Consider the following 230,686-nt stretch of genomic DNA (forward strand, 5'->3'; position numbering starts at 1 on the left):
AAACTTGGGTGTAAATTAACATTAAATCACAGATAGACGTATTATACCACAACTGAAACGTGACAATGTCTCTTGACAGTCGATTCTACTTCGACGTATCATGAAAACATCTTATGAAAAATATACGAAAAAATCAGCTGTGATTGGAATTAGTAATGGAACGCTCCCTGTATCAGAGACCTAGTGGTGCTGCGAACTAGGACATAGCGTGTTCATGAATTACGTCTCCAGGAGCTTCTTGAGAAATCAGGCGGACCGTCCCGTTATCGACGATCTAAGTGGCATGTGTTGCATGCAATTAGGGTGGTACCACGGAATATTCCGTCCCTTCGTTCAGTCGGAGGGGCGGTTTTTTTATACAATTTTTTTAGGGGGAAAACAGATGACGTTACTTGAGGATTTAGAGTTTCGCGGCCTAATCAGCCAAATGACAGATGAAGAAGGTATTAAAGAACTCCTGGCAAGTCCGACAACACTGTACACGGGATTCGACCCGACAGCAGATTCATTGCATATCGGACACCTGTTACCAATTCTCGTTCTACGCCGTTTCCAAGAAGCGGGGCACCACGTGGTCGGTCTCGTCGGTGGCGCAACCGGGATGATTGGAGATCCAAGTGGGCGGTCGACAGAACGATCACTGAACACGTCGGATATCGTCGAAGAATTTGCGAACCGCATCAAAGGGCAATTATCACGCTTTTTACCGCTGGATGGCGAAAACCCTGTGACGATTGCGAACAACCTGGATTGGACAAAAGATTTAACGATCATCGATTTCTTACGCGATATCGGAAAACACTTCCCGATCAGCTACATGCTAGCGAAAGACTCTGTTGATTCACGCCTTCAGAACGGGATTTCTTTCACAGAGTTTTCGTACATGCTATTGCAATCATTTGATTTCTTAAAGCTCTATGAAAACGAAGGGTGCCGACTCCAGGTCGGCGGAAGTGATCAGTGGGGAAACATTACAGCAGGGATGGAACTGATCCGACGCGTTGGTCATGAAGAGAAAGCATTCGGCATCACTGTACCACTCGTCACGAAATCAGACGGGCAAAAATTCGGGAAAACAGCAGGCGGGGCAGTGTGGCTCGATGCCGAAAAAACGACACCGTACGAGTTTTACCAGTTTTGGTTCAACGTCGATGACCTTGATGTCGTCAAATTCCTGAAATACTTTACGTTCTTGACACACGAAGAACTGGAAGGATTGCAAACGGAAGTGGAAACGGCACCTGAAAAACGGATTGCCCAGCGCCGCCTGGCAGAAGAGATGACGAAACTCGTTCATGGCAGCGAAGCGCTTGAACAAGCGGAGCGAATCACGAAAGCACTCTTCAGTGGTGACATCAAATCATTAAAGGCAGATGATATCGCAGATGCCTTTAAAGGGATGCCACGCTTTACGCTTGGTGAAGCAACGAATCTCGTCGACGTACTCGTCGAAGCGAAAATCAGTCCGTCGAAGCGTCAAGCGCGAGAAGACGTGACGAATGGCGCAATCTACATCAATGGAGACCGTGAACAAGAGTTGACGAAAGAGATCACGAAGCAAGATGCGATTGGTGACTTCACGATCATCCGTCGTGGGAAAAAGAAATACTTCGTACTTGAACATGCGTAAGTGATATAACAAAAAAGAACGCTGACGAATGCTCGTCAGCGTTCTTTTTGCTTAGGCTGTTCTAAAAATACGGAGTGGTAATAAACGAACGGCGATCGTCGTGGCAAGTAACGCTTTTAGCGTATCACCGATGATGAACGGGACATTAATGACGAGGGCATCCATGAATGATAAATGTAGGACGAGCATTAAACCGAATGTTCCGAGTAAGTAAACGAGACCGAGTCCGAAAACGACCATTCCAAAAAACAATGGGATGAAGCGAGTCGTTCGTTCGGCGACATAGCCGATGAAGAAGCCGGCAATCGGGAAGGCGACTAAATACCCTACGGTCGGTCCGACGAACGGCGCAAGACCACCTTTGCCTCCGAGAAGTGGTAATCCGGCAGCAGCGAGCAGCAAAAAAATCAAGACGGCAAGCCCGCCGCGCTTCGCACCGAGAATGGCACTGACCGTCATGATGGCGAGCATCTGGAGTGTGATCGGTACAGGTCCGACGAGTTGAAGTTGTGGTAGTAAACTAATGGCTGAGATGATTGCAGCACCGAGTGCAGTAAATGTAAGATCTTTTGTTTTCATGATGGATGAGGGCCTCTTTTCTTTTTTTTGTGTTAACCAATATAAATAAAAGGTTAACACAAAAAGAAAATGATGCAACTACTATTTTTAAAAAATGTTAAAAGGACACAAAAAAAGCACCCACCGAAGTGAGTGCTAAAAACAACAGATTAACGTGAGTAGTACTCAACGACGAGTTGTTCTTGGATTTGATCGTTCAATTCAGAACGCTCTGGAAGACGGACGAACGTTCCTTCGAGCTTTTCAGCATCAAAAGTAACGAAGTCTTTAGTTGCTGGTGCAACTTCGAGTGCTTCTTTGATAACGACAAAGTTCTTCGATTTTTCGCGAACTGAGATCGTTTGACCTGGTTTCACGCGGAACGACGGGATGTCGACGCGAGCGCCATCAACTTGGATGTGACCGTGGTTGACGAGCTGACGAGCAGCACGACGTGTACGAGCCATACCCATACGGTAAACGACGTTGTCAAGACGTGCTTCAAGTAAGAACATGAAGTTCTCACCGTGGATACCAGGCATTTTGCCAGCATCGTTGAAGATACGGTTGAATTGGCGTTCGTTTACTCCGTACATGTGACGAAGCGTTTGCTTCGCTTGAAGTTGAAGACCGTACTCAGACATTTTGCGACGGCTGTTACCGTGTTGTCCTGGAGCGTACGGACGTTTTGCGATTTCTTTTCCTGTTTCAGTAAGAGATATACCGAGACGACGTGAAAGTTTCCAAGCTGGACCTGTATAGCGAGCCATAATAAGACTCCTCCTTAGTGTTCGTTATTATTTGCATAAAAATAATAACGCCATCAAACCCACGTTACGCCCATTTCATGGTGTGGCACCCTCGCTTGATAGCAAAGTTACACGATGCCCCTCCGGCAAAGCCGAGTCATGAAATGTGATACGCAAGCGATTTGACCGCTATCGTTATCATTTCTGCACTTTTACAAGTATACGTCTGCTTATTCCTGCTGTCAATCAAATATGACGAAGAAGAATTTCGCTAAAGGCTTCAAGGCCGGCTTGATCGGTTTCGTCAAAACGATTCAGTTCAGGACTGTCGATATCGAGGACACCAATCGTTTTTCCATCTTTAATTAATGGAATGACGATTTCTGAATTCGTTGCCGCATCACACGCGATATGGCCTGGGAAAGCATGGACATCCATGACCAGTTGTGTCGTTTGATCTTCTGCCGCTGTACCGCAGACACCACGACCGAATGGAATCCGGACACAAGCAGGTAAGCCTTGGAATGGCCCGAGAACGAGTTGATTTTGTTCTGCGTCCGTTAAATAGAAGCCGACCCAGTTCGTTCGATCGAGAAATTGACCAAGTAACGCACTCGCATTTGAAAGATTGGCAATTTGATTCGTTTCTCCAGTCAGTAAAGCATCAAGTTGCTTATTCAGCATGTCATATTGTTTTGTTCGGTCACCATCATACGTCGTTGTCTCAAACATCATTAAGATTCCTCCTGAAAAATCATATTTAATCTATCTTACCCGAGTTTTAAAGATGCTGACAAACAATTGATTTCTCGGCGAGACGCTGTAATCTGTGGAAGAAATCAGGAAAAGCCTTAGTAAATCTATGCAAATCGGTTGCGCTATACTATTATAAGGATAAGATTAAAAGCGAAATTGTTGAAAAATGGAATCGCTTGATAGGGTGGAGGTCGTGACAAATGTGGGCATGGGTGATTGGTGTCATCGTCATCGTATTACTCGTCATGTTATTTAGCATGATTAGTCGAAAAAAATATTATACAAAAATTGACGAGCTAGATATGCGCAAACAGGGGATTATTAGCGCATCAATTCCGAAGGAGCTACAAGAATTAAAGCAGCTTCCGATGGCGGGCGAGACGGAGACGAAATTCACTTCCTGGCATCAGGCTTGGGAGGAACTGTTGACAGTCCACGTCGCGCAAATCGATGAAACATTGTATCGAGCGGAAGAAGGGCTCGATAAATATCATTTCCTTGCCGTCAAGAATGATTTAGAAGTAACGGAACAATTAATCGGTGAGCTTGAAGGGTTAATCGATGAGATGCTGCGTGAGATGGAGACGTTTAAAAATAATCAATCTGCATTGACTTCATTGAAAGCGCAAGGTGAGACAGATTCAGGTCAAGTCCGTAAATCGTTGCTCCTACAAGCGACGTCGTTTGGTCCGGCATTAGCGAAACTTGAAGAACGCAGTGAAGAAATCGATCAGTTGCGTACAGAAATGTCTGCTTTTGAGGAAGCAGGTGAAGTGACGAAAGCGTATGAAACAAGCCTTCAGCTTGAAGAACGAGTCGCACAGACGCGTCAATTAGTCGAAGTGATTCCGAATCATTGGAAAGTCCTGGCACATGAGTTACGTCAACGAATCGACCAATTGAGCGCCGGATATAATGAAATGACGCTGGATGGCTATCCGCTTGAGCCGCTTGGCATGCAGTCGGATATTAAACGATTTGAGGAAACACGCCTCAACCTAGTTAAAAAACTTGAATTTCTAGAAATGGACGATTTAGAAGAACGCGTCCAGCAACTTTCGGCTGATGTCGACCAAATGTACGATACGTTCCGTCGTGAAGTCGACGCGCGTCATCATGTGAAAAAAGAAAATCAAGTCTTGAAACAAAAAGCACTGCGGATGCGTGAAAAAGTCCACCAATTGGCGCAAGAATTTAGTTCGCTCCGTGAACAGTATGAGATTTCAGCTGACTTAGGAGAGCATTACGAGTCGATTCAGCGCGATGAAGAGATGTTGTTTGGGGCAGCGAAGGATTTAGACGAATCCATCGCTAGCCGAATCATTCCGTTCAGCATGTTAGAAGATCAGATGCGTGATGCCATTCGGCTGGAAGAACAATTAACGATTCAATACGAACGGTTCAGTATCGAACTCCAAGCACTACGCAAAGAAGAGCTGGAAGTACGCGAACGCATCAATGAATGGCGTCATGCATTCTCTAGTGCCCGGTTACGATTAAAACGGCTCGGGTTACCGAAGATGCCGCAAGATGTCGAAGAAGCGCTTCAAACAGCGAGTCGTTCGTTACAGACGCTCGAGGCACGTTTTGAGGAGATTCCGTTTAATGTCGGTTACATCGTTTCGCAAAGCGAAGATGTCAAGTTGACGTTTAAACAATTGCAAGAACGGATAGATACATTAGTGTTCGAAGTCACTTATGCAGAACGACTTGTCCAGTACGCGAATCGTTTCCGTCGCAATGATAATGAGATACATATGTCGTTGACGATTGCTGAGACGAAGTTCCTCGCTGGCGATTACGAACGTGCGATTTTACTAGGGGAACGTGTCCTCGAACAATTTGATCCACAATCAATTGAACGAATCAAACAAGCATGTGCCAAGCAAGAAACGATTCATATGTAATCATCACTGACAACTCAGGGTGGCCGCCGCGGTCACCCTGTTTTCGTAAAAAAAAGGAGCGATTAAGATGGGAATACTTTATGTAAACGGAATCATTCGAACGATGGCGCATGAACATGATGTTCATCCGGCGATGTTTATCGAAGCAGGTCGGATTGTAGCCATGGGGGATGAGGGGAAGTTACGGCGACGTTTCGGTAAACGCGTCGAGTCGATTGAGAATCTGAATGGCAAAGCCGTCTATCCTGCCTTTACCGATGCGCACATCCACCTCATTGGATATGGCGAAGCGATAGGTCGTGTCGATGCTTCGCGTTACATGACGCTAGAAGAACTCGGACAGGCCTTTTTAAAAGCAGAAGCGATCAATGGAATTCATGTGGCAGAAGGCTACGACGAGACCAAGCTAGATCAAGCGCCAACAAAAGCTTGGTTGAATCAACTGTTCCCGACAGAACCAGCTTTACTAAAGCGGACGGATCGGCATACGGTACTCGTCAATGACGTATTGTTTGAACAATTGGGATATAAAGCATCAACGGTCATCGAGGGTGGGAAAATCGGTTTGCTCGATTCAGGGGAAGCAGATGGTTTTCTTTATGATGCAGCAATGGAACCGCTCTATGCGTTGCAAGCAGGATCGACGGAACGAAACAAATCATCGTTGCGCGCGGCAATCAAAGACTTATATCGTCATGGGATCGTGGCGGCACATACAGAGGATTTATCTTATCACGGTGCATTAAACGAAGTCTTATCAGCTTATAAAGAAGTGACGGAAGAAACGGGTTTTCATGCCCATCTTCTCGTGCATCATCTCGTCCTTGATGAATTCATTCAAGCAAACCCTGTTCTCCCTGACACGCTCTCAATTGGAGCGATAAAATTATTTGTCGATGGTGCCCTCGGTGGAAGAACGGCATTATTGCATCGTGGCTATTCGGACGACCCGACGACGCGTGGCATTGAAGTTCACTCGCAGGACCAACTTGAACAACTCGTGAAGCGAGCACGAAGTTACGGTTTTACTGTCGCGGCGCACGTCATCGGAGATCTTGCAATCGAACGTTTCGTGGATGTGCTTGAAAAGTATCCGGCTCCGAAAGGGACGCGCGATCGTATTATTCACGCAACGGTCGTACGACCTGAATTATTGGCACGGATTCGGAAGTTGCCCGTCTTAATTGATGTGCAACCGGTCTTCTTGTTAGATGATGCTGATTTTGCTGAAGCACGTCTCGGTTTGAAGCGTCTCGACTCGGCCTATCGCTTGAAGTCGCTAGCGGGCACAGGAGCCTTAATGTGTGGAGGCTCTGACGCGCCGATTTCAAATCCCGATGTTCGCCGAGCGCTCTATGCAGCGACCGTGGGGAAAGCAGGGCGGATTAATAAATCGAACGAAGTTCTTTCAATGTACGAAGCATTGTTATTATTCACAAAAAATCCACATGTCGCAACAGAGACACATGGACGAAAAGGAATGTTATTGCCTGGATATGATGCAGACTTCGTCATCTTCGAAGAAGATTTTTATCGTCTTGCAGATGAACAGATTCTTACGAATCGACTAGTCGAAACGGTACAACAAGGAAAAACGGTCTATCGCCAGGAAGCATCTTTGACAACGACTTAAGAGGTTGCGTTCGTTCCGTAAACCCTCAAAAGGGGATGACTCATAGTCAGATGAACACCACCCCTTGTGACGGACGCGCTTCCTTTCCCCTCGGAGTCGAGGATGAACGTTTCCGTCCTCTATCAATCAAATGACCGATGATCCGCTTTTCGCGGTTTAAAGCGATTCAAGACGTTCTTTTCTGTACGTTCCTTAGGTGATAAAAAAACTTCCTTGTCCTTGGTGGACAGGGAAGTTTTTGTTTGTTTTATAAGAATGACCGTTGGATTTTATGCCAAAATGTATTGTTTGTTAATTTGACGGTTTTTAATTCTTTATCGGACAATTGGATGTCGACGGAGTCCGTTCGTTTTAAGCTTAACGCTTCATTGTCCATCCCGATGATCGGATAGTCGTTTCCGTCTTCGATGATGCGAAGCGATAATTTACGACCACGGTTCAAGAGGAAAGCCGATCCGAGCGTCCGGTAGCGGTTATTGTTGACGGATGCGATTTCGCTGACTTGGAGGCAGTGAATCAATGGATCGACGATTGCACCAGACAAGGACTTGTTATAAGCGGTCGATCCGGTCGGCGTCGAAATGACCATACCATCGCCACGGAACGTTTCAAATAAGAATCCATCAATGTAGACTTCAATTGCGAGTGATTTAATGATGCTCGATTTAACGGAACATTCATTGAGGCAAAGCATACCTGGCCCGCCATTGATCGATGCTTCAAGCAATGGATAACGTCGGACTTCAATTTCGCCATTCGAGACGCGATCGCCTGTTTCTTTGAAAATGGCTTCGACGGAGGACAGGTCATTAATGTCGAAGTCACAGTAAAAGGAATTTGGACCTTCTGCGAAACCGACATAGATGGCATCGTCACGGAAGCCTGTAAAGCGAGCTGCTTGAAGAAACGCGCCGTCACCACCGATTGAAACGATGATATTTGCTTGTTTATGATCCTGGACGACATTCAATCCGTATCGCTTGCCGACTTCAACTAATTTACGTACCTGCGTCTCGTGTCTTTGTTTATTTCGGTAATACAGGTAGACATTGTTTCGAGCCATGGTCAATTCCCCCTTGAAAGCGTTTCATGTACTCTTTCATTATAACTGTTTTTTCAGAAATCGGGAACCGATAGCTAGGAAGTTCGTCAGAAAGCTTGCGTTATAAGGCGAACCTTCCTATAGTAAGATTGAAAATGCATTTGAAAGACAACATGGGGAAATGGGGAATACACATGGCAACGTTTAAAGGAAATGATATTACATTACTTGGTACACAAGTTGAAGTCGGACAACAAGCACCAGACTTCGAGGTACTCGCTAACGATCTTTCGCCGGTTTCGCGCGATACATACAAAGGAATTCGTATGATTAGCGTCGTTCCATCGATCGATACGGGCGTCTGTGACGCTCAAACACGTAAGTTCAATGAAGAAGCAGCACAAATCGATGGCGTGACAGTGTTGACAATCTCAAACGACCTTCCGTTCGCACAACGTCGCTGGTGTGCCGCAAGCGGGCTTGATAATGTCGTAACATTATCGGATCACCGTGATTTATCGTTTGGGCATAGCTATGGCGTCGCGATTGAAGAACTTCGTTTGCTAGCTCGTTCGGTATTCGTTATTGATTCAGCAAATCAAGTCGTCTATGTCGAATATATGCCAGAATCGACAGACGAAGTGAATTTTGATGCGGCGATCGCCGCAGCAAAAGCTGCGAAGTAAGAATAGTTTACAAACGACGTAAAACAGATACAATGGATGTAATGAGAAGAACGGCTCCCAGGAAATATGGGGGGCCGTTTCGTTTTGAAAGGATGAACTGACGATGGAAGCATTAGAAAAATTATATAAGGAACTAACGCAACAAACGAGAAAATTAGAACGCGACCTTGATATGCCCTATTTAGAGGCGCTGACGGAGGTCATTGATCGCTTAAATGACCGCCATACTGAAAAAGTCGATCCAGAAGTCATTCGGAAATCTGTTTCGCTTGCTGTTCTCGAAGGAATGAAACAGGCACAACCGAATCATTTGCCGACACCGGACAGCGTTGCATTGTTTGCAGGTTATTTAATCGGGAAACTAATCAAGAAGGACGACGCTCGGTTACTTGATCTTGGTAGTGGAACAGGTGGGATGCTTCATGCCGTCATGAGTCAACTTCCGACGGGGACGGCAGCAGAAGCAGTCGAAGTCGATGAAACGTTAGTCCGGTTATCGGCTTCAATCACGGAATTACTCAATTATCCCGTCACTTACACGCATCAAGATGCACTCCGTCCTCTACTGTTAGATCCGGTCGATCTCGCGATGGCAGACTTGCCGATTGGTTACTATCCGGACGAAGAAGTATCAAAAGAGTATGTGTTAAAACGAGAAGAAGGAATGAGTTACAGCCACTTTCTTTTGATTGAACAGGCGATGAATTATGTTAAACCAGGCGGATTCGGTGTCTTTGTCATCCCGAATGGATTATTTGAGCACGATACGGAAGGGAAATTGAAGCAGTATTTTGAGACGAAGGCACATGTCGTCGGCATCTTGCAACTGCCATTAACCATGTTCAAGCAAGAACAGGCAGCAAAAAGTTATTTAATCGTCCGAAATCACCTAGCGGGAATGACGATGCCAAAACAAGCATTACTTGCTGAACTCCCGTCATTCACCGATGCACGTGCATTTGGTGGAATGGTGAAACAGATTGATGAATGGATTAATACAGAATTAAAATGAAAAGTGAAAAGTAATTGAATTCTATTGTTAATTTGACTATTCTAATGTAAGACAGAAAAAATAGAACACCCACACAGATGTGAATGTCTACTGATTTTGAATGGAAAAGGGGAAAATAGATCATGGCAAAAATTATGGCGGTAAATGCTGGTAGTTCGTCGCTTAAGTTCCAACTACTTGAGATGCCGAGTGAAACGTTAGTAGCAATCGGTTTAGTAGAGCGTGTCGGGAAAGACGATGCAATCTTTACGATTAAATATGGTGAAGGACAAAAGTATACAGACGTCCTTCCGCTTGCAACACATAAAGAAGCAGTAGAACTCTCACTTGAAAAGTTGATGGAGTTTGGCATCATTTCTTCTTACGATGAAATCAAAGGTGTTGGACACCGTGTACTTCATGGTAAAGAAAAGTATGCGGATTCTGTCGTGATTACGGAAGATGTCATTAAAGATATCGATTCCTATACAGAGCTCGGTCCACTCCACATCCCACCAAACTTGATTGGGATTCGTGCGTTCCAAGCAATCTTACCGGAAGTCGAGCAAGTGGCTGTCTTCGATACGGCCTTCCACCAAACGATGCCAGAAGAAAACTTCCTTTACAGCCTTCCGTACGAATACTATACGGAATACGGCATTCGGAAATATGGCTTCCACGGTACGAGCCACAAATATGTTACGGAACGTGCATCTGAATTGCTCGGACGTCCGCTTAAAGACCTTCGTTTGATTTCTTGTCACCTCGGTAGTGGGGCATCGATTGCAGCAGTTGCTGGCGGTGAGTCACTCGATACGACGATGGGCTTCACGCCACTTGAAGGAATTACGATGGGAACACGTTCTGGTTCGCTTGACCCGGCCTTGATTCCGTTCCTGATGGAGAAAACAGGGAAGTCGGCAGAAGACGTCTTGAACGTCATGAACAAAGAATCAGGAATCTACGGATTATCTGGTCTTTCAAGTGACTTACGTGATGTTGAATCAGCAGCAACAGAAGGAAACCACCGTTCTGAAATGGCACTTCGTATTTTCGCGAACCGGATTCATGGATACATCGGACAATATGCTGCAGAGATGAACGGCGTCGATGCCATCATCTTCACGGCAGGTGTCGGTGAAAACTCTGATTCGATTCGTGAGCGTGTTCTCCGTGGACTCGAGTTCATGGGCGTCTACTGGGATCCATCGCTTAACAACGGAGCGCGTGGAGAAGAACTCTTCATCAACTACCCGCACTCACCAGTCAAAGTCATCATCATTCCAACGAATGAAGAATTGATGATCGCACGTGATACAGTTCGTGTCGGTGGATTGATTGAACAAAATGCATAAGTACTAACATGCAGAAGGCCGGACGTCATGTCCGGTCTTCTGACTGTAGACAATGTGCTATCGGGAGATCAAGCGTCTTTTTTCGTTGCTTTCCTCGGGCGGGGCGCAAGCCGTTGCTCCTTGGATCCTAGCGGACAACGAGCAGGGTTTTGCCTGCCTCTGAACGTGCGTTAAACACGCACTTTTCCGTAGGAGTCAACGAAACGTGACGCTTTTTAAGGAATACCATGATGGAAATCCAGCATGCAGACACTTTAGAGCGCAATCCGCCTCGATATCGCATGTTCACGTTTCATAAGAGTTTATCTACACGAAGGCCGGACATCATGTCCGGTCTTTTTTTGTATTGATAAAGCTAAAACAATGATTTTTTAACGAGAACTTTTGTTCTTGCTTTTTAATTATGTTACAGTCTTTGTCATATAACGTTCTGAAATCTGTCTTCATTTCAAAAATAAGTCGTAAATAAGGTTTGAAAACATGAATATGAGCTTTTTGTAACATAATAGTAATAGTAACGACATTTTTTTGTGGTCTATATGTAACGGCACTGCCCCTTTTTGTCATGTATATTAATCTCAGTTAACAAATCGGGAACAATTATGGAGGAGAGATTACATGATGAAACGAATACTCGCTAGTGTTTTAGCAATGTTGTTAGCACTCAGTTCGTTTGCAGGTCTTCAAGCAGAAGCTGCTACTAAAAAGAATGTTAAATCGTCGGTCAATAGCCTAGTTGTTCGTCAAAAAGCAACCACGTCATCGAAAAAATTAGGTCTTCTTTATAAAAATCAAACTTTACCGTACAAAGCAAAAACAGGTAACTGGTACAAAGTAAGCTACAAAGGAAAAACAGCATACTTAAGCGCACGTTATTCAAAGGTCGTCAAGAGCTCGTCTTCTAAAAAACAATCGTCAAGCGGTTGGAAAACACTAACAAACGTCAGTGCGACAGCTTACACGCCGTACGATCCGGGCAGTGGCAACTTGACAGCGATTGGTTGGAACATCAAGAGTTCGAAGAAAAAAGTCGTAGCGGTCGACCCGCGTGTCATCCCGCTTCGTTCGACGGTCAAAGTGTATTATAAAGGGAAATTAAAAGGTACGTACACGGCAGCGGATACAGGTGGAGCCATCAAGGGAAAAAAACTTGATATCTTGTACTACTCGCGCTCAGAAGCATTCAGCTGGGGACGTCGTAACGTCACCGTTAAATTTAAATAAGCACATCTATCCATCGGGCATCGGCTCGATGGATTTTTTTACGAAAAAAAGCACCCTCGTGAGAAGGTGCGGAGAAAATAATGAATTCAATTAAAGACGGACGATCAAAACATCACATTTGGCGTAACGTGTGATGCTTTCAGAGACACTACCGATGAAGAAACGTTCGACGGCATTCAGGCCGGTCGCACCACAAATGATTAAATCGACATCATGATTTGGAGCGAGTTTCTTCGCAATCGTGACTTTCGGTGAACCGTACTCGATTGCGACTTCCACATCTTTGACTCCACGTTCTTGCGCCGTTTTGACATATTCGTCTAATAATTCTTTTGCATAAGACTCGGCACGCTCTGTGATTGTGCGGTCATATGCTTCGACAGTCGCGAACGTCCGTGTATCGATGACATGGGCGATGACTAACTTGGCGTCATTTCGAAGTGAGACGTCGATTGCGGTCTCAAATGCACGTTCTGCTTCTTTTGATCCGTCAACTGCTACTAGTACGTTATGATATACGATTGCCATGATGAATCCATCCCTTCGTATTCGGCTGATACTACGTCCTTATTATACCATTCCCACAAATGGAAAGTGTTGAACATTGTTAGAGTTCTAAAAATTGTTCTTCAAACGTGAACATCGTAAGATAGAACAAGGTGAAAGGGGGCGATGCCAAGATGAGGCACGCGTTGATTACAGCAGGAACGAAAGGGCTTGGAGAAATGGTGACACGCCGTCTGTTAGACGAAGGATGGTATGTGACAGCATTGCACCGATCGAAGCCGGAGTTTGAACATGAACGTCTTTATCCAATTCAAGCAGATGTGACGAAACAAACCGAATTGCTTAAAGCAGTAGATGAAGCGATGGAAAAGCATGGGCGGATTGATGCATTGATACTTAATGCGGGACCGTATATTTTTGAACGGAAATCACTCGTCGATTATTCAGACGAAGAGTGGGACGAAGTCGTCGCAGGGAATTTGACGGCGAGCTTTTGGTTACTACGGAAAGTGATTCCAATCATGCGGGAGCAACGCTATGGACGTGTCATCACATATGGTTTTCCGGAAAGTGCGACAGCACCAGGATGGATTTATCGAGCTGCTTTCGCTGCTGCGAAGAGTGGGATGGTCAGCTTAACGAAAAGTGTTGCGTTAGAAGAGGCGGAGTACGGGATTACGGCGAATATGGTCAATCCCGGAAACATCGTCGGAGACAACAAGACGAAGTGGATTGATGAAGCAGTCGCAGACGATCAAACGCCTGTCGGCCGGACCGGTGTCGGGGGCGATATCGCCCGCGCCATTTCATTTTTACTTGCAGAAGATGCGAGTCTGATTACGGGTGCAATTCTCGATGTGACAGGTGGCGTCAACGTCGTTCATCAGTCGCGAAAATAAAAAAAGGTTAGCTCATCCGAAGAATTCAGTCGGGTGAGCTAACCTTTTTTAGTAGATGTTTAGTTGGCTTCGATTGATTGTAAGTGTTTCGGATAGCGCGTCAATGCTTCTGGACCGTCTGCTGTTAAATGAATGTCGTCTTCGATTCGAACGCCACCAACGTCAGGGACGTAGATGCCAGGCTCAAGTGTATAGACGATACCAGGCTCAGCTGTCAGAAGATTATTCGATGCAAGTGACGGGAATTCATGGACGTCGATTCCGAGACCGTGACCAACGCGGTGCGTGAAGTATTCGCCATAACCAGCCTGGTCGATGACGTTCCGTGCCGCTTCGTCGAGTGTACCGAGTGTGATGCCGACACGACTCGCATCTGTCGCTGCTTCAAGCGCGGTTAAAACAGTTTGATACATTTTTTCCTGTTCCGCGCTCGGAGTTCCATAAACGAACGTCCGTGTAATATCAGAGCAGTATCCTTTCCAAACGACACCGAGGTCAAACAAAACGAAATCGCCCTCTTTAATGACGCGGTCGCCAGGGACACCGTGCGGATCAGCGCTGTTTGCACCGAATAAGACGAGTGTATCAAAAGACATTTCGCGGACGCCTTTTTTCTTCATCTCGAATTCGATTTGTGCGATGACTTCGATTTCAGTTACGCCGGGGCGAATTGCATTTTTCCCGATTTCGATTGCTTCGTCTGCGAGTTGAGCGGCTTCGCGTAAAATCGTGATTTCTTCTGAATCTTTTTGGAGGCGTAATGCTTGGAGCTTATCTCCGATATCGAGAATTGCTGCATTTTCCAAACGAGACTCAAGCTCTTTGAAACGGCTGAACGTCATGTGTTCCCCTTCAATCCCGAGTCGGTTGTTTGAGACGGCGAACGAGCCGAGCAATTGCGCGATTTTGTCGAATGGATTTTCATGATCGGCATAAGTGACGACTTCACCATCCCATGGACTTGCTGCTACGATACTTGCTTCGAGTGCTGGGCAGAAGAGTGCTCGTTTTCCATTCGCGTCAACGATGACGGCCATGACACGTTCGTGTGGTTCAGCGTAGACACCAGAAAAATAGAATACACCGGCTTTTGAAGTAATCAAGGCGACATCGATGCCTGATTCTTTTAATACTTGGCTGATTTGATTCGTACGTTCTAACATCTTATTCCCACCTCTCTTATAGTCACTTTTCAGTATAACATCCTTGCTTTTGGAAAACATTTCTCGCAAATCGGACTAGTACACTTTTCATTCTTTCGAGTAGTACAGTATAATGACAGAAGAGTAGAATATAGGAAAAAGAAGGGATACAGCATGCCTACGAAACACGAACAGATCATCCGACACATTGAAGATCTCGATGTTGGCGCAAAAATATCCGTCCGGCAGATTGCGAAAGATTTAACGGTATCGGAAGGTACGGCATACCGTGCGATTAAAGAAGCCGAAAATCTAGGCTTTGTTTCGACGATTGAACGGGTCGGGACGATTCGCATTAAGAAAAAACAGAAAGAAAATATTGAAAAACTGACGTTTGCAGAAGTTGTCAACATCGTTGACGGACAAGTTCTCGGCGGACGGAACGGTCTACACAAGACGTTAACGAAATTCGTTATCGGTGCGATGAAGTTAGAGGCGATGATGCGATACATCGACGTCGATAGTCTCGTCATTATCGGTAACCGAGAGAAGGCGCATGAACTGGTTCTCGAGGCGGGAGCGGCAGTCTTAATCACAGGCGGTTTCGATACGACGGAAGATGCGAAGCGCTTGGCAGATGAAATGGAACTTCCTATCATTTCGACGTCGTACGATACGTTTACGGTTGCGACGATGATTAACCGGGCGATTTATGATCGCCTGATCAAAAAAGAGATTTTGCTCGTTTCCGATATTTTGATTCCGTTGCATGATACCTTTTATTTACAGACGAACGACCCGATTTCAAGATGGCATGAATTGAACGAACAGACGAAACACAATCGGTATCCTGTCATCGATGAACAGATGAAGGTCGTCGGCGTTGTCACGGCGAAAGACATCATTGACCGACCGCATGATTGGCCGGTTGAAAAAGTCATGACCCGCCATCCGATCACGGTCGGTATTCGGACGAGCGTAACGAACTCGGCGCACCAGATGGTTTGGGAAGGGATCGAAATGTTGCCGGTCATCGACCAGTACGACAGGTTGCTAGGCATCATCAGTCGGCAAGATGTCTTGAAGGCACTCCAACTCGCAAATCGTCAGCCGCAAGTCGGCGAAACGTTTGATGATTTGATTACAGGGCAAATTAAGACGGCGGAAGATGATCGTGGGCAGTACCTGTCGCTTGAAGTCTCACCGCAGATGACGAATTTCATGGGGACGGCGTCGAGTGGCGTCCTGACGACGCTGCTTGTCGAGGGTGCGACACGGATGTTACGGCATATGAAGAAGGGTGACCTCGTCATCGAAAATGTCAGCATCTACTTCATCAAGCCGGTCCAGATTGAAAGTACGATTACGATTCGGGCAAATGTATTTGATGTTGGCCGGAAGTTCGGTAAAGTCGACGTCGAGATGTACCAAGGAACCCAAATTGTTGCGAAGGCACTTGTGACCTCACAATTGATCGACCGATAAATGACCAAATAAAAAAGACGGAGAATCCGTCTTTTTTACGATTGTTCCATTTCGCGAACAACATAAGGGTAAATTTTTCGATAACGAATGAAACCAGCGATGAATGAGGCGAGACCAACTGCGATTAAAATCGAGCAGACGATTTTACCCGTCAACGTCGTCAATCCGTCGCCAGACAGAAATTGATTGGCTGCGAACAAGATGACGAATAGGCTGAGCCAAATGCTTGCTTGGGTGTTAAATAAAAATTTCCGATTCGTACTCTTCGTATGGAATGCACGACGCTTAGCGAGTAAATAGCCTCCTAGCGACAAGACGATTAACAAGATTAGAACGAATTGCATGGGGATGACCTTCCTTTCTTTTTCGTATCTGTTTGTATCATATCAATATTTAGAGGAGCTGTGCACTGTGAAAGAACAAATCAGACAATTGATTGAAGACGCATCGACGATTATTATTCATCGGCATGAACGACCGGATCCGGATGCGCTTGGAAGCCAGTTCGGGTTACGTGAAGTTTTGCAGCAACAATTTCCGGAGAAAAAAATCTACGCCGTCGGTGAGATGGCAGACTCCCTATCGTTCATGGGGAAGCTCGACGCAGTGGAACCGAAAATGTATGAAGAAGCACTCGTCGTCATTTTAGATACGGCGAATGAAGCACGAATCGACGGTCATGTTGCGATGACAGGGCGTCACGTCATTAAGATTGATCATCACCCGGACGAAGATGCTTATGCAAAAGTCCAACTCGTCGATCCGACCGTCAGTTCGACATCGGAATTACTTGTCCATCTGTTGAATGACTGGGGATATCCTATCCCAGCGGCAGCGGCGATTCAATTTTATGCAGGAATCGTCGGGGATACAGGACGCTTCCAATTTAGAGGGACGACGAGCAAAACGTTTGCCGTCGCAGCACAACTGCTTGATCTCGAAATCGATACAGATTGGCTCTATCGCAACATGTATCAAACGGAACTCGTTGCACTTCATTTGCAAGGATATGTCCTGCAACATATCCAGTTGACGGATGCAGGCGTCGGTTATGTCGTCTTGACGCAAGAGACGTTAAAACGTTTCGATGCGACGGTCGAACAAGCTTCGTTGCTCGTCAATAGTTTTGCCGGTCTTAAAGGAATGAAGAGTTGGGCGTTATTCCTCGAGACGGAAAAAGAGGTCCGCGTGCGTATTCGTTCAAAAGGACCCGTCATCAACGAAGTAGCGAAGGAGTTCCGGGGCGGTGGACATCCGATGGCGTCCGGCGCGACAATCGATCACTTGTCAGAAGTGGATCAAGTCGTCGCCCGTCTCGACGCAGTCGCACGAGACTTCCGCTTCGAATGAAAAGAGGCTGCTCGCTATCATCCAAATTCGGATACATAGCGGACAGCCTTTTGTGATCTCAGTGCGTCGTTGTCTCTTCTTGCGGAATAAACCAAATTCCGCGTTCTGTATGGTCTTCGATGACATTGAGTTCTAACTCTTTAACAGACTTCCGAATGCGTTCGGCGATTTCTTCTGTTTCAGTAAAGGCAGTGACACCGAGTTTGAGTTGCTCGACTTTTTCACGGGCAATCTGGCTACGATTTAAAATCATCAGAAACACTCCTTCCTTCCGCGTCATGATATTTCTATACTTATTGTATCGAATATTGAGTAAGAAGGCGATAGTCAGGAGTCGCTAGATATGAATGTTCTGAAAACTTTTACCATGCAAAAACTTATAATGGATGAAAGAAGTAGAAAAGGAGGGAGGAAATATGATGCAATTGAACGTACGAACGGCCTACAGCCCATTGCAGAGTATGATTCGTCTATCACCGTATCTCGACGAGTTGAAGCGAAGGGGAGCCTCAACTGCGGCGATTTGCGAGACGACACTAACGGGGGTTCCGGCGTTCGTTTCTGAATGTCAAAAACGGGATTTGTTTCCGGTCGTCGGTTATGAACAAGACATGAAGGAAATCGATGAATTCAATATTTTATGGTACGCCAAAACAGGTCGGGGATTACAGATGTTATACCGATTAGCCAGTGGACAGGAAACAGAGGAGTGCAGCGAATTAATCGCAATCCTTGAGCCGAAACGTCAAGCGACAGAAGATGAAACGCGACTTCGGCGTCAAGTCGTGAATTGGATGGGGTATGCCAAAAATGCGACGGTCTATTTAGGTGTGAAAATGGCGCGCTCGACTGTCGAACGGGACAGCAGGGAGCGTTACCGGGTAGTTGCCCAAGAGTTAGGACTGGAAACCATCCCGATCGATCCTGTCCGCTACTTGCGTCGTGACGACGCAGATGCCTACCAGGCACTCCGAGCGATTGACGAAGGGACACCGTTTCAAGAACAAAAAGTGAATCGACAAGCACATCTCAAGTCGGATGAAGAATTACGCGAACATTTTACCGAGCACGAACAACGTCTCTTGAAACAGTGGGCGCAGACGCAAGAAACACTTACATTACCGAAACAGTCGAGACCGTTGCCACGTGTCGCGGATGACTCAATGGGGAAACTACGTCAGCTTGCACGCGACGGATTACTGGCACACGGTCTAGTTGATGAGACTGCGGAGGCGAGACTCCGTTACGAGCTCGACGTCATCGAAACAACTGGATTTGCTGACTACTTTTTAATCGTCGAGGATTTAGTACGGCATGCGAAAGCGGTCGGCATTCGTGTCGGTCCCGGGCGTGGGTCGGCTGCCGGGTCGCTCGTCAGTTATACATTAGGCATTACGACGGTTGATCCGTTGAAATATGGGTTGCTGTTCGAACGTTTCTTAAATCCGGAACGCATCACGATGCCGGATATCGATATCGATATTGAGGACGAACGCCGCGAGGAGCTACTGGATTATCTCGTTGACCGATATGGTCGAAGTCACGTCGGTCAAATCGGGACGTTGTCGACCCTTGGTGCAAAAGCATCACTTCGAGATGTCGCCCGTGTCCTCGAGTTTTCAAAAGATGAGACGGATGCTGCGGCGAAGCAAATCGCTAAAGAAACGACCTTACAAGGAATCGAACAAAAGCAAACCATCTACCGCTGGTTCTCCGGAAGTGAGAAGCGGCGCCAATTGTTACACCTCGCCCAAGAAATCGAAGGATTGCCAAGACAGCGGTCGATTCATGCAGCCGGTGTCGTCATCGGCTCGGAAGACTTGATTGAGACGACGCCGCTCGATACAGGATCGAGCGACCGGTTCGTCACCCAATATTTGATGAAAGCACTCGAACAACAAGGTCTCTTGAAAATCGATTTACTAGGACTCAGGAATTTGACGCGTCTTCGACAAATGGAACAGTTGATTCGGCGGGAACGTCCCGATTTTTCGATGGAAGAGCTTCCGGAAGAAGATTCGGCAACCCTGCGTTTATTTGCACGAGGGGATACGGATTATATCTTCCAGTTTGAATCGAACGGGATGAAGCAGACGTTACGTGAAGTCAAACCGACCCGTTTTGAAGATTTAGTCGCGACGATGTCACTCTTTCGGCCGGGGCCGATGAAATTCATCGATCTATATGCGAAACGAAAGGCGGGACAACCTTATCAAACGGTTCATCCGATTTTAGCGGAAGTACTAGAGACGACATACGGTGTCATCGTCTATCAAGAGCAAATCATGGAAATCACGCGTCGGGTCGCCGGATTTACACTGGCGCAAGCAGATTTATTACGTCGGGCGATATCGAAAAAAAATAGTGCGTCGGTCGAATCAGAGAAAGTGCGTTTTTTAGAAGGTGCCGTTCAGAATGGTCTTGCGCAAACGACTGCTGAGACACTGTATGATCAAATCGAACGTTTCGCGGGCTATGGCTTTAACCGGAGTCACGCAGTCGCCTATACGAAGATTAGTTATGCGTTAGGTTATATGAAAGCTCACTATCCACAAGTTTTTTCCCTTGTGTCGATCGATCAACCGGAACGACTTGTCCGGGCGATGCGGGACAAGCGTTTGCCAGCTTTACCACCTGATATTTGGATTTCAGACTATCGTTCGACTCTGGAAGGAAAAGGCATCCGACTCGGGATTCAAGTGTTACGTGGAATATCGGAACGCGATTTCAAAGCTTTGAAAGAAGCAGCGAAATCATCGCAGACAATTTCGACGTTACTGACGACCGTCGGCTGGGGAAAAAAAGAACGCGCTAAAATCGAATTGTTACTCTATGGTGGAGCATTCGACCGTGCGACACATGGCGACCGGGGATTAGCGGAACAAGAAGTCCTTGATTACTTTACGATGGCTTCGAATACGTTGTTACCGGACGAATTAGCAAGCCTCGGTAAGCGGGCAACGACAAAAGCCGTCACACGTACTGCGACGGACTGGGCGCGGCTCGAACGTGAAGCACTTGGATTCTGGTTAACCTACTCACCTTTGATGACAGCGATGACACCCCAAGTCGAGACGACGCACTTTCATGATGTTTCAAGCGAGATGGAAGAATCCGTCTATCTTGTGTGTTATATCGAGCAGCTGCGGGAATTTAAGACGAAGCGTGCACAATCAATGGGCGTCATGCAAGCCGTTGATGGGTATTCGAACGAAGAGGTCGTCATTTTCCCGAAACAGTACGACATGTATAAACGATCGTTGTATGTCGGAAACGTGTTGTTGATCGAAGTGAAGGTGCAAGACCGGGCAGGTGAACGGCAGTTCGTGTTAGAGCGGTTACGTCCGCTTGGTCAAGATGTCTTGTTCATCAAGTTACCTTCTAAAAATGAGCTGGCTCCTCTTGAACGTGTACTTGAAATCGCACCGGGTGACATTCCGGTCGTCGTCCGCTATGCTGACACGAACGAAACAAAGACGTTGCCGGGTTTATATGCGATTCGTCATGAAGAAGAGCTGTTCGCGCAATTACGGATTCAATTTGGTGAAACGAACATCATCTTAAAAAATGTCCCCCGATCAAACTAGTAGTAGGTAATAAGATTTGTTATAATAAGGGGTAATTGGTCTGACCAATGCCACCTAATTTTATGTAATGACGGGTACGTCAGAAAGGTGGTGCCGTAAAAATGGAGAAAAAGCGAAACGCTTTTGAAATGAACATCGCGGCAATTAAATTGATGATTGAGCAGGATGGATTAGTTCCGGGAGATCGGATCCCATCTGAACGTGAGTTGGCTGAGCGACTAGCAATCAGCCGACCGTCCGTCAGGGAAGCATTGCGAACGCTTGCTTATCTCGGAATCATCGAGACGAGACATGGTGGAGGAAGCTTTCTTTTAAATCGTGACGACCATACCTATATTCAAATCATTGCCCAATTTTTAGTGACCGGCGACTCGAAATTTGAAGATTTAGCAGGAACACTTCGCTTACTTGAACAATCTGCTATTGCCCAGTTGGACGATCATACGTTTCTGGAAGAACATCTCGATTCAGATACTGCGTTTCGAGAAACGTTGATCAATACGGTGAAAAATGATTTGTTCGAGCGGATTTGGAGACAAGTGAATGCATTTTATCAAAGTTTTGGTCAAGGGGAACTCTATACGCGAGCGGAACGGGAAGCACTCCTGAAACGCTCTTAGGAACTACAAGGGGGAACTAACGTGCAAGCATTTTTTCGAAAACCTAAAAAGTTCGTGACGTTGACGACGAAAGAGCAACGGGTCGACGTCCCAGTCGGACTGATGACGAAATGTCCAAAATGTAAATTAATCCAATATACGAAACAACTTGAAGCCAACTTGCGTGTCTGTACATGTGGATATCACCATCCTTTGACGGCGCAGGAACGGTTTTCGCAACTATTTGATGACGGTAGCATCACATATTTTGATCTTCCGAACGTAAAAGCAGACCCGCTTCAATTTCAAGATTATCCAGAAAAATTGAAGGGGGATCAAGTGCGGACAGGTCTTGAAGAAGCCATCGTCTGTGGTGTCGGGACGGTGGATGGTTATCCACTCGTTGCGTGTGTGATGGATGCACGCTTTCGGATGGGTTCGATGGGGGCGGCAGTTGGAGCAGCGATTGCAGAAGCAGTCCGGTATGCAACGAAACACCGATTGCCTGTAACGATTTTCTCTGCTTCAGGTGGGGCACGGATGCAAGAAGGCATGGTCAGTTTAATGCAGATGGCGAAGTCGAGTTTATTCCTGAAGCAACATTCGGATGCCGGACTCCTCTACATCTCATGCATGACTCATCCGACGACAGGTGGTGTCTCAGCTAGTTTTGCGATGCTTGGAGACTACAACATTGCAGAGCCGGGTGCGTTGATTGGATTTGCAGGACGACGGATCATCGAACAAACGATTCGAGAAAAATTGCCGGAAGATTTTCAGACGTCGGAATTTCTACTACAAGCGGGTCAACTCGATGATGTCGTATCACGACACGATTTGAAGACCTACTATAAACGAATTCTGATGATGCACGCGGAGGGAACAAATCATGCAACCATTTGATCAACCAGTCATCGCGTTACGCGAGAAAATATTAGAACTTCACGACATGGCGGAAACGCAAGGTCTCGATTTTAAAGAAGAGCTGAATTTGCTCGAAGAACGATTACGTCGATTAGAACTCGATATTTATGGGAATATGAAAGCGTGGAACCGTGTGCAGTTGGCACGTCATCCTGAAAGACCGACGACGCTTGATTATGTCGAGCGGATTTGTGACGACTTCATCGAACTTCATGGCGACCGGCATGGATATGATGATGCTGCAATCGTTGGTGGAATCGCGATGCTGAACGGTCGGCCTGTAACAATCATCGGCCATCAGCGTGGTAAGGATACGAAGGAAAACATCCGCCGAAACTTTGGAATGCCTCATCCGGAAGGATATCGAAAAGCACTCCGACTCATGCAACAAGCCGTGAAGTTCAACCGTCCAATCATTACGTTCATCGATACGAAAGGGGCTTACCCGGGTCGTGCAGCGGAAGAGCGCGGCCAAAGCGAGGCGATCGCGAAAAATCTCTTTGAAATGGCTGGCATGGAAGTGCCGATCATCTCGATCGTCATTGGCGAAGGCGGTTCTGGTGGAGCGCTTGGTATCGGTGTATGTGATGAACTGTTGATGCTCGAAAACTCAACGTACTCTGTCATATCACCTGAAGGTGCAGCTGCTTTGCTTTGGAAAGATGCAAGTCTTGCAGAACAAGCGGCGGAATCAATGCGAATTACTGCACCCGATTTATTGCGTCTAGGGATTGCGGATGCAATCATTCCTGAAGTCATTGGTGGAGCACACTTAGATGTTTCATTACAGGCGGACAAATTAAAAGTTGTACTAGAACAGAAGCTTGCATATCTTACACAGTTAACATCAGAACAGCTGATTGAGAAGCGCACAGAAAAATATCACCGGATTGGCACATAAGGGGCATGTAATCGCTATCATGGTTGGGATTCCTTATTTCGTGATAGGCTGAACAAACTGTCTGTTCAAGTTTATGCAATCTGCCCTGTTGTAAAACAAGAAAACAACGTGCTATTTTAGATTCAGATTAATAGAGAGGTGATTAACGTGAGTTTAAAACGGATTGCTGTCTTAACAAGTGGTGGAGATGCACCCGGGATGAATGCTGCGGTGCGTGCTGTTACACGTAAAGCAATTTTTCATGGCCTAGAAGTATTTGGTGTCTACAATGGATATCAAGGTTTAATCAATGGAGATCTCGTCCAATTGAACCTTGGGTCAGTTGGGGACATTATTCAGCGTGGAGGAACATTCCTTCGTTCAGCTCGCTGTCCTGAGTTCCGCACAGAAGAAGGACGTGCGAAAGCAGTCGTCAACTTGAAGAAGTTCGAAATTGACGCACTTGTCGTCGTAGGTGGCGACGGGTCGTACCGTGGTGCTCAAAAACTGACGGGACTTGGTTTCCCGACAATCGGTCTTCCGGGAACGATTGATAATGATATTCCAGGAACGGATTATACGATTGGATTTGATACAGCGCTCAATACAGCGCTCGAAGCAATCGATAAAATCCGGGATACGGCATCTTCGCATGAACGGACATATGTCATCGAAGTAATGGGTCGTGATGCTGGAGATATCGCACTCTATGCTGGATTAGCAGGTGGGGCGGAGTCGATTCTTGTTCCAGAGCGTCCAGAAGATTTAAAAGAAGTCCTCGATCGTATTCAAAGTGGTGTCAATCGTGGTAAAAAACACTCGATCGTCATCGTCGCTGAAGGTGCAGGTCGGGCGCAAGATGTTGGGGATCAAATCGCGAAAGAAACAGGGCTTGATACACGCGTTACCGTGTTAGGTCATGTTCAACGTGGAGGAGCGCCAACAGCTGCTGACCGCGTACTTGCGAGCCGGATGGGCGCTTACGCAATCGACATTTTACTTGAAGGTAAACAGGGACGTGTTGTTGGCGTTCGGGGTGGTAAAATGATGGATCTTGATATTGACGAAGCATTAGATGAAAACAAACATGTACTCGATCTTGATATCTTAGAATTGTCGAAACAACTCTCAATCTAATATATCTTTAATACTTGAGGTCATTTTGGTTAGGTTTATTGGCACTGTTGACAAACGGCCAAACATTGTAGGAGGTTTATGGAATATGCGCAGAACTAAAATTGTATGTACGATTGGACCGGCGTCAGAAAAACGTCTTCCAGAAATGATTGAAGCAGGAATGAACGTCGCTCGTTTGAACTTCTCACACGGTGACTATGAAGAACACGGCGCACGAATCACGGATATCCGTCGCGCAGCTGAAGAAGCAAACAAATTAGTAACAATCCTTTTAGATACAAAAGGTCCTGAAATCCGGACGCATACGTTTGAAGAAGGAAAAGCGCTTCTCGTCCGTGGCAAACAAGTCATCGTCGTCAGCGGTGATGCAAATGAAATCGTCGGTACAGCAGATAAATTCTCTGTGACATATGACGGTTTGTATGATGATGTCGAAGTCGGTTCGATGATCATGTTAGACGATGGATTAATCGGACTTCGTGTTGCGGAGAAACTTGCGAACCGTGAACTTCTTTGTGACATCGAAAACGAAGGTATCATCAAAACGAAAAAAGGTGTTAACTTACCGAACGTAAAAGTTAACCTACCTGCTTTGACAGATAAAGATATCGCAGACATCGAGTTCGGAATCAAGAGTGACATCGATTTAATCGCTGCTTCATTCGTCCGTCGTGCGTCTGACGTTGTGGCGATTCGTCAATTACTTGAAAAACACAACGCGAGCCACATCAAAATCTTCCCGAAAATCGAAAATCAAGAAGGTTTCGACAACATCGAAGAAATCATCGCGATTTCAGACGGTTTGATGGTTGCACGTGGTGATCTTGGAATCGAGATTCCGACTGAAGAAGTAACACCAGCTCAAAAAGACCTCATCAAAATTTGTAATCACTATGGTAAACCAGTCATCACAGCAACACAGATGCTTGATTCGATGCAACGTTTCCCACGTCCGACACGTGCCGAAGCATCAGACGTCGCGAATGCGATTCTTGATGGAACGGATGCAATCATGCTTTCAGGCGAAACAGCAGCAGGGGATTACCCGATCGAGTCTGTTCAAATGATGCATACGATTGCGAAGCGGACAGAAAAAATGCTTGACTACAAAAAATTATTGAAAGATCGTCAAACGCGTAGTGAGCACACGGTGACGGATGCAATCGCTCAAGCGGTTACGCATACATCAATCAACTTGGACGCAAAAGCAATCTTGACGCCGACACAATCAGGCTACACGGCATCACGGATTTCAAAATACCGTCCAGAGGCGAACATCGTTGCGGTCACACCAAGCGCGCGTGTTGCGCGTCAGTTGAATATCGTCTGGGGTGTGTACCCAATCGTCGTTGATCATCTCTCGGACAACACGGATGATATGTTGACACTTGCTGCCGATACAGCAAAAGATGCTGGATTCGTCACAGACGGTGACCTCGTCGTCATCTCTGCTGGGATCCCTGCTCTGACTGCCGGTACAACGAACATGTTGAAAATTCATATCGTTGGTAAAGAAATCGCGAACGGTCGCGGAATCGGCGAACGTGGTGTCGTTGGCGAAGTCGTCATCGCGCACACAGCTGAAGAAGCAAACGCGAAAGCAAAAAAAGGTATGATTCTTGTTACGAACTCAACCGATCGTGACATGATGCCTGCAATCGAGTTAGCAGCTGCAATGATCACAGTAGATGGCGGATTGACAAGCCATGCTGGGATCGTAGGTCCTTCACTCGGCAAACCAGTCATCGTCGGTGTTGAAAATGCTTTGACAATCTTTACAGATGGTCAAATGATTTCAATCGATCCATTGACAGGGAAATTGTACAACGCATAATCAATGAAACGGATATGGCGAAAGCCATGTCCGTTTTTTCGAAACATGGGGGTCGTCATGGAAGCCTATCTCTTTTTAATTGGTCTCGTTTTAATCGGAGTCATTGCGCAAAATAAGTCACTCATCATCGCAGCTGCCTTCTTGTTAATCGTCAAAGCGATTGGATTAGATAGTCGCCTCTTCCCATCGTTGCAGGCGAAGGGAATCACCTGGGGCGTGACATTGATCACGGCTGCTATTCTCGTGCCGATTGCGGCAGGGGACATCGGGTTTAAGGAATTGTTAAACAGCATCCGGGGTCATATCGGAATCATTTCATTTTTAGCGGGAATATTCGTCGCAATCGTTGCTGCCCACGGGGTCGGTTTGATGAAGGAAGATCCACTCGTCACAACGGCACTGCTTGCCGGAACAATTCTTGCGGTCGGTTTATTCAGAGGTATTCCCGTAGGTCCATTGATAGGAGCAGGAATCGCTGCACTCGTCATTGGAATGTGGGATGTTATATCAAAAGCATTTAGTGGCTAAGTGACTTAAATGAACGCAAACGAATTAATTTTTTGATAATAGTATGCAAGTTCGTTCACTTTTTGGTTAATTTTGTTTATACTAAGGACAGAAACAAGATGGTCTATTCAAGAACAAGCGATTCAGCAAGGGGATTTCTTGAGTAGACGTCTTTTTTTCAATACGGAAATGAAAGCGTTTTAAATTTCTGGGGGAAAAAAAGGGGGATTTTTACATGACTCAAACAAAAGGGTTAGAAGGAATCGTCGCGACAGCATCGAAGATTAGTTCGATTATCGATGGTCAGTTGACGTATGGTGGTTATACAATTGATGATTTGGCGGAGCACGCCTCATTTGAAGAAGTCGTCTTCTTACTTTGGAACGATCGTTTGCCAAAAGAAGATGAGTTAAAGCAACTTTCAGAAGCTTTAATTACTGAAGCAGAAGTTGCACCGGCTGTACTTGAGACGTTAAAAGTAGCTCCGAAAACAGCGAATGCGATGGCAGCCATCCGAACTGCTTTATCACAGCTTGCATTGTATGATGAGTCTGCTGAAGATATGTCGACAGAGGCGAACTACGCTAAAGCCATCAAACTCCAAGCACAAATCGCGACGCTCGTAACGGCGTACGCGCGTATCAAGAAGGGGTACGATCCGATTGCACCAAAATCCGGTCTTTCGTACGCTGCGAACTTCCTGTATATGTTGACAGGTGAAGAGCCGACGGAAGTTGCTGAAAAAGCATTCAACCAAGCGCTTGTGCTTCACGCCGACCATGAGTTGAACGCCTCGACGTTCACAGCACGTGTTTGTGTCGCGACACTTTCTGATGTCTATTCAGGTGTGACGGCAGCAATGGGTGCACTTAAAGGTCCACTTCATGGTGGAGCGAACGAAGCGGTCATGAAAATGTTGACTGAAATTGATTCGGTTGAAAAGGTTGACGAGTATGTTCATAATAAACTTAAGAACAAGGAAAAAATCATGGGCTTCGGTCACCGTGTTTATAAAGATGGTGATCCACGCGCGAAGCACCTTCAAGAGATGAGCCGTCAATTGACTGCTCAAATCGGGGAGCCGAAATGGTATGAGATGTCAGTTAAGGTTGACGAAATCGTCCAGTCGGAAAAAGGATTGAAACCAAATGTTGATTTCTATTCTGCTTCTACGTACCATGCACTTGGTCTTGAAACAGAATTGTTTACACCAATCTTTGCTGTTAGTCGGATGTCAGGTTGGTTAGCGCACATTTTAGAGCAATATAGTGACAATCGCCTCATTCGCCCACGCGCAGATTATATTGGTGAAACGCACCGGACATACGTGTCTATGAACGAACGTTAAGCGACGGAGAGGAGCAATCCTCTCCTGCTTTTTGACGTTAACTATTATTCAAGGGGGATTTTACACATGGCTACAATTCAAGGCGAAAACATCACGGTAACAAACGGAACATTGCACGTACCTAACGCTCCAATCATTCCTTTCATCATCGGTGATGGCACTGGACCTGATATCTGGAATGCCGCAGTTCGCGTATTTGACGCTGCAGTCGAAAAAGCATACAACGGCGAAAAGAAAATTGAATGGAAAGAAGTCTATGCAGGCGAAAAAGCATTCAATAAAACAGGTAGCTGGCTTCCGGAAGAAACGCTTGACCTAATCCGTGAGCACATCATCGCAATCAAAGGACCACTCACGACACCAGTCGGTGGTGGAATTCGTTCACTGAACGTTGCCCTTCGTCAAGAACTCGACTTGTACACATGTCTCCGTCCGGTACGTTATTTCACTGGTGTTCCGTCACCTGTTAAACGTCCTGAAGATACTGATATGGTCATCTTCCGTGAAAACACAGAAGACATCTACGCAGGAATCGAATATGCAGAAGGTAGCGAAGGTGCACAAAAATTACTTAACTTCCTCCAAACAGAAATGGGTGTCAACAAAATTCGCTTCCCAGAAACATCGGGTCTCGGAATTAAACCGATTTCAAAAGAAGGTACAGAACGCCTCGTCCGTGCTGCAATCGAATATGCACTCGAAAACAAACGTGCTTCATTGACGCTCGTTCATAAAGGAAACATCATGAAGTTCACAGAAGGTGCTTTCAAAAACTGGGGATACGAGCTTGCTGAGCGTGAATACGCAGAGCATGTCTTCACATGGAACCAGTATGACCGCATCAAAGAAGAAGAAGGTGTTGACGCAGCAAACAAAGCACAATCTGAAGCTGAAGCTGCTGGCAAATTAATCGTCAAAGATTCAATTGCAGATATCTTCTTACAACAAATTCTCACGCGTCCAAAAGAGTTTGATGTCGTTGCGACAATGAACTTAAACGGAGACTACATTTCAGATGCACTTGCAGCACAAGTCGGTGGAATCGGAATTGCTCCTGGAGCAAACATCAACTACATCACAGGACATGCAATCTTCGAAGCAACGCACGGTACTGCACCGAAGTATGCTGGTCTTGACAAAGTAAACCCATCGTCAGTCATTCTTTCAGGAGAAATGATGTTCCGTCACCTTGGCTGGAACGAAGCGGCTGATTTAATCATCAAGTCGATGGAAACATCAATCGAAGAAAAAGTGGTCACATATGACTTCGCACGTCTCATGGATGGCGCGACAGAAGTGAAATGTTCTGAATTCGCGGATGAACTCATCAAAAACATGTAATCTCGGATTAGAGGGGGTATGGGAAGATGAACAAGCGGAAGAAAATTTCAATCATCGGTAGTGGATTTACGGGAGCGACGACGGCACTTTATCTTGCTCAAAAAGAGCTTGGAGATATCGTACTCGTCGATATGCCGCAACTGGAAGATCCGACAAAAGGCAAAGCACTTGATTTACAGGAAACGGCTCCGATTCAAGGATTTGATTCATGGATTCAAGGAACGTCTGACTACAAGGACATCAGTGACTCAGATATCGTCGTCATTACGGCAGGTATCGCGCGGAAACCGGGAATGAGTCGGGAAGACTTAGTCAGCACGAATGCAACTGTCATGAAATCGGTGACAAAAGAAATCGTTCGCCATGCACCGGAATCGATCATTATCGTGTTGACGAATCCGGTTGATGCGATGACGTATACAGTCTTTCAGGAGTCAGGATTTCCGAAAGAGCGGGTCATCGGTCAATCGGGTGTGCTCGATACGGCACGGTTCCGGACGTTCATCGCCATGGAGTTGAATGTTTCCGTCAAGGACGTCTCAGGATTTGTCCTCGGCGGACACGGAGACGACATGGTACCGTTACTTCGCTATTCACAAGCCGGTGGTATTCCGGTCGAGAAACTCATTTCTGCCGACCGCCTCGCGGCAATCGTTGAACGGACACGTAAAGGGGGCGGAGAAATCGTCCAGTTACTTGGTAACGGTTCTGCCTACTATGCGCCAGCAGCAGCCATCGTTGAGATGGTAGAGGCAATCCTAAAAGATCAGCGACGGATTTTACCAGCCATCGCGTATCTTGAAGGAGAGTATGGCTATCACGATCTATACTTTGGGGTTCCGACGATCATCGGTGGGAATGGTCTTGAACAGATTATCGAGCTTGAATTGACAGAAGACGAACAACAATCGCTTGACCGTTCGGCGGAGACCGTTCGATCTGTCCTGACGATTTTATGAATGTGAAATTACAACACCACGCCTTTCTAGACAGTCTTGACTGTTTCGGGAAGGCGTGGTGTTTGCGTTAAAAGGAATGTAGCTGCCTTAGTAGGAACGTAAAATTTTGAACGGAGGATGTCATATCGTTCCTCAATCAGAATAATTTCAGACTTTATAAATCGTTCGCATATATTGAGTAGATGTACAATCAGGCATTAGAAATTTTAAGGAACATATCAAACGAATACAAGGAATGTGTATTAATATTTTTTAAGTAGGGTATAAATGGAAGGTACGTTCATTGCATATTATTTCTCAGTAAAGGGAGGAAACAACATGCGGGCTGTAACCTATCAAGGGGCAAAGAATATTGAAGTAAAAAATGTAGCAGATCCATCGATTGAAAAGAATGATGACATTATTGTTAAAATTACATCGACAGCAATATGCGGTTCGGATTTACACATTTACCAAGGAACGATGCCGGCAAAAAAAGACTATGTCATCGGTCATGAGCCAATGGGAATTGTTGAAGAAGTAGGTCCTGAAGTAACAAAGGTAAAACGAGGAGACAGAGTCGTTTTACCATTTAACGTTGCTTGTGGTCATTGTTTCTTTTGCGAGCATGATATGGAAAGTCAATGTGATAATTCGAATGGGAATCCTCACGTTGATACAGGTGGATACTTTGGATTTACGGAAACGTTTGGTGACCATCCCGGTGGTCAGGCGGAATATTTAAAAGTGCCTTACGGAAACTTCATGCCACTCGTTATTCCTGAATCATGTGAGTTAGAAGATGAGGCTCTACTCTTTTTATCCGATGTTATTCCAACTGCATATTGGAGTGTTGTGAATAGTGGAGTGAAAAAAGGTGATACCGTCGTAATTCTCGGATCCGGTCCGGTCGGATTAATGACTCAAAAATTTGCGTGGTTGCAGGGTGCGAAGCGAGTGATCGCTGTTGATCAACAAGTGTATCGCTTAAATCATGCGAAGATGACAAACCATGTCGAGACTGTAAATCTACAAGATCATCAAGAAACTGGACAGTATATAAAAGAGTTGACGCAAGGTGGAGCAGATGTTGTCATTGATTGTGTTGGACTGGATGGAAAAATGTCTTCGCTTGAAAAGGTTGAACAAAAAATTGGATTGCAGGGCGGAACGTTGAGTGCCATCAATATTGCAAAAGATGCAGTTCGTAAGTTCGGAACCGTTCAATTAACAGGTGTGTATGCAGAAAAATACAATCAGTTCCCGCTTGGCGATTTTTTCACGCGAAATATTACGTTGAAGATGGGACAGGCACCGGTTGTCCATTTGATGCCGGGGTTATTTCAAAAAATTATTAATCGGGAGTTCGACCCGACTGATATTATTACACACAAGGTTGGTATAGAAGACGCCGCACAAGCTTATAAAACCTTTAATAATCACGAAGACGGTTGCATTAAGGTGATACTAAAACCATAAGTACCCATTTTGATGGGCATTTCCAACAATCATTTTTTTGTGAGAGATATCCTCGCTTTTAGTCAGCTATTTAGGTTATAGAAAATTTGTTACGAAGATGGAGAATTTTCTATGGAAGATTGTCTTTCCGTTTTATCTACAAACTGAGCACTCCTTCAGAAAGAAGGAGTGCTCAGTTTGTATTTTAATGTTGAGTTTGGTATTCAATTTTTGAAGAATTCTCCAACATTCCTGTACTTTGAATTAAAAGAAAAGGACGGGCCATAGGAAACCGACTGCTAAACCAAGCAACATGCCGACGAATACTTGGAATTCCGTGTGTCCGACTAATTCGTTTAATAGTGGCGTGTCATGACGGATTCCCTTGAAGTAGTCATTCAGTAGTTTTGCCTGTAACCCAACAGCCTGCCTGACGCCTGTCGCGTCATACATGATGATGACTGCAAAGATGGTCGCGAGAGCGAACAGCGACGAACCGAAGCCTTCTTGGAAGCCGATGACGACGGCGAGGGCGACGACGGTCGAACTATGTGAACTTGGCATGCCGCCTGACGCGAACATGATTTCAAGATCAAAAGTTTTATTCTTGATGACACCTGTGACGAGTTTTGCGGCTTGTGCGATAAACCATGCGGTAAATGCAGCGAGTAAAGGGCTGTTCCATTCCATGTCTATTCCTCCAGATTCATTGACGATACAGTATTGTTTCCCGAATTGATGGGCTTTTACACGGAAATCTGACTTTCGACGTAGCTTGACCTTAAAGATTGTGTAAAGAAAGGTAAGAAAGATTTGTGATTCAGTAGGAAAAGTCGTTAAGATGAAGACAGAAGAAGTGGATTCCAATGAATTCCGCATTCGAAGATGAGATTTGCCGAGGAGGCCGACTGTTTTGAAAGATAAAATAATTGTTGTTGATGACGAACTCTCGATCGCTACACTTTTGAAATTCAATCTAGAACAAGCTGGCTTTATTGTAGAGACTGCCCACGATGGCATGTCCGGTTTAAAATTAGCGGAAAAGCAAGATGCCGCATTGATTGTACTCGATTTAATGCTACCGGAACTGGATGGACTTGAAGTCTGTAAACGACTTCGCCAACAAAAAATCAACACGCCAATCTTGATGTTGACGGCAAAAGATGACGAATTTGATAAAGTGCTGGGACTTGAGCTCGGAGCAGACGATTATTTGACGAAACCGTTTAGTCCGCGCGAAGTCGTAGCCCGTGTCAAGGCGATTCTTCGCCGAATGAATCAGCAAGTCGCGACGGAAGAAACGACGGATGGAACGATCTTAATCGGGGACGTCAAAATCGTTCCGGATAACTATGAAGCGTTCAAAGCAGAGGAACGCCTAGAGCTCACACCAAAAGAGTTCGAGTTGCTCGTTTACCTCGCTAAAAATAAAGGTCGGGTTTTGACACGTGATCAACTCCTATCTGCGATTTGGAACTATGATTTTGTCGGAGATACGCGAATTGTCGATGTGCATATCAGTCACGTACGTGAAAAGATTGAACCGAATACGAAAAAACCGATCTATATTAAAACAATCCGTGGGCTCGGATATAAGATGGAGGAGCCGAAAGTGGAATGAGCAAATACCGAAAACGATTCATACTAAAAATGTTGTCCTTCATCAGTCTTGTGCTGATTGCGCTTGGTTTTTTGTTAGGACAATCGTTTAAAGAGTTTTATGTGAATAACGAAAAAGAAAAGTTGATGGATGAAACATCACTCGTTGAAACGATTTTACAAGGTCGATCGTTAGAAGAGATGGCTGCGTATGTCGACCAATTGTACGCAGAATCGCATTTCGATATGATTTTATTTAACTCACGGGGAGAAATCATTGCTGGGACACCCGTTGATGTTACGAAATTAAATGTGCGGGCAATCAATTTCTCAGCGATTCCGGTGGATGGTACGTTCGAATCGAAGACCGATGATACGAGTCTCCAGTTTACGAAACCTGTCCAGACAGCTAGTGGAAATGAAGTGTACCTCAGCTTGATTCGTTATACGAAAGACTTAGATGTCATCTACTCACGCATTTGGACGGTGATCGTTCTTTCGCTCATCGTCTCCTTGTTTATGATTTTCTTTACCGTCTACAGCTCGACGAAACGGTTCTTACGTCCTGTAGCGGAAGCGACGGAAGTTTTGCGTGAACTATCGCACGGAAACTATAAATCCCGTGTCTATGAGTTAAATTCACCAGATGAATCAAGGGACTTAGGGAAGTCGATCAATTTACTCGCACGCAACTTAGAAAATGCTTCGTCCGGTGAAGCGATGCAACGCGCGCGACTTGAGTCGTTGATTGAATACATGGGTGCCGGTCTGATGTTGATTGATGAAAAAGGCTACGTTCTCCTCGTCAATCGGACGTATCGGGAAATGTTCAACATTCATGGTAAATCAAATGGTCAACTGTATTATCGTGTGTTGCCAAATGAGAAAATGAGTCAAGTCATTGAAGATGTTTACTTGACGGAAAAACCGAACCGGAAACAATCGAGTGTCCGCTTTGGAATCAATAGTCGGACGTTCATGGTCAGTGCGGCACCAATCTTCGGTAAGAATGGCCGTGTCCAAGGTACGACCGTCGTTTTCAATGACATCACGGAAATCAAGAAGCTGGAGCAGATGCGGAAAGACTTCGTCGCAAATGTTAGCCACGAGTTAAAGACACCATTAACATCGATTAAAGGATTTGCGGAAACCTTGCTTGATGGTGCGCAAGACGTACCGGAAATCCGCGAACAATTTTTGAATATCATTCACGATGAGTCTGAGCGGATGCAGACATTAGTAGAGGACTTGTTGGAGTTATCGCGTCTTGAACAAGATAACTATCAACTTGAGACGACGATTGTCGATGTGACGAGTCTGATTAACGAGACAGAGGCGTTGCTGCATCATAAGGCGCAAGAAAAAGAGATGACGATCCATATCGAGACGGAAGAGGAAGTCTTCATCCGGGCAGACTTGAATCGGTTGAAACAAGTCGTCGTCAACCTAGTTGCCAATGCTTTGAATTATACGCCGAATGGTGGGAATGTCTGGGTCAGCTTAGAAGACGGGGAAGAGATGGTCACGCTCCAAATCAAGGATGACGGGATCGGAATACATCCGAAAGAAACGCAACGGATTTTCGAACGTTTCTATCGGATTGACAAAGCGAGAAGTCGTAATTCAGGTGGGACAGGGTTAGGTCTTGCCATCGTTAAACACATCATCGATTTGCATCATGGAACGATTGATGTCGAGTCGGAGGAGCAACAAGGAACGACCTTTACGATACGTTTACCGAAAAAAGGCTGAACTTCACCGTGAGTTCATATTCTCTTTACAGAGCGATTGTATGCTAAAGATACCTTCTTCATCATCTGTGGAACGACTGGTTCAGCTCCCATGTCGTACACCACAAGGCGATTGGCTTCACAGCCAATCGTCTTTTTTTATGGCGTTTTTAGCGAACAAATGTGTGTAGAGTGATACAATAAGAACAGAAATTCTTCCAAAGGAGCGGAGACGATGGAAAACAAACTTTTATTGATTGACGGAAACTCACTAACGTATCGTGCCTTTTTTGCCTTGCCGCCGATGACGGACGCACAAGGACGTAACACGAACGCCGCTTACGGCTTTACGATGATGTTACTTAAATTACTTGAAGAGGAGCAACCGACGCATATGTTAGTCGCGTTTGATGCTTCGAGCGAAACGTTCCGCCACGATGTGTACCAAGAATACAAGGGAAGTCGGGAAAAGACGCCGTCTGAACTACGGGAGCAGTTCCCGATTGTACGTGATATCTGTGAAGCGCTCGGTATTCAAATGATGGAGCTTCATCGTTATGAAGCAGATGATTTGATTGGAACCCTAGCGCGGACGATGCCGGCAGACCGGACACGGATTGTCACGGGTGATAAAGATTTACTTCAACTCGTCACCGATCAAGTCGAGGTATTGATCACGAAGCGCGGTATCACGGACGTTCAGTGTATGACGGAAGACTTGTTTGCCGAGACGTACGGTGGACTGAAGCCGATTCAAATGATTGATTTAAAAGGGCTGATGGGTGATAAATCGGATAACATTCCCGGGATTCCTGGTATCGGCGAAAAAACAGCGATTAAATTAATTTCTGCGTATGGTTCAGTCGAAGGACTGTATGAGCATGTCGAAGACTTAAAAGGAAAACAAAAAGAGAAGGTCATCGCGAACGAAGACCTTGCCCGGTTGTCGAAAGAACTTGCGACAATCAAACTCGATGTCCCGCTCGACGTCACGTTGCCTGATTTACAAATCAGTGATGTCGACACACAAGTACCGTATTCGTTGTTCCAATCGCTCGGGTTTAAATCGTTAACGAATCGTTTTGCTCCTGTCATCAAGGAAGAGGACAAGGAACAATTGAACGTCGAGACGATTACGACACTTCCTTCAGACGTGCAGGATGCTGTCCTCGTCGTCGAGCAGTTGCGCGAAGACTATATGGAAGAAGACATCATCGGTTTTAGTATCGCGACACCGAATCAAATTTATGTCGCTTCTCGTGAATTGGTCGAGGATCTTGCTTTTCGCGAATGGATCGAGTCGGACCATCAAAAAATCTGTCTCGATGCGAAACAAGCTGCTTTTGCGTTACGGAAACATGGTTTAAAACTGCAAGCCTTCGATGACTTGTTACTCGCTGGATATTTATTGAACTTAAGCGGTGGGACGACACTAGCGTCGATTGCCGGTCATTATGCGATGATGGCGCCGAGTGAAGAAGCCGTCCTTGGAAAAGGTGCAAAGCGTAGCGTGCCGACAGACGAACTGTTGCATCCTTATTTGGCAGAAAAAGCACGGATGATTGAGCGGTTGTTCCCGAAAGTACAAGAAGAGCTCAAAGCGAACCAACAATTCGAATTGTATGAGACGCTCGAACGTCCTTTGTCAGGTGTGCTTGCTGAAATGGAGTGGACCGGCATCCGTGTTGATGTCGCGACGTTGCAAGAGATGCAACATGATCTTGCAGGACGCTTAACGGATCTTGAGGAATTGATTTATGGTCAAGCGGGTGAAGCGTTCAATATCAACTCACCGAAACAACTCGGCGTCATCCTGTTCGAAAAACTCGAACTTCCCGCCTTTAAGAAAACGAAGACGGGTTATTCGACGGCAGCAGATGTCTTAGAGAAGTTAAGACCACTCCATCCGGTCATCGATCACATCATGCTATATCGTGAACTGCAAAAACTCCAATCGACGTATGTCGAAGGGTTACAAAAAGTCATCAAAGAAGATGGGAAAATCCATACGCGGTTCGCTCAGACGATCGCCCAAACAGGACGACTCAGTTCCGTTAACCCGAACCTGCAAAATATTCCTGTCCGGATTGAAGAGGGACGTAAGATTCGTAAAGCGTTTGTTCCGAGTCAAGCCGGATGGTCACTGTACGCTGCCGACTATTCACAAATTGAGTTGCGTGTCATGGCGCATATGTCGGAAGATAAAACGCTGGTCGATGCATTCCTGCACGACGCTGACATTCATACGCAAACAGCGAGTAGTGTTTTTTCGGTCGATCCGGGTGATGTGACAGGAAACATGCGTCGCCAAGCGAAAGCTGTCAACTTCGGAATCATTTACGGTATCAGTGATTACGGACTCTCACAAAATTTGAACATCAGTCGAAAAGAAGCACAAGACTTCATCGATCGTTATTTTGAGTTGTTCCCGCAAATCAAGTTATTCATGGATGCTGCAATCGAGAAAGCACGCGCGAATGGATTCGTCGAGACATTGATGAACCGGCGTCGTAATATTCCGGACATCAATTCGAAGAACTTTAACTTACGTGGTTTTGCAGAACGGACGGCAATCAATACACCGATTCAAGGATCGGCGGCAGATATCATCAAAAAAGCGATGCTCGATGTCCATGCTGCGCTTGAAGCGTCACCACTCAAGGCGCGTTTATTGCTTCAAGTACATGATGAATTGATATTTGAAGCACCAGACGAAGAACTGGACGCTTTAAAAGCACTCGTCAAACAAGCGATGGAGCAGACGGTCGAATTGTCAGTGCCGTTACGCGTTGACGGGGATGCGGGGCATTCATGGTACGAAACGAAATAATCTGTTAGAGGAGGAGCTAGTTTGCCTGAATTACCTGAAGTCGAGACCGTCAGACGCAATCTGGAGCGGACGGTCTCTGGAAAAACGATTTCTTCTGTGAAGGTCTTCCATCCGAAGATGATCCGGGGAATGGAAGTTGCACCGTTTGTCGACGCTTTGAAGCAAGAGCGGATCGAACGGGTCGAACGGCGTGGGAAATTTCTTTTATTTGCATTTGAACAGTTTTATCTCGTCAGTCATTTACGAATGGAAGGGAAGTATTTTCCGTATCCCCAAGCGATTGAAAAAGATAAGCATACTCATGTCATCTTTCGATTCACAGACGGCTCAGAGTTGCATTATAACGACGTCCGAAAGTTCGGGACGATGGAGCTGCGGGAAAAAGCGACCGTGATGCAGGTCCCACCACTTGCCCAACTCGAGCGGGAACCGTTTGATCCGACGTTCACGGCGGAAGTCTTAGCCGAAAATCTAATTCGTAAAAAACGCAGCCCGATCAAGACAGCATTGCTCGATCAATCGATCTTTTTAGGACTTGGGAATATCTATGTCGATGAGACGTTGTTCGCGGCACGGATTCATCCGTTAACGAAAGCAGGGGCCTTGACGCTTGACGATATTTCGCGGATTCACGTCGCAGGTGTTGATGTCTTACAAAAAGCCGTCGAAAGTGGCGGCAGTACGATTCGGAGTTATGTCTCGCCATCCGGAAAAGGGGAGTTTCAACTGCAACTTGCTGTGTATGGTCAAACAGGTGTCCCGTGTCCGCGTTGCGGGACAGCGATTGAAAAAATCAAGGTTGGTGGACGTGGGACACACTTCTGCCCGAACTGTCAGCAGGTCGCGTTATGAGAATCGGTTTGACGGGAGGAATCGCGACGGGAAAGAGTACCGTCGCGACGTATCTACAAACGAATGGGATTCCGGTCATCGATGCTGATTTGATCGCGCGGGAAGTCATGGAACCGGATGGACTGGCTTATCAAGATGTGAAAGCTGCCTTTCCGGAAGCATTTGAAGAGGGGATATTAATCCGAGCCAAGCTTGGTGAAATTATTTTTCACGATAGTGAAAAACGGAATTTACTGAATGAGTTGATGCATCCGAAGATTCGACAACAGATGCTCGCCCGGGCAGACGAATTGGAACAGCAAGAAGAATCTTTAGTTGTTTTTGATATCCCGCTTTTATTAGAAGGAGATTGGAAACAGCTTGTCGATCAAGTCGTGGTCGTCTATTGTAACGCTTATCTACAATTGGATCGCTTGATGGAACGCAATCAAATGTCACGGGAGGAAGCGCAATCACGTGTGCAATCTCAACTCGATATTGAACAGAAACGTCTCCTCGCCGACTATGTGTTGGTCAACGAAGGAACGGTCGAAGCGTTATACCGACAAATCGATCAGTGGTTAAAAACGTTACCTGTCACGCGTTGAGGTTTGGAGCGAAACAAAATTAAAGAAGCAGAAGTATCGTTTTGGGAGAAGTTGATGACTTCTCTCAACTTTTTTTGGGTTACATAATGAAATCGCTTACATTTCATGATATAGTTCTATCTGTAAACGGAGCATTATCCGTCACATTGAAGGGGGATCCGCACATGGGAGTCAAGGTGGCAGTTAACGGGTTTGGGCGTATTGGTCGAATGGTGTTCCGTCGATTAATCGCTGAGGGGAAAAGTCAGGTCGTCGCAATTAATGCAAGTTATCCACCGGAAACACTCGCGCACTTAATTAAGTACGATACGGTCCATGGAAAGTTTGAATACCCGGTCGAGATTGTCGAGGGTGGTTTGATGATTAATGAACAACTCGTGAGAATCGTCAGCGAACGTAATCCTGAGTTATTACCGTGGGGGGAACTTGAGATTGATGTCGTCGTCGAAGCAACAGGAAAGTTCAATTCGAAAGACGGCGCAAGTAAACATGTGTTGGCGGGAGCAAAAAAAGTCGTCATCACGGCACCGGCGAAAGGGGACATTCGGACAATCGTAATGGGGGTCAACGATGCGATGTACGATCATGAGAACGATCATGTCGTCTCGAATGCATCTTGTACGACGAATTGTCTTGCGCCTGTCGTTCAAGTCATCGATCGGGCATTCGGAATCGAGACGGGACTCGTCACGACGATTCATGCTTTTACGAATGATCAAAATAATATTGATAATCCACATAAGGATTTACGTCGGGCACGGGCTTGTGGATCATCGATTATTCCGACATCCACTGGTGCGGCACGTGCCATTTCGCTCGTTTTACCGCATCTCGAAGGGAAGTTGAACGGGCTTGCGCTCCGTATTCCGACACCGAACGTGTCGCTCGTTGACCTCGTCGTCGAAGTGAGTCGTGATACGACGGTCGCAGAAGTAAATGAAGCGTTCGTGAAAGCAGCTGATGGTGCGTTAGACGGGATTCTAGGGTTGACGATGGAACCGCTCGTTTCGATTGATTTTAACGGGGAAGTCCGTTCGACGGTCGTCGATGGCCTATCGACGATGGTCATGGGTGGACGCCAAGTGAAGGTGCTTGCTTGGTACGACAATGAATGGGGATATTCATGTCGTGTCGTCGATCTCGTTCAGATGATTGGAGCACATATTGAGGCAACAACGGTTGAAAAGGAATTAGAATTAAAATAATTTATATTTTTTAAACCGCTCTATACCAACAGATAGAGCGGTTTTTTAATAAATAGGCGCTGAAATTTAAAATTTATCCTTGTGTATCTTTTTGATACTCGCTATAATTCAAATCGTGAACTTCAATCGGTCTGGCAATCGCAGCTTAAAGGGTTAGGACCTCTCTGGACTAACTTTCCCCCGTGGGTGCGAAAGACTCAGGCGCAAAGTAAGTGATCATGACTATACTTTGAAGACCATTGAATGTAGGGGGGATCCACTAATGGATACTATGGGAAGACACATTATTGCAGAACTTTGGGATTGTAATCCTGAAAAATTAAACGACATGGAGTTTGTCGAACGACTCTTCGTTGACGCAGCACTTCAAGCAGGTGCAGAGGTACGCGAAGTCGCATTCCATAAGTTTGCTCCACACGGAGTAAGCGGCGTCGTCATCATTTCTGAATCGCATTTGACGATTCATAGCTTCCCAGAACACGGATATGCATCAGTTGATGTCTTTACGTGTGGGGATCGCATCGATCCAGCAATCGCAGCGAATTATATCGCTGACGCATTAGATGCAAAAATCCGTGAAAATGTCGAAATTCCGCGTGGCATGGGACCAGTTAAAGTTCCGGCAGCTACGATTCAGCACGTTAACTGACAAAAACACGAACTACCAGCCCTCGTCTTTATGGCGAGGGCTTTTTAATATGTCTGACGTCTGTTATTCTTAATAGTAGAAGAAAACAGAAAAGGTGATGGCGGATGGGATTTAAAGAACGTTTGCAAAAACAACTTGAAACGTCTGATACGCATAAAAACGAAAAATTACGAACGCACTATTATGCTGCGACTCCCGAGATGTTGTTTACAGGTCTTGAGACTGTCGTGGCGAAGCAACACGGAACCGTTAAACGAATTGATGTTGAACGAGGAGAATTATCTTTTCAAGGAACTGGGTTAGATGGACTAGCGACAGTCATCATGGTCGGTTCTGGTAGAACAGCTGTTGATCTATTTTTGCATCGCGAAGGATTACTTGGTCCGGACCTCGAGCAATGGATTGAAACAATCTATCAAGAATTAGATGCGACATACCGATTGAAAATGATTGGAACAAAAGAATTTACGTGAACGGAGGTGCGGCATGCGTTGTCCAGCCTGTAATTATAACGGGACGAAGGTTCTCGATTCGAGACCTGTGCAAGATTTTGGCTCGATTCGGCGCCGTCGTGAATGTGAATCATGTGGTTATCGTTTTACAACATTCGAGATGATTGAACAAACACCACTCATCATCGTGAAAAAGGATGGGACCCGTGACGAATTCAATCGTGATAAAATTTTACGTGGACTCGTCCGTGCATGTGAAAAACGTCCGATTTCAATTGAGCAACTCGAAACGGTCGTCAGTCGTGTCGAAAAAGCCTTACGGGCAACGGCACAACATGAAATTCCGAGTGAACAGGTCGGCCGGCTCGTCTTGAATGAACTCGCTTCTGTTGATGAAGTGGCTTACGTCCGTTTTGCGAGTGTCTATAAACAATTCAAAGACATCAATGTCTTTTTCCAAGAGTTATCTGAACTAATGGAACGCCATCAAGAAAATGAACGTGAAAATTTAACGTAATCGAGGAGAGGTCGTCTGTAGGTCAGAACGCACCTCTCTTTTTCTCACGAAAGAAGGGACGAAACAGATGTTGGAACGTGATGTATCGGGAACGGACTTATGTTTAATCATGAGTAATGGTGTCGTCGATCGTGAAGCTTATCAATCCCTCTATTATTTATATCAGCCGATCATCGGTGTAAAAGCTCTTGGTCTGTACCAAACGTTTTGGAGTGAGATGATTCCTGGTAAAACGAAATCACAATATATCTCACATGCAGAACTAGGAACATTGTTAGGATTTTCTGTTGATGAATTTAAAGAGGAGCTTTTTAAGCTCGAAGGAATTGGATTGATTCGAACATTTGAGGCGAAACAAGCTGCCTATCGTTATGTTTATCAAATTCGCGTCCCGTTAGCACCGAATACGTTCTTGAATGATGGTGTCTTATCAAGCTTACTGTTTTATCGTGTCGGAGAAATCCGCTTTCGAGCACTTCAAAATCGTTTTCGGACGGAGCAGCTACCGAAAAATGTCGTTGACCGGACGGTTCGTTTTGATCAAGTGTTTGATGTCAAAGCAGGACTTGCTTCTGCCCATCAACCAAAATCGTATGCGAAACAAGAACGTGCCGCCTATGAATTTGATTATTCATTCGACTTAGAAGAAATGAAGCGTCAGACCGATCGTTTTCTCCCGAGAAGCTTTTATACGAAATCGATTGACCAATTGTTGCTGAAGCTAGCTTACGTCACACAGTCGAATGAAACCTTGATGGCGGAACTGTTGAATGCCCGCTTCCGGCATGAAGCGTACCTACCAATGACGGACAGTGAGAAGCAAGAGCGCTGTAAACAGATGATGTTATCGGCGAAACAAAAGCTCAGTCGTGATAAAAAAGCGAAGGTCGCTGTCCTCGAAGAAGTCGAAGTCGGTGATTTAAGTGAAAGTGAGACGATGGAAGGGACTCATCCGAAGCACTATGTCGCGAAGTTACGTAAGGTGAAGTCACTTTCTGAACGGGATGAAGAATTGATTCAGCAATTGATCATCGATTATGAAATGTCGTCGGGAATCGTCAATGCTGCCTATTATTACGCACTTGTCATGAAAAAGGACAATCGCTTCAGTAAAAACTTTTTGCTGTCGATTGTCGACGATTGGAAACAGAAAGGTTACGCGACAGCAGCAGAAGCATTAGCGAAAACAAAAGACCAAGACGAATTAATCGCAAAGAAACAGGATCAAAAGCAAGAACGGTCACGCCAAACGGTTGGCGGCAGAAGAGGGCGTCCGAGTTCGACTGGACCGAATCCGAAATGGCTACAAGAAGAAAAAGAGAAACAACAAAAATATGAAGCGACTAAAAAAGCGAGTTTTGAATCCGAAGTACCGGATGATGCAGAGATGGAACGGATTCTGCGTGAACTAAAGGGGAAGTAAAGGAGTAGTGAGATGGAACATATCCAATCATCGATTGAAAAAATCTTGAATCGTCCAGGTGTCGCAGCATCCGTGCGCGCCATTCATGAGCGAGTCCTATCGCATCCAGGTGTCATCGTCTTTTTAAGGACACATCCTGAAATTGATCAACGGACGATTGAGCGAGGGATGTTAAAGCTCAATGAATATGCCGAGCAGATGGACGGTCATCAAGTGATTGAAAAAAAAGCCGTTATCGAAGGCTATCAGCCCGTGCTGCATTTAGAAAAAGGACAAATCATGGTCGCTTATGAAAAAACGCAAGCACTCAAAGATCTTGAAAATGAACGGGCGCTCGAGAAAAAATTCAAAAGTTTGTTTTTACCGGATGAAGTACGGGACGCGAACTTCAGTGACTTTGATTTGACGACGACGGATCGAAAACTTGCCTTGCGGGCAGCGTCACAATTTTTGAATACGATTCGTTCGAAAGAGCAGGTCAAAGGACTGTATCTGCACGGGAGTTTCGGTGTCGGGAAAACGTACCTGCTCGCGGCAATCGGGAATGCGCTCAAAAAAGAGCGTGTTGCGACAATTCTTGTCCATGCGCCGGGATTTGTCTCGGAAGCGAAACGCCGAATCCGGTCCGATAGTTTTGATACGTTCCTCGAGAGTTTTCAGACGGTGCCCGTTTTATTGATTGACGACATCGGGGCAGAGTCGATCAGCCCGTGGGTTCGGGACGAACTGTTCGGGATCATCTTGCAGTACCGGATGATGCATCGCTTGCCGACATTGTTCAGTTCGAATTTATCCTATGATGAACTCGAGCTTCATTTCGGGATTACGAATGATCAAGGAGATAAATTGAAAGCGATGCGATTGATGGAACGCATCCGGACGACGACGAATCCAGTCGAATTTTTAGGTGAAAATCGCCGGCGTTATTAATTTTCCTTGTCAAAGAACTTCATCTTTCGCTATACTTAGTGCACAATCAGTATAGTGACTTGCAAAGATTGAGGATACGAAGGACGAACTGGACCAAACAAGCGAGAGAAGGATGGTGAAAGCTTCTCATGGACTCTATTCGTTTTCTTTACTCCCTCATAGCACAGACGGGGCTAATCCGTTTGCGTCTCACGCCCGTTATCGCGTGTTCGAGCCGGTACATGGAAACATGTTCGGGAACGAGGGTGGTACCACGAGATGAAGACTCGTCCCTTTTTAGAGGGATGGGTCTTTTTTTTATTTAATTTAAGGGGGAAACAGTCATGTCAACTATTGCTCTTACATTTCCAGACGGCGCGGTCAAAGAATTCGCAGCCGGTACAACTGCTGAAGAAGTCGCGGCTTCCATCAGTCCAGGACTCCGTAAAAAGGCATTTGCCGCAAAACTAGACGGTGAAGTCATCGACTACCGACGTCCGATTGAAAAAGACGGTGTCATCGAACTCGTCATGCCAGACTCAGAAGAAGGACTCGATTTGATTCGTCACTCGTCTGCGCACTTGATGGCGCAAGCGATCAAACGTCTTTTCCCGGATGAAACGATTCACCTTGGAATCGGACCGACAATTGAAAACGGCTTTTATTATGACATCGATATGGAACGTCGTTTGACAGAAGAAGATCTTCCGGTCATCGAAAAGATGATGAATAAAATTGCGGGAGAAAACTTGTCCATTGAACGAGAAGTCGTTTCGCGTGATGAAGCTTTAAACATCTATAAGGAACTGAATGACCCGCTTAAAATCGAATTGATTGAATCGATTCCAGCCGATCAAGATTTGACACTCTATCGCCAAGGCGAGTTCTTCGACTTATGCCGTGGTCCACACGTCCCGGCGACTGCGAAGCTGCAAGTCTTCAAATTGATGAGCATCGCAGGTGCTTACTGGCGTGGTGATTCAAAAAATAAAATGCTGCAACGGATTTACGGGACAGCCTGGGCAACAAAAGACCAACTGAAACAACACTTACACTTCTTGGCAGAAGCAAAAGAACGTGATCACCGGAAACTCGGAAAAGAACTTGATTTGTTCTTCACATCGCAAGACGTCGGTCAAGGGTTACCAATGTGGTTACCAAAAGGGGCGGCCATCCGTCGTACTGTCGAACGGTACATCGTCGATAAAGAGCTCGAACTGGGTTATGAACATGTCTACACACCTGTGCTCGGTTCAGTTGAGTTGTATAAGACGTCAGGTCACTGGGATCACTATCAAGATGACATGTTCCCGAAAATGGAGATGGATAATGAAGAACTCGTTCTTCGGCCGATGAACTGTCCGCACCACATGATGATTTATAAAAATGAGCCACGCTCATACCGTGACTTACCACTCCGTGTCGCAGAACTTGGTGGCATGCACCGCTATGAAATGTCAGGTGCACTGACGGGGCTACAACGCGTGCGTTACATGGTCCTAAACGACGGGCATACATTCGTCCGTCCGGATCAAATGAAAGATGAGTTTAAAGCCATCGTTCACTTGATTCAAGAAGTCTACGCGGACTTCGGGATTACCGATTATAAATTCCGTCTGTCTTACCGTGACCCGGCAGATAAGGAAAAGTATTTCGACAACGATGCGATTTGGGAAATGGCGCAACGTGAGTTGAAAGAAACGATGGATGAACTTGAACTGGAATATTTCGAAGCAGAAGGTGAAGCCGCGTTTTACGGTCCGAAGCTCGATGTTCAAGTCCGGACAGCACTCGGTAAGGATGAGACACTGTCGACAGTTCAGCTCGACTTCTTGTTACCGGAGCGCTTTGAATTGACGTATAAAGGAAATGACGGACAAGACCATCGTCCGGTCGTCTTGCACCGTGGTGTCGTTTCGACAATGGAACGTTTCGTTGCGTACTTGATCGAAGAATACAAAGGGGCATTCCCGACATGGCTCGCACCGGTCCAAGTCAAATTGATTCCGGTCTCACGGGCACAGGAAGACTATGCACGTGAAATTAAAGCGATGCTCTTGAAAAAAGGGATCCGGATTGAAACGGACTTCCGCGATGAGAAGCTCGGTTACCGCATCCGTGAAGCACAGATGAACAAAATCCCGGTCATGCTCGTACTCGGGGATAAAGAAGTGGAGTCACGGGAAGTCAACATCCGTCGTTATGGCTCGAAAGATTCAAGCAATGCCTCGCTTGAGCAATTCGTTGCTGATTTAGAAGCAGAGATTGCCAACCGTTCGAAGTAATCAATAATAAGCTGAATCGGTTAGCACGACACAAGTCAGCTTTCCTGTCCGTCACGGGCACGGGAAGGCTGGCTTTTTCTTGCATCCGGGAGGAATCGCAGCTTAACCCGATGGATTTTGGAGAAATTTTCGAGTCCACCCGTTTTGTATCTACAGAGTTTTTGAGAAACGACCGATACATGGATGAGAGGGGTGGAACGGTTGAAGAAATTAATTTTAGTGTGTCTTTGTGCGATGTCGTTTACCTTCATTGCGCCGGACATCGAACGAGTCGAAAGTATGAAAACATACCGGATTACACCTCGGACAGAGCCGATTGATTCTGTTTTACGAAAGTATTCGACATATAATGAAAAAACAAAAAACTATTATACGTTGCGGTCTTATTTAGAAAAAATTGAGGCGGAAGGTGGCGGGACACTGATCTTAGCGAAAGGAACGTATCTGTCGCCGATTCGTGTGGGGGTTCCATCGAATACAACGATTCGTCTAGAAGATGGTGTCATCATTAAAAAGACATTCGATACCGGGACGACGAAAATCGCAGCAACAACAAGTGTCTTCGACCTCGTTCCACCATCCGTTTTGCGTCTGAAGACAACGGTCGGAAAATACAACGGTTCGAACCATGTGACGATTGAAGGTCAGGGCAATGCACAAATCGACTTAAGTCATCTCGCTAGAGGCGCAGCCTTTGCGATCGCCCATAACGCGAATCTTTACATCGGTGGACTGACGATTCGTAACCAAAACGGTTCACACGCGATTGAGTTAGATGCAACGAATCATGCTGTGATAGAAAATATGGCATTCATCAATGCGACGATGATTAAAAATACGGGACCCAATGAATCAATTAATTTAGATACACCTGATCCGGTAACACAAGGATTTCGATGGAAGTGGTCTGCGCAGGATCGGACACCGAATCAAAATATTGTGATTCGAAACAATACGTTCAAAAACATAAATGTCGCAATCGGTACCCACCAGTACTCGCAAGACCGTCCACATCAGAATATTCGAATTGAATACAATACGATTGATGGTACGAAAGATCACGCGATTTCGATGATGAATTGGGAGAAGGCGATCGTTCAAATGAATACAATCCGAAACGTTCATCGAGCAGATGGAAAGGCGATCGCGATTCTCGGACGCGGTGTCGTTGGTGGAATCATCAAAGGTAATAAAATTGAAAATACAGATCGTGCGATCCAGATGCAACCACATCAAAGTAATGGATTTAAACCCGTCTATAATCGATTTACGGATGCTGAAAAGCTGAATCTTCGTAAAAATAAAATCAAAGAAGTCAAAGTAGGGCAAGTCGTACTTTATTCAAAGTTGAATGATTTTTCAGTAGAGACATCAGAACGGTTCAATTTTGTCCCATGAAGCATATAAATTCCATATTGAAGCGAAACGTGACAAGTGATTGCTGCAAAAAGAAGAACTAGTCATCCTATGTAAAAGTCTTCTGTCAGTAGTGTTTCTATAATTAAAAACAGCCCACTCCCGATTCAAGAGTAGGCTGTTCGTTTATATGGCTTATTATTTTTGCATTTGTTGCAAGAACGGTTTGATGTCGACGTTCAATGCTTTCGATAACTTTTCACCGAGTGACGCATCGGCACGGTAGAAGTTACAGATTGCGAGTAAGACCGTGTTTTCGTGACGTACTTGTTGAAGGTCATTCACAAGGTTATTGAGAAGAGCCATCTGTTCTTCTTCCGTCATACGACGGTAGACTTCACCAGCTTGGCCGAAGTTATTCGTTTTCTCGATTTCGAGACGGCCATGAATGTCATCATGGAGTGGTTGTGTGTCTTCCGTATACTCAGGTGTTTGTTTCGGTTCATCTTGGTAACGGTTTGGTTCGTAGTTGACTGAACTTGTTTGCTGCTTAAACGGCATTGCACCATCACGCTGGTAGTTGTTGACTTGAGCGAACGGGCAGTTGATTGGAAGCTGTTGATAGTTCGGTCCAATCCGGTGACGCTGTGTATCGGAGTAAGAGAATAAACGGCCTTGAAGTAGTTTATCTTCAGATGGTAACATACCCGGTACAAGGACACCTGGGTTGAAACCGACTGATTCCGTTTCAGCAAAGTAGTTGTCGACGTTTTTGTTTAATGTCATCGTTCCGACGTGTTGGAATGGAATGACATCTTCGAACCAGTCTTTTGTAGCGTCAAGTGGGTCGAAGTCGAAGTTTTCGACATCAGCAGGATCGAGTACTTGGACGAAAAGATCCCATTCTGGGAAATCGCCATTTTCGATAGCTTGGAATGTATCGTTAGACGCATGATTAAAATCTTTTCCTTGTACTTCGGTTGCTTCGTCGGCAGATAAATTATGAACGCCTTCTTTTGGTACCCAACGTAACTTGATGTAGACCGTGTTACCGTGTGCGTTTACCCATTTGAATGAGTGAACAGAAGAACCACGCATTTTACGGTAGCTCGCTGGAATTCCTTCATCTGTGAAGAGGTGCATCAACATATTCGTTGATTCAGGGCGAAGTGTCATGAAATCCCAGTAACGATCAGGATCTTGGATGTTTGTCCGTGGATCCGGTTTTAATGAATGAACCATGTCCGGGAACTTCATTGCATCTCGAATGAAGAAGACCGGTAAGTTGTTACCGACGAAATCCCAGTTTCCTTCTTCTGTATAGAATTTAACAGAGAAGCCGCGTGGATCACGGAGTGTTTCAGGAGAGTGTGTACCATGAATGACGGTAGAGAAGCGGGCAAAGACAGGGACTTCCGTTCCTTCTTCTTGTAGGAAAGCCGCTTTTGTATATTTTTTCATCGAATTTTTTACTTTAAAGACACCGTGTGCGCCGAAGCCACGTGCGTGTACAACGCGTTCCGGTACGCGCTCACGGTCAAAGTGAGCAATTTTTTCGATTAATTGATAGTCTTCTAATAAAGTAGGTCCGCGACGTCCAGCTGTACGTGAGTTTTGGTTGTCCCCAATCGGCACACCCTGATTCGTCGTTAATTTCTTTTCGTTTTCATTCATTATTTTAACTCCCCCTTATGTAAGATTAAAACAATTATAAAACAATAATCATTCTAAATAAAGAAATAAGCACTATTCAAATAAATAATTTTTAGCACAAGATAAATTTACCCATTCATTTCTAATCAGAAACTTCTTGCTAAACGAACTTAGGATTGCTATTATAATCAAGTATGTGAGCAACGTGCTAATTGAACTGATAAAGCGGCTTGACATCACGGGAAAGTAAGTGCTATGATAGCAAAGTGAAATGACAACAAAGCAGAAGCATCCCGCTTCTCACCATGTACAGGTTGCTGTGCTGGTCCATCATGATGATATGTGATAGTAGAGTGTTCTCTGACTATTGTATTCTTTATGAGTGTGGGCGGGAAAAACTGCCGACGCTTTTTTTATAGCGTTTTATATCATTCATTTTTCGTGCTCTGCACGATGGAGGTGCTAACCATTAGCAAAGATCTGTTAATCAATGAAGGCATCCGCGCTCGAGAAGTTCGTCTTATCGGAGCGGATGGTGCACAACTTGGAGTCCAATCACGCACTGAGGCATTGCGTCTCGCTGAGGAAGCTGACCTTGACCTCGTCATGGTCGCACCACAAGCAACGCCGCCTGTATGTAAAATCATGGACTACGGTAAATACCGTTTCGAGTTGCAAAAGAAGGACAAAGAAACTCGGAAGAATCAGAAAGTGATTCAGATGAAAGAAGTCCGTCTCAGCCCAACAATCGAGGAGAATGACTTCCAAACGAAATTCCGTAATGCGAAGAAATTCTTGGAGAATGGTAACAAAGTGAAAGCGAGTATTCGCTTCCGCGGACGTGCCATCACTCACTCGGAAATCGGTAGACGTGTCCTTGAACGTCTCGCTACGGATTTAAGCGAGTTCGGTGTAGTTGAACAGAGACCGAAGATGGAAGGACGCAGCATGTTCTTAGTGCTTGCTCCAAAGAAAGAAGACTAATCGAATCGAAGTAGGAGGGAATCTCTCATGCCTAAAATGAAATCGCACCGCGGTGCTTCTAAGCGTTTCAAACGTACTGCTTCTGGCAAATTGAAACGTGGTCGTGCTTACACAAGCCACTTATTCGGTAACAAATCAACTAAAGCGAAACGTAAATTACGTAAAGCTAGCATGGTATCATCGGGTGACTTCAAACGCATCCGTCACATGATCGCGAAGTAATTTATTCAATCGTACACAGATTTAGGAGGGAATTTATATGCCACGCGTAAAAGGCGGATATACGACTCGTCAACGTCGTAAAAAACAACTCAAATTAGCTAAGGGCTATTACGGCTCGAAACATACACTCTTCAAGGTAGCGAAACAGCAAGTCATGAAATCTCTCATGTATGCTTACCGTGACCGTCGTCAAAAGAAACGTGACTTCCGTCGCCTCTGGATCACTCGGATCAATGCGGCTGCACGTATCAACGGTCTTTCTTATAGCCGCATGATGCATGGTCTCAAACTTGCAGGTATCGACATCAACCGTAAGATGCTTGCTGACCTCGCAGTTACAGATTCAGCTGCATTTGCTTCACTTGCTGACTCAGCAAAAGCAAAATTGAACGCTTAAGTTCTACAATTCGTCGGGGAATTTAATTCTCCGGCGTTTTTTTTTGAGGAATGCTAAAATAGGTGATAGGCAGAAGTTTATGTCTACGTTTTATTTTTTTGGATAGAAGGAGAATTAAGATGGACTGGTTGACACTTTTTGAGATGCAGGAACAGTTAGATAAACGAATCCAGTCAGAACATAATTTGACCGGGAATCAGTTTGATGAGCGGTTGCTTGCCCTATTAGTAGAGTTAGGCGAACTGGCGAATGAAACACGTTGCTTTAAATTCTGGTCGACAAAGGGACCATCAGCACAAGTTACGATTCTTGAGGAATATGTCGATGGCGTCCATTTCCTCCTATCGCTCGGTCTAGCTCTTGATTATAAGAAAGATCGATTCGTTGAAGGGGATTATTACTTGACTGCGACAGACGCGTTTTTAGATGTTTACAATAAAACAAATGTGTTCGCGATTTCAAGAACAGAACAAAGTTACGATGTTTTAATTGGTGCATACCTAGCATTAGGTGCTACACTTGGTTTTACACAAGAAATGATTTTCAAGGCTTATGTTTCAAAAAACGAGGCGAATCATGTTCGCCAAGACAACGGTTACTGAGGAGGAAATCAGATGAATGAACAATTACATATGTTGAAGCGTCTAACGGATGCAACAGGAGTACCCGGGAACGAGAAAGAAGTACGCCAGCTCATGCGGGAGTATCTAGAACCTCACGCTGAAGCATTCCATCAAGATGGGTTAGGTAGCTTATTCGCGGAACACAAAGGGGCAGAAGATGATGCGCCTCGTATTTTAATTGCCGGTCACATGGATGAAGTTGGATTCATGGTAACGAAGATCGATGAAAAAGGGTTTCTTCGCTTCCAACCACTCGGTGGTTGGTGGGGACAAGTGCTTCTGGCACAGCGTATGAACATTGTGACATCATCTGGAGAAGTCATTCCAGGCGTAATCGGTGCGAAACCACCTCATGTTTTACCACCGGAAGCGCGCAATAAACCAGTCGATATTAAAGAAATGTTTATTGATATCGGTGCTACTTCAAAAGAAGAAGTCGAAGGTTGGGGAATCCGACCAGGAGATACGGTCGTTCCACATTGCGAATTTACTGTGATGAAAAATGAGAATTTCTTGATGGCAAAAGCTTGGGACAATCGGATTGGCTGCGCGATTGCGATTGAAGCCATCAAACGTTTAAAAGAAGAAGGACATCCGAACACGATTTTTGCAGGAGCAACGGTGCAAGAAGAAGTTGGGCTTCGTGGCGCGCAAACGGCTGCGAACTTGATTCATCCATCGATTGCATTTGCTGTTGACACAGGAATCCCTGGTGATACACCAGGAATGACGGATCGCGAAGCATTGTCAAAACTTGGAGAAGGTGTACAAGTCATCATGTTTGATGCGACGATGATCGCACACCGTGGATTAATCGATTTCGTCACAGGTGTCGCAAAAGAAGAAAACATTAAATATCAATTGGACCTAACACCGGGTGGTGGGACGGATGCTGCGAAATTCCATTTATCGAACACAGGAGTTCCTTCGCTCGCATTGACAGTACCAATTCGTTACTTGCATACGAACGTTTCCATTATGCATAAAGCAGATTTCGAAGCAGCAGTCGATTTAATCGTTGCCGTTACGAAACGTTTAGATACGCAAGCAGTCCAAGCGATTTACGAGGGGTAAACCATGAAACATATTTCTTCTACGAAGAATGAGATCGTCAAACAATGGAAAAAGCTTTTAACAAAAAAAGGACGTCTTCAGACAAAACGTTTCCTCATTGAAGGAGAGCATCTCGTTGAAGAGGCTGTTCGTGCTGGAATCATCAAAGAATTGATTGTCCGTGAGGATGTTCAAGTTCCGGGTTCTTGGAAGAAAAATGCGGCTGACTTAATCACAATTGACGAATCAGTTGCCAAAGTCTTGTCAGAAACAGAAACGACACAAGGGATTTTCGCAGTTTGTGAGATGAAAGAGCAAACAGAGCGCTTAGAGCGTGGCCGTTACCTATTACTCGATCGTCTGCAAGACCCGGGTAATGTCGGAACGATGATTCGGACAGCCGATGCGGCTGGATTCGATGGTGTCATCATTGGTCACGGGACAGTTGATGTCTATAACAGCAAAGTCCTCCGCGCAACACAAGGTTCGATTTTCCACTTGCCGGTCATCATGATGTCGCTTGATGAAGCGATTCAAGACTTGCATGAATTGGGAGTGTTCGTTCTTGGAACGGCACTACGCAATGCCAATCCGTATACAGAAGTCGAAAATCTTGGTGCAATCGGACTCATCATCGGGAATGAAGCACAAGGTGTATCACCGGAATTGCTCGACCAATGTGATGGACGTGCTTACATTCCGATTCGCGGAAAAGCGGAATCACTCAATGCAGCCGTTGCAGCAGGAATTTTACTGTATCATTTTGCTCCGGTCGATTGAATCACTGAAGCGTTCATGCTAAAGTGAGTTACAGTAGAACATTTAATTAGACGTTGATGGAACAGAGTAGGTTAGAGAACGATTCGATTAGGGAGAAGAAGCCTTAGACTGCAAGCTTCTTTACGAATCCGCTAGCTGAATTCACTCCGGAGTCGCACGAGAGATCGTGACGGGAAGCGCCCGTTATCGCGCTACTTGAGGACTTGATGGATTCAAGTCGAACAAGGGTGGTACCACGATTTAATTAAATCGTCCCTTCGGCATTTGCTGAAGGGGCGTTTTTTATTTGAAAAAAAGGAGTGACGAGCATGCGGGAACAATTAGAGGCACTTCGCGACGAAGCGTTACAACTCGTGAATCAAGCCAGTACACAAAAAGAATTAAATGATGTCCGTGTCAAATATCTCGGAAAAAAAGGTCCGATCACAGAAGTATTACGTGGAATGGGAAAATTATCAGCAGAAGAACGTCCGGTCGTCGGTGAAATCGCAAATGCGGTTCGTGGTGTCATCCAAACAGAACTCGAGCAACGTTTAGTAGACGTCAAGCAACAAGAAATGGACGCAAAACTAGCGCTTGAAGCGATTGACGTGACACTTCCGGGTCGACCGAAAAAAGTCGGACAAGCGCATTTGCTTCAACAAGTCACGGACGAGATCGAGGACATCTTTGTTGGACTCGGTTATACGATTGCAGAAGGACCTGAAGTCGAACAAGATTTGTTCAACTTCGAAATGTTGAATCTGCCGAAAGATCATCCGGCACGTGATATGCAAGATTCATTTTATATCACGGATGAAATTCTGATGCGGACCCATACGTCACCTGTCCAAGCGCGGACGATGCTCGCTTCGAAAGGTGAACCGATTCGGATTCTTTGCCCAGGGAAAGTCTATCGTCGCGATGAAGACGATGCGACGCACTCACACCAATTCATGCAAGTGGAAGGACTCGTCGTTGGAGAGTCGATTTCAATGGCAGACTTAAAAGGCACGCTCGAAGCATTCGTGAAGCAAATGTTTGGGGAGGCACGTGAAATCCGGTTACGCCCTAGCTTCTTCCCGTTCACAGAACCATCCGTCGAAGTCGACGTCTCGTGTTTTAAATGTGGTGGAAAAGGGTGCAATATCTGTAAACAAACAGGCTGGATTGAAATTTTAGGTGCCGGTATGGTTCATCCGCACGTCCTTGAGATGGCAGAATATGATAGTACGAAAATGTCTGGATTTGCCTTCGGGATGGGGATTGAGCGAATCGCCATGTTGAAATATGGGGTCGATGATATTCGCCACTTCTATACGAATGACGTTCGCTTCAGCGAACAGTTTTAAGGGGGAAAACAGATGTTAGTCTCAAAACAATGGTTACAGCAGTTCGTTGACGTCAGTCAGAAAACCGGTGAGGAACTGGCGGACTTAATTACGAAGAGTGGGATCGAAGTCGAGGGTGTCGAAGTCCGTGACGCCGATTTGAACAATATCGTCGTCGGTCATGTATTAACAAAAGAAAAGCATCCGGAAGCGGATAAGCTAAACATCACGACGGTTGATATCGGACAAGAAGAACCGGTCCAAATCGTGTGTGGTGCACCAAACATTGAAGCAGGACAAGATGTCATCGTTGCCCGTGTCGGAGCACGCCTTCCGGGCATTAAAATTAAGCGAGCTAAACTGCGTGGAGTCGTTTCTGAAGGCATGATTTGTTCACTTGAAGAACTTGGCTTTGAGAAAAAGTATATTCGTGAAGATGAGCAAGCTGGCATTCATACATTCCGTGAGCCGGTCACACCAGGGCAAGACGTCTTAGAACTACTTGGTCTGCATGACGAAGTATTAGAACTCGGTTTGACACCGAACCGTTCTGATTGCTTGAGCATGTACGGTGTGGCGCATGAAGTAGCAGGTATCTTAAATACGACGGCTGTTTTCCCGGCAATCGACGTGACGGAAGATGAAGAAAAAACGAAACTTGCTGTCACACTTGAGTCGGAGGAATGTCCGTTTTATGCGGCGCGTGAAATCCAACATGTCGTCATCGGTGAGTCGCCACTTTGGCTCAAAAACCGCTTGATTGCGAACGGGATTCGTCCAATCAACAATGTCGTCGACGTGACGAACTTCGTCTTACTTGAAACAGGACAACCGCTTCATTCATTCGATGCTGAAAAACTGGGGCAGCAAATCGTCGTTCGTCAAGCGAAAACGGGAGAGTCCTTCCAAACACTTGACGAAGTCGAACGGACACTCGATCCTTCGATGCTCGTCATCACAGATGGCGAAAAGCCCGTCGCACTTGCAGGTGTCATGGGTGGTGCAAATACAGAAGTCGACGCAACAACGACGTCAATCATCCTCGAATCGGCTTATTTCGCACCGACATCTGTCCGGAAGACGAGTCGTGTCCTTGGACTACGTTCGGACTCCAGTTCACGTTTTGAAAAAGGGGTCGACCCACGTCGTGTCTTGTTAGCACTCGACCGGGCAGCCGCATTGATTGCTGAACTTGCTGGTGGAACAGTCCTTGCTGGAACGGTCCAAGCAGGTACACTTCAACTCGATGATCACTTAATCGAAGCGAGTGTCTCGTATATCAATCATCGTCTCGGAATGGAAATCGAAGGTACGGTCATGAAAGAGTTATTAGAACGCCTTGGACTCGAAGTTGAGTTATCAGGAGATGCACTAACGGTCAGTGTACCGACACGTCGCCAAGACTTGATGATTCCGGCTGATATCGCGGAAGAAGTCGCACGACTCTATGGGTATGATGCATTGACATCGAGCTTACCGCAAGAAGCGAGCCGCGGTTTCTTGCCGAAACGGAATCAACATCGCCGTCAAATCCGTCGTCTCTTACAAGGTGCCGGTTTATCGCAAGCCATCACGTACTCACTGACGAGTGAACAACGTGCGATGCAATTCAATGAACAAACAGATCTCCATCCCGTTAAGTTGGCGATGCCGATCAGCGAAGCACGTTCGACACTTCGGACATCATTGATTCCAGGGTTACTCGAAGTCGCGCAACACAATGTCGCACGTCAACATGCCGACCTCGCTTACTACGAACTGGGGAGCGTTTACCTCCAGCGTGATGCGTCACTTGAGACGTTGCCGATCGAACAAGAACTGGTCGCCGGAGTCGCTGTCGGACTAGCGGAACAACACCGTGCGCATGGCACAATGGTCAAAACGGATTTCTTCGTTGTCAAGGGAATCGTCGAAACGTTAGCAGAGGCATTCAATGTCAAGTTGACATACGAAGCGGCGGTCATCGATTCGATGCATCCAGGTCGGACGGCACGTGTACTGATGGACGGTGAAGCGATTGGGTTCGTCGGACAAGTGCATCCAGCACTCTCGAAAGAGCAGTATGGCTTAAAAGAAGTCTACGTCTTTGAACTCGATGCCATGAAACTTCACTCGAAAGAGCCGGTCGTCTATCAAGAGATGTCCCGTTTCCCATCGATGACGCGCGACATCGCGATTGTCCTCAATCAATCGGTCACAGCAAGCGAAGTGGAGCAAGTGATCATGCAAGCAGCAGGTCCGCTTTTACAACATGTCACATTATTTGATGTCTACACGGGCGATAACGTCGGTGAAAACAAAAAATCATTCGCCTTCTCGCTCCGTTATCAAAATAAGGAACGGACTTTGGTCGATGAAGAAGTCACAGCAGCACACGAACATGTCGTATCGGCTTTAACAAAAGCGTTCGACGCAGAACTTCGTGCGTAACCGGTCAATCGAATCACATGAGTTAAAACGAGGATGACGTCACTGTCATTCTCGTTTTTTTTGCGTTTCGGCCGTTTCTTCGTTCAAGATACAGTCGAACTACAGCTAGACTACAGATACGTTGCATAAGATGAGCTTAGAAGATTAAAGGAGGAACACGAAAAATGAATTTTTTGAAGCGGGCAGGAAAAAGTATTGTAGCGCGAAAGGGAAAGACGATGATCATGTTGATTATTTTGACGGTAATCGGATCACTCGTACTGTCAGGATTCGCGATTCAGAATGCTGCTAAATCGGCGGGAGAAGAGGCGAGAAAAGAGTTAGGGGCGACAGTGACACTACAAGTCGATCGACAAAAGCAAATGCAGGAACGACAAGCGTCAGGTGAACGTGGACGACCAGAAGAAGTAGCGATTGATACGACGGATGTTGAAGCAATCGAACAACTAGATGAAGTCAAGTCCGTCAACTACCTGGCACAAACGACAGCGACATCAAGTGATCTCACACCGATTGAGAGTGAATCAACGAACTCAGGTGGTGGGCGAGGGGGAGAGATGCCTGAAGGGATGACGATGCCAGATTTCTCTTTAAATGGTGTGACGAACATGGAACTACTTGATACATACACGAACGGTACATTGAAAATCGTGGATGGAGAAGCATTGACTACCGATGCTAAAGAAAAAAGTGTTGTCATCGATGAAAACTTAGCGACTGAAAATGATCTCAAAGTCGGGGATACGTTTAAGCTGACATCGACAACGACCGAAAATTCCGTAACAGTGACGATCATTGGGTTATCGGCATCGACGGAAGCGACATCCGATGCGAATTTCCGAGCGGCAGGCTTCATGGACCCGATGAACCAGATGTACATTGCAAATGATACACTCGCGAGCTTCTCGACTGAAGAAGGAACGGTCAGTGTATCGAGTGTCGTCTACGCGCTAGAAGATCCATCTGAAATCAATACGTTCAAAAAAGAAGCGATGGCGGTCTCACCACTCGACTGGGATACGTTCACACTGGATGCGAATGATGCTGCTTATCAAAAAATGGTTGGACCGATTGAACAAGTCGCGTCCTTCTCAAAATCTGTCGTCTATCTTGTTAGTATCGCAGGTGGTTTGATTTTAGCGCTGTTGATTTTATTATCCGTCCGGGAACGTCGAAAAGAAATGGGTATTTTACTGGCGATGGGTGAAAAACGCTCGAAATTAATGGGGCAATTACTAATTGAAACGTTTGCGATTGCGGCAATTGCTTTCCTTGTCACGTATGCGACAGGTGGCATGACATCACAATTCATGACAGATCAGCTTTTGAACCGCGAGGTGACGGAAACGGCTAGTTCGGTCGCAACGCAGACTGGTTTTGGCGGTCCGGGTGGACGCGGCGGACAACAAGTGTTAGATAGCATTCCACAAATTACAGAGATGACAACGAAGATTGATTGGACGACGTTACTTCAAGTCATCGAAATTGGAAGTCTAATCGTCTTTTTATCTGTCTTGTTACCTTCACTTGCCTTACTACGGATGAATCCAAAAGAAATTCTATTACGGGAGGATTAATACTATGACGACTTTAGAAATGACGAACGTCACCTATGCCTATACATCAGGAAGCAAGCAACAACGGATCTTGAACGATGTCTCGATGCAGTTCGAGGCCGGACGGTTTTATGCAATTCTCGGTGAATCAGGTTCCGGGAAAACGACGGCTCTCAGTCTGTTGAGTGGACTTGATTCACCGACAGAAGGACAGATTACGTATCAAGGTCGCGATATTCGAAAAATCGGATTGACGACGTATCGTTCACGACATGCTGCGACCGTTTTTCAATCGTTTAATTTATTGACGTATATGAACGCATTGGATAACGTGATTGTCGCACTCGAATTGAGTGGACAACGCATAAAAGGAAAAAAGAAACATGCCCAAAATCTCCTTGAACAGGTCGGAATCGACGAAGCCCATGCGACAAAAAATGTACTGCAGTTGAGTGGAGGTCAACAGCAACGTGTCGCCATCGCACGTGCCCTTGCGACGGAAGCCCCAATCATTCTTGCGGATGAGCCGACGGGAGCGCTCGATGAAAAAACTGCGACGGACATCATTCGGCTATTTCAAGAACTTGCTCACCGTTCTAACCGTTGCATCATCGCGGTGACGCACTCTGCGGAAGTCGCCCGCGCTGCCGATCATATCATTGAATTGAAGAAACAGCGTTTTATAGAGAAGAAACGTGTTACAGAAGGCGAGGTCGTTCCTGCACGTTGATCCGAAAAAGCTCTCGCGTCTTTAGACGGGAGAGTTTTCCTTGAGCGCTTTAAGAAGCAATATTTTGTTTAGTTGAAAGCAACGTTGATCGACGGAAATAACCGTATAAGAGTCCACTACTGACGACGATGAGGCTACACATCAAAAACATGTTCGAGTAACCCACTTTCGCGGCGATGCCTGACAAAAGAAAAGCACCGATTCCGAACCCGCTATCGTAAGCGAGAAAGAATGTCGAAATCGCCTTGCCTTTTTGTGCGGGAGCCGCATAGGTCAACATGACGGTTTGTAACCCTGGGAAAATCGAAGCGGAACCAATTCCGATGATGAGGGCGGCGGACAATAATCCGGGAAGTGTCGGGAACAGTCCGAGTACTAAAAAACCGACGGCGTATAAAACATACGATGGCACCAATACAGAGGCTGGTCCGCGTCGATCAAACCGCTTACCGGCAAAAGGACGAATGGCAACCATGCCGAGTGCAGCAAGGCCATAAAAGTAAGAGGCATAAGTGACATGGTCCATCGCATCTGCATACAGCGAAATGAACGCGGATGTACTTGAAATCGCAATACCAGCAAGAACAGTTGCAAGAAGCAAGACAGGACTTGATAAGAATAACGACTGCCGTAAACGAAATGGTGCGGAACTTGTAACGTGACTACTCGTTAATGGTAAACGCCAGATGAAACTAAACGAACAAATCGCAAGCAGGGCAATCGTTACGAAGTACCAGACGAGCGCATCGTGTGCAATCAACGTCAATCCGATGACCGGCCCGAGAACGGAAGCAAGGTTCATCGAGAGGACGAAATAGCCCATTCCTTCCCCTTGACGAGGTGTTGGAATCAGCGTGGTTACGCTTAGGCTTAGTGAAGAAGAAATCATTCCGAAACTAAACCCGTGTAAGACACGAATGATCAATAACAGACTGAATGATTCGAGCGGTAAGACGATGAGATATAAGCAACTGACAATCATGAAAAATGTAGCGGACAACAGTAACATTCGTTTGAGCTCATAACGATCGAGCCAATGTCCGATTAAAGGACGTGAACAAACCGTTGCTAAAATGAATGCCGTTACGACCCAACCGAGCGAACTTTGAGAAACATTGAACTGTTGTGCGGCCAGTAAAGGTAAGGAAGCATTCAGTAAATAAAAGGTGATGAACAACAGTAGATTGACGACGAGTGTCGTTACATAGTGACGGTGGAATAAACGATTCAAGAAGATTCCTCCTGTTCGACAGGACGGTGGGTCGCCAGCAGACGGGTCATCAAAATCTCTAAAGAATGTTGTTCTTCTTTTGATAGTTCACCTAGGAACAAGCGATGTGCTGCCTGGACTGCTTCATCGATACCATTGAAAGCAGCTCTTGCCTGTGGTGTCAATTCAACAAGGCGTTGTCGTCCGACGGATTTCCGAGAGATGAAGCCTAGTTCTTCTAAGCGAACGACCGTTTTCGTGACAGCTGGTTTTTCGATGATTAAGTATTTCGAGAGGGTGATTTGCGACACCGGTTCAAGTAAGGAGACTGCTTTTAACAATGCCCATTGACCAGTGTGCAAAGAATGTTGGGCAAGGACGGCGTCGATATCTCGTTTGACGAGCCGTGCCACTTTTGAAAGTTGACCAAGAATATCTTCTTGTTGGGATGACATTAAAAAACCTCCTTTAAGTTAACTAGTTAACTTAAAGGAGTATAACGAATGAAGTTAGTGTTTGGCAAGGAGGAAATCTTAAACGATTGATTTGAACCGTGCTGCAAATTGAACCTGATTGGGACTTCCTTGAAGAGTAGCATCGATGTCTAGTCGTTCCATGATTTGATGAACGAGATAAAGTCCGAGCCCGCTGCCACCATGCATACGATTTCGGGATTGCTCAGAGCGTTCGAGAGGATTAAACCAGGCAGCGGTCTCACTCGAATCTTGGGTCGTTGGGAAATTTGTAATGCGCAACGTCAACTCGTCTCCTTGTTCGAACTCGATATGAATCGTTCCATTAACAGCGGTATAGGAAATCGCATTCATCAAGAGATTATGGAGTGCCCGTTCAAGTAACTGGGCATCGGTTTGAACAGTCAACTCGTTTTCTATGAGGACGATGTCGAGGTTGCGATCGACAATTAACTGATCGAACTGTTGCAATTGATGCTTGATTAATGTGAGTGGGTTAATTGGTGTGAGTTGAAGATTCATTTGCTCAACACGAGCGACTTCTAACAATTCGGCAATGAGTCGCTCCATATCTTCAATGACGTGCCCCGCCCGAGCTAGATAATGATCCCGGTCACGATAGGCACCGAGGTTTAACAGCATTCCTTCAATTTGACCTTTCACAATGGTGACGGGTGTTTTGAGTTCATGTGAGATGGCGAGGAATAATTGACGACGTTCCGCATCGCGCTTACGGTCTTTTTCGGACTCGAACCGCAATTGTTCGTTGGATGTTTGAAGCGACTCCATCGTGACTTCAAGTTTAGTCGCCAATTGGTTAATGTTTCGTGACAAATCACCCAGTTCATCGGCAGAAGTATGATGGGTTCGGACGGAAAAATTCAAGTTCGCCAGTTCTTTTGTTGCTTGATTAATTGTTAAGAGTGGGCGTGAGATGATGCGCGAATACAGATAGGCGGCAAGACCTGCTAGCAGAAGCAAGGGTAAGACGATATAGGGCGCTAATTTTAAAATAACGCTTTTCACTTCATCGATTGGCTGAATCATCTGATCGACATCTAAAATGACAGTTTGGTCTACTAATTGAAGCGGAATTGAATCTTGAATTATTCCAGCAGGAGAAGTATTGGCAGTTCGTCGAACCGGTCCACGTCCAAAACCAGGTGCGTATAACAATTGATCTTCTTCCGTCCATAAGGAAAAACGAATCCCTTTTGCCGTTAACTGATCGAGCAGCGGAAGGAGATTTTCGCTCGAGAGATGCGTGCTCTCTTCTTGAAGAGAAGCCATCGTCGCGTGAAATTGCTCTTCCCGATAACTTTGATAATAAGAAGGTAATGTCGCATATAAAAAACCAATCGTCGAAAGAACTGCCACAATCAACAAACTCATCGTCAGGAAAAAAAGTTTTCCCGTGATGCGTGGACGTTTAATTAGTCGCTTCAAGTTTATAGCCGACCCCTTTCACGGTTTGAATGTAAGGTAAATCAATTTTTTTACGTAAATTTTTAATATGTGTATCTAAAAAACGTGTATCTCCTAATGCATCGAATCCCCAAAGTTGTTGAATCAACTGTTCGCGCTCTAAGACTCGTCCAGGATTTTCAAGTAATAAATGAAGGATTTGAAATTCCTTGAGGGTCAACGTCGTTTGAATTCCTGAAATTAAAACGTTATAGCTTGACGGAAATAGGGTAATCTCTCGAAAAGAGAGTTGTTCTTCAGAGTTCGTTTGGATTCGTCTGATGATCGCTTCAATTCTTCGTAGTAAAATCCGAAGTGAGAAGGGTTTGGCGATGTAATCATCGATTCCAAGGTCAAATCCCTTCACTTGATTTTCCTCATCCTGCAAGGCTGTCAAAAAAATAATTGGTGTTTGTGATTGCTTTCGAATGTTGCGTGCGACTTCAAAACCATCAAAATAGGGCATCATGATATCTAAAATGATTAAATCGAATGAATCGGACTGATATAACTTTAATGCCTCCATCCCATTTGTGGCACAGGAAACGTTATATCCACTTGATTCAAGTAATTCCGTAAGCAGTTCACGAATATCGAATTCATCTTCTGCTATTAATATATGTGTCATAGTTTTCACCTCAACTTTAGTTGTAGCATACTTACCTGAAGTTTAACTGAAGATTACTGGAAGACTGTTTAGAAAATGCTAGAATGGATCAAAATCAAATTCGGATTTTGAACATAGAAGGGAAGCGAACACCATGAATCATCAACACAAATTACTGTCAGACTTGCTTTCGCCTTTCCAGTTAACGACTGAAGAAAACCCAGTGATTACAAGCATTGAAACGGACTCACGCAAAGTGAAGCCGGGGAGCCTGTTCATCTGCATTCGTGGTTATACGGTAGATGGGCATCAATATGTACAAGAAGCAAAAGATAACGGAGCGGTTGCGATTCTTGCTGAAAAACAAGTCGGGGTAGTAGGGATTCCAACGATTCTCTTACCGGATACGAAACAAGCAGCAGGAAAGATTGCTGATTTTTTTTATGACCATCCGAGTCAAAAGATGAGAGTCTACGGTATTACTGGAACAAATGGGAAAACGACGACGACGCAACTTTCTTACGACTTGTTTCGAGCTGCCGGAAGACGAACGGGAATGATCAGTACGGTAGGTGCTCTGATTGATGGGCAACGTTTTGAGACACCAAATACGACACCGGAAGCTGTCATCTTACATCGTTTATTACACGAAATGGTCAACAATGGCGTAACGGACTGCATGCTCGAAGTATCGTCACATGCGTTAGTTGAGGGACGTGTAGAAGGTGTATCCTTCCACGCAGCGGCGTTCACGAACCTTTCACATGACCACTTGGATTATCATCAATCGATGGAAGAGTATGCGGAAGCGAAAGGCATGTTGTTTCAACAAGTAGCGAGGAATGACGGGAAGGGACTCGTCTTAAATGAGGAAGACGCGGCGAGTCACGTCATGGAGCGGGCCGGGGCAAATGTTCCTGTCACGTGGTATTCGACAAAGATAGAATCGGAAGCATCAATTGTAGTCGAATGGCGAGAGGAATCGGTAAATGTTCGAATTGACGGAACGACTACTGAAGTCCCGATCGCGCTACTCGGAAACTTTAATGCGGCCAATTTAGCAGCCGCGATCGGATTGATGAAAACAGGCGAGGTCAACATGTATGAATTAATTCGACATATCCCGTCGCTTCGTTTACCCAAAGGGCGACTCGAGCGGCTATCGTTTGAAGGAACGGAAATTTATATCGATTATGCGCACACTCCAGACGGGTTAAGAAAATGTTTGGAAGCGCTATCCGTTTCGAATGAGGCATTATACGTCGTATTAAGTGCAGCGGGTGAACGTGACCGGACGAAACGTCAGGAAATGGGACGAATTGCAGCACAATATTGTGCAGGAATTATAGTCACGGTTCACGATACGAGACGAGAAGATCCAAGACAAATTATTGATGAACTGAGCGTGGATATTTCGTCTGATAAAATCATTTCTTGTCACGTAGATCGAAAAAATGCCTTGCTCGCGGCAGCTGAAATTGCGCTCGAAGGAAAACGCGTTGTAATTGTCGGAAAAGGACACGAAGAAATCGAGCGAATCGGGACTGAAGGTGTCCCGTTCAATGAAACGAAAATTCTTCTCGCGGAGTTAGGGCGTTTGAAAGGAAAAGAGTCAGCCATTTAAAAACCGACCACTCCTTAGGATGATGGTCGGTTTCGTTTTTCAGCTAATTGTGTCGCTTTTTTTGTATTAGCAAAATGAAATTTTGTCCAGTTCTTTAATTGATCTGGACCGTGTTTCAATAAAAGTGATGCAGCGACTTGATCGACCTTTGCACCTGCACCTTTCGGAATTTCTGTACCCGCTTGTTGACTGAGTACATCCATCTCTTTCAAAAAGATCGCGCGGGCGAGGATGGATGCTGCTGCGACAGCGACATGAAGTCCTTCTGCTTTCGTCGAAAAATAAACGTTCTCTTTGACTTGGTTTACTTCACCAGACAAGTGTTTATAATAGGTCGCTTTTTCTGCGAACTGATCGATTAGAATCGCTTTTGGAGTGGCTTCGAGCTTTTCGAGCAGACCACCTAGCGCTGAATTGTGTAGAAGTGCCGTCATCTTTCCTTGTGTCATCGTACGCTGCATCCGATTGTAGTCTGGATTATGAAGGATTCGGAATTCGTACGGAATGACGGCATGAAGGTCGCGGGCAATCTTTCGGATTTCGATGTCCGAGACATTTTTGGAATCACGCACACCAAGTTCTTGGACGAGCTCGATTTGTTGTGCATCTACATAGGCGGCAACGACGACGAGCGGACCAAAGAAGTCTCCTTTCCCGACTTCATCACTACCGATGACTGACCAAGTCGAGAAGTCTCTCGGAAGCAGTCCACTCGCAGTAGAAGGGGCTTTCTTTAAGAGCGGGGCTCCGTAACGGGCAGAAATCGCCTCAGCTTCTGTGCCTTGGAACATTACTTTTCCTGAATTATAGATGGTTACGACACAGGTTTTCGTGCGTGCAGCAAAGCGGGCATATGGTGGCGATGTGATACGAGAAGCTTGAAAATCAGAAATAACGACTTCTTGTTTATCCTTTGGTAATTTTAAAACGACGGTTCCCATAAATAGATCATCCTTTCAGACAACAAGCATACCATCCTCTAGACCGATGGTGGACTTCTTTTCCTATTTCAAAAATGATGGTACTATATGAAAGAAGCAAAGTATGAGGAGGACAGAATAATGGCTGATTCAGAAGGGCTGAACCGGACGACGATTCATATCGCAGGTAATGATTATACGATTGTCGGGACGGAGTCGCCAGAACACGTACGTGAAGTGGGTCTCCTCGTCGATACAAAAATTCGGGAAATTCGAGACCAAGCACCACAACTCGACGTTCGTCAAATTGCCGTTTTAGCGGCTCTCAATATTGGTAGTGATTACGTAAAAATCAAAAAGAATTTGGGTGAACTTTAAACTATGATTACCTTTGTTATTTTATTATTTCTCGCATTAGGAACGATGACAGGTGTCCGTCGAGGCGTTGTTTTGCAAGCAGGACATTTACTGAGTCTGTTGATCTCGTTCATCGTGGCACTCTCGTTTTATGATGAGTTAGCTGCAAAATTTAAATTATGGGTTCCATATCCATCAACACTCGACGATGCTGGAATTGATTTAACGATGTTTTCAATTCCGAGCTCAATTGGGTTAGATGAAGTATTTTATAAAGCATTTTGGTTCATCGTTCTGTTTTTCGGGACAAAAATCATTTTATCAATGATTTTATCGATGTTTGATTCCTTGACGAACATTCCAGTGTTAAAACAAGTGAAAGGTTTACTCGGCGGTATATTTGGATTCATCGAGATGTATATTTTCGTGTTCTTGATTCTATTTTTGGCAGCCTTTGCGCCAGTCCAATCGATTCAAGATGCCATTGCGAATTCGAGCTTGGCGACATTCATGATTCAACATACACCGTTATTAGCGGAATGGCTCATGACGAAAGTCGGTTTGATAAAATAACGCGCTCCCGTTAACTGGGGGCTTTTTTTGAGGGGAGAATTGACGATGCGAACGACTCAAGATGCGATTCGACATTTAGAACGGATTTCCGTTTATCTCGAAGTAAAAGGTGAAAACCCATTTAAAATCAATGCCTTTCGTAAGGCGGCAAGTATATTAGAAGCGGCAGAACACGATTTCATGGACATTGAAGATTTCACAGCGATGAAAGGGATTGGCAAAGGAACAGCGGCGGTCCTTGAAGAATTCCGGACGACAGGCACGAGTACGGCACTCTCGGAACTGGAACAAGAAGTGCCAGAAGGTCTGATTGCGCTACTGAAGATTCCAGGTCTCGGAGGTAAGAAACTCGCAAAATTACATGATGTCGGTGTCATCGATGCAGATTCCTTTGCCGAAAAACTGGAGGATGGTACAGTCGAAGCGATGCCGGGATTCGGGAAAAAGACAGTCGAAAAATACGTGAAGGCACTCGAAACCTTTGAAACACGACCGGAACGATTACCGTACGGTGTCATGCGAAAAATCGTAAGTGAACTCGAACAGACACTAACGGCATTTGAAGGAATCATCCGATTCGCAGTTGGCGGAAGTTTCCGTCGCGCGGAAGAGACGTGCAAGGATCTTGATTTTATTTTGTCGACAGATCAAGCAGAAGTCGTCAAAGGACAATTACTCGAGCTTGAGCAAATCGATGAAATCATCGCGGCAGGTGAGACGAAAGTATCGGTCGTCTTAAAACGCGATACGAACTATATCGCAGTCGACTTCCGCTTAGTCGACGACGCAGCATTCGCCTCGACGTTACATCACTTCACAGGGTCGAAAGATCATAATGTTCGGATGCGGCAACTCGCAAAAGAACGTGGTGAGAGTATTTCGGAATACGGTGTCGAGACGAAAGACGGTTTGTTCCAACCACAAACAGAGGATGAATTATTCGCGCGGTATGACTTGCCGTTCATCCCACCAGAGTTACGTAGCGGGCGCCACGAGTTTGAACAAGATTTGACGCGACTGATTACGGAAAAAGATATCCAAGCGGATGTCCATATGCATACGACGTGGTCGGACGGAACCTTATCAGTCGAAGAACTCGTCGATGCTTGTGCTGCGCGCGGTTACTCGTGGATGGCCATCACGGATCACAGCCAATACATGAAGTTCGTCAACGGATTGACGATAGATCGCTTACGCAAACAACGTGTTGAGATTGAAGCCGCGCGTAAGAAACATCCCGACATGACAATCTTATGTGGTGTCGAGATGGATATCTTGCCGGATGGATCACTTGATTATGAGGATGAGTTCTTGCAGGAAATGGACTACGTCATCGCCTCGATTCATTCGAAGTTTGATCAGACGGAAACTGAAATCATGCAACGGTTAGAAAATGCTTGTCGTAATCCTTATGTCTCACTCATTGCCCATCCGACAGGACGAATCATCGGTCGGCGCGAAGGTTATGCCGTCAATGTTGATCGCCTGATTGAACTGGCGGCAGAGACAGGGACAGCGCTTGAACTGAATGCGAACCCGGCACGTTTTGATTTAACGGCGGCTTCGCTCGCGAAAGCAAAGGCAGCGGGTGTTAAAATCATGATTAATACGGACACACACCGTCCAGAAATGTTAGAAGACATGAAACTTGGAGTCCTCCATGCACGTAAAGCATACTTGGAACCAACAGATGTCATCAATACGTGGACGGCGCAGGAGGCGCGTGCCTTCTTTGATCGAAAACGTTTAGGAGTGGATTAAATGAATGCTAACGCATTACGCGTCTTAGAATATGATAAATTGAAAGACTTACTCATCAAACAAACGGCTAGCTCGCTCGGAGCACAGTTCGTCAAAAATATGCAACCGTCAGAAGATTATGAACAAGTCAAAGCACTCTTAGCCGTGACGACGGAAGCGACGACGGTCTATCGTCTACGCGACCGTTATCCGTTCGGCGGTTTAACGGATGTGCGTAGTGAAGTCAAACGGTCTGAGATTGGTTCAATCCTCTCGACGAGTGAATTGTTGGCTGTAGCAGACGTCGTTTACTCCGGACGCCAAGTGAAAGCTTTTCAAGAACGGCTGCACGAGGACAATCCCGACTTACGATTGCCGGCACTCGACAGCCGAATCGAGCAAATTACAAAGCTCGTCGAAATCGAACAAGGGATTCGTCATGCGATTGATGACCAAGGCGTCGTCCAAGACTCTGCGAGTGACAAACTACGGTCGTTAAGAAGTCAGCTGCGCTCACTCGAAGGACAAGTCCGTTCGAAAATCGACGGTGTCTTACGCAGTAAATCGAAGATGTTGTCGGATGCCATCGTCACGATGCGAAACGACCGTTATTGTGTCCCGGTCAAACAAGAATACCGTCAAGCATTTGGCGGGATTGTCCACGATCAATCAGCGTCTGGTGCAACACTGTTCATCGAACCACAAGCCGTCGTTGCCGCAAATAACGAAATCCAAGAAGCGCGTCTCAAAGAACGTGCCGAAATCGAACGCATTTTAGCCCAGTTATCGGCACTTGTCGGTGCCGTCGGAGATTCATTACGGATTAATCTCGATGTGTTGGCAGAACTCGATTTCATCATGGCGAAAGCGTTGTATGGTCATCAAATCCGTGCCGTCGAGCCACGCTTGAATGAAGAACGGCGAATCGTCTTAAAAGAAGCGCGCCATCCGTTCATTGCGGATGAAGATGTCGTCCCGATCACCGTTTCCTTAGGTGGCGAATTTACATCACTCGTCATCACTGGACCAAACACCGGTGGGAAAACCGTCACGTTGAAGACGATTGGTCTTCTGCAACTGATGGTCCAGTCCGGATTATACGTGCCGGCAGCCGACGAAACGGAACTGAGTGTCTTTGATGCGATTTATGCAGATATCGGTGACGAACAATCGATTGAACAAAATCTCTCGACGTTTAGTTCACACATGACGAACATCGTCTCGATGATGGAGAAGATTGACTTCATGAGCCTCGTCCTATTTGATGAGCTCGGAGCAGGAACTGATCCGACGGAAGGGGCGGCACTCGCGATTGCGATTCTCGATGAAGTCAAGTGTCGCGGAGCACGTGTCGCCGCGACGACTCACTATTCGGAACTGAAAGCTTATGGTTATAATCGTGAAGGTGTCGTCAATGCCTCGATGGAATTTGATGTCGAATCACTCAGCCCGACCTATCGTTTACTGATTGGTGTCCCGGGTCGCTCGAATGCCTTTGAAATTTCGAAACGACTTGGCTTATCGGACATGGTGATTGAGGCAGCGCGTGGTCAAGTCGGAAGCGATGCTCAGTCTGTCGAAACGATGATTGGTCGACTCGAGGAAGCGAAACAACGTGCCGAATCACTCGAGCAAGAACTACAACAAGAAAAAGAGCGACTGACATTAGAGCGCGAACAGTTCGAACAGGAACAAGCTGAAATTTTTGAGGAGAAAAATGAAATTTTAGCGAAAGCAGAAGAAAAAGCGACACGAGCCGTCGAACGCGCTCAAAAAGAGGCGGAGGCTATTATCAAACGCCTGAAAGAACTCCGTGATGCAGGTGCCGTCAAGGAACATGAATTGATTGAAGCCCGCAAGCAGCTCGAACAAGCAAAACCGACCTTACAAGATCAGCGGATTGCGAAAGTAAAAGCGAAACATGATAAAACGCCGACGTTTGCTAAAGGTGAAGAAGTCAAAGTGACGACCTTCAATCAAAAAGGCTACATCATCAATCAAAACTCAAACGGCGACTACACGGTTCAAGTCGGTATCATGAAAGTCAACGTCAAGCCCGGTGATCTCGCTAAAATCGGAGCAGCCAAACCAACCCAGAAGACAACGAAACGGTCAGGAAGTTCAAGTATCACAAAACAATCGTCTCCGTCAGCCGAACTCGATTTACGCGGTGTACGGGTAGAAGAAGGTCTATCGAAACTGGAACGTTTCATGGATCAGGCGTTATTGTCGAACTATGATCATATCCGTGTCATTCATGGACTCGGGACGGGTGCGATGCGTCAAGGTGTGCAGGAATACTTGCGTGGCAATCGTCACGTGAAGACGTCTCGACTCGGTGGTCAAGGTGAAGGTGGACATGGCGTGACAATCATCGAATTGAAATGAGGAAACGCGAATGAACATCTTTGAAAACGTCTACGTCTATACGACGGCGCTCTATTCAGTTGCGGGTCTCTTAATTATCATGGGTCTTGCACTGTTTGAGTTGACAACACGGTATCGGAACTGGGAACATATCAAGAGTGGAAACATCGCTGTTGCTCTAGCGACAGGCGGAAAAATCATCGGACTCGCAAACATCGTTCATTTCGCTGTCCAAAGTGAAGAACGTGTCGGGGCAATTTTTTTAGAGAGTGCTTTTGGATTTTTATTGTTAATCTCGACCTATTGGATTTTTGAGTTCTTGACACCTAATCTCCCAGTAGACCGAGAAATCGAAAAAGGAAACATCGCAGTCGGTATCATTGCGTGTGCTCTCTCGATTGGGATGTCATTCGTCATCGGTTCTGCGTTAGTGGGGTGAGCTTGTGTTAGAACGGTTAGCAAAAATTATGTTTGGTGTCTCGATTGCTTTTTTAGTCGTCGGATTGTTATGGATCTTTATGAATTAAAAGAACTGGCTTTGCTAAGTGATCATTCCGTACTGAACTTCATTCAGTGCGGAATTTTTATGGAGTGAGGACTACTTTTCATATGAAGGAGGAACATTGAATGAATGTCAGAAAAACAACAACAAATGAAACGAGACGACGTGCATTCGAAGCCATGCAAGCCATCTCGTGGAAGGATATTTTTTGGATTATCGTTGGTTCCGCCATTTTATCATTTGGCGTCAATTACTTTACGATACCGAATGATTTATCTGAAGGTGGATTAATTGGGATTACGGTCATCTTCTATTACCTGTATGGCTGGGATCCGGGACTTGTTTCGCTCCTTGCGAACGCTATTCTCTTCATCATCGGCTACCGTTTCTTAAGTCGGAAAACGATGATTTACTCGGTCATCTCGGTTGCGGTGACATCCTTCGTCCTCTCGACGACGGCATCATTCACGACTTCGTCAGATAATCGTCTGATCGGGACGGTTTACGCAGGGATTTTGATCGGGGTCGGAATCGGTCTTGTTATCCGCGCAGGGGGGACGACAGGTGGTGGTGTCATCATCGCCCGTCTGATGAATAAATATTTGAACCTCGGGATTGCAGTCTCGATGTTTATCATCGATGTCATCGTTGTCGGAGCGTCCGGGTTCTTATTCGGTGAAGAAACGATGCTGTATACATTGATTGCAATCATCATCGGCTCTTATTTGATTGATCTCGTCAGCGAAGGCCTGAATGTTCGAGAAGCGGTCACAATCATTAGTCACCGTCAAGAAGAGATTGCGACTGTGCTGACGGAAACACTCGGAAGAAGTGCGACTGTCATCCATAGTCATGGTCATTTTACGAAACAAAAAAATGACATGCTCTATATGATTGTCGATAAACGCCAACTCGCGCCACTAAAACAAATTGTCGAAGCAGCAGACCCACGAGCTTTCGTCGTCATTCATAAAGTACGTGAAGTCATCGGAGAAGGATTTACGTATCCTTCACGATAAGATGAAGCGAGGTCAGACTAAAATTAAATGTTATGTTCAAGCCTATTGTTCATATGTTGTGAACGGTAGGCTTTTTTTGATGAAGTCCTTAATCATAAGAAAACCCGTCTTCATGAAAAGAGGAATTTTTTAACTTTTTTTAGCCAATAGTAGCCGTAAAGGGGAAATAACACGTATAATAAAAATGAATAGTAATTCAGTCACAGGGAGGGATTTGAATGGATTCAGTATGGTTAAAGGATTATCCAGAGCAAGTACCCGCATCAATCGACTATCGTGAGATTCCGTTGTACCAAGCTTTAGATGAAGCGGCAGATGATTTTCCAGAGCGACGGGCACTGAGTTTTCTTGGGAAACGAATGACTTTCAAGGAAGTACGACAAGAAGCAAGAAGTCTAGCACACGTTTTACAAGAAGCTGGGCTCGAAAAAGGGGACCGTGTCGGTTTAATGTTGCCGAACTGCCCGCAGTATATGCTGAGTTATTATGCCGTATTATACGCCGGTGGAACAGTCGTCCAAGTAAACCCGCTCTATACGGACCGTGAGCTCGAGCAAATTCTAGTCGATTCTTCTGCGAAAATGCTCATCACCCTCGATCTTCTCTACCCGAAGGCGACACGAGTCAAGTCATCGACGCCCTTGACGACGGTCGTGACGACGAGCATCGCAGACTATCTGTCATTTCCAAAAAACAAACTATATCCAATCAAATCACGCAAGGACAACAACATCATCGTCGATACGACGGGATCCATTCCTTTTTTGGCACACCGAGAGCACCCTCCGATTGAACCGGTCGAGATTGATCCAAAAGAAGATATTGCTGTTTTACAATATACCGGTGGCACGACAGGAGCACCGAAAGGCGTCATGTTGACGCATTTCAATTTAAGCGCGAACGTCGAACAAATTGGGCACTGGTTCTATAAATATTCACGCGGTGATGGGCGTAAATTATTAGCGGTCGTTCCTTATTTCCACGTGTATGGCATGACCTGCAACTTAAACTTTGGGATTTTTAATGCGTATGAGCAAATCATCTTACCAAAGTTTGATATTGAACAAGTGCTGAAAACGATTGATAAAGAAAAACCGAACTTGTTCCCGGGTGCACCGACGATGTACGTCGGTTTATTAAATCATCCGAAACTGAAAAAATATGATCTTTCGTCCATCGAGGCTTGTATTTCCGGTTCGGCACCACTTCCGGTCGAAGTCCAGGAGAAATTTGAAAGTGTGACGGGTGGACGGATCGTCGAAGGATATGGTTTGTCAGAGACGAGCCCTGTCACACATACGAACTGCATTTGGGATAAACGCGTTCCAGGATCAGTTGGCATTCCGGTTCCAGACACAATCGCAAAAATCGTTCAAGCCGATGGTGAGACGCTAGCAGCACCAGGTGAGATTGGTGAGATTCTTGTCCGAGGTCCGCAAGTCATGAAGGGATATTGGAAACGTCCGGAAGATACGCAGGCAGTCTTGCGTGATGGGTGGTTGCACACGGGGGACTTAGGATATGTGGGGGAAGACCATTATTTCCGGATTGTCGACCGTAAAAAAGATTTAATCATCGCTTCAGGATTTAATATCTATCCACGTGAAGTCGAAGAAATTTTATATGAACATCCTGCAGTCAAAGAGGCTGTCGTGATTGGTGTACCTGATGCGTATAGAGGTGAGACAGTGAAGGCCTTTATCGTCCTTAAAGATGAAATGAGCGTGACGGAGGAAGAACTTGATCAGTTCTGTCGAAAAAACTTAGCATCGTTCAAAGTACCAAAACGCTACGAATTTAGACAAGAGTTGCCGAAAACATTTGTCGGGAAGATTCTCCGCCGTGTCCTAGTCGAAGAAGAACGGGCAAAACAGCTGGAAGAAAGCAGTTGACAGTAAAGAAAGACATGGTAGAATAAATATGAATGAACCATCATTCATTTTATTTGTTAGGAGATATCTTTTATGAAAAGAACAATGTCTAAGAGTGATCGCATCATTGATGCAGCAGTCAAAGTGATTGCAAAAAACGGTTATCATGGCGCGAAAGTAACAGCCATCGCGAAAGAAGCAGGTGTCGCAGACGGGACGATTTATCTTTACTTTAAAAACAAAGAACACCTGTTGATCTCTTTGTTCGAAGCGAAGATGGGGAGTTTCATCGAGTATTCAGAAGCTCAAATCGCGAATCATCAATCAGCGACGAAACAACTCGCTGCATTGATTGAGGCACATTTGGAGCAACTATCCGTCGATTATGATTTGGCCGTCGTCACACAAATCGAGTTACGGCAGTCAAATCAAGAGATGCGGCAAAAGATTGCGACCGTCCTCAAACCATATCTTCATTTAATTGACCGTGTCATTCACAATGGGATCGCATCAGGCGAGTTCTCAGCCGAACTGGATTATCGGTTGGCGAGACAAATGGTCTTCGGGACGATTGATGAAGTCGTCACGAGTTGGATGGCGAGTGGCTTTAAATATGATTTATTGGAAACGCAACATGGTATTCATCGAATGCTGATCAAAGGGCTGAGTTAAGCCCTTTTCAAGACAAGCTTTTTGTAAGCGGATACAACGGATGATGGTGAATAGAAGTTGACAAGGGGGAGCTAGTGATGGAAATCTATGTGTTATTAAAACGGACGTTTGATACGGAAGAAGCAATCCAGCTCGAAAACGGTAAGATTGAGGAAGACGGAGCAGAGTTCATCATCAATCCATATGATGAGTATGCGGTCGAGGAAGCGATTCGGGTGCGGGATGCACAAGGGGGAGTCGTAACCGTCTTAACAGTAGGACCGGAAGATGCGGATAAAGAATTACGAACAGCACTTGCAATGGGGGCTGACAAAGCGGTTCGTATTTCGATTGAGGACGATGTAGAAGAAGCGGATCATTTCTCGGTTTCTGAAGTCCTTGCAGGTTATCTGAAGGAACAAGACGTTGACTTAATCATCGCCGGGAACGTAGCGGTTGATGGGGGAAGCGGACAAGTCGCACCACGTGTCGCACAGTTGCTTGACATACCATATGTCACGACGATCACGAAGTTAGAAATCGACGGAACGGATGCTGTCGTCACACGTGACTCGGAAGGGGACACGGAAGTCATCAAAACGTCGTTACCGTTACTCGTCACGGCACAACAAGGGTTAAACGAACCGCGTTACCCTAGTCTTCCTGGCATCATGAAAGCGAAAAAGAAACCACTCGAAGAATTAGATCTCTCAGATCTTGAACTGGACGAAGATGAACTAGCACCACGTCTCGAGACAGTCGAACGCTTTTTACCACCGAACAAAGCCGCTGGTAAAGTGCTCGAAGGGGAGATCTCGACACAAGTCGAAGAACTCGCTACGCTATTACGAAACGAAGCAAAAGTAGTCTAAGGGGGAATGAACGATATGTCAAAAGCACTTGTACTTGCAGAATCACGTGATGGTAATTTACGAAATGTTTCGTTTGAAGCGATTGCGGCCGCGAAACTTGTAGCAGATGAAGTCGTCGTCGCCTTGATTGGGGAAAACGTAGCAAAAGATGCGGCACAACTCGCGACGCGTGGGGCGAACCAGGTTCTCGTCGTAGAGGACGCACGTCTTCTTCACTATACACCGGACGGTTATGGACAAGTCTTCATGCAACTGATTGACCGTATGTCACCGGACGTACTTGTCTTCGGTCACACGTCGCTCGGAAAAGATTTGTCACCCAAAATCGCAGCGAAGCTCGAAGCCGGTTTAATCAGTGACGTCACATCAATCGAGGGAAGCGGAGCGGATGCGTTGTTCATCCGACCGATTTACTCAGGGAAAGCCTTTGAAAAGGTAAAAGTCACAGAAGGTAAAACACTGTTTACGGTCCGACCAAATAACATCGAACCGTTAGCGGAAGGCAGTTCGGACGGATCGATTGAAGCAGTAACGGTCGAACTAAAAGATTTACGGACCATCGTTTCTGAAGTCATTCGTAAAGCAACGGGCGGGGTCGATTTATCAGAGGCAAAAATCATCGTTGCGGGTGGACGTGGTGTCAAGAGTGCCGATGGGTTTGCACCGTTACAGGAATTAGCGGATTTACTTGGCGGGGCAGTCGGTGCTTCTCGTGGCGCCTGTGACGCTGATTACTGTGACTATGCGTTACAGATTGGCCAGACGGGGAAAGTCGTTACACCGGATCTCTACATCGCCTGTGGCATTTCCGGAGCGATTCAACATTTGGCAGGCATGTCGAATGCGAAAGTCATCGTCGCCATCAACAAAGATCCGGAAGCGAATATCTTCTCGGTCGCAGATTATGGCATCGTCGGAGATTTGTTTGATGTTGTGCCATTATTGACAGCAGAATTCAAGAAAATGCTCGTTCATTAATTTAAAAAGTGGGGCGGAGGAATCATCCTCTGCTCCTCTTTTTCTGCACGGTGGGCGGCGTAAAAATCGTCGTGAGCAGTTTCTTTTATCGAACGACATCGCTGTGCTATACTCAAATCAGTAAACAGGTTGATTTCACTTTTGCTGTAGCAAACATGAAATGAATCTAAAATTTAGGGGGTAATATTTCATGGCAATCGTACACGCAACTAGCCAATCATTTAAAGAAGATACACAAAAAGGACTCGTCCTCGTTGACTTTTGGGCAACTTGGTGCGGACCTTGTCGTATGCTCGCTCCAGTTCTCGAAGAACTCGATGCGGACATGCAAGACGTAACAATCGTTAAAGTTGATGTCGACGCTAACCCAGAGATCGCTGGCGCGTTCCAAGTACAAAGTATCCCGACACTCGTTCTCTTCAAAGACGGTGAGCCGGTTAATAAAACAATGGGCTTCATGCCTAAAGATGCATTAAAAGAATTCGTTGAATCAAACTAATTCGTTGAATGTTTCATAAAGAAGAGAGTGTCTCCTGAAATACGGAGGCACTCTTTTTTCAGACTGTAAACAACGTGATATTGGAAGATCCAGCGTCTTTTTTCGTTGCTTTCCTCGGGCGAGGCGCAAGCCGTTGCTCCTTGGTCCTCACGGACAACGAGCAGGGTCTTGCCTGCCTCTGAACGTGCGTTGAAAACGCACGTTTTCCCGTAGGAGTCAACGAAATGTGACGCTTTTTAGGTCATACCGTGAAGGAAACTCATGCTTACAGACGCTTTAGATTGCAAGCTGTCGCGACCCTGCAGCTTTGCTGTAGCTTCTTCATAAGAGTTTGTCCATACGCCGCAAAGAGAGTGCCTCCTGAACTACGGAGGCACTCTTTTGGTCGTTCGTTTAAACGAGTGGGACGATCCCCGCCGAAAGATGTCGCTGACGATTGTCTAACGGCGCATTGTCAAGACATCGGTGAACAAAGCTCGACGAGGTGACCGTCCGGGTCAAGCACATAAGCGACGGTTTGTCCCCACGGTTTAACCGTTGGAGCGAGGATTGAAGGGAATCCTGCTACGATGATTCGTTCGTATACGTCCTTAACATCATCAGTAACGAATCCGATTTCGAGGGACTGCGGTCCGGTCTTGTCCAGGATGTCGTACGCAATCAGCGTTCGTACATCTTCTTTCGTATTAAAGGCGAGTGTCGTCGTGCCCGTGTCAAATTCGACATAACTTCCATGCTGCGCTTTGATTGGTAAACCTAATATTTGATGATAAAACATCAATGTCTGTTTGGGGTCATCAATGTAAAGGATCGTATAGCCGTAACGAATCATCGGAACCTCCTGACAAAAATTTAATCAACGAGTAACGAAGAAATATCGGAAGCGGGTGTCGGATAAGCGAAACGCGTTTGTTGCAAAGCGGAACTTGGGATTCGGTGTTGCATTGCGAATGAAAAATAGTTCGCAAGTTCAGCGGCGTGAACCCCGATGAAATGAGCGCCGAGAATTTGATCATCGTCACCAATCAGTACTTTAGCACGCGCGAAGGGATCTTTGATGCGGACATTCGTCTGCCAGGAAGAGGTATCGATCAAGTGACCGCGATAAGATATGTTGGCTTTTTTCAAAGCCGCTTCCGTTTGCCCGACTTGCGTGACGTTCGGTGCAGTAAAGACGACGCTCGGCACCGGTAATAACTCCAGTTTTCGAGAAGGTCCTTCAATCATGTTATGTGCCGCAAGACTACCTTCGGTTCCTGCAAACGGGGTTAAGGCAGGATTGCCACTGAGCGCGACATCACCTGCAGCAAAGATGTTTGAAGTAGACGACTGGAGGTATTCATTGACATGGATGCCTTTTTCTTCGTATTCGACACCTGCTTTTTCTAGGTCGAGCTGGTCGACGCTCGCGACGCGACCGGTAGCATTTAAGACGACATCGGTTTCGACCGTCGTATCATTTGATAGTTGAAGCGTCGTGCCATGATAGGAGACAGCTTCTGCACTATGCACGATTTTAATCCCGAGTGCTTGAGTCGCTTCGAGCAACACTTCGACAAGTTCCTGTTCAAACTGTTTTAAAGGACGGGACCGTAACACGATCGTGACTTCTGCCCCGGCGATGCGGGCGAGGTGAGCGAACTCGAATGAAATATATCCGCCGCCGATGCAGACAAGGCGCCGCGGGACATCTCGTAATTCTAAAAATTCATTGCTCGTCAAGAAGCGTTCGCTTCCTGGAATCGACAATTCGCGTGGTCGTAAGCCAGTGGCAATCAAAAAGTGTTTCGCTTCGAGTTCAGTGTCATCGACTACGATCCGTTCCTTCGAGAGGAATCGGGGCTCACCGTGGAAATAGTCGATTCCGATTTCGTCATAACGCGCACGTGTTTGTTCCGGGATGGCACGTGTATATTCATTTTTTCGTTCCATCAATTGACGCCAATCGATGGAGATGAGTCCTTTAAGACCATAACCGAGCAATCTCTCGACAGCATCTTTCGTTTCACTGCCAGTCAAAAGAATTTTTTTTGCATCACACCCACGTTGAGCGCATGTTCCACCTGGAGTGAAATTTTCGATTATCGCGACGCGAAGTCCTTTCTCGACGAATTTATAAGCTGCTTGATTCCCAGCAGAGCCTGTTCCAATTATAATGCAATCATATGTACGCATATTTTATCCTCCATGTGTCATAATCGTTGTAAGATGTTTACCCTATAAGGCAAAACTAAAAACGGTGGAAGGAGACATTTTTGTGAGCCATCAAGAACATATCAAGGCGAAACTATCCCTCTTACCTGACGAACCAGGTTGTTATTTGCATAAAAATGAATTTGGAGAAGTCATTTATGTCGGAAAAGCCAAAAATCTAAAGAATCGGGTCCGGTCCTATTTTACAGGAGCGCATGATTTGAAAACAGAACGACTTGTCGCGGATATCCGTGATTTTGAATATATCATCACAGGGAGCGAACTCGAAGCGTTACTCCTCGAGATGACGCTGATTAAAAAACATGATCCGAAATACAACATCATGTTAAAAGATGATAAGTCCTATCCGTACCTAAAAATTACGAATGAAACGTATCCGCGGCTGATTACGACCCGGAAGTTAAAAAAAGATGGAGGACATTATTTCGGACCTTATCCGAATGCGTATGCCGCTAACGAGACGAAGCGTCTGCTTGACCGCCTTTATCCGCTACGTAAGTGTCAGCCGATGCCGAAGAAGCTTTGTCTCTATTACCACATCGGACAATGTCTTGGACCGTGCGAAATTCAGGGTTTAGAGACGGAACAGAAAGAACTCGTCTCAGAAATCCGTCGTTTTTTATCGGGAGAAACAAAAGAGCTCGTCGCATCTTTACAGACGAAGATGGGCGAAGCGGCAGAAGCGATGGAATTTGAACGGGCAGGCGAACTACGTGATCAAATCCGCGCCATCGACTCCATCATGAACAAACAGAACATGATTACGGCAGATTTGACGTCCCGTGACGTTTTTGGAATTTACGTCGACAAAGGGTGGATGTGTGTCCAGGTCTTCTTCTTACGGGGAGGGAAAATGATTGAACGAGACGTGTCTCTGTTCCCGATTTACGGGACACCTGCGGAAGAATTAGAAAGTTTCATCGTTCAGTTCTACGAAAAGAATATCAAACCGAGCGAGATGTATGTTCCGCCACTCGTTAATCAACTGTTATTGAAAGAGGCAGTCGGAATTCGCGTTCATGTACCGGTCCGTGGATCGAAGCGGAAGTTACTCGATCTAGCGACGAAGAATGCCGAAAACGCAATTGGAGAACGGTTTGAATTGATTGCGCGTGATGAAAAGAAAACGGTCCAGGCAGTCCAGGAACTGGCTGACGCGATTGATGTTCATCCGTTATCGCGAATTGAAATCATCGATAATGCCAATATCCAAGGGGCGGACGCCGTTTCGGCGCTCGTTGTGTTCGAAGACGGAAAACCGCTTAAAAAAGAGTATCGTAAATTTAAGATTAAGACGGTCAAGGGACCGGATGATTATGAATCGATGCGCGAAATCGTCCGTCGTCGTTATCGTCGCTTATTGCTAGAAGGGGCACGTCTTCCCGATTTAGTGTTGATTGATGGGGGTCTCGGACAATTGAATGCAGCGCTGGAAGTCATTCAAGACGAGCTCGGTTTGGATTTACCCGTCGGTTCGCTCAAAAAAGATGATAAACACCGGACGAGCCAACTATTATTCGGTGAAGGTGGGCAACTGATTGAACTCCATCCGCGCTCGAGTGCCTTTTATCTTCTCCAGCGCATGCAAGATGAAGTTCACCGTTTTGCAATCACCTTCCACCGATCATTACGTTCGAAAGGGATGACCCGCTCGGTACTCGATGACATACCGGGTGTCGGCCCAAAACGCCGTCAGCAGTTGATTCGCCATTTCGGTTCGATGCGCAGCTTAAAGAAAGCGAATATCGAACAGTTGACGGAAGCCGGTCTACCTGTAAAATTGGCTGAATCGGTCGCGGAATATTTGAGTCAAGAAAATGAAGAATGAAAGTAGGGGACTTCCGATTGACGGAGGTCCCCTAGTGGTGTGCATTAGAATCTGAAGATGCGTTGCTCTACGTTAACGAAATTAGTTGTTGATATATTTTTCGTAAAACGCTCCGAAGTCTTTTTGGTTCCAACGGTGGTAATGTCCTTCTAACCAATCAAACGATTCTTGTGATAATGCTTTAAAGGCTTGTGGAACATCCATTTCAGCTTGCCGGATGCCACCGAGAATCGTCACGGAATGATTGAGCGAGTTATTGGCGAACTCGAGCATCTTTTGTCCTTCATATTGCTTTTCAGCAATCGCAAGAAGTGCTTTATAAAGGTCTTTGACATGTTCGAGCTGTTTTTTATCGACGTCGATCGAGTAATGCTTTCCGCCGATTTCGAATTTGATCTCGACATCCAAGTCGACCGTTCCTGCTGTTTCGAACATGACATGACGAATCGGATAATGGGCGTACGGATAGCGATAGAGGACACGCTTTGAACTGACGGCGCTTTCCCCGTCGAGGTGAATCAATGCTAAATTCGTAAAGCAGTACTCATCACTTTTGGATTTGATTAAAAAATAAATTTTTTCGCCGTCCTCATGGAGCACGTAATCGTCGGCGGCGGCTTTATCAAAATCGTCCGGATGAATGACTTGACCGATATCGCTGAATCCTGTTAAGTCTGCTGCTAATTTCTTGAACATCGTAATTCCTCCTCGAATATATGATCGACTACTTTATACGATTACGTGACGAAAAAAGTTTCATGCTAACACGAATCGTCTTAGAGAAACACGTATCAGTTCGAACGATCAAGAGGATCTTTCGGATCGAATTGGATGGTAATATGTACGCACTCTTTCCCCATCTCAGCATATCCTTCAGCGACAAATCCGTTCAACTTGGCAACCTGTTCGGCTAAAAAGCCTGCCTCAAGTTGAAAATAGCCGGTCGGTCGCTCGGCTTTAGTTGATTCCGGTGGTAAAAGTTCAAAAGAAAAAGTCGTCCCCTTTTTTTTCGTAAGGGAGAGGGTACCCCAACGGGCCTCTACGAAGAAAGGAATTAATTCGTCCTCGTTCAACACGGGGAATTGCCGGGCAAGTCGCTTACCTGCCCAGTAGATGACTTGACGATAATCGTTACCGAGTAGATCGCTTAACACGTAATCGCGGATCAGTTCGATGCCGAATGTTGGCGCAGTGTTTGGTGTTGATTCCATGATGATTCACTCCTATCTCTGAAACTATTATAGCGAGCTAATTCTCGATGGTCATTGTTTTCCTGAAAAAATTTGCAGTTAAATGCAACGGCTCGGGTTGTCTTATAAAAAGGACAGGAGTAGAATAAGTGATGAAAAGACGAATTTCCTTATGAAAGCGCTTTTCTACCAAAATGCGCCAACGTTTGATTGGCAAACAAAAGGGGGGATTTGGATGGCGAATCATCGTGATTTCGTGAGTCGTAAAATACACTCACTGCTCGGCGTCATTCCAATCGGGTTATTTTTACTTTCTCATCTTACGACGAACTATTTCATCGTTCGAGGGGAGGAAGACTTCAATAAGGCTGCGGAATTCGTGGGGAACGTTCCGTATCGACTGTTTCTAGAAGTGTTTGTCATCTTCATACCCATCATTTTACATGGTGTCTACGGTGTTTACATCGCATTCACAGGTTCCGCGAACACAGGACGTTATACATACTTCCGGAACTGGATGTATGTCTTACAACGCTTCACAGGTGTCTTCCTCGTCGTGTTCATTACATGGCATGTCTGGGAAACGCGGATTGCGGCAGCAATGGGGACGGAAGTTAATGCAAGCATGATGCAAAACATCGTCGATAACGGATTCATGCTCACGTTTTATATCGTCGGGATTCTAGCGACGACATTCCACCTTGCGAACGGACTTTGGACGTTCTGCATCACATGGGGAATCACACAGTCACCAGCGTCTCAACGCGCGATGTCTTATGTGGCGGCCCTCGTATTCATCGGTTTATCGTTTGTAGGCGTACGCTCGATTTTAACGTTTGCAGGCGTGTTGTAAGGAAAGGGGAACTGACAACATGGCGAACAAAAATCTTGTCATCATCGGTGGAGGGCTTGCCGGGTTGATGGCTACGATAAAAGCAGCAGAACAAGGAGTACCAGTAAAGTTATTCTCACTCGTACCCGTTAAACGATCACACTCCGTATGTGCCCAAGGCGGCATCAACGGTGCGGTCAATACAAAAGGGGAGGGTGACTCACCCTACCAGCATTTAGATGATACGGTGTATGGTGGCGACTTCCTCGCGAACCAACCGCCTGTTCAAAAAATGACAGAAGCGGCTCCGAAAATCATTCATATGTTCGACCGGATGGGCGTCATGTTTAACCGGACACCGGAAGGTTTACTCGACTTCCGTCGTTTCGGAGGAACACTCCATCACCGGACGGCTTATGCGGGAGCGACGACAGGACAACAATTACTGTACGCACTTGACGAGCAAGTACGTAAGTTTGAAGCGCAAGGTTTGGTAGAAAAGTATGAAGGATGGGAATTCCTTCGCGCAATCATTGATGAAGAAGGGATTTGTCGTGGTGCGGTGTGTCAAAATCTACGGTCGATGGAGATCGAAGCATTTGCAGCGGACTCCGTTATCCTGGCGACGGGTGGCCCAGGTGTCATCTTCGGTAAATCAACGAACTCGGTCATCAATACAGGTCAGGCAGCTGCAGCGGTCTATCGCCAAGGTGCGATTTATGCGAACGGTGAGTTCATCCAAATCCACCCGACAGCGATTCCTGGGGACGATAAGCTCCGTCTGATGAGCGAATCGGCACGTGGTGAAGGCGGACGTGTCTGGACGTATAAAGACGGGAAACCGTGGTACTTCCTTGAAGAAAAATATCCGGCATACGGAAACCTCGTCCCGCGTGATATCGCGACACGTGAAATCTTTGATGTCTGTGTCAATCAAAAGCTCGGTGTCAACGGGGAGAACATGGTGTATCTCGATCTCTCACACAAAGACGCAAAAGAGCTTGATGTCAAACTCGGCGGTATCTTAGAAATTTATGAGAAGTTCGTTGGTGACGATCCACGGAAAGTACCGATGAAAATCTTCCCGGCCGTCCATTACTCGATGGGTGGATTATGGGTCGATTACGATCAAATGACGAACATCCCAGGATTGTTCGCGTCTGGTGAGTGTGATTACTCGATGCACGGTGGAAACCGTCTCGGTGCGAACTCACTTCTCTCTGCCGTTTATGGCGGAATGGTTGCGGGTCCAGCAGCGATTGCCTATATGAACGAACTTGAAACTTCTGTCCATGATATGCCGGAAGAGGTCGTTGAAGCGCATAAAATCGCTGAAATCGATCGATTCAATGATATCTTGGCGATGGAAGGGACAGAAAATGCGTATCAAATCCACCGTGAGCTCGGTGAAGTCATGACGGATAACGTAACCGTTGTCCGGTATAACGATAAGCTCGAACAGACGTTGACGAAGATTAAGGAATTACGGGAACGTTTCACGCGGATCTCGGCGACGGATACGGCACGTTGGAGTAACCAAGGCGCATCCTTCATCCGTCAGCTCGATCACATGCTTGATTTAGCGGAAGCGATCACACTCGGTGCCCTTCAACGTGACGAGAGTCGTGGTGCCCACTACAAGCCAGACTTCCCAGAGCGTGATGATGAGCGGTTCTTAAAAACGACGATGGCACGTTATACAAACGGTCATCCTGAAATCTATTACGAAGAAGTCGATACATCACTGATTCCACCACGCAAACGCGACTACAGCAAGAAGTCGAAGAAAGAGGTGAAAGCATAATGGCGACACCACTCGAACAAGAAACAAAACAAAAACCGGTTCAGTTCATCGTGCAACGTCAGGATGGACCAGACGGAAAAGCCTATGATGAAGCTTTCGAAGTCCCGTATCGTCCGAACATGAACGTCATTTCAGCATTGATGGAGATTCGCCGGAATCCTGTCAATGCGGCAGGCGAAAAAACGACACCGATCAACTGGGACATGGGTTGTCTTGAAGAAGTATGCGGGGCGTGTTCGATGGTCATCAACGGGACACCACGTCAATCATGTACAGCGCTCGTCGATAAGCTCGAACAACCGATTCGTTTGCAACCGATGCAGACGTTCCCGATTGTGCGCGACTTACAAGTTGACCGTCAACGGATGTTTGACGCACTCAAAAAAGTAAAAGCATGGGTTCCGATCGATGGGACGTATGACCTTGGTCCAGGACCACGGATGCCAGAGAACAAACGGCAATGGGCGTATGAACTTTCAAAATGTATGACGTGTGGCGTTTGTCTTGAAGCATGTCCGAACGTCAATGACCGTTCGAACTTCATCGGACCGGCGTCGATCTCACAAGTTCGTCTCTTCAACTCACACCCGACAGGTGCCTATCATAAAGAAGAGCGCCTGGAAGCATTGATGGAAGATGGCGGCATCATGCAATGCGGTAATGCACAAAACTGTGTTGAGGTCTGCCCGAAAGGGATTCCGCTTACGACATCGATTGCGGCAATGAACCGTCAGACGACATTACACTCGTTCAAAAAATTCTTCGGTAGCGACGAAGGTCGTACAGGAGAAGCGGTTAGCAATTAATTCATAAAAAAGAAGGGGCGCTGCTCCTTCTTTTTATATTCAGGAGGGAATTTACGTGCGTGTACCTAGTTATATCGAAGATTTAGATGGGTGGTTAAGTCAAATGAAACACGGGACGAGACTCGATGTTGCGGTTCGCTTCGCTGAGACGGATGCCTACGGTCATATGAACAATCGAGTCCCGTTCGTCTATTTTGAGGATGTCCGGACGTTGATGCTTGAAGAGACAGGCTACTCGTTAGCAGATGACGGAATCGTCGTCGTCGCGGATGCGCAGTGTAACTACATCCGCCAAGTTTATCCACGGACGCGGCTTGCAGTCTACGCCTATCCTGTTCAAGTCGGAAAAGCCTCGTGTGACGTCCATTACGCGGCATTCGATGACGAAGAGCAACTGATGTTTATGGGACGAACGTCGATGGTACAAATCGATCGTGCTGGGAATGCTTTTCCATGGGATAAAGCCTATAAAAATTCCTTGCAGAATCGATTCGAATCCGTTATCATTTGATAATGAGTTCACATATTCGAAAACGACTCACTAGTACGTTATTAGTGGAGGGAGATTTCTTAATCATGGAAAAAACATTCAAAGTCATCGCAGATTCAGGCATTCATGCTCGTCCTGCAACACAACTTGTCAACACAGCTTCAAAATTCCAATCAGATATCAACTTGGAGTACAACGGAAAGACTGTTAACCTTAAGTCGATCATGGGTGTACTTTCACTCGGTATCGCTAAAGATTCAGACATCAAAATCGTTGCAAACGGTGACGATGCTTCTGAAGCAATCACGACTCTTTCAGACATGCTGACAAGCGAAGGTCTTGCTCAGTAATCCTTTTATCTACATTCTCGGACGCCGGTCTTGCACCGTCGTCCTTTTTTGTTACCATAGAGGATAGGAAGGTGAGATATGACGTGAACAAACCAATTGGAGTATTAGATTCTGGGGTCGGCGGCTTGACGGTCGCGCGTGAGCTGATGCGGCAGCTTCCTCATGAACAAATCATATATGTCGGGGATACATTACGCTGTCCCTATGGACCACGACCGGAAGAAGAAATCCGGCAATTTACATGGGAGATGATTGATTATCTTGTCGCGCAGGATGTCAAACTGATTGTCATCGCCTGTAATACAGCGACGGCAGTCGTCCTGAAAGAAGCACGGGAAAAATTGACGATTCCAGTCATTGGCGTCATCGACCCAGGAGCACGGGCGGCAGTCAAGGTAACGCGATCGAAACGAATCGGTGTCATCGGGACGAAGATGACGGTCGAGAGCAATTCTTATGAAAAGGCATTACGACATGTCGAAGGGCAAGTTGTTGTCGAATCACTTGCATGTCCGCCGTTCGTCCCGCTCGTCGAGTCCTCACAGACGACAGGTGCTTACGTCGAACGTGTCGTCGCCAATACATTACGTCCATTGCTTTCGTACGACATGGACACGTTGATTTTAGGGTGTACCCATTATCCGCTGCTCGCAGATGTCATTGGACGAGTCATCGGACCAGACGTCCAATTGATTTCTTCAGGAGACGAGACGGCGCTCGAAGTCGCGGCTCTCCTCGATTACAATGGAATTGCAGCAGGAAATGATTTTATACCGGAACATGTGTATCATGCGACAGGTGACACGCGTTCCTTTGAACGGATCGCGACCGATTGGTTGAGTCAACCAATCCAAGCAAAACGATTAGTACTCGGAACGGAGGAAACGACATGAGAATCGATCAACGAGAATCTACGATGATGCGAGCGATTGCGTTTGAGACGAACGTGAATAAACATGCGGAAGGTTCCATCATGATCGCAGTCGGAGACACGCGGGTCATGTGTACGGCAACGGTCGAAGAGAAAGTCCCACCCTTTTTACGGGGGAAACGTCATGGCTGGATCAATGCGGAATATGCAATGTTACCACGTGCGACGGCGCAACGGACAGCGCGCGAGTCGGTCCGTGGTAAACAGACAGGTCGGACGATGGAAATCCAGCGTTTGATCAGTCGGGCGTTACGTGCTGTCGTCGACTTAGAAAAACTAGGTGAACGAACGGTCTGGATTGATTGTGATGTCATTCAGGCGGATGGCGGAACGAGAACGGCTGCGATCACAGGCGGTTTTCTTGCCCTCGTCCTCGCAGTAGACGGTCTGATTCAAAGCGGGAAACTGACGGATACACCAATCAAAGAAGGAATCGCAGCCGTCTCGATTGGAAAGGTCGGTCAAGAGCTGCTCCTTGATCTCTGTTATGAAGAGGATGCTGCAGCCGATGTTGATTTAAACTTAGTCATGACCTCTTCCGGGAAAATCGTCGAGATGCAGGCGACAGGTGAAGAGGCGACATTTTCGAAACGGGAAATGCTCGATATGCTCGAACTTGGGGAAAAGGGTATTGAAGAACTCCTGCGTGCCGGTCAAGACGCATTAGGTGCTTCGTGGTGGTATGTTGGAGAAGAAGTGGGGGAACACCGATGAAAATCATCGTCGCGACCCGCAATGCCGGGAAAGTGAAAGAACTCGAAGTGATGCTCGGGAAACTAGGTTATGACGTATCTTCTCTACTGGATTACGAAGCTGCACCTGAGACGGATGAAACGGGTGTAACTTTTGAAGAAAATGCTGAACTGAAAGCGAAAGAAGCAGCTGCTTACTTCGGTCACGCGGTTCTTGCCGACGACTCGGGACTCGAAGTCGACGCGCTCGACGGGGCGCCTGGTGTCTACTCAGCGCGTTTTGCAGGTCTAGAAAAATCAGATGCAGCGAATAATGCATTGTTGCTCGAGAAATTGGGCAATCGATCAATCGAAGAGCGGACAGCGCGCTTCGTCTGTGCATTGTCACTTGCGAAACCTTCTGGGGAGACGTTGACTGTACGCGGTACGATGGAAGGTCTCATCGGATTCGAAGCGAAAGGTGAGCATGGTTTCGGTTATGATCCTTTGTTCATCGTCCCATCTCGAAATCAAACGGCCGCCGAGTTAACAAAAGATGAGAAAGCGGCGATTAGTCATCGCGGGAATGCGTTGAAAAAACTTGAATTAGCACTGACTACTTTTTTAGGAGAGTGATCAACGATGAAAGCGTTAATCGTTAGTGATAGCCATGGTCTCGAATCGGAACTTCTGACAATCGTCGAACGGCATCCGGAAGCAGAGGTTGCGTATCATTGTGGAGACTCACAGTTGACACGGATGGACGAATCATTATATCCCTATCGTGTCGTTAAAGGGAATTGTGATTATGGTAACGATTTTGCCGATGAGGTACTTGAGCCTTTTGGCACAGTCAATCTATTATGTGTCCATGGTCATCGTCAAGACGTGAAATACAGCCTCGATCAATTAGTCCATCATGCGGATCAAAAAGCAGCACAGGTCGTGTTGTATGGTCATTCGCACGTGGCGAAAGCGGAACAAAAGGATGGTAAACTCTTCATCAATCCGGGTTCGATTCGTATGCCGCGACACCGTCCTGAAAAAACGTATGCGATTTTGACGCTTGAAGAAGATGCGTATTCCGTTGATTTTTACGATCTGACAGGTGAACAGATTAATGCTTTACATTTAGAGGGCACGCTTTAAGAAAAGATTTTTTGTAATGTGATTGACACGAAAGAATTGTTTTAGTATAGTTTATTCGTGTTGACACGTCCCAATAGCTCAGCTGGATAGAGCAACGCCCTTCTAAGGCGTCGGTCGGGGGTTCGAATCCCTCTTGGGACGCTATAATTAAAATAGAGACTGCCCTTACGAGGGCGGTCTCTTTTTTTTATTATGATTTTCGATTATAATCAAGGTATCATGAACTTAAAAAGGGGATGTGGACAATGAGGAAACGAATCGGTGGAATCCTCCTTCTGACAGTTGCTCTAGCTGGTTGTAGCGAAATAACGAATACGGTCGACGACGCAAAACAACAAGTCGTCGAAGTGAAAAATAATGTTGATTATGCAGCGGAACTACAAACGATTGCGAAAGATACATCACGTGTCACGTCAGAGCTCTCGGCTAAGCTCGATCAAGCAGCGGAGAAGGCACGCGAATCGGCAAATCCAGAACAAACACTGGATCAACAAATGGAAAAGCTGAAAAATGATGAGACGGTTCAAAAGTTAGAGAAAGAGCTCGATCAAATCGACGAGCGTCTGTCTAGTCTCGACAGTCCGCCGGCCGAACTAAAGAGTTTGAGTGATAAGTTAAAGCAGTATGTCGATCAATCAGAGTCGATGACACGTCTTCTTGAGACGGACGTCTCGCTCGATACGTTGAATCAGCTTGGAGTCGAACAAGGGCAACGACTGCAAGACGCAATATCTAGTTGGACGGAACGACTCGATCCCTTCACAAAATAAGAATGATTGGTAGAGGAGGAGAGCGCATGAGTGAATCCCGTTGGATGGAACGACCGCTGGAACAGGAACGGATGCGACTCGCACGGATAACGAGGGTCGAGCGAGATGAACGGATGAAGCGACTCGATGACGTGGCGATGAGTGATGACGACATTTTGTATAGGGTATATACGATGCAAGATGCTTTTTCTGAGAGTAAAGAAGAACGAGAACGCTTCATCAAAATAGCGGAATCGTTTTTGACAGTCGAAGGAGTTGAGCAAGTGCTTGCGCTCTTCCTCTTTGAGCATGGACAGGCATACCCGCTTCGTGTCGCGCTTCGGACAGCCTCACCATACTTACCATACGGTCTAGCAGTTAAGTTGGAGGAAGCGGCATCAATGCTTGGACGGCAAACGGAACCAGACAAGGAAGCACGTTCGGACGAATCGTTTTTAACGCGGAAATCGGTCGGAAAGTCGGAAGCGGAATGGATAAACGTTTTTCAAACAGGAACGTACGAACAACAATTCGAGCAGTTACGTGGACTGACGCTTGAAAAGGCGCCTGAATTGAGACGGTATCTTTGCACCTCTTATGCAATCGGTGAGGACGTAAGACAACAAAGTTTGATCGTCCTTCATACGTTATTATCGCAATTAATGACGGATGACTCATGTTTTCCTTTAACGCTTCGAATCGAACGTTTGCAGCTTGACGTGACATTCGATTCCGCCGAGCAGCTACGTAGACGGTTGGAACAACAGCAGGCGCAACTGCTCGGAGTGCAAGAAGTTTTATTTAGCTTAAGACGGCTCGATCCTTTTCGAGCGCTACTAATGTTGTCCTGGCATCAAATGCTCCACCTCAATCAGGAAGTCGATTTATTCGATATGGATCCGGTCGAGATGATTGAAACGCTTGATGCACTCGCTGGAATGACGTTCGAACGTGATGTGCCCGAAAAAGAACTCGGGACACTTGCGCGTGACTTATACGATAGTGCTCATCAGATGTTAGAAGAGGGAAAAGCGTACGAGAAGACGGCGATATAGGAAATGCGAGGAATCCATTCGTTCAACAGTGGTAATGCTCGGAATGGATGTGCTATAATGTGACTTGTTGTACACACATGTACGCTAATTGACAATTTTGGAGGGACTCAGCATGACTGCAAAATGGGAAAAACAATCAGGTAGCCTCGGCGTTCTCACGTATGAAGCGCCTGCTGAAGCATTTGATAAAGCGGTAGACCAAGCGTTCAAGAAAGTCGTTAAGACTTTGAACACACCTGGTTTCCGTAAAGGAAAAATGCCACGCACAATGTTTAACAAAATGTACGGTGAAGAAGCACTTTATCAAGATGCTCTTGATATCTTGTATCAAGATACAATCGAAGGTGCTGTCGTCGAATCAGGTATCGAGCCAATCGCGCTTGAAAACATCGACGTTGAAACACTCGAAAAAGGAAAACCGGTTGAGTTTAAAATCACGTTCGTCATCGAACCTGAAGCAACTCTCGGTGAGTATAAAGGTCTTGAGTACACAGCTGTCGAAACTGACGTCACTGACGAAGATGTCGATGCTGAACTCAAAACAATGCAAGAGCGTGGAGCAGAGCTCGTCGTAAAAGAAGACGGCGTCATCGAAAATGGCGACACAGTCGTATTCGACTTCGCAGGTTTTGATGGGGACAACCAATTCGACGGCGGAACTGCTGAAAACTATTCACTCGTCATCGGTTCAGGAAACTTCATTCCAGGATTCGAAGAGCAAATGGTCGGTCTGAAAACTGGTGAGCAAAAAGATATCGACGTTACTTTCCCAGAAGAGTACCATGAAGCATCACTCGCTGGTAAACCAGTCGTATTCAAAGTAACAATCCACGAAGTTAAAGCACAAGAACTCCCTGAATTGACAGATGAGTTCGCTAAAGAAATGGACGAAGAAGTTTCTTCTCTTGATGAGTTGAAAACAAAAATTCGTACACGTCTTGAAAACACACGTAAACAAGAAGCTGATGCTTCAATGCGTGATGAGTTGGTTGAAGCAGCGACTAAAAACGCGACAGTTGATCTTCCTGCAGTTATGGTCGACAACGAAGTTGAGCGTATGGTCCAAGAATTCACACAACGCATTCAATCACAAGGTATCGAACTCGACATGTACTTCCAGTTAACTGGAACGACAGAAGAAGCGATGCGTACTGAAATGAAAGAACAAGCAGAAGAACGTGTTAAAGCACGTCTCGTTCTGAAACAAATTGTTGCAGATGAAAACATCGAAGTGAACGAAGAAGAAGCGCAAGCTGAACTTCAATCGATGTCTGAACTCTACAACATCCCTGCTGATCAACTTGAAACGATGCTCGCGCCACAAGGTGGTCTCGACACGCTTAAAGGTGATCTCCAGTTCCGTAAAGCAATCGACGTTCTCGTTGATAATGCTAAAACGAAATAAGTTTTTTAACTGAACTAAACGATTTCAAGACCTATTTCTGGTCTTGAAGTCGTTTTTTTTGTACGATAGGTCAAACAAGGACAAACATTATCAAAATCTTCAAATCAAACTGTAAAACGCTCGTCCAAGATTTGAAAGACTTTCCTTGTTCGTGCTACAATCATTAATAGTAAAACGTGAGATTGGATGCGAAACGTATCTATACAACTTCCACGTTAAAGGGGTGGACCTTTATGTTTAAATTTAACGAAGAGAAAGGTCAGCTAAAATGTTCTTTCTGCGGAAAGACACAAGAGCAAGTGCGCAAACTTGTTGCTGGACCTGGCGTTTACATTTGCGATGAATGTATCGAACTCTGCAATGAAATCGTTGAAGAGGAACTTGGTACAGAAGAAGAAGTCGAACTAAAGAACGTACCAAAACCGCATGAAATTCGTGAGACATTAAATGATTATGTCATCGGTCAAGAGAAAGCGAAAAAGTCTTTGTCTGTCGCAATGTACAATCATTACAAACGAATCAACGCCGGTGGTCGGGCAGATGATGTCGAGCTTTCTAAATCTAACATCGTCATGATTGGACCAACAGGTAGTGGTAAGACACTTCTTGCACAAACAATGGCACGTATCTTAAATGTTCCTTTCGCAATTGCGGATGCGACAAGTTTAACGGAAGCTGGATATGTTGGGGAAGATGTTGAAAACATCCTCTTGAAACTCATTCAAGCTGCTGATTACGATGTCGAGAAAGCAGAAAAAGGAATCATCTATATTGATGAGATTGATAAAATTGCCCGTAAATCTGAAAATCCTTCCATCACACGTGATGTATCAGGGGAAGGGGTGCAACAAGCACTTCTTAAAATCCTAGAAGGAACAGTTGCGAGCGTACCGCCACAAGGTGGACGTAAACATCCACATCAAGAATTCATTCAAATCGATACGACGAATATTCTTTTCATCGTCGGTGGAGCATTTGATGGAATCGATCAATCGATTAAACGTCGTCTTGGTAAAAAAGTCATCGGATTCGGAAATGATTCTGAAAACCGTAACTTTACGCAAAAAGAAATTCTTGCTGCCGCATTACCAGAGGATCTCCAAAAATTCGGACTAATCCCCGAGTTCATCGGTCGTCTGCCAGTCATGGCGACACTCGAACCACTCGATGAGGATGCACTCGTCCAAATCTTGACGAAACCTAAAAATGCGTTAGTCAAACAATATAAAAAAATGCTTCAACTTGATGATGTCGAACTCGACTTCACAGATGAAGGACTAATTGAAATCGCGAAACTCGCAATCAAACGGAAAACCGGTGCACGTGGTTTACGTTCGATCATTGAGGAAACGATGCTTGAAATCATGTTCGAAATACCATCACGTGAAGATATCGCAAAAGTCATCATTACAGCTGAAACGTTGACTGGTAAGCGTGGTCCGACGCTTGAGTTGAAAGATGGTACAATTGAACAAGGTAAAGAAAAAGAAACGGCGTAACACCGTGACAAATCGGCTCGGAGGCTACTTGTACGCCTTTCCGAGCCTTTTTTGTTTAGGAGGAATTTGATGAAGACAAAACAATATCCACTTTTACCACTTCGTGGCGTCGTCGCCTATCCATTAATCGGCTTGACGATTGATGTTGGTCGACCAGTTTCACTAAAAGCATTACTCGCTTCAAAGGAACATGAAATTGATTTGGTCGTCGTGACGCAACGCGACCCAGAAGCAGAACCATCGGTTGACGGACTGCATACAATCGGAACACTTGTCCAAATCGCGAAGATGAGTGAGCTTGGCAATGATACGGTCCGCGTCCGCGTCATCGGTAAGGAACGTGTTCGGATTGAACAAGTCAGTGAAACGGATGAAGGGTATCAAGCAGCCATCGAACCGATTGAGAAAATCGATATCAAAGGTGCAAAACAAGAGGCGCTCGTCCGCTTGATTAAAGAACAATTCGGTCAACTCGTCTCCCGTATCAAAGGCATCGGGACAGACGAACGACGTCGTTTTGAAACGTATGAACGCCTGGATTCTTTGACGGATTACATCACGTCGAAATTGCCGATTGAACTTGCAAAAAAACAAGAATTCCTAGAAGAAAATGATCCGGTCGAGCGGGGCTTGATGTTGCTCGATGTCATGAAGCATGAGTACGAAGTCGTTGAGCTAGAGCGAGAAATGCGGGAACGGACGAAAAAAACGATTGAACAATCCCAACGTGACTATTACCTTCGGGAACAGTTGAAAACGATTCAACAAGAACTCGGAGGGGAAGCAGTTTCTGCTGAAAGTGATGCTGTGAAGTATAAAGAACAGCTAGCGATGCTCGATTTATCAGACACAGCCGTTGCAAACGTTGAAAAAGAAATCAATCGGTTAGCCGTCGTACCGGCGACGAGTCCGGAACATGGTGTCATTCGAAATTACTTGGAATGGTTCTTCTCGCTTCCATGGAATGAGGCGACGGATGATTTCTTGAACGTCGAAGCGGCGTCGGAACAACTCGATGAAGATCACTACGGTCTCGAAAAAGTAAAAGAACGGATTCTCGAGTATTTAGCTGTCCGTCAATTGACGGATTCGTTACGTGGACCGATTCTATGTCTCGCAGGTCCTCCGGGGGTCGGGAAGACTTCACTTGCACGTTCCATCGCTACCGCTCTTGAACGGAAGTTCGTCCGTGTATCGCTTGGTGGTGTACGAGATGAAGCAGAGATCCGCGGCCATCGCCGGACGTATATCGGAGCGATGCCGGGACGAATCATTCGTGGACTGAAACAAGCAGGTACGAACAATCCGGTCTTCCTACTCGACGAAATCGATAAGATGTCGAATGATTTCCGTGGGGATCCATCGTCTGCGATGCTTGAAGTGCTCGATCCTGAGCAAAACAATAGCTTTTCTGATCACTATATCGAAGAACCGTTCGATTTATCGAACGTGTTATTCATCGCAACGGCGAATGATGTCTCGAACATTCCAGGACCTTTACTTGACCGGATGGAATTGATTCAAATCGGTGGTTATACGGAGCAAGAGAAAGCACAAATTGCGGTCCGTCACTTGCTATCGAAACAAATCAAAGAACATGGCTTGAAAAAGAGTCAATTAACAGTCAAACCGGACGCGCTCGAGGAAGTCGTCCGACGGTATACACGAGAAGCCGGTGTCCGGAACTTGGAACGTGTGTTAGGGTCGCTTTGTCGTAAGGCGGCGAAACAAATCGCGATGGGTGAAAAGAAACGTGTCACGGTGACGAAACGGAATTTACCAGACTTCTTAGGGAAACCGATCTACCGGTATGGTCAAGGAGAATTAGAAGATACGATTGGCGCGGTGACCGGTTTAGCGTATACTGCATTTGGGGGCGACACACTGACGATTGAAGTCAGTCTTGCGCCAGGTAAAGGAAAATTGCAATTAACGGGTAAACTTGGTGACGTCATGCAAGAGTCGGCTCAGACAGCATACAGCTTCGTACGAGCGAACGCTGAAGCAGTTGGAATTGACCCGAATTTCTATGAAACACAGGATATTCATATCCACGTACCGGAAGGCGCCGTACCGAAAGATGGCCCGTCAGCTGGGATTACGATTGCGACAGCCTTGATTTCTGCTCTGACGAAACGTCCAGTCCGGCGCGACGTCGGAATGACAGGCGAAATCACGTTACGTGGTCGTGTCTTACCAATCGGTGGTCTAAAAGAGAAATCGCTCGCGGCACATCGTGCAGGATTGACGACGATTTTAATGCCACAAGACAATACGCGCGATATCGATGAGATTCCAGAAACCGTTCGAGATGGGATTCGATTCATTCCGGTCGCTACGATGGACCAAGTACTCGAACATGCATTAAAAGGAGAGTAACATGAAAATTTATAAAGCAGATTTTATTACAAGTGGTGTCAATCCGGAGCATTATCCGGAACCACTTCTTCCTGAAGTTGCACTTGCGGGACGGTCGAACGTCGGAAAGTCGTCGTTCATCAATAAGCTCGTCCAGCGGAAGGCACTCGCACGTACTTCATCAAAACCAGGGAAAACACAAACGTTGAACTTCTTCAATATCAATGATGAGCTCATGTTTGTCGATGTACCCGGATACGGCTACGCGAAAGTTTCGAAAACGGAACGGGAAGCCTGGGGAAAAATGATGGAGAAGTATTTCACGACACGTGAAATACTAAAAGGTGTCGTCTTACTCGTTGACATTCGTCATGAACCATCGGCAGATGATGTCATCATGTACGACTTCTTAAAGTACTATGACTTATCCGTCATCGTCGTCGCGACAAAACTTGATAAAATCAAGCGTGGTCAGCGGGATAAACAAATCGCAGCCATCAAGCGGAAACTGCAATTTGATGGTCAAGATACATTCATTCCGTTTTCTTCAGAAACGGGCGAAGGTGTCGATGCGGCATGGGAAGCGATTTATGCTCATTTGTAAGAGGTACAACTGATTGAAGGTAAAAGGCAATGTTCACAAGATGAACATTGCCTTTTAATTTATTATTTCGAAAATAATATAGATAAAAAATAGCGATGTATCTATACTTAATATTGTAAAAAGATAAAGATTATTTCCAGTTCTCTTTTGGACATAGCTTTCATCCAGCGTAAATCTTGATGAAAAAGATGAAATAATAACAAATTAATGGAATAGCAGCTTTAAAAAATATGCTATACCGGAATTGAAAACTGTAGGAGGCTTATTCGTGGACTTACTTCGAAACAAATGGTTTAAAGCATTACTTTGGATACTAACGATTTTCTTAGTCATCTGGGTCGGGACGAAAATCTCGTTTTTATTCCAACCGATTAAAGTGATGCTTGCGTTAATTTTCCCACCACTTATCATTGCAGGAATTTTTTATTACTTTACGCTTGGAATCGTTGATGCCTTACAAAAACGTGTCAAAAAACGTGGACTTGCCGTCCTGATTGTTTTACTCGCTTTTGTCGGGATTTTGACGCTTATCATTACGTTGATCGGTCCAATCCTCGTCAAACAGGTGACGGAGTTTGTCACGAGCATCCCGAATCTTGTCGTAGAACTACGTGATCAAACGTTGAATCTACGCGATCAATTGATGGACAATCGTTTTATTTCAAATTGGGTTCAACACAATACGGAATTGTTTGACGAGTGGACGAATGAAGCGACGTCATATATCGGAACGCTCTTCAAGTCCGTTTCGGCATCTGTCGGAACCATTTTCGGTGTCATCTCTTCGACGGTTCTAATCGTCGTGCTCGTTCCGTTCATTCTCGTCTACATGCTGCTTGACGGGTACAAGTTTCCTGACTCGGTCGTTAAACTTTTACCGAAAGGCTATGAGGCAGAAACACGTAACATCTTACATGACATGCACGTGACGGTTAAGCACTACGTCAATGGTCAAGTCATCGTTTCACTCTGCGTCGGATTGATGTCGTTAATCGGTTTCTTCATCTCAGATATTCAATACGCTTTGTTACTCGCATTATTTTGTACGGTGACGAACATCATTCCGTATCTTGGACCATATATCGGGGCTGTTCCTGCTGTCATCGTCGGATTCATCGATGATCCGATCAAGGCGCTTTATGCAATCATCACGATCGTTATCGCACAACAGATTGAATCGAATTTGATTTCTCCGTATGTTCAAGGGAAAACGTTAAAAGTGCATCCGTTGACGATCATCATCGTCTTGCTCGTCGCCGGTAAAATCGCCGGTATCATCGGCGTCATTTTGGCTGTTCCGACATATGCTGTCTCCAAAGTCGTCATCCAGAACATTGCTCGTATTTATCGTTTACGTCAGCAACAGTTCGACTTGCAGACCGAGAGCTCGACAATCATTACCGATTCTTCCAAATCCTAACGATAAGCCCTCTGCTGAAACATTCGAGCAGAGGGTTTGTGATTTATCCGAGAGAGGGATAGGATGAAAGAATACTTTTCACAACTTTGACTCATTTTAGTTTATAAATTGATTGGAATCTTTTTTATAATGGTTATAATGTAGAGTAGAGAACAAAAGATAGAGGAGAATGAAATCTTTAGACGTAAGGGGTAGAGCGCATGCATATCGTAGTTGTCGGTTTAAATAATAAGACGGCGCCTGTATCAATACGCGAACAAGTCTCATTTGGGGAACATGAGATGAAGGGAGCGGTCGTGGCGTTACGAGATGAAAAGAGTATTTTCGAGAGCGTCATCGTGTCGACTTGTAACCGGACCGAATTATATGTCGTGACGGATCAACCACACACAGGACGCTACTATACAAAACGTTTTCTTGCGAACTGGTTCGGTTTGACGATGGAAGAACTTGAACCGTATTTATTCATCCATGAAGGGTTTGATGCGATGAAGCACTTGTTCCGAGTGACGAGTGGTCTCGATTCGATGATCGTCGGGGAAACGCAAATTTTAGGTCAAGTGAAGACAAGTTTCTTTACAGCGCAAAAATTAGAAACGACGGGAACGGTCTTCAACAAACTATTTAAGGAAGCGGTAACGCTTGCGAAACGTGCCCATGCTGAAACAGGAATCGGGGAGAGTGCCGTTTCTGTCAGTGCTGCTGCCGTGACACTTGCAGAACAATTGCTCGGTTCTCTTGAAGATAAATCAATTGTCGTCATCGGTGCCGGTGAGACAGGTGAATTGACGACGTTGAACTTGTATGAGGCCGGTGCGCGAGATATCACGGTCTTTAACCGAACGCTTGCGAAAGCAGAAGAAGTTGCGAATCGTTTCGAAGGGTCTGCACATTCGATTAACGAAATGCAATGTGGTCTTCTTCGCGCTGATATCGTCATTTCTTCTACCGGTGCCAAACGGGCGATCATCAAGCGGGAAGATATCGCCGCTGCTCAACTGTTCCGCAGTGACCGTCCCTTCCTGTTGATCGACATTGCGGTACCACGTGATATCGAGCCGACAGCGGGTGACTTACCTGGTGTTCATTTATATGACGTCGATGATTTAACATCAATCGTCCAACAGAACATGGCGGAACGGATGAAAGAAGCGGCTAAAATCGAGTTACGGATTGAAGCTGCCATCGCTGAGTTTGAAGGATGGATGACGACGCTTGGTGTCGTTCCAATCATTACGGAACTGCGCGATCAATCGCTTAAAATTCAGCAAGAGACGATGCAAAGCCTCGAACGGAAACTGCCGGACATGTCGGCCCGTGAAAAAGCCGTCATCGGAAAACACATGAAATCAATTATCAATCAATTATTACGTGAACCGCTCTCATACATTAAAGATGCCGCGGCAAAACCAGATGCAGAACAACGCATTGCACAGTTCATGGACACCTTTGCACTCGATGAAGAACTGTTTGATTCGTCGGTCGAAGACGTCGTGTTACAAGACGAAACTTCTGAACCACGCAAAGCTGTGAATCGGTGAACAAAGCTGTAATTGTGTTACAATAGAAAAGCATGGGGCGGACTTGTGCCGCCCCTTTATTATTGTACAGGGGGATTTTAGCATGCGAAAAATCATAGTAGGTTCACGCAGTTCGAAACTAGCGATGACACAGACGAAATGGGTCATCGAGCAATTGAAACAAGCGGGTGCTCCATATGAATTCGAAATCAAAAACATCATCACTAAAGGGGACCGCATCCTTGATGTGACATTGTCTAAAGTCGGCGGGAAAGGATTATTCGTCAAGGAAATCGAACAACAGATGCTGGATGAAGAAATCGACTTCGCTGTCCATAGCATGAAAGATCTTCCGTCAGAACTTCCGGCAGGTCTTATCATCGGATCAACACCTGCACGTGTCGATGCACGGGATGCGCTCATCACAACAACAGGAGGCGGACTTGCGACCCTGCCTGAAGGTGCTACGGTCGGGACGAGCAGTTTACGCCGCGGCTCACAATTGCTTAAACTTCGTCCAGATTTGAAGATTGAATCGATTCGCGGAAACATTGATACACGTCTCGAAAAGTTGAAGACAGGACCATTCGACGGGATTTTACTTGCGGCAGCTGGTCTGCAACGGATGGGGTGGTCGGATGAAATCGTCTCGGAATACATTTCGACGGACGAGATGATTCCTGCTGTCGGTCAAGGTATCTTGGCAATCGAATGCCGTGAACAAGACCAGGAAATCCGTGATCTTTTAAATTTAATTCATGATCAAATGACTGAAAAAGTGGCCTTTGCCGAGCGGTCATTCTTATCCGCGATCGAAGGAAGCTGTCACGTCCCGGTTGGTGGTTTTGCGACGATCAACGAAGATTTATCGACGACACTCGTCGGTTTCATCGGTTCAGTCGATGGGACACAAATCTTGCTCGAACGCGAAACTTCGCTTGACCCGATGCAACTCGGTCAACTCGTCGCGGATCGGTTACTCGATGCCGGCGGTCGCGAAATTCTTGCATCGTTGCCGGATGACTTATAAACGGCTTGTCCTGACCGGGAGTCGGCCACCGAACTCGCAGCAAGTGCAGCGTTTAGCGGAACGACAGATTGAAGTCATTCACGAACCAAGTATCGAGACGGTACCGGTTGCATTCGAATTGCCGCCGGCACTTGATTGGTTGGTCGTGACGAGCCCGACAGGCGTCGAACGAATCGAGGCCGATTTACCACGATTACAAAAAACGAAAATTGCTGTTGTTGGTACAAAAACGGCACAGGCTCTTGAACAGGCAGGTCGAAGCGCGGATTTCATTCCATCTGCTTTTACGGGTGATGTGCTCGTCGACGAGTTACAACATCAACTATTGGCGAAGCAACGGATCTGTTTTGCCCGTGGGAATCGGTCGCGCCAAGAACCACTCGAACGCTTAAAACAACTAGTCGCAGCTGACGTCTCCGAAGTCGTGACGTATGAAACGAACATCCGACAGATTCCGAGAGAACGTTTGTCTGGCGCAACTTATATCGGATTACAAAGTCCATCTGCCGTCGAAGCACTGGCTTCGTTAGCTCTTCAAACGCATGCGACGTATATCGCGATTGGTCCCGTCACAGAACAAGCTGCACAACGAGCAGGACTGAGACCTCTACGTAGCGCAAAGACGTTTACGCTCGACGGATTGATTGACTGCATTTTAGAGGAGGAACTGGAATGAACACATTAGAATTCGCACGCCACCGCCGTTTACGAAATACGGCTTCACTTCGCTCGCTCGTACGAGAAAATCATTTGCATAAATCAGACTTGATTTATCCACTGTTTATCGCAGAAGGAGAAGACATTAAGCGTGAAGTCAGTTCGATGCCTGGTGTGTTCAACTTGTCACTTGACCATCTCGAAGCAGAAATCAACGAGATCGTTGCGCTTGGCATCGAATCCATCATTCTGTTCGGTGTCCCGCATGATCACTTAAAAGATGAACAAGGCACAGGAGCATTCCATGATCACGGAATTGTTCAAGAAGCCACACGTCTCGTCAAAAAACTCGCACCACAGTTGACAGTCATCGCGGATACGTGTCTCTGTGAATATACATCGACAGGGCATTGCGGTATCGTCGCGGACGGCACGGTCGATAATGATGCATCACTTCCATTGCACGTCCAAACAGCCGTCTCACAAGCACGCGCTGGTGCAGACATCATTGCTCCGTCCTCGATGATGGACGGTTTTGTTGCTGCGATCCGTCAAGGGCTTGATGAGAATGGGTTCAGCCATATTCCGGTTATGAGTTATGGCGTTAAGTACGCTTCTGCCTATTATGGGCCATTCCGTGACGCAGCCAATTCAGCACCGGGTGAAGGTGATCGTAAAGGATATCAAATGGATCCGGCGAACCGCCGTGAAGCATTCCGGGAAGCAACGTCTGACGTAGAACAAGGGGCAGACTTCATGATTGTCAAACCAGCGCTTGCCTTCATGGACATCATTCGGGACGTGCGCGAGCGGATTGATTTACCAATCGTCGCCTACAACGTCTCAGGGGAATATGCCATGGTCAAAGCAGCGGCACTCAACGGTTGGATTGATGAAGAACGAATCGTCATGGAGACGATGCTTGGCTTTAAACGTGCTGGAGCAGATTTAATCATCACGTATTTCGCGAAAGACATCTGTCGTTACTTGGAGGGATCGAAATGAGCTTAACCAATCAGAACTCAAAATCAAAAGCTGCCTTTGAGCGGGCATTACCACTCATGCCTGGTGGCGTGAACAGTCCAGTCCGTGCCTATAAATCAGTTGGTATGACACCAATCTTTGCCGAACGGGCAAGTGGTTCAAAATTATACGATATCGATGGGAAAGAATACATCGATTACGTTTTATCATGGGGACCGATGATTTTAGGTCACGCCGATCCGATCGTCACGGCGGCGATTCAAGAACAGGCAACACGCGGTTGGAGTTACGGGACACCAACTGAAATCGAGTCAGCGATGGCAGAACTCGTCATCAGTCGTGTCCCGTCCGTCGAGGTCGTCCGGATGGTCAACTCGGGGACGGAAGCAACGATGGCGGCATTACGTCTCGCGCGTGGGTTTACAGGCAAAACGAAAATCCTGAAATTTGAAGGATGTTACCACGGACACGGCGATTCGTTGTTGATTAAAGCCGGTTCAGGCGTCGCGACGCTCGGTCTTCCCGATTCACCGGGAGTTCCGGCACAAATCGCCAGCATGACGTTGACGGTTCCGTATAACGACATGGACGCTGTCCGGACTGCCTTTGAAAAACATGGTGACGATATCGCAGGTGTCATCGTTGAACCGGCAGCAGGGAACATGGGCTTCGTCCCGCCGGCAGCCGGATTCCTCGAAGGGCTTCGTGAAATCACGGAAGCACACGGTACGTTATTAATTTTCGACGAAGTCATGACGGGTTTCCGTGTCGGTTTCAACTGTGCCCAAGGATACTTCGGTGTCACGCCAGACATCACATGTCTCGGTAAAGTCATCGGTGGTGGTATGCCCGTCGGTGCCTACGGTGGACGCCGTGACATCATGGAGCAAATCGCGCCGCAAGGTCCAATCTATCAGGCAGGTACCCTGTCGGGGAATCCGCTTGCGATGGCAGCGGGGCTTGCGACCTTAACGCAATTAAAACCGGAGCACTATGAAGAATTTGACCAAAAAGCAAATCGTCTAGCAGAAGGCTATTTACAGGCTGCTGCGAAATATAACATTCCGTTGACGACGAACCGGGCCGGAGCAATGTTCGGTGTCTTCTTCACTAATCAACCCGTGACAAATTTCGAACAAGCGAAAACATCGAACCTCGAGATGTTCCGTTCGTACTATCAAAAGATGGCGGCGCGCGGAATCTTCCTCCCACCGTCACAATTCGAGGGACTCTTCTTATCGACCGTCCACTCGGATGATGATATCAAACGGACGATTGAAGCCGTTGAACTGACGTTCAAAGAACTCCAGGTCGAATTTAGCCGTTAAGGAGTTCTTGACGGGTGATGGACGTCTCGGATAAAATAAGGAAAGAATAATTTGGAAACAGCGTTGACGGGAAGAGTAGTCAGACAACAGACTGTAAGAGAGAACACATCCACCGGCTGAGAGATGTGACAGTGTGTCCTGACGAAGGTCACCCCACGAGCTGGTATCGTAAGCGCGAGCGAGCGATATCCGGATTCCGCACGTTACGCGGGCTAGAGGGCACTCCCGTTTTCGGGGTGAACTAAGGTGGTATCGCGGAAGAGCAACGGCTTCTTTCGTCCTTAGATGAGGACGAGAGTAGCCGTTTTTATTATGGATAAAAGGAGCGATTTAGATGCAGGAATTATCAATGCCGACGAAATATGATCCGCAGGCGACGGAAGAAAAATGGTACGATTTTTGGTTGGAAGGGGAATATTTCAAAGCCGATCAAGATCCGGAGAAAGCACCGTACACGATCGTCATCCCCCCACCGAACGTGACAGGGAAACTACACCTCGGTCATGCTTGGGATACGACACTGCAAGACATGCTGACACGAATGAAACGGATGCAAGGGTTCGACGTCCTGTATTTGCCGGGAATGGACCACGCGGGAATCGCGACGCAAGCGAAAGTCGAACAAAAATTGCGGGCAGAAGGACAATCGCGCTTAGAAATGGGACGTGAGAAATTCCTCGAACAATCATGGGCATGGAAAGAAGAATATGCGTCAACGATTCGTGCGCAATGGGCGAAACTCGGACTTGGTCTGGATTACTCACGCGAGCGCTTTACGCTCGACGAGGGTTTATCTGAAGCGGTCCAGGAAGTATTCGTTAAGCTGTATGAAAAAGGTTTGATCTATCGTGGCGAATACATCGTCAACTGGGACCCGGCGACGAAAACTGCGATTTCCGATATCGAAGTCATCTATAAAGATATCGAAGGTGCGTTCTACCACCTCAGCTATCCGTTGACGGACGGAACAGGTCACGTTGAACTCGCGACGACGCGCCCGGAGACGATGCTTGGGGATACGGCAATCGCCGTCAATCCGAAAGATGAGCGTTACGCTCACCTCGTCGGTAAAACGATCACGCTCCCGATCGTCGAACGAGAAATTCCGATCGTCGCTGACGAATATGTCGATATGGAATTCGGAACAGGTGTCGTTAAAATCACGCCTGCCCATGACCCGAATGACTTTGAAGTGGGGAACCGTCATGACTTACCACGTGTCCTCGTCATGAACGAAGACGGAACGATGAACGAAAACGCCGGTAAATACGAGGGTATGGATCGCTTCGAGTGCCGCAAACAAATTGTCGAAGATTTGAAAGCCTCGGGCGTCTTGATTAAAGTCGAGCCGCACCTGCACTCGGTTGGTCACTCGGAACGGTCGGATGCAGTCGTTGAACCGTACTTGTCGCTGCAATGGTTCGTCAAGATGGAGCCACTCGCTGAAAAAGCACTTGCTGAACAACAGGGCGAGGATAAAATCAACTTCGTCCCACAACGGTTCGAAAACACCTACGTCCGCTGGATGGAGAATATCCGTGACTGGTGTGTCAGCCGTCAACTCTGGTGGGGACACCGTATTCCAGCCTGGTATCATAAAGAAACAGGTGAAGTGTTCGTTGGGAAAGAAGCACCTGCCGACATCGAAAACTGGGAGCAGGACAACGATGTCCTCGATACGTGGTTCTCGTCAGCGCTCTGGCCGTTCTCGACGATGGGTTGGCCGAATACGGATGCTGCGGACTACCAAAAATACTTCCCGACGTCGACACTCGTTACGGGGTACGACATCATCGCCTTCTGGGTATCGCGGATGATTTTCCAATCGTATGAATTCACAGGCGAACGTCCATTCAACGATGTGTTGATTCACGGTCTGATTCGTGACTCGGACGGACGGAAGATGTCGAAATCACTCGGGAACGGAATCGATCCAATGGACGTCATCGAAAAATATGGTGCCGATTCACTCCGTTGGTTCTTAACGACAGGTTCGACGCCAGGAAACGACCTACGTTTCTATTGGGAAAAAATCGAAGCGACATGGAACTTCTCGAATAAATTGTGGAACGCAAGCCGTTTCGCACTGATGAACATGGATGGTCTGACGTATGAAGAAATCGATCTGACGGGCGAAAAATCATTAGCCGATCAGTGGATTTTGACACGTCTGAACACGACGATTGCTGATGTGACACGATTATCCGATAAGTATGAGTTCGGTGAAGCCGGTCGAGTCCTCTACCACTTCATCTGGGAAGATTTCTGTAACTGGTACATCGAGATGGCGAAGTTACCGCTGAACGGTGAAGATGAGGCCGCTAAATTGACGACGCGTTCGATTCTTGCGTACACGCTCGACCAAATCATGCGTCTGATGCACCCGTTCATGCCGTTCATCACGGAAGAGATTTGGCAACACTTGCCGCATCAAGGAGAAACGATCACGCGTGCGGCTTGGCCGACACGTAATGAGACACTCGACTTCCCGCAAGCAGTTCCTGCGTTTGAAGCTGTCCAAAATGTTATCCGGTCGGTCCGGAACATTCGTGCCGAAGTGAACGCACCGATGTCAAAACAAATCCAGTTGATGATTTCGACGAGTGACGACCAAGTACAGCATGACTTAGAGACGAACGTCTCGTACTTGAAGAAGTTTACGAATGCTTCCGAATTACTTGTCGAACGCAGCATGGCGGCACCGGAAAAAGCACTCAGTGCCATCGTGACCGGCGCAGAATTGTTCATTCCGTTGGCTGACTTAATCAACATCGAAGAAGAAATCGCCCGCTTGAACAAAGAACTCGTCAAGTATACGAAGGAAGTCGAACGGGTCGAGAAAAAACTCAACAACCCAGGTTTCGTCGGAAAAGCACCGGCACATGTCATCGAAGAAGAACAGGCAAAAGCACAGGATTATAACGAAAAACGTGCGGCAGTCGAAGCGCGGATCAACGAACTATCTCAATAATTTCAACAGTGGCTCAAGTTTCCTTGAGCCACTTTTTTTAAAGGAGCGGGGACAGAGTGGAGACGAGAGAAGACGTATTAGAGTGGTTGTCACGGTTACTGGCATTCGGTATCAAACCGGGACTAAGTCGGATGGAAGCGTTACTAGAAGAACTAAAGATTGATCCGGATGCTGTTCCGACGATCCATGTCGCGGGGACGAACGGGAAAGGGTCGACCGTCGCCTTCTTACGGGAGATGGGAATGGCGGAAGGGTTACACATCGGGACGTTTACATCCCCATACATCATTCAGTTCGAGGAACGGATCATGCTGAACGGAGTGCCGATTGCTGAAGCGGATCTCGTTAAGGCAGCAAATGCAGTGAAGCAAGCGATGACCGAGCTTGAGCCGACGATTGGTACAGTGACGGAATTTGAAGCGTTGACGGCACTTGCTTTCTATCATTTCAATCAAGTTCGGCCAGACTTCGTCATTTACGAGGTCGGACTCGGAGGGCTTTATGACTCGACGAACGTACTGAAGCAACCGATTGCTGCCATCATCACCTCGATTGGTCACGATCATCAAGCGATTCTCGGAGATACGCTCCAAGAGATTGCCCTTCAAAAGTTCGGCATCATCAAACGGGGAACATCGGTCATTGCCGGGAAACTGCAAGAGGAATTGACGGTCCCGTTGATGGCCTATTGTGGCGACCGGGCAGCGACGTTGAAGTGGAGTCAGGAAGCCATCGTCTCGTACCGACTGAATGCGACCGGAACATGGGCGACGTATGAAGGAATTCCCGAAACACGACTTGGACTCGAAGGGCACCATCAAGTCGAAAATGCAGCGAACGCCGTCATCTGTGCAAAGAAACTCGGTTGGTCGAAGACGGCAATTCGTCGTGGTCTCCGAAACGCCAAACATCCGGGACGGTTTGAGACGATTTCGCGCGAGCCGCGCATCATCTTAGACGGGGCTCATAATCCGGAAGGTGTTAAAGCGCTCGTCGACCGTCTAAAACAGGAAACAATGCCAATCGTCATCCTTTGCTCCATCCTGCGGGATAAAGATCGCCTTGCGATGATTAAACAATTTCAGGAAGTGACACCAACGATTATGGAGACGACGTTTGATTTTCCGCGAGCCCGGTCGCTAGAAGAACTGACTGCGGATGGGGCAAATGTCATAGAACTCGATTCGTTTCTCGCTGAATACGAAGGAACAAATCAAACACTCATCGTAACAGGATCTCTTTACTTCATCAGTGTCGTTCGTGAAAAAATACTGCGACAACGTTTTACAAAAAAGGGAAAACGCTAAAAGTCCTTGTATACTAAGGTTGGGGTAATATAGTCCTATATTTTATGATCTTACGACGAGGAGACGATGGAAGATGAAACGGTGGTTACGTCTGTTTTTAGTCAGTGTACTGATCTTTACGAGTTTTAGTTATATACAGGAACCACATACGAAGGCTGCTGCGGCAGATAAGTTGAAAATTCTTGAAATCCGGGATGCATGGTCGACGACGAACCGGATTGATCCAAATACGACAATCACCTCATTGCTCAACGGGCTCGATTCGACCCGCTATGAGATTGAAATGATGACGGTCAAAGAATTGAACGCTTCTCGTTTTCCGTTAGATGGTGCGTTTGATGCTGTTGTCTTTGATCCATCCGTCTTCACAGGAACCGACCGTTATTCAATGACAATCTCGGATACGAAGAAAGCACATAATACGAGTAAGATTGAGAACGACATCACGAAGTTAAAAGGAAATGAAATCGTCAGTGCCTTCGTCAATAAAGGGCTGCCGGTTTTTCTACATCAAGATGTCTTGACACATACGTCAAGCAATTTTAATGCCATCTTTAAAGATCTTAAATCAAATGCATTGATGCGATATACGGATATTCAGACAGTCATGACGAAGTTAAAGACTCAAAAGGTCATCCGTCCGCGGCTAGAAGGTGTTTCCGTCAAACAAAACGGTGTGTCATTAACAGGAATCGATAAAGGGAAGTCAGCTGTTCCGAACGTTCCAATCGACTTCATGTACACGACGACGCTCGAGAACACGAATCAGTTAGCGCAACTGTATATCGACTTTGATAGCAATGACCAATTTGAAGAGTCGGAAAAGGTTGATGAGAAGCCGGCTACCAAAACGGGGGCATTGAGCTATAATTTCGATGCCCCGAGTTACACGGGACCGCGGAACTGGATGATCCGTGTGTCGAGTAGCGACGGACTGACCGACTACAAAACAGGTAGTTTCTTAATGAAGGACCAAGTCGCAGAAGCAAAAATCTTACAGGTGACGCGCAGTGGATCGACGGGTTCAATCAATGGCTTCATGAACACCGGTACGTTATTGAAAGAAACCGGGTACTATGATTTTAACGTCGAAGTCATTACGGCAGATACATTTAACAGTACGTACGCATCACGAAACTTAAATACGACGTACGACATGTTAATCTTTGGATTTCAAGATTCGTACGGAGCGGCGTCGCTGAATGATGCGGCCTCGAATGCAATCCTTGATTTCACGAACACCGGGCAAGGACTGATGTTGTCCCACGATACGATTTTCCGTCCAAGTCAGTCAGCGAATCCGGAACTGTTCTGGGAAAAGAAATTTGCCGGACTTGCCGGACAAAAGAACTTCACGAACATGGGGTACGGAGCACAGCGGACGTCAGGGAAGGCGGTCAAACAAAATGACGGTGTCATGACGTCGTATCCGTTTACGTTAGCGGATGAAGTCTCAATCGCAACAACCCATGACCAATACTTTGGTCTTGATTTAGAACAACCCGATTTAATTCCGTGGTACAACATTCGGGAAAATAGTACGGCTGATTCGAATCAGTCAGCCGGACGCACAATCGGCGATGCCCGTAACCATTACTACATGTATACAAAAGGCAATGTGACGTATTCTGGTGCAGGACATACCTCGACGTTCAACCAACAACAGGAAAAAGAACTGTTCTCGAACACGATGTACCGCGCCTTTATCGGGGCGAATCATAAACCGCTCATTAAAAATATCCTGCCAGCCAATCAAGCGAGTTATTTAGACAATGAACCAATCACGGTATCTTATAAGGTTAATGACTATGACTTACGCGATCGGGAATTGAAGACACGAATCTACATCGACAATGAAAAAGTGTATGAAAATAATAAACTAAAAAACAATTCGTTTGTCAGCCAAAGCTTCGATGCTAAGTTGACAGGGAAAACAACCGCGACAATCCGGATCGAAGCAGAGGATCAACGGGGGGCGAAAACGATTGAGACACGTACCGTCCAAATCGTTCAGCCATCCGCTTCATCTCCGTTCACGTTATCACGGTCAATCGATCCGGCAACGATTCCGCAAGGGGAAACAGCAACGATTACGTATACGGTCAAAACAAGCCCGATGCTTCAAAAAGATGCAATCGGTAACAACGGCTACATCATGGGACAATTTTCAGTAACGATGGAAGATATTTTGTTTACAGAAAACTTCCCGAGTAATGTCGAAGTCGTCTCAGCAACAGGTCTTAACGGTGCGAAAATCGTCAATCAAACATTGACGGGGAATGTACCGGACATCGAATATGATGAAGCGATTGAAGGGCTCCACAAAGGATTATGGATTGCAAAGCCGTCGGAACTGACTTTTACCGTAAAAGTACGAGCGAAGGATGCGGCAGGTGTTCATGTCTTCGATGAAAAAGAGAATACAATTGTTTCAACGAAGACCATTTACCGTGATAAAAAAAATGGCGTCGATAAATCGACTTCACTTGCGAACGATGTCCAGTCGTTCCCGAGACTAGGATATGCCTTATCGACCCGCTTTGCGACGGAAGCTAAAATTCCAGCTGTCCGGATGGATATCAACACGCCGTCTTATAAGGTATTGCCAGAAATCAATCCGGCAGGCAGCCAGTACGGCACATTGAGATGGTCGATTGAAGATACGAGCATTGCGAAGATTAACGATCAAGGCATCATCGAACCGAAGAAAATCGGAACGACGGAAATTAAATTGATTGTCCCCGTCGCGAATGGACGTGAGTTAGTCGCGACTTCGAAGTTGACGATTAACGATGTCTTTGGTGGATTGATCGTCCGTGGTGTACCAAGCGAGTTATACGTCGGACAGACGAAAGCGATGACGGGCGAAGCAGCCATGTTGTCCGGGACGGATGCACCGATTAAATGGCTTGTCACGAACAACGATTTAGTCGAGGCTACCGGTCTGACAACAGATGAGTTATCGCTAACAGGAAAAAAACCAGGCACAATGACCGTTCAAGCCGTTGTTCCGGCATCGAGCGGCAGCACGACCTATTTAGCACAGTCGCAAATCTATACGATTGAAGTTAAATTACCGGAACTAGCCGTAACACCGAATAACCTAGAGTTATGGGTCAACACGACGCAAGATGTCACAGCGACCTTTACACCGAGTATTCGATTACCGTTCGCTGTTTCGACGTCTAGTCCGGCGATCGAACTCATTCAAACGGCGGCTGGTTACACCGTCAAGGGAATAACGGGGACACCGGCTGGTCCAGTCGACGCCTTACTGAAACTTCGAGATTTTACAGCGACACAAGCCATCACGAAAATCATGGTACGTGAAAATCCAACTGATTTGACGGCGAACGATTTAACACTTTCCATGCAGGATGTTCAAAAGCAGCCTGTCTTGAACTGGTTACCCGTGACGGCGACAGAGCGTTTTTATCGGTTGGAAGTGCTTCAAGGAAAAGAGTATGTGAAGATTGATTCATCGGCGCAAGCCTTAAAACCGATTCGCCCAGGTGTCGCACGTGTCAAAGTGACGGCATTAAAAGCAGATCAATCGGTCCTTGAAGTCATCAAAACCGGTGCGACGGAGAAACAACCGTTGACGGCGACCTTTAAAGTGACGATTTCTTCTGAAGGTTCGAGCACTTCACCAGATACGGATGTCTATTAAGTGACGGGGGAAATGACGTGAAGAAAAAGCAAATCATTAGCGTCGTTCTCCTGTTTCTAATCGGAATTGGAGCAGCGACCTACTTGTTGATCGAACAGCGAAACCAGCAAGCGTTTGAAAAGAGTATCGATACGTCAGATGTTAACGCATTTGCGTCAGCAGTCGAACACGTTTCTTTATCGACAAAAGACCGGAATCAGTACATTCAGCAGTTCCAAGAAGCACTCGACTATGACAAAGCACTCGTTTTGCTGGACGACACGAGTGTTAAAAATCAAGTTAACTGGTTTTATGTCGCCCGGTTCGGACCAGCTTCTGTAGTCAAGAAATGGCTTGCTACGGGGGCTTCCGTCGAGCAAACGAATGAGCAACAACAGACAGTCCTGCATGTTGCGACGAGCGTGAACCAACCTGCGGATGCTTATGCTTTACTGATTAAAGAAGCTACACGAAAAAATATCAATGCGCTCGATAAAGCCGGAAATTCGCCTCTCTACTATGCGACGGTCGATCAAAATGAGACTGTGATTAAGCAGTTACTGGCAGCAGGAGCAAATCCGAACGTCGGAAAGCATCAGCCGATTTATGAAGCAGTCAAACAAGACCGACAGGATATTTATCAGTTGTTGGTAAAACAAGGTGCAGAAGTCAAGAAGACCAAAGTCAAAAAGTTGGCACGAGCGTATGGTGCGACAACATTTCAATGAAAAAACCCCTCGACATCCATCAATGTCGAGGGGTTTTTAGCGTCAAGGAGTTGTTCGTTTCGGAGTCTCGACATACATTTTGACAGCCCGACTGAGTGGAAGCATCGACGTCGGATTTTTCAGGACACTCGCATCATATTTCAGGCGGAGACGAGATTGTACCGCGTCAGCAGATTTTTTCGTGTTCATCAAAGTGGTCAACGCGGTGACGTCTGCCGGGTAGTTCGCTTCCGGTAAGTCCAGCGTCCCGCGATACGCATTAACCTCAAGCTGTCCTTTTGTGAAGATACCGCCTTGTAAGTTCATCGTCGACCCGACGGAATAAATGCGATTCAAGGTAGGCGAATCACTGTAAAGAAAGGCATTCATGTCCGGTGCGGTTGTTTTAGGTGCGGAAAACTTATTGACACGATTGATCGTTAACGTTCCTTTACTGAGTAAAATCAGAGTGTTTTGATTCGTTGAACTCGTGATGCCTTGAATGTTGGCATCATCTAACCGGCTTGAACCGGTCGAGAAGATGGTTGTCGCAAAACTGACGTTACCCCGAATCAATAAATCACCGAGGACGACGATTGGGCGTTTAATCTCAAGCGGTTGCGTAATCGGATTGAGTGAAGAAATCGTCAAGTTGCCGTCGATGATTAACGGTTCGAGCGATTCTTTAACGATATCATCGGTAATCGTCACTGTATTTTGCTCAGTCGGAGCTGGGATGATGATTTGTTTCTTCGTACTCAATTCATTCAAGAATGGTCCTGTCAGCACCGATTTTTCAATTGATTGACTCTTTAAGTAGGTCGGAACGGAGGCGAGTGGTGTGTTACTTGGAATCGTTAAGAAATCATTCAGGGCAAATTCAAAATCGAACGGAACGAGCGTATCTTTCGTTGAAACAAGATCCGTTTTGGTGGTCGGATCAAAGACGGTCGCATCACATGGTAAAAAGTCTGTACATGTTAGAAGCGGTTGAGTTTGCGGCTGGAAAACACGAACTTGTCCATCAATGTATGGATGGGCCAGCTTATCTGTATAGTGGCCTATCTGACCGTTATAGATGAAGTTTGGCGTCGCAGAAACTTTGAGTGCTTCCCGCGAGAAGACGTTCCCTTCGATTCGTGGTGCTCCATTTAAGATGACTTGATTGTCGGACCCGAGCGTATAGTATAGAAAACTAGGAATCGCTGATAAATAGACCCGTTGAGTATAGGTCTTTTTGACCGTCGGTTGATCACCTTTCGTCTCTTCGACGTGAGCGGTCAAATCGAACGCTTTAACACGGACGTTCGAGGCGGCTTCATTTAACTGAACTTCAACAAGAGGAGCCGACGTCTTCAAGGGGAGTATGATTTTATTCGGGATATCTGCAAATAGCTCTTTTGAGGAACTGGTTGGATTCTCTTGACTGGTTTTTGCGACGAGTTGTTGGAGTGCTGCGATCGCTTGATCAAGCTCGTTTTGCGTCGCTGTATCGACTTCGATATTCGTTTCGCGAATTTCCGTCAATCGTGTCGATTGCAGGCTGACACCAATCGTCGCGATTGCTAAGACCGATAGGACGGTCAATGTCACGAGTACGAACAATAGCGTATAACCTTCTTCAGATTTTTTCATGGGTCGTCCTTTCTGAACTAAAATCCAATCGTACTATTCAAGGTCTGTGTTTCTTCATTATCCGTCGACTGAATTCGGAGCGTCATCGTCAAAATGCCATGGACGACGTATCTGCCCGGGTAGTCACCGGTCGTGATGTCGACGTACTCGGGACTTGAAATCGTAAAGGTCTTTTTGATTTCTGTTTGATCATTGATGTTTTCGAGTGCACCTTCGTAGATGAGTATGTTTTCGTCAAGTCGTTGTGTTGCGAATGTATAGGTGATTGGAGTTGATGTGACTTCATTTTGTTGTTCGACATTGGCGTTGAACGGAATGAAACCGTCCGTTCGCTCGAGTAGACCGGAATCCAGGTTAAGGCTAGGCAATGTCTTTTTATAGAAAGACAGCTCATTCGCTGTTGTGATGCGAATGGCATCGAAGCCGGTGATTTCATTTAAAATGAGTCCGACCGAACTATCGGCTTCGCTTCTGAGCTCACTGATGATTCCCGTCGCCTGAAAACTCTTTGTACCGGAGATGAAGACGGTCAGGATGACTCCGCTGAAAATAGCAGCGATGACGATGGCAACGAGCAGTTCGACGAGGGAAAATCCGTCATTTTGTTGCGGGAAAACTTTGGTTGAGCGTCGCATTCGTAATCGATCCTTTCAATGATGTAATCGGGTCAGGTTGACCGTCGAGATAGACATAGACGTATAAATCGAGGAGGTTCGGATTTTCGATTCCTTCGATTTTATGCGGGGTAACACTGATTTTAACATCGAATGGCATATTATTTATTTCCGCATCATTGAAGATTGAGTCACAAATAGCCGATACACCACATGACGGCGTGTTCGGCGTCGGTATTGTATAGCTACCATTCTGATATGGGGTGCCTTTCGTCTGTTCAAGAAGCGTATCGAATACGAAGGGTCCGTTCTCCGCTTCGACGGCTTCCCGTTCGATATAAGAAGCGGCGTTTTTCGCCAGGTAATTCGCAAACGTCAATTCCGTGCTATCACGAGAAGCGGATAAGGACTGGGAAAAAATGCTGATGAGTGAAACTGAAATGATTGAAAGAATCGTGATGCTGACTAATACTTCGATTAATGAAAAGCCTTGTTGCTTGTTTTGCATGGATTCACCTCGTATCTGACTCAATATGAATTATCTATTCAAAAATGAAAAACGGTATGTATTCACACATGATGAAAGTTATTGTCAGGATAGGACTTATGTTTCATCATAATATTCATTATAATGGAAATACTAGACACCTGAAATGGTTATTTCATAAGGAAAGGAAACAGATGATGATAAATCCTAAACGTTTTGCAGTACATACGCTTCTTTTAGTCCTCTTGATTGCCTTAATCTATGTTCCTTCGTTTGCGCTGATTTCGTTTACGGGACAAGCAAGCGTCAGTGAGAAGTTTTCTGAAAGTGCCCGGATTGCCTCTGTTCCGGTTAGTGGTATGACACGGGAAGAAGCAAAACCGAAAGTTCAAAAAGCCATCACGACCTGGTCGAACAAAACGCCATTGACGATTGGGACGGGAGAAGAACTTGTTCCCGTTCCGACGACGCTCGTGACGTTTAAAGTGGATGAGGCCGTCGAAGCAGCTTCTTTAAAAAAGGGAGGCGACTTGGACGTCACGCTTGACGAACCGGGCGTCGAAGCATTCTTGTCGACGCAACCGGTCGTATACACGCCGGAACAAACGACGGCATTTAAGGCATGGCTGACGAACATGGGACAACAACTCGAAGAGGGCAACTATGATCCGGCTGTCTCGACAACATCTCCATCAACGGAAGAGGTCGTTTCCTCGGTGTCCTTTACAACACGCTCAGTCGCCGAAGAACAGATGGTTGACGCGATGACACAAGTTGACTTAAAAGCCGGACAGTTGATGAATACGAAGACATACGGAATGGACGGTGTGGCGGCTTCATATATCGGCAGTAAACTATATGAACTTTTCGCAAAAACACCGTTTGAAATCGTCGAGCGGATGCCGCATGATCAATTGCCTGAGGGAATCACACTCGGCTACGATGTCCGAATTGATGAAAAAACAGATTTTGCCGTACGGAACACACAAGCAGTGAACTACCAGCTTGTCGCAATGAAAAATGGTAGTGACGTGACGCTTGAACTACGGGGAATGCCGTTCAAAGAAACGGTCACAGCAGTGCTTGAAGGTGAAAAATCAATTCCGTACCGGACGATCACCCGCTATTCAGCGACACTATCTGCTGGAACGACAAGTGATACACAGTCCGGATCGGAAGGGACATCGATTGAACTGTACCGCATCATCAAGTCGAACAAAGGCGAAGAGAAAATGCTGGTCGCACTTGATTTTTATGCCGCGACACCGGCAATCGTCACGAAGAGCAGTCAAGCGGAGCAAGCGCCGGTCGTCACACCACCTGCTGAAGAGAACCAGGACGAGATGACGGATCAAACAGATCCTGAATCCGAGACGACGGATCAAACGGACCCTGAGTCAGATGTGACAAGTCCAGACGCACCGGCAACTCCCGATACACCGACGTCACCGGATACACCAGATGCTCCGACAGAAGGCGATCCAGCTTCTCCCGCCGAAAGTGACACAGCGGAACCAGCAGTCGGCTAAAAATCAATAGAAAATGAGGGATCCTATGAACTGGACAGATTTAGCAATTGAGCTCGGAATCATTATTGGTCTGGCGACGATTATTTGTGGCTTGATGTTTGCGGTTCAAATCCCATTCATCGCGACGGCACGTGCGAAAGTCATTCTCTCGGTGATGGCACTTGTACTAGTCTTAGCACTTTACATGCTCGTCAAATTCGATTGGATGGCGAATCCGTTCGTCATTGCGGGATATATCGTCACACTCCTAATCGTTACAGCGATTACGAGTACGATTGACGAAAAACAACAACAGCGACCGACAGTACTTGATGAAGAAGATACATGGCACGCGGAAGGGTGACGAACTAAATGGCAATGAAACGGAAACGTCTCGGCGAGATGCTGCTTGAAGAAAGTCTCGTCACGGAAACTCAGATTGAAGAAGCCTTGACGGTCAAACGGGCGACTGAAAAATTAGGGGATGCGCTCTTACGATTAGGGCATTTGACGGAGCAACAACTACTCGAAGCGCTCCATCATCAATTGAAGATACCAATCATTCAACTGTATAACTATCCGGTCGACGTGGCAGTCACGAAGCTGATTTCAAAAGATCTTGCTCAGCGCCATACGCTCGTCCCGGTCTACCGGGAAGGCAACCGTTTATTCATTGCGATGGCTGATCCGCTCGATTTGATTGCGATTGATGACCTGCGGCTTCAGACGGGGTTGATGATTGAAGTCGGCATCGCGACACGCGATGAAATTCGCCGGACGATTTTAAAGTATTACGATATCGATTCGTCACTCCGGGAGTTACTCGAATCCGATGAAATGATGGAGTCTGATGCGACGCGGGATGTCGTGACACGCGAAGATGCGCCAATCATTCGTCTCGTCAATCAAATTCTTGAAAACGGGATTTCCCAACGGGCGTCCGATGTCCACATGGATCCGCAGGAAGCCTCCTTATCGATTCGGATTCGGATTGACGGGGAGCTGCGGACGGAGAACAACTACCCGAAACAAATTCAGAACATCTTGACGACCCGGATTAAGGTCATGAGTGAGCTTGACATTACGGAATCACGCTTGCCGCAAGACGGACGGATCAAGTACATCTATAATGGTCTCGCCTACGATTTCCGTGTCTCGACACTTCCGACCGTCTATGGTGAGAAAGTCGTCATCCGGATTCTCGACAGCTCGAACTCGAATATCTCGATTTCGAAAATCGGATTTAGTGAACGCAATGAATCCCAGTTCCGGGAGATGCTGAAACGACCGAACGGCATCATCTTGATTACTGGACCGACAGGGTCTGGTAAGTCATCAACATTGTATGCGGCTCTAAACGAATTGAATGATGAGAGCCGTAACATCATTACGGTCGAAGATCCGGTCGAGTACCAAGTCGACGGCATCAATCAAGTTCAAGTGAACAGTAAGATCGGCTTGACGTTCGCGAGTGGGCTACGCTCGATTTTGCGACAAGATCCGAACGTCGTCATGGTCGGAGAGATCCGCGATATTGAAACGGCGGAAATTTCGATTCGGGCCTCATTGACGGGACACCTTGTCCTGTCGACGTTGCACACGAACTCGGCCATCAGTTCGATCACCCGTCTGATTGACATGGGAGTTGAACCATTCCTTGTCGCGGCGTCGGTTACCGGATTGATTGCGCAGCGTCTCGTCCGTCGCGTCTGTCGTGATTGCGGGGAAGTCCAACCCCTTTCAAAACGCGAACAAGAGTTGTTTGCGCAAGAAGGGATCGAAGCGACGACCGTCATGCGTGGACGCGGCTGTTCGTCTTGTAACATGACGGGGTACCGGGGGCGACTCGCGATCCAGGAAGTCGTCATGATCGATGAAGTATTGCGACGGATGATTATGAACCAATCGACGGAAAGCGAAATCACGATGTACGTCAAGTCGCAAGGTCAACGGTTCCTGTTAGCGGATGGACTGACAAAAGTCGCCCAAGGAATTACGACGACGGAAGAAATCTTACGGACGGTGATATCAGAATGAGTACGATGGAACGCGCACAAATCGAAGACATTCTCAGATCGTCAAAAGAAAAAGGGGCTTCTGACGTCCATTTGACGGCAGGGTCTCCCCCCGTCTTTCGCGTCAATGGAACATTGATTGCTTACGGGACGGATAAACTCAAGCCGGTCATCATCGACGGGTTCGTTCAGTCGCTGATTACCGAGGAAATGTACCTGCAGCTTAAACAGGATCGTGACATCGACTTTTCCTTTGGTGTGACGGGTGTCGCCCGTTACCGCGTCAATTGTTTTTATCAACGTGGCGCACTCTCAATGGCTTTTCGAACGATTCCGACTGAAGTGCCGACACTCGAACAATTATCGTTGCCTCCTGTCCTCAAACGGTTTTTAACGAAACCGCATGGCTTGATTCTCGTCACAGGACCGACCGGGTCAGGGAAGTCGACGACACTCGCTGCGATGATCAACGAAATCAATCAGACGATGTATAAACGCATCATTACGCTCGAGGATCCGATTGAATACTTACATAGTCATCATAAAAGTTTGATTGACCAACGTGAAATCGGCATTGATGCCCCACGATTCGCGAGTGGCTTACGTTCTGCACTCCGTCAAGATCCGGATGTGATTTTGCTTGGTGAGATGCGCGACTTAGAGACGATTTCGACGGCAGTCACAGCTGCAGAGACGGGACATCTCGTCTTCGCGACCGTCCATACGTCGACCGCTGCCTCGACAGTCAGTCGGATCATCGATGTTTTTCCATCGGAGCAACAGGATCAAATTCGCGCCCAACTGGCAAATGTCCTGGCGGGTGTCGTCTCGCAACGCTTGATGCCCCGGTCCGATGGTACAGGCAGGGTCGCGGCTCTTGAAATCATGGTCGAGACACCAGCCGTCTCAAACTTGATTCGCACAGGTAAGGAATATCAGATTCAATCCGTTTTGCAGACCGGAAAACAGTATGGGATGCAGACGATGCAAATGGCCTTACAAGACTTAGTTAGTCGGGGACTGATCCCAGCATCAGCCGCGACACCTTACATATCGGGGTGAGCAGATGGCAGTATTCATGTATGAAGGTCGGACGATGGCCGGTAAACGGAAAAAAGGTAAGATTACAGCATTAACGAAACGGGAGGCGGCAGAACGTCTCCGGACAGAACAAATCGCCGTCACGTCACTTGAGAAACAAGAATCAAAAGGCTTAAATACCGAGATCACATTCTTAACGGCAAAACCGAAAATCGAACACTTAGTCATGTACGCACGTCAATTTGCGACGCTCGTCCGGTCCGGTGTCTCAATCGTTAAAGCGACCGAAATATTACGGAAACAAACAGAATCGAAGCCGCTCGAGCGGGCACTCGTCGAAGTCGAAGATGATTTACGGAGTGGGATTCAATTTTCGCAAGCGATTGAGAAACATCCGCGCGTCTTTGATACATTCTTCGTCAGTATGGCGATGGCGGGTGAGGCGAGCGGGAATTTAGAAGAAGCCCTTGATAACATCGTCACCCAGCTTCAAAAACAGTACGAGATTAAACGGAAAGTCATTTCGGCATTGATTTATCCGGCCGTCGTTTCAATTGTCGCGATTGGTGTCGTCGTCTTCCTGATGTTGAACGTCGTCCCGACGTTCGCGTCGATTTTCAATCAACTCGGAAGCGAACTTCCATTAATTACGAAACTTGTTGTTGCCGTATCGGACTTTTTTGTCGCTTACTGGTGGGTCTTGTTGCTTGTCGCCTTCGGATTGCTCGGTCTGCTGTATTTTAATTTAAAAAATGAGCGGCAACGGGTCATCTTCGACAGCTTACTTTTAATGTTGCCGGTCTTCGGACCATTGATTCAAAAGTCACAGATTGCTTTGATGACGCGGGGACTCGCTGTGTTACTGAATGCATCGGTCCCGATTCTTGCTTCGCTCGACATTACGGAACGAATCGTCACGAACCGAATCATCCGTAAAGGAATCGCCGGTGCGAATGAAGCGATGTCGCGCGGGATTCCGATGCACGAACCATTAGAAAAAAACAAATATTTCCCACCTCTCGTGACACAGATGATTGCCATCGGGGAGGAGTCCGGGCGCCTGGACTCCATGCTGACAGAGGTCGCAGACTTTTATGAGACGGAAGTTGAAACAACGACGGATCGCTTGAAGTCAATCATCGAGCCGCTGTTGATTGTCGTCCTCGCCGCAATCGTTGGTGTCATCGTCATCGCCGTCGTCGTCCCGATGTTCAAAATCTATTCGGATATCCAGGGCGAATAACAACTGCGAAATCATTTACCTGTTGTCTAAAAAAGACATAATTAACTAAAATTATGGTGCTACTATAATAGTATTCATATGGATAGTATTACCTATACATCGAACTCAGAAAAAAGCACTAGGGAGGAATACTAAAATGTTAGAACGGTTCAAAGAAATTTGGTTAGATGCAAAACAAATGCGCGATGAGCGGGGCTTGACGTTGATCGAGTTACTCGTCGTTGTCGTTATCCTCGGAATTATTGCCGCAATCGCGGTAGTAGCGATTGGCGGATTGATTGAAAACTCACGTAAGGATGCAGTTGTATCCGATGCGAAACAATTAGTAGCGGCAGCGAAGTTGTATACATCTTCAAATCCAATTCAACCTGGTGAAAAGGTTAAATTAGGGATAAATGATGGTGGGAACCCTATCACAACTAAGGATGCAGTTACGACTGGTACTGGAGCTCCTAGAGAAGATTCACTTGGTAAATATATTGATGATATGAAAGATCCATTAAACTCTGACAATGATTATAAATCTTCTTATGTAGTAGTTACTGAGACAAAAGGTAAATACACTTACTCTGTTACGCTACTAAGTGAAAAATCAGCGAACGCTTACTTTACTAATAAAACACCGGGTGAATTGAAACGCTCAGCAATCGTGGTCAACTAAGTTTAGTTAATATTGATGCTACCCCCAACTCGGGGGTTTTTTTCTGAAGTTTTTTAAGAAAGGAGCCTAACATGACAATCGTTTTTACAGTCTATTTTTTCATTATTGGCATGTTGATCACGTCGTTTACAAATGTCGTCGGACTCCGGATTCCGGTGGGGGAATCGATTGTGCGACCGCGCTCGCATTGCCCGAATTGTGGTCACGTCCTCGGTGCGCTCGAACTGACACCGGTCATCGGCTATCTCGCTTTACGCGGAAAATGCCGTGTCTGCCAACTGCCGATCTCCGCGAAGTATCCGGCGCTGGAACTGCTTGGTGGCGTACTTTACGCCTATGCGTTCTATCAATTCGGATGGTCGATGCAATTCGTGTTGACACTTGTCCTGACGAGCCTGTTATTCATCCTCGTCATGTCGGATCTTGCTTACATGCTCGTCCCGAATAAAATATTACTCTTCTTTTTACCGATTAGTCTGATAGTTCGCTACCTTTCTCCATACGAGAACTGGTATAATCCAATTATTGGCGGAATCGTCGGTTTTAGTTTATTGTTTGCAATTTTTCTCGCATCACGTCAAGGGATGGGCGCAGGGGACGTCAAACTGTTTGGTTTACTCGGTATTTTTCTCGGACCACTCGACGTCGTGATTGCCTTATTCGTCTCGGCACTTGTCGGTTCCGTCATTGGGCTGACATTGCTCGGATTGAAGCGCGTCGAACGCAAGCAACCGATTCCCTTCGTCCCGTCGATTGCGATCGGGACATTACTCACTTATTATTTCGCGGACGATTGGGTGACGTTATACCTCGATCTGTTCCTATGAGAAAGGACGAACCTACATATGGCGCAAGCTAGGCGTAGAGGTACATATATTTATTTCAACTTCACGGATGTCGCCGTCTTCGGCGCCGTCGTCAAGAACGGTGTCATCAAACGACGCGCTGTTGCGTCCCTGCCTGCCGGGACACTCCAAGGTGGATGGTTGCAACCGGAAGCGTCACTTGATTTGATTTTTGACAGCCTGTTGACGAAATTGAAGGTTCCGCGAGGTTCGCAAGCTGTCCTTGCCCTCGATGGTTCACTCGTCCTTGCCCGAAAACTTGAAATTCCGGAGTCGGTCGAGACGAATCAAATCCGCGGGTACTTGTTCATGGAGCTTGGTCACAGTATCGTCCTGCCGTTTGAAGAACCGTACTTCGATTACACACTGCTCGAAGAAGACGGCAAACGAGAAATCATGCTGTATGCGGCACCGAACGAAGCGATTCAACAATACATGCAATTGTTTAAGCAAAAGCACCTGCGGCTTGTCGCAGCTGAACCGCAACCGCTCGCTACGTTTTTCGGAATCGAGTCGCTCTATGAAGTCGAAGACAGTAGCAGCGTCTTGATTTGGAACGTCAATGCGACGAATCATCAACTGATCATCATCGAAGACAAAGTTCCGCGCTTAATCCGTTCCGTCGATACGTTCAGTTCGAACGCCTGGGAAGTTGAGGTGATGGAGGATCGTCTCCATTACCGGTATCGCCTGGATGACGCACAAGTCGAGATGACACTTGACGAAATGCTGCTCGAATTTTCACGTGTGCTCGATTTCTACCGGTTTTCGCTCGCACGCGACCAACGGGAAATCAGCCGTGTCATTCTAGCGGGAGACTTCCCGTTCCAGGAGGAGCTCGTCAAACGGTTCGAAGCGAATTTTGATCTCCGACTCGAACAGCTTCCGGAGCAGCTCGAAGTCGCGCCACAACCGATTCCGCGTGCGTATTTACCGCTACTCGGACTCGCGATTCCACAAAAAACTCGAATCAATCTGTTACCAGAGAACGACGTCATGCCGAAGTTTCCGCTCGTCGCGTCGCTCGTCCTGTTGTTATTTGGCGGAATGATTGGCGGCTACTTGTTCTGGCAAACGGACCAGTTCGCGGACCGGATCGAGACGGCAAACAATCAAGTGCAAATCGTTCGTGCCCTTCAAGCGGAATCGGCACAATCAGCGAAACAAGAAATTGCCCAATTGAAGCAGACCGTCGACGGATTAGAGGAGACGCCGCGCCCGGCAGTCCCGACGCTTGAACGGATTACCCGCTACTTACCGGAACGCGGCTACATCTTACAGTTCGCCTATGGTGCCGATCATCTCGTGACGATGAATGCGCAATTCGAAACACTGGAAGAGTTGAATGGTTTTTATCGTCAACTCTTGACGGATGACGTCTTTACAGGAGTTTCATTGACAGGTATCACAACGAAGACGATGAACGAAGAGGCAGATGTCGTCACGTCGACGACGATCGACCCGGCAACAGGGGAAGAAATTCCGACGACGACGATTACACCATCGGCTGATGAAAAAACGGAAGAACCGCGTTACATCGGTCAATTCACGTTGTCAGTCTTACCGGCGGAGGTCGTCAAAGGTGAAACGAATGAAGCGAATCCGGATGTACCAAAAGAAGATGGCGAGACGGAGTCGGCAACGCCAGACGGTGAAGTGACACCGGAAGACGGAACAGGCGAAGTCGTCTCGACCGAGATTGAGGAGGTGGAGGATAATTGAAGCGCTATAGTAGTTACCTTCTCCTCGGATTGACGCTCCTGCTCGTAATTGGAGGAGTCGCCTATTTCGGTTATACGACCTATACGACGTACCAAGAATTGAATGAAACGGAAGCCACGCTTGACCGGGAACAGATGGCCCTCGAAATCGCAAAAGCAAATGAGCAAAAAGTCGATGTCGCCGAATCAAGCTTCTTACAGAAAAAAGTGCCCGTCCTCCCGGCGAATGATGATGTCATCGACGCCATCAATGCCTCGAGTCAAATCGCAGGAGTCAAAGTCCAGTCGATTACGTTCAGCCAAACGGATGTTGCACCTGCTCCGGTTGTCGAGTCGACACCGGTCGTCGACGGAGCGATGGCGACAGAGTCTGACAGCGATGCGGATGGAGCAGAAGCACCCGTCGCGACAACGGCCGCGACACCGCTTCCGGCATCGTTATCCGTCGAAGCACCATCCTATCTCGAACTGATGGCATTCCTTAAACAAATCGAACGGACGGATCGGATTACGATCTTGCGTCAGATTCAATTGACGGGGCCGGATGAACCGGGTGCCGGAAGTGAGACGATTCTTCTTGACGATGAGATGATGGCGTTTACGATTGAAATCGAGACGTATTACCGACCTGATCTAACACAACTCGTTCCAGATAAGAAGACACCACTCAAGGAGACGACCCCGAAATCAGATCCCTTTGTTGATGTCACAGGAAATTAGTTTGGAAACAAGTGCTTCCCTTCACGGGAGAGGCACTTGTTTTTCGTTATACTACCCGTTGAGTGAATTAAGCTAGTTCGAAATCTATCAGAAAGAGCGTGATACTAATGGTAACGCAACCACCCTTGATTCTTGCTTCGGCGTCTCCGCGCCGGACACAGCTTTTGGACCAAATCGGGATACAGCATGAGGTTCGTCCTGCTGACGTCGTCGAAGAAGCGCCCTATCCGATGGCGCCTGCCGAATACGTCGCCTACTTATCCGACAAAAAAGCACGTGCTGTAGCTAAGGCGGATGAAATCATTCTGGCGGCAGATACCGTCGTGTCGATTGACGGTTTGATTTTGGAAAAACCGCTCAATCGCTTAGCCGCAAAGCAGATGTTGCTTCAATTATCTGGTCGGACCCACCATGTCTTGACGGGCGTGACGATTGTGATGAATGATCATGTCGAAACATTTACCGTGACGACAGAAGTCCGTTTTGCCAAATTGTCGCAGGACTGGATTATGCGCTACACGGAGACGGATGAGCCGTATGATAAAGCCGGTGGATACGGCATCCAGGCGGTCGGAGGATTATTCGTCGAAGCGATTTCAGGCGATTATTATAATGTCGTCGGATTACCGATTCATCCGATTGCGAAACGACTCGAAGCATTCGGAATCAAGCCGGAATTTGCGTAACGCCTATTAAAGAGAGGTCGGATGCAGTGATTGAATTGCCGAAGGATATGATTCAACTAAAAGGGCTGACCCGTGCGACGACAGTCGAATTGCTAGCATGTCTCGTCCGAAGTGGAACGAGAAATCAATCGCCGCTTGAAATCGCGGAAGAATTACTTGATCGTCATCCCTCGTTGATTGAGCTTGAGGCAGCGGGAGTCGGAGGACTGGAGAAGTCACCCGGCGTCGGCAAGGCGAAGGCGCTCCAAATCATGGCGGGACTCGAGCTCGGCCGCCGGCTCGTCACAGAACCGAAGTGGGTCCGACCGGTCGTTCGTTCACCGGAGGATGCAGCGGAGCTGTTGTTAGAAGAGATGCGCCTGTATCAACAGGAACATTTCATCTGTCTGTATTTGAACACGAAAAACGAAGTCATTTCCAAAAAGACGCTGTTTATCGGCGGTCTCAATACGTCGATTGTTCACCCGCGCGACATATTTCGGGAAGCCATCCGCTGTTCGGCGGCCAGCTTCATCGCTGTCCATAATCATCCATCGGGTGATCCGACGCCAAGCCGGGAAGATATCGAGGTGTCGGAACGGATGGTCGAGGCGGGCAGATTGATTGGAATCAGTTGTATCGATCACCTCGTCATCGGTCACGGACAATTTATTAGTATGAAACAACGCGGATTTATGTAAGAATAACGTCTGAGGGGGAAGTGGACTTCCTGACTTCAGGCGTTTTTATGTTTTGAAAAATAGGTGAACTGTAAACAAGCTGTAACGTTTTAGCGCTTTTCTAAGAGTGCTTTTCCGTTATAATTAGTGGAGTTGTATTTTCAGAGAGGGGTTTTTTAAATAATGTTTGGATCATTTAGCCGTGAAATCGGCATTGACTTAGGTACGGCAAACACGCTCGTTTATGTGAAGGGGCAAGGAATCGTTGTACGCGAACCTTCTGTTGTCGCTTTCCGTACCGATACAGGTAAGATTGAGGCAGTCGGGAACGCAGCGAAAAACATGATTGGACGGACACCGGGCAACGTGACGGCACGACGGCCGATGAAAGACGGCGTAATTGCTGATTATGAAACAACTGCGACGATGATCAAGTACTTCATGGATCAAGCGTCGAAGAAAAAAGGATTGTTCTCATCGAAAACGAACGTCATGATTTGCGTGCCAAGCGGCATCACGTCAGTCGAAAAACGTGCTGTTGAAGATGCAGCAAAACTTGCCGGGGCGCGTGAAGCCTATACGATTGAAGAACCATTCGCAGCGGCAATCGGAGCTGGACTCCCAGTATCTGAACCAACAGGATCGATGGTCGTCGATATCGGTGGCGGAACGACGGAAGTCGCAGTCATCTCGCTTGGCGGCATCGTAACGAGTCAATCAATTCGTGTCGGTGGAGATGAAATGGATGAGTCAATCATTCGTTACATCAAATCGAAATATAACTTGATGATCGGTGAACGGACAGCCGAAACACTCAAGATGACGATCGGTTATGCACGAATCGACGAAGAGTCAGAAAACGAAACGATGGAAATTCGTGGTCGCGACCTCGTCACAGGTCTTCCGAAACAAATCGAAGTAACGAGTGCAGAAATTTGCGACGCGTTATCCGATACGGTCGATGCGATTTTAGCAGGTGTCAAGCACACGCTTGAGCAGACACCGCCGGAACTTTCGGCTGATGTCATGGACCGCGGAATCGTCTTGACAGGCGGCGGTGCGCTCCTTAAAAACCTTGATTCTGTCATCGAAGACGAAACACGCATCTTGACGCTTGTTGCTGAAAACGCACTCGATTGTGTCGCAATCGGTACAGGAAAATCACTTGAGATGATGAATGTCCTTCGTTCGAAATCAGGCATCTCACAAAAAAGATAAGGACGGGATGAGCGATGAAGCGATTTTTAAATAATCGAAAACTGCTCATCACACTCCTTAGTTTTCTCCTTTTGGTGATATTGATCGGTATTTCGTTGCAAGGGCGTAACCAATCCCACTGGTATCAAAGTTTTGTCCGTGATACCGTCGGGGTCGGTCAACGTCTTTTCGCGACACCGATTGGCTGGATTGATGATACGGTCACTTCGATTACAGAAGTGCGTGACGTGTATAAGGAAAATGAGTATTTAAAATCACGTTTAAATGACTATGCGGAAAATTCCGTCAAAGTTCGTGATTTAGAACGTGAGAATAAAGAGTTAAAAGATATGCTCGACCTGGGTGGCTCGATTCGCGACTATACGTTACTTCCAGCTGAAATGATTGGTCGCACACCGTCCGAGTGGCAACGTTTCGTGACCGTGAACATCGGCGAACAAAAAGGGGTCAAGTCCAATATGGCCGTCGTGACGGCAGATGGATTGATTGGACGTGTCATTCAGACGAGTGCCTACACTTCGCTCGTTCAGTTGTTATCTGACACGAGTCGTACGAACAATGTCTCAGCTGTTGCGGACGATACAAAAGGAAAAGGGGTCTTCGGAACGATTGAAGGGTTCGATGAGGAAACAAACTTGTTGAAATTCACGAAAATTCCGAATGACGCGAAGTTAAAAAAAGGGCAGATTGTCGCGACATCCGGTCTCGGAGGAAAATATCCAAGCGGTGTTGTCATCGGCAAAATCGAGGAAGTGAAGTCGGATAAATACGGTGCTTCGAAAATCGCATACGTCAAACCGGCAGCAGACTTCGAACAGTTTGGTCACGTCTTCGTGATTGAACGAGAGGCGGAGGAACCTTTCGCTGAGACCGATAAGGGAGGGGACACTAGTGAATAACGTCAAGTTGTTTTTCGCCGTGTTCCTTCTTTTTATCTTGGAAGGAACGATTTTTGCAGGTCCGCTCGGTGACGGGTCACCGTATGCGGTCCACCTGACTTTGATTGCCTTGATGTTTCTCGGACGCTACGGCAAAATCGAACAGGCACTTGGTTTCGGCTTAGTATTCGGTCTGTTATATGACTTCGTCTATTCCGATATCATCGGTATTTACTTATTTGCGCTATCTGCCATTCCGCTTTTTAGTAGCTTCGTGCTAAAATATGTAAAGGAGAACGTATTGACGATTATCGTCACCTTTACGTTCAGTGCCTTATTATTCGAATTTGATATTTATTTCTTTACGGCTTCGGTCTTAGGTGTCGATGTTCCGTTTAAAGAACTGGCGACACAAATCATTCCGAAGAGTCTCATTGCACAGCTGATCGGGATTATCATTCTGTATTATCCGATGACCCGACTCGTGCAATCCACACTTGACGAGAAAAGAGGATGAGTCATGATTGAACGTAAGCGTTATGTAACGATGAAAGGTCATCGTGGTGGCCTTGCCGTTTATGTAAACGAACGGTGCAGTGTGGATGAATTTCTTGACGACTTAGAATTGACGCTTGCCGATAAATCCGTCGAGAACGGACGCGCCGTACCGATTACGTTCTTCTTTGGGCGACGTTACGTCGACGAAGGTGTCGTGACAGCGGTCGAATCGATTGTCGGACGACATGATTCCTTTTCATTTAACGGGTATGACAGTGAGTGCCTGACGAAAGATGAAGCAAAAGCATTATACGGGGAACGGACCTTCCACTATTTTGGTGGAACTGCTAGGAGCGGTCATGTCCTTGATATTGAAGGGTCCATCGTCGTCATCGGTGACATCAACCCTGGTGCTGTCGTACATGCGACTGGCAGTATCTATTGTCTCGGAGCATTAAGAGGAACGGTTCACGCCGGTAAAGGTGGTAATGATGAAGCAGTCGTCGCTGCAAGTATGCTACAACCGAAGTGGATTTCGATTTCCGACATCGTCCATGATGAACCGTATGATGCACCGGTACCGGCCTTAGAAATGGGTTGTGCGTTTATAGGGGAAGCGGGAATTGAATTTTCTCGACTCCAAACCGTTCCGCTTGCGCGGATGGATCAGTTTGCGATCGATAGTGAAAGAGGGTGACAGACATGGAACAAGTGAAAGAACAGGTACATAGAGATGCCAAAACGAACGTCGGGCGGGCGATTGTCGTCACGTCTGGTAAAGGTGGCGTCGGGAAAACGACGACGACTGCGAACATCGGAACTGCGCTCGCATTGATGGGCCATTCTGTTTGTCTCGTCGATACGGATATTGGATTACGTAATCTCGATATCGTACTTGGTCTCGATAATCGGAGTATCTATAACATCGTCGACGTCGTGACGGGGCAATGTAAGTTGCACCAAGCACTCGTGCGTGATAAACGTTTTGAAGAGATGTATCTGTTGCCTGCTGCCCAGTCTAAGGACAAATCGTCCGTCACGCCGGAACAGGTGAAAGCGATCATTGACACGTTGAAACTTGAATATGAGTTCGTTTTAATCGATTGCCCTGCTGGAATCGAGCAAGGATTCATGAACGCGATTGCGGGAGCGGATGAAGCCGTCATCGTCACGACACCGGAAAAAGCCGCTGTTCAGGATGCAGACCGAATCATCGGCATGCTCGAACGGTCGGAGCGTGAAATCGTCCCGCGTCTCGTCATCAACCGTGTCCGTTCACACATGATGGCATCAGGGGACATGCTCGACATCGATGAAATCATGCGTATCTTGTCGATCGACCTGCTCGGCTTGATCGTCGACGACGAAGAAGTCATCGCGGCCTCGCACCGTGGCGTCCCTGTGACGATGAATCCGGATAATCGGGCCGGACTCGGTTACCGGAACATCACGCGGCGGATTCTAGGAGAGTCAGTTCCATTACTCGACTTAAACGAACAACCGCAAAAAGGGTTCTTCGTGAAATTGAAAAAAATGCTTGGTATGAAATAAGTTAGGGAAAATAGACGAGAAGAGCTATGTTGCTTCTGGTCTATTTTTTTTGGAGGAATTCGTATGAAATGGATTAGTGAACAAACCCCGTCGCTGGAGCGTGTTGCGTTAGTTGAAGGCGGACGGGTCGTCGAGTACCATGAGCGGATGCGAGATGAGATTCGTGTCGGTACGCTGCTCTACGCGAAAGTCGATCGGCTGCATCCGACGCTTGAGGCTGCCTTTTTGATTGCGACCGATGGAACACCGCTTTACTTACCGATCAACGAAACATTAGAAACGTTACGCCGTTACCCGGATGTCCCGACAATCGGTCAGGCTGTCCAAGTCGGTCAGACCGTTCTCGTTCAGGTCGTCAAGGAAGGCACGGCACCGAAACAGCATAAAGTGACGCAAAACATCACCTATGGCGGACGCTATCTCGTCTATTTCCCGTATGGTCGGCGTGTCCGCTTCAGCCGGAAACTCGATCTCGTCACGCAGCAACAATTAGCGGAGCTGATTCAGACAAGTGAGATGGAAGGCATCTTATACCGGACGGAAGCATCGCAAGCAGAAGCCGGTGTACTTGAGAAAGAACTGTTCCAGTTACGTGCCCGTCATGAACAAATGCTAAAGCAGGATAACTTAGAACAGGATGAATCATTGATTGTCCAGGAAGCGAAACGGCTCCCGTTCGTCGAAGAAGCCTGTGTATCGAATCGAATGGAGAAAGAACGATTAGAGCAACTCGGATTACGCGTCGATCGTCCTGTATTGAAAGGACGGCTCCCGGAGATGGGGCATGTCGACCGCGTCATCGAGAAAGCGCTCGAAAAAGTCGTTTGGCTCGATGGAGGCGCCTATTTATTGATTGAAGAAGTCGAGACGATGACAGTGATTGACGTCAATAGTGGAAAGATGATTTCCGTCAAAGAGCAAAAGCGGACGTTTGACCAAATCAATGAAGCGGCAGCCGGTGAAATCATGCGCCAATTACGCCTGCGCAACATCAGTGGCATGATTGCCGTCGATTTCCTGCGGGGCTCAAGTAAAGGGCAGACGCGTGTGACGCAATTGCTAAAGGAACGCGCCGCCCAAGAAACGAAGCAAATCGAAGTCTACGGCTTTACGAAGATGGGCCTTTGCGAATTGACGCGGCAACGGCATGGAAAATCGTTACTCGAGCGTTCCATCGTACAAGGGAAGCCGTCACGGATTGCGATTCACCGGCAACTCGAACCGAAGTTGATTGAAATTGCGACCTATGCGGAAGCAGCAGTCGTCCGCGTGCCGACTGGCGAATTAAGTCCGTTGTTGCTACAAGATGCACCGGTCGAGCTGTTGATTGTCGAAGGCGAAACCGGTATCTTATTTACGGGAACGAAGCAGGAATGTGAAGAATTTATCGGTCGTCAGCAAAAACAATAAGAACGTTATTGACAATAGTCAACTTCATTTGGTATTCTGAATAACGTTAGTTCGTTTGGAAGCACCAAATGACTACAACCGCACAGACCGGGTTTTAAAGCATCCGCTGCCCGTGATGGCGAGTCTGAGTTCCTAAGAGGAGGTGCACGTAATGTACGCAATTATTAAAACTGGTGGTAAACAAGTTAAAGTCGAAGCTGGCCAAGAGATCTACGTTGAGAAATTAAACGCAGACGTCGACAGCACAGTAGAATTCGGCGAAGTCTTGATCCTTGGTGGTGACGATGTTAAAGTCGGCGCTCCACTCGTAGAAGGTGCGAAGGTCGTAGCAACGGTCATCAAACACGCTCGCGCGAAAAAGATCACAGTCTTCAAAATGAAAGCTAAAAAGAACTACCGTCGTAAGCAAGGTCACCGTCAACCTTACACGAAGGTCCGCATCGAGAAAATCGAAGCGTAAGCCATGATACGTGTTAAGATTCGACGAGATGAAGCGGATTTGATCCGTTCCATCGAAGTGACAGGACATGCCGAGTTTGCTGAGCCTGGTCTAGATTTAGTCTGTGCCGGCACTTCAAGCGTGATTTTCGGAGCATACAATGCAATCGAGTCACTACTCGGGCAGGTCCTGCTCCTTGAAATGGCAGAACAACAAGAGGGTGGCTACTTTTATGTAGAGCCGTACGCTGACTTAGCACCGGATGTCAGTGAACGCACCCAATTGTTACTGGAAGCGACATTGGTCCAACTCGGAACCATCGCTGAAAGTTACGGTGAGTATATCCAACTTGAACAAATATAGGAGGTGGATTCCACATGTTGAAACTTAATCTTCAGTTCTTCGCATCGAAAAAAGGGGTAGGTTCGACAAAGAACGGTCGTGACTCGCAATCGAAACGCCTTGGGGCGAAACGTGCAGACGGTCAAACTGTTTCTGCTGGTTCAATCCTCTACCGCCAACGCGGTACGAAGATTCACCCAGGTATGAACGTCGGACGTGGTGGCGATGATACACTTTTCGCAACTGCAACTGGTGTCGTTCGTTTCGAACGTCTTGGACGCGACAAAAAACAAGTCAGCGTTTACCCAGCATAAGTGATCGATGAAGCAGACTCTAGCCACTTTCGGGGGTTAGGGTCTGTTTTTTTAGGAGGGAACGACCGATGAAGGATGAGCAGGTACTTGATCTTTTAAAGACACTTCGTCACGAATGGTTGAATCGATTACAACTCGTTCGTTCGTATAGCGCGATGGGTGACGAGGCGGCGGTTGAATCGATTTGTTCAGTCTATCGCGAGCAAGCGTCACGAGAAGGACGCCTGACGTTGATTGAACTACCGAAAACAGCGCTCACACTTCAACGAGCGGATTGGACAGGCTTGACTGTCGAATATGATGTGATCGAGAAACCGAAGCAGATTGATGACGTACGGCTAGCGAAAATCATCGAGGCTGCGATTGATATGATTGAAGTGGGAGATGGAGAAGTATCCGTGACCTTCCATGAGGGCGTGACCATCGAGGTCTATCGGGATCTACTAGATATGTCGCGCCTTAAGAATCTAGTGACGCCGATGGAAATCGAGTCACAGACAGCCAATGAGTGTGTGATCGAAATTGAAAGTCTTCCTGTAGGGGAAGAGAAGTAATAGGAGGGATCTGACATGTTCGTCGATCAGGTAAATATTTATGTAAAAGCAGGAGATGGTGGACGCGGGCAAGTTGCGTTCCGTCGCGAAAAATATGTTCCAGACGGTGGTCCAGCCGGAGGAGATGGTGGGCACGGTGCTCACGTCGTTCTTGAAGTGGATGAAGGACTTCGTACGTTAATGGACTTCCGTTACAAACGTCACTTTAAAGCCGTTCAAGGTGAAAATGGAATGTCGAAGGGGATGCACGGACGGAAGTCGGAGCACCTCGTCGTTAAAGTACCACCAGGCACGGTCGTCTACGATGATGATACGGATGCAGTCATTGCCGATCTCGTTCATCACGGGCAACAAGCCGTCGTCGCTAAAGGTGGACGTGGTGGACGCGGAAACTCGCGTTTCGCGACACCTGCGAACCCAGCTCCGGAACATGCGGAAAACGGGGAGCCGGGCGAAGAGAAGTACTTGAAACTTGAACTCAAGATGCTCGCTGATGTTGGACTTGTCGGATTCCCGAGTGTCGGGAAATCAACGATGTTATCAATCGTCTCAGCAGCACGTCCGAAAATCGGAGCATATCACTTCACGACAATCACACCGAACATCGGTGTCGTTGAAACGGAAGACAGCCGTAGCTTCATCATGGCCGACCTACCGGGACTCATCGAAGGAGCAAGTGAAGGTGTCGGACTCGGTCACCAATTCCTCCGTCACGTCGAGCGGACGAAAGTCATCGTCCACGTCATCGACATGAGTGGAATGGAAGGGCGCGACCCGATCGAAGACTACAACATCATCAACAAAGAACTGGCAGACTATAACTTACGTCTGACGGATCGTCCGCAAGTCGTCGTCGCAAACAAGATGGATATGCCGGATGCAGAAGCGAACCTCGAAGCGTTCAAAGAAGCTTTCCCGGACCTCGAAGTCTTTGCAATTTCTGCAGCGACGCGTCAAGGATTGCGTGACCTCTTGTTCCGGATCGCCGATCTCGTCGATGCGACACCAGAATTTGGTCTTGAAGAGCTTGAAGAAAAAGCAGCGACACCACGTGTTGTCTATGGTTATGAAGCACCAGAAGCTGGCTTTACGATTTCGAAAGATGAAGATGATTGCTTCGTCATCCAAGGACCACGGATCGAGAAACTCTTCACGATGACGAACTTCATGCGGGAAGAGTCGATTAAACGATTCGCTCGGACATTACGTCAAATGGGCGTCGATGATGAGCTCCGTAAGTTAGGTGCGATTGATGGGGACGTCGTTCGGATCCGTGACTTCGAATTCGAATTCATCGAGTCTTCGTTCTAAAGATCACGTAAATCATTCATTTAGGAAATGGAGTGTGAAATCATCGTGGACCCACTTCCCGCGATTCCGTTTATCTGGCTGCTCGTGTTATTGGTCATCTCAGCGTTCTTCTCTTCTTCTGAAACTGCTTTATCTAGCGCAAACCGCTTACGGATTTTGCATCAATCAGAAGAAGGCGACCGTCGTGCCTCACAAGCACTGCGCTTGTTCCAACGCTATGAAGAAACGCTGACCGCAATTTTGATTGGCAATACGATTTCGAACCTCGGTGTTGCGATGATTGGGGGATGGCTTGCGATGACGATGTCACCGGAGTCGTTACCACGCGTCGGCATCATTTTCGGAACGTTCTTACTGATTTTGTTATTCGGTGAATTGATTCCGAAATCTTACGCACGGGAACATGCTGAAAAGTACGTCCTCTGGATTAGTCGTCCACTGCGCATGTGCCTGAGTCTCTTCAAACCGGGAGTCTTCTTATTCTTAAAGTTGCGCCACGTTGCACTCGTCCTGATTGGTGCTGATCCGAAAGGACCGCTCGTAACGGAACAAGAACTTCGTGCACTCGTAGACATTAGCGAAGAAGAAGGCGTCATGGATGAAGCAGGGGCTGAGCTTGTCCACCGTGCCGTCGATTTTAAGAACATTACTGTCGAAGAAGCGTTGACACCACGAACAGATATTCAAGCGATTGATATCGATGACAGCTTCGAAGAAATTTTACGTGAGGTACAAAAAGGCGGTTTTTCCCGTCTGCCGGTTTATAAGGACTCGATTGACCATATCATCGGTGTTCTATCCGAACGTGATTTCTTACGCGAGTTCGTCAAAAATGGAACCGTCGACATCCGTGAGTGGATTCGACCGGTATCCTTCGTCGTCCCGCAAACCCATTTGATGGATTTGTTACCTGAACTGAAAGTGAAACAGTCACATATGGCTGTCGTACTTGACGAGTTTGGTGGAACGGCCGGATTAATTACGCTTGAAGATATTTTAGAAGAATTAGTCGGTGAAATTTGGGATGAGCATGATGAATCACTTGAATATACGAAACAGATTGGTGTAAACCGTTTCGAATGTCTCGCAGAGTATGATATTGAAGATTTTTGTGACCAATTCGAGTTGACGATGCCGGAAACAGAAGCCCAGTCGCTGGGCGGCTGGATTATGGAACGTGTCGGTCAAATTCCTGAAGTTGGTACAACGATGACATATGAGCGTGTCACGTTCACGGTACTTCATGTTGAAAACCGCCGTGTCCGAAAAATATTAGCAACATTCGCGTCTGAAGTTGCTGAAACGGTCGAAGAACGATCTTGATCGACTTGGAAGAGGTCTGAACACAACACGTTGATTAAAAGCCGATGATAAAAAAAAGAAGGGATTGCCATCTATCATGGATGTGCAATCCCTTCTTTCAGCGTGTAGACAAAGTGATATCTGAAAATAAAAGTGTCTTTTTTCGTTGCTTTCCTCGGGCGAGGCGCGAACTGTTGCTTCTCGATATCACATTTTTACGTTTCATAAGAGTTTGTCTACAGTCTAAAAGTCGAAGAGGCAGATGCAATCATCGCTTAAAAATCAAACGTAATGAAAGACGGTTCCGCCCTGTACGTAAGAAACGCCGATGTTCCCGCTTTTATGCGGAGCCATCGGCGTTTTCTGTACATACTTTTTTCGTTCATGACGGTCAGATGCATGCATTTTGGTTAGACGTCCAACTCGGAAACTAGGATGCCGAGATGATCTAACTTTTCAATTGCTGCTTCAAGCGCCTCATCACTGTCAGCTTCTAACGTATGGATGTGGACACCATCCGTCAGACTCGATAATGGGGTCGCCTGTGTTTCTTCAAGGCGTTCTATTAAAACGCGGACATCACGCCGACTTTTCAGCATCAACTCGCCCGTGATGAAACCGTAGACCGGATGTTCGACGATGACGTCAAGAACGGTGACGCCTTCGTCGACGATGGCGTCACATTCTTCTTTAAGTTGATCGTATCCATGACGGCAGACGATTTTTCGCCGTTTTCGTGAAGAATCGTTTTCTAGTTCATTGAGTAAATACCCGCGAGCCGTAGCTACGACTGGATGACCTTTGGCTTTTAATAACGATAAATCCTGAACGATGACTTGTCGGCTTACACCCGCCTGTTTCGCAAGTGCCGTACCGGTGATCGGATGATCACTATCCTCGATAATCTGTAGGAGTAAGTTTCGACGTTCTTCTCCAGATTGTCTTCTTCCCATTGCCACTCCTGCCCTTCTTCAAAAAATCATGTATCAAGTGTACATAAAAAATCGATACACCGCTCGACTTCCTCTTTTGTCGTATGAAGTCCAAAACTAAGACGAATCAGGCCGTGTGCTGCCGTTTCATCATACTGGATGGCACGAAGCGTAGAATTCGGTCCATTTTCGCCTGCCCGGCAAGCGCTTCCGGCTGAAACAGCGATTCCAGCCCGGTTCAGGGCAAGTAAAACGAATTGTCCATCCATCCGTTTCGTATGAATGGCACAAATCGAAGCCAGTTGATCGGGTGACTCGACGACATGATAACCCGCATGAGGAAGTCTTTTTTGTAGCATACCACGAAATTTCTGACTTGCGGCTTGGAAGCGAGGATTTTCAGATTGATAGTGCTCACAAGCAGTCAGGAAAGCGACGATTCCCGGGATGTCGACCGTTCCGGGGCGAATTCCAAGCTCGTGGTGGGCAGCGTAGTAAGGGCTAAAGAGCGGACGGCGTAAATAGACGGCACCAAGTCCTTTTGGTCCATAGACTTTATGACTGCTGCATGTATAGGCATCAAACGAGTCGATTGAGAGGGGGTGTTTGAGAAATCCTTGCACACCGTCACAGTGAAATAAGATCCCTCTCGCCTGACAAAATTGAGCGATTTCTTCAACTGGAAAAATGAAGCCTGTGTCCGAGTTGACGTGTTGAATTGAGACAACACCGACTTCATCCGTGCAGACGGTCTTGAAGTACGTCCAGTCAAATGAACCATTTGGAAGCAGTGGTAAGAGAATCGTGTTTGAGGCGAGCCGCTCCAGTGGCAGGAGAACGGAATCGTGTTCGCAAGCAAGTGTCAAGACAGTTGTCTTTTGACTTTGACGAAGGAGGTGCTGTATCGCAATGTAATTCGCTTCCGAGCCACTACCGGTGAAAACGATATTTCCATCAGTTTGACCGAGTAGAGCTAAGAGCTGTGTACGTGCTCGTTCGAGAATTTGTGCTGCTCGATTTCCTATGTCATGAAGTGAAGAACTGTTGCCGTAAGCTTGTTCAGCCGCCAATCGATACTGTTCAATTGCACCAGGGTACATCGGAGTCGTTGCCGCGTAATCTAAATAAATCATAAATGAATCGGATCCTTTCGTCTTGTCACTCGACTAAAAATATGCCAAACTTATTGTCAAGACAATAGTAAACTAAAAAAACAGAGGTGTAAAACAAATGTCTTTACATAAACATTTCGTGACCGATGTCTTGATTGTCGGGACAGGGCTTGCAGCAATCACGGTCGCACTCCACTTACCGGACAATCTGCGCGCATTACTCGTCACGAAAGGAACTAGAAGTGAGACGAACTCGATGCGGGCACAAGGGGGGATTGCTTCTTCGGCGCTCGAGGATGATCACGAGGCACATCGCGCAGATACAGTCCGCGCTGCAAAAGGATGGGTGAACCCTGAAGCCGTGGAGTTCGTAACACGCGAAGGAAGGACAGTGATTTCTGAACTCGAAGCACTGGGTGTCATCTTCGACCGTCAAGAGAATGGTGAGTACGCGGTTGGGCGCGAGGGAGCGCACGGTCTTCCGCGGATATTCCATAGCGGGGGTGACCAGACTGGGTGCCGGATGATGGAAACACTATCTGAAAAAATCACGCATCCAGTCCTTGAGCAGACCGTCATCACACAATTGTTAACGTCTGGCGGACGTGTCGTCGGAGCAGCAGGATATCGCGGCGAAGAGCGGATTGAAATTTCAGCACGTGCCGTCGTCCTGGCGACAGGGGGAATCGGCGGCCTTTTGTCGACTTCGACGAATGATACTACGATCACCGGAGACGGATTAGCACTTGCTGCTGCCGTCGGGGCAAACTTGTCTGATTTAGGATACGTCCAACACCATCCAACGATTTTAGTCCACCATGGAAAATCCGTTGGCTTAATCACAGAGGCGTTGAGAGGTGCGGGAGCATACTTAATGACGCGCGATGGTCACCGTGTGATGGACAATCATCCGGAAAGGGACTTAGCGGCACGGGACGAAGTGGCGGCTATGATCACGGCAGTCCGAAAACAGGAATCGGTTTACCTCAACACGACACCGGTCAGACAGTTGGCGGAACGATTCCCGACATTCGCTCGAAAATGTGAAGAATTGAACATAAATCCGGAGCTTGTCGAGGTGACGACCGGCGTCCACTTTTTAATGGGCGGAATCGAAACGGATCTTGCAGGGCGAACATCAGTCGCTGGTTTGTACGCAGTCGGAGAGACGGCATCAATCGGATTACACGGCACGAATCGTCTTGCTTCGAACTCGTTGCTTGAATGTTTTGTGATGGGAAAAGCCGTGGCACGGCAGTTACAGCTCGCACCTCGGAGGCCACTCCCTGCATTCCGACAGGTCTTTGGATGTGAGGATGATGTTTTACAGGAGAAGTTGAGTGAAGTCTTAACGGTTGAACTTAAAGAAGACCGTCTTCAAGCCACCCTTGAGCAATTAATGAGCGAGTCGGTTCAGCAAACGGGGCGGCAGGCGGAACAAAATCGATTACACATCATGACGGGACGTCTCCTCCTCGAAGGAGCATTACGTCGATTAAAAGAGGAGCGACAAACGAATGAACAGATGGCACCTGCAGCAACAACTTGAAGGATTTTTAATCGAGGATATCGGACATCAAGACATCACGAGTGAACTTTGTCTGACTGGACACGAGCAAGGGACGGGACGATTCCTTGCGAAAGAGGATGGCATCTTTTGCGGCGTCGCCGTGTTGCGTGAGCTTGCACGATTGCTAGAGGTGACATTCATTCAACAGGTTGAAGACGGGCAAGCAATCAAGCGGGGACAAGTGCTTGCGGAATGGACGGGCGACTTGCGTTCAATTCTGAGCGGAGAACGGGTAGCGCTTAATTTGATTCAACGGACGTCAGGTATTGCGACATTGACACGCAGTGCTGTTGACCGGGCAGACGGACGAATTCGCATCGCGGATACACGCAAGACGACACCAGGTCTACGGATGCTTGAAAAACATGCTGTTCGCGTCGGTGGTGGCTTCAATCACCGGGGGCGCCTAGATGACGCCGTGATGATTAAAGATAATCACATCACGGCAGCAGGGTCGATCACGGAGGCAGTCAAACGGGCAAAACGTGCCGTCGGGCATACGACGCCGATCGAAGTCGAAGTCGAGACAGAATCGGAAGTCGACGAAGCGGTCAAAGCCGGTGTCGACATCATCATGCTCGACAACCGAACACCTGCAGAAATCAAACGGTTCCGTCAAGCGATTCCGTTGGCGATAACAGTCGAACTGTCCGGTGGCGTGACGCTTGAGACATTGCCGAGGTATTGCGACGTCGGCGCCGATTACATTTCAATCGGGGCGTTGACACATTCAGCACCGGCACTCGATATCAGTATGAAAATTCAAGGAGGAAAAAAAGATGAGCTTTGATTTATTGGCGAATCAAGGGATTCCCGGACAGTACTTAGAAAAAACAGAGGCAGAATTAACAGCAATCATTGAAGGGGTCAAACACCGGATGGGCAGTCGGTTGTTTTTGCCGGCGCACCATTATCAAAAAGATGAAGTCGTCCAGTTTGCTGACGCAACAGGGGACTCGCTTCAACTGGCGCAAATCGCGAAACAGATGACGGAGGCCGAGTATACCGTTTTTTGTGGTGTCCATTTCATGGCGGAAACAGCCGATATGTTAACAGATGCTGAACATACGGTCGTCTTACCCGATATGCGTGCCGGCTGTTCGATGGCGGACATGGCGAACGGCTATCAAACGGAACGTGCCTATGCCTATCTCGTCAATCGGCTCGGTGACTCGATTTTACCTTTGACCTACGTCAACTCGACAGCAGAAATCAAAGCGTTCGTCGGACGCCATGGGGGAGCGACGGTGACTTCATCGAATGCTGTCAAGATGGTCGAATGGGCGCTTGCGGAACGGGATATTCTGTTTTTCCTGCCGGATCAACATTTAGGACGAAACACAGCGCATGCGCTCGGAATTCCGCTCGAACAGATGGCGGTCTGGGATCCGATCAACGATCAATTAGTATTTGATGGAGAAGACTCGGACATCCGTGTCATTTTATGGAAAGGGCATTGTTCGGTCCACGAAAAGTTCACGGTCGGTCAAATTGAACAGTTCCGGCTGACGGATCCGGCACGCCGGATTCTCGTCCATCCGGAATGCTCGTTTGAGGTCGTGGAAGCAGCAGATTTAAACGGTTCGACAGCGTATATCATCAATCAAGTGAAGCAGGCGGCAGCCGGCACGAAATGGGCGATCGGAACAGAGATGAATCTCGTCAACCGGTTGGCGAAGGATTTCCCGGAGCAAGATATCGTATCCCTCAATCCATTCATGTGTCCCTGCTTGACGATGAACCGGATTGATTTACCACACCTCGCCTGGTCACTCGAACAAGTCGAGCGTGGCACACCTGTCAACATCATCAGCGTCGATGCCGAGACGACGGAATATGCCGTCTTGGCACTGGAGCGGATGCTCGACCGATCATAAATCAGACAGCGCCTTGCCGATTAAACTCATCGGTGAGGCGTTTTTTGTCGGAAGAACATTTTGAAGCAAATCAGAGTTATATGCTACAATAGCACGAGAGTTTGTAATTGGATGGGAGCGTTCTAAATTGATAGAATTCGTACGCGGCGAGGTCGCTTATGTCTGTGCGGAATTCGTGACGATCGAAGTCGGGGGGATTGGCTACAAAATCGTAGCACCGAACCCGTTTTTTTATCGGACCGGAGACGAACAGGTTATCGTATATACGTATCATTATGTGAGAGAAGATCAAGAAGTATTGTTCGGATTCCGTTCACGACGCGAACGCGCATTGTTCACGAAATTGCTTGGTGTGACAGGAATTGGTCCAAAAGGGGCACTCGCAATCGTCGCATCAGGAAATGTTGACGCGCTTGTAGAAGCGATTGAACAGGAAAAAGAAAGTTACCTCATCAAGTTCCCGGGCGTCGGTAAAAAGACGGCGAAACAGATGACACTTGATTTAAAAGGAAAATTAGCCGAGCTCGCTCCGGATTATGTACCGAGCGAAGGGCTGTTCGCCCAAAGTAATGCCGAGTTGAACGAAGCATGTGAAGCCTTGACGGCTCTCGGGTACAGTGACCGTGAAGTCGAAAAAGTCAAGAAGGCGCTTCAAGCCGAAGTGCTCTCAACGGATCAATATGTCAAGCGGGCCCTTCAGTTGTTATTGAATGTGAGGTGAGGACAAAATGGAAGAGCGGATTTTATCAGAATCAGCCCATGCAGAAGATCAAGAAGAGTGGAGTCTACGTCCGCAAACACTTGATCAGTACATCGGTCAAGAGAAGGCAAAAGGAAACTTAAGTGTCTTCATCGAAGCGGCGAAGATTCGTCAAGAGACGCTCGATCACGTTCTGCTTTATGGCCCTCCTGGTCTCGGAAAGACGACACTTGCGACGATCATCGCCAATGAGATGGGCGTCGGTGTCAAGACGACAGCAGGACCGGCAATCGAGCGACCGGGTGACTTAGCAGCAATCCTCTCGTCACTCGAACCGGGAGATGTCTTATTCATCGATGAAATTCATCGGCTCAGTCGTTCAATCGAAGAAATTCTGTATCCGGCGATGGAAGATTATTGCCTTGATATCGTGATCGGACAAGGCGAACTGGCCCGCAGTGTCCGGATTGACTTGCCACCGTTTACGCTCGTCGGTGCGACGACGCGGGCCGGGATGCTGTCTGCCCCGCTCCGTGACCGCTTCGGTGTGACACTGAAACTTGAGTATTACACGATGCCGGAGCTCTCAGCGATTGTTACCCGGACGTCACGTCTATTCGGATTTGAAGCAGACCGGATGGCGGCGGAAGCCATCGCGCTCCGCTCGCGTGGAACGCCACGGGTCGCCAATCGCTTATTACGCCGGGTGCGTGATTTTGCCCAGGTCGCCCATCAAACAGAAATCGATGCGACACTCGCGACGAGTGCACTCGACCGGCTCCATGTCGATGCGCTCGGACTGGATGATGTCGATCACCGGTTACTCCGTTCACTCGCTGAACGGTTTGCTGGCGGACCCGTCGGACTCGAAACGATTGCCGCAACGATCGGGGAGGACGCACAGACGATTGAAGACGTCTACGAACCGTACCTGTTACAACAAGGATTTTTACAACGAACCCCACGCGGCCGGGTTTTGACACCGTTCGCGCGGCAACATTTAGGATTGAAAGAAGGAAATTGACTCATGGATGTAAACTTATTTGATTTTCATTTGCCGGAAGAACAGATTGCCCAAGTTCCCTTACTCGACCGGACGAGCTCGAAGCTGATGGTGATTGACCGCGAGACGGGAGCGTTACGTCACGAACGGTTCCATGATATCGTCTCGCATTTCAATGCGGGCGACACGCTCGTCATCAATGATACAAAAGTCTTACCAGCCCGTTTGTTTGGTGTCAAAGAAGAAACCGGTGGAAAAATCGAACTGTTGTTATTGAAGCAGACGAGTGATGATGTCTGGGAGACGCTCGCAAAACCAGCGAAACGTGTGAAGCCGGGAACGGTGATTACGTTTGGTGACGGCTTACTTAAAGCTGAATGCGTCGAAGCGCTCGACGATGGCGGACGAATTTTGAAGTTCTCGTATGACGGTATCTTTTATGAAGTCCTCGACGAGCTCGGGACGATGCCGCTTCCACCTTATATTCACGAGCAACTCGACGATCAAGATCGTTACCAGACGGTGTATGCGCGCGAACGCGGGAGTGCTGCGGCACCGACTGCTGGACTCCACTTCACACCGGAATTGCTGAAAGCATTGACGGATAAAGGCGTTACACTAGCACCGCTCACGTTACATGTCGGTCTCGGTACGTTCCGTCCGGTTTCGGTCGATGACGTCGACAGTCATAAGATGCATAGTGAATATTATGAACTGCCGGAAAGTTCAGCAGCAATTTTACGTGAGACACGAGCGCGCGGCGGACGGATCATCGCGGTCGGAACGACGTCGACGCGGACACTTGAGACAGTTATCCGTGATCATGGTGACTTCGTCGAAGCGACGGGCTGGACGGACATCTTTATTTACCCGGGGCAGGAAGTGAAGGCGATCGATGGTTTGATTACGAATTTCCATTTGCCGAAGTCGACGTTAATCATGCTTGTCTCCGCACTGTCGACCCGCGAACACATTTTACACGCATACGAAGAAGCCGTCGCAAACGGATACCGATTCTTTAGTTTCGGTGACGCGATGTTCTTAACAAGAGAGGAATTAAACCGATGACAAAACACGCAGTAACATACGAACACATTAAGACATGTAAACAATCAGGTGCGCGGTTAGGAATCGTCCACACGCCGCACGGTAGCTTCGAAACACCTGTCTTCATGCCAGTCGGAACGCAAGCGACGGTCAAGACGATGGCACCGGAACAAATCAAGGACATGAACGCAAACATCATTCTCTCGAACACCTATCATCTCTGGGTTCGTCCGGGGCACGACGTCATCAAAGAAGCAGGCGGTCTACACAAGTTCATGAACTGGGATGGCGCGATTTTAACGGATTCTGGTGGTTTCCAGGTCTTCTCACTCGCTGACCTCCGGAACATCACGGAAGAAGGCGTCCACTTCCGGAATCACTTGAACGGGGACAAGCTGTTCCTCTCACCGGAAAAAGCGATGGAGATTCAAAACGCACTCGGTTCAGACATCATGATGGCGTTTGACGAATGTCCGCCGTTCCCGGCGTCACACGAATACATGAAAGCATCGGTCGAACGGACAAGTCGCTGGGCAGAACGTTGCTTGACGGCGCATGAACGGCCGCAAGATCAAGCCTTGTTCGGGATCATCCAAGGGGGCGAGTACGAAGACTTACGTCGTCAAAGCGCACGTGACCTTGCATCACTCGACTTCCCAGGCTATGCCGTCGGTGGTTTGTCTGTCGGAGAACCGAAAGATGTCATGTACCGGGCGCTCGAATTCACGACGCCACTCATGCCGGAAGATAAACCACGTTACTTGATGGGTGTCGGATCACCGGATGCCTTGATTGAAGGGGCGATTCGCGGTATCGATATGTTCGACTGTGTCTTACCGACGCGGATTGCGCGTAACGGAACGTTGATGACATCAAGCGGCCGGCTTGTCGTCCGTAATGCGAAATATGCACGCGATTTCCGTCCGCTCGACGAAAAGTGTGATTGCTATGCATGTAAAAATTACTCACGTGCCTACATCCACCACTTGATTCGTGCCCAGGAAACGTTCGGTTTACATCTCTGTTCGACACATAACCTTCACTTCCTCGTCAAATTGATGGAGGGCGTTCGCCAAGCGATTCGAGAGGACCGTTTACTTGATTTCAAGGATGAGTTCTTCGAAGAATACGGTTATAATTTACCAAACGCAAAGAATTTCTGAGTTATCATCTGACAAATCAATCGTTTCAAGGTATAATGAACGTGATTTGAATGAAAAGGAGCTGAGTCAGATGCAACAACTAATCACATTCCTCCCGATGATTTTGATCTTCGTGGTGTTCTATTTCTTGTTGATTCGTCCACAGAACAAACGCCAGAAGCAAGTCCGTGAAATGCAAACGCAATTATCACGCGGCGACACGGTCGTTACAATCGGTGGACTCCACGGAGTCGTACAAAAGGTTGATGAAACGACAGTTACATTAAAATCAGGGAATTCCCAATTGACGTTCAATCGTAGTGCAGTCGCGGAAGTTACAAAAAAATCAACGACTGTCATGGACGACGAAACCGTCGAATAAGGCAAGAAAAAGACGCTTTCCGAATTTCGGAGCGTCTTTTCTGTCTTTATATGAGAAAAACGATTGCTATGATTACCAATTCTTATGTAAGCTAGGATAGGATACGAAAGTTGTCTGAAAATATACTGGGGTTTAGAGAAAGGACAATGTAGCATGGTTAAGAAAGGAAAACTAGCCACGTTCTTCATTATCGTCGCCGCATTACTCATCTTGATCGGCACGACGTCGACATGGCTCTTGAAAGACACGAAACTCGGTCTTGATTTAAAGGGCGGGTTCGAAGTGTTGTATGAAGTTCAACCCTTAAAAGAGGGGGATGTCATCGATGATACAGCGATGAGCGCGACGTTGACGGCAATCGAAAACCGTGTCAACGTTCTCGGTGTATCGGAGCCGGACATCCGAATCGAAGGGAAAGACCGGATTCGTGTACAACTCGCGGGTGTCAAAAACCAAAGCGAAGCACGTCAGATTCTATCTTCGACAGCCGAGTTATCATTCCGTGATATCGACGATAAGCTGTTGCTTGACGGATCGGATTTAAAGGCGAAGGGTGCGAAAGTCGGATATGATCCGAATACGAACGAACCACTCGTCGAATTAACATTGAAATCAAAAGAGAAGTTCTATGAAGTGACACAACAGATTTCGCAAAAACAAGCGCCGGATAATCGTCTCGTTATTTGGCTTGATTATGCGAAAGGTGACACGTACGAAAAAGAGATTCAAAAAGAAAATTCGAAAATTGTATCTGATGCGTCAGTCAATCAGCCAATCAACTCGGATAAAGCAATCATCTCGGGTGGCGATATCGACGCCGAGTACGGAAAACAATTGTCATCCATTTTAAATGCTGGGGCATTACCGGTTAAGCTTGATGAAATCTACTCGACATCAGTGTCGGCGGCATTCGGGAAAGATGCGCTTGATCAAACATTATTTGCATCAATGATCGGTGTTGCGGCAGTCTTCTTATTCATGTTGCTGTTCTACCGTGTATCTGGTTTCGTCTCAATCATCACGTTGTTGTTCTATATTTACCTCGTCATGATCTTCTTCAACGGAATCAATGCCGTCTTGACCTTACCGGGTATCGCGGCACTCGTCCTTGGAGTCGGGATGGCGGTCGATGCGAACATCATCACTGCAGAGCGGATTAAAGATGAGCTACGTAGTGGGAAATCTGTTTTGTCGGCATTCAAAGCCGGGAATCGCCGTTCATTCGGAACGATTTTAGATGCGAACTTAACGACGCTGATTTCAGCAGGTGTCCTCTATTACTTCGGAACGAGTACCGTCAAAGGGTTTGCGATCATGTTGATGGTTTCGATTGCCGTCACGTTCATCACGAACGTCTTCATCTCTCGTTACTTGATGCAACTTCTTGTCAGTAGCCGTTGGTTTGATAAGAAAAAATCATGGTTTGGCGTAAAGGAGAGTGAAATTCGTGAACTTTAATCCTACGAAATTCGATTATGTAAAACATCGCAAAGTCTACTTCACGATCACAATCGCTTTAGTTCTCCTGTCGGTTCTGTTGCTTTCATTCCGAGGCTTGAATCTCGGGATTGACTTCACGGAAGGGACACGTGTCGAAATTTCTTCGGAAAATCAAATCGAGGAAAGTGAAGTCCGGTCCGTCATTGAAGAAGCGGGAATCGACGCAAAAGAAATCGACGGGATTCAGTTCGCGCAAGGCGGTACGCTCGCGAACGTCACGTTCGTCGGTGAGTTCAGTCAAGAACAAGTCGCGGAAATGAACAAAACGATTGAAGCGAAATATGATAAAGCACCAAGTATTTCAACGGTCTCCCCACAAGTGGGTCGTGAGATCGCCCGAAATGCGATGTACGCTGTCTTGCTCGCTTCAATCGGAATTGTCATCTATGTCTCGTTCCGTTTCCAACCGACGTATGGAATCGCGACAGTGCTTGCTTTGCTCCATGATGCCTTGATGATCATCGCGTTCTTCTCACTCTTCCAAATCGAAGTCAACCTGTACTTCATCGCCGCCGTCCTGACGATTATCGGGTACTCGGTCAATGATACGATCGTGACGTTCGACAGGGTGCGTGAAAATTTAGGGCGTGCTGAAAAAGGCGGCAGAACCGTTTCGTTTGATGAATTATGCGACGTCGTCAACGAATCGATTCAGCAAACGATCATCCGTTCAATCAATACGGTCGTGACCGTCATCATGACGGCTGCCGCCCTCTATATTTTCGGAAGTGAAGCGATTCGTGGTTTCAGTCTTGCCTTGCTTGTCGGTTTGTTCATGGGGATGTATTCATCGATCTTCATCGCTGCGCAACTTTGGCTCGTCATGAAAAAACGCACATTAAAACAACCAAAACAAGCTTCATGAAGACAATCCGCGTTGGGTATCCCTGACGCGGGTTTTGTCTTATAATGGGGAAGTTGATTGGAGGGATTGGATGTATCATTCAAAAAAAACATGGCTCGACAAAGCAGTCGATCCGCTAAAAATAGACGAGCTGGTCGCGCAAGCGTCCGTCTCACCGAACGTAGCCCGTCTGCTAGTCCAGCGTGGTCTCGAGACGCCGGCTCAGGCAACGGCCTTTTTAGAAGCAGGACAAATGCCGTTCCACGATCCATTCCTGTTTCAGGATATGGAAAAAGTCGTCGCACGGATTAAAGAAGCTGCCGATCAAGGTGAAATGATTTTAATTTATGGGGATTATGATGTCGATGGTGTCAGTTCGGCTGCGATTTTGTGGCATGCGTTAACTGAAATCGGGGCAATGGCAGAATGTTATATCCCGAACCGGTTCACGGAAGGCTACGGACCGAATGAAGCGGCCTTCCGCTGGGCGGTCGAAGAAGGATTCGGATTAATCATCACGGTCGACTGCGGGATTTCAGGTATCAAGGAAGCAGCCGTCTTAAAAGAGTTAGGTGTCGACCTCATCATCACCGATCACCATGAGGCGAAAGAAGTTCTCCCGGACGCCTATGCGATGATTCACCCGGGTGTCGATCGCAACTATCCGTTCTCAAAACTCGCTGGGGCAGGTGTTGCCTTTAAAGTCGCACACGCACTGCTCGAACGTGTCCCGACGGAGTTGCTTGACCTCGCCGTGCTCGGAACGATTGCCGACTTAGTACCGCTCGTCGATGAGAACCGGTTGCTTGCGACAAAAGGAATTGAAGCGTTGAATGGAAGTGAGCGTCCCGGCATCTTGGCACTACGCCAAGTCTGTAGTTTGACGGAAGACGAACTGACGGAAGAATCGGTCGGGTTCGCATTCGGTCCCCGGATCAATGCGGCCGGTCGACTCGATTCCGCGATGCCGGCACTTGAGATGTTACTTGCTGAGACACTCGAGGAAGCCGTCGTACTTGCGAACCAGCTCGACCAACAAAATAAACAACGGCAAGACATCGTCAAACAAATCGCGGAAGAAGCGACAGCACTTGTCGAAGAAAAATATCTAGAAGACCGTGTGCTTGTTGTTGACGCGGACAACTGGAACCCGGGTGTCGTCGGCATCGTCGCCTCACGACTTGTCGAGAAATATCACCGTCCGGTCATCATGCTTTGTCATGATGCAGAGAAGGGGACGGCGAAAGGGTCTGGTCGCTCGATTGCAGCCTTCGATTTATTTGCCGAGTTGACGCTATGTGAAGACATCTTACCGCATTTCGGTGGACACCCGGCAGCTGCCGGCATGACACTCTCGTCGGATGACGTCGTCACGTTACGTGAACGCTTGAATGCACAGGCTGCCAAACTACCGGATGAAGCCTTCATCGCGACGATTGAGATCGACTTGCGTCTACGCGTCTCTGACGTTTCAATCGGATTGATTGAGGAAATTGGTCGCTTAGCTCCGTTCGGTATGGGGAATCCGGCACCACGGATCGTCATCGAAGACGCTAAAATTCGGGACATGAAACGGATCGGCCGTGATTTGACCCATTTGAAGGCGCTCTTATCGGATGGAACGTCAGAGTTAGACGGGATTGGTTTCGGTTTCGGTGACGCGGTAGACGAAATTTCACTACTCGCTGAAGTCTCCTTGATGGGGAGTCTGAACATCAATGAGTGGAATGGTTTTCGGAAGCCGCAATTGATGATTCAAGATTTGGCTGTCGCCGATTATCAATTATTTGATTACCGCGGTGGGAAAAAACCATTAACGGACATTTTTGAGTTGCCCCAAGAACAGACGACGCTCGTTGCATTTTCGGACGAGACAAAACAAAAATATGCCGAGCGTCCGCTGAATGGAGCGATTCATGAAAATGTTGTGTTCCTCGACTTACCGGAGACGGAAGAAGCATTCTTACCGTACTTGAAACAGGCGGAGCGGATTTATTGTGCGTTTAAGGATGAAGGGTACTACTTCGAGGCGATTCCGTCGCGTGAAGACTTCAAGCATTACTTTAATTACTTCGCAAAATGTCCACGCGAAGAGTTGCGAATCGGACTCGTTCGTTTGTCGAAAACAAGAAAATGGTCGAAACGTTCGATTAACTTTATGCATTCAGTGTTTTCGGAACTCGATTTTCTTGTTACAATGGAGGACGGGCTACCGGGTGTGAACCCTGACGCTGAAAAACGAGATTTGACGGAGGCCGCGACGTACAAGCGTCATGAAGAACGTCAACGTCTCGAGCAACAATACATTTATTCGTCACTCGCTCAGTTGAAAGAGCGTTTTGATACTTTAGTGGAAGCGGCGAAGCAGGAGGAAATGACATGGAGTTCAAACAGCATATAAAAGAGGTCGAGAACTGGCCGAAAGAAGGAATCAGCTTTAAAGACATCACATCATTGATGGAAAACGGTCCGGCTTACAAACAATCGGTCGATGCACTCGTCGATTACGCACGCAAGCAAGGGGCAGACGTTATTGCAGGACCGGAAGCACGTGGATTCGTCGTCGGTTGCCCTGCGGCATACGCGATGGAAATCGGTTTTGTTCCCGTTCGTAAAGAAGGCAAGCTCCCTCGTGAGACAGTCCGTGTCGAGTATGGTCTTGAGTACGGCAAAGATGTCTTGACGATGCACCATGATGCAATCAAACCAGGGCAACGTGTTGTCATCCTGGATGATTTGCTTGCGACAGGCGGGACGATTGAAGCAACGATCAAAATGATTGAACAACTTGGTGGTACGGTTGCCGGAATCGGGTTCTTGATTGAATTGGATGGACTTGGTGGACGTGAAAAATTAGCAGGTTACGATATTTTGTCATTGATTCGCTACGAAGACTAATGACAGGAATACTCTCCCGACGAACTTGTCGGGGGGGTATTTCTTTTTATTTTGACATCTTATAAAGATTTCACGATAATAGGAGATATATATTAGGGATTTAGGCGGAAGCAATCCCGGGGACTGGGTGAGGAAAAGGGATGACAAATAAACAAATCGTAAACGTAGAAGACCTTCTCGCTCGATGTGCGGAATACATGACAGAGGCAGAAGTGAACGATATTGAACGTGCCTACCAATTCGCAAAAGACGAGCATGATGGACAATTTCGTCGATCGGGTGAACCTTATATCATTCACCCGGTACAAGTTGCCGGGATTCTTGTCGACATCGGACTTGATGCCACGACGATTGTCGCAGCGCTTCTTCATGACGTCGTAGAAGATACAGACATTACGCTTGAAGAGTTGACGGAACGCTTTGGACCGGACGTCGCGATGCTCGTTGATGGTGTGACGAAACTCGGGAAAATTAAATATAAATCCAAACGTGAAGAATTAGCAGAGAATCACCGGAAGATGTTCATTGCGATGGCAGAAGACATTCGTGTCATCTTGATTAAGCTTGCTGACCGTCTGCATAACATGCGGACCTTGCAACACATGGTCAAAGAAAAGCAAGTTCAAAAAGCGGAAGAAACACTCGAAATTTTCGCGCCGCTTGCACACCGTCTCGGGATTTCGACGATTAAATGGGAGCTTGAAGACATCAGCCTCCGATACATCAATCCACAGCAATATTACCGGATTGTCTCGATGATGAAACAAAAACGAACGGAACGTGAAGCGCTCGTTAATTCCGTCATCGGAGAGGTCAATGAAGTGTTGGATGAAGTACAGATTGCTGCTGAGGTCGACGGTCGTCCAAAACACATTTACTCGATCTATAATAAAATGCAAAACTCGAAAAAAGAGTTCAGTGAAATTTATGATTTAATGGCAGTCCGAATCATCGTGGATTCAATCAAAGATTGTTACGCGGTCCTTGGTATCATTCATACGCAATACAAACCGATGCCGGGTCGATTCAAAGATTACATCGCGATGCCGAAACCGAACATGTACCAGTCGCTGCATACGACCGTCATCGGACCGAAAGGGGAGCCGCTCGAAGTTCAAATTCGGACACGGGACATGCACTTCATCGCCGAGTACGGAATCGCCGCACACTGGGCGTACAAGGAAGGAAAAGAGCAAGAGGCGAAATCGGGCTTCGAAGACAAGATTGCTCATTTCCGTGAGATCCTGGAGTTACAAAAAGATACAGCGGACGCGGAAGAGTTCATGGAATCCGTCAAAGTCGATTTCTTTAGTGATATGTTGTACGTCTTTACACCAAAGGGCGACGTCATCGAGCTACCGAAGGGCTCTGTCCCGATCGATTATGCTTACCGTATTCATACGGAGATCGGACACCGGACGATTGGTGCGAAGGTCAACGGACGGATGGTTCCAATCGATTATAAATTGAAAACGGGCGATATCATTGAAATCGTTACGTCGAAGCATAGTTACGGTCCAAGTAAGGACTGGTTAAAAATCTGTGTCTCGAGTCAAGCGAAAAATAAAATCCGTCAATGGTTCAAACGGCAACAGCGCGAAGAAAATGTCCTTAAAGGGCGCGAGTTGATTGAAGCAGAAGTTAAAAAACTTGGTTTTGAACCGAAGGAAGTCATCACGGATAAAACACTCGAAGACGTCACGCGGAAGTTCAACTTCGGTCAAGAAGAAGACATGTACGCCGCAGTCGGTTACCATGGCTTGACGGCTGCCCAAGTCGCTCACAAATTGACGGAAAAGTTACGCAAAGATAAAGAATCTAAAAATCTTGAGTTGAATGACGCCATCAGTGAGATGAAAACATTTGACCGTCCGAAAAAACAAAATCCAGAAGGTGTGCGTGTCAAAGGCATCGACAATATGCTCGTCCGGATGAGTCGCTGTTGTAGCCCGGTTCCCGGGGACGACATCGTCGGTTATATTACGCGTGGACGCGGGGTGTCGATTCACCGTTCGGATTGCCTGAATGTTTTGAATGAACAAAATCCGGAACGCTTGCTCGAAGTCGAGTGGGAGCATGAAGGAAAAACGGTCAAGAGTTATAACGTCGAAATCGAAATCTCGGGGTACGACCGTGCGGGTCTACTCAATGAAGTATTGCAGTCTGTTTCAGCAACAAACACGAACATCGTTGCCGTCAGTGGTAAAGGCGATGACAGCAAACAAGCGAAGATTTCGATGACGATCGCGATCAATAACGTCAATCACTTACAAAAGGTCGTTGACCGGATTAAACAAATCTCAGACGTGTATGCAGTCCATCGCGTCATGATGACGTAAGGAGCGGATAGGATGAGAGTCGTTTTACAACGCGTCAAAGAAGCGAGCGTGACGGTCGACGAATCAATCATCGGTCAAATCGATCGGGGATTTTTATTGCTCGTCGGTGTCACGCATGAGGACACGCTCGATCAAGTCAATTGGTTAGCAGATAAAATTGCCGGGCTACGCGTGTTCGAGGATGAGGAAGAACGGATGAATCGTTCACTCGATGATGTCGACGGGAAGATTTTATCCGTCTCCCAGTTCACGTTATACGGAGACGTCAAAAAAGGGCGGCGTCCGGCATTTACCGAAGCCGCGAAGCCGGATCTTGCAAATGAACTTTATGAAGCTTTCAATACACGACTTCGCTCGAACGGTGTAACGGTCGAAACGGGACAGTTCGGTGCGATGATGGATATTGCCCTCATCAATGACGGACCGGTCACGTTAATTTTAGAAAAGTGACCAAAGTCTTGACAGGACTTCGGGAACGATGCAATATAAATGGTAATAGAACGATTATAGAACCGATGACGAAGAGGAGTAGTCCAAGACCTCGTCTGCTTAGAGAGTCGCCCCTTGGCTGAAAGGGTGATCAGATGAATTGGGTGAAAGACCCTTCCGAGGTATTTTCCTGAACACTGCAGTAGGGAAAATCGTAAGCAGGCGTTAACTGCACCGAGTGGCTGAATTTTTTCAGCAACCAGGGTGGTACCACGGGATCTTCAAGTTCTCGTCCCTTTGCGGACGAGGACTTTTTTGTATTCATTTTTAAGGAGGAATTAGGATGAAATTACCACGCGGTACGTTTGATATCCTTCCAGGGACGGTTGAACGCTGGCAGTATATCGAAAATCAATTACGTGAGATCAGTAAACGATACAACTATAAAGAAATTCGGACACCAATCTTTGAAGAAACAGAACTCTTCAAACGGGGTGTCGGAGAAACGACCGACATCGTTCAAAAAGAAATGTTCATGCTCGAAAAACGCGGAAAAGATCAATTTACGCTTCGTCCGGAAGGGACGGCAGCGGTCGTGCGTTCATTCGTGACGAACAAACTGTACGGAGCACCGAACCAGCCGACGAAATTGTTCTACATCGGACCGATGTTCCGTTATGAACGTCCGCAAGCAGGACGTTTCCGTCAGCTCCACCAGTACGGCGTCGAAGCACTCGGCAGTGAAGAACCGGCAATCGATGCAGAAGTCATCAGTCTCGCAATGAGCATCTACCGGTCATTCGGTCTGAAACAATTAAAACTCGTCATCAACTCGCTTGGTGATAGCGAAAGTCGTGCCGCGCACCGCGAAGCACTCGTCAATCACTTCAAGCCGGTCGCACACGAGCTGTGTCAAGATTGTCAAAACCGTTTAGAAGCGAACCCGTTGCGTGTCCTTGACTGTAAAGTCGACCGGAACCACCCGAGTATGGCGACGGCACCATCGATTCTCGATTTCTTGAACACGTCATCGAAAGATTACTTCGATCAAGTCTTGTCACACCTCGATGCGTTAGGGATTGAATATGTCATCGATCCAACACTCGTCCGTGGTCTTGACTATTACAATCACACGTCGTTTGAAATCATGTCCGAGGCAGAAGGTTTCGGTGCGATTACGACGCTTTGCGGCGGTGGACGGTATAACGGTCTCGTCGAACAAATCGGTGGACCTGCGACACCGGGGATTGGGTTCGGAATCGGAATCGAGCGTCTCTTGATGGCACTTGAGAATGAACAAGTCCTGCCGGAAATCGACGAGGCAATCGATGTCTTCATCGTCGCCCAAGGCAACGAAGAAGTCGAAAAAACGGCGACACGTCTTCTCCAATTGATGCGTCTCGAAGGACTCACGGCAGATCGTGATTATCTTGGTCGTAAATTTAAGGGGCAATTCAAGGCAGCAGACCGGATGAAGGCGCGGTATACGGTCATCCTCGGTGATGAAGAAGTTGAACGTGGTGCCGCAGCGTTAAAAAACATGGAGACAGGCGAACAGACAGATGTTCCCTTGTCGGCGGTCGCAGATACGATCGTCGCAAAATTAAAGGAGGCAGCACAATGATCGGACGCACACATATGAATGGACACGTGACGGAAGATGTCATCGGACAATCCGTCCAGCTAAAAGGATGGGTTCAAAAACGACGTGACCTCGGGGGCTTGATTTTCCTCGATCTTCGCGACCGGACAGGAATCGTCCAAGTCGTCTTCCAACCGGAAAACGAACAGGCACACCGCTTAGCAGAATCGATTCGTTCCGAGTACGTGCTTGATATTAAAGGGAAAGTCGTCCAACGTGAAAATCCGAACCCGAACATGCCGACGGGGCTCGTTGAAGTCGTTGCGGACGAAGTCGTCATTTTGAACGCTTCAAAAATGACGCCATTTCCAATCAGTGAAGAAGCAGAGCAAACGTCAGAAGATCTTCGTTTGAAGTATCGCTACCTTGATTTACGTCGTCCGTCGCTCCAAGAGACATTCCGCCTCCGTTCGAAAGCGTCGAACATCATGCGGAACTTCCTCGACGAACAGGACTTCCTCGAAGTCGAAACACCGATTTTGACGAAGTCGACACCGGAAGGCGCGCGTGACTATCTCGTACCAAGCCGTGTCCACCCAGGTGAATTCTATGCTTTGCCACAATCACCACAGTTGTTTAAACAGTTACTGATGGTATCTGGTTTTGAACGCTACTTCCAAATCGCACGTTGTTTCCGTGACGAAGACTTACGGGCAGACCGTCAGCCGGAGTTCACGCAAGTCGATATCGAGACGAGCTTCATGGACGTGGAAGACTTGTATGCGATGATGGAGTCGATGATGACACGTGTCATGAAAGAGACACTCGGAAAAGACATCGTGACACCATTCCCACGGATGCCATACGCAGAAGCGATAAGCCGGTTCGGTTCGGACAAGCCGGATACACGCTTCGGTCTCGAACTGATCGATGTTGCGGAAGCCGTCAAAGGGGCGGGCTTTAAAGTCTTCGACATGGCACTTGAAGCCGGTGGCGAAGTCAAAGCATTGAACGTCAAAGGGGCGGCAGACAACTTCTCGCGGAAAGACATCGATAAATTACAAGAGTTCACGGCCATTTACGGCGCGAAAGGTCTCGCCTGGGTCAAAGTGACTCCGGACGGCTTAAACGGACCAATTGCCAAATTCTTTGATGAAGTAGCGGCTGCCCGTCTTATCGCTGCGACGGAAGCAGAAACAGGCGACTTACTCGTCTTCGTCGCAGCAAAAGCGTCAATCGTTGCCGACAGCCTCGGCGCACTGCGTCAAAAACTGGCGAAAGAACTTGGTTTGATTGACGAAACGGTCTTTAACTTCCTGTGGGTGACGGACTTCCCGCTCGTGACATTCGAAGAAGAAGACGGTCGTTTCTATGCGAACCACCATCCATTCACGATGCCACGCCGCGAAGATCTTGATAAACTCGAAACGGACCCGGGCAGCGTCCTTGCCGTCGCCTATGACCTTGTCTTGAACGGATATGAGTTAGGTGGCGGATCGCAACGGATTTATGAGCGCGATATCCAAGAGCGGATGTTCAAATTACTTGGTTTCACGGAAGAAGAGGCGAACGAACAGTTCGGTTTCTTGATGGAAGCATTTGAATACGGCACACCACCGCATGCTGGAATTGCACTCGGACTTGACCGCTTGATCATGTTACTCGCGGGACGGACAAACTTACGCGATACGATCGCTTTCCCGAAAACGGCGTCGGCGAGCGACTTATTGACTGCAGCACCGAGCCCGGTCTCGGACGCACAATTAAATGAGTTGTCAATCCGGACGGCTGTCAAACAATAATCATCACAACAGACTTTCTTCCTCTTTTGGAAGGGAGTCTGTTTCTTTTAGTTGAATTGGTTTTGACTAATTCAAGATTCTGATTTCCGTAAGAGTGATTGGAAGAATAGGAGGGGACAGCAATGGAACGGAGTTTTTTTGAACGATCGCCGCTTGAGGTCGGCAAAGACTTGATTGGAAGTGTGCTGACGGTTGATGACGTCACGATGCGAATCGTCGAGGTCGAAGCGTATCTCGGACCGTACGATCAAGCTGCACATTCTTACAGTGGCCGCCCGACGAAACGGACGGCACCGATGTTCGGTGAAGCGGGGCATCTCTATGTCTACTTCACCTATGGCATGCATCATTGCTTAAATTTCGTCTGTGGAGACGTCGGACAAGGGTATGCCGTTTTACTGCGTGGGGCGGAAATCATCTCAGGTCATGAGATCATCGCCTACCGTCGATTTAATAGATCGTATCACGAACTGACAAAAGCCCAACTCAAAAACTTAGTCAACGGACCGGCGAAGCTTTGTCAGGCCTTCGGGTTAACGACTGCTGAGTCGGGAGAAGATTTGTATCAAGAACGTTTCCGGCTCGTTGCGGGTCAAGCCGGACAAATCATCGAGACGACACGAGTCGGGATTCCGAATGCCGGTGAAGCGACACACTATCCGTGGCGGTTTTATGAAGAGGGAAGTCTTGGTGTCAGTAAAAAATGACAACAAAAAAGACGCGAGGGACGATGAAGTCCGTCGCGTCTTGACGTTTTATTTAGGGGTATTCGTCGTTTTTTTAGATTGTTGTTGTTTATAAAACTTATAGACGATTGGTCCAACTGTCGTCGCGAGCGTGATTAACGTTCTTAATTTTCCTTTTTTAGCCATCTGCCTGTCACTCCTTACACCGTTTTGTATTAACTATATTCCACGAAAACAAAAAGCTGAAACCTTTTCGGCATATTGCAGAGTAGGCGAGTCACGAAATCCTTGAGATGATGAAACTAGACGAGTGTGAGAGGAGACGAGATGATGAGTGGAATCGTATGGTACCGTGCTGATTTACGTGTCGATGATCACGAAGCCTTAGCACAGGCACGGCAGGCACATTCAACGGTCAAAGCTGTCTTTGTTCAACAACCGTTAAATACGAGACGATTTGAACGGGGACATGCTCAACTGAAATTTGAGCGTGAAACATTACAGACGCTTCAGGAAGAGTTAGGACGACTCGGAATCGAGTTAACGATTTTAACCGGGGACGTCAGCGAACAGTTGGGACGGTTTATGAAGCCGGGAGACGTCGTTTATTTTCATCGAATGACAGGGTATTACGAGTTAATTGATGAGCAGGCAGTGCTTGCACAATTCACGGCACGCATCTATGAAACACAGACGTTGTACCGCCGTGAACAAATCGGTAGCGATAAATTGGCGCATGTCTTTTCGGCCTTTCGAAAGAAAGTCGAGCGGTCGGGTCATTTTGAACAACCAATCGCGCTTGAATACCCTACGGCTGCTATTACGTTACCCGCTTATGACTCAGATGCTGCGTTTCCCTTTGAAGGAGGCGAGATGACGGGGAAAGCAAGATTAAAAGCGTATTTGGAAGGACCCGTTTTTACGTATAAGGAAACACGGAATGGTTTCGGTCGGGATGATTCCTCCAAATTATCGGCCTGGTTAGCGAACGGTTCCTTATCCCCACGCCGGGTCATGGCAGAACTTCAAAACGCGGAAAGACGCCATGGTGCTAATGAATCGACATACTGGTTGTATTTCGAGTTACTTTGGCGCGACTTTTTTCATTTCACGATGCGTGAGACAAAGAACCGATTATTTCTTGCACACGGATTAGGAGAAGGGAGTAAAGTCTGGTCGACGGACGAGTCAATCATTTCGATGTGGATCGAAGGACGAACCGGGCAACCGTTCGTAGATGCCTTTATGCATGAATTTCGAGAAACAGGATGGATGTCGAATCGTGGGCGGCAAATTACTGCGAGTTATTTGATTCATGAGCTTGGGCAGGACTGGCGCGTCGGGGCGTCATACTTTGAAAGCCAACTGATCGATTATGACGTCGCTTCAAATTACGGTAACTGGGCTTATATCGCAGGTGTCGGAAACGCGACTCGAATTCCACGCTTCAATCCTACTTTTCAGCAGCAAATGTATGATCCGACAGGCGCCTTCACGAAGCGTTGGACATCACGCTGAGCCGTTAAAAAAATATCATTTTTTTAGAAGCAGATTGAGTTGCAATTCGGTTAGGGGAATGCTATATTAAATGCAACAGATGGGGTTCCTGAGATGTACGAGAGCCGCCTTTTATCTTTGAGCCACTCTTTTTTGATAGGGAGTTTGACGTTCCAACTAGTAGTACATGCCTCGTAACACAGCAGGAGGACGTACGAATAGGAATCGGATAAGACACCCACCTGCACAGCAGGTTCAAAAATAAGGTATCGACACGGCACTTCGGGTCCCATCGTCTTTTTATTAAAATTAAAAAACGTTTTAAAAAAGACACGTCGCATGACGTTTTTTTTTATGATATAATTCCGAGTAAAACAGTATGAGAATTGTGAGGTTAGAGAAATGTTGCATCAATTTTCACGTAATGAATTAGCAATCGGTAAGACGGGACTTGAAGCATTGGCATCAAAGTCTGTCGCTATCTTAGGAATTGGCGGCGTCGGATCGTTTTCAGCAGAAGCACTGGCACGGAGTGGTGTCGGACGATTGATTCTCGTCGATAAAGATGACATCGATATCACGAACGTCAACCGGCAAATCCATGCCTTGCTCCCGACCGTCGGACAGCCGAAAGTCGATGCGATGGCAGATCGTTTGATGTTGATTAATCCCGACATTGAAATCGTCCGTCTGAAGATGTTTTACAATGAAGAAACGTACGAATCCTTTTTTGAACAACAACCGGACTATGTCATCGATGCATCAGATACTGTCTCGTTCAAGATTCATTTAATTAAAGAGTGTAAACGACGAAACATTCCAATCATCTCGAGTATGGGGATGGCAAATAAAATGGATCCGACACGGATTAAGATCGTTGACATCAAAGACACGACATATGATCCGTTAGCGAAAGTCATCCGGACACGTTTACGCAAGGAAGGGATCCATAAAGGGGTTCCTGTCGTCTTCTCGGATGAACCACCTGTCAAAATCATCGAAGAAGTGCGTCAAGTCGTCGGAAATGACGAAGCGGTTATTCGAAAAGCGAAGATGCCCCCAAGTTCGAACGCATTCGTTCCGTCAGTCGGTGGTTTGATTGCAGCAAGTCACGTCATCAATGAGATCGTTCGCGAAGCAGGCGTTACGATTGAACGCGTCCGTTAAAAAAAGCGACCACTTCGGTCGCTTTTTCGCATCTTGAATGGTTACGGCTGTTTTTTCCAAAACTCGAGTCGGGCTTGGAGTTGTTTCTCAAAACCGCGTGGACTCGGCTCGTAAAAGACCGGTTTTGTGCGCGCTAAGTTTTCCGGCCAATAGCTTTGTTTCACGTAAGCATGAGGAAACTGGTGCGGGTATTGATAAGCGACACCATTTCCGAGTGCTTCTGCACCGGGATGATGGGCGTCACGAAGATGCGGTGGGACCGGTCCACCGTCCGAACGTCGTACGAGAGCGAGCGCCTTGTCGATTGCTGTGATGACGGTATTTGATTTAGGTGCCGTCGCCAAATACAATACGGTTTCAGCGAGCGGAATCCGTGCTTCCGGAAAACCGACGTATTCACACGCGCGAGCACAAGCGTCGACAATCAACAGGGCTTGTGGATCCGATAGCCCGATGTCTTCTGCGGCATGGACGTACAATCGTCTGACGATGAAGCGAGGACTTTCGCCCGCTTCAATCATGACGGCGAGCCAATATAATGCTGCGTCCGGATCGGATCCACGGATTGATTTAATGAAAGCCGAGATGACATCATAATGGCGGTCGCCGTCTTTATCGTATTTCAATGCTTTTTGCTGAATCGATTCTTCCGCGACGGCGAGGTCAATCGTGATTTCACCGTCGACTTCCGGAGTCGTCAAGACGGCGAGCTCGAGTGCATTTAGCAAGGCGCGATAGTCGCCGTCGGATAGTTTAACGTAATGATCAATCGCTTCATCTGTAATCGAAATCGGATATTTTCCGAGACCGCGGTCTTTATCGGCTAACGTTCGGTTAAGCACGACACGTAAATCGTCTGCGGTCGGTGGTTCGAACCGAAAGACGGTCGCCCGAGAGAGTAAAGCGGCGTTGACTTCGAAGCTTGGATTTTCCGTCGTCGCCCCGATTAAAGTGATCGTACCTGCTTCAAGAGCGGGGAGCAACGCGTCTTGCTGCATTTTATTAAAACGATGGATTTCATCTAAAAAGAGAATTGTTTTTTGATCATCAAACTGCAAACGAGACTCCGCCGCCTTTAAGACGTCGCGTAATTGGTCAAGTTTTGCGGTGACGGCATTCAACTGTTCAAAAGCCGACTTCGTGTAACTCGAGATGACGCGTGCGAGTGTCGTTTTCCCTGTTCCCGGTGGACCATAAAAAATGACTGTCCCGAGCCGATCGGCAAGGATAGCGCGACGTAAGAGGGTCGTCTCTCCAATTAAATGCCGTTGGCCAACGATTTCGTCCAGTGACTGAGGACGCATCCGGTTGGCGAGCGGTCCAGCAGGATATTTTGATTCAAATAAATTAGCCATAGGTAGCGTTCCTTCTTTCCACGTGGATTCAGCTCCTACTATACTAGAAAGGATGTTATTTCGCATGATGAAAATCTCGACGAAAGGCCGGTATGGTCTGACAATCATGATCGCACTCGCTAAAGGAGGCGAACAAAAGCCGTTATCCTTAAAAAAAATTGCGCAAATGTATAATCTGTCGGAGCATTATTTGGAACAATTGATTGCCCCGCTCCGAAATGGTGGGCTGGTCAAAAGTGTCCGTGGCGCTTACGGCGGTTATAAGTTAGGGCGTAAAGCGGAAGAAATCACGGCCGGCGATATCATTCGTTTGCTTGAGGGACCACTCGTAGTTGTCGAAGGGGACAATTCTGATGAAGTGACGAAACGAAAATTATGGGATAAAATCCAAAGTGCAGTCGATCAAGTACTGGATTCGACGACATTAAAAGATTTAGCGGAAGACGATGATACTGGATATATGTTCTATATATGAAAGGTGAGACGAAATGATGTATTTTGATCATGCGGCGACAACGCCAATGCACCCTGATGTACTCCAAACAATGACTCCATATATGCTCGAGCAATTCGGGAATCCGTCGAGCGTCCACGCGTTCGGTCGTTCCGGCCGGGCGGCGATTGACGCGGCACGTCGGACAATCGCGAGTGAACTGAATGCCAAACCAAATGAAATCATCTTCACGGCGGGGGGAACGGAGTCGGATAACTATGCGATTTTGGGTGCCGCGATGAAACATCAAGACAAGGGACAGCATGTCATCACGACACGCTTCGAACACCATGCCGTCCTGCGTGCGTTCGAAGAACTCGAAAAACGTGGGTTTGACGTGACGTATTTAGAAGTGCCGGAGTCGGGCGTCGTCACGGTCGACGCACTCGCGGCAGCGCTTCGCCCGGATACGATTCTTGTTTCGGTCATGTTCGGAAACAATGAAGTCGGGACACTGCAACCAATCAAGGAAATGGGCCAGTTATTAAACAAACAAAACATTCTCTTTCATACGGATGCGGTCCAAGTCTTTGGCAAGCTGAGTCTCGACGTCGAAGCATGTCATATTGACCTATTATCGGCATCAGGTCATAAAATCAATGGACCAAAAGGTGTCGGGATGCTCTACGTCCGAACAGGCGTCCAGTTAGAAGTGCAGTCGTACGGTGGCGAACAAGAACGGAAGCGTCGCGCGGGAACAGAAAACGTCGCTGGAATCGTCGGTTTCGCAAAAGCCGTTCAATTGATCGTAGCAGAACGTGACATACTGAAAGCCCAGTCGGAAGACTTGCGTCGCCTGTTACTCAATCGTCTCGAGGCTAGTTCGATTTCCTATGAACAAAATGGGCATCCAGGACTGCCGCATATCGTCAATCTCTATTTCCCGCGTGTCGAGATTGAACCGTTTTTAATCATGCTCGATATGCGCGGAATTGCCGTCTCGAGCGGGAGTGCCTGTACGGCAGGTTCCATTGAACCATCTCACGTGTTGTCCGCGATGTACGGTGAAAATGACCGGACGCGGCAATCGGTCCGAATTAGTTTCGGCCGTGGAAATGATGCCGGGCAAGTCGAACTACTCGCACAAGGATTGATAGATGTCGTAAAATCGTTTCAGAACAAATAAGAGGTGAAAGCAATGAATACAAGAGCAAAAGCGCCAAGTGAGACGACAGTCGTCGTCGGAATGTCTGGCGGCGTCGACTCGTCCGTCACAGCACACTTGCTGAAAGAACAAGGGTACAACGTCATCGGAATCTTCATGAAAAACTGGGATGATACGGATGAAGACGGTTTTTGTACAGCGACGGAAGACTATGAAGATGTGATCGCGGTCGCCAATCAAATCGGCATTCCGTACTATGCAGTCAACTTCGAAAAAGAATACTGGGACAAAGTCTTCACGTATTTCTTGAATGAATATAAACTGGGTCGGACACCGAATCCGGATGTCATGTGTAACAAGGAAATCAAGTTCAAAGCGTTTCTTGATCACGCCATGCGTCTCGGGGCGGATTTTGTCGCGACAGGTCATTACGCGCGTGCGGTCTATGAAGACGGGGAACACAAGTTACTCCGTGGGGTCGATACGAATAAAGACCAAACGTACTTCTTGAACCAACTGTCACAAGACCAAATTGCGAAAGCGATGTTCCCGATCGGTCACATGGAAAAGTCAGAAGTCCGGAAAATCGCGGAAGAAGCGAACTTGGCGACGGCGAAGAAAAAAGATTCGACCGGTATCTGTTTTATCGGGGAACGGAACTTTAAACAATTCCTCAGCCAATATCTCCCGGCACAACCAGGCGAAATGCGGACACTCGACGGAAAAGTCATGGGACGTCACGATGGTTTGATGTATTACACGATGGGACAGCGTCATGGGTTAGGGATTGGCGGAGACGGAGAGCCTTGGTTCGTTGTTGGAAAAAATCTTGCGGATAACGTCTTGTTCGTTGATCAAGGCTTCCATAATGAACTGCTCTACTCGGAAGGATTATATGCGTCGGACATCAGCTGGACGGCACCACTTAAAGTCGGCGATACATTCCGGTGTACGGCGAAGTTCCGCTACCGTCAAGAAGACTCAGGCGTGACTGTCCGCTTGCTTGAAAATGGACGTCTTGATGTTGCCTTTGACGAACGCCAACGGGCAATTACACCAGGACAAGCCGTCGTATTTTATGATGGTGATGTCTGCTTAGGTGGCGCAACGATTGACGAAGCGTACAAAGCGGGCGAACGTCTTACGTATCTTGCATAAGGGAGAGAACACGATGAATTATAACGAAGTAGGATTCAGACATTTAGAAGCGGGAAATTACGAACTGGCTGCGCAAGCCTTCAACGATGCGATTGAAGAAAACCCGAATGATCCGACGGCATATGTCAACTTGGGAACGTTGCTTCAATCGATGGATGATGCAGACCGGGCATTACGCTTTTATGAAAAGGCGCTGACAATTGACCCGACGTTCGCCAGTGCCCACTATGCAAAAGGGGCATTGTTCTTTGCGGCAGAGCAACTGGTCGAGGCAGAAGATGCCTTGCGGCTCGCCTTACTCCATGGACTTGATGACGCCGATCTACACTTCATGCTTGGTCTGACGTATCAAAAGCTCGGCGATCCTGTCCGGGGAATTCCTCGCTTGAAACAAGCGACGGAATTGAACGGGGTGGACGTCGAAATTGCTTTCCAATACGGCCTTGCGCTCGCACAAAACGAACAGATCGAAGAAGCGGCAGAAATTTTCGAGCAAGTCCTGTTGTTAGAAGAAACGCACACGGACGCACGCTATAACTATGCGATTGCCCTTGCATTTCTTGGTCAGCAAGAAGCGTGTTATACGGAGCTCGAGACGGTTCTTGAATATCAACCGAATCATACGCTTGCGCAAGATGCGAAAGCGAAAATGGATTCTTTGTTGAAATAAGGTCAATGAATGGGTCTGACTCATAAGTCAGACCAGCATCAAGCCGTGTGACGGATGTTTCCGTCCTTCAACAATCAAATGGCCGATGATCCCACTTTTCAAGGGACCATCGGCCATTTTTGTGCAATTTCTTATCGTTCAAGAGGGTTTAATACTTGCCTGTGTCATGCGACCGCTTTAAAGCGCATTCCGTCTCTGATCGTTTTGAAGATTGCGTTAGTTTCCGACTTCACGTACGACGCGTTGCGGCGGACCAGAAAAGTCTTCGTACGCCTCGTCCATATTTTTTGTATAGAGCTCAATCACATTTTGTTCAGTATCTTTAAAATAAGCGGAGTATTCTTTATCATTCGAAGTTTCTTGTTCATCCCATTCTCGAATCTTAACGGCAATATCTGCTTCCCGTAAGACGTTCAGAGCGTCCTCGAATCGGTTTTTTTCAATGTAAAAGGCGCAGTGGACGTGAGTCCCTCCTTCATCATAAAGCGAATCCCACTTCGTGACCGGTAGATTTTTCACAGTTCGTTCCTCGAGTGTGAAATCTCGTTTGAGCCAGAGTCCAAGTCGCGTGTTTCCGCCAATATAGAGCCATGTCGCCCAAACGCCGTCTTGCGTCGCTTGTTCTTTACTTGGTTCCGCGTCATCTGGAGCCCATTGCTCGACAATCGGTATTCCGAGCGTCCCATGCCAAAAGTTGACAGCGCGTTCCATATCCTCTACTTCAAGTACTAATTCACATAAACCAGCAATTGGTAATCGTCCCACATGCTTCTCCTCCAATTCAATTTTTAGTTCAAGTTCACTTTCCCTGATTTTAAATCGATTAAACGAGTGCTATGATGATGAGAGCGTAGTAAATCGTAGTCTTTTAGAAAGTAGGTGGAGTGATGGAGCACCCTCATCAAGTCGTCGGTCGTGTTAAACGTGTGCTCTTCTCCTCCGAAGAAGAAGCGCATTCCATCGTATTGGTGGCTGTTAAGGAAAAAAACTTTGAATTGAAAGAAACTGAACTCGTCGTGACGGGAACGGGAGTCGGGATTGAACTTGGCGGTACGTATCAGGCGTTTGGCCGTTTAGTGGACCATCCACGGTTTGGTAAACAATTAAAGGCAGAATTAATTCGCCGTTCTGTCCCGATGACGAAGCATGCCGCTGTCCGCTTTTTGACGAATGGATCGTTTACCGGCATTGGTCCGAAAACAGCGAAAAATATCGTCGAGGCACTTGGCGAGGATGCGATTGATGTCATCTTAAAAGATAGCCGTGCCCTCGATCGTGTGCCTGGACTTAAACAAAAACAAGCTGACGTCATCTTCAGTCGACTGGCAACGCTCTATGGCGTTGATCAATTGATGTTGTTTTTGGCACCGTTCGACGTCACGCCGAAACTTGCAGCTAAAATTTATGCGGCGTACGAAGGGGATGCGATGGCGCGGATTCGTGAAAACCCGTATTCCTTGATGTACGAAGTGAGCGGGATCGGTTTTAAGACGGCCGATCAAATTGCCTCCCATCTCGGCTTGATTGGTCTTCACCCGGAACGCGTTGCAGCGTCCGTCATGCACATACTTGAGCAAGAGGCAGGGGAAGGACATGCTTTTGCGACAATTGATTCATTGTTGCAGCGGGCACCCCGCCTGCTAGGCGAAGACCCAGGAGAACGACTCGAACAGGCAATCGAGTTGTTGTTGACAGAAGATAAAGTAAAACTCGAAGAAGGCTGTCTGTATCTGCCGACGATTTATTATGCGGAAGTCAGGGCGGCAAAAGAGCTGGCACGCGTCATGGCGAATGGAGCAGAGCAAGAAGTCGATGTCGCGACGATCTTAACGGCAATCGGTCAGCTCGAAGAACGTTTCGGAATGGAATATGCGACGCAACAACGAGAAGCGATTGAACTGGCCGTCAAAGCACCATTGATGGTCTTGACCGGTGGACCGGGAACCGGTAAAACGACGGTCATCAAAGGAATCTTACATGCCTTACAAGAAATCCATGATTGGCCGCTCGAAAAAAGTCAAGTCAAATCAGGTGATGTGTATCCGTACGTTCTCGTCGCACCGACCGGGCGTGCTGCAAAACGATTGTCGGAAGCGACCGATGTTCCGGCGATGACAATTCATCGGCTGTTGAAATACGACGGCTCAAATTTTCAATTGAATGAAGATCAACCAATCACCGGAAAAGTGTTGATCATCGATGAATCATCGATGATTGATATCTACCTCTTGTCGAGTCTCCTTCGCGCCGTGCCGAACGGGATGAAAATCTTGTTCGTTGGTGACCGGGATCAACTGCCGTCGGTCGGTCCGGGACAAGTTTTGGCTGATTTAATGGATACGGACGGGATTCCGGTCGTACGACTCAATGTCGTACACCGTCAAGCGGAGGATTCGTCGATTTTACGATTGGCTCATGATTTGAAAAATCGGGTCACATCAGCTGATTTATTGGCACCGTTATCGGACCGCCGTTTTTATTCACTTGCTCCGCAGGAATCATTACGCGGGATTGCCGCCTTCGCTGAAAAAGCGTTAGCAAAAGGCTACTCGAAGTTCGACGTCCAAGTCCTCGCCCCGACATATCGCGGACAAGTCGGGATTGATGAACTCAATCTCGCGCTGCAAAATGTCTACAATCCGGAAGCACCGAAAAAACGGGAAGTGAAGCAAGGGAATCGGCTGTACCGGAGTGGAGATAAGATTCTTCAGCTCGTCAACAATGCGGAAGAAAATGTCTACAATGGTGATATCGGCGAAATCGTCAACATCTTTTTTGCGAAAGAAAACGTCGATAAAGTCGATAAAATTATCGCGCGGTTCGACCAGACGGAAGTCGAATACAATCGCAGTGACTGGGACCAATTCACACATGCCTATGCGATCACGATCCATAAAGCCCAAGGGTCGGAGTTTCCGATCGTTCTGATGCCGGTCTTCTTTACGGGCGCCTTTAAGCATTCGAGAAACTTAATTTATACGGCCGTGACCCGTGCGAAAACAAGTTTGTTGTTGTTCGGAGATCCACGCGCCTTTCACAAGGCATCACAAGAAGAAGAACCTCGTCGACGGACGCGGTTGATTGAACGTCTGGGTGGTGCGACAAAGACTTGACGGAATACGTTGGATAGGTAATAATCACGTTAGATGAATGGACGCAAAACGTTGATAGAAGATAAGTAGAGTGATGCAATCATGACGAAGAGAGAGATGGATTTGCTGCAACCATCTCCATGATGAATCATTTGAAGCTCCTTCTTGAGTCGAGTGAAAACACTTGCGGTTAATCCCCGTTATTGGATTTTTCGAGGTAACATCCGTAACAGAGGATGTTGCGAACGAGGGTGGTACCACGAGAGCGATGCTTTCGTCCCTTTCCTAGGGGATGATGCATCGTTTTTTTTGCGTTCAGGATGAACTTATTAATTAATTGGGGGTATTTTCGATGAAACCATTAAAACCGTTGACTGGCGCACAAATCCGTCAGATGTATCTCGACTTTTTCCAATCGAAAGGTCACGCTGTGGAACCGAGTGCTTCTCTCGTACCAGTGGAAGATCCAACATTGCTTTGGATTAACTCAGGTGTCGCGACATTAAAAAAATATTTTGATGGACGTGTCATCCCAGACAATCCACGAATCGTCAATGCACAAAAATCGATCCGGACGAACGATATCGAAAACGTCGGTAAAACGGCACGTCACCATACGTTTTTTGAAATGCTCGGTAACTTTTCAGTCGGTGATTACTTCCGTGAAGATGCGATCAAATGGGGCTGGGAACTCTTAACGAGTGACGAGTGGTACGGTCTAGATCCAGAGTACTTGTCTGTTACGATCCATCCGGAAGACGATGCGGCACGCCAAATCTGGCTTGAGCTCGGTGTTCCGGCTGAACGGATCATTCCGCTCGAAGATAACTTCTGGGAAATCGGTGAAGGTCCATCTGGTCCGAACACGGAAATTTTCTTTGATCGTGGTCCAGACTTCGGTGACGACCCGAACGATTCAGAACTCTACCCGGGTGGCGAAAATGAACGTTATCTTGAAATCTGGAACATCGTTTTCAGTCAGTATAACCATGATGGAAACGGGAACTACACAGAACTTCCACGCAAAAACATTGATACAGGAATGGGTCTCGAACGGATGGCTAGTGTCTTACAAAACGTGCCGACGAACTTCGATACGGACTTGTTCATGCCGATCATCCATAAGACGGAAGAAATGAGTGGTAAAAAATACCGTGATGACGCGAAGCTGGATGTAGCATTCAAAGTCATCGCTGATCATATCCGAACAGTTTCGTTTGCGATTGGCGACGGCGCATTGCCATCGAACGAAGGACGCGGGTATGTCCTCCGTCGTTTACTTCGCCGGGCAGTCCGCTATGCGAAGATGCTTGGAATCGAACGTCCGTTCATGTACGAGCTCGTGGATACGGTCGGTGGCGTCATGGTTGACTTTTACCCACAAGTTCCAGAGAAGGCGGACTTCATCAAACGTGTCATCAAGAATGAAGAAGAACGTTTCCATGAAACATTACAAGATGGTCTCGCGATTTTAAATACGGTCGCTCAGACGGCTAAAAATAATGGAGAGCATACGATTAGTGGGGAAGATGCATTCCGTCTTTACGACACGTACGGTTTCCCCCTCGAATTGACAGTCGAATATGCAGAAGATCATCAAATGGCAGTTGACGAAGAAGGCTTTAAACGGGCGATGGATGAGCAACGTAAGCGGGCCCGTGCGGCACGTGAAGATGGCGGATCGATGCAACAGCAATCTGAAGTTCTTGCGACATTGACGGTACCAAGCCGGTTCGTCGGTTATACGGATGTGAAGACGGATGCAACGATCGTCGCATTGCTTCATGATGGAGAACATGTCACGGAAGTCGCAGCAGGCGAACAGGCACAAGTCATTTTAGACATCACGCCGTTTTATGCTGAGAGCGGTGGTGAAGTCGCGGATACAGGAACGATTGAAGGAAAAGATTTCGTCTTAGACGTCAAAGACGTACAAAAAGCACCGAACGGTCAAAACTTGCATACGGTCATCGTTCGGACGGGGATTGCACTCGCGGACGCTTCAGTCATCGCAGAAGTCGAAGGCGCAGCACGTAAAGCCATTACGAAAAACCATACAGCAACACACTTGTTGCATAAAGCACTAAAAGATACACTCGGCACGCACGTCAATCAAGCAGGATCACTCGTGTCAGCAGATCGTCTCCGCTTTGACTTCTCTCACTTTGGTGCAGTCACGGCAGATGAACTAAAAACGATTGAACAGGATGTCAATCAGGCAATCTGGGCATCGCTGGCTGTCGATATCGAAGAAATGAACATCGCCGATGCAAAAGCAAAAGGGGCAATGGCACTGTTCGGTGAAAAATATGGTGAAACGGTCCGCGTCGTATTGGCAGGAACGTATTCAATCGAATTATGTGGCGGGATCCACGTCAAGAACACGGCGGAAATCGGTCTTTTCAAAATTGTTTCTGAATCAGGTATCGGTGCTGGTACACGTCGGATTGAAGCGGTCACAGGAGCTGGTGCATATCGTGTCATGAATGCGCATCTTGAGACGCTCGAACAAGCAGCACGTGTCCTGAAGACGAAAACGACGGAAGTTCCGAGTCGAATCGAAGCGTTACAAGTTCAATTACGTGAGACAGAACGCGCAAACGAATCACTCCAAGCAAAACTTTCGAATATCGAAGCAGCATCACTTAAAGATGACGTTGAACTGATCAATGGTGTCCAAGTCCTTTCGAAACGTGTCGATGTGTCTGATATGGATGCATTACGTGGGATGATGGATGAATTGAAAGGTTCACTCGAGTCAGCAATCATCGTCCTCGGCAGTGCGCAAGGCGACAAAGTGAACCTCGTCGCAAGTGTCTCGAAAGACTTAATCGACCAAGGTTATCATGCCGGGAAATTGATTAAAGAAGTTGCGACACGTTGTGGCGGCGGTGGCGGTGGTCGCCCCGATATGGCCCAAGCAGGCGGGAAAGATGCTTCGAAATTAAATGAAGCGTTGGCGTATGCTTCACATTATGCGCAATCACTGGCATAATAGAAAAGTAGTGTAAATGAAAGAGGTGATTAACGTGAGTCAGATGGATCAAACGATGAAATTTAATTTTCCGGAAGACGATAGTAAAGCAGCGACACGGGAAGTGTTGTTGACGGTCTATCACGCTTTGGAAGAGAAAGGATATCATCCAATTAATCAGATCGTCGGATACCTTCTATCTGGGGATCCTGCTTACATTCCTCGTCATAATGATGCACGTAATCTAATCCGTAAGATTGAACGAGATGAATTGCTTGAAGAACTCGTCAAATCCTATCTGTCGGAGAGTGGAGACAAAAAATGAAGCGTGCGATCGGACTCGATGTCGGTTCGAAGACGATTGGAGTCGCGGTGAGTGATTTGATGGGCTGGACGGCGCAAGGCGTCGAGACCGTCAAATGGACAGAACCCGATTATCCTGTCGCCTTCAAGCGACTAGAGGCAATCATTAAAGAGTACGGTGTCGAAATCATCGTCATCGGACATCCGAAAAACATGAACGGTTCGATTGGTCCGCGAGCAGAAGCAAGTGAAGCGTTCGCGCGTGAAATCGAATCAGCGACAGGACTTTCAACAGTTCTCGTCGATGAGCGTCTCACGACGATGCAGGCAGAGCGTATGTTGATCGACGCAGATGTCAGTCGAAAAAAACGAAAACAAGTCATCGATAAGATGGCGGCAGTCATGATCCTACAATCGTATTTGGATCGGGCGAACCGGTAAAGGAGGAAATGAGATGTCTGAAGAAAAGCGCCAGTATCTCTTTCCGGATGAAGACGGTGGCGAACATCTTTTCGAAGAATGGTACCGTTATGTCAGCGAGCGAACAGGGAAAACGTATCTGTTCCTCGAAATGATAGGGAATCCAGAAGATGGCGCAGATGATTTAATCATCTGTGAGATTGATGAGTATGGAGAAGGCGACGATGATTTTGAATTGAGCCTGATCGATGAAAATGATGAGCAGACTTGGGATGAACTCGAGACTGCATTAAAGGAGCGGATGAATGATGCAACAGAATGAACCAACACGTTACGTAATTCCAGATGGTGAAGGTAATGATTTCGAATTTATGGAGCGGTTACGTTATGAGAGCCCACGCTCAAACAAAACGTATATCTTCCTCGAGCCAGTCGGTGCTGACTACGACAACGCGGAAGAAGTCGACATCTTCGTTTACGAACTAGACGAGTATGGCGACGGAGACAATGACTTCAATCTTGTTCCGATCGAAGAAGATGACACGGAAACGTGGGATGAAATCGAAGAAGTCTTCAATACATTAGAAGACGAGCTTGAATAACCGACTCGTGTATAAGGTGATGTCGAAGGAGCAATGCTCTTTCGAGGTCACCTTGTTTTAAGAGAAAAAGGAGGAACCGATGGAGAACGAATGGAAGCACAATGCTGAAATCGAAAACAAGCGCCGCCGGACATCACGCCGGATTACGCTCATCATCCTTTCAGTGTTATTCACGATTTTCTTAGTAGCAGGTGCGGCAATCTATATCTTTTTAAAAAATTCACTCGAACCCGTCAACGCGGACGCAACAAAATCCGTGAAAGTCGAAATTCCGTTAGGTGCTGGAACAAGTACGATTTCAAATATCCTAAAGGACAAAGAATTGATTGCAAATGAAACGATTTTTCGCTATTACGTTCGCTATAAGAATGAATCGTCATTCCAAGCGGGAACGTACACGCTGACGCAAGCGATGACACCGGACGAAATCATCAATAAGTTGAAAACCGGTAAAGTCATGAAAGCAGCAGATGTCAAGATGACGATTCCTGAAGGGATTACGATGGATCGGCAAATCGCCGTGATTGCAAAAGCAACGGGCTTTAAGCAAGAGGCTGTTCGTAAAGCACTGACGGATCAAACGTACATCAACAGTTTGATTGAAAAGTATCCGATGTTAACGGATGAAGTGAAACAAAAAGGAGTACTCTACTCCCTTGAAGGTTACTTGTTCCCGGCGACGTATGAATTTGATAAAGGGAAAAACATCAATCAAATTGCTGAGACGATGCTTGACGAGATGGAAAAAATTTATGATGCAAATGCAGATGCGATTAAAGAATCAGGAATGACATTCCATGAAGTCCTCAGTCTTGGATCGATGGTTGAACGTGAAGCGGCAACAGCGAAAGACCGCCGTGAAATCGCTGGCGTTTTCAAAAATCGTCTTGATGATGGTATGAAACTTCAGTCGGATCCAACAGTCTGGTATGGTACGGGGGAAAACACGGCATTAACGACATTGAAAGATCTTGAGAATAACTCGAAATACAATACGTATAAATATGAGGGGATTCCAATCGGTCCGATTTCAACAGTCAGTAAAGATTCCGTACTCGCCGTACTCAATCCGAATAAAACAAAGTATGTTTATTTCTTTGCTCGGCCACCGAGTGAAAAAAATCCAAAAGGACAGATTCTTTACGAAGAGACGTATGAAGAACATCAACGTAATGTCGTAAAGTATAAACCGGAATGGGTTGAATACGAAGCAAGTAAAGAGCAATGAGCATCGGGTTGGTTTGGGACGAGTATTTTCGTTCCAGGTCAACCTGTTTATGCGGAGAAGGAGTAGTTCGAATGAATGAGTTTACAGCGTATGTTGAAGCAATGATTAAGCCACGTGATTCGCTACTCGAAGAGATGGAAGCATATGCTAAGGAACATCACATCCCAATCATTGAATTGACGGGGTCAGAAGTGTTATTATCCTTGCTGACGCTACAACAACCAAAGCGGATACTCGAACTCGGGACGGCAATTGGATATAGCGCGATTCGAATGGCACGTGCATTGCCGAACGCACGCATCACGACAGTCGAACGAAATGCAAAACGGTATGAAGAGGCAAAAGCATTCATCGCCCGGTCAGATGTCGCGGACCGAATTGACATCGTTTTTGCAGATGCAGTAGAATTAGCCGAAACCCTTGACCAAGAGTTCGATGCAATCTTCATCGATGCGGCGAAAGGGCAGTATAAAAAATTCTTCAACGGTTATGGGCGGCTTGTGCCAATAGGCGGGATTTTATACACGGATAATCTGTTTTTACATGGTGATGTTTTAGAAACAGATCCAAAAACGTTTGATCGAAGAAGACGACGACTCGTCCGTCTCGTCAAGGAATTCACAGTCTGGATGATGGAACAAGAACAATACGATACGACGATTTTTCCACTCGGAGACGGTGTTTCCGTAAGTCGAAAAATCAAGTCGGAATGATGGAGGAACAAAATCAATGCAAAAACCGGTTGTAATTGGCGTTGCTGGAGGTACGGGATCAGGAAAGACGACAGTCGCACGCTCACTCGTCGCAGCTTTCCCGAGCGAATCGATCGTCATGATCGAGCAAGATGCTTACTATAAAGATCAAAGTACACTCTCGATGGAAGAAAGATATCAAACAAATTATGACCATCCGTTTGCATTCGATAATGATTTGCTGATTAACCACATCAAATCGTTACGTGAAAACATTGCGGTCGAAAAACCTGTTTATGATTACGTTGCGCATACGCGAGCGGAGGAGACGATCAAACTCGATCCACGTGATGTTATCATCGTCGAAGGAATCTTAGCGCTTGAAGATGAGCGTTTACGGGAATTGATGGATATTAAAGTGTTTGTCGATACAGATGCGGACGTACGGATTTTACGACGGATGCAACGTGATATCAACGAACGTGGTCGATCAATCGACTCGGTCGTCGAGCAGTATACGAATGTCGTCCGTCCGATGCATCTTCAGTTTTGTGAGCCGACAAAACGCTATGCAGATATCATCGTTCCGGAAGGTGGAGAGAATCATGTCGCGATTGATCTCCTCGTAACGAAGATTCGTGCCATACTCGATTATCGAACAGCACTTGATGAAAGAGGATATTGATTCCAAAAAAGATGTGAATATACTATACTAGTGGAATAAAAAGGAGCGTGACAAAAATGGCAGAAAAACAGTATTATATGACGCTTGACGGTAAAGCGAAAATTGAGAACGAGTTAAACGAACTGAAGTCAGTCCGCCGTAAAGAAGTAGTTGAAAATATTAAGATTGCACGATCTTTCGGAGACTTGTCTGAGAACGCAGAATATGATTCAGCGAAAGAAGAACAAGCGATGGTCGAAGGACGAATTGCACAACTTGAGGAAATGCTACGTAACGTAGCAATTATTTCTGAAGAAGAAAAGGATATTTCGGTCGTTAGTATCGGAACGACGGTCACATTCTTGATTCTTGAAGATGATGAAGAAGAAACGTACACGATTGTCGGAAGTGCAGAAGCGGATCCGTTCACAGGTAAAATCTCGAACGAATCACCAATCGCTAAAAGCTTACTCGGACATAGTGTAGGTGAGAAAGTATCGGTACAGGCTCCAGGTGGAGATTTCGCTGTAAAAATTACATCGATTAAATAAATAAAACGATGAAGCCGGAGCAATCCGGCTTTCTGTATGATGGAGGAATGAGTATGCCAATCGCTATCATTGGAGCAATGGAAGAAGAGGTCAACTTACTTCGGAATGAACTTTCTGAACGAAAAGACACGATGATTGCTAACTATCATTTTTATGAAGGTTTGTTGAACAGTGTGCCAGTCGTCATCTTGAAATCAGGCATCGGGAAAGTGAATGCTGCGATTGGAACGACATTGTTACTGGATCATTTTAAACCTAGTGCCGTCATCAATACGGGTTCTGCTGGTGGATTTAAGGCAGGGCTGACTGTCGGTGACGTCGTCGTCTCGACAGAAGTCCGTCATCATGATGTCGACGTGACAGCATTCGGATATGAATATGGACAAGTACCGGGTATGCCAGCTGCTTACGTGGCAGACGAAAAACTTGTCGCGACAGCTGAAGCCGTCATCGAACGGATGGAGTCGATTAATGTCGTTCACGGTCTAATCGTGACAGGAGATTCCTTCATTCATGATACAGAGCGCTCGACACTTATTAAAAAGAACTTCCCGGACGTCGCAGCAGTTGAAATGGAAGCAGCACCGATCGCACAAGTCTGTCATCAATTCGATGTTCCTTTCGTCGTAACACGTTCGATCTCGGATAGTGCAGATGAGGAAGCTTCACTCTCATTTGATGAATTTTTAGAAATTGCGTCGATTAACTCTGCGAAGATGGTCATGGAAGTTGTACGAACGCTAGCAGATTCTGAAGCGTAAGGTAGACGGAGGAGGGCCCTGATTGAAGGGACCCTTCTTTTTTCTTTGACAAAAAAGGATTAACGCTTTATATTAGTACCAGATACTAATACTAAAGGAGCGACCACATGAATATCGGGATTGTAGGACTAGGGACGTCATTACCAGAACGTCGAATTACAAATGATGATTTAGCGAAAACGCTTGATACGAGCGATGAATGGATTCGGACACGAACGGGAATCGGTGCAAGACGGATTGCAACAGACGAAGTCGATGTAACGGATTTAGCGACAGAGGCCGCTAAACAAGCATTGATCGATGCGGACCTAACAGCAGACAATATCGGATTGATTGTCGTCGGAACAGCGACGGGACGTGCCTTTCCTTCAACAGCCTGTATCGTTCAGGAACGGTTAGGGGCGCTAGGCGCGACGGCATTTGATGTTAGTGCTGCCTGCAGCGGCTTCATTTTCGCTCTTCAAACAGCATCAAGCATGATGGAGACGACGAACTCTAAATATGCGCTTGTCATTGGGGCAGAAAAAATGTCGAGCATCGTCGACTGGTCAGACCGGTCGACAGCAATTTTATTTGGAGATGGTGCGGGTGCAGTCGTCCTCGGACCAACAGAACAGCAAGGGTTGAATGCGTTTGAACTCGGAACGGATGGGCGAGGAGCGCATCTGTTGTTTAAAGAGTTGGATGGGCCAATTGAAATGAACGGACGAGAAGTGTTTAAATTTGCCGTTCGAAAATTACCAGAGATTGTCGATAAAGTCATTCAAAAAGCGAACGGATCGTTGGAATCACTTGACTTATTGATTCCGCACCAAGCAAACTTACGGATTATCGACGCGGCACGCGAACGATTAGGCATCGATGAAAAGAAAGTCATCGTCACAATTGATGAACATGCAAATACATCAGCGGCTTCGATTCCGTTGGCTTTAGAAGAAGCGCGGCGTCAAGGGCGACTACAGCCGGGAACGACACTCGTTCTCGCAGGCTTTGGTGCCGGATTGACTTGGGGAGCTTCTTACATTACTTGGACTAAAGGGGAGAACATATAAGATGACGAGAAAACGAGTAGTAGTTACTGGTATGGGTGCACTAACACCGATTGGAAATGATGTGGATACATTTTGGAATGCATTAAAAGCAGGTGAAAACGGGATTCGTCCGATGGAGCGACTTGATATCGATGAGTATCCAACAAAAGTGACGGGTGAGTTACAAGGGTTTGATATTACAGAATTCATCGAAGCAAAAGAAGCACGCAAGATGGATCGATTTGTTCACTATTCACTGGTCGCAAGCATGGAAGCTGTCAAAGATGCAGGACTTGATGTCAAGTCGAATGCTGAACGTACAGGCGTATGGATTGGTTCAGGGATTGGTGGCGTGGAGACGATTGAAAAACAAGCGAAAATCTACTTTGAGCGCGGACATCGTCGTGTCAGCCCGTTCTTCATTCCAATGATGATTCCGAATATGGCTAGTGGTCAAGTTTCGATTTATACAGGAGCGAAAGGTCCAAATAACTGTTCTGTCACTGCCTGTGCTTCAGGTACGAATGCAATCGGTGAAGCGTTACGCGTAATCGAACGTGGTGATGCGGATGTCATGATTGCCGGTGGGGCGGAAGCACCAATCACGAACTTAGCGTTCGCCGGTTTTTGTGCGAACAAAGCGATGTCGACAAATCATGACCCGAATACAGCGAGCCGTCCATTCGATGAGGGACGCGATGGATTTGTCATGGGAGAAGGGGCAGGCATTCTCGTCCTTGAAGAATACGATCACGCGATTGCTCGTGGAGCAAAAATCTACGCAGAGGTCAGTGGATACGGTCTGACTGCAGATGCGTATCATATTACTGCTCCAGATCCGGATGGTGATGGAGGCGCACGTGCGATGGCGATGGCGATTCAAGATGCGAACATCGAGCCAACTGCTGTTCAATATATCAATGCGCATGGTACGAGTACGCCGATGAATGATGTTCTGGAAACGAAAGCCATTCATACGGTCTTCGGAGAACATGCAGCGAAACTCGCTGTGAACTCGACGAAATCAATGATCGGTCATTTACTCGGTGGTGCAGGTGGCGTCGAGGCGATTGCAACAATCAAGTCGTTGCAAGAACAAACGGTTCACCCGACGATTCATCTCGAACAACCAAGCGAAGGCTGTAATTTAGATTACGTTCGTGAAGGTAGCAGAGCATGGGACGTCGAGTATGCAGTAAGCAATTCGCTCGGTTTTGGTGGGCACAATGCATCACTCGTCTTTAAGCGGTACCAGCAAGCATAATTCTTGAAGGATTGCGCTCTAAACCGCCTGCATGCCCGGTTTTCCGTCATAGTATTACCTAAAAAGTGTCATATTTCGTTGACTCCTACGGGAAGAAGTGCGTGTTTAACGCACTTTCAGGGGCAGGCAAGACCCTGCTCGTGTCCGTGAGGACCAAGGAGCAACAGCTTGCGCAACGCCCGAGGAAAGCAACGAAAAAAATGCTTTATCTCTTGATAACACTTTGTCTACAGCCTGGAGCGACCTACTGTCAATAAGACAGTAAGGTCGCTTTTTTGGTTGAATTCTGTTTGAATAATAGAGTCACTTTAAAAATAAAAGGGGAAAAATATGTCTAAGCAATTTAAACTGTTTGTTTTAATGTTTTTAGTAATCGGAGTAATCATTAGTGGATTCGTTGTGTTTCAACAAAACACAACAGAGGAAGCCTCTACAAAAAAGCAACAACAGCATATGACAATCATTGAGTCATCGATGCCACGAGTACCGGATATTGCACAGGCAACAGATAATCGTTCACAAACGTTGCTTGCACAATTATATGAAGGACTATTTGTGTTTACTGGCGGTCCATCTGTCCGAAAAGGTCTCGCCCGAACGATGACTGTTTCGGATAACGGCTTGACGTACACGATTGAACTAAAAGAAACAAAGTTCGTTGACGGTACGCCAGTCGAAGCGCAAGATTTTGTTGATAGTTTTCAACGTGTTGCTTCAAATGAGACAAATTCACCATATGGTTTTTTATTTGAAGTTTTTAAAAATGGACGACAAGTCAATGATGGCGAACTCCCACCGAATAAACTTGGTGTTAGAGCAGAAGGAAAATCAACGCTAATCATTGAATTAAATCAGCCGGTTTCGGATTTATCACAATTACTGGCCATGTCTGTCTTTTATCCACAACCTGAAGTAAGCGAATGGTCGGATTTGAATGAAAATGGTCCATTTAAAATGCGTGAGATGAAAAAGGCATCCTACATGCTTGAAAAAAATGATCATTATCATCAAGCGACTGTGGTTCAGCTCGATACCGTCAAAAGTATCACCGCTAAAAGTATGTCAGATCAGGTGACAGCATATCGAAATGATCAGGCAGACATGTTGCCATTAATTGAAGGATTTGATACAAATCTTTTGATGGGGGACGAGCCTACTTATCAAAAAAGTCGGAGCGGAGTCTTTTATCTGGCCTTTAATATGAACGACCCATTATTTAAAAGTCGAAATGCCCGTCAAGCCATCTCTTCTACACTGATGAATCAACAAACACTGAACTTGCCGCTCGGATTATCAGGGAAACCGACGAATCGTTTTGTAGTAACGGCGAGTGACTGGATTTCTCCACCTCAAGAGCAAACAACGACAAAGTGGAAACAGGCAACTAAGAAAAAAGTGAAGGTTGAATTGTTGAATTTTGATGATCAAAAAGCATTGGAGCTAGGGAAAACAATTGAAAAAATTCTTGAAAAGCAGCTGCCTGGAATCGATATTGTTACTAAAAATGTAGATATCGAAGATAAAATACGCCTTGAACAATCTGGCGATTTTTCCATGACGCTGACAGGCTGGATGCCTGACTACCCAGGTCCTCTCGCATATTTAAATCAATTCGTATCCGATAATCCTTTGAATAAAGTAAATTACAATTCAAAAGAATATGACAAATTGATTAAAGAAACAAGAAATGTAAAGACAATAAAAGAAAAAACTGTAGGTTATCGAACTGCTGAAAAAAAATTGATTGAAAAAGATGCGGTCATTATTCCACTTTATCAGACAACGGAAAATATGTTGGTAAAAGAAGGGATAAACGGCTTGACGGTGCCAATTTATGGACCTGAATATTTGCTTCGAACAGTAAAGAAATCGAATTAATCAATTAAGGAAGGACATGGGATGCACCCATGTCCTTCTTATTTTTTTGAAAAAATATTTAGAAAAATCGGATAAAAGCTTTGCAAAATTATCAGAACATTGTAAACTATTTGTAACGGAGAGTTTTGTTCGGCCAAAAAGTACTACTTTTTTTCGGACAAAAACTTTAGATTACTAGCTTTGGAAATTTTAGGGGGGTCATCGTATCATGAAAAAGAAAAGTTTTGCACTCGCTACCTCGGTAGCGCTCGTATCAAGCGCATTCCTTGCTGCTTGTTCGACGACTGATTCAAATGATTCATCGGGCGATAACGGTTCGGACAAAAAATCAAGTGAGCAGACGCTTAACCTGATCGAAAGCGCGGATATCCCGACGCTTAACCCAACAACTTCTACGGACGCTGTTTCTTTCAACGTCTTGAACAACACGATGGAAGGTCTTTACCGTTTGGATGACAAGCAACAGCCAACACCAGGTATTGCAGAAAGCCATACGGTTTCTGACGACAAATTGACGTACACGTTCAAGCTACGTGATGCTAACTGGTCTGATGGTACACCAATCACTGCAAAAGACTTCGAGTACGCTTGGAAAGAAGTGCTTAACCCAGAAAACGCATCGCAATATGCGTACGTATTCTACAACATCGAAGGTGCTGAAGAATACAACACGAAAAAAGGCGAGCGTGACGCGGTAGGCGTTAAAGCAGTTGATGATAAAACGTTCGAAGTAAAATTAAAATCACCTGCAGATTACTTCCTCGGATTGACTGGATTCGGTCCATTCATGCCGAAATCGGAAGAACTTTCGAAAGAAATCGGTAAGGGCTTCGGTACGACAGCTGACAAATCACTTTACAATGGACCATTCAAGTTAACAGAATGGACACGTGAACAAGGCTGGAAAATGGTTAAAAACGATAACTACTGGGATAAAGATAGCGTCAAATTAGACACGATCAATGTTAAGGTCGTAAAAGAAATTTCGACTGCTGTTAACCTTTACGAAAAAGGGACGATCGACCGTACAGGTCTTTCATCTGAATTCGTAGCTCAGTATCAAGATAATAAAGAATTTGAAACTAAAGGTGAATCAACAATCTTCTACCTTTACTTGAATACGAAAGTTGAAGCACTCGAAAATGAAAAAATTCGCCGTGCGATCGACATGGGATATAACAAAAAAGGAATCACGGATGTCATCCTTGCAAACGGATCACTTCCAGCAAACTATCTTGTACCAAAAGACTTCGCGAAAGATGCTGACGGAAAAGACTTCCGTGAAAAGTATCCAACATTCAACGAGTTCAATGCGGATGAAGCGAAAAAACTTTGGGAAGAGGGCTTAAAAGAAATCGGCAAAGATTCAGTCGAACTTGAGCTTCTTAACTATGATAGTGATGATGCGAAGAAAATCGGTGAGTTCTTGAAAGGCGAGCTTGAAAAGAACCTTCCAGGTATGAAAGTCACAATCAAGCAACAACCGTTCAAAAACAAACTTGATCTTGAAAACAAAGGCGACTTCGAATTCTCATTCGCAGGCTGGGGTCCTGACTATCAAGATCCAATGACGTTCCTCGATCTCTTCTTGACTGATGGACCATATAACCGTGGTGACTGGTCAGATCCAGAGTACGACAAACTCATCAAAGATGCACAAACACAAACGGATGCAGCAAAACGTTGGTCTGAGCTTCAAGAAGCAGAGAAAATCCTTCTTGATTCTGCGGGAATCTCACCTGTTTATCAACGTGGACGTGCGTTCCTCGTTAAACCATACGTAAAAGGTGTTGTCGAGCATAACTTCGGCGCAGACTTCTCTTACAAATGGGCTTCGATCGAAGGTAAATAAAATGTCAAGAGAGCGTCTCTAGTGTAGAGATGCTCTCTTTTTTTGACAAAAGGTCCCATACTCTTTACACAAAGAGCACGGGACCTTTTTTAATGAAAGAATTGATTATTTTTTGACTTTAGCACGTTTGCGTTGGAGCCCCATGGCTTTTTCTACTTTAGCAAGTTTACGAGAAGCGACGAGGTCAGCTTTTTCACGGCCTTGATCTAAAATGACATCGAGTTCTTCTGAATCGATTAACTCATAATAGCGCTTTTGAATCGGCTCGAGCTCGGCAATGATTGCTTCAGCAACATCTGCTTTGAACACGCCATAATTTGAACCTTCGTATTTCGCTTCGAGCTCGGCGATGGAGATATTAGCGAGTAGTGAATAGATTTCGAGTAAGTTTGAGACACCCGGTTTGTTTTCCCGATCGAACTTAACAATTCCTTCCGAATCCGTCACGGCCGACTTAATTTTTTTACGGATACTAGCTGGTTCATCGAGCATCGTGATGTAGCCTTTTGGATTCGTATCTGTTTTAGACATTTTTTTCTCTGGTGTCGTCAAACTCATGATACGAGCACCTGTTTCTGCGATGACTGGCTCAGGCATTTTAAAGGTCTCATAGTACCGGCTATTGAATCGTTGTGCTAAGTCGCGTGTCAACTCGATGTGTTGTTTTTGATCTTCACCGACAGGGACGAGTTCCGCATCATATAAAAGGATGTCAGAGGCCATTAACGTCGGATAGACGAAGAGACCTGCGCCAATCCGCTCTTTTCCTTGTGATTTATCTTTATATTGCGTCATGCGTTCAAGTTCACCCATACCTGCTAGGCACGTTAACATCCATCCGAGCTGCGCGTGTGCTTTGACTTCTGATTGGACGAAAATCGTCGCTTTTTCTGGGTCGAGACCACTTGCAATATACAGTGCAGCGAGGGCACGTGTATTGTTCATCAACTCGACACGGTCAATCTCGACTGTGATCGAATGGAGATCGACGATACAATAATAGGCATCATGCTCATCTTGTAAGTTGACAAAATGCTTCATCGCCCCAATGTAGTTTCCTAGCGTGACTGTACCGGTTGGTTTAATACCTGAAAAAATCGTTTTCATAATCGTTTCCCTCCGAAAATAGAATAAAAAAAGATGACTCGTCCCTTGAATAATCAAGGGACGAGTCATCGCGTTGCCACCCAAGTTGCTATGATAATAGCCGCTCTAAACTGCTGTAACGGGCAATCCCGTCTGACTCTACTTCACTGTTCAAGTCAGCCACTCCGAAGTCCATTCCATCTGCATCCACTATCCATTCACACCAACCATGGACTCTCTTAAAGTGACGACTCGATGTACTACTCTTCTTCACCGTGTTATTATACATGTAACTTAACAAGATTTTACCATAGACCATTGTCTAGCGTCACGAAAAATTCGTTTAAACGAATGATAAAAGCAATGAGAAAACAATGCACAATAAGCCGCTAGACAAGTATGGCCCTGTCCGGTTTAAAGAACGTTTCCGCTTTTCTTCATACACTTCGTGCTCTTCATCCTCGTCCTCGTGATACTCACCATCGATTTCTCGTAATCTTGCCTCACGTTGTTTTTTGAACCCGGCAGTCAGTCCTCTAAAAAATCCATTTGCAGACATGTTAGAAAATAATCCGATTGCCATTAAGATGAATCCTGAGATAAATAACCCACCCGAAAAGTGATAAAAAAAAGAATGGGTTGAATCCGTGAAACTCGCCCAAATGGTGTAAATAATCGATAAAATTAAAGCGATTAAAATCGGACGAAACAAGTGAAAACGCATAGTAGTCCCCCTTAATATGGATTATGAATTCATTATACGCAATGCTCCCGAAAGTTACGAATTTATTACGGTTATATATCTTAAAACAGCAAATAGTGTGACTATTCACTTGACGTTATTGTTATTCTCACATAAAATCAACTTATCACTTCGTTTGAATTTTCGAAACCAGGTCAATGCATTTTGGGGAATGCATGTGGATTCGATCCAACGTTATTGATGTCATAACTGTTTATGGCAACTTGAAAATTGAAAAGGAGATGACTCACCGATGAAGAAAAAAACTGTCGGTCTCGCGTTATCAGTCATGCTAGCAGGGAGTGTAGTCCTTGCAGGATGTTCGACGAGCGGAGATAAAGATTCAGGTTCTTCAGACAAGAAAAACTTGCGCTTAACGAGTACGTCCGATATTACGACGGTCGACCCGGCTAAAGCAACGGATTCAGTCGCATTTGATATGATTGGGAACACGATGGAAGGACTCTACCGGTTAGACAAAGAAGGTAAGGCGATTCCTGCACTAGCCGAAAAAACAGATATCTCGAGTGATAACCTCACGTACACGTTTACACTTCGTGAATCGAAATGGTCTGATGGTTCTCCAGTCAAAGCACAAGATTTTGAATTTGCTTGGAAACGTGCAGTTGATCCAGAAACAGGTTCAGGATATGCCTATATCTTTGATACTGTCAAAAATGGTGCAGCTGTCTCACAAGGGAAAAAACCAGTTGATGAATTAGGAGTCAAAGCACTTGATGATAAAACGCTTGAAGTAACACTTGAGCGTCCATCGCCGTACTTCTTGTCACTGACGTCATTTGGAACATATACACCGATTAGTGAAGATTTTTATAAAAAGAACGAAAAAGACTTTTCACTTCAACCGGATAAATTGTTATACAACGGACCATTCGTTTGGACCTCTTGGAAAACAGATTCAAAACGTGTCTTGACTAAGAATGAAAACTATTGGGATAAAGATGCCGTCAGTCTTGACGAAGTAACGATTCGTGTCGTTAAAGATTCGTCAACGGTTACTAACCTGTATGAATCGAATGACATCGATTATGCTGGCTTAACATCTGAACAAGTTGCTGTTTATGAATCGAAACCTGAATTCAATACGGCATTACGTTCTACGATCGCTTATTTGAAGTTCAATAACGAAGATGCGACGATGAAAGATGTCAATGCCCGCAAAGCGATCGCTCGCGCAATTGATCCTAAAGGCATCACGGAAACGTTACTTGCGAATGGTTCGATTCCAACAACAAGCTTCATTCCAAAAGACTTCATTAAAGATGAAGCTGGAAAAGACTATACGAGTGACATTAACTGGTTCGATCGTGATGGGAACGAAGCAGCTGATCTTTGGAAAAAAGCAAATGGCGATAAGAAAACAACGATTGAACTATTATCGTTCGACAGCGAAGACTCTAAAAAGACAAGTGAGTACATGAAAGGTCAAATTGAAAGAAACTTGCCGAACGTGACAGTTTCAATCAAACAACAGCCATTCAAGAACAAACTCGATTTAGAGTCTAAAGGTGACTACCAAATGTCGTATTCACTTTGGGGTCCTGATTACCAAGATCCAATGTCGAATTTGTCGATCTTTGAATCAACAAATAGTCAAAACGATGTTAATTACGACTCATCAGCATATGATAAGTTGTTGAATGCTGCCAATAAAGAAGCAGATGTTACGAAACGTCTCGACTTGTTCAAGCAAGCGGAAGCCCAATTGATCGAGAAAGATCAAGCAATTGCGCCATTGTATCAAGCAGGTGCAGCTTACTTGAGCCGTCCGACAGTTGAAAACTTCAAACGCCAATTGTTTGGTGCGGATTTCCAATACAAATATGTTGATATGAAGTAAAAAAACTGGAGCGTCCCGAATTAGGTTCAGGGAACGCTCCTGTTTTATACTACTTTTTCTGAATGTGTAATCATTTCTAAACGAAATGTGAACTATTTGTAAAAAAGATGTTCTAATTACTTTGTTAGCAAAGTATAATGGAATCAAACGAAAAATTCTGAAATATTGGTTAACTGTGAAAAAACAGTGATCATGGGGGGCATCATATCAGGTTGGGACAAAAAAGAATTTAAAATTTTACAACAAAATTCTTGAATGTTCCGACAATTTTACGTCATACTGGTTTTATTGATGTTTTCGAAAAAAACAGAAAAATCTTTATAGGGGGTGCCATCTATGGGCCGTTATTTAGCTCAACGCCTTACTTACGGCGTACTGACGTTTTTACTCATCGCTTCATTCACGTTCTTCTTGATGGATCTGTTACCAGGTTCACCGTTCCAAAACCAGGAAAAGCTTTCTCCTGAGCAATTGAATATCCTTCGGGATAAGTACAACTTGAATGATCCACTTCCACAACGCTACGCAGCGTACATGGTTAACTTGTTCCAAGGTGACTTAGGAGTATCATTTAAATATGATAGCCGTCCTGTTACAGATTTAATCATGGAACGGATCGGACCGTCAGCTCAATTAGGAGCACAAGCACTTATACTCGGTGTCTTTGCAGGTCTTTTACTTGGTGTCGTTGCGGCACTACGTCATAACACAGCGATTGATTACGGTGCGATGTTTGCATCAGTACTCGGTATTTCAATACCGTCGTTCGTATTTGCTTCGCTTCTTCAATACTACGTAGGAGTGAAATGGGGCATTTTGCCGGTCGCCTTCTGGGAAAGCCCAGCACATACGATTTTGCCTACAATTTCCTTGTCCTTAGGAGTTACTGCCTCCATCGCTCGTTTTGTTCGAACGGAGATGCTCGAGGTAACAGGACAGGATTATGTCACGCTTGCTAAGGCAAAAGGACTAGATGGACAATCGATCACGTGGAAACACATGGTGCGTAATGCCTTGATTCCAGCAATTACGATTCTTGGACCGATGACTGCTGCCTTAATCACAGGAACACTCGTCATTGAAAGAATCTTTGCTGTACCGGGTCTTGGTGAGTTGTTCGTATCATCAATCACGCTAAATGACTATACAGTCATCATGGGAACAACACTGTTCTTCTCAGCGGTCTTCATCCTTATGATTTTGATCGTCGACTTACTGTACGGTGTCGTTGATCCACGGATTCGTTTGGGGGGTAATGAATAATGGCAGAGCAAAATTCAAATGCAAAAACGGAACAATTCGATTCGTCACTGTTTCAAACGGTTGAGTTCAACGAACAAGCCGGAGAGCGTATCGCCGGAAAAAGTTTAAATTTCTGGCAAGATGCCTGGACGCGTCTTATTCGAAATAAAGCAGCGATTCTTTCGCTCATCATCATTCTTATCATTGCGTTACTTTCAATCTTCGGACCGATGATTTCTGGGCGCGATGCTTACACGCAAACGATCACGCAAGCGAAGCTACCACCAAAAGTAACAGGGCTTGAGTGGGCCGGATTTGATGGTATGGCAACATTAGGTGATAAAGAAATTGATTTTTACGAGCAAAAACAAGTAACAGAAAACTACTGGTTCGGAACGGATCATCTCGGACGTGACTCTTGGTCACGTGTCTGGGAAGGTACACGCGTTTCACTCTTTATTGGTGTCATGGCTGCAATCATCGATGTCATCATCGGTGTCACATATGGTGGACTTTCTGCTTACTATGGCGGTCGTGTTGATAACATCATGCAACGTATTACAGAAATCCTGACCGGGATTCCGAACTTAATCTTAATCATTCTGTTCATCTTGATTCTTGAACCGGGGATCACGACGATTATCTTGGCGATGACCATCACCGGATGGATTGGGATGAGTCGACTCGTTCGAGGACAAATCCTGAAACTTAAGAATCAGGAATTTGTACTCGCAGCACGTACGCTTGGGGCTTCTAGCTCACGTTTAATCTTTAAGCATTTGATTCCAAATACTCTTGGAATTATTATCATCTCACTTATGTTCACGATTCCTAGTGCGATTTTCTTCGAAGCGTTCCTTAGCTTCATTGGACTTGGTCTCGCTCCACCGAAACCGTCCCTTGGTACATTGATCAACGAAGGGTACAAAGAATTGAAGACGTTCCCTTACTTGCTTGTCGTGCCATCGACGGTCATCGTACTCCTAATGATCAGCTTTAACATGTTGGCCGATGGATTACGGGATGCGTTTGACCCACGTCTACGCCGCTAACGGAAATTAGAGAGGAGTTCATCCACAATGGAAACTATTTTATCTGTACGCGACCTAACCGTCGCTTTCCATACGTATGCCGGGACGGTACAAGCCGTCCGTGGCGTATCGTTTGATTTAAAAAAAGGTGAAACACTTGCAATCGTTGGTGAATCTGGTTCAGGAAAGTCGGTTACATCAAAAGCAATCATGCGACTGATTCCGAATCCTCCTGGTGAGATCACGAATGGTGAGATTATTTTCGAAGACCGTGACTTAGTCAAGTTGTCGGACAAGGAAATGCAAAAAGTTCGTGGTCGTGACATCGCAATGATCTTCCAGGATCCGATGACATCACTCAACCCGACGATGACAATTTACAAACAGATTGCAGAAGGTTTGAAACGTCACCAAGGCTTGACAGGGGATGCCGCAAAAAAACGGACGCTCGAATTATTGACGCTCGTAGGGATTCCGAATCCGGAAGCACGTTTAAAACAATATCCACACCAATTATCAGGTGGGATGCGTCAACGGATCGTTATCGCGATTGCGTTAGCATGTAACCCGAAAGTTTTGATTGCCGATGAGCCGACGACAGCACTCGACGTTACGATTCAAGCTCAGATTTTAGAGCTCTTAAAAGACATTCAACAAAAAACAGGTACAGCAATCATCTTCATCACGCATGATCTCGGTGTCGTGGCGAACATGGCCGACCGCGTAGCTGTTATGTATGCTGGGAAATTGATTGAAAAAGGTACGGTTGATGAGATTTTCTATGAACCACGCCACCCGTACACATGGGGACTTCTCGGATCGATGCCACGCCCTTCAGATGACCGTTCGCAGGACTTACCGGCGATTCCGGGTACGCCACCGAACTTGCTTCATCCGCCTACAGGTGATGCATTCGCACCACGTAATCAATATGCGATGAAAATTGATTTCGAGAAAGAACCTCCGTTCTTCCGTATCACTGATACACACGAAGCAGCAACGTGGTTGTTACATCCACAAGCTCCTTACGTAGAACCACCAGCAGCCATCCGTGACCTCGCACTGAAATATCGTCCAGATAGTACATTTGCGAAGTCGCTTTTGAAAGGCGGTCTTAAGTAATGGAAAACCGTAATAAATTACTTGAAGTAAAAAATCTAAAGCAACATTTCAATATTGGACGAGGACGTGTCGTCAAAGCAGTAGACGGACTTTCATTTGATATTTATGAAGGAGAAGTACTTGGTCTTGTTGGAGAGTCAGGTTGCGGCAAATCGACGACGGGTCGTTCGATTATCGGACTTTACGATGCGACAGACGGGGAAGTCTTGTTCAAAGGTGAGAATGTCCATGCGAAGAAATCACGTAAAGAAAAATTGAAGTTCAACCGTGCGATGCAAATGATTTTCCAAGATCCTTACGCATCTCTAAATCCACGGATGACAGTCGGAGATATCATCGCAGAAGGAATTGATATCCACGGACTTGCGAAATCAAAAGAAGAGCGAGATAACCGTGTCTACGACTTGTTAGAAACAGTAGGTTTGACGAAAGAACACGCGAGTCGTTACCCCCACGAATTCTCTGGTGGTCAGCGTCAACGGATTGGGATCGCACGTGCACTAGCAGTAGAACCGGACTTCATCATTGCCGATGAGCCGATCTCGGCACTTGACGTTTCCATCCAAGCACAGGTCGTCAACTTGATGAAACAATTACAACGTGATCGCAGTTTGACGTATTTATTCATCGCCCACGATCTTTCGATGGTTAAATATATTTCGGACCGGATTGGTGTTATGTATCAAGGTCACCTTGTTGAGTTATGTGATGCGGATCGTTTGTACGAGAACCCAGTTCATGCGTATACGAAGTCGCTCTTATCTGCAATCCCGCTACCGGATCCAGAGCACGAACGGACACGTAAACGGATTGTCTATGATCGCCCGACAGGCGGAGCCGTTGGTAAATCGAGTGAAGATTCGAGTATCCCTGCACTTCGTGAAATCGAGCCGGGACATTACGTCTCGATGACGGATGCTGAGCTTGAAGCGTATCAAGCACAACTCGTCTAATAAAAAAAGCATTCCTGAATCGTTCAGGAATGCCTTTTTTTAGTTTTCGGAAGCGATTCGTGGAAGGTTACTAAAGCGATGGACAACTGAATCTAATGCATCAAGACGTTTGACGGCTTCATCAAAGGGGATTTTCTCATAATGATGCAAACCACCCGGTTGCTCTTCTAACGTATCGGCATCGTGGACGAGTTGTTGGAGTGGGGTCCGGTTAATTGTACCTGGTGGGAGATATGAATCCGTGTGTAAGAGGACGGCAAGCGAGATTTCTTTTGCGCGTGCCGGCTCTTCCCCTAAACGAATTAATAACTTATGGGCACGTTCTGCTCCTTTAATCGCATGAATATCATTTTGACGGTAAAGATCATAATTCCATGTTCCATCCGTATACCATTCATAATGGCCGATGTCATGAAGCAGTGCTGCTTTTGTCGCCGAATCAGCATCAAGACCACGCTGTGTCGCAAGCGTCAATGCCCGTTCCGCAACGGAAATCGCATGATTGAGCCCAGAACGCTCTAAATATTTTTGGGCAATCGGGTGTTCGATAATTGTAACTAAAGTAACTGGCATAACTGAAATGCTCCTTTCAACGAGTAAGTATTTCTATATACTCTACGTGAATTTGCAAGTAATTGCAACTCTCTGCTTAAATGAACGCAACAATCTCACACATTTAATTAACCGAAGTAGGAATAGAATTTAGGCAAACGTGGTATACTAATTAATGTAGAAGATGATAATTCAGCTTTCGTTGGTTGCTTGTTCTTTTTTCGGACCGAGTGAGGTGTCGGAGTTATGAAAGAACGTGATAAGAAGAAAAAGTTGAAAAAACGACTTTTGCGGGATATTTTCGAAAAGAAATTAAAAGAAATGAAACTCCCGAAAGCAAAAGAAACGATTTCTCAACCTTTTGATCACACGCCAGCTTGCTGAAGCCATCTCGTGGCTCCAGCGAGTTTTTTTACGAAAAATTTCTTTCATCTTAAAAAATAGCTAGGTTTTATTTGAAATTCAATGTAAACTGTCAAGTAATAGAATCATCATTAATAATTAGGAAAAGGATACGTTCCTTTTTATAGTTCAGACATGATGTAAATCAGGGGGAGGATGTTTTTCAATGGTAACACTCTATACTTCACCAAGCTGTACTTCTTGTCGTAAAGCGCGCGCGTGGCTTGAAGAACATGAAATCCCATTTGTGGAACGAAATATTTTTTCGGAACCATTGTCGCTTGATGAAATCAAACAAATTCTTCGTATGACGGAAGATGGAACAGATGAGATTATCTCGACACGTTCAAAAGTCTTTTCTAAATTAGACGTTTCAGTCGAGAACTTGTCGCTGCAACATCTTTATGATTTAATTCAAGAATATCCTGGATTGTTACGTCGTCCGATTTTGATTGACGAAAAACGACTCCAAGTTGGATATAATGAGGATGAAATTCGCCGTTTCTTACCACGTAAAGTTCGCACTTTCCAATTGATGGAAGCGCAACGCTTGGTAAACGAATAAATTTTAACCAGCGCGCTGCTTCCGTGAGCAGTGTGCTTTTTGTTACCGTCAAAAAAGGTTAAAATAAAGATAACAAAGGAATATACCCTATATGGTTAAAAAGGGGTTCTTTTTGAATCCATGTTATGTGCTCGTTCGTATACTAGATAAGAGCGAGATGAAAGGAGTGGACATATTGAAAATCGAACGCGTCAATGACAACACGGTCAAGTTCTTCATTACGTATACGGATATCGAACGCCGCGGCTTTGCCCGAGACGAGATTTGGTATAACCGTGAGCGTGGAGAACAGTTATTCTGGCAGATGATGGATGAAGCGAATGAAAAAGAGTCCATCTCCTTCGAAGGTCCACTATGGATACAAGTTCAAGCATTTGAAAAAGGTCTTGAAGTGACGGTTACAATCGCTAAAACAACAGTTGATGGCGAACAAGTGGATGAAGAAGAGTTGGATTCATTACTCCGTTCAGCAATGTCTGAGGCAGAAGATAAAGAAACAGAACTCAGCCAAGACGTATTATTTGAAACGACGGATTTTGAGCATGTTATTGCTCTTAGCCAATATGCAGAAGCACCGGTCTTCAAAGATTTGAAAACAGCGCTCTATCAAAAAGATGGTGCCTACTTGCTCCACGTCCATTTTAAAGACGAAGTGGAAGTGGAAGAACAAGAAAACGTGATGAGTTTGATTGCCGAGTACTTGCAATTTAGCGAACAAACGATTCATCCGGTCGCAGAGTATGGTAAAACCATCATTGCCGACGATGTTTTTGCTGTCGTCCGTAAGCACTTTACGAACTAAATACAAATGTCACGTTAAAAGGACTGCTCCTATACAAAAAGGGAGCAGTCCTTTTTTTGTTAGCATCACGTCAATGTATATCCACCATCGACGATTAATGATTGGCCATTGATATAACTAGCTTTATCCGACAATAAAAAACAAACGACTTCTGCAATTTCAGCCGGCTGTGCTGCGTTCCCGCGAAGGTGATGTTTCATTGCCAAGTCAAACTTGTCTTTCCCACCGTATAAGGAATGGCTTAATGCTGTATCGACGGGGCCGGGGCAGATCGCATTAAAACGATACTTTCCATGAAACCGGGCCGCGTAAGTTTTCGTAAGGGTGATAAGAGCACTTTTTGAAGACGCATAAGGTAAGAGCATCGCCGGGAATTTGACATGTCCGACGATTGCGCTATTGTTAACGATTGAAGCCCCTTTGGACAATCGTTTGACAGCGAGTTGAATGATTTGTTCAGGTGCATGATAATTGACTTGGAATACTTCTTGTTGGGCATCTGTTACGCGTTCAGGTGCGACAGGTTTTCCAAAAGTTCCGGCATTGTTAAAAATGCCATCGATGGTTGGAAAGTCAGTCGCGGTGTCATCGAAGAACTGCTGAATCTCTGGTGGTTTAGCAAGATCGACCTGGAAAAAATGAATGTTGCCTTGTCCATGTTGTTCGAGTACCGTTCCTTTTTCGGTATTTCTCCCTAAGGCAAGAACGGTATGTCCTTCTTTTGCAAGTTGGAGGGTGGTCGCTTCCCCGATTCCACCAGTCGCGCCCGTTACGATGTAAGTTTTCATTCGAATACTTCCCTTCTGATAATAGAGTCGAAAAACTTGATACATAGTAAAAAGAAAGAGGAGGGGATTTCATGTTACGACGTGTTCAACTGCTGATGACGTTACTGTTGACCTGTAGCTTACTGGCGTTTTTGTCTTACTACTGGAGTGTCTACATGGTCGGTTGGTTATCAATCGTCATCATCTTAATCGTTTTAAGTGTCTTCATCATCATCTTACTTGAAAATCGAAATCCCGAACGGACTTTAGTCTGGGCGCTTGTCATGATGGCGCTGCCCGTCGTAGGCGTGTTCGTCTATTTCACGTTCGGTCAGAACTATCGCCGTAAAAAAATGTTTCGCTTAAAAGCGATGCTTGATGAAGAGTCATACATTAAATATCGTACCCAATTTGATCATGGTATACACAATCGAGTGTTCAAACATGGATATTATGCAAAGGTTGTCAAACTTATCGATTCCATCAGCCGGCTTCCAATATCGTATAATACACATACGAAGATATTGACTAACGGAGAGGAGAAATTTCCGCTCTTGCTCGCTGAAATCCGTCAAGCGGAGCACCATATTCACTTAGAGTACTATATTGTCCGCGATGATGCGTTAGCCCTCGAGTTACAAGCCGCTTTGATTGAACGTGCTGAGGCTGGGGTCGAGGTTCGTTTCTTATATGACGCAGTCGGTTGTTTCTCTACTGACAAAAGTTACTTTAAAAAGATGATTCAGGCTGGCATTGAAGTGCATGCCTTTTTCCCTGTCGTCCTTCCCTTCATCTCCAGCAAATCCAATTATCGAAACCACCGTAAAATCGTTGTTATTGATGGAACGGTCGCATTTACAGGCGGAATCAATGTCGGAAATGAATACATCGGGAAAGATAAAGCATTCGGATTTTGGCGAGATACGCATCTTGTCGTTCGTGGAGAGGCTGTGTCAGAGCTCCAATTGATATTTTTACAGGATTGGTACTACATGACAGGAGAGCGTCTGTTCACACCTTTCTACATGGAGCCGCTCGAAGTGGTCACGGATGCAACAGGGGGCGTTCAAATCATCGCCAGTGGACCGGACGAACCGCAAGAGACCATGAAGTCGCTTTACTTCGCATTGATTACGGAAGCACGAAGTTCGGTCTACATTGCTTCACCGTACTTGATTCCGGACGAGGACTTGATGACAGCATTAAAAACAGCAGCGATGTCCGGAATCGATGTTCGAATTCTCTTGCCGAGTTTTCCGGATCATAAAGTTGTTTTTTATGCGAGTCGCTCGTATTTCGACGATTTACTCCAAGCAGGCGTTAAAATCTACGAATACAATAAAGGATTCATGCATTCCAAAGTCATTGTCGTCGATGATGCGATTGCAACCATCGGAACGGCGAATATGGATTTAAGAAGTTTTCATCTAAACTTTGAAGTCAATGCCTTCTTGTATGGTACAAATTCCGTTCACGAACTGACCCGGGATTTTTATGATGATTTTTCGCATTCGACTCAAGTTGATCGCCATTACTTCAGTCAGCGCAGTTTTTCGCAACGCTTGATTGAGTCAGTTTCACGTCTATTCTCACCTTTACTCTAAAGGGGTGCTGTCATGTTTGAAGCCGTTGATGAAACAGGTCGCCGAATCAATATCCATCTCGTACAAGTCGAACAATTAAAGCAAATGACGTTGTATTGTCCTTATTGCCTGAACCGATTACGGGTCAGGCAGGGACGAAAGCGAACGCATTTTGTTCATGTCTCAGCATGTACGGGAGAGTCGAGTGAACATCAAGGTTGGAAAACGACTTTAGCGGAATACTTTCGTAGCTTAGGTTATGACGTCGCTTTAGAACAAGTTCAAGGGCAACGTCGATTTGACTTGTGGATCCCTGCACTCCGGATAGCGGTAGAAATCCAACGATCGAAGATGACCGCGTTGGAGTGGAATCGACGACGAACGATTGATCAACAAAAAGCATATGCTGTGCGCTGGATTGGCTTTCATCCAACAGGCGGATGCATCATTAAGTTAGACGGGTGGATGAAACAAGCATTATTGACGGATGGTTATCTCGATTTAATCGAACAGGGAAAAATTAACCGCTATGGTTTTGCTGTCCCTTTTACGAAACACTTAGTGATTTGTCAACGACTAGAAACTTCTTTCACACAATTTATTAGACCTACCCCCCAAGCATTTCCCCGGAAATTTTCTGCGAAAAAATGGATTCAACTTGTGCGGAAATACCGACTACGTCCTTTCTTCTCGACGATGCCAAATCATCTACTCAAAAATCCACTCTATCAAGCAGGTCTGCATGTTTTATACCTTCCAGCCCACTGTTTTTTACCCATCGAAACACTTCTCGCCTTTCCACTCCATCCTTTTGAACTTCAAATGACACTTTATTTATCCTTACAAGGAAACTACTCGAAAATCCGACTTGAACATGCGTTAGTCTCCTGTCTCGACGCATGCCGGATTTCTCATGAGCCGAATCTGCTTCGACGTGTGGTAGAGGATTGGATGAATTTACTAGCTGTCGCACGCATATGTCAGCAATCTAGTATTGCTACAACTGTAAACCGTTTTAAAGAAGACGCTGTTTTAGCAGGAGCAATTCAGTTGTTTGTCGAAAAAGAAACAGGTATAAATGAAGTAAGGGAGTGATTGAAATGGCAGAACTATTGACACGAAAAGATGTCACGGTAGAAGAAACGTGGAACTTAGAATCAATTTATGAAACGAATGAAGCATGGGAAGAGGATTTTGAATCTGTCAAAGCGATGTTACCTTTGATGATTGATTACAAAGGGCGACTTGGAAAAGATGATACAACGCTTTTTGAAGGTTTACAGTTACGTGATGAAATTTCACGACGTCTGCATAAGCTTTATACATACGCGCATATGCGTTATGACGAAAATACGGCTGATAGCTTCTATCAAGCGATGAATGACCGTGCGCGGACGCTCGCTTCGCAGATTGGAGCTGCACTAGCTTTCATGACACCAGAACTGTTGACGATTCCAGTTGAAACGATTACGGGATTTTTAGATCGCAATCCGGATCTTGCGATGTATCGTCATGCGTTTGATGAACTTAATCGAGAACGCGACCATGTATTAACTGAAGCTGAAGAAGCAATTCTTGCTAAAGCAGGGGAAGTATTAGGGCAATCTGGAACGACGTTCGGTATGTTGAATAATGCTGACTTGAAATTCCCTAAAATCAAAGGGGAAGACGGGCAAGAGGCGGAATTGACACATGGTCGATTCATTACATTCATGGAGTCGAAAGACCGTTCAGTCCGCGAGGCAGCGTTCAAGGCGATGTACGAAACATACGGCAACTATACAAACACGCTCGCGTCGACACTTGCAGGATCAGTCAAAAAAGATAATTTTTATGCGGAAGTGCGACAGTTCAAGTCGGCGCGTGAGTCTGCATTACATGGAAATGCCATTCCGGAGCAAGTGTATGATGGATTAGTAGAAGCGGTCCATGAACATCTCCCATTGTTACATCGTTACGTTGAACTTCGTAAACGTGTACTCGGATTAGAAGAGCTTCATATGTATGACATGTATACACCGCTCGTTAGCGAAGTCGAAATGAAAGTCTCTTACGATGAAGCGAAACAATTGATGGTCGATGGATTGGCACCACTTGGAGATGAGTACAAGCATATCTTAGAAGAAGGTTTGACAGATCGATGGGTCGATGTTCGCGAGACACGTGGTAAGCGCAGTGGTGCCTATTCTTCTGGCGCATATGATACACAACCGTTTATCTTGATGAATTGGCAAGATAACGTCAACAACCTCTTTACATTGGCACATGAATTCGGACATTCTGTTCATAGTTACTATACACGTCAATCACAACCATATGCTTATGGTGATTATTCGATTTTTGTAGCGGAAGTAGCTTCGACGACAAATGAGGCTTTGTTAAATGATTTCTTACTGAAACGTGTTACAGACAAAAAAGAGAAACTTTATCTGTTAAACAATCAATTAGAAACATTCCGTGGTACGTTGTTCCGCCAGACGATGTTCGCAGAATTTGAACATGAAATTCACGAGGCGGCTCGACTCGGTCAATCGTTGACACCAGAATTCCTGACGAAAACGTATTATGCGTTGAACCAAAAATATTTTGGCGGCGGAATCGTATTGGATGAAGAAATCGGTCTTGAGTGGGCACGGATTCCTCACTTCTACTACAATTATTATGTCTACCAGTATGCGACAGGTATTTCAGCCGCTGCCGCATTGACGACGCAAATTTTAGAAGAAGGACAACCTGCTGTTGATCGTTACATTAATAATTTCCTTAAAGCAGGATCAAGTGATTATCCGATTGAAGTCTTAAAGGCAGCAGGTGTCGATATGACGACAAAAGCACCAGTAGAAGCAGCATTACGTCAATTTGAACGTGTGTTGGATGAATTCGAAGCATTACTCGGAGAGTGACAACTCTGTGAATTTTTGCACAAAGTAATAGAAAAAAATCCGGGACTCTTATATACTAAGAATGTGAAGAGGGTCACATTCCCCTGATGATTCTCTTTTCCCCCATCCAATGGTCATGTGAATGACAAAAAAAGGTGTTTCCGCAATTGCGGAAACACCTTTTTCTTTTAACTTAAGCATGTGCTGAGTCTTTAAGGTGACGCCATACTTTACCGTCACAATAAGAAAGTGAGACACATTTTTGTTGAAGTGCAAGTTTTTTCAACTCATGTTCAATTTGCGCTTCAGATACATCGTAAATAAAAGCGATTTCTGAAGTTGTTGCTGTTTCGTACCGTTTCAAGAAATGTTCGAGCGGTGGCTTTGGTTGCTTCTCAACAGGTTGATCCAATAACTCATTTAAAATGGAGACATAAATGAGGTATTCATAAGCACCTTCAGCTTTAATGGCTTCTTCATCTCCAATGAAAGCGAGGGTAGGGAGGACGCGTACGTCCCATTCTGTCACGAGCTGCGTTTCTTTTTCGAGCATGAGCTGAATCGTATTTGATTCAACATCGCGATGAAATTCCTCCAAGTCGAGACCGAATTCAGTTAAGGCTTCGGCTAAGCGGATTAAAGAAGAACGTGTATAGGCACTTTCGCCTTCTACATTATGCAACATCCGGAGACGTCTCATGAAGCGCATTCCGAATGTCTTACCTTGTAGTTCGATTGCTTTTAAAATCAACAATGGCGACATATCACACGCAGAGCGTGATGGAGCACAAGGAATTGTCGCAATCGTTCTGAGTCGGAAGAGATGACCATACTCTAACTCTAATTTCTTGAGAACGGGTATCAACCGTAAACCATCTGTTTGCGTCACATCTAGAAAATGATAAATTTCTAGGGGTTTCGTCGGTTGTTGAATTGATGGTTCGTCCAATGAACAATAAGAACCGTTACATTGATCGTGTTCCATCCGTTCACCCCCTTCTGTTGTTATCGTTACCCTATTTTAGCAACGAAAAAAATGAAAGAGCAAAGGTTTTGCTTGTACATTTGTACACGATTAGCGTGAAACCGCTTTACGCTCCATGAAACGGACAATTTTATTTTTCGTTTCACGACGTGGAATTTGATGTTTCTCGAGCAGTTGCGTGAAAGCAAGTTGACCTTGTTCGAAGGCTTGCACTTCGAATTCTAATTCGTAGTCGGTTACGCCTAAATAGTGACTTTGATCCAGTACGAGCAATCCGTCTTTCAATTTTGTTTCAAAACGAGTTGTTTCTAAACGTCCTAAGTGTTCAAGCGATGCTGTTAAGTTGAAGCGACTCAATTGTTCATTCATCGCATCAGATTGAATCAGACCATATTTGAATAATTCCTCTGCCTCTGCTTCCGATAGAGAAACATGTGTTTCAAGTAAACCATCATCTTTCGGTTCTTTTAAGGTCAATACGAGACCTTCTTTTTTCTGACGGATGCGTAGAGCGGCGCCATGCTGACGCAATTCAAACGTAGGTGTATCAAAATAATCATTTGCTTGCCAAATCGTTTCGTCTTGTTTGCCGTAAACTTGCATCAGTTGCTTGTATTCATCTGCTGTTAACAAGTTTTTAAATTCAATTTCCATTTCTTGTCTCATTCCGGTTCACGCCTTTCTAGTTGAATGCTTGAAAATATGATAACATGAATGAAGTAGTGGAACGAATTGAACCAACAATTTAGATTAAAAGTGGTGACGAAAACGATGACAAAAGAAAATTGGGATTTATTTCTCGCGCCGTATCAAATCGCGGTTGATGAACTGAAGGTAAAGCTAAAGGCCATTCGAAAACAATTTCAACAACGTGGGGAACATTCACCGATTGAATTTGTCACGGGACGGGTAAAACCTGTGAAGAGTATTATCCAAAAAGCGGAGCGGAAATCGATTGCGATCAGTTCGTTAGAACAAGAGATGCAAGACATCGCCGGCTTACGCATTATGTGTCAATTTGTCGACGACATCATCCACGTACTAGAACTGTTACGATCACGTGGAGACTTTAAGGTGGTCGAAGAGCGAAATTATATCACACAAAAAAAAGAGAGCGGATATCGTTCCTATCATATTATTATTGCCTATCCTGTCCAAACGATTGAAGGTGAGATTCCGACGCTCGTTGAGATTCAGATTCGGACACTTGCGATGAACTTTTGGGCGACGATTGAGCACTCACTCAATTATAAATACCAAGGAAACATTCCGGAGGAGACACGCGAACGACTGCGACGTGCCGCGGAAGCCGCCTTTTTATTGGATGCGGAAATGAGTCAACTGAAAGTAGAGATTCAAGACGCACAGCTCGTCCTACATGAACGAGACGGAAAACAAACTAATAATCCAGTAAGCGAGTAGGAGGATGACCATGCGCTTTGCGATTACAGCACGAGATGATGAACGCTCGCGAATGCTACGCGATCAATTGGAACAAGAGTTGATTGCTCGGGGGAGTGTTCTTGATGCAGCGACTCCGGAAATCATCATTTCAATTGGTGGAGATGGAACGATGCTCCAGGCATTTCATTCTTATTTGAGTCAAGTCGAAGACATCACACTCGTTGGGATTCATACGGGACATCTTGGTTTTTATGCAGATTGGCGCCCGGAAGAAATGGACGAGTTGATTCGTCATATCGCAGATGAAAATTTGGCGACGGTCGAATACCCATTGCTTGAGCTGTCGATTGATTATGCGGACGGTTCACATAATAAGTTGTTGGCGCTAAACGAATGTACGATTAAAAGTTTTAATCAGACACTTGTATGTGACTTGTCGATACGTGGAGACTACTTTGAGACGTTTCGTGGGGATGGGTTGTGTATCTCGACCCCATCCGGTTCGACAGCCTACAACAAGGCGTTAGGTGGTGCAATTGTCCACCCGGCCCTCGAAGCGATTCAAATTACTGAGATGGCTTCCATCAACAATCGTGTATATCGAACAATCGGTTCCCCGATGTTGTTGCCGAAGCACCATGATGTCGAAATACGACCGGTCAATCCGATTGATTTTCAATTGACTTACGATCATTATGCTTCTATTGTTCATCAAAACGTAACATCGATTCGCTGTCGTGTCTCCGATAAGAAAGTAAAATTTGCCCGTTTTCGTTCCTTCCCGTTTTGGGAGCGGGTCAGAGAATCATTTTTAGCAGAAGAAAGAAGTTAAGTAAAAGAGGTAAGTGATGATGGTATTTGAATTGAAAGAAACAGTGACACATGAACAGGTCGGCTGGAGTGTCGGACATTTTTGTACGATGCGCCTCCGAATTTCCCGAAAAATGCTCGTGTCGATAAAGCATCATGGTGACATTTTGCGAAACGGACAACATGTTAACGTTAACGAGAGTGTCGATCTCGACGACGAAATCCATGTCTCTTTCCCTGAGGAGCACCCAGCAGAAGACATGATTGCGACACAAGGAGAGCTTGATATCTTGTTTGAAGACGAGTGGTTGTTGATTGTCAATAAACCACCGGGGATGGCTTCGATTCCCTCGCGTCTTCACCCGGAACGTTCTTTGGCGAATTTCGTGTTGGGTTACTATAAACAACGACAGATTCCGTATGCGATTCATATCGTCAATCGATTGGACCGGGATACAAGTGGGCTTGTGATTTTTGCCAAACATGCGCTAGCTCATCATCAATTGAGTAAAATGCAACAAAATGGACTGCTCGACCGGCGTTATATTGCATTGATCGAAGGAGAACTCGGTCCACAAACAATCGATTTACCGATTGGTCAGACGGACCATTCGTTCATGGAACGGATGGTCCGTGAAGATGGTCAACGGGCGGTTACGCATATCTTGAAGAGTACGGCAGTTGAAGCATTCATGCGAACGATTTCACAGTTAGAAATCAAGCTGGAAACGGGACGGACACATCAAATTCGTGTTCATCTCGCAGCACTCGGTCATCCGTTAGTCGGAGATACGATGTATCGCGGGACGCCATTGATTCCACGCCAAGCGCTTCATAGTGCAAGCGCACGGTTTCCTCACCCGGGGACGGGAGAAATGGTCATGTTCGAAGCGCCGTTACCGAGTGATTTGTTCTTAGAACAATAAAAAAGAGTTGATTCCTGCAACAGGGAATCAACTCTTTTTTTAATCTTCATCAAACATCGAGACACGTGATTGGGAAGCGATCGCCATAATAAGGCCAAGACCTACTAAGTTGACGATCATCGTCGAACCTCCATAGCTGATGAAAGGCAGTGGGAGGCCGGTGATCGGTAAAACACCCATCGTCATCCCGATGTTTTGAAAGATTTGGAACGTAAACATTGCGACGTAACCTGTCACGATATAGGTTCCAAACGGATCGGCTGTTTCAAGTGCGATTTGAATCAGGCGGTAGATGAACAAAAACAGGATGACTAAGACGACGGCAGCCCCAATAAATCCGTAATGGGCAGAAATCGCAGTGAAAATGAAATCAGTATGCAATTCCGGGACGGAAACCTGGAGTTTTCCATAGCCGACACCAAACATTTGCCCGGAGCCGATCGCATTAATCGATTGGACCAATTGATAAGATAAATCGTCGGCATACTCAAATGGTTGTAACCACGCCATGATTCGGTTCATCGCGTGTCCTGGGAAGAAGGTCGCAAGTAAATCATTCTGGAAATAAAAGAGATAAAAGAAACCGACGATTGAAATTGTAAATAAAATCACCATGCTCAGGAGCCACTTCCAGTTGAGGCCGGATAAGAGCATCGCACAGGCAAGAATAACACATAAAATTAAGCCGATTCCTAAATCGGGTTGGATGATGATTAAAGCGAGTGGAAGTAATGTTACAACAACCATTTTGAGCAGAAGTAAAAAATCACGTTCGTGTTGAACGTACCGTGCATTATGTTCAGAGATGACGGCAGCTAACGTGACAATCAAAAAGAACTTCATGAACTCTGCCGGTTGGACCGTTCCGATGACCGGAAGCTGATACCAGCCATACGCCCCTTTAATGTTCGCAACAAGCGGTGTATTACGTAAGACGACAAGACCAATCAAGGATACGATTCCTGCTCCATATAAATACCAATGAAAACGTTTGAGTTGCTCATAATCGATGAGAATGACGACAGATAGTGCGATAAATCCGATGATATACCACTGAATCTGTTTCGCCATGAAATTGATTTCACTAATCGCGCCTTGCAAAAAAGGTTGCGCCGTATAGATTGCGATGATACTGATGATCATCAGGCAACCGAGTAAAAAAAGTAACGTGTTATCATATCGTTGTGTAAATGATTTAAAACGGTTCATTTCATCCCTACTTTCTATCTCTTTCTATATTAACGTAATTTATCAAAATCGCAATATCAAGAGGGGTGGTTGACAGAAGCGTTACGTTTTTGTAACCTAGATATAGGTGTTATTACCAGGTACTAATTTTAGGGGGAGTTCAAATGAATATTTATCCTTCACTTGAGGGAAAGACGTATGTCGTAATGGGTGTCATCAATCAACGCTCGATCGCATGGGGAATTGCCCGAGCGCTTGACGCGGCAGGTGCAAGCCTCGCGTTTACGTATGTAGGCGAACGATTTAAAGCACCACTCGAAAAGTTAGGGAAAGAATTATCGCGACCAGCTACTTACTATACATGTGACGTAACGAGTGATAAAGAAATCGAGCAAGTGTTCCAAAGCATCCATGCGGATCACGGACAGATTTCGGGGATTGCCCATTCGATCGCCTTTGCCGATAAAGAAGCATTACGCGGCGAGTTTTCAGGCGTAACGCGTGAACAGTTCGCGCAAGCGCTCGATATTTCTGCATTCAGCTTAACGGCAGTCGTCAAAGCAGCGAAAGACTTTTTCACAGAAGATGCTTCAGTCATCACGTTGACATATCTCGGTGGTGAGAAGATGGTCCCGAACTATAACGTCATGGGTGTCGCGAAAGCTGCGCTCGACGCTAGCGTTCGTTACCTTGCGGCTGAATACGGAAAACAAGGTGTTCGTGTCAATGCAATCTCAGCTGGTCCAGTGCGTACGGTCTCGGCAAAAGGTGTCGGCGACTTCAACTCGATTCTCGACAGCATTGAAGAGCGTGCACCACTGCACCGAAACGTTTCGACGGAACAAATCGGTCAAAGTGGCTTGTTCCTGTTGTCACAAATGTCGAGTGGCGTGACAGGTGAAATTCTCCACGTCGACAGTGGTTTCCACATTCTTTAAGTGCTCAACCTATTTGCTGTAGTTCTAAACCGGGGGCAACCCTGGTTTTTTTGTTTTCTAAAAAGCTATTTTGGGAATAAGAAAAGTAGATGAGGAAAATAACGGCTACAGAAATAGGAGGGAAGAGATATGTATCAAATTGATTTTACAGTCGTTCAATACGTCAATCGGCAGGTTCGTGTTGAACCGGAACGAAAAACAGAACCGATTGCCCGAATCAATCCGATTGAGCGGATTCAGTCACATGATTATGAATTAGAAGAACAAGCGAATGCGTATGGAGTTTTACCGGAATTAAAACTTCCCGGCCGTAAGTTCGACCGGGAAGTTTAATGTTAGTGTTGTTTGAAGCGGAATGTTTCATAAACGCTCCAGGCACCATTTTCTAATTCATAGAGAAGTGCCATTTTCGTGACGTCTTCTTGAAAGCGAATATCTTCCATCTTTAGCCGTTCTAGAACGTCGAACAGTTCGACATCAGAAAGATCTTGGCCAATCGTAATATGTGGCAAAAAGTCGTACTTGGGTGTATGTTCGAGTCCATTTGAATGTAACGCACGATGCAACTGCTCCATTTCGTCCGTCGGCATGACTTTTAAGAACAAGACATTGTTTGTCGGGTGGAAAGAGCGTGCCCCTTGAAGATGTAGTGCGAGTGGTTTCGTTTGTTCAGCCACTTTGTTTAATTCAGAAACAATCGATTCTAACTCACTTTCATCAACACTCACGCGTTCACGCATCGTAATATGTGGCGTGATTAAAGCATACTTTGAATCATATCGTTTTCGATACGAATTCGCGAAATCTTGTATGCGCTTCGATGGAAACAGAACTACCCCGATGTTCATCGAAAATCCCCTACTTTCCCCTAAAATGATAACGCTTTACAAAATAATCATGACGGATTATGGGCGCTATGTCAAAGATGTTTGAGAAGAGTCAGGGAATCTGTGTATACTTGTGAAGAACTTTGTCAGAGAGGTGGATTTAGTCATGAAAGAAAAAGCACATTCAAAAGAGGTCAAACAAGCAGCGATTGAAAAGCTTCACGAACGTGGAGTAACGATTCATGCCATTTCTGAAATCGTGTATCAGATGCAGGCACCTTATACGGAGGAGTTGACACTCGAGACATGTCTCAGCTCAGTCGAACGTGTACTCGAAAAACGGGAACTCCAACATGCGATTTTAGTTGGGGCAGAACTTGATATTCTTGCGGAAAAGGGTCTGTTGTCTGAACCATTATTATCCATCATTCGAAGTGATGAAGGATTGTTTGGCGTCGATGAAACGATTGCGATTGGTGCGGTCAATACGTATGGTTCAATCGCGGTCACGACGTTCGGTTACTTAGATAAAGCCAAAATCGGTATTATCAAGGAGCTCGATACGAAAGTCGATGATGGACGTGTCAATACATTTATGGATGACATCGTCGCGGCGATTGCAGCGAACGCATCCGGACGCCTTGCACACCGTTTACGTGATAAAGAAGACTATTCAGCGGAAGAACTTGAACAACGAAAGGGAACGTACTAATGAAAACCAATCATCGGGCGTTAATCGTCTCAGGAATCGTACTCGTATTGTTTTTAACGATTGCGTTATCGATTCGCCTGACAGGTTATTTTTTGTTTGATGCCCAATTATCGAATGAAATGGCAGAACGTGTTCCAGGTAGCTATGTCTCGTGGTTCACGCGGATTGGATCAGGTGTCGGAGCTGTGACGATTACGAGCATTCTTGCAATCGTCAGTTACCTGATTTGGCGTGATAAAGTCGGTAGCATTTGGTATTTCATTGCTTGTCTCTCCGTCGGGGCGTTAAATCAAGTCGTTAAATTGATTTTCGTCAGAGAACGTCCATCATTAAATGACTTGGTAGGGGGCGTAGGATATAGCTTTCCAAGTGGACATTCATCGATGGCATTTGCCGTTTATGGAGGATTCATCGTACTTGCTTGGCGCTTTTTAAGTCGGACGGGGCGGATTGTCGTCAGCACGATTTGTACGTTGATGTTTCTCGCAATGGGATCTTCACGGATTATTTTGAACGTTCATTATTTTTCTGATGTCCTCGGAGGATTTTTATTCGCGGCCTTCGTCCTCAGCTTATCATATGCATTCGTATCACCGAGACGAAAAAAGGAGATTTACAATTAATGTTGTTACTTGATATTGACAATAGCATTTTGTTCGATGAAGCAACGATGCGGACGATGAACAAACCGACATTGCTCGTCGAGCGAATGGATGGAAACAAACAGTTCATGACGATGCGGGCGCATCTGCGCCTGAAGCGTCTAGTTGAAATCAATCAAGTGATTCCAGTGACGAGCCGAACGGTAGATCAGTTTAAACATCTTGAATTATTTCAAATCGACGCAAAACCAAAGTGGGCAATTCTTGAGAGCGGGAAAACCCTGCTAAAAGAAGGGAAATCAGATAAGCGATATGAAAATTGGCTGCGACAACATCAGCAACCTGCCACGATGTCGTCGATTTTAATCTATCTCGAAGAAGTAGAAGTGACGAACTGGCAAGCTTATCCGGCGATGACCTTATCGGAACGTCTGACTCGTCCCCATGAAGGAATCTCTTCCGTAGAGGATGAATCAGCGTTATTAGAAGAACTATTTCATCGTTATCAAACGTGAATCATTAAAGTAAAAGAAAAAGCATCCGACGTAGTGACGTCGGATGCTTTTTCTTTTACTTTTACGGGTATTCAATTTGGTCGAACCAATAGACACCGATAGTAGCGGCACCTGCATGTGACAAAATAGATGGGCCGAATTGAGTGATTTCGATGGAAACGTCAGATAGTTTAGATTGAATGAGACCACGAAGTTGTTCAGCTTCTTCTAACGCCAATGTATGTCCGACGTAGAGTCTTTGCTGGTGTAGACCAGAAGCCTGGACTTTTGCCACGACCTCCGTAGCCATTTCCTGAAAAGCTTTCTTCAAGGAGCGAACCTTCTTAAAGGGAACGAGTTTCCCAAGTTCATTGAACGTAACAATCGGCTTGATATTCAGCATGTTCGCAAGTAAAAATTGACTACTTGAAACGCGACCCCCACGCCGCATCGTTTCCATATTCCCGATGATCAAATAAAAGTGAGAACCGTGTTTAAACTTTTCGAGAACAGTCATCACGTTTTCAGGACGCATTCCAGAAGTTGCGAGCTCGATCGCAATCTTAATCATTTCTTGCTGGTTGGTCGCCCCTGTATAAGAATCAATGGCATACAAGGGGAAACCGACAGCCTCTGCAGCTGCGACTGAGCTTGCATATGTTCCGCTTAAGCCACTCGTGATATGAATGGCATACCCGTAATCATATCCTTCGTTCTTTAATCGCTCATACAACTCGACTAACTCTCCAAAGGAAGGCTGAGAAGTCGTAGGGACGGCAGAAGAATGTTGTTTCATTTTTTCATCTAGTTGTTCAATTGAAATGTCGACATACTCACGGTACGATTCACCGTTAATGATGAGTTGAGTCGGCACCACATGGACTCCGATCTGTTCTGCTTCTCCCTCTCGGAAAAAAGCCATACTATCGGTGATCCAAGCAATCTTATCCATTAAAACGACGCCTCCAGTAGAATTCCATTTTTCTCATTATACCACAAGCGTGAAAGCGGAATCATCAGCCTGCTTGTTTTTGGCTGATGGAATTATGAGAAACGCGTCCAATCCATGAACTGATGATGAATGTCACGATTGCAGGTAATAACCATGCCATGTTTTGGTCGACTAACGGGAAAGCTTTATACATACTGCTGGCGAATGCAGGTAAAACTTTTAACGACATGAGTGAGCTGAGTAAAGAGAGAAGCGCCGTTACAAACAATGTCGCACCATAGACGATGGCTGGCTTCTTGATAGCTGAACGAATGAACGTCAAGACGATTAAGACGATGACAATCGGATAAAGGAACATCAATACAGGTACAGCAATCGACAGTAGTGTCTGCAATCCGAAAATCGAGATTGCGAACCCTAATACGGCTGTCGTGATACTTGCGACCGGGAAAGACAATCGTTTAAACAATGAAATCAAATATTCTGAAAATGCTGTCACAAGACCGACGGAAGTTGTTAAACAAGCAAGCAAAATCGCTGTTCCTAAAATGACTAAACCAACCGTACCGAACGTACTATCAGCATATTGTTGCAACAAATCAGGACCGCTGACTGAACCGACAGCACCGAAGCTGTTTCGTCCAATGAAACCAAGTCCTGTATAGACGACAGTCAATGAGACTGCGGCAATTAAACCGGCTTTTGTCACGTTTTTTAATTGTGATGTACGATCTTTAATTCCACGTGTGTGAAGCGTGTGTAAGACGATAACCCCGAAGACGAGTGCACCGAGTGCGTCGAGGGTCAAATAGCCTTGAAGAAATCCTTGAACAAACGAGTTCGTAAAACTGTTGTATGCAGGAGCTGGTGCCTCGACGGCAGAAAGTGGATTGACGATACTACTTATACTGAGAATCATAAGTGCCGTCAGTAATAACGGTGTGATGAAGCGACCGATGATATCAAGTAACTTACCCGGTCTTAAAACGAGAAACACGGTTGCCAAGAAAAAGAGTAATGATGAAATGATTAACGTCGTTTGGCTGGGTTCTCCTAAAAAAGGAACGATACCAAGTTCATACGTGACGACGGATGTTCTCGGGATGCCGAAGAATGGACCAATCGCGACGTAAAGTGCGAATGTCAAGAAAACACCAACAGCTTTCGGCAATGGATTTGCCAGCGTACTAATTCCGCCGCCAACCCAAGCGACTGCGATTAAGCCCGCTAACGGGAGACCGACGCCTGTTACGATGAAGCCTAGCATGGCAGGTAAGAATTGTGTCCCGGCAAGAGCACCGAGTTCGGGTGGGAAAATTAAGTTACCGGCACCAAAAAACAAAGCGAAAATCATAAATCCTAAAGCGAATAAATCTTTACGGTTCAACATATATTATGCCTCCTGATTCCTCATAATCTTACTCACTATACCATTAGAAATTAGCTGTTATAAATAAATTTTAAAACATTCGTTATTCAAGAATCGAGGAGTCGAAGCAAACGCGTTTTAACCTCTACACTTGTAAAAGAAGATCAACCGCAATGTGGAATTAAAAAACCTATCCGTTAGATTGGATAGGCGCCATCTGTTTCACTGGACGCCTCATTCGATCCATCGAAAGGAGGGCCCAAAAACTATTTCATCGTCACATGAAATGTTTTCAGTCCCACGCGTACAGAATAATCAGTCGGTGATTCAAAGTTAAAACTAAAGTGCTCATAATATGGTGCTCCTCTCGTTGAATTTGTCTCAGATTATCACGGGATACATGATTAATCAATATTTTCTGACAATTGTTCCAAAAGAAAAAATATTGAGAACGTTATCATGCATATTATTACTAAAAAAGATGCGAAAAGAACCATATTATAACAAAAAATCCGGTCCTTCATTGAAGAAGTGACCGGATGGTTAATATAGATATAACGAGCGGCATAAGTTTAACTAGAAGCCATGAAGCGCCCCTTTTTTTGTCGTCTCATTTTGTGGAGGAGCCAGGCGTGAACGACTTCACAAGATTGACGGGGCAACGTTAGCTCGACGAGCGGTTCCTGTTGCTGCCCTCGGATGGTGAATACTCCGGTCTCTTCATCAATCGGTGAGATTGCCATTGAGCTCGCATCATTCAGTGATAATTTAAGTTCGCCAATTGACGCATCCTTCAGTTTCAGGATATGTCCGTTCGTCGCGAATTTAGCGAATGATCCGATTCCGTTCACTTTTAACTGGTCCATAACTAGTTCCTCCTTTGTTAGCTAACACGAACAATCATCATACGTGTAACGAAAAAAAACAACTGCAACTTCTAACTTATCCAAAAGGTTAATCTCATTATAACGAAGTCTCTAAAAGAAGCTAGCATTATTTTATGTGAAAATTCAATTAATTCAAGAGAGGTATTGTATGATATTAGATTTCTTGAAATAATACATGAAAGTATAAAAAAATAAGATACAAAAAAAGCATCCTATCATTTGATGATAGAGATGCTGAAGATCATCGTACCTCAAAATCCCAGGCTTTTTTGCGGTGGACGAATTCACCACGTGCGATGATGGACTCTTTTTCAGACTCAAAGTCTTCCTTTAGCACGGCCATGTCTTCGTAACGACCCGCAATATAAAGAGGAATGCTGAGTTGTCTCGTAAAAACAGAGCGTTTTATATTCGCGAAATCAATTAACACACCTTCGCTGAGCAATTGACGAATATGGATCAGGATTTCAGCCGTCAAAGGACGGGGAGATAACCCACGAAGCTCGTGACGAATCTTTCGCTGGATTAAGACTGAGAGAATTTGCTCGATTCGGGACCAATCTTTTAAATATACTGTTGCCTGAAATCCGTCGTGTTCACTGAAATAGGCGAACTCGTTCTCGACCGATGACGCGAACGGGCTCGGCATACCACGCTTCATATGCATGAGGAATAACAGCTCCGCAACTTCAGGATCAGTTAATGTATCTAAGGAATGTGAAGAGCGGATGTCGATCGCGTTCAATGGATGACGAACGACATCATTCGACGCGGAAAATTGCTCGATTTCATGTGCTTCAACGTAATTGAGCGAAGTACGAAACGATTGTTTGACGGCTTTAAAGTCTGCACCTGAGACAAGTAATGGACGTTTTAAATCTAGCGCAATCATGAAATCAGAAAATGTCACACCAGACATCGTTAAACGATGGTTTTCTGCATCTTCATAAAAATAAAGCATTGTACTTGACATAGCCATCTGCTTCCTTTCTTGACTCATCAATACTTACTATTTCAATAGTAGCAAAACTTCAATCGAGCGAAAAGAATAATTCCTTTTGAAAACGGGCATAATAAAGAATAGAAGCATAAAAAGAGGTGATCAAACGATGTGGGGGTTACGAAAACCATTTCCAGAGTTGACGACGGAACGATTTGTTCTAAGGGAACTTGAAAATAAAGATGCACGTGATTTATTTAAGATTCTTTCAGATGAGGACGTCATGTACTATTACGGATCGGATCCGTTAGCGACTGTGTATGAAGCAAAAAACGTCATTAGTTATTTCAAAGAACAGTTTACACAAGGGAAGGCGATTCGGTGGGCAATCGCTGATTTGCAAACGAACCAATTAATCGGGACAATCGGCTTCCATAATTGGTTAGCGCAGTACCACCGTGCTGAAATCGGTTTTGAGGTCAGTCAAGACTACTGGAAGCAAGGTGTCGCTTCTGAGGCGGCGCGTGCTGTTTTAACACATGGATTCGAAGACTTCGCCCTCCATCGCATCAGTGCCCTTGTTGCACCTGAAAATCTTGCTTCGAATGCACTCGTCCAAAAATTAGGTTTTCAATCGGAAGGATTGCTTGAGGATTATGCCTACAGTCATGGACGTTTTATGGATTTGACAATTTACCGGATGCTTGCATCGGAATGGAAGGGATGAGTTAGTCAATGTCGAAACAAACACTCGTATTGCTACACGGATTTGCTGGAGGAACAGATTATTTTAATCGGGTGGAAGCAAAGCTTCGCTTATCGTTTGATGTCTTGCCGCTGCGACTACCCGGTCATGAAGGAGAGGACGTCGGACCTGACACAGTGGAAGGATTTGCAGAGTGGGTCATGAAGGACTTGGAACGCCGGGAAATCGAAAATCCGATTATCATTGGTCACTCTTTCGGCGGATATATTACGGCTGCGATCGTCGAAGCTTATGCAGATAAAATTGCCGGTTTCGGTCTCGTCTATTCAACGGCGAAACCAGACGCTACTGAAGCGAAACAAAAACGGAATCAAAACATTAGTCGTGTCGAGGAAATTGGAGTTCGGGCATTCGTTGACGGCATGATTCCCGGCTTATTTGCTGAAGGGGCAGATCCGATGCTAATTTCTGAAGCAAAAGAGATTGGTTACATGATGACAGTCGAAGGTGCAATACGCGCTCTAAGTGCGATGCGCGACCGGAGAGATGTCACGAGCGCATTGAATCAAACTTCAGTTCCTGGTGTGATTGTTCATGGTGAAAAAGATGCCCTTATCTCTAAAGAGAGTGCATTTAGCCCGAATAACTCACGGATCAGCTTTGAATCGACGGACAGTGGTCACATGGGGATGCTTGAAACACCGGATGCGTTCTGTGAGATTATCGAGCGTGTATTTGCTTAAACAACATCAAAGCTCTACGGTTCGAATCGTAGAGCTTTTGCGTTGCAATTTCTTTAAAGTTTCTGAATGATGGAGGGGGAGGGATCGATATGAAAATTGTAGCAATTGAACCAACACCAAGTCCAAACAACATGAAAGTCATCGTTGATGAAACATTTTCTGAAAAGGGACAGACCTTTGAACATGCTTTTGGTGCGCCGGAGCACGTAACGAAACTTTTAGACATTCCTGGAATTAAATCAGTCTATCAAGTGAGTGACTTTCTTGCCGTCGAACGTTTTCCAAAATACGATTGGCGAACACTCGTCATCGAAATTCGCCGAGCTTTTGGTGAGAATTTAAGTGATGTCGAAAATCATGAAACAGATGCCGCATTCGAACCTGTGCATCTCTTTGTTCAATTCATCCTCGGTGTCCCGATGCAAATCAAAGGCGTCAAAGGATTAGAAGAAAAACGACAAGGGTTACCGGAAAGGTTTCGGGATGCTGCACTATTCGTCCAACCTTTTGTCCAAAATGTCATTAGTGATCGACGCTGGGTTGAACAAGCCCCACGGTATGGGGAACTGGACGATAGTCTAGAGGAAGTGGCGCAAGAGCTCGAAATCGCCTATCCTCAAGAGCGGGTTGAACGATTGAAAGTACTCGCTTCGGGTGAAGACGTTACGTTTGATGGACAAGCCCTTAGCTCGAGGGACTGGAAAGAGCGGTTTGCAGCACTGGATGAATTACCGATTGATTTAAGCTGGGTCTCGGCTTATGCGAAGATGCTTCAGGATGAAAAAATGCAAATCAGACGACAAGCAATCGTCAAGCTCGGCATGTTTGAGGAGAATCGTCAAGAATTGCTCGAATATATCACGAATGCTTTACATGACCCTTCAGGAATCGTTCGTCGGACCGCAGGGGATACAGTATCTGATTGGGCACTTCCGGAAGCGGAGCCGATGATGATTGAAGCGTTGACCGATAAAAACAAACTTGTTCGTTGGCGTGCCGCGCGCTTTCTATTCGATGTTGGAACGGAACGGGCAGTATCTCGCTTAAAAGAAGCAGCACAAGATAAAGAATATGAAGTCGCACTCCAAGCCGAGCTCGCCTTAGCACGAATCGAGAGTGGGGAAGAAGCACTAGGGACAGTCTGGCAACAAATGAACCGTTTGATTGATGAAAGTTCATAAGAACTTGAAAAAACCATGTTTGGCACAATCATTCGACAAAATCGCGCATGTTTTGTCTAGTCATATTTTACCTATAAGACTTATGTCCTGGCAAAAAAAAGAAGAAAAGACTGTAATGATTTTGAAATGTCTTTGAAATCTGATGATAATCTGCATGTTTCAAAAGAAATGATTTGTTTTTTATATCATCCATTTTATGGGTTAGGAAACCGGCATAAAGTTTTGACATGAATTGTCGAATGACAATTCACCTGCTCTTTTGGACGTTTGGTAAAGTGAAATCAACATAACGGATTCGAGATTAACCGAGTGAGTTGGTTTAACTGAAATCTAACATAACAAAGGAGATGCGGGGACATGATACTTTTTGCAGAAACAGACTTAGCAGTGGGGTATAAAGAACGAACGGCTTCTGGTGTGTACGTTACAATCGAGACAGGTGATAGTCGGACCATCACACTCGTCGCACCGGTCACAGCGACAGATGCGATCTGTGATGAGTTATTCGTAACGGGGATGGAACAATTATTCTCAGGTTCAACCGATGTAACAGAAATGCCTGTTGCTTAATCAGCAACTATGAAAGGGAGATGAGGGAAACCTTGTCTCCTTTTTTGTATGATAAAATGGATGAAAAGAGGGAGGAAACGTCATGAAATGGTCTCGAACACGGTTGCTATTACTTGGATTAGCGCTCATGTTAGTCGGATGTAGTCAAGAAACTAAAAAAGCGGACCTTGCAACAAAAGTGTCGAATCAACCGATTGAAATTGCCGTGTCAGGACAGGCTGTTGGATTGAATACAATAGAGGCAATCGTACGGTTGCACAATCCAAATGACCAAAACGTGAAAATTGCGTATCCTTCATCACAACGCTTTGAATTAATGGTGCGTGATGGACGAAATCACGTGATTTACACGTTTTCGAAAGAACATCTTTTTACACAAGCGATTGAAGAAGAACAGTTTAAACCGTATGAGGAAAAGGAATATGAAGTGACGATTGAATTATCAGATACTAGCGATGTAAAAGAAATCGACGGAATGACTGTTCAACAATTCGAGGGAGCGCGTGACTCGACATCGAAGGTGACATCCGTTATTTCTAAAGGGAAGCTATGATGCTAAACTGAAACTATTGAACTACCTCCACCTATGCTTCGCTAAAAGGTGGAGGATTCCTGAGTTATTCGATCTAATGTTCGAAACTTTATCAGGCTAACCCCGTCGTCCCGACGGTTGAACGTTAATCTTGCCCGTTTCTTTTGAGCGGATGCCTACTCTGCTTGGTTTTCGCTACTTCGGTCATCCGCAAGGTGGACGTTGAAGATTTTACGTGACAGACGAACTTCCTGTCACAACCCTATATCTTCAGTTTCCAAAGAACGTGACATTTTAATTATTCCTGATTTTAATTGTTTTCAAACGAAGAGCGTCGGACAATTGACGTATTGGAAGACACGTCCTGTCCGACGACGATTCATCCCCCACTTGGACTAGGGCTTCGCCCTGAACGTTTAGAAGGGGGAGTATTCTCGTCTAATTTTGGTAAAAAATAGAGAATGAGGAGTGTGATGTGACAATGCAACAAGACATCATTCAAGCGACAGGAGTCAAGCCGGTCATCGAGGCGCATGAAGAGGTGGCGAACCGGATTCGTTTCTTAAAAGAATACTTACTTCATACGGGTGCTAAAGGATTTATCCTTGGTATTTCAGGTGGTCAAGACTCGTCTCTTGCCGGACGGCTCTGTCAACTCGCTGTAGAAGAACTGAGAGCAGAAACAGGACGAGATTTTCATTTTTATGCGGTCCGCCTTCCTTATGGACAGCAGCAGGATGAATCGGACGCACAACTTGCCTTATCATTCATTCGACCAGATCACTCGTTACGCGTTGATATCAAGCCGGCAGTAGAAGCGGCAATGGCTTCATTTGAAGTCGCGACAGGAGAAGTCCTATCTGATTTCAGTAAAGGTAATACGAAGGCACGTGAACGGATGAAAGTACAATATGATCTTGGAGCGCACTTTGGTTGTCTCGTCGTCGGAACGGATCATGCAGCTGAATTCGTCACAGGTTTCTACACGAAGCATGGTGACGGGGCTTGTGATTTAACACCGTTGACTGGCTTAAACAAACGACAAGGAAAACAATTGTTACGTTATTTAGATGCACCTGTCGGATTGATTGATAAAGTACCGACAGCTGATCTAGAGGATGACCGACCTGGTTTACCTGACGAACTCGCATTAGGGATGACGTATGATGAGATTGACGACTATCTAGAAGGAAAAAGCATTTCAACTGCAAGTCAAACGAAACTAGAGACACAGTATAAACGTGTAGGTCATAAACATCATATGCCGGTTTCTCCATTAGATGACTGGTGGAAATGATATGACGATGCTTGCTCTCCGAGGCAAAGTATCTTTTTAAAACGACATCCTTTAGGGGTTTCGTTTCAGACTGTAGACAAAGTGCTATCAGGAGAAAAAGCGTCTTTATTCGTTGCTTTCCTCGGGCGAGGCGCAAGCCGTTGCTCCTTGGTCCTTACGGACAACGAGCAGGGTCTTGTCTGCCTCTGAAAGTGCGTTAAAAACGCACTTTTTCCCGTAGGAGTCAACGAAACATGACGCTTTTTAGCTAATACCGTGACCAAAAAGCCAGGCGTGGAGACGGTTTAGAGCGCAATCCGTCTCGAATCGCTTTGAAGACGAGGCGAGACAGGGAAGCGCGAACGGATTGCATCTCGATACCGTATGTTTACGCTTTTTAATAGTTTGTCTACACGCTGAAACGACATCCTTTAGGGGTGTCGTTTTTTTTGTTTGGAATCGGGAAAAGAATCAAGAAAAGGGAATTGATGCTTAAAAGGAGGTGCGTCGAGTGGAAAAGATTGCAGTCGTCGGTGGTGGGTTAGCTGGTTTATCAGTGGCAGCACTTCTCGCGGATCAAGGAAAGGAAATTCATCTGTACGATGCCGGTTTACTGGGGGGGAGGGCAACTTCGCAAGTGCTTAAAGGATTTACGTTCAATTATGGAGCGCATGCTGTTTATGGGCGTGACCAATCAGCACTCCGTTCATTAATTAAACAATTGAAGCTTAATGTGACATGGCTCGATTTTTCTTCTTCTAAGGCGAAATATGAGTTTGCTGGACATTTGACTGCGGCTCCTGCGAATGCACTCGGCCTGTTGAAGACAGAACTAGTGGAAGGAACCGATAAGGTGCGTTTCACATGGGCGGTCGTTAAAACACTACTGTCACTCGAACGTGGAGAGTCGGAAGTTTCAATTGGGGACTGGTTGGTCCAAGAAAAGGTCGAAGACGATGTCTCAAGGTTAATGCTCGATTTAGCTTCGAGTAATTTTTTCACTTCCGAACCCGAAAATATTCCGTCATCTGTCTATTTTGCGTATTACCGGAAACTATTTCGTACGCGCAAACCGGTTTCATATATTGCTGGAGGTTGGCAAACCTTAATTGATGAACTCGAACGCGTTTTGACGGACTACGGGGGAGAAATCCATCGGAAAACCAAGATTACAGCGATTGAACAAAGTAGGGGAGGTTATCGATTACGCGATCGCCAAAAAAATGAATGGTCGGCTAAGCGTGTAATTCTCGCGATACCTCCTCGCGAGATGCGTAAAGTTGCATTACCATTATCGATCCAGCACTTTATTGAACCATACGCGCAGTTTGAACCAGTCGAAGCCCTAGTCTATGATGTCGGAATCAGTCCTTACATTGATACTCCTTTTTCTTATGTATTCGATCGAGACCATCAAGTCTTCGTCACGGATTTGTCACACTATGATGCAAGCATTTCTCCGAAAGAGGGACAAGTCTTACAAGTCGTCGCATATCTTGATCATAAACAGGTCAGTCAAGCGACATATATTGAAGAAAAAGTACAGCACGCCCATGACTTATTAGATCACCACTATCCAGGGTGGCGAGATCGCCTTGTGACAGAGCGGACGATGAAACGCGCAATCGTTCAAGAAATCAAATGGAAGATGGGACAAAGGCCGTTGCCTTGCTTTTTGGAAGCGGATACGTCGATTGCTTTCGTAGGTGATTGGTGTGAAGGAGAAGGTCAGTTATCGGAATTATCTTTTTCAAGTGCCTACGCGGTGTCGAGGGAGTGGCAGTGAAACGGTCAAGCATAGTATCGGCATCGGAAGGAAATGAAAAACCCGAGCATTCCTGTTATCGAAATGGAATCGCTCGGGTTTCCTGTGCGTTAATTTTTGTAGTGAGTTCTACGTGACGCATTTGTTTGAACAGATATCTGCAACTTATGCACTTTGTTTATTCGGGTAAAAGGCAAGGATCAATAAGAGGGTGAAGGCGATTAAACTCATCATTGGGATTGTCAAAAAACCGAAGTAGTTGACCCATTGAATCAGGCAACCATTCGTACAGAGTGCCTCGCCATCCGGGAGGCGTTCGAGAACAACGTGATAGGCAGCAACTGCCCAACCGATTCCAACATATAGTCGAACGAAAAGAGCATCGACGGGGCGATTCCGAAAGAGTGTAATGATTAAATAAAATGCCGTCGTATACATGAACAAGCGTTGCCACCAACAAAGTGGACAAGGGATGAAACCGCGAACTTCACTGAAGTACAGACTTCCTAAGGTCGCAATCGTTGAGACGATTAACATAAAATGATAGCGTGACATATGTACCTTCCTTCCTAACGTGTTAAACTAATGCCATCTTATATCATGAGGAGTCGAATCTTACATTGCAAGTGTCGGAAATGGAAATGTTGATAACTTTATCGGAAGAGCTGAATATGCGAAGAGCAGCCGAACGTCTTTTCGTCTCGCAGCCGGCACTCAGTCAACGATTGGTTGCGATTGAGCGCAGGTGGGCGACGAAGTTGTTCATTCGTTCTTCCCGTGGATTAAGCATTACGCCCCAAGGAGAAAAAGTCATTGGGCTCGCAAAAGAAATGAATCGAAAAGAATTAGAACTGAAAAGTGAACTGACTGCCGAAGAAGGGGCAGTCTACGGGACCCTTCGGATTGCTGTCGCCTCCATCATGGGTCAATATTGGTTGCCACGCGTGTTGAAACGTTTCGTGGAACGTTACCCGCATGTACGCGTCCAACTCGTAACAGGGTGGTCGAGTGAAATGATGCGGCATATGCTCGAAGAACATTTTCATATCGGCATCATTCGAGGTAATCCGGACTGGAAGGGCGTCAAGGAACGGTTGTTCTCAGACCCGCTCTATCTTGTTGATAGTGAGTTGACGACGCTTGAACAGTTGCGTAAGACGGACCGACCATTCATTCAGTTCAAAAGTGATTCGACGTACTATCAAGAAATACTCGAGTGGTGGCAGGATCGTTTTTCAAGTCCGCCTGCGCGGACGCTCGTCGTCGACCAAATCGAAACTTGTAAACAAATGGCGTTACACGGCATTGGATTCGCGATTTTACCAGAGTCAACGATTCAAGAATCGAGCGAAGTGATGCAGATTCCGTTGAAGACGTCTTCGGGTAAAGTACTGAAACGCGATACATGGATTTTATCGACGGAATCCATGCTTGAGTTAAAACAAGTCCAAGCCTTTTGGGACATCGTAAAAGAAGAAGGGGGAAGTCAGTCAGATGGAATACGCGATTGAAATGCGAAGAGAACTTCATAAAATACCTGAATTAGGATTCAAGGAGTTCAAGACGCAAGCCTTTATTTTAAATCAGATTCGCTCTTATCCTGAAGACCGCGTCAGCTACGATACGTTTGAAACAGGTGTTTTCGTTCGTGTTAAAGGGTTGACCGGAAATCGAACAATCGGTTACCGCGCAGATATCGATGGTTTGCCGATCGAAGAAGCGACGGGTCTTCCTTTTGGTTCGGAGCATCCGGGAATGATGCACGCCTGTGGGCATGACGTCCATGCGTCAATTGCGTTAGGTCTGCTTCGTCGTCTTGTCGAGTTACCGATCATGGATGACGTCGTCTTCTTATTCCAACCGGCAGAAGAAGGTCCGGGTGGAGCGGAACCGATGATTAAAAGTCCATTATTCGAAAAATATCGTCCGAGTGAAATGTATGGTCTCCATGTGGCACCTGAATATCCGGTCGGGACAATTGCGAGTCGTCCTGGCGTATTATTTGCCAGTGCGCGGGAAGTTCACATCACGATTTATGGTCAAAGTGGTCATGCTGCATTTCCACACTTGACGGTCGATACGGTCGTTGCTCAGGCTGCACTCATCATGCAGTTGCAAACAATCGTCAGTCGATCAATCAATCCGATGAATTGTAGTGTCATCACGATTGGCAAGGTCGATGCGGGGATTCGTGAAAATGTTATTGCCGGTCGAGCTGTGCTAGATGGAACGATGCGTGCGTTGAACGGTACTGATATGGAAAAATTAGAAGAACGGGTACGTGACATCGTTCGTGGAATTGAAGCGTCATTTGGCGTGAAAATTGATTTGCAATTTGGAAACCGCTATTACGAAGTCGTGAATGATCAAAACGTCGTCGATAAATTTTCTTCATTCGTTAAGATGAATGCAAATTATGTTGAATGCGACGCTGCGATGACGGGTGAAGACTTTGGATTCATGTTAAAAGAAGTCCCAGGCATGATGTTTTGGCTTGGAATCGATAATCCAACGTCCGGTTTACATCAGCCGACGTTGAATCCGGATGAAGAGGCGATCCCATTTGTGATTAATTTACTGGATCATTACTTCCGTGAATATGTGTAAACTGAATGAATCGTAAAAAGACTGTAGAAATGCCCTTTACTTCGCCTCAAATCGAAGTAAAGGGTTTTCATTTAGCGAGATCATCTAGTTTTCGAACGTTTTGTGAAGAAAATCACGAATAGATGTGAACAATTTGTTACATCAAACATTTAGAACAGACACAAATGATTATGTTCTCTATGATACGGATATAAACATATATAGAAGTACGTTTAGGAAGAGGGGGGCACACACATGTTCAATGATCCAGTTATGCTCAGTCGATTATTGACAGGGCTCACATTAGCATTTCACATCATTTTTGCAACGATTGGTGTAGGAGTTCCGTTGATGGTACTCGCAGCCGAGTACATTGGAATTAAACGAAAAGATCCAGATTATATTCTTTTAGCACGACGTTGGACGCGCGGTTATATCGTAACGGTAGCGGTCGGAGTCGTTACGGGGACGGCAATCGGATTACAATTATCGCTCTTATGGCCTTCATTAATGCAAGTAGCCGGACAGACGATTGCTTTGCCACTCTTCATGGAAACATTCGCCTTCTTCTTTGAAGCGATCTTCCTTGGGATTTACTTGTACACATGGGATCGCTTTAAAAATCCATGGTTACACTGGTTAATCGGGATTCCGGTCGTCATCGGGGCAACGGCGTCAGCCTTCTTCATCACGACAGTTAACTCGTTCATGAATTCTCCGGAAGGTTTTAAAATTGTCAACGGAACGTTAACACAAATCGAACCGTTAAAAGCGATGTTCAATACGGCAACGCCAACAAAAGCGACACACGTTATTGTATCTGCTTACTTGACGGTTGCGTTCATCTTAGCAGCAATTGCTGCGTTCCATCTATTGCGCAAGAAAACACTGTCCGCAGCCGAGACGGCGTATCACAAAAAGGCACTTCGTCTGACAGTCATGGCTGGATTGATTTTCGCCTTCTCGACAGCGCTCGTCGGTGATTTTTCAGGAAAGTACCTTGCGAAATATCAACCTGAAAAATTAGCAGCAGCGGAGTGGCATTTTGAAACGACAAATGAAGCAGAATTGATTTTCGGTGGGATTTTGGATGAGCAAGAAGATGGTAGTTATGACATCAAAGGTGCGGTTAAGATTCCGTACGCCTTGTCAATTCTTGCAGGTGGCGCACCAGATACAGAAGTCATCGGTCTAAATGAATTTGCGAAAGAAGACCAAGCGCCGTTATTCGTCCACTATTTCTTCGATATCATGGTATCGATCGGGATGTATTTAGCAGCGATTTCCGCCTTGTTCATACTCGCATTCCGACTGAAGAAGTTGAACCCGTATAATAAATGGTTACTGCGCGGTATTTTCATTGGTGGACCACTTGCCATCGTTTCGATTGAAGCAGGTTGGATGTACGCGGAAATCGGACGTCAACCATGGACGCTATATGGTATTATGAGAACGGCTGACGCAGCGACGACATCTACTGCAGTCGGACCGATGCTGATTCTATTCAGCATGTTGTACCTCTTACTTGGTACGATTTGTACAGTCGTATTGCTCCGTATGTTTAAGAATAATCCTGTCGGTAAAGAACTCGCAGACGATCACCATACTCGCGGTGAAGCGATGTTTGCGGACGATAAAGAATAAGGAGGGAACGAGTTGGACATTCAAACACTAGGAATAACCGTACTTTGGACGTTCCTCTATGGATATCTCATCGTTGCCTCAATTGACTTCGGTGCTGGATTTTACGCATTTTACTCGAAATATACAAAACGAGATCATTTGACGAATCGATTGATTTTACGTTATCTTTCGCCCGTTTGGGAAGTGACGAACGTTTTCTTCGTTTTCTTCTTTGTTGGTCTCGTCGGGTTTTTCCCGGACACAGCTTATTACTATGGAACGGCACTTCTCGTGCCTGCATCAATCGTACTCGTTCTGATTGCGATTCGCGGTAGCTTTTATGCCTTTGCGAACTACGGTTCGAACGATAGTATGTTCTATACGTTTCTCTATGGTGCGACGGGGCTCTTGATTCCGGCTGCGATGTCGACGACGTTGACGATTAGTCAAGGTGGCTTTATTCGTAAAACGAATGAAACGGTTGAGTTTTTAGGGACGAAATTGTTTACGAACTTTTATTCCTGGTCAGTCGTAGCACTTGCGATTGTCTCTGTCCTTTATATTAGTGCGATGTTCCTTTTGTTCTACGCAGATAAGGCGCGAGATGTAGGGGCGAGTGACTTGATTCGGAAATGGGCGCTCTTTTGGAGCATTCCAACGATCATCGTCTGTGGACTTGTGTTCTTTGGTTTAAAAAATCAAGCCGCATGGCATTATGAAAATATTTTGAATGGTAACTGGTGGTGGTTCGCAGCAAGTTTTGTGTTCTTCTGTGTTGCAGTCGCACTCGTCTACCTGAAGCGGAATTATGGAATTGCCTTTATCGCTGTCATGGCTCAATACGGAGTTGCATGGTTCGGATACGGCTATACTCATTTACCGTATATCTTATATCCGTACATCGATATCAATAAAGCGGTCGTTAACGAAACAATGGCGACGTCGCTTGTCGTAGTCTTTATCTTCGGACTATTATTATTGATTCCGGCACTCTATCTGATTTTACGATTGTTCCTGTTTGATAACGATTATGTCAGAGGCGAAAAAGTAAAAAAATAGCGAGATCTTAAACGCCTTCACGCACTGTGAAGGCGTTTATAGTATTTTAAGAAGGAATCGGGTACACTACTACTGACGAAGCGAAATCTGAAGGAGAGTTGAACATGAATGGAGAGTTTGCAGTAATTGGTTTGGGGCGTTTTGGTGGTTCAATCGTCCGTGAATTATCGAAGAATGGCTATGACGTTCTAGCGATTGATTCGGATGAAGAACGTGTCAATGAATACATGGGGATTGCGACACACTCCGTCATCGCGGATACGACGGATGAGAACGTATTGAAAAGTCTTGGAATTCGAAACTTTGATCACGTCATCGTTGCGATTGGGGAAAACATTCAAGCTTCGATTTTGACAACGTTGATTTTAAAGGAACTCGGTGTTAAATCAATCACTGTCAAAGCGACGAACGATTACCATGAAAAAGTATTGCGGAAAATCGGTGCTGACTTCATTGTCCACCCGGAACGTGACATGGGGGTTAGGATTGCGAACGGCCTGATGAGTTCGAATATTTTGGATTATCTTGACCTGTCTCAAGAATTCTCAATCGTTGAAATCAAGGTCAGCGATCGCATGGCAAACAAAACGTTGATTGATCTTGATTTACGAAGTAAGTACGGCGCGAACGTCGTCGCCATCAAACGGGGAGAAAATGTCATGATTTCGTTACAAGCTGATGAAGTCATTGAAAAGGGCGACTACCTTGTCGTCATTGGAGAAAACGAAGACTTGGATCGTCTCGAACGAGCCATCCATAAAGTAAAAAGCTGAGGGATCTCCTCAGCTTTTTTTGTATCCCTTTTAAATTAATTGGAATTTTTTTAAACCGTGCGCGATGCCGTCTTCAAGAATGTGTTTTGTGACGAAGTCGGCGGCGGCTTTTGTTTCGTCTAATCCATTGCCCATCGCGATGCCTGTTCCGACGTAGCGGAGCATCTCGAGATCGTTCAGCGCGTCACCGAAAGCAAACGTATCTTCACGTTTGATATCCGTTAAACGGAGGAATTGTTTAATTCCATCGGCTTTCGACGATCCGGCATTGATGACGTCCATCGCTTGTGGGTGCCAGCGAATGAAATCGAATGCTTGATAGTTTTGCGTATAAATCGATTCTTCTTCTGCCTGACAATAGACGAGGGTTTGGAAGATATCGTGCGTCTCGTAAGCTTCTTCATTATAAGCAGGGAGGGGAATATCGAGCGCGCCGAGTGACGTCGCGACGGTCTCGTCTGTTTGACGCGTCGTGAAGCCTTGTTTCTCGCCGAGATAAACAAGTGTGTGCCCATTCTCTTTTGCACGTGATGTTAAATGTTTCAAATCATCGACGGGTTGCGGACGTTTATAGATGACTTTATTTTGATGAACGACGATTTGACCGTTGTAGCCAATGACGGTATCGATGCCGAGTTGCTCACGGACGCCTGACAGCATTGCAGGACCACGCCCGGTCGCGATGGCGACGTAAACGCCGTTTTCCTGTAGTTGTTTGATTGCCTGTTTTGTCGATTCCGGTATGAAATGACCATCGTGAAGCAAGGTTCCATCGATATCGAAAAAGACGACTTTTTGATTTGCCATGGTTTCACCTTCTCTATTTAATTGGCTGAATAGCCGTTTACAAATGAAAGTATAGCATAGCGCCTAGGTTCAAGCAGATATCAGTTGTTGAATAAGGATGAAAAAATGAACCGTTTTCGTGTATACTAATCTAAGGACAAAAAACAATGGACTGATAAGGAGTTGCTAAGTATGATTTTTAAAGTATTTTATCAACCGCTTCGTTCGGAAGCACCAGTAAGAGAACGGACAGAGGTTATGTATGTTGAAGGAGAGAGCATTCGTGACGTGCGAACATCGATTGATCATCTCATCAAAGACATTAATGTTGAATTCATCCGCGAAGTAAGTGGAGAATTCCTAGAGTACGAAAAACAAAGTGTTGACTACAAGGTAGCGACGTTCGCATGAAGTTCGTCAAAAACCACCAAGCAGCCGTATTCGCACTCGGCGGTTTAGGAGAAATCGGGAAGAACACATATGTGGTTCAATTCCAAGATGAAATCATCGTCATTGATGCAGGGGTCATGTTCCCAGAAGATGAATTGCTCGGAATCGATTATGTTATTCCAGATTACACGTATTTAATCAAAAATAAAGATAAAGTCAAAGGTGTGTTCATTACACACGGACACGAAGATCATATCGGCGGACTTCCTTTCTTATTAAAACAAGTGAACTTACCGATTTATGCGGGGAAAATTGCCCTTGGTTTAATCAAGGTCAAATTAGAAGAGCATGGTTTGTTACGGACGGCGGAACTTCATGAAATTGATGAGGACTCGATCATCAAGTTCCGGAAGACAAGTATTTCTTTCTTCCGGACGACGCACTCGATTCCAAATTCGTTCGGTGTCGTCGTAAAAACGCCACAAGGCAATATCGTCCATACGGGGGACTTTAAGTTCGACTTCACACCAGTTGGGGAGCCTGCTGACTTAGCGAAGATGGCAGAACTCGGGAAAGAAGGCGTACTTTGTCTCTTATCTGACTCGACGAATGCTGAAGTTGAAGGATTTACGATGAGTGAACGGGTTGTCGGTGAAACGATTTCGGACATTTTCCGGAAAGCGGATGGACGAATCATCTTTGCGACGTTCGCCTCGAACATCTATCGTCTCCAACAAGTCGTCAATGCCTCGGTCGAAGCAGGACGGAAAATCGTCGTCTTCGGTCGAAGCATGGACAAGGTCATGATGATTGGACAAGAGCTTGATTTCATCAAGGCACCTAAAGGAACAATCATCGAACCGAATGAAATGAAACGGTATAAATCGAATGAAATTACGATTCTTTGTACAGGTTCGCAAGGAGAGCCGATGGCAGCGTTAAGCCGAATCGCCAATGGGACACACCGTCAGATTTCAATCATTCCCGATGATTTGGTCATCTTCTCGTCTTCACCGATCCCAGGAAACGTTGTTTCGGTCGGGAAAACGATCAACCAGCTGTATAAAGCAGGAGCAGACGTGATGTATGGTAAGCTCAATGATATCCATACGTCAGGTCACGGTAGTCAGCAAGAGCAACTCTTGATGCTGCGCCTACTCAAGCCGAAGTACTTCATGCCGATTCATGGTGAATACCGCATGTTGAAAAAACACATGTCGCTTGCGATGGATGCGGGTGTTCCGGAAGAGAACTGTTTCGTCATGGATAACGGTGAAGTCTTAGCACTCGATGCCAATGCAGCAGCGATCACTGGTAAAATCCAGGCGAATGCGGTATACGTCGATGGAAAAGGGATTGGAGATATTGGAAACATCGTGTTACGCGATCGTCGTATTCTTTCGGAAGAAGGACTTGTCGTCGTCGTCGTCACACTCGACTCGAAAACAAACCGTCTTGTTTCTGGACCGGACATCATTTCTCGTGGATTCGTCTACATGCGTGAATCAGGCAACTTAATTAAAGATGCCGAGCGCTTGTTGAAACGTTCGTTAGAACAATCATTAACGAACCGAAACACGAAGTGGACAGATATCAAACAAGTCATCAACGATACATTAACACCTTATTTGACTGAAAAAACACAACGTCATCCGATGGTCATGCCGATCATTATGGAAGTTTAACGAAAAAAGCCATTTCCTGAATCAGGAAATGGCTTTTTTGTTTCAAGGCGTGGAAGAGCTCATGTGGCAGGTCCATATTCCTTGAATGGTTCTTTTTTATCGATTCGATCGTAAAACATGATGCCGTCTAAATGGTCATATTCATGCTGGCAAACGATGGCTTTCATACCTTTTAATCTTAATTTTACAGGAATTCCGTTATGATCGATGCCAGTAAGGGTAATACGCATATAGCGTGGCACGTGACCTTCGACTTCACGGTCGACGGATAGGCAGCCTTCACCACCAGTTAAAAACGTCTGTTCGACAGAGTGGCTGATGATTTTCGGATTATAGATTCCGAACTCTAAAAGATCGTCGCCGTCTGGAAGTCGAATCGCGAACATCCGCTTATTGACACCGATTTGAGGAGCAGCAAGACCTATCCCGCTACGCAAATCGTACTTTTCAGCTATTTCATCATCTTGACTGTTAGCAAGAAACTCGCGCATCAAGCGCATCGTTTCTTTATCTTCCTCACTGAGTGGGAAAGTAACTTCCACCGATCGTTCGTGAAGCGTCGGAACTTCTTCGCGTACGATTTCATTCATGGTGATCATGAACAACACCCCTTTCATCTATAAAAATTATAGCACAAGCGAAAGGGGAAATTCATAACTAACACAGTTACAAATAGTTGAATAGTACAGAAGGAGAAACAGAAGGTTTTTGTGAAAGGCGTCACAAATGACGGTCGTAAAAAAAAATAAAACATTTCCTTTGATTTTATAGGCGTTACAGTTTTATACTTGTAACGTAATGAACAAGACATCAAATCGTGTCGAGTCATGTTAATACAGTTTACTCAACTGAATAGGTACACAGATATATGTTCAAGAAAGGTCACACGGGACTTCGATTTTTGAACACTATTGGTATGTGGGCAAATCAGTCAGAGGAATATTTCGCTGAGCACAGTGAAAGGATGAGGTGAAAAGATGAACTTAAACATGTTTAAAAACGTGGAAGAAAACTTTGAAACGTTCCGCATTCTTGACGAGAAAGGTGAAGTCGTCAACAAAGACGCTATGCCGGATCTCTCAGATGAAGAATTAACGGAATTAATGCGTCGTCTCGTATACACACGTATCTGGGACCAACGTGCAATCTCACTCAACCGTCAAGGACGTCTTGGTTTCTATGCTCCAGTAGCAGGACAAGAAGCGTCAATGATCGGAACACAATTCGCACTCGATAAGGATGACTGGATTCTTCCTGGATACCGTGATATTCCACAGATGGTCTTCCATGGCTTCCCACTCTACAAAGCATTCTTGTTCTCACGTGGACACATCACAGGCGGTAAGATTCCTGAAGGTGTGAACGTCTTAATGCCACAAATCATCATCGGCGCACAAATCGTTCAAGCTGCCGGTGTTGCACTCGGTCTTAAGAAAAGTGGTAAAGAGCAAGTAGCAATCACATATACAGGTGATGGCGGTTCTTCACAAGGTGATTTCTACGAAGGAATGAACTTTGCTGGAGCATTCAAAGCCCCTGCAATCTTCGTTGTCCAAAACAACCGTTTCGCAATTTCGACGCCGGTTGAAAAACAATCAATGGCAAAAACAATTGCACAAAAAGCGGTCGCTGCCGGCATCAACGGTATTCAAGTTGACGGTATGGACGTTCTCGCAGTTTACGCTGCAACGAAACAAGCACGTGTCGAAGCACTCAACGGTGTACCGACATTGATCGAAACACTCACGTACCGTTACGGACCACACACACTCGCTGGTGATGATCCGACACGTTACCGTACAAAAGATATGGATGATGAGTATCAAGCTCAAGATCCACTCGTTCGTTTCCGTGCGTTCATGGAAACAAAAGGTCTTTGGAACGAAGACAAAGAAAACGAAGTCATCGAGCAAGCAAAAGCTGATGTGAAAGAAGCACTTGCACAAGCTGACAAAGAACCAAAACAAAAAGTTACTGACTTCATCAACGTGATGGCTGAAAAGTTACCACAAAACCTGCAAGAGCAGCTTGATGAGTATACAGCAAAGGAGTCGAAATAACCCATGGCACAAATGACGATGATCCAAGCGATCACTGACGCAATGCGCGTCGAGATGAAACGCGACGAGCAAGTTCTCTTGTTCGGTGAAGACGTCGGTAAAAACGGTGGGGTATTCCGTGCGACAGAAGGTCTTCAAGATGAATTAGGCGAAGACCGCGTCTTCGATACACCACTCGCCGAGTCAGGTATTGGTGGTCTTGCAGTCGGGTTCAGCTTGACTGGTTTCCGCCCAATCAT

General features: G+C 46.1%; 217 protein-coding genes, 1 tRNA gene, 1 other RNA gene, 1 pseudogene and 5 other annotated features (1 of these 225 running past the window's edge). Of the genes and pseudogenes, 179 read left to right on the forward strand and 41 right to left on the reverse strand.

Annotated features, from left to right (window positions below; translation table 11 throughout):
• The first annotated feature begins 130 nt into the window (after positions 1-130).
• Positions 131-332 (forward strand) — a binding site (T-box leader).
• 50 nt (positions 333-382) lie between these two features.
• A complete protein-coding gene (gene tyrS, locus KNP98_RS01965) occupies positions 383-1,630 on the forward strand; it encodes a tyrosine--tRNA ligase (protein ID WP_214810611.1) in 1,248 nt (415 codons plus the stop codon).
• A 51-nt stretch (positions 1,631-1,681) separates the two neighbouring features.
• Here tyrS and KNP98_RS01970 read toward each other — a convergent pair whose 3' ends face one another.
• The 3 genes from KNP98_RS01970 to KNP98_RS01980 form a co-directional block, all read right to left on the reverse strand.
• Positions 1,682-2,209 carry a biotin transporter BioY gene (locus tag KNP98_RS01970; protein ID WP_088837624.1) on the reverse strand — a complete coding sequence of 176 codons (528 nt, stop codon included), beginning with the start codon at positions 2,207-2,209 and terminating at the stop codon, positions 1,682-1,684.
• A gap of 149 nt (positions 2,210-2,358) precedes the next feature.
• Positions 2,359-2,958: a 30S ribosomal protein S4 gene (gene rpsD / locus KNP98_RS01975; RefSeq protein WP_012371102.1), complete on the reverse strand. Its 600-nt coding sequence runs from the start codon at positions 2,956-2,958 to the stop codon at positions 2,359-2,361.
• A 225-nt stretch (positions 2,959-3,183) separates the two neighbouring features.
• Entirely contained in the window at positions 3,184-3,669 is a 486-nt protein-coding gene (locus tag KNP98_RS01980) for a GAF domain-containing protein (RefSeq protein WP_088838511.1), read from the reverse strand.
• Between the two features lie 224 nt (positions 3,670-3,893).
• Here KNP98_RS01980 and ezrA point away from each other — a divergent pair, with 224 nt between their 5' ends.
• Both ezrA and KNP98_RS01990 read left to right on the forward strand, forming a co-directional pair.
• The gene (gene ezrA, locus KNP98_RS01985; protein ID WP_088837623.1) at positions 3,894-5,600 is read left to right on the forward strand and encodes a septation ring formation regulator EzrA; all 1,707 of its coding nucleotides are present in this window, start codon (positions 3,894-3,896) and stop codon (positions 5,598-5,600) included.
• A 67-nt stretch (positions 5,601-5,667) separates the two neighbouring features.
• Entirely contained in the window at positions 5,668-7,233 is a 1,566-nt protein-coding gene (locus KNP98_RS01990; RefSeq protein ID WP_214810612.1) for an amidohydrolase, read from the forward strand.
• A 247-nt stretch (positions 7,234-7,480) separates the two neighbouring features.
• Here the strand turns inward: KNP98_RS01990 and KNP98_RS01995 are convergent, their stop codons facing one another.
• A complete protein-coding gene (locus tag KNP98_RS01995) occupies positions 7,481-8,296 on the reverse strand; it encodes an NAD kinase (RefSeq protein ID WP_029331162.1) in 816 nt (271 codons plus the stop codon).
• A gap of 167 nt (positions 8,297-8,463) precedes the next feature.
• Here KNP98_RS01995 and tpx point away from each other — a divergent pair, with 167 nt between their 5' ends.
• The 4 genes from tpx to KNP98_RS02015 all read left to right on the forward strand — a co-directional run bounded on the left by tpx (position 8,464) and on the right by KNP98_RS02015 (position 12,531).
• Complete coding sequence (gene tpx, locus KNP98_RS02000) at positions 8,464-8,961, forward strand: thiol peroxidase (RefSeq protein ID WP_157898524.1); 498 nt, start codon at positions 8,464-8,466, stop codon at positions 8,959-8,961.
• A 103-nt stretch (positions 8,962-9,064) separates the two neighbouring features.
• A complete protein-coding gene (locus KNP98_RS02005) occupies positions 9,065-9,973 on the forward strand; it encodes a class I SAM-dependent methyltransferase (protein ID WP_214768748.1) in 909 nt (302 codons plus the stop codon).
• 122 nt (positions 9,974-10,095) lie between these two features.
• Positions 10,096-11,307 carry an acetate kinase gene (locus tag KNP98_RS02010; protein ID WP_088837619.1) on the forward strand — a complete coding sequence of 404 codons (1,212 nt, stop codon included), beginning with the start codon at positions 10,096-10,098 and terminating at the stop codon, positions 11,305-11,307.
• A 618-nt stretch (positions 11,308-11,925) separates the two neighbouring features.
• A complete protein-coding gene (locus tag KNP98_RS02015; RefSeq protein ID WP_029331158.1) occupies positions 11,926-12,531 on the forward strand; it encodes a 3D domain-containing protein in 606 nt (201 codons plus the stop codon).
• Between the two features lie 90 nt (positions 12,532-12,621).
• On the opposite strand, the gene KNP98_RS02020 is transcribed toward KNP98_RS02015, so the two are convergent.
• Positions 12,622-13,059, reverse strand: coding sequence for a universal stress protein (locus tag KNP98_RS02020; protein ID WP_088837618.1), 438 nt, complete (start codon positions 13,057-13,059; stop codon positions 12,622-12,624).
• 152 nt (positions 13,060-13,211) lie between these two features.
• On the opposite strand from KNP98_RS02020, the gene KNP98_RS02025 reads away from it, so the two are divergent.
• A complete protein-coding gene (locus KNP98_RS02025; protein ID WP_088837617.1) occupies positions 13,212-13,937 on the forward strand; it encodes an SDR family oxidoreductase in 726 nt (241 codons plus the stop codon).
• Between the two features lie 59 nt (positions 13,938-13,996).
• On the opposite strand, the gene KNP98_RS02030 is transcribed toward KNP98_RS02025, so the two are convergent.
• The gene (locus tag KNP98_RS02030; RefSeq protein WP_088837616.1) at positions 13,997-15,100 is read right to left on the reverse strand and encodes a M24 family metallopeptidase; all 1,104 of its coding nucleotides are present in this window, start codon (positions 15,098-15,100) and stop codon (positions 13,997-13,999) included.
• 153 nt (positions 15,101-15,253) lie between these two features.
• Between KNP98_RS02030 and KNP98_RS02035 the strand changes: the two genes are divergently transcribed.
• Entirely contained in the window at positions 15,254-16,564 is a 1,311-nt protein-coding gene (locus KNP98_RS02035) for a DRTGG domain-containing protein (protein ID WP_214810613.1), read from the forward strand.
• A 35-nt stretch (positions 16,565-16,599) separates the two neighbouring features.
• On the opposite strand, the gene KNP98_RS02040 is transcribed toward KNP98_RS02035, so the two are convergent.
• On the reverse strand, positions 16,600-16,908 hold the full coding sequence (locus tag KNP98_RS02040; protein WP_088837614.1) for a YtpI family protein: 309 nt from the start codon (positions 16,906-16,908) through the stop codon (positions 16,600-16,602).
• 67 nt (positions 16,909-16,975) lie between these two features.
• Between KNP98_RS02040 and KNP98_RS02045 the strand changes: the two genes are divergently transcribed.
• Positions 16,976-17,914, forward strand: coding sequence for a DHH family phosphoesterase (locus KNP98_RS02045; protein ID WP_088837613.1), 939 nt, complete (start codon positions 16,976-16,978; stop codon positions 17,912-17,914).
• Between the two features lie 58 nt (positions 17,915-17,972).
• Here the strand turns inward: KNP98_RS02045 and KNP98_RS02050 are convergent, their stop codons facing one another.
• Entirely contained in the window at positions 17,973-18,167 is a 195-nt protein-coding gene (locus KNP98_RS02050) for a YtzJ family protein (RefSeq protein ID WP_088837612.1), read from the reverse strand.
• A gap of 163 nt (positions 18,168-18,330) precedes the next feature.
• Here KNP98_RS02050 and dnaE point away from each other — a divergent pair, with 163 nt between their 5' ends.
• The 11 genes from dnaE (at position 18,331) to KNP98_RS02105 (ending at position 32,488) form a co-directional block, all read left to right on the forward strand.
• Positions 18,331-21,501 (forward strand): DNA polymerase III subunit alpha, encoded by a 3,171-nt coding sequence (gene dnaE / locus KNP98_RS02055; RefSeq protein WP_214810615.1) that lies wholly within the window; start codon positions 18,331-18,333, stop codon positions 21,499-21,501.
• Between the two features lie 101 nt (positions 21,502-21,602).
• On the forward strand, positions 21,603-22,121 hold the full coding sequence (locus tag KNP98_RS02060) for a FadR/GntR family transcriptional regulator (RefSeq protein ID WP_214810616.1): 519 nt from the start codon (positions 21,603-21,605) through the stop codon (positions 22,119-22,121).
• A 21-nt stretch (positions 22,122-22,142) separates the two neighbouring features.
• Positions 22,143-23,003: an acetyl-CoA carboxylase, carboxyltransferase subunit beta gene (gene accD / locus KNP98_RS02065; RefSeq protein ID WP_088837609.1), complete on the forward strand. Its 861-nt coding sequence runs from the start codon at positions 22,143-22,145 to the stop codon at positions 23,001-23,003.
• Positions 22,990-23,925 (forward strand): acetyl-CoA carboxylase carboxyl transferase subunit alpha, encoded by a 936-nt coding sequence (gene accA / locus KNP98_RS02070; protein WP_029331147.1) that lies wholly within the window; start codon positions 22,990-22,992, stop codon positions 23,923-23,925. The genes accD and accA overlap by 14 nt, the downstream gene beginning before the upstream one ends.
• 147 nt (positions 23,926-24,072) lie before the next feature.
• Positions 24,073-25,041, forward strand: coding sequence for a 6-phosphofructokinase (pfkA, locus tag KNP98_RS02075; RefSeq protein ID WP_088837608.1), 969 nt, complete (start codon positions 24,073-24,075; stop codon positions 25,039-25,041).
• A gap of 85 nt (positions 25,042-25,126) precedes the next feature.
• Positions 25,127-26,875 carry a pyruvate kinase gene (gene pyk / locus KNP98_RS02080; protein ID WP_088837607.1) on the forward strand — a complete coding sequence of 583 codons (1,749 nt, stop codon included), beginning with the start codon at positions 25,127-25,129 and terminating at the stop codon, positions 26,873-26,875.
• Between the two features lie 57 nt (positions 26,876-26,932).
• On the forward strand, positions 26,933-27,403 hold the full coding sequence (locus KNP98_RS02085; protein ID WP_214766568.1) for a DUF441 domain-containing protein: 471 nt from the start codon (positions 26,933-26,935) through the stop codon (positions 27,401-27,403).
• Between the two features lie 214 nt (positions 27,404-27,617).
• A complete protein-coding gene (citZ, locus tag KNP98_RS02090) occupies positions 27,618-28,730 on the forward strand; it encodes a citrate synthase (RefSeq protein ID WP_214768725.1) in 1,113 nt (370 codons plus the stop codon).
• A 66-nt stretch (positions 28,731-28,796) separates the two neighbouring features.
• Entirely contained in the window at positions 28,797-30,071 is a 1,275-nt protein-coding gene (icd, locus tag KNP98_RS02095) for an NADP-dependent isocitrate dehydrogenase (RefSeq protein WP_214810617.1), read from the forward strand.
• A gap of 26 nt (positions 30,072-30,097) precedes the next feature.
• A complete protein-coding gene (gene mdh, locus KNP98_RS02100; RefSeq protein ID WP_214810618.1) occupies positions 30,098-31,030 on the forward strand; it encodes a malate dehydrogenase in 933 nt (310 codons plus the stop codon).
• Between the two features lie 318 nt (positions 31,031-31,348).
• A complete protein-coding gene (locus KNP98_RS02105; RefSeq protein ID WP_214766562.1) occupies positions 31,349-32,488 on the forward strand; it encodes a zinc-dependent alcohol dehydrogenase in 1,140 nt (379 codons plus the stop codon).
• Positions 32,489-32,731: 243 nt separating this feature from the next.
• Here the strand turns inward: KNP98_RS02105 and KNP98_RS02110 are convergent, their stop codons facing one another.
• Positions 32,732-33,157, reverse strand: coding sequence for a divergent PAP2 family protein (locus KNP98_RS02110; protein ID WP_088837603.1), 426 nt, complete (start codon positions 33,155-33,157; stop codon positions 32,732-32,734).
• A 223-nt stretch (positions 33,158-33,380) separates the two neighbouring features.
• Between KNP98_RS02110 and KNP98_RS02115 the strand changes: the two genes are divergently transcribed.
• The 13 genes from KNP98_RS02115 to KNP98_RS02175 all read left to right on the forward strand — a co-directional run bounded on the left by KNP98_RS02115 (position 33,381) and on the right by KNP98_RS02175 (position 48,903).
• Entirely contained in the window at positions 33,381-34,088 is a 708-nt protein-coding gene (locus KNP98_RS02115; protein WP_029331139.1) for a response regulator transcription factor, read from the forward strand.
• Entirely contained in the window at positions 34,085-35,818 is a 1,734-nt protein-coding gene (gene pnpS / locus KNP98_RS02120) for a two-component system histidine kinase PnpS (protein ID WP_088837602.1), read from the forward strand. The genes KNP98_RS02115 and pnpS overlap by 4 nt, the downstream gene beginning before the upstream one ends.
• Before the next feature lie 213 nt (positions 35,819-36,031).
• Positions 36,032-38,626 carry a DNA polymerase I gene (polA, locus tag KNP98_RS02125; RefSeq protein ID WP_214810619.1) on the forward strand — a complete coding sequence of 865 codons (2,595 nt, stop codon included), beginning with the start codon at positions 36,032-36,034 and terminating at the stop codon, positions 38,624-38,626.
• A gap of 21 nt (positions 38,627-38,647) precedes the next feature.
• Positions 38,648-39,478, forward strand: coding sequence for a DNA-formamidopyrimidine glycosylase (gene mutM, locus KNP98_RS02130; protein ID WP_088837600.1), 831 nt, complete (start codon positions 38,648-38,650; stop codon positions 39,476-39,478).
• Positions 39,475-40,065 (forward strand): dephospho-CoA kinase, encoded by a 591-nt coding sequence (coaE, locus tag KNP98_RS02135; protein WP_214810620.1) that lies wholly within the window; start codon positions 39,475-39,477, stop codon positions 40,063-40,065. Before mutM ends, coaE begins: the two co-directional genes overlap by 4 nt.
• A 164-nt stretch (positions 40,066-40,229) precedes the next feature.
• Positions 40,230-41,270 carry a glyceraldehyde-3-phosphate dehydrogenase gene (locus tag KNP98_RS02140; protein WP_088837598.1) on the forward strand — a complete coding sequence of 347 codons (1,041 nt, stop codon included), beginning with the start codon at positions 40,230-40,232 and terminating at the stop codon, positions 41,268-41,270.
• 262 nt (positions 41,271-41,532) lie between these two features.
• On the forward strand, positions 41,533-41,919 hold the full coding sequence (gene speD / locus KNP98_RS02145) for an adenosylmethionine decarboxylase (protein WP_029331133.1): 387 nt from the start codon (positions 41,533-41,535) through the stop codon (positions 41,917-41,919).
• A gap of 104 nt (positions 41,920-42,023) precedes the next feature.
• Positions 42,024-42,392, forward strand: a complete 369-nt coding sequence (locus KNP98_RS02150; protein ID WP_088837597.1) for a hypothetical protein — start codon at positions 42,024-42,026, stop codon at positions 42,390-42,392.
• 13 nt (positions 42,393-42,405) lie between these two features.
• The gene (gene nrdR / locus KNP98_RS02155) at positions 42,406-42,888 is read left to right on the forward strand and encodes a transcriptional regulator NrdR (protein ID WP_088837596.1); all 483 of its coding nucleotides are present in this window, start codon (positions 42,406-42,408) and stop codon (positions 42,886-42,888) included.
• A gap of 67 nt (positions 42,889-42,955) precedes the next feature.
• A complete protein-coding gene (locus tag KNP98_RS02160) occupies positions 42,956-44,311 on the forward strand; it encodes a replication initiation and membrane attachment family protein (protein WP_088837595.1) in 1,356 nt (451 codons plus the stop codon).
• Between the two features lie 12 nt (positions 44,312-44,323).
• Entirely contained in the window at positions 44,324-45,241 is a 918-nt protein-coding gene (gene dnaI, locus KNP98_RS02165) for a primosomal protein DnaI (RefSeq protein WP_214810622.1), read from the forward strand.
• A gap of 323 nt (positions 45,242-45,564) precedes the next feature.
• Positions 45,565-47,505, forward strand: a complete 1,941-nt coding sequence (gene thrS / locus KNP98_RS02170) for a threonine--tRNA ligase (RefSeq protein ID WP_088837593.1) — start codon at positions 45,565-45,567, stop codon at positions 47,503-47,505.
• 201 nt (positions 47,506-47,706) lie between these two features.
• The gene (locus tag KNP98_RS02175; RefSeq protein WP_239456738.1) at positions 47,707-48,903 is read left to right on the forward strand and encodes a glycoside hydrolase family protein; all 1,197 of its coding nucleotides are present in this window, start codon (positions 47,707-47,709) and stop codon (positions 48,901-48,903) included.
• Between the two features lie 156 nt (positions 48,904-49,059).
• Here KNP98_RS02175 and KNP98_RS02180 read toward each other — a convergent pair whose 3' ends face one another.
• Positions 49,060-50,535 (reverse strand): catalase, encoded by a 1,476-nt coding sequence (locus KNP98_RS02180; protein ID WP_088837592.1) that lies wholly within the window; start codon positions 50,533-50,535, stop codon positions 49,060-49,062.
• A gap of 432 nt (positions 50,536-50,967) precedes the next feature.
• Between KNP98_RS02180 and infC the strand changes: the two genes are divergently transcribed.
• The 10 genes from infC to KNP98_RS02230 all read left to right on the forward strand — a co-directional run bounded on the left by infC (position 50,968) and on the right by KNP98_RS02230 (position 60,599).
• Positions 50,968-51,498: a translation initiation factor IF-3 gene (gene infC, locus KNP98_RS02185; RefSeq protein WP_029331126.1), complete on the forward strand. Its 531-nt coding sequence runs from the start codon at positions 50,968-50,970 to the stop codon at positions 51,496-51,498.
• A gap of 27 nt (positions 51,499-51,525) precedes the next feature.
• Entirely contained in the window at positions 51,526-51,720 is a 195-nt protein-coding gene (gene rpmI, locus KNP98_RS02190) for a 50S ribosomal protein L35 (RefSeq protein WP_012371058.1), read from the forward strand.
• A gap of 37 nt (positions 51,721-51,757) precedes the next feature.
• Positions 51,758-52,117 carry a 50S ribosomal protein L20 gene (gene rplT / locus KNP98_RS02195; RefSeq protein WP_088837591.1) on the forward strand — a complete coding sequence of 120 codons (360 nt, stop codon included), beginning with the start codon at positions 51,758-51,760 and terminating at the stop codon, positions 52,115-52,117.
• Positions 52,118-52,236: 119 nt separating this feature from the next.
• Complete coding sequence (locus KNP98_RS02200; protein ID WP_214766554.1) at positions 52,237-52,719, forward strand: dUTP diphosphatase; 483 nt, start codon at positions 52,237-52,239, stop codon at positions 52,717-52,719.
• Positions 52,720-52,731: 12 nt separating this feature from the next.
• Positions 52,732-53,814, forward strand: a complete 1,083-nt coding sequence (locus KNP98_RS02205) for a M42 family metallopeptidase (protein ID WP_088837589.1) — start codon at positions 52,732-52,734, stop codon at positions 53,812-53,814.
• A 3-nt stretch (positions 53,815-53,817) separates the two neighbouring features.
• Positions 53,818-54,573 carry a TrmH family RNA methyltransferase gene (locus tag KNP98_RS02210; RefSeq protein ID WP_214766552.1) on the forward strand — a complete coding sequence of 252 codons (756 nt, stop codon included), beginning with the start codon at positions 53,818-53,820 and terminating at the stop codon, positions 54,571-54,573.
• A 44-nt stretch (positions 54,574-54,617) separates the two neighbouring features.
• Positions 54,618-54,833: a binding site (T-box leader), on the forward strand.
• Positions 54,834-54,881: 48 nt separating this feature from the next.
• Positions 54,882-55,904 (forward strand): phenylalanine--tRNA ligase subunit alpha, encoded by a 1,023-nt coding sequence (gene pheS, locus KNP98_RS02215; protein ID WP_029331121.1) that lies wholly within the window; start codon positions 54,882-54,884, stop codon positions 55,902-55,904.
• Positions 55,905-55,916: 12 nt separating this feature from the next.
• Positions 55,917-58,313 carry a phenylalanine--tRNA ligase subunit beta gene (gene pheT / locus KNP98_RS02220; protein WP_214810623.1) on the forward strand — a complete coding sequence of 799 codons (2,397 nt, stop codon included), beginning with the start codon at positions 55,917-55,919 and terminating at the stop codon, positions 58,311-58,313.
• Between the two features lie 164 nt (positions 58,314-58,477).
• On the forward strand, positions 58,478-59,890 hold the full coding sequence (locus KNP98_RS02225) for an ABC transporter permease (protein ID WP_214810624.1): 1,413 nt from the start codon (positions 58,478-58,480) through the stop codon (positions 59,888-59,890).
• Positions 59,891-59,894: 4 nt separating this feature from the next.
• Positions 59,895-60,599, forward strand: a complete 705-nt coding sequence (locus tag KNP98_RS02230; protein WP_088837586.1) for an ABC transporter ATP-binding protein — start codon at positions 59,895-59,897, stop codon at positions 60,597-60,599.
• A gap of 49 nt (positions 60,600-60,648) precedes the next feature.
• Here KNP98_RS02230 and KNP98_RS02235 read toward each other — a convergent pair whose 3' ends face one another.
• The 4 genes from KNP98_RS02235 to KNP98_RS02250 form a co-directional block, all read right to left on the reverse strand.
• Positions 60,649-61,830: an MFS transporter gene (locus tag KNP98_RS02235; protein ID WP_088837585.1), complete on the reverse strand. Its 1,182-nt coding sequence runs from the start codon at positions 61,828-61,830 to the stop codon at positions 60,649-60,651.
• On the reverse strand, positions 61,827-62,264 hold the full coding sequence (locus KNP98_RS02240) for a MarR family winged helix-turn-helix transcriptional regulator (RefSeq protein WP_214766546.1): 438 nt from the start codon (positions 62,262-62,264) through the stop codon (positions 61,827-61,829). The genes KNP98_RS02235 and KNP98_RS02240 overlap by 4 nt, the downstream gene beginning before the upstream one ends.
• 78 nt (positions 62,265-62,342) lie before the next feature.
• The gene (locus tag KNP98_RS02245) at positions 62,343-63,728 is read right to left on the reverse strand and encodes a sensor histidine kinase (protein WP_214766544.1); all 1,386 of its coding nucleotides are present in this window, start codon (positions 63,726-63,728) and stop codon (positions 62,343-62,345) included.
• The gene (locus tag KNP98_RS02250; protein WP_088837582.1) at positions 63,712-64,374 is read right to left on the reverse strand and encodes a response regulator transcription factor; all 663 of its coding nucleotides are present in this window, start codon (positions 64,372-64,374) and stop codon (positions 63,712-63,714) included. The genes KNP98_RS02245 and KNP98_RS02250 overlap by 17 nt, the downstream gene beginning before the upstream one ends.
• A gap of 133 nt (positions 64,375-64,507) precedes the next feature.
• Here KNP98_RS02250 and KNP98_RS02255 point away from each other — a divergent pair, with 133 nt between their 5' ends.
• Positions 64,508-65,977, forward strand: coding sequence for a UDP-N-acetylmuramoyl-L-alanyl-D-glutamate--2,6-diaminopimelate ligase (locus tag KNP98_RS02255; protein WP_088837581.1), 1,470 nt, complete (start codon positions 64,508-64,510; stop codon positions 65,975-65,977).
• Between the two features lie 14 nt (positions 65,978-65,991).
• On the opposite strand, the gene rnhC is transcribed toward KNP98_RS02255, so the two are convergent.
• Positions 65,992-66,918 (reverse strand): ribonuclease HIII, encoded by a 927-nt coding sequence (rnhC, locus tag KNP98_RS02260; protein WP_088837580.1) that lies wholly within the window; start codon positions 66,916-66,918, stop codon positions 65,992-65,994.
• A 120-nt stretch (positions 66,919-67,038) separates the two neighbouring features.
• On the opposite strand from rnhC, the gene zapA reads away from it, so the two are divergent.
• The 11 genes from zapA (at position 67,039) to trxA (ending at position 78,326) form a co-directional block, all read left to right on the forward strand.
• Positions 67,039-67,275, forward strand: a complete 237-nt coding sequence (gene zapA, locus KNP98_RS02265; protein WP_012371043.1) for a cell division protein ZapA — start codon at positions 67,039-67,041, stop codon at positions 67,273-67,275.
• 3 nt (positions 67,276-67,278) lie between these two features.
• Positions 67,279-67,827, forward strand: coding sequence for a CvpA family protein (locus KNP98_RS02270; protein ID WP_088837579.1), 549 nt, complete (start codon positions 67,279-67,281; stop codon positions 67,825-67,827).
• A gap of 45 nt (positions 67,828-67,872) precedes the next feature.
• Positions 67,873-69,588 (forward strand): DNA polymerase/3'-5' exonuclease PolX, encoded by a 1,716-nt coding sequence (gene polX / locus KNP98_RS02275; RefSeq protein ID WP_088837578.1) that lies wholly within the window; start codon positions 67,873-67,875, stop codon positions 69,586-69,588.
• A complete protein-coding gene (locus KNP98_RS02280; RefSeq protein WP_214810625.1) occupies positions 69,589-71,955 on the forward strand; it encodes an endonuclease MutS2 in 2,367 nt (788 codons plus the stop codon). It abuts the gene before it with no gap.
• A gap of 10 nt (positions 71,956-71,965) precedes the next feature.
• A complete protein-coding gene (locus tag KNP98_RS02285; RefSeq protein WP_029331108.1) occupies positions 71,966-72,373 on the forward strand; it encodes a DUF350 domain-containing protein in 408 nt (135 codons plus the stop codon).
• A gap of 188 nt (positions 72,374-72,561) precedes the next feature.
• The gene (locus KNP98_RS02290; protein WP_034800851.1) at positions 72,562-73,455 is read left to right on the forward strand and encodes a YitT family protein; all 894 of its coding nucleotides are present in this window, start codon (positions 72,562-72,564) and stop codon (positions 73,453-73,455) included.
• Between the two features lie 218 nt (positions 73,456-73,673).
• Complete coding sequence (locus tag KNP98_RS02295) at positions 73,674-75,347, forward strand: AMP-binding protein (RefSeq protein WP_088837576.1); 1,674 nt, start codon at positions 73,674-73,676, stop codon at positions 75,345-75,347.
• A 72-nt stretch (positions 75,348-75,419) separates the two neighbouring features.
• The gene (locus KNP98_RS02300; protein WP_051667299.1) at positions 75,420-75,998 is read left to right on the forward strand and encodes a fatty acid metabolism transcriptional regulator FadR; all 579 of its coding nucleotides are present in this window, start codon (positions 75,420-75,422) and stop codon (positions 75,996-75,998) included.
• 77 nt (positions 75,999-76,075) lie between these two features.
• Complete coding sequence (locus tag KNP98_RS02305) at positions 76,076-76,849, forward strand: electron transfer flavoprotein subunit beta/FixA family protein (protein WP_214802103.1); 774 nt, start codon at positions 76,076-76,078, stop codon at positions 76,847-76,849.
• A gap of 15 nt (positions 76,850-76,864) precedes the next feature.
• Positions 76,865-77,827: an electron transfer flavoprotein subunit alpha/FixB family protein gene (locus tag KNP98_RS02310; protein ID WP_088837574.1), complete on the forward strand. Its 963-nt coding sequence runs from the start codon at positions 76,865-76,867 to the stop codon at positions 77,825-77,827.
• Positions 77,828-78,017: 190 nt separating this feature from the next.
• A complete protein-coding gene (gene trxA / locus KNP98_RS02315; protein WP_029331102.1) occupies positions 78,018-78,326 on the forward strand; it encodes a thioredoxin in 309 nt (102 codons plus the stop codon).
• A gap of 454 nt (positions 78,327-78,780) precedes the next feature.
• Here trxA and KNP98_RS02320 read toward each other — a convergent pair whose 3' ends face one another.
• The gene (locus tag KNP98_RS02320; protein ID WP_214810626.1) at positions 78,781-79,158 is read right to left on the reverse strand and encodes a VOC family protein; all 378 of its coding nucleotides are present in this window, start codon (positions 79,156-79,158) and stop codon (positions 78,781-78,783) included.
• Positions 79,159-79,178: 20 nt separating this feature from the next.
• Entirely contained in the window at positions 79,179-80,501 is a 1,323-nt protein-coding gene (locus KNP98_RS02325) for a dihydrolipoyl dehydrogenase family protein (protein ID WP_214766532.1), read from the reverse strand.
• 82 nt (positions 80,502-80,583) lie between these two features.
• Here KNP98_RS02325 and uvrC point away from each other — a divergent pair, with 82 nt between their 5' ends.
• A complete protein-coding gene (uvrC, locus tag KNP98_RS02330; RefSeq protein WP_088837571.1) occupies positions 80,584-82,368 on the forward strand; it encodes an excinuclease ABC subunit UvrC in 1,785 nt (594 codons plus the stop codon).
• Between the two features lie 81 nt (positions 82,369-82,449).
• Here uvrC and KNP98_RS02335 read toward each other — a convergent pair whose 3' ends face one another.
• Complete coding sequence (locus KNP98_RS02335) at positions 82,450-83,064, reverse strand: PH domain-containing protein (RefSeq protein ID WP_088837570.1); 615 nt, start codon at positions 83,062-83,064, stop codon at positions 82,450-82,452.
• Positions 83,065-83,159: 95 nt separating this feature from the next.
• A complete protein-coding gene (locus KNP98_RS02340; RefSeq protein ID WP_214810627.1) occupies positions 83,160-83,579 on the reverse strand; it encodes a YslB family protein in 420 nt (139 codons plus the stop codon).
• A gap of 214 nt (positions 83,580-83,793) precedes the next feature.
• Here KNP98_RS02340 and KNP98_RS02345 point away from each other — a divergent pair, with 214 nt between their 5' ends.
• The 26 genes from KNP98_RS02345 to KNP98_RS02470 all read left to right on the forward strand — a co-directional run bounded on the left by KNP98_RS02345 (position 83,794) and on the right by KNP98_RS02470 (position 113,855).
• A complete protein-coding gene (locus KNP98_RS02345) occupies positions 83,794-84,411 on the forward strand; it encodes a succinate dehydrogenase cytochrome b558 subunit (protein WP_029331096.1) in 618 nt (205 codons plus the stop codon).
• A gap of 19 nt (positions 84,412-84,430) precedes the next feature.
• The gene (sdhA, locus tag KNP98_RS02350) at positions 84,431-86,194 is read left to right on the forward strand and encodes a succinate dehydrogenase flavoprotein subunit (RefSeq protein WP_088837568.1); all 1,764 of its coding nucleotides are present in this window, start codon (positions 84,431-84,433) and stop codon (positions 86,192-86,194) included.
• On the forward strand, positions 86,194-87,000 hold the full coding sequence (gene sdhB / locus KNP98_RS02355; protein ID WP_088837567.1) for a succinate dehydrogenase iron-sulfur subunit: 807 nt from the start codon (positions 86,194-86,196) through the stop codon (positions 86,998-87,000). The genes sdhA and sdhB overlap by 1 nt, the downstream gene beginning before the upstream one ends.
• A 55-nt stretch (positions 87,001-87,055) precedes the next feature.
• A complete protein-coding gene (locus tag KNP98_RS02360) occupies positions 87,056-87,511 on the forward strand; it encodes an acyl-CoA thioesterase (RefSeq protein ID WP_214810629.1) in 456 nt (151 codons plus the stop codon).
• 65 nt (positions 87,512-87,576) lie between these two features.
• A complete protein-coding gene (locus tag KNP98_RS02365) occupies positions 87,577-87,840 on the forward strand; it encodes a phosphocarrier protein HPr (protein WP_012371023.1) in 264 nt (87 codons plus the stop codon).
• Between the two features lie 83 nt (positions 87,841-87,923).
• Entirely contained in the window at positions 87,924-88,733 is an 810-nt protein-coding gene (racE, locus tag KNP98_RS02370) for a glutamate racemase (RefSeq protein ID WP_214766522.1), read from the forward strand.
• Positions 88,730-89,485, forward strand: coding sequence for a ribonuclease PH (gene rph / locus KNP98_RS02375; RefSeq protein ID WP_214810630.1), 756 nt, complete (start codon positions 88,730-88,732; stop codon positions 89,483-89,485). Before racE ends, rph begins: the two co-directional genes overlap by 4 nt.
• Positions 89,482-90,078, forward strand: a complete 597-nt coding sequence (locus KNP98_RS02380; protein WP_214802118.1) for an XTP/dITP diphosphatase — start codon at positions 89,482-89,484, stop codon at positions 90,076-90,078. Before rph ends, KNP98_RS02380 begins: the two co-directional genes overlap by 4 nt.
• 6 nt (positions 90,079-90,084) lie before the next feature.
• Positions 90,085-90,591, forward strand: a complete 507-nt coding sequence (locus KNP98_RS02385; protein WP_214766516.1) for a metallophosphoesterase family protein — start codon at positions 90,085-90,087, stop codon at positions 90,589-90,591.
• A 67-nt stretch (positions 90,592-90,658) separates the two neighbouring features.
• Positions 90,659-90,732: transfer RNA gene (locus tag KNP98_RS02390), tRNA-Arg, on the forward strand.
• 104 nt (positions 90,733-90,836) lie between these two features.
• A complete protein-coding gene (locus KNP98_RS02395) occupies positions 90,837-91,361 on the forward strand; it encodes a hypothetical protein (RefSeq protein WP_235195165.1) in 525 nt (174 codons plus the stop codon).
• 26 nt (positions 91,362-91,387) lie between these two features.
• Positions 91,388-92,395 carry a hypothetical protein gene (locus tag KNP98_RS02400; protein ID WP_214810631.1) on the forward strand — a complete coding sequence of 336 codons (1,008 nt, stop codon included), beginning with the start codon at positions 91,388-91,390 and terminating at the stop codon, positions 92,393-92,395.
• A 112-nt stretch (positions 92,396-92,507) separates the two neighbouring features.
• Positions 92,508-93,800: a trigger factor gene (gene tig, locus KNP98_RS02405; protein ID WP_088837559.1), complete on the forward strand. Its 1,293-nt coding sequence runs from the start codon at positions 92,508-92,510 to the stop codon at positions 93,798-93,800.
• 233 nt (positions 93,801-94,033) lie between these two features.
• Entirely contained in the window at positions 94,034-95,299 is a 1,266-nt protein-coding gene (gene clpX / locus KNP98_RS02410; RefSeq protein WP_088837558.1) for an ATP-dependent protease ATP-binding subunit ClpX, read from the forward strand.
• 69 nt (positions 95,300-95,368) lie between these two features.
• Complete coding sequence (gene lon / locus KNP98_RS02415; RefSeq protein ID WP_214810632.1) at positions 95,369-97,678, forward strand: endopeptidase La; 2,310 nt, start codon at positions 95,369-95,371, stop codon at positions 97,676-97,678.
• A 1-nt stretch (position 97,679) separates the two neighbouring features.
• A complete protein-coding gene (gene yihA / locus KNP98_RS02420; protein WP_088837556.1) occupies positions 97,680-98,261 on the forward strand; it encodes a ribosome biogenesis GTP-binding protein YihA/YsxC in 582 nt (193 codons plus the stop codon).
• A 268-nt stretch (positions 98,262-98,529) separates the two neighbouring features.
• Entirely contained in the window at positions 98,530-99,681 is a 1,152-nt protein-coding gene (locus tag KNP98_RS02425; protein WP_214766512.1) for an AI-2E family transporter, read from the forward strand.
• Between the two features lie 200 nt (positions 99,682-99,881).
• Positions 99,882-101,222: a glutamyl-tRNA reductase gene (gene hemA, locus KNP98_RS02430; RefSeq protein ID WP_088837554.1), complete on the forward strand. Its 1,341-nt coding sequence runs from the start codon at positions 99,882-99,884 to the stop codon at positions 101,220-101,222.
• 82 nt (positions 101,223-101,304) lie between these two features.
• Entirely contained in the window at positions 101,305-102,231 is a 927-nt protein-coding gene (hemC, locus tag KNP98_RS02435) for a hydroxymethylbilane synthase (RefSeq protein ID WP_088837553.1), read from the forward strand.
• A complete protein-coding gene (locus KNP98_RS02440) occupies positions 102,221-102,907 on the forward strand; it encodes a uroporphyrinogen-III synthase (protein ID WP_214810633.1) in 687 nt (228 codons plus the stop codon). The genes hemC and KNP98_RS02440 overlap by 11 nt, the downstream gene beginning before the upstream one ends.
• On the forward strand, positions 102,904-103,893 hold the full coding sequence (gene hemB / locus KNP98_RS02445) for a porphobilinogen synthase (protein WP_214810634.1): 990 nt from the start codon (positions 102,904-102,906) through the stop codon (positions 103,891-103,893). Before KNP98_RS02440 ends, hemB begins: the two co-directional genes overlap by 4 nt.
• Positions 103,890-105,200 carry a glutamate-1-semialdehyde 2,1-aminomutase gene (gene hemL, locus KNP98_RS02450; protein WP_214810636.1) on the forward strand — a complete coding sequence of 437 codons (1,311 nt, stop codon included), beginning with the start codon at positions 103,890-103,892 and terminating at the stop codon, positions 105,198-105,200. Before hemB ends, hemL begins: the two co-directional genes overlap by 4 nt.
• A gap of 334 nt (positions 105,201-105,534) precedes the next feature.
• Positions 105,535-108,171, forward strand: coding sequence for a valine--tRNA ligase (locus KNP98_RS02455; RefSeq protein ID WP_214804387.1), 2,637 nt, complete (start codon positions 105,535-105,537; stop codon positions 108,169-108,171).
• A gap of 56 nt (positions 108,172-108,227) precedes the next feature.
• On the forward strand, positions 108,228-109,478 hold the full coding sequence (locus KNP98_RS02460) for a bifunctional folylpolyglutamate synthase/dihydrofolate synthase (RefSeq protein ID WP_088837550.1): 1,251 nt from the start codon (positions 108,228-108,230) through the stop codon (positions 109,476-109,478).
• A gap of 73 nt (positions 109,479-109,551) precedes the next feature.
• Complete coding sequence (locus tag KNP98_RS02465; RefSeq protein ID WP_214810637.1) at positions 109,552-113,148, forward strand: DUF5057 domain-containing protein; 3,597 nt, start codon at positions 109,552-109,554, stop codon at positions 113,146-113,148.
• Between the two features lie 17 nt (positions 113,149-113,165).
• Positions 113,166-113,855 carry an ankyrin repeat domain-containing protein gene (locus tag KNP98_RS02470; RefSeq protein ID WP_214766497.1) on the forward strand — a complete coding sequence of 230 codons (690 nt, stop codon included), beginning with the start codon at positions 113,166-113,168 and terminating at the stop codon, positions 113,853-113,855.
• A 42-nt stretch (positions 113,856-113,897) separates the two neighbouring features.
• On the opposite strand, the gene KNP98_RS02475 is transcribed toward KNP98_RS02470, so the two are convergent.
• The 3 genes from KNP98_RS02475 to KNP98_RS02485 are packed head-to-tail and all read right to left on the reverse strand — an operon-like array spanning position 113,898 to position 116,591.
• A complete protein-coding gene (locus tag KNP98_RS02475) occupies positions 113,898-115,469 on the reverse strand; it encodes a type II secretion system protein (protein ID WP_214810638.1) in 1,572 nt (523 codons plus the stop codon).
• A gap of 17 nt (positions 115,470-115,486) precedes the next feature.
• The gene (locus KNP98_RS02480; protein ID WP_088837546.1) at positions 115,487-116,104 is read right to left on the reverse strand and encodes a PilW family protein; all 618 of its coding nucleotides are present in this window, start codon (positions 116,102-116,104) and stop codon (positions 115,487-115,489) included.
• Complete coding sequence (locus KNP98_RS02485; RefSeq protein WP_214807258.1) at positions 116,067-116,591, reverse strand: type IV pilus modification PilV family protein; 525 nt, start codon at positions 116,589-116,591, stop codon at positions 116,067-116,069. Before KNP98_RS02485 ends, KNP98_RS02480 begins: the two co-directional genes overlap by 38 nt.
• Positions 116,592-116,764: 173 nt before the next feature.
• Here KNP98_RS02485 and KNP98_RS02490 point away from each other — a divergent pair, with 173 nt between their 5' ends.
• From KNP98_RS02490 to KNP98_RS02600, 23 genes are all read left to right on the forward strand, one after another.
• Positions 116,765-118,099, forward strand: coding sequence for a VanW family protein (locus KNP98_RS02490; protein ID WP_251135124.1), 1,335 nt, complete (start codon positions 116,765-116,767; stop codon positions 118,097-118,099).
• A gap of 25 nt (positions 118,100-118,124) precedes the next feature.
• Entirely contained in the window at positions 118,125-118,442 is a 318-nt protein-coding gene (locus KNP98_RS02495) for a hypothetical protein (protein ID WP_214810639.1), read from the forward strand.
• 8 nt (positions 118,443-118,450) lie between these two features.
• Complete coding sequence (locus KNP98_RS02500) at positions 118,451-120,115, forward strand: GspE/PulE family protein (protein WP_088837543.1); 1,665 nt, start codon at positions 118,451-118,453, stop codon at positions 120,113-120,115.
• Positions 120,112-121,155 carry a type IV pilus twitching motility protein PilT gene (locus KNP98_RS02505; RefSeq protein WP_159173032.1) on the forward strand — a complete coding sequence of 348 codons (1,044 nt, stop codon included), beginning with the start codon at positions 120,112-120,114 and terminating at the stop codon, positions 121,153-121,155. The genes KNP98_RS02500 and KNP98_RS02505 overlap by 4 nt, the downstream gene beginning before the upstream one ends.
• Positions 121,156-121,159: 4 nt before the next feature.
• Positions 121,160-122,377, forward strand: a complete 1,218-nt coding sequence (locus KNP98_RS02510; RefSeq protein ID WP_214810640.1) for a type II secretion system F family protein — start codon at positions 121,160-121,162, stop codon at positions 122,375-122,377.
• A 136-nt stretch (positions 122,378-122,513) separates the two neighbouring features.
• The gene (locus tag KNP98_RS02515) at positions 122,514-123,038 is read left to right on the forward strand and encodes a type II secretion system protein (RefSeq protein ID WP_214807260.1); all 525 of its coding nucleotides are present in this window, start codon (positions 122,514-122,516) and stop codon (positions 123,036-123,038) included.
• 71 nt (positions 123,039-123,109) lie between these two features.
• Positions 123,110-123,865: a prepilin peptidase gene (locus tag KNP98_RS02520; protein ID WP_088837539.1), complete on the forward strand. Its 756-nt coding sequence runs from the start codon at positions 123,110-123,112 to the stop codon at positions 123,863-123,865.
• An 18-nt stretch (positions 123,866-123,883) separates the two neighbouring features.
• Positions 123,884-125,605 (forward strand): type IV pilus biogenesis protein PilM, encoded by a 1,722-nt coding sequence (locus KNP98_RS02525; RefSeq protein ID WP_214810641.1) that lies wholly within the window; start codon positions 123,884-123,886, stop codon positions 125,603-125,605.
• Positions 125,602-126,324: a hypothetical protein gene (locus tag KNP98_RS02530; protein ID WP_214810643.1), complete on the forward strand. Its 723-nt coding sequence runs from the start codon at positions 125,602-125,604 to the stop codon at positions 126,322-126,324. The genes KNP98_RS02525 and KNP98_RS02530 overlap by 4 nt, the downstream gene beginning before the upstream one ends.
• Before the next feature lie 107 nt (positions 126,325-126,431).
• A complete protein-coding gene (locus KNP98_RS02535; RefSeq protein ID WP_088837536.1) occupies positions 126,432-127,010 on the forward strand; it encodes a Maf family protein in 579 nt (192 codons plus the stop codon).
• A gap of 47 nt (positions 127,011-127,057) precedes the next feature.
• Positions 127,058-127,690: a RadC family protein gene (gene radC, locus KNP98_RS02540; protein ID WP_204251439.1), complete on the forward strand. Its 633-nt coding sequence runs from the start codon at positions 127,058-127,060 to the stop codon at positions 127,688-127,690.
• A gap of 162 nt (positions 127,691-127,852) precedes the next feature.
• Positions 127,853-128,887: a rod shape-determining protein gene (locus tag KNP98_RS02545; RefSeq protein ID WP_029331054.1), complete on the forward strand. Its 1,035-nt coding sequence runs from the start codon at positions 127,853-127,855 to the stop codon at positions 128,885-128,887.
• Between the two features lie 14 nt (positions 128,888-128,901).
• Positions 128,902-129,786 carry a rod shape-determining protein MreC gene (gene mreC, locus KNP98_RS02550; protein WP_088837534.1) on the forward strand — a complete coding sequence of 295 codons (885 nt, stop codon included), beginning with the start codon at positions 128,902-128,904 and terminating at the stop codon, positions 129,784-129,786.
• Entirely contained in the window at positions 129,779-130,282 is a 504-nt protein-coding gene (gene mreD, locus KNP98_RS02555; RefSeq protein WP_088837533.1) for a rod shape-determining protein MreD, read from the forward strand. Before mreC ends, mreD begins: the two co-directional genes overlap by 8 nt.
• 3 nt (positions 130,283-130,285) lie before the next feature.
• Positions 130,286-130,960 (forward strand): septum site-determining protein MinC, encoded by a 675-nt coding sequence (locus KNP98_RS02560; RefSeq protein WP_214768687.1) that lies wholly within the window; start codon positions 130,286-130,288, stop codon positions 130,958-130,960.
• A gap of 5 nt (positions 130,961-130,965) precedes the next feature.
• Positions 130,966-131,814: a septum site-determining protein MinD gene (gene minD, locus KNP98_RS02565; protein ID WP_051667297.1), complete on the forward strand. Its 849-nt coding sequence runs from the start codon at positions 130,966-130,968 to the stop codon at positions 131,812-131,814.
• Positions 131,815-131,877: 63 nt separating this feature from the next.
• Positions 131,878-133,224: a ribonuclease E/G gene (locus tag KNP98_RS02570; protein ID WP_214766487.1), complete on the forward strand. Its 1,347-nt coding sequence runs from the start codon at positions 131,878-131,880 to the stop codon at positions 133,222-133,224.
• Between the two features lie 66 nt (positions 133,225-133,290).
• Positions 133,291-133,360 (forward strand) — a sequence feature (ribosomal protein L21 leader region).
• Between the two features lie 15 nt (positions 133,361-133,375).
• Positions 133,376-133,684: a 50S ribosomal protein L21 gene (rplU, locus tag KNP98_RS02575; RefSeq protein ID WP_012370978.1), complete on the forward strand. Its 309-nt coding sequence runs from the start codon at positions 133,376-133,378 to the stop codon at positions 133,682-133,684.
• Positions 133,685-133,687: 3 nt separating this feature from the next.
• Positions 133,688-134,026 (forward strand): ribosomal-processing cysteine protease Prp, encoded by a 339-nt coding sequence (locus KNP98_RS02580; RefSeq protein ID WP_029331048.1) that lies wholly within the window; start codon positions 133,688-133,690, stop codon positions 134,024-134,026.
• A gap of 14 nt (positions 134,027-134,040) precedes the next feature.
• Entirely contained in the window at positions 134,041-134,319 is a 279-nt protein-coding gene (gene rpmA, locus KNP98_RS02585; protein WP_012370976.1) for a 50S ribosomal protein L27, read from the forward strand.
• A gap of 68 nt (positions 134,320-134,387) precedes the next feature.
• Positions 134,388-134,873: a Spo0B domain-containing protein gene (locus tag KNP98_RS02590; protein WP_029331047.1), complete on the forward strand. Its 486-nt coding sequence runs from the start codon at positions 134,388-134,390 to the stop codon at positions 134,871-134,873.
• Between the two features lie 15 nt (positions 134,874-134,888).
• Complete coding sequence (obgE, locus tag KNP98_RS02595) at positions 134,889-136,184, forward strand: GTPase ObgE (RefSeq protein ID WP_214810644.1); 1,296 nt, start codon at positions 134,889-134,891, stop codon at positions 136,182-136,184.
• Positions 136,185-136,229: 45 nt separating this feature from the next.
• The gene (locus tag KNP98_RS02600) at positions 136,230-137,507 is read left to right on the forward strand and encodes a hemolysin family protein (protein WP_214810645.1); all 1,278 of its coding nucleotides are present in this window, start codon (positions 136,230-136,232) and stop codon (positions 137,505-137,507) included.
• Between the two features lie 389 nt (positions 137,508-137,896).
• Here the strand turns inward: KNP98_RS02600 and KNP98_RS02605 are convergent, their stop codons facing one another.
• Both KNP98_RS02605 and KNP98_RS02610 read right to left on the reverse strand, forming a co-directional pair.
• Complete coding sequence (locus KNP98_RS02605) at positions 137,897-138,439, reverse strand: transcription repressor NadR (RefSeq protein WP_088837529.1); 543 nt, start codon at positions 138,437-138,439, stop codon at positions 137,897-137,899.
• Positions 138,440-138,465: 26 nt separating this feature from the next.
• Complete coding sequence (locus KNP98_RS02610; protein WP_214810646.1) at positions 138,466-139,551, reverse strand: cysteine desulfurase family protein; 1,086 nt, start codon at positions 139,549-139,551, stop codon at positions 138,466-138,468.
• Between the two features lie 97 nt (positions 139,552-139,648).
• Here KNP98_RS02610 and KNP98_RS02615 point away from each other — a divergent pair, with 97 nt between their 5' ends.
• The 19 genes and pseudogenes from KNP98_RS02615 (at position 139,649) to KNP98_RS02710 (ending at position 161,995) form a co-directional block, all read left to right on the forward strand.
• Entirely contained in the window at positions 139,649-141,079 is a 1,431-nt protein-coding gene (locus KNP98_RS02615; RefSeq protein ID WP_214810647.1) for an L-aspartate oxidase, read from the forward strand.
• Complete coding sequence (gene nadC, locus KNP98_RS02620) at positions 141,048-141,890, forward strand: carboxylating nicotinate-nucleotide diphosphorylase (RefSeq protein WP_214802163.1); 843 nt, start codon at positions 141,048-141,050, stop codon at positions 141,888-141,890. Before KNP98_RS02615 ends, nadC begins: the two co-directional genes overlap by 32 nt.
• Entirely contained in the window at positions 141,880-142,977 is a 1,098-nt protein-coding gene (gene nadA / locus KNP98_RS02625) for a quinolinate synthase NadA (RefSeq protein WP_214810648.1), read from the forward strand. Before nadC ends, nadA begins: the two co-directional genes overlap by 11 nt.
• Before the next feature lie 127 nt (positions 142,978-143,104).
• Complete coding sequence (gene ruvA, locus KNP98_RS02630; RefSeq protein WP_029331039.1) at positions 143,105-143,698, forward strand: Holliday junction branch migration protein RuvA; 594 nt, start codon at positions 143,105-143,107, stop codon at positions 143,696-143,698.
• Positions 143,699-143,705: 7 nt separating this feature from the next.
• Complete coding sequence (ruvB, locus tag KNP98_RS02635; RefSeq protein WP_088837524.1) at positions 143,706-144,701, forward strand: Holliday junction branch migration DNA helicase RuvB; 996 nt, start codon at positions 143,706-143,708, stop codon at positions 144,699-144,701.
• A gap of 3 nt (positions 144,702-144,704) precedes the next feature.
• Positions 144,705-145,748: a tRNA preQ1(34) S-adenosylmethionine ribosyltransferase-isomerase QueA gene (gene queA / locus KNP98_RS02640; protein WP_088837523.1), complete on the forward strand. Its 1,044-nt coding sequence runs from the start codon at positions 144,705-144,707 to the stop codon at positions 145,746-145,748.
• Positions 145,745-146,890, forward strand: coding sequence for a tRNA guanosine(34) transglycosylase Tgt (gene tgt, locus KNP98_RS02645; RefSeq protein ID WP_088837522.1), 1,146 nt, complete (start codon positions 145,745-145,747; stop codon positions 146,888-146,890). Before queA ends, tgt begins: the two co-directional genes overlap by 4 nt.
• A gap of 70 nt (positions 146,891-146,960) precedes the next feature.
• Positions 146,961-147,251, forward strand: coding sequence for a preprotein translocase subunit YajC (yajC, locus tag KNP98_RS02650; RefSeq protein WP_029331035.1), 291 nt, complete (start codon positions 146,961-146,963; stop codon positions 147,249-147,251).
• 153 nt (positions 147,252-147,404) lie between these two features.
• Positions 147,405-149,616 (forward strand): annotated as a pseudogene (gene secD / locus KNP98_RS16005) (protein translocase subunit SecD).
• 70 nt (positions 149,617-149,686) lie between these two features.
• A complete protein-coding gene (gene recJ, locus KNP98_RS02665) occupies positions 149,687-151,996 on the forward strand; it encodes a single-stranded-DNA-specific exonuclease RecJ (RefSeq protein ID WP_214810650.1) in 2,310 nt (769 codons plus the stop codon).
• Positions 151,975-152,493, forward strand: a complete 519-nt coding sequence (locus KNP98_RS02670; RefSeq protein ID WP_029331033.1) for an adenine phosphoribosyltransferase — start codon at positions 151,975-151,977, stop codon at positions 152,491-152,493. Before recJ ends, KNP98_RS02670 begins: the two co-directional genes overlap by 22 nt.
• Positions 152,494-152,633: 140 nt before the next feature.
• A complete protein-coding gene (locus KNP98_RS02675) occupies positions 152,634-154,832 on the forward strand; it encodes a RelA/SpoT family protein (RefSeq protein ID WP_214807267.1) in 2,199 nt (732 codons plus the stop codon).
• 12 nt (positions 154,833-154,844) lie between these two features.
• Positions 154,845-155,282: a D-aminoacyl-tRNA deacylase gene (dtd, locus tag KNP98_RS02680; RefSeq protein WP_088837519.1), complete on the forward strand. Its 438-nt coding sequence runs from the start codon at positions 154,845-154,847 to the stop codon at positions 155,280-155,282.
• 56 nt (positions 155,283-155,338) lie between these two features.
• Positions 155,339-155,561, forward strand: a binding site (T-box leader).
• A 43-nt stretch (positions 155,562-155,604) separates the two neighbouring features.
• Positions 155,605-156,885 carry a histidine--tRNA ligase gene (hisS, locus tag KNP98_RS02685; RefSeq protein ID WP_251132001.1) on the forward strand — a complete coding sequence of 427 codons (1,281 nt, stop codon included), beginning with the start codon at positions 155,605-155,607 and terminating at the stop codon, positions 156,883-156,885.
• Positions 156,882-158,645, forward strand: a complete 1,764-nt coding sequence (aspS, locus tag KNP98_RS02690; protein WP_214802169.1) for an aspartate--tRNA ligase — start codon at positions 156,882-156,884, stop codon at positions 158,643-158,645. The genes hisS and aspS overlap by 4 nt, the downstream gene beginning before the upstream one ends.
• A 122-nt stretch (positions 158,646-158,767) precedes the next feature.
• Complete coding sequence (locus tag KNP98_RS02695; protein ID WP_088837516.1) at positions 158,768-159,352, forward strand: DNA-3-methyladenine glycosylase; 585 nt, start codon at positions 158,768-158,770, stop codon at positions 159,350-159,352.
• A 309-nt stretch (positions 159,353-159,661) separates the two neighbouring features.
• Positions 159,662-160,849: a DASH family cryptochrome gene (locus KNP98_RS02700; RefSeq protein ID WP_214766472.1), complete on the forward strand. Its 1,188-nt coding sequence runs from the start codon at positions 159,662-159,664 to the stop codon at positions 160,847-160,849.
• Between the two features lie 82 nt (positions 160,850-160,931).
• Positions 160,932-161,121: non-coding RNA, 6S RNA (gene ssrS / locus KNP98_RS02705), on the forward strand.
• 109 nt (positions 161,122-161,230) lie between these two features.
• Positions 161,231-161,995 carry a tRNA threonylcarbamoyladenosine dehydratase gene (locus KNP98_RS02710; protein ID WP_088837514.1) on the forward strand — a complete coding sequence of 255 codons (765 nt, stop codon included), beginning with the start codon at positions 161,231-161,233 and terminating at the stop codon, positions 161,993-161,995.
• A 41-nt stretch (positions 161,996-162,036) separates the two neighbouring features.
• Here the strand turns inward: KNP98_RS02710 and KNP98_RS02715 are convergent, their stop codons facing one another.
• Complete coding sequence (locus tag KNP98_RS02715; RefSeq protein ID WP_214766470.1) at positions 162,037-163,350, reverse strand: replication-associated recombination protein A; 1,314 nt, start codon at positions 163,348-163,350, stop codon at positions 162,037-162,039.
• A 67-nt stretch (positions 163,351-163,417) separates the two neighbouring features.
• Between KNP98_RS02715 and cymR the strand changes: the two genes are divergently transcribed.
• From cymR to KNP98_RS02735, 4 genes are read left to right on the forward strand one after another with little or no spacing between them, the layout of a single operon-like run.
• Positions 163,418-163,825, forward strand: a complete 408-nt coding sequence (gene cymR, locus KNP98_RS02720) for a cysteine metabolism transcriptional regulator CymR (protein ID WP_088838504.1) — start codon at positions 163,418-163,420, stop codon at positions 163,823-163,825.
• A gap of 13 nt (positions 163,826-163,838) precedes the next feature.
• Entirely contained in the window at positions 163,839-164,969 is a 1,131-nt protein-coding gene (locus tag KNP98_RS02725; RefSeq protein ID WP_214802172.1) for a cysteine desulfurase family protein, read from the forward strand.
• A gap of 12 nt (positions 164,970-164,981) precedes the next feature.
• On the forward strand, positions 164,982-166,106 hold the full coding sequence (gene mnmA / locus KNP98_RS02730; RefSeq protein ID WP_029331022.1) for a tRNA 2-thiouridine(34) synthase MnmA: 1,125 nt from the start codon (positions 164,982-164,984) through the stop codon (positions 166,104-166,106).
• Positions 166,060-166,776 carry a tetratricopeptide repeat protein gene (locus tag KNP98_RS02735; protein ID WP_235195163.1) on the forward strand — a complete coding sequence of 239 codons (717 nt, stop codon included), beginning with the start codon at positions 166,060-166,062 and terminating at the stop codon, positions 166,774-166,776. The genes mnmA and KNP98_RS02735 overlap by 47 nt, the downstream gene beginning before the upstream one ends.
• 216 nt (positions 166,777-166,992) lie before the next feature.
• Here KNP98_RS02735 and KNP98_RS02740 read toward each other — a convergent pair whose 3' ends face one another.
• Positions 166,993-167,541: a VOC family protein gene (locus KNP98_RS02740; RefSeq protein WP_088837511.1), complete on the reverse strand. Its 549-nt coding sequence runs from the start codon at positions 167,539-167,541 to the stop codon at positions 166,993-166,995.
• A 122-nt stretch (positions 167,542-167,663) separates the two neighbouring features.
• Here KNP98_RS02740 and recD2 point away from each other — a divergent pair, with 122 nt between their 5' ends.
• The 15 genes from recD2 (at position 167,664) to KNP98_RS02815 (ending at position 184,088) form a co-directional block, all read left to right on the forward strand.
• On the forward strand, positions 167,664-169,889 hold the full coding sequence (recD2, locus tag KNP98_RS02745) for an SF1B family DNA helicase RecD2 (protein ID WP_088837510.1): 2,226 nt from the start codon (positions 167,664-167,666) through the stop codon (positions 169,887-169,889).
• Between the two features lie 331 nt (positions 169,890-170,220).
• Positions 170,221-172,863 (forward strand): alanine--tRNA ligase, encoded by a 2,643-nt coding sequence (alaS, locus tag KNP98_RS02750; protein ID WP_214810651.1) that lies wholly within the window; start codon positions 170,221-170,223, stop codon positions 172,861-172,863.
• Positions 172,864-172,897: 34 nt separating this feature from the next.
• Positions 172,898-173,167, forward strand: a complete 270-nt coding sequence (locus KNP98_RS02755; protein ID WP_029331017.1) for an IreB family regulatory phosphoprotein — start codon at positions 172,898-172,900, stop codon at positions 173,165-173,167.
• Entirely contained in the window at positions 173,164-173,586 is a 423-nt protein-coding gene (gene ruvX, locus KNP98_RS02760; RefSeq protein ID WP_029331016.1) for a Holliday junction resolvase RuvX, read from the forward strand. The genes KNP98_RS02755 and ruvX overlap by 4 nt, the downstream gene beginning before the upstream one ends.
• A 13-nt stretch (positions 173,587-173,599) precedes the next feature.
• Positions 173,600-173,887, forward strand: a complete 288-nt coding sequence (locus KNP98_RS02765) for a DUF1292 domain-containing protein (protein WP_029331015.1) — start codon at positions 173,600-173,602, stop codon at positions 173,885-173,887.
• On the forward strand, positions 173,874-174,167 hold the full coding sequence (locus tag KNP98_RS02770) for a DUF1292 domain-containing protein (RefSeq protein ID WP_029331014.1): 294 nt from the start codon (positions 173,874-173,876) through the stop codon (positions 174,165-174,167). The genes KNP98_RS02765 and KNP98_RS02770 overlap by 14 nt, the downstream gene beginning before the upstream one ends.
• Before the next feature lie 79 nt (positions 174,168-174,246).
• On the forward strand, positions 174,247-175,395 hold the full coding sequence (gene mltG, locus KNP98_RS02775) for an endolytic transglycosylase MltG (protein ID WP_088837508.1): 1,149 nt from the start codon (positions 174,247-174,249) through the stop codon (positions 175,393-175,395).
• 71 nt (positions 175,396-175,466) lie between these two features.
• Entirely contained in the window at positions 175,467-176,108 is a 642-nt protein-coding gene (locus KNP98_RS02780) for an O-methyltransferase (RefSeq protein ID WP_029331012.1), read from the forward strand.
• 16 nt (positions 176,109-176,124) lie between these two features.
• The gene (gene udk, locus KNP98_RS02785; protein ID WP_214766460.1) at positions 176,125-176,772 is read left to right on the forward strand and encodes a uridine kinase; all 648 of its coding nucleotides are present in this window, start codon (positions 176,125-176,127) and stop codon (positions 176,770-176,772) included.
• A gap of 56 nt (positions 176,773-176,828) precedes the next feature.
• Positions 176,829-177,302, forward strand: coding sequence for a transcription elongation factor GreA (gene greA / locus KNP98_RS02790; protein WP_088837506.1), 474 nt, complete (start codon positions 176,829-176,831; stop codon positions 177,300-177,302).
• 53 nt (positions 177,303-177,355) lie between these two features.
• Positions 177,356-178,063 (forward strand): 5'-methylthioadenosine/S-adenosylhomocysteine nucleosidase, encoded by a 708-nt coding sequence (gene mtnN, locus KNP98_RS02795; RefSeq protein ID WP_029331009.1) that lies wholly within the window; start codon positions 177,356-177,358, stop codon positions 178,061-178,063.
• A 107-nt stretch (positions 178,064-178,170) separates the two neighbouring features.
• Positions 178,171-179,115: a beta-ketoacyl-ACP synthase III gene (locus tag KNP98_RS02800; RefSeq protein WP_214810652.1), complete on the forward strand. Its 945-nt coding sequence runs from the start codon at positions 178,171-178,173 to the stop codon at positions 179,113-179,115.
• 1 nt (position 179,116) lies between these two features.
• Complete coding sequence (gene fabF / locus KNP98_RS02805; RefSeq protein WP_088837503.1) at positions 179,117-180,358, forward strand: beta-ketoacyl-ACP synthase II; 1,242 nt, start codon at positions 179,117-179,119, stop codon at positions 180,356-180,358.
• 330 nt (positions 180,359-180,688) lie between these two features.
• The gene (locus tag KNP98_RS02810) at positions 180,689-182,236 is read left to right on the forward strand and encodes a peptide ABC transporter substrate-binding protein (RefSeq protein ID WP_088837502.1); all 1,548 of its coding nucleotides are present in this window, start codon (positions 180,689-180,691) and stop codon (positions 182,234-182,236) included.
• A 208-nt stretch (positions 182,237-182,444) separates the two neighbouring features.
• Positions 182,445-184,088, forward strand: a complete 1,644-nt coding sequence (locus KNP98_RS02815; RefSeq protein ID WP_088837501.1) for a peptide ABC transporter substrate-binding protein — start codon at positions 182,445-182,447, stop codon at positions 184,086-184,088.
• A 105-nt stretch (positions 184,089-184,193) separates the two neighbouring features.
• On the opposite strand, the gene trpS is transcribed toward KNP98_RS02815, so the two are convergent.
• Together trpS and KNP98_RS02825 are read right to left on the reverse strand one after the other, a co-directional pair.
• Positions 184,194-185,198, reverse strand: coding sequence for a tryptophan--tRNA ligase (gene trpS, locus KNP98_RS02820; RefSeq protein WP_239456910.1), 1,005 nt, complete (start codon positions 185,196-185,198; stop codon positions 184,194-184,196).
• A gap of 50 nt (positions 185,199-185,248) precedes the next feature.
• Positions 185,249-185,457 (reverse strand) — a binding site (T-box leader).
• A 60-nt stretch (positions 185,458-185,517) separates the two neighbouring features.
• Positions 185,518-185,898 carry a DUF3899 domain-containing protein gene (locus KNP98_RS02825; protein WP_088837499.1) on the reverse strand — a complete coding sequence of 127 codons (381 nt, stop codon included), beginning with the start codon at positions 185,896-185,898 and terminating at the stop codon, positions 185,518-185,520.
• Positions 185,899-186,169: 271 nt separating this feature from the next.
• Here KNP98_RS02825 and KNP98_RS02830 point away from each other — a divergent pair, with 271 nt between their 5' ends.
• The 5 genes from KNP98_RS02830 to KNP98_RS02850 all read left to right on the forward strand — a co-directional run bounded on the left by KNP98_RS02830 (position 186,170) and on the right by KNP98_RS02850 (position 192,125).
• A complete protein-coding gene (locus KNP98_RS02830; RefSeq protein ID WP_088837498.1) occupies positions 186,170-187,777 on the forward strand; it encodes a peptide ABC transporter substrate-binding protein in 1,608 nt (535 codons plus the stop codon).
• Positions 187,778-188,113: 336 nt separating this feature from the next.
• A complete protein-coding gene (gene opp3b, locus KNP98_RS02835; RefSeq protein ID WP_088837497.1) occupies positions 188,114-189,040 on the forward strand; it encodes an oligopeptide ABC transporter permease in 927 nt (308 codons plus the stop codon).
• Positions 189,040-190,071 carry an oligopeptide ABC transporter permease gene (gene opp3C, locus KNP98_RS02840; RefSeq protein ID WP_088837496.1) on the forward strand — a complete coding sequence of 344 codons (1,032 nt, stop codon included), beginning with the start codon at positions 189,040-189,042 and terminating at the stop codon, positions 190,069-190,071. Before opp3b ends, opp3C begins: the two co-directional genes overlap by 1 nt.
• A gap of 27 nt (positions 190,072-190,098) precedes the next feature.
• Entirely contained in the window at positions 190,099-191,172 is a 1,074-nt protein-coding gene (locus KNP98_RS02845; RefSeq protein WP_159173523.1) for an ABC transporter ATP-binding protein, read from the forward strand.
• Positions 191,172-192,125, forward strand: coding sequence for an ABC transporter ATP-binding protein (locus KNP98_RS02850; protein ID WP_029330998.1), 954 nt, complete (start codon positions 191,172-191,174; stop codon positions 192,123-192,125). Before KNP98_RS02845 ends, KNP98_RS02850 begins: the two co-directional genes overlap by 1 nt.
• A 39-nt stretch (positions 192,126-192,164) precedes the next feature.
• Here KNP98_RS02850 and KNP98_RS02855 read toward each other — a convergent pair whose 3' ends face one another.
• Positions 192,165-192,698 carry an HD domain-containing protein gene (locus KNP98_RS02855; RefSeq protein WP_029330997.1) on the reverse strand — a complete coding sequence of 178 codons (534 nt, stop codon included), beginning with the start codon at positions 192,696-192,698 and terminating at the stop codon, positions 192,165-192,167.
• 225 nt (positions 192,699-192,923) lie between these two features.
• Between KNP98_RS02855 and KNP98_RS02860 the strand changes: the two genes are divergently transcribed.
• The 3 genes from KNP98_RS02860 (at position 192,924) to mecA (ending at position 194,446) form a co-directional block, all read left to right on the forward strand.
• Positions 192,924-193,061 (forward strand): hypothetical protein, encoded by a 138-nt coding sequence (locus KNP98_RS02860; protein WP_167331086.1) that lies wholly within the window; start codon positions 192,924-192,926, stop codon positions 193,059-193,061.
• 184 nt (positions 193,062-193,245) lie between these two features.
• The gene (gene spxA, locus KNP98_RS02865; RefSeq protein ID WP_029330996.1) at positions 193,246-193,644 is read left to right on the forward strand and encodes a transcriptional regulator SpxA; all 399 of its coding nucleotides are present in this window, start codon (positions 193,246-193,248) and stop codon (positions 193,642-193,644) included.
• 175 nt (positions 193,645-193,819) lie between these two features.
• On the forward strand, positions 193,820-194,446 hold the full coding sequence (gene mecA, locus KNP98_RS02870; protein WP_088837494.1) for an adaptor protein MecA: 627 nt from the start codon (positions 193,820-193,822) through the stop codon (positions 194,444-194,446).
• 65 nt (positions 194,447-194,511) lie between these two features.
• On the opposite strand, the gene KNP98_RS02875 is transcribed toward mecA, so the two are convergent.
• Complete coding sequence (locus tag KNP98_RS02875) at positions 194,512-195,234, reverse strand: SDR family NAD(P)-dependent oxidoreductase (protein WP_088837493.1); 723 nt, start codon at positions 195,232-195,234, stop codon at positions 194,512-194,514.
• Between the two features lie 71 nt (positions 195,235-195,305).
• Between KNP98_RS02875 and cls the strand changes: the two genes are divergently transcribed.
• Genes cls through pepF form a run of 3 tightly spaced genes read left to right on the forward strand, consistent with a single transcriptional unit; the run spans position 195,306 to position 199,699 of the window.
• Entirely contained in the window at positions 195,306-196,817 is a 1,512-nt protein-coding gene (gene cls, locus KNP98_RS02880) for a cardiolipin synthase (RefSeq protein WP_088837492.1), read from the forward strand.
• 12 nt (positions 196,818-196,829) lie between these two features.
• Positions 196,830-197,891 carry a competence protein CoiA family protein gene (locus KNP98_RS02885; protein WP_214810653.1) on the forward strand — a complete coding sequence of 354 codons (1,062 nt, stop codon included), beginning with the start codon at positions 196,830-196,832 and terminating at the stop codon, positions 197,889-197,891.
• A 5-nt stretch (positions 197,892-197,896) separates the two neighbouring features.
• Positions 197,897-199,699 carry an oligoendopeptidase F gene (gene pepF, locus KNP98_RS02890; protein WP_214810654.1) on the forward strand — a complete coding sequence of 601 codons (1,803 nt, stop codon included), beginning with the start codon at positions 197,897-197,899 and terminating at the stop codon, positions 199,697-199,699.
• Positions 199,700-199,871: 172 nt separating this feature from the next.
• On the opposite strand, the gene KNP98_RS02895 is transcribed toward pepF, so the two are convergent.
• A complete protein-coding gene (locus KNP98_RS02895) occupies positions 199,872-200,663 on the reverse strand; it encodes a DsbA family protein (RefSeq protein ID WP_088837489.1) in 792 nt (263 codons plus the stop codon).
• A gap of 90 nt (positions 200,664-200,753) precedes the next feature.
• Entirely contained in the window at positions 200,754-201,329 is a 576-nt protein-coding gene (locus KNP98_RS02900; protein WP_029330989.1) for a CYTH domain-containing protein, read from the reverse strand.
• A 105-nt stretch (positions 201,330-201,434) separates the two neighbouring features.
• Here KNP98_RS02900 and yjbM point away from each other — a divergent pair, with 105 nt between their 5' ends.
• The 3 genes from yjbM to KNP98_RS02915 are packed head-to-tail and all read left to right on the forward strand — an operon-like array spanning position 201,435 to position 203,803.
• Positions 201,435-202,085, forward strand: a complete 651-nt coding sequence (gene yjbM / locus KNP98_RS02905) for a GTP diphosphokinase (protein WP_029330988.1) — start codon at positions 201,435-201,437, stop codon at positions 202,083-202,085.
• Positions 202,086-202,095: 10 nt separating this feature from the next.
• On the forward strand, positions 202,096-202,899 hold the full coding sequence (locus KNP98_RS02910; protein ID WP_214768660.1) for an NAD kinase: 804 nt from the start codon (positions 202,096-202,098) through the stop codon (positions 202,897-202,899).
• Positions 202,900-202,915: 16 nt separating this feature from the next.
• Positions 202,916-203,803 carry an RluA family pseudouridine synthase gene (locus KNP98_RS02915; RefSeq protein ID WP_251135125.1) on the forward strand — a complete coding sequence of 296 codons (888 nt, stop codon included), beginning with the start codon at positions 202,916-202,918 and terminating at the stop codon, positions 203,801-203,803.
• Between the two features lie 39 nt (positions 203,804-203,842).
• Here the strand turns inward: KNP98_RS02915 and KNP98_RS02920 are convergent, their stop codons facing one another.
• Positions 203,843-205,012, reverse strand: a complete 1,170-nt coding sequence (locus tag KNP98_RS02920; RefSeq protein WP_214766454.1) for an FtsW/RodA/SpoVE family cell cycle protein — start codon at positions 205,010-205,012, stop codon at positions 203,843-203,845.
• Between the two features lie 143 nt (positions 205,013-205,155).
• On the opposite strand from KNP98_RS02920, the gene fabI reads away from it, so the two are divergent.
• Together fabI and KNP98_RS02930 are read left to right on the forward strand one after the other, a co-directional pair.
• A complete protein-coding gene (gene fabI, locus KNP98_RS02925) occupies positions 205,156-205,929 on the forward strand; it encodes an enoyl-ACP reductase FabI (RefSeq protein ID WP_088837485.1) in 774 nt (257 codons plus the stop codon).
• Between the two features lie 129 nt (positions 205,930-206,058).
• A complete protein-coding gene (locus KNP98_RS02930) occupies positions 206,059-206,262 on the forward strand; it encodes a hypothetical protein (protein WP_029330983.1) in 204 nt (67 codons plus the stop codon).
• Positions 206,263-206,264: 2 nt separating this feature from the next.
• On the opposite strand, the gene KNP98_RS02935 is transcribed toward KNP98_RS02930, so the two are convergent.
• Positions 206,265-206,777 (reverse strand): YjcG family protein, encoded by a 513-nt coding sequence (locus tag KNP98_RS02935; protein ID WP_029330982.1) that lies wholly within the window; start codon positions 206,775-206,777, stop codon positions 206,265-206,267.
• 145 nt (positions 206,778-206,922) lie between these two features.
• Between KNP98_RS02935 and KNP98_RS02940 the strand changes: the two genes are divergently transcribed.
• The 3 genes from KNP98_RS02940 to KNP98_RS02950 are packed head-to-tail and all read left to right on the forward strand — an operon-like array spanning position 206,923 to position 208,585.
• On the forward strand, positions 206,923-207,468 hold the full coding sequence (locus KNP98_RS02940) for a phosphatidylglycerophosphatase A family protein (RefSeq protein ID WP_088837484.1): 546 nt from the start codon (positions 206,923-206,925) through the stop codon (positions 207,466-207,468).
• Positions 207,468-208,091 (forward strand): phosphatase PAP2 family protein, encoded by a 624-nt coding sequence (locus tag KNP98_RS02945; RefSeq protein ID WP_088837483.1) that lies wholly within the window; start codon positions 207,468-207,470, stop codon positions 208,089-208,091. Before KNP98_RS02940 ends, KNP98_RS02945 begins: the two co-directional genes overlap by 1 nt.
• A complete protein-coding gene (locus KNP98_RS02950; RefSeq protein WP_088837482.1) occupies positions 208,091-208,585 on the forward strand; it encodes a hypothetical protein in 495 nt (164 codons plus the stop codon). The genes KNP98_RS02945 and KNP98_RS02950 overlap by 1 nt, the downstream gene beginning before the upstream one ends.
• A gap of 61 nt (positions 208,586-208,646) precedes the next feature.
• Here KNP98_RS02950 and KNP98_RS02955 read toward each other — a convergent pair whose 3' ends face one another.
• The 4 genes from KNP98_RS02955 to KNP98_RS02970 all read right to left on the reverse strand — a co-directional run bounded on the left by KNP98_RS02955 (position 208,647) and on the right by KNP98_RS02970 (position 212,745).
• Positions 208,647-209,516, reverse strand: coding sequence for a DegV family protein (locus KNP98_RS02955; protein ID WP_214766452.1), 870 nt, complete (start codon positions 209,514-209,516; stop codon positions 208,647-208,649).
• A 64-nt stretch (positions 209,517-209,580) separates the two neighbouring features.
• Positions 209,581-210,906 (reverse strand): branched-chain amino acid transport system II carrier protein, encoded by a 1,326-nt coding sequence (gene brnQ, locus KNP98_RS02960; protein WP_214810655.1) that lies wholly within the window; start codon positions 210,904-210,906, stop codon positions 209,581-209,583.
• 551 nt (positions 210,907-211,457) lie between these two features.
• The gene (locus KNP98_RS02965) at positions 211,458-211,751 is read right to left on the reverse strand and encodes a hypothetical protein (protein WP_029330976.1); all 294 of its coding nucleotides are present in this window, start codon (positions 211,749-211,751) and stop codon (positions 211,458-211,460) included.
• 262 nt (positions 211,752-212,013) lie between these two features.
• Positions 212,014-212,745: a hypothetical protein gene (locus KNP98_RS02970; protein ID WP_088837479.1), complete on the reverse strand. Its 732-nt coding sequence runs from the start codon at positions 212,743-212,745 to the stop codon at positions 212,014-212,016.
• A 136-nt stretch (positions 212,746-212,881) separates the two neighbouring features.
• On the opposite strand from KNP98_RS02970, the gene KNP98_RS02975 reads away from it, so the two are divergent.
• The 7 genes from KNP98_RS02975 (at position 212,882) to KNP98_RS03005 (ending at position 219,506) form a co-directional block, all read left to right on the forward strand.
• Entirely contained in the window at positions 212,882-213,439 is a 558-nt protein-coding gene (locus KNP98_RS02975; protein WP_029330974.1) for a GNAT family N-acetyltransferase, read from the forward strand.
• 8 nt (positions 213,440-213,447) lie between these two features.
• A complete protein-coding gene (locus KNP98_RS02980; protein ID WP_088837478.1) occupies positions 213,448-214,161 on the forward strand; it encodes an alpha/beta fold hydrolase in 714 nt (237 codons plus the stop codon).
• Between the two features lie 89 nt (positions 214,162-214,250).
• Positions 214,251-215,342: a virulence factor gene (locus KNP98_RS02985; protein WP_214810656.1), complete on the forward strand. Its 1,092-nt coding sequence runs from the start codon at positions 214,251-214,253 to the stop codon at positions 215,340-215,342.
• A 357-nt stretch (positions 215,343-215,699) separates the two neighbouring features.
• Entirely contained in the window at positions 215,700-215,912 is a 213-nt protein-coding gene (locus KNP98_RS02990) for a hypothetical protein (protein ID WP_029330971.1), read from the forward strand.
• An 82-nt stretch (positions 215,913-215,994) separates the two neighbouring features.
• Complete coding sequence (locus tag KNP98_RS02995; protein WP_088837476.1) at positions 215,995-216,465, forward strand: BsuPI-related putative proteinase inhibitor; 471 nt, start codon at positions 215,995-215,997, stop codon at positions 216,463-216,465.
• 460 nt (positions 216,466-216,925) lie between these two features.
• Entirely contained in the window at positions 216,926-217,741 is an 816-nt protein-coding gene (gene nadE / locus KNP98_RS03000) for an ammonia-dependent NAD(+) synthetase (RefSeq protein ID WP_088837475.1), read from the forward strand.
• A 490-nt stretch (positions 217,742-218,231) separates the two neighbouring features.
• Positions 218,232-219,506 carry an FAD-dependent oxidoreductase gene (locus KNP98_RS03005; protein ID WP_214766448.1) on the forward strand — a complete coding sequence of 425 codons (1,275 nt, stop codon included), beginning with the start codon at positions 218,232-218,234 and terminating at the stop codon, positions 219,504-219,506.
• 144 nt (positions 219,507-219,650) lie between these two features.
• Here the strand turns inward: KNP98_RS03005 and KNP98_RS03010 are convergent, their stop codons facing one another.
• Positions 219,651-220,040 (reverse strand): disulfide bond formation protein B, encoded by a 390-nt coding sequence (locus KNP98_RS03010; RefSeq protein WP_214765263.1) that lies wholly within the window; start codon positions 220,038-220,040, stop codon positions 219,651-219,653.
• Positions 220,041-220,105: 65 nt separating this feature from the next.
• Here KNP98_RS03010 and KNP98_RS03015 point away from each other — a divergent pair, with 65 nt between their 5' ends.
• From KNP98_RS03015 to KNP98_RS03035, 5 genes are all read left to right on the forward strand, one after another.
• Positions 220,106-220,996, forward strand: coding sequence for a transcriptional regulator CcpC (locus tag KNP98_RS03015; protein ID WP_029330966.1), 891 nt, complete (start codon positions 220,106-220,108; stop codon positions 220,994-220,996).
• Positions 220,980-222,092 carry an N-acetyldiaminopimelate deacetylase gene (locus KNP98_RS03020; RefSeq protein ID WP_088837472.1) on the forward strand — a complete coding sequence of 371 codons (1,113 nt, stop codon included), beginning with the start codon at positions 220,980-220,982 and terminating at the stop codon, positions 222,090-222,092. Before KNP98_RS03015 ends, KNP98_RS03020 begins: the two co-directional genes overlap by 17 nt.
• Positions 222,093-222,326: 234 nt before the next feature.
• Complete coding sequence (locus KNP98_RS03025) at positions 222,327-223,715, forward strand: cytochrome ubiquinol oxidase subunit I (protein ID WP_029330964.1); 1,389 nt, start codon at positions 222,327-222,329, stop codon at positions 223,713-223,715.
• A gap of 12 nt (positions 223,716-223,727) precedes the next feature.
• Positions 223,728-224,753: a cytochrome d ubiquinol oxidase subunit II gene (locus KNP98_RS03030; RefSeq protein ID WP_088837471.1), complete on the forward strand. Its 1,026-nt coding sequence runs from the start codon at positions 223,728-223,730 to the stop codon at positions 224,751-224,753.
• A 104-nt stretch (positions 224,754-224,857) separates the two neighbouring features.
• The gene (locus KNP98_RS03035; RefSeq protein ID WP_029330962.1) at positions 224,858-225,526 is read left to right on the forward strand and encodes a potassium channel family protein; all 669 of its coding nucleotides are present in this window, start codon (positions 224,858-224,860) and stop codon (positions 225,524-225,526) included.
• Positions 225,527-225,556: 30 nt separating this feature from the next.
• Here the strand turns inward: KNP98_RS03035 and KNP98_RS03040 are convergent, their stop codons facing one another.
• On the reverse strand, positions 225,557-226,333 hold the full coding sequence (locus KNP98_RS03040; protein ID WP_214810657.1) for a Cof-type HAD-IIB family hydrolase: 777 nt from the start codon (positions 226,331-226,333) through the stop codon (positions 225,557-225,559).
• Positions 226,334-226,504: 171 nt separating this feature from the next.
• On the opposite strand from KNP98_RS03040, the gene KNP98_RS03045 reads away from it, so the two are divergent.
• Both KNP98_RS03045 and rnjA read left to right on the forward strand, forming a co-directional pair.
• On the forward strand, positions 226,505-226,723 hold the full coding sequence (locus tag KNP98_RS03045) for a DNA-dependent RNA polymerase subunit epsilon (protein WP_088837469.1): 219 nt from the start codon (positions 226,505-226,507) through the stop codon (positions 226,721-226,723).
• Entirely contained in the window at positions 226,720-228,387 is a 1,668-nt protein-coding gene (gene rnjA / locus KNP98_RS03050; protein ID WP_029330959.1) for a ribonuclease J1, read from the forward strand. The genes KNP98_RS03045 and rnjA overlap by 4 nt, the downstream gene beginning before the upstream one ends.
• Before the next feature lie 59 nt (positions 228,388-228,446).
• On the opposite strand, the gene def is transcribed toward rnjA, so the two are convergent.
• Positions 228,447-228,986 (reverse strand): peptide deformylase, encoded by a 540-nt coding sequence (gene def, locus KNP98_RS03055; RefSeq protein ID WP_029330958.1) that lies wholly within the window; start codon positions 228,984-228,986, stop codon positions 228,447-228,449.
• 378 nt (positions 228,987-229,364) lie between these two features.
• Between def and pdhA the strand changes: the two genes are divergently transcribed.
• The gene (gene pdhA, locus KNP98_RS03060; RefSeq protein WP_026827895.1) at positions 229,365-230,447 is read left to right on the forward strand and encodes a pyruvate dehydrogenase (acetyl-transferring) E1 component subunit alpha; all 1,083 of its coding nucleotides are present in this window, start codon (positions 229,365-229,367) and stop codon (positions 230,445-230,447) included.
• A gap of 3 nt (positions 230,448-230,450) precedes the next feature.
• A protein-coding gene (locus tag KNP98_RS03065; RefSeq protein ID WP_088837467.1) for an alpha-ketoacid dehydrogenase subunit beta crosses the window boundary here: on the forward strand, positions 230,451-230,686 show its start. It continues 742 nt past the right edge of the window; the window shows 236 of its 978 coding nt (coding positions 1-236); its start codon is at positions 230,451-230,453; its stop codon lies off the right edge, out of view.

The organism is Exiguobacterium sp. s127 (genome assembly GCF_018618695.1).
Taxonomy (GTDB): domain Bacteria; phylum Bacillota; class Bacilli; order Exiguobacteriales; family Exiguobacteriaceae; genus Exiguobacterium_A; species Exiguobacterium_A oxidotolerans.

Coding starts and splice junctions, on each gene's coding strand:
- tyrS (WP_214810611.1), top strand. CDS start 383: ATGACGTTACTTGAGGATTTAGAGTTTCGCGGCCTAATCAGCCAAATG.
- KNP98_RS01970 (WP_088837624.1), bottom strand. CDS start 2,209: ATGAAAACAAAAGATCTTACATTTACTGCACTCGGTGCTGCAATCATC.
- rpsD (WP_012371102.1), bottom strand. CDS start 2,958: ATGGCTCGCTATACAGGTCCAGCTTGGAAACTTTCACGTCGTCTCGGT.
- KNP98_RS01980 (WP_088838511.1), bottom strand. CDS start 3,669: ATGTTTGAGACAACGACGTATGATGGTGACCGAACAAAACAATATGAC.
- ezrA (WP_088837623.1), top strand. CDS start 3,894: ATGTGGGCATGGGTGATTGGTGTCATCGTCATCGTATTACTCGTCATG.
- KNP98_RS01990 (WP_214810612.1), top strand. CDS start 5,668: ATGGGAATACTTTATGTAAACGGAATCATTCGAACGATGGCGCATGAA.
- KNP98_RS01995 (WP_029331162.1), bottom strand. CDS start 8,296: ATGGCTCGAAACAATGTCTACCTGTATTACCGAAATAAACAAAGACAC.
- KNP98_RS02005 (WP_214768748.1), top strand. CDS start 9,065: ATGGAAGCATTAGAAAAATTATATAAGGAACTAACGCAACAAACGAGA.
- KNP98_RS02010 (WP_088837619.1), top strand. CDS start 10,096: ATGGCAAAAATTATGGCGGTAAATGCTGGTAGTTCGTCGCTTAAGTTC.
- KNP98_RS02015 (WP_029331158.1), top strand. CDS start 11,926: ATGATGAAACGAATACTCGCTAGTGTTTTAGCAATGTTGTTAGCACTC.
- KNP98_RS02020 (WP_088837618.1), bottom strand. CDS start 13,059: ATGGCAATCGTATATCATAACGTACTAGTAGCAGTTGACGGATCAAAA.
- KNP98_RS02025 (WP_088837617.1), top strand. CDS start 13,212: ATGAGGCACGCGTTGATTACAGCAGGAACGAAAGGGCTTGGAGAAATG.
- KNP98_RS02030 (WP_088837616.1), bottom strand. CDS start 15,100: ATGTTAGAACGTACGAATCAAATCAGCCAAGTATTAAAAGAATCAGGC.
- KNP98_RS02035 (WP_214810613.1), top strand. CDS start 15,254: ATGCCTACGAAACACGAACAGATCATCCGACACATTGAAGATCTCGAT.
- KNP98_RS02040 (WP_088837614.1), bottom strand. CDS start 16,908: ATGCAATTCGTTCTAATCTTGTTAATCGTCTTGTCGCTAGGAGGCTAT.
- KNP98_RS02050 (WP_088837612.1), bottom strand. CDS start 18,167: ATGATTTTAAATCGTAGCCAGATTGCCCGTGAAAAAGTCGAGCAACTC.
- dnaE (WP_214810615.1), top strand. CDS start 18,331: ATGATGCAATTGAACGTACGAACGGCCTACAGCCCATTGCAGAGTATG.
- KNP98_RS02060 (WP_214810616.1), top strand. CDS start 21,603: ATGGAGAAAAAGCGAAACGCTTTTGAAATGAACATCGCGGCAATTAAA.
- accA (WP_029331147.1), top strand. CDS start 22,990: ATGCAACCATTTGATCAACCAGTCATCGCGTTACGCGAGAAAATATTA.
- pyk (WP_088837607.1), top strand. CDS start 25,127: ATGCGCAGAACTAAAATTGTATGTACGATTGGACCGGCGTCAGAAAAA.
- KNP98_RS02085 (WP_214766568.1), top strand. CDS start 26,933: ATGGAAGCCTATCTCTTTTTAATTGGTCTCGTTTTAATCGGAGTCATT.
- citZ (WP_214768725.1), top strand. CDS start 27,618: ATGACTCAAACAAAAGGGTTAGAAGGAATCGTCGCGACAGCATCGAAG.
- icd (WP_214810617.1), top strand. CDS start 28,797: ATGGCTACAATTCAAGGCGAAAACATCACGGTAACAAACGGAACATTG.
- mdh (WP_214810618.1), top strand. CDS start 30,098: ATGAACAAGCGGAAGAAAATTTCAATCATCGGTAGTGGATTTACGGGA.
- KNP98_RS02105 (WP_214766562.1), top strand. CDS start 31,349: ATGCGGGCTGTAACCTATCAAGGGGCAAAGAATATTGAAGTAAAAAAT.
- KNP98_RS02110 (WP_088837603.1), bottom strand. CDS start 33,157: ATGGAATGGAACAGCCCTTTACTCGCTGCATTTACCGCATGGTTTATC.
- pnpS (WP_088837602.1), top strand. CDS start 34,085: ATGAGCAAATACCGAAAACGATTCATACTAAAAATGTTGTCCTTCATC.
- polA (WP_214810619.1), top strand. CDS start 36,032: ATGGAAAACAAACTTTTATTGATTGACGGAAACTCACTAACGTATCGT.
- coaE (WP_214810620.1), top strand. CDS start 39,475: ATGAGAATCGGTTTGACGGGAGGAATCGCGACGGGAAAGAGTACCGTC.
- KNP98_RS02140 (WP_088837598.1), top strand. CDS start 40,230: ATGGGAGTCAAGGTGGCAGTTAACGGGTTTGGGCGTATTGGTCGAATG.
- speD (WP_029331133.1), top strand. CDS start 41,533: ATGGATACTATGGGAAGACACATTATTGCAGAACTTTGGGATTGTAAT.
- KNP98_RS02150 (WP_088837597.1), top strand. CDS start 42,024: ATGGGATTTAAAGAACGTTTGCAAAAACAACTTGAAACGTCTGATACG.
- nrdR (WP_088837596.1), top strand. CDS start 42,406: ATGCGTTGTCCAGCCTGTAATTATAACGGGACGAAGGTTCTCGATTCG.
- KNP98_RS02160 (WP_088837595.1), top strand. CDS start 42,956: ATGTTGGAACGTGATGTATCGGGAACGGACTTATGTTTAATCATGAGT.
- dnaI (WP_214810622.1), top strand. CDS start 44,324: ATGGAACATATCCAATCATCGATTGAAAAAATCTTGAATCGTCCAGGT.
- thrS (WP_088837593.1), top strand. CDS start 45,565: ATGTCAACTATTGCTCTTACATTTCCAGACGGCGCGGTCAAAGAATTC.
- KNP98_RS02180 (WP_088837592.1), bottom strand. CDS start 50,535: ATGAATGAAAACGAAAAGAAATTAACGACGAATCAGGGTGTGCCGATT.
- infC (WP_029331126.1), top strand. CDS start 50,968: ATGGAGGTGCTAACCATTAGCAAAGATCTGTTAATCAATGAAGGCATC.
- rpmI (WP_012371058.1), top strand. CDS start 51,526: ATGCCTAAAATGAAATCGCACCGCGGTGCTTCTAAGCGTTTCAAACGT.
- rplT (WP_088837591.1), top strand. CDS start 51,758: ATGCCACGCGTAAAAGGCGGATATACGACTCGTCAACGTCGTAAAAAA.
- KNP98_RS02200 (WP_214766554.1), top strand. CDS start 52,237: ATGGACTGGTTGACACTTTTTGAGATGCAGGAACAGTTAGATAAACGA.
- KNP98_RS02205 (WP_088837589.1), top strand. CDS start 52,732: ATGAATGAACAATTACATATGTTGAAGCGTCTAACGGATGCAACAGGA.
- KNP98_RS02210 (WP_214766552.1), top strand. CDS start 53,818: ATGAAACATATTTCTTCTACGAAGAATGAGATCGTCAAACAATGGAAA.
- pheS (WP_029331121.1), top strand. CDS start 54,882: ATGCGGGAACAATTAGAGGCACTTCGCGACGAAGCGTTACAACTCGTG.
- pheT (WP_214810623.1), top strand. CDS start 55,917: ATGTTAGTCTCAAAACAATGGTTACAGCAGTTCGTTGACGTCAGTCAG.
- KNP98_RS02225 (WP_214810624.1), top strand. CDS start 58,478: ATGAATTTTTTGAAGCGGGCAGGAAAAAGTATTGTAGCGCGAAAGGGA.
- KNP98_RS02230 (WP_088837586.1), top strand. CDS start 59,895: ATGACGACTTTAGAAATGACGAACGTCACCTATGCCTATACATCAGGA.
- KNP98_RS02240 (WP_214766546.1), bottom strand. CDS start 62,264: ATGTCATCCCAACAAGAAGATATTCTTGGTCAACTTTCAAAAGTGGCA.
- KNP98_RS02250 (WP_088837582.1), bottom strand. CDS start 64,374: ATGACACATATATTAATAGCAGAAGATGAATTCGATATTCGTGAACTG.
- KNP98_RS02255 (WP_088837581.1), top strand. CDS start 64,508: ATGAATCATCAACACAAATTACTGTCAGACTTGCTTTCGCCTTTCCAG.
- rnhC (WP_088837580.1), bottom strand. CDS start 66,918: ATGGGAACCGTCGTTTTAAAATTACCAAAGGATAAACAAGAAGTCGTT.
- zapA (WP_012371043.1), top strand. CDS start 67,039: ATGGCTGATTCAGAAGGGCTGAACCGGACGACGATTCATATCGCAGGT.
- KNP98_RS02270 (WP_088837579.1), top strand. CDS start 67,279: ATGATTACCTTTGTTATTTTATTATTTCTCGCATTAGGAACGATGACA.
- polX (WP_088837578.1), top strand. CDS start 67,873: ATGCGAACGACTCAAGATGCGATTCGACATTTAGAACGGATTTCCGTT.
- KNP98_RS02280 (WP_214810625.1), top strand. CDS start 69,589: ATGAATGCTAACGCATTACGCGTCTTAGAATATGATAAATTGAAAGAC.
- KNP98_RS02285 (WP_029331108.1), top strand. CDS start 71,966: ATGAACATCTTTGAAAACGTCTACGTCTATACGACGGCGCTCTATTCA.
- KNP98_RS02290 (WP_034800851.1), top strand. CDS start 72,562: ATGAATGTCAGAAAAACAACAACAAATGAAACGAGACGACGTGCATTC.
- KNP98_RS02295 (WP_088837576.1), top strand. CDS start 73,674: ATGGATTCAGTATGGTTAAAGGATTATCCAGAGCAAGTACCCGCATCA.
- KNP98_RS02300 (WP_051667299.1), top strand. CDS start 75,420: ATGAAAAGAACAATGTCTAAGAGTGATCGCATCATTGATGCAGCAGTC.
- KNP98_RS02305 (WP_214802103.1), top strand. CDS start 76,076: ATGGAAATCTATGTGTTATTAAAACGGACGTTTGATACGGAAGAAGCA.
- KNP98_RS02310 (WP_088837574.1), top strand. CDS start 76,865: ATGTCAAAAGCACTTGTACTTGCAGAATCACGTGATGGTAATTTACGA.
- trxA (WP_029331102.1), top strand. CDS start 78,018: ATGGCAATCGTACACGCAACTAGCCAATCATTTAAAGAAGATACACAA.
- KNP98_RS02320 (WP_214810626.1), bottom strand. CDS start 79,158: ATGATTCGTTACGGCTATACGATCCTTTACATTGATGACCCCAAACAG.
- KNP98_RS02325 (WP_214766532.1), bottom strand. CDS start 80,501: ATGCGTACATATGATTGCATTATAATTGGAACAGGCTCTGCTGGGAAT.
- KNP98_RS02335 (WP_088837570.1), bottom strand. CDS start 83,064: ATGTTCAAGAAATTAGCAGCAGACTTAACAGGATTCAGCGATATCGGT.
- KNP98_RS02340 (WP_214810627.1), bottom strand. CDS start 83,579: ATGGAATCAACACCAAACACTGCGCCAACATTCGGCATCGAACTGATC.
- KNP98_RS02345 (WP_029331096.1), top strand. CDS start 83,794: ATGGCGAATCATCGTGATTTCGTGAGTCGTAAAATACACTCACTGCTC.
- sdhA (WP_088837568.1), top strand. CDS start 84,431: ATGGCGAACAAAAATCTTGTCATCATCGGTGGAGGGCTTGCCGGGTTG.
- sdhB (WP_088837567.1), top strand. CDS start 86,194: ATGGCGACACCACTCGAACAAGAAACAAAACAAAAACCGGTTCAGTTC.
- KNP98_RS02365 (WP_012371023.1), top strand. CDS start 87,577: ATGGAAAAAACATTCAAAGTCATCGCAGATTCAGGCATTCATGCTCGT.
- rph (WP_214810630.1), top strand. CDS start 88,730: ATGAGAATCGATCAACGAGAATCTACGATGATGCGAGCGATTGCGTTT.
- KNP98_RS02380 (WP_214802118.1), top strand. CDS start 89,482: ATGAAAATCATCGTCGCGACCCGCAATGCCGGGAAAGTGAAAGAACTC.
- KNP98_RS02385 (WP_214766516.1), top strand. CDS start 90,085: ATGAAAGCGTTAATCGTTAGTGATAGCCATGGTCTCGAATCGGAACTT.
- KNP98_RS02395 (WP_235195165.1), top strand. CDS start 90,837: ATGAGGAAACGAATCGGTGGAATCCTCCTTCTGACAGTTGCTCTAGCT.
- KNP98_RS02400 (WP_214810631.1), top strand. CDS start 91,388: ATGAGTGAATCCCGTTGGATGGAACGACCGCTGGAACAGGAACGGATG.
- tig (WP_088837559.1), top strand. CDS start 92,508: ATGACTGCAAAATGGGAAAAACAATCAGGTAGCCTCGGCGTTCTCACG.
- clpX (WP_088837558.1), top strand. CDS start 94,034: ATGTTTAAATTTAACGAAGAGAAAGGTCAGCTAAAATGTTCTTTCTGC.
- lon (WP_214810632.1), top strand. CDS start 95,369: ATGAAGACAAAACAATATCCACTTTTACCACTTCGTGGCGTCGTCGCC.
- yihA (WP_088837556.1), top strand. CDS start 97,680: ATGAAAATTTATAAAGCAGATTTTATTACAAGTGGTGTCAATCCGGAG.
- hemA (WP_088837554.1), top strand. CDS start 99,882: ATGCATATCGTAGTTGTCGGTTTAAATAATAAGACGGCGCCTGTATCA.
- hemC (WP_088837553.1), top strand. CDS start 101,305: ATGCGAAAAATCATAGTAGGTTCACGCAGTTCGAAACTAGCGATGACA.
- KNP98_RS02440 (WP_214810633.1), top strand. CDS start 102,221: ATGACTTATAAACGGCTTGTCCTGACCGGGAGTCGGCCACCGAACTCG.
- hemB (WP_214810634.1), top strand. CDS start 102,904: ATGAACACATTAGAATTCGCACGCCACCGCCGTTTACGAAATACGGCT.
- hemL (WP_214810636.1), top strand. CDS start 103,890: ATGAGCTTAACCAATCAGAACTCAAAATCAAAAGCTGCCTTTGAGCGG.
- KNP98_RS02455 (WP_214804387.1), top strand. CDS start 105,535: ATGCAGGAATTATCAATGCCGACGAAATATGATCCGCAGGCGACGGAA.
- KNP98_RS02465 (WP_214810637.1), top strand. CDS start 109,552: ATGAAACGGTGGTTACGTCTGTTTTTAGTCAGTGTACTGATCTTTACG.
- KNP98_RS02475 (WP_214810638.1), bottom strand. CDS start 115,469: ATGAAAAAATCTGAAGAAGGTTATACGCTATTGTTCGTACTCGTGACA.
- KNP98_RS02480 (WP_088837546.1), bottom strand. CDS start 116,104: ATGCGACGCTCAACCAAAGTTTTCCCGCAACAAAATGACGGATTTTCC.
- KNP98_RS02485 (WP_214807258.1), bottom strand. CDS start 116,591: ATGCAAAACAAGCAACAAGGCTTTTCATTAATCGAAGTATTAGTCAGC.
- KNP98_RS02490 (WP_251135124.1), top strand. CDS start 116,765: ATGATGATAAATCCTAAACGTTTTGCAGTACATACGCTTCTTTTAGTC.
- KNP98_RS02495 (WP_214810639.1), top strand. CDS start 118,125: ATGAACTGGACAGATTTAGCAATTGAGCTCGGAATCATTATTGGTCTG.
- KNP98_RS02500 (WP_088837543.1), top strand. CDS start 118,451: ATGGCAATGAAACGGAAACGTCTCGGCGAGATGCTGCTTGAAGAAAGT.
- KNP98_RS02505 (WP_159173032.1), top strand. CDS start 120,112: ATGAGTACGATGGAACGCGCACAAATCGAAGACATTCTCAGATCGTCA.
- KNP98_RS02510 (WP_214810640.1), top strand. CDS start 121,160: ATGGCAGTATTCATGTATGAAGGTCGGACGATGGCCGGTAAACGGAAA.
- KNP98_RS02515 (WP_214807260.1), top strand. CDS start 122,514: ATGTTAGAACGGTTCAAAGAAATTTGGTTAGATGCAAAACAAATGCGC.
- KNP98_RS02520 (WP_088837539.1), top strand. CDS start 123,110: ATGACAATCGTTTTTACAGTCTATTTTTTCATTATTGGCATGTTGATC.
- KNP98_RS02525 (WP_214810641.1), top strand. CDS start 123,884: ATGGCGCAAGCTAGGCGTAGAGGTACATATATTTATTTCAACTTCACG.
- KNP98_RS02535 (WP_088837536.1), top strand. CDS start 126,432: ATGGTAACGCAACCACCCTTGATTCTTGCTTCGGCGTCTCCGCGCCGG.
- radC (WP_204251439.1), top strand. CDS start 127,058: ATGATTCAACTAAAAGGGCTGACCCGTGCGACGACAGTCGAATTGCTA.
- KNP98_RS02545 (WP_029331054.1), top strand. CDS start 127,853: ATGTTTGGATCATTTAGCCGTGAAATCGGCATTGACTTAGGTACGGCA.
- mreC (WP_088837534.1), top strand. CDS start 128,902: ATGAAGCGATTTTTAAATAATCGAAAACTGCTCATCACACTCCTTAGT.
- KNP98_RS02560 (WP_214768687.1), top strand. CDS start 130,286: ATGATTGAACGTAAGCGTTATGTAACGATGAAAGGTCATCGTGGTGGC.
- minD (WP_051667297.1), top strand. CDS start 130,966: ATGGAACAAGTGAAAGAACAGGTACATAGAGATGCCAAAACGAACGTC.
- KNP98_RS02570 (WP_214766487.1), top strand. CDS start 131,878: ATGAAATGGATTAGTGAACAAACCCCGTCGCTGGAGCGTGTTGCGTTA.
- rplU (WP_012370978.1), top strand. CDS start 133,376: ATGTACGCAATTATTAAAACTGGTGGTAAACAAGTTAAAGTCGAAGCT.
- KNP98_RS02580 (WP_029331048.1), top strand. CDS start 133,688: ATGATACGTGTTAAGATTCGACGAGATGAAGCGGATTTGATCCGTTCC.
- rpmA (WP_012370976.1), top strand. CDS start 134,041: ATGTTGAAACTTAATCTTCAGTTCTTCGCATCGAAAAAAGGGGTAGGT.
- KNP98_RS02590 (WP_029331047.1), top strand. CDS start 134,388: ATGAAGGATGAGCAGGTACTTGATCTTTTAAAGACACTTCGTCACGAA.
- obgE (WP_214810644.1), top strand. CDS start 134,889: ATGTTCGTCGATCAGGTAAATATTTATGTAAAAGCAGGAGATGGTGGA.
- KNP98_RS02605 (WP_088837529.1), bottom strand. CDS start 138,439: ATGGGAAGAAGACAATCTGGAGAAGAACGTCGAAACTTACTCCTACAG.
- KNP98_RS02610 (WP_214810646.1), bottom strand. CDS start 139,551: ATGATTTATTTAGATTACGCGGCAACGACTCCGATGTACCCTGGTGCA.
- KNP98_RS02615 (WP_214810647.1), top strand. CDS start 139,649: ATGTCTTTACATAAACATTTCGTGACCGATGTCTTGATTGTCGGGACA.
- nadC (WP_214802163.1), top strand. CDS start 141,048: ATGAACAGATGGCACCTGCAGCAACAACTTGAAGGATTTTTAATCGAG.
- nadA (WP_214810648.1), top strand. CDS start 141,880: ATGAGCTTTGATTTATTGGCGAATCAAGGGATTCCCGGACAGTACTTA.
- ruvB (WP_088837524.1), top strand. CDS start 143,706: ATGGAAGAGCGGATTTTATCAGAATCAGCCCATGCAGAAGATCAAGAA.
- queA (WP_088837523.1), top strand. CDS start 144,705: ATGGATGTAAACTTATTTGATTTTCATTTGCCGGAAGAACAGATTGCC.
- tgt (WP_088837522.1), top strand. CDS start 145,745: ATGACAAAACACGCAGTAACATACGAACACATTAAGACATGTAAACAA.
- yajC (WP_029331035.1), top strand. CDS start 146,961: ATGCAACAACTAATCACATTCCTCCCGATGATTTTGATCTTCGTGGTG.
- recJ (WP_214810650.1), top strand. CDS start 149,687: ATGTATCATTCAAAAAAAACATGGCTCGACAAAGCAGTCGATCCGCTA.
- KNP98_RS02670 (WP_029331033.1), top strand. CDS start 151,975: ATGGAGTTCAAACAGCATATAAAAGAGGTCGAGAACTGGCCGAAAGAA.
- KNP98_RS02675 (WP_214807267.1), top strand. CDS start 152,634: ATGACAAATAAACAAATCGTAAACGTAGAAGACCTTCTCGCTCGATGT.
- dtd (WP_088837519.1), top strand. CDS start 154,845: ATGAGAGTCGTTTTACAACGCGTCAAAGAAGCGAGCGTGACGGTCGAC.
- hisS (WP_251132001.1), top strand. CDS start 155,605: ATGAAATTACCACGCGGTACGTTTGATATCCTTCCAGGGACGGTTGAA.
- aspS (WP_214802169.1), top strand. CDS start 156,882: ATGATCGGACGCACACATATGAATGGACACGTGACGGAAGATGTCATC.
- KNP98_RS02695 (WP_088837516.1), top strand. CDS start 158,768: ATGGAACGGAGTTTTTTTGAACGATCGCCGCTTGAGGTCGGCAAAGAC.
- KNP98_RS02700 (WP_214766472.1), top strand. CDS start 159,662: ATGAGTGGAATCGTATGGTACCGTGCTGATTTACGTGTCGATGATCAC.
- KNP98_RS02710 (WP_088837514.1), top strand. CDS start 161,231: ATGTTGCATCAATTTTCACGTAATGAATTAGCAATCGGTAAGACGGGA.
- KNP98_RS02715 (WP_214766470.1), bottom strand. CDS start 163,350: ATGGCTAATTTATTTGAATCAAAATATCCTGCTGGACCGCTCGCCAAC.
- cymR (WP_088838504.1), top strand. CDS start 163,418: ATGAAAATCTCGACGAAAGGCCGGTATGGTCTGACAATCATGATCGCA.
- KNP98_RS02725 (WP_214802172.1), top strand. CDS start 163,839: ATGATGTATTTTGATCATGCGGCGACAACGCCAATGCACCCTGATGTA.
- mnmA (WP_029331022.1), top strand. CDS start 164,982: ATGAATACAAGAGCAAAAGCGCCAAGTGAGACGACAGTCGTCGTCGGA.
- recD2 (WP_088837510.1), top strand. CDS start 167,664: ATGGAGCACCCTCATCAAGTCGTCGGTCGTGTTAAACGTGTGCTCTTC.
- alaS (WP_214810651.1), top strand. CDS start 170,221: ATGAAACCATTAAAACCGTTGACTGGCGCACAAATCCGTCAGATGTAT.
- ruvX (WP_029331016.1), top strand. CDS start 173,164: ATGAAGCGTGCGATCGGACTCGATGTCGGTTCGAAGACGATTGGAGTC.
- KNP98_RS02765 (WP_029331015.1), top strand. CDS start 173,600: ATGTCTGAAGAAAAGCGCCAGTATCTCTTTCCGGATGAAGACGGTGGC.
- KNP98_RS02770 (WP_029331014.1), top strand. CDS start 173,874: ATGCAACAGAATGAACCAACACGTTACGTAATTCCAGATGGTGAAGGT.
- mltG (WP_088837508.1), top strand. CDS start 174,247: ATGGAGAACGAATGGAAGCACAATGCTGAAATCGAAAACAAGCGCCGC.
- KNP98_RS02780 (WP_029331012.1), top strand. CDS start 175,467: ATGAATGAGTTTACAGCGTATGTTGAAGCAATGATTAAGCCACGTGAT.
- udk (WP_214766460.1), top strand. CDS start 176,125: ATGCAAAAACCGGTTGTAATTGGCGTTGCTGGAGGTACGGGATCAGGA.
- greA (WP_088837506.1), top strand. CDS start 176,829: ATGGCAGAAAAACAGTATTATATGACGCTTGACGGTAAAGCGAAAATT.
- mtnN (WP_029331009.1), top strand. CDS start 177,356: ATGCCAATCGCTATCATTGGAGCAATGGAAGAAGAGGTCAACTTACTT.
- KNP98_RS02800 (WP_214810652.1), top strand. CDS start 178,171: ATGAATATCGGGATTGTAGGACTAGGGACGTCATTACCAGAACGTCGA.
- fabF (WP_088837503.1), top strand. CDS start 179,117: ATGACGAGAAAACGAGTAGTAGTTACTGGTATGGGTGCACTAACACCG.
- KNP98_RS02810 (WP_088837502.1), top strand. CDS start 180,689: ATGTCTAAGCAATTTAAACTGTTTGTTTTAATGTTTTTAGTAATCGGA.
- KNP98_RS02815 (WP_088837501.1), top strand. CDS start 182,445: ATGAAAAAGAAAAGTTTTGCACTCGCTACCTCGGTAGCGCTCGTATCA.
- KNP98_RS02825 (WP_088837499.1), bottom strand. CDS start 185,898: ATGCGTTTTCACTTGTTTCGTCCGATTTTAATCGCTTTAATTTTATCG.
- KNP98_RS02830 (WP_088837498.1), top strand. CDS start 186,170: ATGAAGAAAAAAACTGTCGGTCTCGCGTTATCAGTCATGCTAGCAGGG.
- opp3b (WP_088837497.1), top strand. CDS start 188,114: ATGGGCCGTTATTTAGCTCAACGCCTTACTTACGGCGTACTGACGTTT.
- opp3C (WP_088837496.1), top strand. CDS start 189,040: ATGGCAGAGCAAAATTCAAATGCAAAAACGGAACAATTCGATTCGTCA.
- KNP98_RS02845 (WP_159173523.1), top strand. CDS start 190,099: ATGGAAACTATTTTATCTGTACGCGACCTAACCGTCGCTTTCCATACG.
- KNP98_RS02850 (WP_029330998.1), top strand. CDS start 191,172: ATGGAAAACCGTAATAAATTACTTGAAGTAAAAAATCTAAAGCAACAT.
- KNP98_RS02855 (WP_029330997.1), bottom strand. CDS start 192,698: ATGCCAGTTACTTTAGTTACAATTATCGAACACCCGATTGCCCAAAAA.
- KNP98_RS02860 (WP_167331086.1), top strand. CDS start 192,924: ATGAAAGAACGTGATAAGAAGAAAAAGTTGAAAAAACGACTTTTGCGG.
- spxA (WP_029330996.1), top strand. CDS start 193,246: ATGGTAACACTCTATACTTCACCAAGCTGTACTTCTTGTCGTAAAGCG.
- KNP98_RS02875 (WP_088837493.1), bottom strand. CDS start 195,234: ATGAAAACTTACATCGTAACGGGCGCGACTGGTGGAATCGGGGAAGCG.
- cls (WP_088837492.1), top strand. CDS start 195,306: ATGTTACGACGTGTTCAACTGCTGATGACGTTACTGTTGACCTGTAGC.
- KNP98_RS02885 (WP_214810653.1), top strand. CDS start 196,830: ATGTTTGAAGCCGTTGATGAAACAGGTCGCCGAATCAATATCCATCTC.
- pepF (WP_214810654.1), top strand. CDS start 197,897: ATGGCAGAACTATTGACACGAAAAGATGTCACGGTAGAAGAAACGTGG.
- KNP98_RS02895 (WP_088837489.1), bottom strand. CDS start 200,663: ATGGAACACGATCAATGTAACGGTTCTTATTGTTCATTGGACGAACCA.
- KNP98_RS02900 (WP_029330989.1), bottom strand. CDS start 201,329: ATGAGACAAGAAATGGAAATTGAATTTAAAAACTTGTTAACAGCAGAT.
- yjbM (WP_029330988.1), top strand. CDS start 201,435: ATGACAAAAGAAAATTGGGATTTATTTCTCGCGCCGTATCAAATCGCG.
- KNP98_RS02910 (WP_214768660.1), top strand. CDS start 202,096: ATGCGCTTTGCGATTACAGCACGAGATGATGAACGCTCGCGAATGCTA.
- KNP98_RS02915 (WP_251135125.1), top strand. CDS start 202,916: ATGATGGTATTTGAATTGAAAGAAACAGTGACACATGAACAGGTCGGC.
- KNP98_RS02920 (WP_214766454.1), bottom strand. CDS start 205,012: ATGAACCGTTTTAAATCATTTACACAACGATATGATAACACGTTACTT.
- fabI (WP_088837485.1), top strand. CDS start 205,156: ATGAATATTTATCCTTCACTTGAGGGAAAGACGTATGTCGTAATGGGT.
- KNP98_RS02930 (WP_029330983.1), top strand. CDS start 206,059: ATGTATCAAATTGATTTTACAGTCGTTCAATACGTCAATCGGCAGGTT.
- KNP98_RS02935 (WP_029330982.1), bottom strand. CDS start 206,777: ATGAACATCGGGGTAGTTCTGTTTCCATCGAAGCGCATACAAGATTTC.
- KNP98_RS02940 (WP_088837484.1), top strand. CDS start 206,923: ATGAAAGAAAAAGCACATTCAAAAGAGGTCAAACAAGCAGCGATTGAA.
- KNP98_RS02945 (WP_088837483.1), top strand. CDS start 207,468: ATGAAAACCAATCATCGGGCGTTAATCGTCTCAGGAATCGTACTCGTA.
- KNP98_RS02950 (WP_088837482.1), top strand. CDS start 208,091: ATGTTGTTACTTGATATTGACAATAGCATTTTGTTCGATGAAGCAACG.
- KNP98_RS02955 (WP_214766452.1), bottom strand. CDS start 209,516: ATGGATAAGATTGCTTGGATCACCGATAGTATGGCTTTTTTCCGAGAG.
- brnQ (WP_214810655.1), bottom strand. CDS start 210,906: ATGTTGAACCGTAAAGATTTATTCGCTTTAGGATTTATGATTTTCGCT.
- KNP98_RS02965 (WP_029330976.1), bottom strand. CDS start 211,751: ATGGACCAGTTAAAAGTGAACGGAATCGGATCATTCGCTAAATTCGCG.
- KNP98_RS02970 (WP_088837479.1), bottom strand. CDS start 212,745: ATGTCAAGTACAATGCTTTATTTTTATGAAGATGCAGAAAACCATCGT.
- KNP98_RS02975 (WP_029330974.1), top strand. CDS start 212,882: ATGTGGGGGTTACGAAAACCATTTCCAGAGTTGACGACGGAACGATTT.
- KNP98_RS02980 (WP_088837478.1), top strand. CDS start 213,448: ATGTCGAAACAAACACTCGTATTGCTACACGGATTTGCTGGAGGAACA.
- KNP98_RS02985 (WP_214810656.1), top strand. CDS start 214,251: ATGAAAATTGTAGCAATTGAACCAACACCAAGTCCAAACAACATGAAA.
- KNP98_RS02990 (WP_029330971.1), top strand. CDS start 215,700: ATGATACTTTTTGCAGAAACAGACTTAGCAGTGGGGTATAAAGAACGA.
- KNP98_RS02995 (WP_088837476.1), top strand. CDS start 215,995: ATGAAATGGTCTCGAACACGGTTGCTATTACTTGGATTAGCGCTCATG.
- nadE (WP_088837475.1), top strand. CDS start 216,926: ATGCAACAAGACATCATTCAAGCGACAGGAGTCAAGCCGGTCATCGAG.
- KNP98_RS03010 (WP_214765263.1), bottom strand. CDS start 220,040: ATGTCACGCTATCATTTTATGTTAATCGTCTCAACGATTGCGACCTTA.
- KNP98_RS03020 (WP_088837472.1), top strand. CDS start 220,980: ATGGAATACGCGATTGAAATGCGAAGAGAACTTCATAAAATACCTGAA.
- KNP98_RS03025 (WP_029330964.1), top strand. CDS start 222,327: ATGTTCAATGATCCAGTTATGCTCAGTCGATTATTGACAGGGCTCACA.
- KNP98_RS03035 (WP_029330962.1), top strand. CDS start 224,858: ATGAATGGAGAGTTTGCAGTAATTGGTTTGGGGCGTTTTGGTGGTTCA.
- KNP98_RS03040 (WP_214810657.1), bottom strand. CDS start 226,333: ATGGCAAATCAAAAAGTCGTCTTTTTCGATATCGATGGAACCTTGCTT.
- KNP98_RS03045 (WP_088837469.1), top strand. CDS start 226,505: ATGATTTTTAAAGTATTTTATCAACCGCTTCGTTCGGAAGCACCAGTA.
- rnjA (WP_029330959.1), top strand. CDS start 226,720: ATGAAGTTCGTCAAAAACCACCAAGCAGCCGTATTCGCACTCGGCGGT.
- def (WP_029330958.1), bottom strand. CDS start 228,986: ATGATCACCATGAATGAAATCGTACGCGAAGAAGTTCCGACGCTTCAC.
- pdhA (WP_026827895.1), top strand. CDS start 229,365: ATGAACTTAAACATGTTTAAAAACGTGGAAGAAAACTTTGAAACGTTC.